This is a genomic window from Ralstonia pickettii (genome assembly GCF_016466415.2).
In the GTDB taxonomy this organism is placed as follows: domain Bacteria; phylum Pseudomonadota; class Gammaproteobacteria; order Burkholderiales; family Burkholderiaceae; genus Ralstonia; species Ralstonia pickettii.
On the sequence record NZ_CP066771.1, the window covers coordinates 3,233,134 to 3,415,996 of the forward strand.

The window sequence follows — 182,863 nt, forward strand, 5'->3', positions numbered from 1 at the left end:
TCAAGCGCGTCGGGTCTTGTGCGAGGGCATGCGAAGTTGCCACTGCCAGAAGGGCAGCGAGCCACGGCGTGATCCAGCCCCGGACCCCGCGTGCGCGGGCGGTCCTGCAGGTAAAAACACCCATTGAGTTGTCTCCGGCTCTTTTGTAGATATCGGTATCGCGCGGTCCGGGTCTGGCGAGTGATGCCTCCGGCGCGCGTAGGCAGCCGCCACCATTCTAGGAAGCGGCAACCCACAAATCGCTTTCATTTTTCGGACGCGCTGTTTTCGCATGAAGCTGCTCCTGATCGAAGACAACGCCCCGCTGGCGCACTGGCTGTCGGAAGCCCTGCGCCGCGCCCAATTCACCGTGGATCACGCCAGCGATGGCGAATCCGCCGATACCCTGTTGCTGACGCAACACTACGACGTCGTGCTGCTCGATCTGCAATTGCCCACGTTGTCGGGGCAAGGTGTATTGCAACGTTTGCGCGGCCGGCGCAACCCGGTGCCGGTGCTCATCCTGACAGCCAGCGGCGGGATCGACGACAAGGTCGCCTGCCTGGGTGCCGGCGCCGATGACTACCTCGTCAAGCCGTTCGAGATTCGCGAGCTGATTGCGCGGATCCAGGTGCTGGTGCGGCGCAGCACGCCGGACCAATCCGTCGAGCTGCAATGCGGCGACCTGACGTACCACACCGGCAGCCGTACCTTCAATCTGGCCGGCCAGCCCCTGGTGCTGCCCGCACGCGAGCATACGGTGCTTGAAATTCTGATGCTCAAGCTGGGTCGCACGGTGTCCAAACCGGCGCTGGTGAACGGCGTGTTCGGTATGGACGATGAAGCCAGCCCCGAGGCCATCGAAATCTATATCCACCGTCTGCGCAAGAAGCTGGAGCATTCCGCCGCTACCATCGTCACGCTGCGCGGTCTTGGTTACCTGCTGCGCGATGCCTCCGCCGCGCAGTCCTGATCAAGCGCCGGCGCAGTCCGCTCCGGCGCGTGCCCGCAGCCTGCGTGCGCGGCTGGTGCTATGGCTGGCGTTGCCGCTGGTCGTCTATGTGGCGGCCGATGGCTGGCTCGACCTCGCCGCCGCGCGCCACAACGCCGATCTCGTGCACTTTCATGCGCTGGACACGGCCGCCCAGATGATCAGCGGGCAGATCGAGTGGGATGAAGGCCGCCTGCGCGTGTCGGTGCCGCCGGCTGCGCTGGCCGTGTTTGCCGCGCCCGAAACCCCGGTGCGCGACCAGGTGACGTACCAGGTCAGCACCGAGCACGGCCGCCTGCTGGCCGGGCGGCTCGACTTCGGCACGCGCCCCGCGTTTGACGCGGCGGGCCTCGCCGATGCCGGCACCTACACCGATACCGTGGAGGGCCAGCCCGTGCACGTGGCCGCCGTGGTGCGCACCATGTACGACGCCGGACGCACCGAACGCGTCGTCACGCGCGTCGCGCAAACCATGAACGGGCGCGACGCGATGATCCGCCAGTTGTGGTGGCCCGCCACCGTGCGCCAGCTCGCGCTCGTGGGGCTGGCGCTGGCAATGATCCTCATCGGCCTGACGCTGGAGTTGCGGCCGATCTTGCGGCTGGCCGGCAATGTGTCGGCACGCGCCCCCACCGACCTCGCGCCGCTCGACCCCGACGGCCTGCAGCACGAGTTGCAGCCGATTGCCGGCGCGTTCAACCAGTACCTGCAGCGCATTGCCGACAACGCGCTCACGCAGAAGCGCTTCATTGCCGATGCCGCGCACCAGATGCGCACGCCGCTGGCGATTCTCGATACGCAGATGCAGGTGGCGGCGCAAACCAACGCAGATGCCGCGCTGCATGAAGTCCTGAGGGCCGCGCGCACCAGCACGCGCAACCTGGCGGATCTCATCAACGACTTGTTGCTGCTGTCTCAGGCCGAATCCTCGGCCGCGACGAGCGAGGTGGTGGACCTCTCTCAGGTGGCGCGCACCGTGCTGGAAGACCTCGCACTGCTGGCCGATGGCCGCCGGATCGACCTGGGCATCGAGCTTGCAGACCTGCCCGTGTGGACGTCGGGCAACCGCACGCTGATTGCCGCCCTGTTGTTCAACTTGGTCGACAACGCTGTGCGTTACACGCAGGAAGGCGGCCACGTGACGGTGCAGGTGTCGGCGGACTACGGTTGGGCGATGCTGACCGTGACCGACAACGGCCCCGGCATTCCCCCCGAGGCGTACACACGCGTGTTCGAGCGCTTTACGCGTCTGGACGGCACGCAGACCCAGGGCACTGGCCTGGGCCTGGCGATCGTGCGGCAGATCGTCGATCGCATGGGCGGCCAGATTGCGCTGGCGCCCGGGCCCGGTGGCATCGGGCTGGCGGTGACGGTCTGGCTGCGGCGGACGAGCGCGCCCGCTGCAGGGTAAATCACCGCCCCTGCCTTACGGCTTCCGCACTTGCTGCACCGACACAAACACCGGGTTCGAGTAGAACCACAGATCGTTGTAGTTGCGACCGTTGATGGCGTTGAAGCGCGCGGCGTTTTCTGTCACCACGGTCTTCTGGTCGGGCATCGGTCTCGAAGCCATCGGCCAGGAAGGTGTCGGCCATTCATGGTCACCTCGATCAACGAAGGGTTCAACCCGCGGAATTATTTCGCTGCGGTTTTCAACTGCTCCGCCATCTGCAGATGCTCACGCAGGGCCGGCAGGTTGTGCGCGAAAAATGCCTTGATGTCGGGGTCCTTCGCGTCCTTCGAGGCCTTGTCGAACAAAGAGACGGCTTCCTTGTGGGCCTTCACGCCCACCTCGTCGGCGTAGGCCTTGTCGAATTTGGCGCCCTCCAGTGCATTGAGCTTGTCCACCTTCGCACGCTCGTCGGCGGGTAGGCTCTCCGGCACTGCGATGCCCTTTTTGCCGGCCAGCGTCTTGAGTTCGTCGCCAACGGTGGTGTGGTCCTTCACCATCCTTTGTGCAAAGGCGCGTACGTCGGGATTACCTGCGCGTGTAATCGCCGCCTGGCTCGCCTGCACCTCTAGCATCCCGGCGGCCGCAGCCTTGGTGACGAAGGTGGTGTCGGACTTGTCCACCGCCGCCCGCGCCACGCTCAGCCCACCGCCAAAGCCAAGTGCAGCTGCCAGAAACAACGCGGCAACGCGCTGCACTCCAATAGGCTGTGTCGATCTGTTCATGAGTCGTCCTCTTGCTCGCATGCGCATCACTTTTCGTTGCTGACGGCCTTCGAAACAGCGGCCGGCGTGTCGTATTCGTCGTCGGGCATGTCGCGCAGCGTCTTCAGTGTGCTGTCAACTGCGCCGTTGGCCTGCGCGGTCTTCACCAGCGCCTGCTTCTTCGCCGGGTAGGACGCGCCCTTCAGGGCCTTTTGAATGCCGATCGGCGAGTGCGTTGCGTGTTCATCCCCGCCGCCGTGGCCGCCGCGCTCATGCGACTTGGCACCGGCGCGTTCGGAGGATTTGCCGGCGCTGCCGTGGCTGGCGTGCTCGCCGCGCTCCTTGGCCGATGCGCTGCTGCGATTGCTCTGCGACGTCGATTTCGAATACGACGCGTACTTGCTCTTGTCGCGCGTGGGTTTCATGACACCTCCGCTGGTCGGGTTGATCGGGCCGTCACCGGAAATGGCGCGGCCAACGACCGTTTCGCAGCAGTGAACATGCCTGCGGTGCGGCGGGGTGGAAAGAGCTTGGGGCGGGCGACAGCTGAGTTACGTAGGCCCGACATCGTGCTTCAGTGCTGTGCTACGGCAACTCCGACGAGCGCCTACGCTGCAACGCCTTTGCGCCGGGCCGCACGCGGCATCGGCAGCGGTGCCTCGCCCAATGCGCGGCTGACCGCATTCGGTTTGTCGACCAGATCCTGCAGCGTATAGCCGTCGAGCACCTCAAAGTACGCCCGCAACGCCGCGTGCAGCACGCCACGCAGGCCGCACACGCGCGTGATGACGCAGTGGTTGTCGTCGCCGTGGAAGCACTCGACCATGCGGAAGTCGGGCTCGGTGGCGCGGACCACGTCGCCGAGGTTGATTTCGGCGGCCGGGCGGCCGAGCGTGATGCCCCCCGCGCGCCCCCGCACGGTATGCAGGAAGCCGTCCTGCCCAAGCTGCTGGACGATCTTGATGAGGTGGTTCTTGGGAATGTCGAAGGCATCTGCAATGCGCTGGATCGTGACGAGCTCGTCCGGGTGCACGGCCACGTAGATCAGCGTGCGCAGGGCGTAGTCGGTGTAGTCGGTCAGTCGCATGGCGGGCGTGCGGCGTTGCCGCAGGTAGAAACATTCATGAGAGGCACATCTTATCGGGAAGTTGCGCACAAGATGCGCCGGTTTGCCGCAGGTCAATTTGTTGCATCACAAATATACGTTTAATAGAATTCAATGCAAGCGGTTGCCTGAGCACCAGGCCATCCAGAAAAAAGCGTGACGGCGCCCCCCGTCTTATTTGTTGCATATTTCACGCATATTTGGAGTCCAGCATGCTGTCCGACAAGTCCAAGCCCTACATCGATGCCAGCGTTCCGGTGCTGCGCGAGCATGGCTTGACCATCACCCAGACCTTCTATCGCAACATGTTCGCCAGCCACCCCGAGCTGACCAACGTGTTCAACATGGGCAACCAGGCCAATGGGTCGCAGCAGCAGTCGCTGGCTTCGGCGGTGTTTGCGTACGCCGCCAACCATGGCAACAACGCGGCGCTGGCGCCCGTGGTCAACCGCATCGTGCACAAGCATGCCGCTGTGGGCATCAAGCCGAGCCACTACCCGATTGTCGCGCGCCACCTGCTGGGCGCAATTGCCGAAGTGCTGGGCGACGCCGCCACACCAGACCTGCTCGCCGCCTGGGACGAAGCCTACTGGCTGCTCGCCGCCGAGCTGATCGCGGCTGAAGCGCGCCTGTATCAGCACACCGGCAGCGGGCCCGACCATCGTCAGCCGGTGCGCATTGTCAGCCGCCGCCAACAGGCCGAAGATGTGGTGTCGCTCACGCTCGAAGCGGTGGGGGATGCGCCGTTGGCTGATTTCCTGCCGGGCCAATACATCTCGGTGCAGGTGGAGCTGGCGCCGGGCGCACTGCAGCAGCGTCAGTACAGCCTGTCGGATGCGCCGAATGGCCGCACGTGGCGCATCTCCGTCAAGCGTGATGCGGGTGACGCCGATCGCCCTGCGGGCACCGTGTCGAGCTGGCTGCACGCCAATGCGCGCGAAGGCGACGTCCTGCTGGTCAGCCAACCCTACGGCGACTTCGTGCCGCAACTGGCGACCAGCAACCCGATCGTGCTGATGTCGGCCGGTGTTGGCATCACGCCCATGATCTCGGCGCTCAACACGCTCGCGCAGCAGAACAGCGCGCGCAAGATCGTATTCAGCCACGCCAGTCGCGCGGCCTCGCATGTTGCCCACGCCGACGATCTGGAGCGTGCCGCACAAGCGCTGCCTGCATTCGAGGCGCACGTATTCCTGGAGTCCGGCGAAGACGCGGAATTCGCGCAGCGCCCGGCCCACCCCGGCCGCATGACGGTCGACACGTTCGTGCGCGACCACGGGACGGAAGCGGACTTCTATCTCTGCGGCCCGCTGCCGTTCATGCAGGCACAGCGTGCGGCGCTGCTCGCCAGCGGTGTGCCGTCGGAGCGCATCCACCGCGAAGTGTTCGGCCCCGATCTGCTGGACGACATCCTCTGACCTGAACCACGGAAATCACCATGCCCCGCCAAGCCCCGTTGCTCACCATCGGCCAGCCCGACCCGGCAAGCCGTTTGCCTTACACGGGGCGGGCCGTCTTCGCGCTCGGCTTCCGGCCGTTTTACCTGTTGGCAGCCGCCTTTGCCGCGCTGGGGATGGCGTTGTGGGCAGCGTTGCTGCTGGGGGTGCTGCCGTCGGCGCAGGGCCCCGCCACCATGGCGCCGCTGTTCTGGCATGCGCACGAGATGGTGTTCGGCTTTGCGGCGGCAGTGGTGGTGGGTTTCCTCTTCACGGCGGGCAAAAACTGGACGGGCCTGCAGACGCCACAAGGCGCGCAACTCGCTGGGCTGGCGGCGCTGTGGCTGGCGGCGCGTGTGCTGATGTGGACGGGCCCCGTGCCGCTTGCGGTGGCGGCGGATGTAGCGTTCCTGCCGGCATGCGGCGTGGCGTTCCTGCGCGTTCTGCGGCGCGCAAAAAGCGCACGCAACTACGGCCTGGCGATCGCGCTGCTTGTGCTCGGTGCCATCAACGCGGCGTTCCATGCGGCGCTGGCTTGGGACGCGCCGCTGGCTGCATTGCGCTGCCTCGACGCAGCCGCTGGGCTGGTGTGCCTGTTTGTCACGGTCATTGGCGGGCGCGTCATCCCGATATTCACGTCAAACGCGGTCCCTGGCGTGCACGTGCGCCGCGTAGTGTGGGCCGAGCGCGCTATCGTGCCGGCGACGGCGCTCGCCGTTGCCATGTTGGCGACGCCGCTTCAAGGCATCGTTCCGGCCATCGTGTTTGCGGCGGCAGCAGTCGTGCAGGCCGTCCGCTGGGCCGGCTGGGACACGCGCCGCACGCTGCGCACGCCCATCGTCTCCATCCTGCATGTGGCGTATGCCTTCCTGCCCATCGGCTTTGCCATGTTGGCTGCCGCAGCGCTCGGTTGGGGCGACCGTTCCACCGCGCTGCATGCGCTCACGGCAGGAGCCATCGGCGGCGCCATCATCGCAATGATCACGCGCACCGCGCTGGGCCACACCGGCCGGATGCTGCGCACGGGCCGGGCAGAGCATTTCGCCTACGCTGCCGTCGCGCTGGCCGCACTCGTGCGCGTGGCAGGCCCGGCGTTGCTGCCGCGCGAGGTGTGGATCGGCGGGGCGAGCCTGCTGTGGGTGGCGGCGTTCGCGACGTACCTGTGGCGCTACACGCCGTGGCTGATGGCGCCGCGGGCCGACGGCCGGGAGGGCTGAGCCTCACCCTGCCCTTCCCGCCCCCGGCGGCTTCCGTAGAATGGCGCAGCCCCTTTGCACACTGCGCCCACGATGGATGTCCATTTGACGATCCACGGCCGGCACGACCTTGCCGGCCAACTCTATCGACAACTCCGCACCGCCATCCTCGATGGTCGGCTCGTGCCGGGCGAGCGCCTGCCCTCCACGCGCGACCTCGCGCTGCAGATCGGTGTGTCGCGCAAGACCACGCTCGACGTATTCGAGCGCCTCATTGCGGAAGGCTATCTACAGCCGCGCGCCGGCTCCGGCACGTTTGTGGCCGAAGCCACCGAAGGATTGCGCGCCCGCACGCCGGCCGCCTCGCCTGCGGCGCAACTTGCGTCGCCCACGCCCGCCGTACGCACCTTCGACACGCCCTGGAACAACATGCCCGCGGTGCTGCCCCTGCCGCGCGCGAATCTCGTCTACGACTTTGTGGGTGGCGTGACGGAGAAGCGCCAGTTTCCGTTCGACGTGTGGCGCCGTTGTGTTGCGCATGCGCTGCGCCAGCAGGCACGCGGGCGTGGCGGCTATCAGGACCCTGCGGGCGACCAGGCGCTGCGCCTGGCCATCTCGCGGTATCTCGCATTCAGCCGCGCGGTGGTGTGCGCTTGGGCCGATATTGTCGTCACGCAGGGCGCGCAGCAGGCCATCGACCTGATCGCTCGCGTGCTCGTGCGCCCCGGGGATACGGTGGCGATTGAAGACCCGGGTTACCCGCCCGCGCGCATTGCGCTGCAGGCCCTCGGTGCCAAGGTCGTGCTGGTGCCGGTCGATGCGGAAGGCCTGGTCGTCGATGCGCTGCCCAAGCGCGCCAAGCTCGTCTACGTAACGCCGTCGCACCAGTTTCCGCTGGGCATGCCGATGAGCCTGGCGCGCCGAGCGCAACTGCTCGACTGGGCGCAGCGCCATGACGCGCTGATCATCGAAGACGATTACGACAGCGAATTCCGCTTCGACGGCCGTCCGATGGAATCACTCAAAAGCCTGGACGCTGCCGGTTGCGTGGCGTACGTGGGTACGTTTTCGAAGACGATCTTTCCGGAGTTGCGTATCGGCTATGTGGTGCCGCCGGCGTCGCTGGTGGCGCCGCTGCGGCACGCCAAGCAGGTGGCCGACTGGCACAGTGAATCGCTTATGCAGGCGGCGCTCGCCAAATTCATGCTCGACGGCGATTTCGCCAAGTACCTGCGCCGCATGCACAAGGAATACGCGGCGCGCCGCAATGCGCTGCTGCGGCATCTGCGTGGCCCGCTGGCCCCGTGGCTGGTGCCCGTGCCGTCGGCGGCGGGCATTCACATGGCGGCCCAGGTGCAGACGCCGCTGGCGGAAGCCGAACTCGTCAAGCTGGCAGAGAGCGTGGGTGTCGGGCTATACGGCACCGCGAGGATGTTTGTGGCGCGGCCGCCGCAGCCGGGGCTGCTGATCGGCTACGGCCACGTGAACGTTGCGGAGATCGACGCGGGCCTCGGCAAGCTGGCGGAAGTGCTGGCCAAGGTGGCTACCTGATATTCGCGCAGATTGGCGATTCCAAGGTGCCACTGCGGTGCCTACACTGGCTTCAGTTCTCAAGCACAGGAGCCCTCTCATGGAACCCCGCCTCGACTTCTATCAAAGCAATCCCGCCGCCATCCAGGCGGTCATGGGCCTGGAAAAAGCGCTCGCCAAAAGCACGCTGGAAAAATCGCTGACTGAACTCGTGCGCCTGCGCGCCTCGCAAATCAACGGCTGCGCCTATTGCGTCGACCTGCACACCGCCGATGCCCGCAAGGGCGGCGAAGACGACCGCCGCCTGGCCACCGTGTCCGTCTGGCATGAAACGCCCTTCTTCACCGACCGCGAACGCGCCGCGCTGGCGTGGACGGAAGCCGTCACGCTTGTCGCAGAAACGCGCGTGCCCGACGACGTCTGGCAGGCCGTGCGCGCACAGTTCTCCGATGCCGAGCTGGTTGACCTCACGCTGCTGGTCAGCACCATCAACACGTGGAATCGCCTGGCGGTCAGCTTTCGCAAGCTGCCCGCCTGAGCGGCGCATATACTGCCTCGCACGGCAAGCGCCGCACCCGGAGGCCACATGTTGCACAACGTCCGCACCCTGAGCATCAACATCGAGCGCCACTTCGATGACGTGGCCATGTTCCTGGCCGAGCCGCTGAACTTTCCGATCTGGGCGACCGGGCTGTCGGAAGGGCTCGCCCCCGCTACGCAGGGCTCGGGCGCGGCCCCCGATGAATGGATTGCCAAGGCCGCGCCCAGCAGCGACGAAGGCAGCGTGTTCATCCGCTTCAGCCCGCCCAACACCTTTGGCATTGCCGATCACTGGGTCCGTCTGCCAGACGGATCGATCATCTACGTGCCGCTGCGCGTGGTGCGCAACGGCGCGGGCACCACTGTCTCGCTCACGCTGTTTCAGCAACCGAACATGGACGACGCGCAGTTCGACGCCGATGCCGAATGGGTGCAGCGGGACCTCGTGAAGCTGAAGACGGTGCTGGAAGCCGAATAACCGCTCAGGCCTTTTCCGCGCGCGGTGCTTGCGGCACTGTTTGCGGACCGGACGCGCCGGCGGATCCAGCGGATGCAGCGAGCGATGGGTCGCCCTGCGCATCCGATCCCTTCACCTGGCTCACCCAGAACACGCAGAAGAGCCCCGCCGCCACGGCCAGCCAGCCGTTGAGGCCATAGCCCTCGATGCGGCCGCTGGCGCCACCGGACAGCAGCAGCCCGCCAAGCCACGCCCCCACGCCAGTGCCCACCGACATCACCGCGCTGTTGGCCGAGAGGAACGCGCCGCGCACCTGCGGGGCGGGCACCGTCGTCATCAGCGCCTGCATCGGCACCATGCGGCTGGAGAGGATCACCATGAAGAACGGGAAGAACAGCAGCATGCCGATGAAGGGCCAGTCGGGCAGATGCGTCATCACCAGCACCGGGATGAACGCCAGCAGGGCCGCGCCCACGAACACGCGGCGACGGCCGTAGCGGTCGGCCAGCTTGCCGACGGCGCGCGAGCTGAAGAACGACGCCGCACCGCCCGCCACATACAGCCACGACAGGTTTTCAGGCGCCACGCCGTGGTTGGCCACCAGCACCGGCGAGATGAACGGAATCACCAGCATGTGCGAGCCCATCATCACGAAAGTCAGCACGAAGGCACGCAGATGGCGCGGGTTGGTGAGCAACCGCCACAGGCCCGAGAGCACTTCGCCCAGCGTCTGGCTGCGATTGCCTGCCAGATGTTCGGCCAGCGGCGGAATGGTCCGCCGCGCGCCCAGCCAGATCAGCACCGTGAGCGCCGTCAGCAGGAAGAACGGCGCCGACCAGCCGAAGTGCGCGCCAATGGCAATGCCCACAGGCACGCCCGCCATGGCCGCCAGCGCAAACGACGACATCACTACGCCGGTGGCCGCGCCGCGCCGCGCGGGCGGAATCACGTCCGACAGCACGGCCATGATGATCGACCCGAGCACACCGCCCGTGACGCCCGCAAACGCACGGGCGAACAGCAGCATGCTGTAACTGCCCGACAGCGCGCAGGCCAGGTTGGCCAGCGTGAAGAGGCCGTAGACGGTCAGCAGCAGGCGGCGCCGGTCAAAGCGGTCGACATAGGTGGCGGCCAGCAAGCCGGAGGCACCCGAGCACAGCGAATACACCGACACGGCCGTGGCGAACGCCGCCGGACCGATGCCAAACGTGTGCATGATCTGCGGACCAAGCGGCATCATCACCATGAAATCCATGATGACGGTGAACTGCGTGAGCGCGAGCAGCCAGAGCAGCCGGCGCTCGCGCGAGGGATCAAGTAAAGGCATGAGGGCGATCGAAGAAAGGGAGGAAGCGGCGCACGCGGCTGGCAACAGGAGCCAGACGGCCGGCACGCCGTGTTGTGTCGAAAAACATATCTTACGATAGTTGTCGTGACACAAGAAGTCAAACTTTATTCAGCGGAATTCTGCGTGTCGTCCCTGCCTACGCGCGCAATGGACTATTTCGCCCGCAACCGCCACAACACGTCGAGCACGTGTTGCGTCGATCGCTCGACGTGGCCGGCGCGGTGCGCGATGCCAAGTTCACGCCACAACGCCGGCCGCAGCGGCCGCATGGTGATGCGCACATCCGACGGTACGGCGGACGCCTCGTGCGGGAGCAGCGTGGCGCCATAACCGGCGGCAACGAGGCTTTTGATAGCGTCGTTGTAGTTGAGCTGGATGCGCGGCACGGGGTGATAACCGTCCGTGGCGAACCACTCGGTCGTCTGGCGCGAGAGACGTGTGGTGGCGTCGTTCAGGATCAGCGGCTGCGCGGCAAGCCACGCAGGCGTGATGCGCGCCGGGTTCGACCAGTGCGAAGGCAGGAAGGCCATCACGGGATCGCGCCGCCACGGCTTGATGGCGAGCCCCGCCACCTGCGATTGCGGCAGCGCCACGAGACCAATGTCGAGCGCGCCATCGGCCAGACCGACCAGCGTTTCCTGCGACGTCAGCACCGCCACCTGCACGTCGATGCCGGGGTGGTCTTGCCGCAGCACCTCCAGCGCCTGCGGCAGCAAGTGGGCGATGGCGCCGGTGGAGGCGCCCAGCCGCACGCGCCCGCTCAGGCCCTGCACTTGCCGCTGGATATCGTCCAGCGCTTGCTCGGCATCGGCGAGCAGCTTGCGCGCGCGCTCCACCATCACCTCGCCGATGGCGGTGGGCTGCACCTGCCCGCGCTTGCGTGACAGAAGTTGCGCGCCCACGCGATCTTCCAGCTCGGCGATATGCAGGCTCACGGTGGGCGCTGCCAGATGCAGGGCTCGCGCCGCCTCGGCAAACGATCCGCGGCCGGCGACTTCCACGAGGGTGCGCAGGCGGTCCAGGCTGATCTCTCGCATGATTCAGAAAAACTGAATGTGACAGTTGTGAAATTCAACTTTTCATATTCTAGGTCACGCTCGAAGATGGGGGTTCGTGTTCACCACCATCTTCTTTCCCTGGGAGCGCCCCGCCATGTCCACGCCCCTCGTCTTCATCGACGGCGACCAAGGCACCACCGGCCTGCAAATCCACGAGCGTCTGCGCGGCCGCGTCGAGCAGCAAGACCTGAAACTGCTGACGCTTCCCGCCGACGCCCGCAAAGACGCGCAACGCCGTGCCGAAGCCATCAACGCCTGCGACATCGCCATCCTGTGCCTGCCCGATGCGGCCGCGCGCGAGGCGGTCGCGGCCATCGTCAACCCGCGCGTGCGCGTGATCGACGCCAGCTCCGCGCATCGCACCACGCCGGGCTGGGTCTACGGCTTTCCGGAGATGAGCGACGAGCAAGCTCAACGTGTTGCGGGCGCGTCGCGCGTGACCAACCCGGGCTGCTACCCGACCGGCGCGATCGGGCTGCTGCGCCCGCTCGTGCAGGCGGGCCTTGTGCCGGCGGATTACCCGATCAGCATTCATGCCGTGTCCGGCTATTCGGGCGGCGGCCGCGCCGCGGTGGAAACCTACGAGGGGCCGGAGGCAGCAAACGCCCTGCCGTTCCAGGTGTACGGGCTGGGTCTGGCGCACAAGCACACGCCCGAGATCCAACTGCACGCCGGGCTCACGCAGCGGCCGATGTTCGTCCCGGCCTACGGCGCGTATCGCCAGGGCATTGTGCTGACGGTGCCGCTGGAGCTGCGTCGGCTTAACGCCGGCGTTGATGCGACTGCGCTGCACGCATGTCTGGCTGACCACTACGCTGGCGCGCCGCATGTGGACGTGATGCCGCTGCAGGCACCGTCTGCCTTGCCGCATCTCGATCCGCAAGCGCTCAACGGCACCAACGACATGCGCCTGGGCGTGTTCGCCAACGACCACGGTCAGGTCTTGCTCACGGCGGTGTTCGACAACCTCGGCAAGGGCGCCTCCGGCGCGGCGGTGCAGAACCTCGATCTGATGCTGGCGCAGTAGTGGCAAATCGAATGGAAGGCATCGCAACATTTAATTGGTCGATTGTGGGCGACTTCGCTATCGTCAACGCCGCCCGCGTACGAACCGCCTGTTGCTGTTTGCGCCCGGGGCCGGACCAACCCATTGCCTGAATGCAACATGTCTAAAACCACGTATTACGCGCCGCATGGCGGCCATCCGCCGCAGACGGATCTGCTGACCGATCGCGCGATGTTCACCGAGGCGTACGCGGTGATCCCCAAGGGGGTGATGCGCGACATCGTCACGAGCTGGCTGCCGTTCTGGACCCAGACGCGCCTGTGGGTGATCGCCCGCCCGCTGTCGGGTTTTGCCGAGACCTTCTCGCAGTACATCGTTGAAGTGAACCCGGGCGGCGGCAGCGACAAGCCCGAGCAAGACAAGAACGCCGAAGCCGTGCTGTTCGTCGTTGAAGGCGAAGCCGAGCTGACGCTGCAAGGCAAGAAGCACACGCTCACGCCGGGCGGCTACGCGTTCATTCCGCCGGGCGCCGACTGGACGCTGCATAACGTGAGCGACGCCCCGGTGCGCTTCCACTGGATCCGCAAGCACTACCAGGTCGTCGATGGCATTCCCCTGCCGGAAGCCTTCGTGACCAACGAACAGGACGTCGAGCCGATCCCGATGCCGGGCACCAACGGCGCCTGGGTGACGACGCGCTTTGTCGACATGAGCGACATGCGCCACGACATGCACGTCAACATCGTCACGTTCGAGCCGGGCGGTGTGATTCCGTTTGCCGAGACCCACGTGATGGAGCACGGTCTGTACGTGCTTGAAGGCAAGGCTGTCTATCGCCTGAACCAGGATTGGGTCGAGGTGGAAGCCGGTGATTTCATGTGGCTGCGCGCGTTCTGCCCGCAGGCCTGCTATTCGGGTGGTCCTGGCCGCTTCCGTTACCTGCTGTACAAGGATGTGAACCGTCACATGAACCTGACGCTGAATCCGTCGCGTTAAGCGACGCAGAGGTCCGATAAAAGCCCGCCGATATTTGCCGTCGGGGCTTTTTTTCACGGCCGGCGTTTCTGCCTCTGCGATTGCGCCTACTTGCGTGTCGCCACGATGAACAGGCGCGGAAACGGCAGCAGCACCGTGCCATCGTCGAGTGCCGGATAGGCCTGGGCAATCATGTCGCGATAGCGCGTGAGGAATACGGGGCGCTCGTCCTCGCTCAGCGCTGCGAGGAAGAGCCGCAGCGCGCTCCCGTTGAACCATTCGACCACCGCATCGGTACTGCCTTGCAGCGGGTGCATGTACGTGGTGCGCCACACGTCGACGCGCGAGCACAGCGGCGCGAGCAGCGCGTAATAGCGACGCGCATCGAAGCGCTCCGTCCGTTCCACCCCCTTGAGCTTGCCGGCCCACGGCCCCACAGCGGCCACTTCGCGCATCAGGCGGTGCGCCGGTTCGTCAAGGTTGTCCGGCATCTGCACAGCCAGGTGGCCAGCCGCCGCCAGCTTGCCGATCAGCTTCGGCCGCTGACGAACGATCCGTAAGTCCTCGTCTGCCGCGACGATCATCCGTTGGCCAAGCGCCGCCGCATCCGATGGCAAGCCTTGCAGTCCCACCCCCTCATCTTTGCCGGTGAGGTCAGCGGCAACCGTAGCCTGCTCGACGGCGCGCTCAAGGCGAGTGGCGTGACGCTGCATTCGTTCTACGAAGTACAGCGCAGCTCAACGGCGCTCGGGTTGGTGGCGGAAGGGCTGGGCGCGGCGGTGGTGCCGCGGCTCGCCATTCAGAAGAATGCGTATCCGATGATCCGCACGGTCGAGCTGGTCGAGCCGGAAGTGTCGCGCGCGCTGGTGCTCGTCACGCGCAAGTCGGCGCAGCTGTCGCCTGCGGCGCGTGCCCTATACGACCGCATCGTCGGGGGGCAACGCCGGCGGCCTGATGCTGGCGCAGAGGGGGCGTGTCGTCCAGCGCCCCGCTCATGCAACCGCAGCCATTCACGCACGCGAGCCGTCGGTGCCGCCGGGGTAGCTCGTATCGCCGCGCCATGCCAACACATCGTGTGCACTGGCTTGCCGATCCGCGCCTTGCGCATACGGATCGAAGCGATCGTACTTCCACGACAGATAGCCATAGGTGTCGGCTTGGCGATCCGCACCTTGCGTGAACGGGTCCGTCTTATCGACGGCGCCTTGCGTATACGGATCGAACTTGGCCTGCGCGGCGGCAGCCGGTTGCGCGATGAACAGTGCGGCAGAAGCGGAAAGCGTGGCGAGCAAGGCCAGAGTAATGCGGCGGGTATGCATGGTGAACTCCTCGTACAGTGAACGTGCCGCCGGAGGCGGCATCCCATCGGATCGCCGGCGGCGCGTGGCCGCTTGCGTCCCACAGGTTGGTCGCGGTGCACATGCAAACCTGACACTGCATCGACGAAAAAAATGCCGCACCAGCCTGTACCTGCAGATACGCAGCCCGTGCGGCAGTGGATGCGGCTCTTGCGAAAAACGTGTGGACGTTGCTGTTGTTACGGCAGCTGCATCAGGCTGTGCAGGCCCAGCCACCCGACGTGGAACCCACCGGGATGCTACCCTCGCGCATCATTCACATCACCTCGATATCCGACCCATGGCCCATACCATTCGCGACAAAGCCAAGCTGCAGGCGCGCGTCCGGCGTATTCAGGGACAGGCCGCCGCGCTTGAAAAACAACTCGCCGAAGAGGGGGATTGCACGGCCATCCTCCAGCAGATTGCCGCCATTCGCGGCGCGGTGAACGGGCTGATGGCGGCGGTCATCGAGGGCCACCTGACAGATCACGTGGTGAAGGAGCCCGCCGAGGCGCAGCGCCAGCAAGATCTCGACGCGGTGATGCAAGTGATCAAGTCGTATCTCAAGTAGCGAGCCGCCCTTGCACCATGCGCGCGATCCCGATAGGCTGCGCAAACGCCATCGGCCAATTCCGATTCGCTGAAGCTTTCCGAATCTTCGTCTTCATGCCCCGACTTCACGCCACCCTCCTCGTTGCCGGCCATCGCGCCCGCGTGGATGACCCATGCGTGCAGCCCGGGCCCTTCCCTCCTCCTGTCGTCTCTTCGGGCTACGACGTCGGCGCGCCGCCGCCGCCACATCTGCCCGCATTCGGCTGACTCTCAGCCGCTTCGTTTCCGGTTGACCTGAACGAGGCTCGGGCACACGCCCGAGGCAGGCGCTTGCCTGCGCGCCGGAACCCGACATCTCTTTTCGACAGGTGAGTGGAATGCGTTCCATGCAAGCCGCGCTGGCAGGGTCCGGCGCGACGGTTCTATTCGTGCTGCTGTGGAGCAGCGGTGCAATCTTTGCGGAGATCGGGGTGCAGCATGTCCCCGCGTTCGCGTTTCTGGTAGGGCGCTTTGCGCTCGCGTCTTTGGTGCTGGCGGGGCTTGGCCTCGGGCGGGGGCGGTGGTGGCCGGCGCCCGGATCACGGCTGAAGGTAGCCGCCACCGGTGCATTGCTGACCGGCGGCTATTCGATCTGCTACCTGCTCGCGCTGGACCGCGGCCTCACGCCCGGGCTCCTGGCCACGGTGCTCGGCGTGCAGCCGCTGCTCACGCTGCTGGTGACCGAGCGCGCGTGGTCTGCACGGCGGATGGCCGGCCTCGTGCTCGCGCTGGGCGGCCTCTCGCTTGTAGTGGGTGGGGCCGACGCGCGCCAAGTGCCAATGGCCGGCTTCGGCTATGCGTTCGCCGCGCTCCTCAGCATGACGCTGGGCGCCATCGGCCAGAAGCGGCTGAACCAGTCGCCCATCGATACGCTGCCGCTGCAGAGCGCGGTGAGTCTCGTGCTGTGCATGGGGTTTGCCATCGCGCATCCCGCGCAATCGCTGGCGTTCACGCCCAGCCTGCCCGGCATCGCTGCCTTGTTGTGGATGGGCGTGGTGATGTCGGTGGGTGCGCAGTTGCTGTTCTACCGGCTCATGCAGCGCGGCAACCTCGTCAACGTCACGAGCTTGTTCTACCTCGTGCCGGTTGTCACGGCGCTGCTGGATGATCTTGTGCTGGGGCATCGCCTTGCGCCCGTTGCAGTGGCGGGGATGGCAATGATTCTGCTGGGGTTGGCGGTGGTATTCCGGGTGCGGCGGTAGATTGGTGTGCGGTTGCCATTGCATTAGGCGGCTGGCAACCGCACCGTCACCCGCAACCCGCTGGCACGATCATCCGCCTCGCCGAGTTCCACTTCCCCGCCGAGTCGCCGCACCACCGTACTCACGATCGACAACCCGAGCCCCGAGCCGGTCGCCTCATTGCCGAGCACACGATAGAACGGGTCGAACACGCGCGCGCGCTCTTCGATGGGGATGCCGGGCCCGGTGTCCTGCACGGCAATCGACACGACGTGCGCGTCATTGGCCACCGACAGGTCGATACGTCCGCCTTCCGGCGTGTAGCGAATCGCGTTGTCCACCAGGTTGCGCACTACGACGAAAAGGTCGAGTTCGCTGGCATGGACGCGTGCATCGGCTTCGGTGGTGACGCCCATGTCGAGCTGCTTGGCGTCGGCAAGCGGCATGAGGTCTTCCAGCACGCTGCGGAACACGCTCTGGACGGAGACGGTGCCAGTTGGCACGCCGGTGGCCTCTTGCGCGCGCGCCAGGGTGAGGAGTTGTTCGAGCAGCCCGCGGCTACGCTCGATGCCCTGGCGCAGCGTGCCAAGACGCGCCTGCGCGTCGGTTGACATCGCAGCCTGCCCGAGCCGCTCGGCCTGCAGCGACAGTGCGGAGAGGGGCGTGCGCAGTTCGTGCGCGGCATCGGCGACAAAGCGGTGCTGGGCGTCCATGGACTGTTGCACGCGCGCGAGCAGGCGGTTGATCGCCACCACGAACGGGCGCACCTCGTCGGGCACGGCTTCGGGCGCGATGGCGTGCAGTTGGCGCTCGTCGCGTTGGTCCACCTCATGCGCCAGCCGCTTGATGGGCGCGAACATCTTGCGCAACACGTGGGCGACGGCCAGCAGCAGGATCGGCACAAGTATCAGGAACGGCATCAACGTGCGCAGCGCGCTGTCGCGGGCGGTTTCGTCTCGCACGGCGGTTTCCTGCGCCACAGCGATGCGCTGGCCGTTGGCGAGCGTGCGGACCCACACGCGGTAGTCGCGCTTGCCCAGGCGTGCGGTCTGCATGCCGTCGGTCAGCACGGGCAGGTTGGCCGCAGGCACCGCGCCAGCCGGCGGCAACACCTGCACGATCACGCGCGCCTCCGTGTCCGAGACCTTGGGCGCGTCGGCTGGGTCGCCTGGGGCTGGCAGATGGCCGGGGTCGAACATCGCCCCCACCTGGCGCAAGACGTCGTCCTGCAATTCATGCGCTTCGCGAAAAGCCGAGGCAAACGCAAAGCCGCCGGCCAACATCGCCACCGCCACGATGATCACCGACAGCCACACCGACAGCCGCCGCTGCACGGATGCAGCCGCAGATGTAGCCGCTGTCATTGGCCCCTCGGCACCATCCATCCCACTCCCCTGACGTTCTTGATGGCCTGCGCGCCGAGCTTCTTGCGCAGGGCGTGGATGAGGAATTCGACCGCGTTGCTCGCCACCTCGTGGCCCCAGCCGTAGATGCGCTCTTCCAGCTCCGTGCGCGAAAGGATGGCGCCCGGCCGCAGCATGAGCGCCTGCAGCAATGCAAACTCGCGCGCGGACAGGCGTACCGGCTCGGCATCGCCCATGCGCGCTTCGTGCGCGGCGGGATCGAGCGTCAGCACGCCATTGGTGAGCACGGGGCTCGCTGCCCCACCCTTGCGGCGCAGGACGGCGCGCATGCGGGCGAGCAGTTCAACCATCTCGAAGGGCTTGAGGATGTAGTCATCCGCGCCGCCGTCGAGACCGCGTACGCGCTCATCCACCGCATCGCGCGCGGTCAGGATCAGCACCGGGACAGGATTGTCGCGGGCGCGCAGGCTGCCGAGCACTGCATGGCCGTCCTTTCCGGGCAGGCCGAGATCGAGCAGCAGCAGGTCGTAGTGTTGGTGCGCGGCCACATCCAACGCGGTCTGGCCGTTACGCACCCAGTCCACCGCGTAGGCGGCGTCCTGCAGCGCGGCTTCCACGGCCGCGCCAATCATCGGGTCGTCTTCAACTAGGAGGACTCGCATTCAGTGTCGGGTGAACGGTCAGACCGATTGCAGCGCACCGCGCCGGGCCTGCCAACTCGGCGGATTCTCCAGAGCGATGGAGGGAGATTCCGCACCAGTCTGGCGAGGCAGACTTAGACGAGCCATAGCCGCCCGATGGCCGATGCCTTACTGCGCCACCTGCCGCAACTTCCATTCCCCGCTTGGCTGTTTGCACAGCCACGCGGTCCACTGCTCTTTGCTGCTGCCGCGCGCGAGTTCGCTCTGCAGGCGGCGGCATGATTGGCCGGCGTCGGTCTTGGATTCCAGCGGTGTGATGGTCGCGTCGATGGCGGGCTGCTTGCCCGTCGCCGCAGACGTCCATTGTGCGGGCGTGTTGTCGGCGGTGCTCCTCAGCACGTCGCCGATGGCCTTGGTGAACGACTTCAACTCCGTCGGGCTCATCGAGCCGATGATGGTGCTGGCCAGCACGTTGCGGAAATAGGCAAACGACGGCGTGGCAGCAGCAAACAGTGCAGCGCCCGCGAAGGCGAGCGCAAGACGGCGACGATGCGACATGGGGTCCCCCAGGATGTGAAGAAAAAGGTGCCTTCATCCTAAACCATGCCGCGTCGGGCTGTGGGGGTGCGCGCAGCGGAGCGTAGCTGCGACCGCCCCGCCGCCGTCAAGCCTTGGGCGCCTTCACGAGCACCACCGGGCATTCGGCATGGGCGAGCACCCGGCCCGCCACCGAGCCCATCAGCGCCTCGACGAACACGCCGCGCCCGTGCGAGCCCATGACGATGGCCGCCGCCCCCGCGCTTTGAGCGTGATGCACGATGCGCTCCGGCGGAAAACCCACCAGCGCGTGCCGCTCGAACGGCACGCCTGCCGCACCCAGGATCGCGCAGACCGAGGCCATGGCGCCGGTGCTTTCCTCCGCGTACCACGCATCAACCTCTGCCTTGCCGACGAGCGATTTGATGTCGCCGGAGAGGTCCGGCATGCAATGCACGACGTGCACCGTCACGTCGCTGCCGAAGAGCGTCTTGTCGGCAATGCAGCGGGCGGCCGCATCGGAGTAGTTCGATCCGTCCGTTGCCAGCACTAGGGTTTTCATGTGGCCTCCTTGCCATGTCTGGGGGCCGCGCCCGTGCGCGGTGGGTGTCTGCTTCCAACGTAAGCGCTGCTGAAAGCCGCGCGTTGATACGCGTCAACGGAAGCGCCATGGTGCGGCGGCGCGGTCAGCGCTTGCACAGGAAGGCAGGCAAAATGCGCAAGTTGACCCAGACGCCGCGCCCCACATGACAACCACGCCATCCCTTTCCGATTACCCGCTGCAGTCGACCGACAAGCTCCGCTACGGCGACACCGACCGCCAGGGCCACATCAACAACGCCGTCTTCGCCACGTACCTGGAAACGGGCCGCGTCGAGATGCTGTTCACGCCCGACAACCCGCTGGCGGCGCCGGGCTGCGAGTTCGTCATCGCGCAGCTCGTGCTCGACTTCCGCAACGAAATCCTCTGGCCCGGTTCCGTGCAGATCGGCACGCGCGTGGCGAGCGTCGGCCGCAGCTCGGTCAAGCTCGAGCAGGCCATCTTCCAGAACGGCCAGTGCGCCGCCACGTCGCAATCGGTGATCGTGCAGATCGACGTTGCCACGCGCCAATCAAGCCCCATTACCGACAGCGCCCGCCAGCGTTTGGCTGCGCTTACCGCCACCCCCGCCGGCGCTGAAGCGGAGTGACGCGCGCTGTACGCAAACGAACGCCCGCAGAAAATTTTTAACTTTGCTTGCACTTGCGCCCCTTGCCGGTGGGAAGATGGCTCTCCCGTTCAATCACGCGGAGGTGACCATGGGACTGTTGGATGAAGTGGGCAAGATCGCCGGCGCCGTCGCCGCGGTTGAAGCCGCCGAGAAAGTCGATCCGGATGCCGGCCTGCTGACCAAGGCCGTCGCCGCCGTCGCCGGTTTCAAGGGCGCGGGCGCGCTGGAAGAGATGATCGAAAAGAAGGACGAAGCCAAGGCCGAAGGCGCCGAGGCCGCTCCGGAAGATGGGGCTGCGCCGCAGGCTTGATTGCTTGCAGGCTCAAAAGGATTTGGGGACCCCCGCCGGTTGGCGGGGTTTTTGTTTTATCGAACCGATGAGCCCGCTGCGGCCTTATGGTTCAACCCAATTGTCTGGAGCGCATAGCTTCATTGATTTCAAGGGAATTGCTCCAAAGACATTCTCTTTTGGAATCAGGGAGAAGTATTTCCAGTCGGTTTCATTGACGAAAACCTCTCCGCTCTTGCATAGCATGTGTGCCTGCCTTGGTTGTTTTCCGCATGAAGCACCGCCAATTGCACAACGTTGCCATTGAGCAATCATGCCGACAGATTGAGGTTGGCCCTTCTTGAGTTCTGTGTACGTCTGAACATCGCGGGTCGCAATCGCCATATACATGAAGTCCAAGTCCGGCTGTACGGGCCTTGCTGCCTCTGCTCTGAGATACCGTGTGTGTAAATTAAAGACGTAGTGAACAAAGGCTAAAAGAATGGCCACTAGCATTAATGTCGACAAAGTGGCGGCTATTCGACGTGTCGTAGAGTTTCTTTTGCGTGTCAAGAAAAATCCGAGAATCGGGAATGCGAGAACAGTTGCGAGACCCGACAGCAAGGCGGCTTCGAGTTCGGGGCTTGCGCAATCCAATCCGCACCCGGGGTTGTTGTCAAAGGCGGTCATGATGCGTATGACGATCGCGGCAGTTACGAAACCGGCAAGTACGAAACCCATTAGCATCATCACGCGCTTCACTTAACCTCCCAAAAGAGAATTTTCTTGGAGTCACCCAAATCAGAGAAGCCAAACGATGATCTAGGGAAGAGCGAATTCATTCCGAACATTCGGCCGACGGTTGCGATTGAGTTAATTGGCCCGCTGATTGTCAACCGCGAGCCGTTCCAAAGATCAATATGGCCACCGCTGGCGTCGCCGGCAGAATCGCTGCTGCGAGACCAGTAGCTGTCGAACATGATGATGCCGGTTCTCCCCTTGACCTTCGATTCCCAATCCCTGCCTGTAATGTCTTCCGTTCTACGCAGTCCACAAAACGGGTGCTTGCTCAACCAAGACCCCATCTGATCCGCAAGGACAGCCGTGTACCTACCCTCCATCAGAATGCGCCCAAATTGGTGACCGGGCTTGACTGACACATTCGCAGGCGTGAACGACTTCATTTCTATGCCGACCTTGTGCAACGTCACACTCATCCGAATCGCGCACTGGTTTCCGAAGCCGGGTGGCACGCCGCCGGTCTTGGCATCCCGATAGGGCTCGCCCGTGACGTAGTTGTCCCAAAGGTCGGAAAACTTCACCGCTGGCACGTCGATCTTGCACACCGAGCCCCGCGTTGTATTGGTCCGAACCTGCGCCTTTTGTTTGAGCGGTTTGCGTTGCGCTGCCGTCATGCCTGTGCCTCCGTTTGCTTTGCCAGTGCCTCGTCGCCCCAGAGCACCGTGTATGGCTCTTCACCTTGCGTATCAATGCGCGGCAGCAATCCATTTGCGGGTACCCGCCCTGAGAAAGTGCGGCCGTCTTCGGTTTCGATGTAATACGGGATGCCCTCAAGGGCTGCGGACACGAGATGCGCCTGTTCGTCGTACGAAGAACAGGCATTGAAGTGCCTTGTCGCTGACAGCGCAGTACGCAAAGGGTTACTGCTTTCACCGAACCCCAGTGCAGCAAGCTCATGGTGCTCAAAACTCTGGAAGCTGTCGTTTTGAGACGCAATCATGATTGGCGGAGGCTGGCATTTGCAGATGCAGACGTCCCCCTCGAGTGCCTGCTCTTTCTCCATCATGAAATCGGGCCATCGCGGCCCTTGTGCGGCGATCAAGCCAACGGTCTTGCATGCGTGGCAGTAGACCTTGGCCCCAATGAATGCCAGCGCGGTACCGTTGTGCGTGCAGGTTTCCTCGCCTTCAAGCACTTCAGCTCCGACGGTTGATCCGTCGCCCTTCTTCAGAAAGTTGCGCCTCAAGTTAACCTCCTCGTTGGTGTTAGTCCTCGAGGATTCTCTTGGCCGAACGAAGCACCACGCGGCATTTGGCGAAATATTACGAATAGGATGGATGTATCCGATCGCTATAATCCCCACCGTCACCGCACCAACGGTGACTGGGTTTAGCAGCCCACCCCTTTTTCCCAGACGGACAGCCGCCTCCGCGCGGCATTTTTGTGTCCGGTGCTTGTGCACGCCTATGTGTTTTATGGCGGGCCGGGCGGTGAGACCTTCGGGTCTGCCGGTAGCTGGGATAGGGCCGGTCTGCTAACGCCGTCGTCAGGCCCGCCACCCTTGTTTAGCAGCGAGCGGCGAGCCTCCATCAACCTATCCCCGGAGGCCACATGGCTACCGCACTCAGCGGGCATCGCCTCGCGTCTTATCCTTCCCCTCCACCTTGGCGCTGCAGGCTTCCCACGCAACCGGGAGGTGCCGCATGTCGCTGACCAAAACCCGCCTCTACCTGGATGGCGCGGTGTCAGCGCGCGCGTTTCTGTGCCGCACGCACAGCGTCATGCGCGACCCTGGGCATTGCCGGCCCGGCAGGCTGCGCGAGCAGCTCACGTACTTTTCGGAACACGCGTATCCGCCGGCATTCGTGAAAGGCTTTATCGATGCCATCGACGCGTATCTGTCGATGTCGCTCGGGGGGAGCGACGTGGATCCGCACACGTGGGAGGTATTGGCCGCCATCGAGCGCCGGCGGGTTTCCGCCGCATAAGAACAGTTGGACACATCCCCGAGACGTGCGGGGATGCCGGCACCACGCCGCAACGCCGTGGAGGGCGCTGTGGCATGCTGGGCCCTCACATTTGAGAAGGACACAGCGGGAGCCATCTTGAAGCTCGATCACATTGCCGTCGTTGCGCAATCGCTTGAGCAAGCGCAGGCCTATGCCTCGCAGCGGTTCGGCGTGGAGCTGCCTGCCGGCGGCAAGCATCCCTTGATGGGCACGCACAACCTGGTCACGCGGATTGCGCCCGGCGTTTTTCTGGAGTTCATCGCCATCGACCCGGAGGCGGCTGCGCCCAACAGGACGCGCTGGTTTGCGCTCGACCGCCTGACGCGGGAAGGCACATTGGAACAGGCGCCACGGTTGTTCGGATGGGTCGCGAGCGTTCCGGATCTGGCGCGCAACGTAAGCGAATCACCGCAGCACGAATTGCTCGAAGTGACGCGTGGCGATTTGCGATGGCACTTCTTTCAACGCAGCGACGGCGAAGCGGAAGCGGGCGGTTGCTGGCCCGCACTCATCGATTGGGCCGGCGGCCAAAGCCCGGTCGGCAGGATGCAGGAGGTTGGGCTGCGCCTGAACCAATTCCAACTCGCACATCCGGAGATGCCGGCCATCCGCGCAAAGCTTCAGGGGCTGGGGTGGGATGCTTCCGAACCGGAGAACCGATACGTCGAATTGTCGGAGGCGGCACGGCCGGCTTTGACGCTTGTGCTCGATACGCCGAATGGGCTCGTGCAGATCGAAGGCGGCGGCCTGTAACCGCTGGCCACGTGTCAGGCGGCGCGCCGCTCGCCCACCCGCTGCCGCGAAGAGAACCCGTCGCGCACGCACTGCGCCAACGCCAGCGCCGCCGCACTCGCGCCTTGCGCAGGCAGCAGCAGGCTGATCGCAAACATCGGCAGTTCCGGAAGGCCGGCTTCAGGCCCGAGGATGTCGAGGTCCGCCGGCACCGTCGGCGTCAGCCATGCCGTGACGGCCAGCCCGGTGCGCACCGTGGCGGTGGTCGCTTCGATGTTGCCGCTCTCGAACACCGTGCGCCATTCGATGCCGTGCTCGCCGAGCGCCTTGAGCACGCGGGCGCGGAAGGCGCAACTCTCGTCCACCATCGACAGCGGTAGCGGGCGCTTCGCATGCACGTTGCCGCCGCGCGGGCCGACCCACACCAGCCGCTCCACGCACAGGCATTCGCCCGTGGCTTCGTCCACCGGCGCTTCGACCACGGCGACGTCCAGCTCGCCGCGCGCAATGCGCTCCGTCAGCTCGGGCGAGGTGCCGCAGACGATGGTCAATTCCACCGAAGGCCACGCTTCGGTAAAGGCCTTGAAGATCGGCGGGAAAACGGTGCCGACCAGGTCGTAAGGCACACCCAGGCGCACCGGACCCTGCAGCGGGCGCGCCGCCATGTCGGCCCAGATTTCGTCGTTGAGGGCGAGCAGGCGTTTGGCGCGGCCGAGGAACCGTTCGCCCGCGTGGGTGAGTTCCAGCCGACGGCCGTCGCGTTCGAACAGGCGGCATTCGAAGGCGTCTTCGAGCCGCTTGATCTGTTGGCTGATGGCGCCCTGCGTGAGGTGCAGCGCGTTGGCGGCCACCGTCATGCTGGCGTTTTCCGCCACGGCAATGAAGGTGCGCACGAGGGTGATGTCGAGGTTCTTGGCCATCGCTGCATTCTAGAAGCTAATGCTTGGGCACAAAAACCGCATCGTTGCTAATGGCTTGTCAGCGCACGGGGTGGGCGGATCGGTGGCCCGCTGTGTGCGGCGTGCCCCGCTGCCAGGGTCGCGCGCAACCGTGTGCCAGTGCGGAATTGCTGCATTGCCGCATGTCGCAATCGCTACCAAGGCAACGGTCTGCCAACTGCAGCGTGCGGGTTTGCTGCATGCCGTCGAGCGATGCCTCTAATGCGGGTAAGCCCGGTCGTTTGAAACAACCCGGCGCGCCTACGATGTGAAGTTGTGACCGGCAGCAAGCTGGCGGCGTCGCTCGTCCATTAGAAAACCATCCGGAGACATCCATGGCCAACGATTTGCCCACCTCGGCCCTCACCTTCGATTACGTCATCGTCGGCGCCGGTTCGGCCGGTTGCGCGCTCGCCAGCCGGTTGACCGAAGACCCGGACGTGACGGTCGCGCTGCTGGAAGCGGGCCCCCACGATCATCACCTTTCAGTCTGGGTGCCGGCCGGTTGTGCGGCATCGCTGCCGTTCAAGAACAAGCGCAACTATGGATTCCAGACCGTGCCGCAAGCGGGGCTGGGCGGCCGCCAGGGCTATCAGCCGCGCGGGCGGGGGCTGGGCGGCAGCTCGTCGCTCAACGCCATGATCTACATCCGCGGCACGCCCAGCGACTACAACCACTGGGCCGCGCTCGGCTGCACCGGCTGGGGCTGGAGCGATGTGCTGCCCTACTTCAAGCGCTCCGAAGGCAACGAGCGTTTTGCCGGCCGCGATGACGACGCGCTGCACGGCGGCACCGGCCCGCTGCACGTGAGCGACCTGCGCACCGGCAACCCCATCGCACAGCGCTTTGTCGAGGCCGGCGTGGCCGCAGGCTACCGGCTCAACAACGATTTCAACGGCCCCGACCAGGAAGGCGTCGGTCCGTACCAGGTCACGCAATACAACGGCGAGCGCTGGAACGCCGCACGCGCCTACCTGCACGGCGGCGACAAGGCTGACGCCACGTTCAGCCGCAACCGCCGCCAACTGACGGTGATGCCCGACACGCAGGCCCTGCGCATCGTCTTTGAAGGCAAGCGCGCGGCAGGCGTGGTGGTGGAGCGTGCGGGCCGCACCGAAACGTTGCGCGCGCGCCGTGAGGTGATCGTCTCATCGGGCGCGTTTGGCTCGCCGCAACTGCTGATGGCCTCGGGCGTGGGCCCGGCGGAGCATCTGCGCTCGCTCGGCATTCCGGTCGTGCACGACCTGCCCGGCGTCGGCCAGAACCTGCAGGACCACCTCGACATCATCCTGCACAAGAAGGTCTTCAACCTGGATTTGATCGGCTATTCCGCGCGCGGCAGCGCCCGCATGCTGAGCGAGATCCTGCGCTACCGGCGCGAGCGCCGCGGCATGCTGGCAACCAACTTTGCTGAAGCCGGCGGCTTCATCAAGAGCCGGCCCGATCTGGCCGATCCCGATCTGCAATTGCACTTCGTGGTGGCCATGGCCGACAACCACAACCGCACGTTCAACTACGGCCACGGCTATTCATGCCACGTGTGCGTGCTGCGCCCAAAGAGCCGCGGCGAAGTGCGCCTGGCCTCCGCCGACACGCGCGACGCACCGCTGATCGACCCGCGTTTCCTGTCCGACCCCGACGACATGAACGGCATGCTTGCCGGCTTCCGCGCCGTGAAGAGCATCTTCGCGCAGCGTCCGCTGGCCGACCTGGGCGGGCGCGAGTTGTATTCCGGAAACATCCGCGGCGACGGCTCCGACGACGAAGCCGTGCGCGCCCTCATCCGCCAGCACGCCGACAGCATTTACCACCCCGTCGGCACCTGCAAGATGGGCAGCGCAGACGACGCAATGGCCGTCGTCGACCCCGAACTGCGCGTGCGCGGCGTCACGGGCCTGCGCGTGATCGACGGCTCCGTCATGCCGACGCTGATCGGCGGCAACACCAACGCCCCGATCATCATGATTGCCGAGCGCGCTGCCGACCTGATGCGCCAGGGCGGACGCCCGACGTTGAATGTGGTGAGCAGCATCCCGACACAAGCGGCACCGGCCGAGGTGCACTGAAAGCAGCGAGGGCCACGAACCGCCGCGCCGCCCTCCGCGCACCGATGGTGTGGCCGTTGGAGCCCTAGATGGCGCCTTGAATTTCTGTTGCAGAGAGGAAAAAGGAAGGGAAACTGTCTGAGCGCAGCGAGTTTTTCCCTTCCCCTCTCTGCGACATGAATTCAAGGGGAAGTCGCCATCTCGGGCGCGCCTTTCTTTGCTTACTTTCTTTGGCAAGACAAAGAAAGTGAGTCAGCCCCGGCAGGGGATGAAACCAGGGATGCCCCAACAACATCAACGAGCACCCCGAAGCAGATCAGACATCAGTTCCCAGCACTATCCGTAGGCGTATTAAACGAATCCCGCAGCAAATAACTCATCGGCACATCCAGATTCACCCCATTCGGCGGAATCGGCTGCTGAAACCACTTCTTATAGAGCTTCGGCACCTCGCCGTCGACAATCAGCCGCGTCATCGACTGGTCGATCAGCTTCTTGAACTCCGGGTCCTGCTTGCTCAGCATGATCGCGTACGACGACACGAGCTGCGTCTTGCCCGCCAGGCGATAGTCAGCCGGGTTCTTGGCCGTGGCGCGCATGCCCGAGAGCAGGATGTCGTCACCGGCAAACGCGTTGGCGCGGCCATCGGCCAGCATCGCAAACGCACTGCGCAGATCGTTGGCATCCACCACCTGCACCGTCATGCCCGTCTCGTTGAGCTTGCGTGCGAGGTCGGCATTGGTCGAGCCGCGCGCGGCCACTACCGTCTTGCCGTTGAGGTCTTCCCATTGCTGGATCGGCGAGCCGGTCTTTACCAGCATGCGGCCCTTGGTGATGTAATGCGGAATCGTGAAGGCGACCTTCTCACGGCGCTCGCGTGAGTTGTTGGTCGAGCCGCATTCCAGGTCGGCCTTGCCCGAAGCGACCACGTCCATGCGCGTGGCGGCTGTCACCGGCACGTACTGCACCTTCAGGTCAGGGCGCTTGAGCGAGGTCTTGATCGAATCGATCAGCCGCGAGCAGATGTCGATGGCGTAGCCGACCGGCTTGCTGCCATCGAGGTACGAAAAAGGAATGGAGTCTTCCCGATACGCCACATGCACGGTGCCTGAATCGCGGATGCGATCGAGCGTCGGGGTAGCGGCAACGGCGTTGGACGGGAAGAAGGCGGTGGAAACAGCAGCGGGAACGGCAAGCGCGGCCAGCAGCCACGTGCGCGCAGCGAACGGCATCGTCAAAGGTCCTAGGAGAGGTTCGGGCTTCTAATGACCAGCCGACCGCATCGGGGCCCTATCGACGCGGCGGTGCGCGCAATCGATTGCCAGGCGACGTCCGCCCCGCTGCGCAGCATTGGCTGGGGCGCGCCGTCACTCCCCCCGGGGAATGCCAAAACGTGAAGCAATGTCACGCGCCGCCATGGGCGCGCATTATGCGCTGAATGCGGGTATACCCTCAAGCACCTGTTCGGTGCGTGGATAAGCGGCCGGAGGACGCGATGTGGTTTTGAGCGTTACACGAAAGCGTGCGCTCACATTTGACTGCATCCCCAGGGTGCGCTACACGGGCCACGCGCGTTGCAGCACTGCGCCCAGTTCCTGCGCGTGTCCATCGAGCGTGCCAAACACGCGGCCGTGTTGATGATGGAAGCGGCTGGCGATAAAGCGCTCGGCGTCGTCCGGGTGGGCGTACGCCAGCATCAGCGCAGCCTGTGCCGTCAGCGCCAGCCCCTGCGCGATGCGGCGTGCGGAGGTTTCCTGGATGTCGCCCGGCTGATGCAGCATCGCCTGCAGCGCGGCCAGCTCCGCACGCACGGCACGGTGGCCCTGCGCGCGCTCGCCAATGTCGTGCACCAGGCGCAACGCATCGTCCGGCGTGCGGGCGATGGCGCGCAGCACGTCCAGGCACATCACGTTGCCCGAGCCTTCCCAGATGGAATTGACCGGCGCCTCGCGGTACAGACGCGCCATCGGGCCTTCTTCGACATAGCCGTTGCCGCCCCAGACTTCCATGGCCTCGCCGGTTGCTTCGATGGTGCGCTTGCAGACCCAGAACTTAGCCGCGGGCGTGACGATGCGCTTCCACGCTGCGGCCAGCGGATCGACATCGGCGCGCTCGAACGCGTTGCCCAGTTCCATCATCAGCAACGTTGCCGCTTGCGATTCGAGCGCGAGATCGGCCAGTACGTTGCGCATCAGCGGTTGGTCGGCCAGCAGGCGACCGAACGCCATGCGGTGGCGTGCGTGGTGCAGCGCCTGCATCAGCGCGTGGCGCAGGATGGCCGCGCTGCCGATCACGCAATCGAGCCGCGTGTGCGTCGCCATCTCGATGATGGTCGGAATGCCGCGTCCTTCTTCGCCGATGAGGATGCCCTCGGCGCCGCGGAACTCCACTTCGCTGCTGGCGTTCGAGCGGTTGCCGAGCTTGTCTTTCAGGCGCTGGATCTGGATCGGGTTCTTGCTGCCGTCATCGCGAAAGCGCGGCACGAAGAAGCACGACAGCGGGCCGTCTTCTGCGCCCATGCGCGCGACCACCAGGTGTGCATCGCACATCGGCGCAGAGAAGAACCACTTGTGGCCGGTGATGGCGTACGTTGCGCCACGGCCCTCGCCGCGCAAGGGCGTTGCCACCGTGGTGTTGCTACGCACATCGGAGCCGCCTTGCTTTTCAGTCATGCCCATGCCGACGAGGATGGCGGTCTTCTGGCGCCACGGCAGATCGCGTGCGTCGTGCTCCCGGGCGTAGAGACGCGGCCCCAGATCGGCAAACAGCGCGGTCTCTTTCTGCAGGACGGGGATGCTGGCGAACGTCATCGTCGCCGGGCACAGCGTGCCGGATTCGATCTGCGCCTGCATGAAGTAACCGGCGGTGCGCGCCGCCCATGCACCCGCGCGCGGGTCGGCGAACGGCAGCGCCTGCAGCCCCTGGCTGCGCATCAGGCCGAGCAGCGCGTGCCAGGCGGGGGCGAAGCGGATGGCATCGATTCGCTCGCCGGTGCGGCTGTGGGTGTGGAGTTCAGGGTGATAGGTGTTGGCCTCCGCGGCCCACTGCAGCGTCTCGGGCGCGCCGAGCTGGTCACCGAACGCTTGCAGCGCGCCGGCGTTCCAGCCGCCGCCCAGGCGTTCGAGCGCACCTTGCAGCGTGGTGTCGGACGTGAAGGGGTTGAAGCCGGTCAGGTCCGGGACCTGGTTGAAGACGCGGTGGGTGGCCTCTGTGGGCATTTGGGGTCTCCTGGCGTGGCGCTTTTGGGTGTGTGGGCCATGGTAGACCACCGGCGGTGCGCGCCGCCCATGCACCCGCGCGCGGGTGCATGGGCGGCGCGCACCGCCGGTGGTCTACCATGGCCCACACACCCAAAAGCGCCACGCCAGGAGACCCCAAATGCCCACAGAGGCCACCCACCGCGTCTTCAACCAGGTCCCGGACCTGACCGGCTTCTCCCCCGTCAACAAGTAATGCATCAGCTCCCGCACCGGCCGAATCGCCTGCCCAAACGGCAACTTCCCAGCGCCACGGAAAAACAGCCCGCGCTCCACATCCCCCCGAAGTGCCTGCGCCAGCTTCAGGTCGATGCAGAACTGCCCGACCTTGCCAATCCCATCCCGCAGCCCGCAGGTCTGCAAACAATCGAACCCCTGCAGACAATCCCGCACCTTGGCCTTGGCCTGCAGCGCGCTTTCGCGTGAGAGATAACGCGACAGCCAAGGCGTCATCACGGCCCGCGCCGGCAACCCAGCCACGCTGACAAACTCGCCGATATCCCCTTGCTCCGCACCCGTCAGCACCCGCTTGAAGCGCACGTGCGCATCGCCCTCTTCCGTCACCGCAAACGCCGTACCGAGCTGCACCGCAGCGGCGCCCTTGTCGAGCCAGTGCTTCACCTTGGCATGCGAATCGATGCCGCCCGCCAGGATGATCGGAATCTGTTCCGCAGCCAGCCCCAGCTTGATGAACAGTTCACGGCATTCGTCCAGCACGCGCGCGAACGAAAAGCGCTCGTCGCGCAGATCTTCGATGCGGGCCGCGCCCAGGTGGCCGCCGGCGTGCGACGGGTGCTCGATCACCACCGCATCGGGCAAGCGCGATTTCTTCATCCACCGCTTGAGCACCACGCCCACGCCGCGCGAGTCGGAAAGGATCGGGATAAGCGCCACCTTCGGATGCTCCGCCGTCATCTCCGGCAGATCGAGCGGCAGGCCTGCGCCCATGACGATTGCATCGGCGCCGCTCTCGCACGCCTGCCGCACCAGCGCCGGGTGCGATTCCACCGCCTTCATCACGTTCACGGCGATCATGCCGTTGCCTTGGCTGGCTTCACGCGCGGCGCGGATCTCGCGGTCCAGCGCGACGAGGTTGGCGGCGTTGATGGCGTCCTTGTCGCGCGATTTTTCAGTCGCGGCAACAAGGTCTGCGTGGTGATGCCGCAAGTCGATGCTGGCGATGGTGCCCACGCCGCCTTCGCGTGCCACGGCGCCGGCCAGCCGGTGCGCCGAAATACCCACGCCCATCCCGCCCTGCACGATGGGTACGAGGCTGCGCCCCGCCAGTGTGAACCGACGCTCCAGCATGACAACTCCCAGCGGCCGTGCCGCAATGCAATAGAAAAGGGATTGAGCGTCGCACAGGTGAAACGCGGCGGGGTTGCGCAAGATCAAGGCGGGCCGCGCCGGTGCGCGCCGCCGCACATTGCGTGGCGGTTTGGACTGAAATGACCCGTCGACCGTCATCTCACTGGTTTTCGTGCTGGCAACGCCGGCAGCCCTGTGCTTAAATTCAGCCTCGTTGGATGAAACAGGGGTGCCGTACGGATGGGCCGTGCGGCTGAGAGAGTCCCTTCGCACCCGATCCGGTTCGTACCGGCGTGGGAAGTTTCAGAACACCGCGTAGTCTCTGGCAGCCACACCCTCAGTTCTTCGGGTCACGCCACCTCTCCCGGTTTCGTCCACTGCCTGCTCCACCAGGCCACAGAATCAAGGACGAGACCATGCCCCAAGCCAAAAACGCCCCCGCCGCATCGTTCGACTCGCTGCAGTCCGAGCTCGACCAGAAGTTCGCCTATCCGGCCTCCAGCAAGACGTACATCGTCGGCAGCCGCCCGGACATCCGCGTGCCGATGCGCACCATCAAGCAGACCGCCACGCGCACCGACAAGGGCGAGATGCTGAACCCGCCGGTGCCGGTGTACGACACCTCGGGCCCGTACTCCGATCCGGACGTACACATTGACCTGAAGGCTGGCCTCGCCCCGCTGCGCGCCAAGTGGATCGACGAGCGTGGCGATACGGAAATCCTCTCGGGCCTGTCGTCCGAATACGGCCAGACGCGCGCCAACGACCCGGCCACGGCGCACCTGCGCTTCTCGCACATCTCCAAGCCGCGCCGCGCCAAGGCCGGCGCCAACGTGAGCCAGATGCACTACGCGCGCCGCGGCATCATCACGCCCGAGATGGAATACGTCGCGCTGCGCGAATCGCTGAACCTGCAGGCGCTGCAAGACAAGCCCGAGTACCGCCAACTGCTCAAGCAGCATCCGGGCTTCTCGTACGGCGCGAACCTGCCGCAGCGCCCGGAAGACATCACGCCGGAATTCGTCCGTGCCGAAGTCGCCGCGGGCCGCGCGATCATCCCCGCCAACATCAACCATACCGAGCTGGAGCCGATGGCCATCGGCCGCAACTTCCGCGTGAAGATCAACGGCAACCTCGGCAACTCGGCGGTCACGTCGTCGCTGGCCGAGGAAGTGGAAAAGATGGTGTGGGCGATCCGCTGGGGCGCCGACACGATCATGGATTTGTCCACCGGCAAGCACATCCATGAGACGCGCGAATGGATCCTGCGCAACTCGCCGGTGCCCATCGGCACGGTGCCCATCTACCAGGCGCTGGACAAGACCGGCGGCGTGGCTGAAGACCTGACGTGGGAGATGTTCCGCGACACGCTGATCGAGCAAGCCGAGCAAGGCGTGGACTACTTCACCATCCACGCCGGCGTGCTGCTGCGCTACGTGCCGCTCACGGCCGACCGCATCACGGGCATCGTCTCGCGCGGTGGTTCGATCATGGCCAAGTGGTGCCTGGCCCATCACAAGGAAAACTTCCTGTACACGCACTTCGACGAGATCTGCGAAATCATGAAGGCGTACGACGTGTCGTTCAGCCTGGGTGATGGCTTGCGCCCCGGTTGCATTGCCGACTCGAACGACGCCGCGCAATTCGGCGAGCTGCACACGCTGGGCGAACTGACCAAGAAGGCGTGGGAGCACGACGTGCAGGTCATGATCGAAGGCCCGGGCCACGTGCCGCTGCAGCGCGTGCAGGCCAACATGGACGAAGAGCTGAAGCACTGCTTCGAAGCGCCGTTCTACACGCTTGGGCCCCTGGTGACCGACATCGCCCCGGGCTATGACCACATCACCAGCGGCATCGGCGCGGCCAACATCGGCTGGTACGGCACCGCCATGCTGTGCTACGTCACGCCCAAGGAACACCTGGGCCTGCCCGACAAGGAAGACGTGCGCGAAGGCATCATCACCTACAAGATCGCCGCGCATGCGGCCGACCTTGCCAAGGGCTGGCCGGGTGCACAGCTGCGTGACAACGCGCTGTCGAAGGCGCGCTTCGAATTCCGCTGGGAAGACCAGTTCAACCTCGGCCTCGATCCGGAGAAGGCGCGCGCCTTCCACGATGAAACGCTGCCGGCCGAGGGCGCCAAGATCGCGCACTTCTGTTCGATGTGCGGTCCGAAGTTCTGCTCGATGAAGATCACGCAGGAAGTGCGCGACTACGCGGCCACGCTCGACGCCAACGCCACCGCCGCCGCAGTTAACCCAACTGCGGGCATGGAAGAGAAGTCGATCGAGTTCCGCAAGAGCGGCAGCAAGATCTACAGCTAACCCACCGGTGCAATGCCAACCCCAACTTCATTCGACGTAACGATCCTCGGTGGCGGCCTCGCCGGCCGCCTGTGTGCCTGGCAACTCGCGCAGACGGGGGTGCCCCCCGCGCGCATTGCCTTGGTGGATCGCGGTCCGCGTGACGGCAGCGGTGCCGCGGCGTACGTTGCCGCGGCCATGCTGGCGCCGCTTGCCGAAGCCGCCGTGGCCGATCGTTTTGTCGTGGACTTGGGGTTGGCAAGCCTGGCGCTGTGGCGCGATTGGTTGCCCAAGCTGCGTACGCCGGTCTTCTTCCAGGAGGCCGGCACGCTGGTGGTGTGGCATGCGACGGACCGTGGTGAGGCGTCACTGTTTGCCAACCACGTGCGCAATGCCGCGCCGCCCGAGCGCGTGGCCGCCGATCTGCGTGCCGTGGACGCGTCCGGCATTGCCCAACTCGAGCCGCTGCTCGCACAACGCTTCACGCAGGGGTTATATCTCGCTGGCGAAGGTCAGCTTGACCCGCGCGGCGTGTTGGATGCGCTGGCGACCGAGCTGGAAGCGCTCGGCGTGCAACTGCGCTGGAATACCGAGGTTGTCGATCCGAGCCCCGACGCACTGGCTGCCGCCGGGCTGGGTGCGCGCCTGGTGCTCGATTGCCGGGGCCTCGGTGCCAAGCCGCAGTGGCCGCGACTGCGTGGCCTGCGCGGCGAAGTGGCGCGCATCCATGCGCCGGACGTGTCGCTCACGCGGCCGGTGCGCATGCTGCATCCGCGCTACCCGCTCTACATCGCGCCCAAGCCGGGCAATGTCTACGTGATCGGCGCGACCGAGCTGGAATCCGACGACATGTCGCCAGCAAGCGTGCGCTCCACGCTGGAATTGCTGTCTGCGGCCTACGCCGTGCACCCCGCGTTTGGCGAGGCGCGCGTGCTGGAGCTGAACACGCAGTGCCGCCCGACGCTGCCGGACCACCGTCCGGCAGTCCGCTGGGATGGCGCTGGCACGTTGTCGGTCAATGGCCTGTACCGGCACGGCTACATGATCGCGCCCGCCGTCACCCAAGCGGCGGTGGCAGCGGCGTGCGACGTGCTGGACGGCTGTGCCTTCGATACGGACGACTGCGAATGGCCCGAGCTATTCGCCGCCGCTGCATCGCCTGAACCTGTTTTGTCATGACGCTGAACGTCACCCTCAACGACCTGTCGCTGGCCCTGCCTTTGGGCAGCACGCTGGCCGACGCCATTGGTGCGGCCACGCCGCAACTGCAGATCGCGCCGCCATTTGCCGCATCCGTGAATGGCGATTTCGTGCCCAAGGCGCGCCATGCGCAGCACGCGCTCAAGACAGGCGACCGCATTGCACTCGTGCAGCCCGTCGTGGGCGGCTAGGAGTCTTCGATGACCACTACGAACCTGTCCGCCGTGACTGACCCACTGCGCCTCTACGACGAAACCTTCTCCTCGCGCCTGCTGCTCGGCACGGCACGTTACCCGTCGCCGCAATCGCTGGAAGACGCCGTGCGTGTTTCCAACCCGGCCATGCTGACGGTGGCGCTGCGCCGCCAGAGCGCGGGCTCGCCCGAGGGCGGCGCCGGCTTCTGGAAGATGCTGCGCGAACTCGGCGTGCCGGTGCTGCCGAACACCGCTGGCTGCTATTCCGCCGACGAGGCTTATACCCTCGCGCAAATGTCGCGCGAAGTGTTCGAGACCGACTGGATCAAGCTCGAAGTCATCGGCGACGACTACACGCTGCAGCCCGACACGCTCGCGCTGCCGGCTGCGGCCGAACGCCTCATCCGCGACGGCTTCAAGGTCCTGCCGTACTGCACCGAAGACCTCGTGCTGTGCCGCCGCCTGCTCGACGTCGGCTGCCAGGCGCTGATGCCGTGGGCCGCACCCATCGGCACCGGCCGCGGGCCCACCAACCCGTACGGCCTGCGCCTGCTGCGCGAGCGCCTGCCCAACGTACCGCTCATCGTCGATGCGGGCCTGGGTGTGCCGTCGCACGCGACACAGGTGATGGAATGGGGCTACGACGCCGTGCTGCTCAACACCGCTGTCGCCCAAGCCGGCGACCCGGTCGCGATGGCGCAGGCGTTTGCGTTGGCCACGCAGGCCGGTCGCCTTGCACGGCTGTCCGGCCCGATGCCTGAGCGTGATGTCGCGCAGGCCAGCACGCCGGTTGTTGGGTTGCCGTTCTGGCATGCCGAAGAGAGAAGCGCATGAGCCTGTCTGCCTTGCGTTTTTCCGCTGCGTGGCCGGAAGCGGCCGCGCTTGCCGCACAGATCGTCGATCGCCATGCGGAGGCCTTTGGCCGCGCGTCGCATGCCTGGAGCGTGACCGACCGTGCTGACGAAGCCACGAGCGCCGCCACGGTCCTGCTGACAACGGATGCGGGGCAAGCCGAACGCGCGCGCTCCGCTGGCGCCGCGGTTGTGCTGACGGCAGTGGAAGGCGACCTGCTCATCGACACTGTGCACGATCGCCTCGGCACGTACCGCTTCACGTCTGCGGCGCAGGGCGATGCATTCGATGCGCGCTTCGTCGCCGTCTTCGGTGCGGCACTGGCGCTGGCATTCGAACCGCGCGATGCGCTATGCGTGGCGCGCGCGTGGATCGCCGAAGCGAATGCCGATGCGCTGGCCTGGCCCACGCAATTTGATGCCTTGCCCCGCGTGCTCGAACCGGCGTTGCCGTGCCCGACCGCAGCGGACCTTGCCTTTGCGCTGGGCCCGACGCAACTGGGCGTCTACGCTGTCGTGCCGGATGCGGACTGGGTGGCGCGCCTCGTCGCGCTCAAGGTGCCGACGGTGCAATTGCGCTTCAAGTCGGACGACGCGCAAGCCGTGGTCGACCAGGTGCGCCGGGCAGAAGCCGCAGCGCGCGGCAGCGCCACGCGCCTGTTCATCAACGACCACTGGCAAGTCGCGCTTGACGTGTACACGCAGGCGCCCAACAGCGGCATCTACGGCATTCACCTCGGCCAGGAAGACATCGACGAAGCTGACCTGGTGGCGATTCGCTCGGCCGGACTTCGCCTTGGCATCAGCACGCACGGCTTTGCCGAAATGCTGCGCGTCGCCCCGCTGAACCCGAGCTACCTTGCGCTCGGCGCTGTGTTTGCCACGCCCACCAAGACCATGCCGACCGTGCCGCAGGGCCTCGGCCGACTGTTCGCCTACGCGGCGGCCATGCGCACGCGCGAGCCCGCACCGGCGCTGGTGGCCATCGGCGGCATCGATCTGGCAGCGATGCCGCGCGTGCTGGAATCGGGCGTGGGCTCCGTGGCGGTGGTGCGCGCCATCACCCAGGCGGCCGATGTGCCGGCTGCGGTGGATGCCCTGCAAGCGACGTTCGCGGCGCACGTGCGCGCGTAAGCATCGTCCGCCGCACGTCGGTGCGCTTGCGCCGCGCACCCGCGCTTTTGCTGACCTATCCTGTTCGTGCGCCGCTGCGGTCGCCGCAGCGGCTTTCCAACACACGCTGCAGGAGACAAGACATGGCGGTCCAGCCCATCCCTGAGGGTTACCACAGCGTCACCCCGTACCTGAGCATCAAAGGCGCCGCGCGCGCCCTCGATTTCTACAAGCAGGCCTTCGGCGCCACCGAGCTCGTTCGCATGGATGGGCCCAACGGCACCATCGCGCACGCTGAAATACGCATCGGCGATTCCCCCATCATGATGTCGGACGAAGCGCCGGACACGGTCTGCGCCAGCCCCGACACGCTGCAGAGCACGTCAGTGGGACTGATGATCTACGTGCCCAACGTCGACGCCGTGTTCGCCAATGCCCTGAAGGCGGGCGGCACGGAAGTCCGTCCTGTGGTGGACCAGTTCTACGGCGACCGCTCCGGCACGCTTAAAGACCCGTTCGGTCACGTGTGGACGGTGTCTACGCATGTGGAAGACGTGGCGCCCGACGAGATGGCCAGGCGCATGGAGAAGTGGACGAAGGAACAGGCAGCAGCGTCGGCCTGATATCGGCAGCCTTCAAGAAAAAAGCGCGGATGAGAGCCGCGCTTTTTTTTGTTCCTGCATTCCAGACTAGCTGCCGCGCCAAACATATCCCGTCGTTGTTCATCGCGTGCATGCCTCGGGACGAAAAAGTCAAAGAGTGTTGAGTGAGGTCGATTTCGTGCGCGACGCTCGGACACTGGTGGAGCTGTGTGCATTTGCATCTTCCACCCTGAGGTCCTGCACGATGACTATCCCTGAACAGGCTCTGCCCGAAACTACCGTCACCGCCCGCCGCCGCTCGTTCTACGGCATCAAGGTGACGGATATCACCCTACCCGGCAGCCCATGCCGCACCGTCGTCCACCCCGCGCCACTGCCCGGCGTCATCATCTTCGTCCATGGCGTCAACTCCACCGGCGAATGGTTTGATGCCGCAGAGGAAGGCCTTTGCAAGGGGCTCAATGCCCGCCTGCAACGCAACGACGAACAGGTCGCCTATCCCAAGGAGAGTGGCAAGCTTCGCCCCATGCGCTATACAGCCGAATTGACGGAAGACGGCTATATACGCCGCGACCTCAAAGCCAACACCTTCATTGAACCGGGCAGCGGCACCAGCCCCGTCATCCGTTTTCGCTGGGGCTACAAAGCCAGCAGCGAGGACGTCGTCCAGGAAGACGGCACCATCCGCAATGAGCTTGCCAGCGTGGGTGGCAATATCCTGCTCGACGAGAAAAACGCCTGGGGCGGCGGTCCGTTCGTCAATGGCGCCTCCGCTCTGCCGGATCTGTTCGGCAAGGGCACCGACAGCGAAGTGTTGGGCGGTCTGTTTGAGCTCCAGCACCTGCAAACCAGCGACCGTCAGATCTACAGCGCGCCCACGCGCCACTACCAGGCCTTTGCCGCGTGGCGGTTAGCCAAGCTGGTCGCTCGTATCCGGGAGTTACACCGCGACATTTTCGAACGCGATTGTCCCATCACCGTCGTCTGCCACAGCCAGGGCAACATGGTGGGCTTGGCTTCTGCCTACTTCGGCGCCAACCACCGCGAGTTCCAATCATTGGGCGTAGCCGACACCTACGTCCTCGCCAACCCGCCATACAGCCTGCGTGGTAGCCGCCTGGATAACTTCAGCCAATTCGACGGCGCAGGCCGCGTTACCTACGACGCGCGCGTTGCCGGCCTCAAGGGCTTCTTCAACATCGTGCGCCACTTCCAGGCCCGGGCCCAGCACTACAGCCACCACGCCGTGGACCAGCTCGGATTCAACGCGTGCCCCCAGAATGGCGACACCCCGCGCACTGCCGCCCAGGACAGCGCAGACCACCAGACCCGCGGGCGCGTCTTCCTCTATTGCTGCCCGCACGACCGCGTCATCTCCGTCTCACCCGTCCAAGGCATGGGCTGGCTTGGCTTGAACGACAAGGATGTGCAAGCCACCGGGGCACAGGGCATTCTGTTCCAACGCGTCTGGGCGCAAACCAAGCCGGGCACGCCGTACAAGGTGGGTGCAGAACCGGGCTACCGCTACCGTTATTGGCACGACACCATCGGCGCCACGCCGGCCGATGTGGGCAGCGGCTGGGATGACACCGCCGGCACCTTCAAACCGAGGAACACCAACCCCACCTTCTGGACGCCGTCCCCTGACACCGCGGGTGTTTCCTTCGCCAGAATCTGGGGCGATTCGCGCAAGAGCATTTGGGGCAAGCTTGTCGCCAGCGCTGCCGGCGTTCCGATCCAAGCCCTCATGTGGGGTGGCCAAGCCGTCAAGGGCGCCACCAACGTCAATGCCGACCCAGCGGATGACTGGACGGTGCTCGTCAACGCCCCCAAGGTGCCAAGCGGTGGCATCGTACCCCAGGCCGTCTACCTGCCGCACGGCGAGCCTCGACCCGGCGAGATCTCGCATCCGGATGGCGTGCGCACCATGGGCCCCTTCAACCAGCACAAGGAATCGGCCAGCGATGCACTGAACCGCAAGCGGAGCATCCCTGAAGGGCAGTTCGACCCCTACGCCGAGCAGCGCAAGAGCGGCCGCGGCAACGCCACCAGCGAAGCCGCCATGCGCTACGACCAGAACGCCGGGGTGCGCCAGCGCGCGCGGCGCGAAATCTACAACGATGACGGCACCGCCAGGAAGGGCGTGCCCTTTGCGGAAGGCGATGTCGAGAAGATGAACGCCGCACAACACCACACCTTGCGTGGCACGAAGTTCGGCGCTTTCGAACAGCAAGAGCGCACGGCCTTGATGAAGGACGGCGAAGACGCGCAGGCCACCAACCACTCCACCATCCTCACCAACGCCATGCATGCGGAACATGTGCTCGCCTATGACGTGGACGTGGGCCTGTGCCACTTCGATGAGCTGCTGATGAACCAGTTGCGGCGGATGGCGGATTGGCGGTGGTGTAGCCCTGTGGAGGATGACGAATACCCGCCGGGCCGCGATTCCGAGTCGGACGATGAGTTCACTTACTACAACACCAAAGAGGCGCTCTATCGGGGGAGCGCACTGGCCAAACACGAGCTGCTGGATGCCAATCAAGGGGCAGTTAAGGCCATCGGCATTCCTGACGCGCGCAACCCGGGGCGCTTTGATGCCCACCACATGCCGCCAGACGGACCACGCTACGCCTGAGGAACCCACATGCGCGATTCATTTCATCTCATCGCTTACAGGCGTGCCGCCACCCACGCGCTGGCCGCCGCCTGCCTGTTGCTTACTGCCTGTCAATCCGGAGTCCAGATGCCCACCAATAAAACCTACTATCGCCAGCCCATCGCCTGGCCGCGCATGCAAACGCAAGCAGAACAAGGTGATCCGGGTCGGGCGCCTGCCGCTGTCCTGCTTGGGGTGCAATGGCTTAATCCGCTGATGTGGCGGGACTACCCGACCCAATGGAATCTGCTGTGGGCACAAGGGCTCGCACAGCCCAATGACGACGACCTGCAAGCGAAGCGCTTCAAGCTGGGCGATGCAGTGGGGCAAGTCACCAATGGCGTCGCCCGCTACAAGCAGCTGGAGGATTTGCCGCACGTGAAGCGTGACAAATTCGCGACGGCGTTAAGCGATTTGATTACTGCTCCGCTGAACACTTTTAACGACTACCTCGAGAACCCGAACTACTTCTATTCCCTCAAGCGGGGTACCAGCCGCCCTAACTACTTCGACCCAAACGTGTTCTTTGGACTGCCGCGCGAGTGGTTGAACACGCCCACGTACTTCAACGCCAATCCGAAGGACACCGGCTTGGATGCCATGCTCCGCGAGCAACGGGAGATGGGGGTTCCGGCGCCAAGCTACCTTGCCTATGACGCTGCCCACGCTGAAGAGCGCATGCGCGACTACTGGGTCACGCTGCACAAAGACCGGGAGGGGAAAACTGTGCGTGGTACCCGCGTCCTTCCGTCCATGATCATTGGAGAACGCACCCTGTCACTGCTGGCCGTGCGTCGCCTTGTGTTTCATGAAATTGCGCGGGACTCACAAGCCAGGAGCATGCTGCTCAACCCCGAAGGCAAGTTGCCCAACGTCACGGTGTCAGCAGGCGACACGAACGTGGGTTTCTACAACCTCCAAGACGCCCTCAAGTTCCTGGCGCAACACCCTGACAAGTTGGCGTGGGTATGGAACGTAGACGCCCCCAACTACCCGATGGGCGAGCAGACCAATGAGAACACCGCCCTACTGATCCTCGGCCACCCGAGTGCCGACTGGGGCTACACAGCACTGGCCTCGATCTACACCCCGCATCAGCACCAAGGCGCCATTGGAAACAAGGCGGCCAACCCCGGTGGGGCATGGACGGGGCTCATGCAAGCTGTGCAAGCGCAGGCCGCAGCACAGCATCCGGTCGAGCGCGTCTACTACGACGTGCCAAAGCATGCCGGCAATGTCACCTCGTTGATGGGGCCGCTGCGCGCCGCGATTCACCAGCAGTGGCCTGACCTCGACCAGATCGCCAACGTGTACAGCGTGGCTGAACACATGGAAGGCCCGGCCCGGGCTGCAAGCTTTGCTGTCAATGCCGCGTTTGCGGCAGCGTACGCAAACCAGAGCGGCAAGAGCGCCGTCGTCACCAGCGTGGCCGATGCGACCGATAGCTGGGCAGTGCTGATCGGGCCGCCGCCGGGCTGGCAACCCAAGCCGCAGGTGACGTACTGGCCGCGTGCACGAGGCGAGAACCGGGCGTATTGGGCGTGGTTTGGGGAGCGGACCGACAGCAATAAGGCCAACGTCCAATGAAACCGGCACGAGACAGGTTCAACGCGGCTGACACGTCACCTGCACATTGTTCACATCGCCATTGACCCTGCCGTTGCCATTCGTCACCACACAGTTGGCCGACGCGGGCTGCGTGCTGATCGTCACCACATAGCTGCCGTCGAACGGCACCAGCCCGCCAAACACGAACGGGCCGTTGGCGGCCAGCGTGAGCGAATCGCGGCCGTTGTTGAGCAATACGATCGACTGGCCGCCAGGCAGCCCGGACAACGTGCCGCCAATCGAGAAGGCGCTGCCGATAGGCGAGCCGAGGCTGATGTAGCCATTGCAGGCACCAAGCAGCGAGCACAGCGCGGCCACCGGAAGGCAGCGAACCAGCATGAGCGGCAGGCGTTTCATGGCGGCTCCCCTGATCAGTCTTCGTCGACATCCACTTCGAGCGAACGCGGTGCTGCGAGCGGCCGCGGCGCGAACCCGTGGTTCAACGGACCGGCGCCCCGCCCGAGCGCCAGGTGGCGGCCGGCACCGATGGCGTGCAGCAGGTAATCGAGCGAGGCTTCGATGGCCGCTTCCAGCGCATCGCCACGCGCCAGGTGGGCTGCAATGGCGGCGGACAGCGTGCAGCCCGTGCCGTGCGTGTGCGGCGTGTCGATGTAGGTGTGGGCGTAGATGCGCTCGGCGCCGTCGGCGGTGACGAGCACGTCTTGCAGCACGCCGTCTTCGCCGGCGGTAGACGCGCCGGCCAGGTGCCCACCCTTGAGCAGCACGGCGCGGGGCCCAAGCGCCAGCAGGTCGCGCGCGGCGGGCAGCATGTCGTCGGCCGTGCGCACTTGTCGGCCAAGTAGCGCGCTGGCTTCCGGCAGGTTGGGCGTGACGAGCAGCGCGCGCGGGAACAACCACTTCGCCATCGCCTGTGCCGTGGCATCGCTGCCGAGTTGCGCGCCGCTGGTGCTGACCATGACGGGATCGACGACGAGGTTGGCGATTGGGTGGCGGTCTAGCGCAGAGAGGATGGCTTCCACCACCTGCGGCGTACCGAGCATGCCGGTCTTGGCGGCGTCCACCCCAATGTCGCTTGCCACGGCGTCGATCTGCGCGGCGACGATGTCTGGGGTGAGCGATTCCACCGCCGTCACGCCCAGCGTGTTCTGCGCGGTGATAGCGGTGATGGCCGACATGCCGTAGCAGCCGAGCGCGGCAAACGTCTTCAGGTCAGCCTGGATGCCCGCGCCGCCGCCGCTGTCCGAACCGGCGATGGTGAGCACGCGCGGCACGTGCGAGGCGGGAGCGGCAAACGCAGCGAGGGTCGGGTCGGTGATCGTCATGTCGTGCGAATGTTTGGGGGGTGTTTCGCACTATAGCGCTATCGCGGCCGGATCGATGTGCGGGGTCCTGAACCTGATTGGCGAGGGTTTCCGCCTCAAGCGCGAGGCTCAGACCGTGGAACGCGACGGTTTTTGGCTCGAACGCGAGGCTCTGACCGTCGAGCGCGACAGTTTTTGGCTCGAACGCGAGGCTCAGACCGTCGAACGCGACAGTTTCAGCCTGACACGCCAGGGTCGCAGGATGGGACGCCGTGCCTTCAGGCTCGAACGCAACGTCCGGCCGCTCGAGCTGCAGACGGCGGCACTTCAGTCCATCAGGTCGGTGTAATCGGCGGCGGCGTAGCGTTGGGCGCGTTCCCACGGTGCGGCGGCGGGCGCCGGCAATGCCGTCACGCGCGTGAGCTTTCGTTGGGTGCCGGTGGCGTTGCGCGATTCCACGCGACGCGGGTATTGGCCGGCCACGTCCCAATCGACGGTGACGGTGCGCTCGCCCTGCGTCGAGCGGTAGGTCTGCACGCCATTGCGTACCGGGCCTTCGGCGCGCATGCCTTTGAGCGCGGCCGGGTCGAGCAGGTGATACGCCGTCGCCCATGAACCGTCGAAGCCGATGTTGGAATATTCGGCCGGTTCCACGGCGTAGTTTTTCTGCTGCGAGGCGCTCACCACGCGCACGGTCAGCGCGCCCCTGGCGTTGCGTTCGATCCAGCGCGGGGCGGTGTCGGTATCGGCGTGCTTGTGGCCGGCGTGGGGGTTGGCGTGGTCATGCTCGGCGTGCGCCGACGCGGGCGGCAGTTCGCGCGCGATCCAGACACGGTCGCCCTGGCGATAGACGCGCTCTGCAAAGCGGACGTCGCGCTGGATGCCGTCGGTGCCGAGCGACGACAGTCGGTGTTCGACGCGCAGGGCGGTCAGCGAGTTGGACGAAGCCGGCCCGGCGGCCTGTGCCGGGGCAGCGAGCGCAGCGAGGGCAAACGAAAACAGAATGCGGACAGATCGGGTCATACGAATGCGGTCAGGCTGAAACGAAAAAAGCGCATGCCGACTGCCTCGGCATGCGCATCAATGGAAACGCAGGAATCAGAGGCCCATGGCCGTCTTGACCACGCCGAACACTTTCGTGTTGTCCAGCGTGCCCTTCAGCGGTGCGCTGCCCGGACCAGAGGAGAACAGCATCACATCCCCGCCGCCGTGCGTTTCCGAACCAGGCGTGCCGAGCTGCACGCCCACTTCCTGCAGGTAATCGTCTGCCGCCGTGTCGACCGCGGCCACGTTGTCGCGGGTGGCTTTGCGCGTCGTGCCGCCGTTGCCGAACACCAGTGTGGTGTACGGCAGGCCGTCGGCGGCCAATTGCGGCTGGCCGGTCTTGATGTCGTTCGACACGCCCAGGATCGGATTGCCCTTGCGGGGGTAGCCGTTGATCGTCATCGTGTGGTCGTGGTCGGCCGTGACGACGATCAGCGTGTTCGACAGATCCGCCGTGCCCAGCGCGCGCTTGATGGCTTCGTCAAACGCACCCGCATCTTCCAGCGCGCGCTTGGCATTGGTGCCGTGCAGCGCGTGGTCGATGCGGCCGCCTTCCACCATCAGGAAGTAGCCCTTGCCGTTTTTCTGCAGCACGCGGATGGCCTTCTCGGTCATGTCCGCCAGGCTCGGCTCGTCCACGCTCTTCTTCACGCGGTCCAGCTCGTAGTTCATGTGGTCGAGGTTGAACAGGCCGAGCAGCTTGTTCGTGGTGGCCGGGTTGACAGCCGCCAGTTGCGTGCCGGTGGACACATAGGTGTAGTTGGCTGCCTGGAACTGCGCGGTCAGATCGGTCGTGTCGGTGCGCTTGCTGCCCGTCGTGCCCTGCGGCAGGTAGTGACGGCGGCCGCCGCCGAGCAGCACGTCCAGGCCATCCTTGAGCGCGGTGTTGTACAGCGCGTTGCCCGGCGCGCCTTGCGCGGCTATCTGGTTTTCACCGTCGCGGTGGCAGATGTGCGAGTACGTGGCGGCCGGCGTGGCGTGCGTGACGCGCGTGGTCGTCACCGCGCCCACCGACTTGCCGGCAGCCTTGGCCAGCTCCAGCAGCGTCACGGCCGGCGTGCCGTTGTTGGCGGGGCACGTGCTGTCTGCACCGCTCACGTAGCCCTTGCCGGTGGCATCGCTGGCCTTGGTGTCGGCCGACATGGAGATGACTTCGTTGTTCATCTTCACGCCGGTCATGTACGCCGACATCGACGGCGCGCTGTCGGTGGTCTGCGCATCGTTGGAGTACGTCTTGATGCGCGCCGTGCGCTTGAGCGATTCCATCGTCAGGCGCCCGGCCTCGCCCACCTTGTAGATGCGCGTGGCGGTGACGGTGGTCGGGCCCATGCCATCGCCCAGGAAGAAGATCACGTTCTTGGCTTCACCGGCGGCGTGCGCTTGGGCGCAGGCACCGGCCGCCAGCGCCAGCAGCGTGGCGCGCAGGATACGGTTCGATTGCGTGTTCATGATGTGCCCTCTCCCTCTTACAGACCCATGGCCTGCTTGATGAGGCCGAAGACCTCGGTGTTGTCCATCGTGCCGGTAAAGCGCTCGGCGCCCAGGCCGCGTGCGCCGATGAAGACATCGGTGCCGCCATGCGTTTCGCCACCCGGTGCAACCGGGATCACGGCTTCCTGGTGGTAGTTCTTGTCGTACACGGCAGCATCGGTCAGCGCGCCGCGCGTGGCCGGGCGGTTCTCACCCGTGCCGAAGCCGATGATGGTGAACGGGTTGCCGCCCGTGTCGGTGGCGTTGGCGCCCGTCACGTAGTTCTTGAGTAGGCCCAGCACGCCGGGGTTGCTGTCACTGGTCGGGCCCGTGCGCTTGGCGTAGCCGTTGAGCACCAGCGTGTGGTCGTGGTCAGCCGTGACGACGATCAGCGTGTTCTTCAGGCCCGGGTCGATCGTGTTGAGCTTGTCGATCGCGCCGCGGATGGCGGAGTCGAACGCCACCGTGTCCTGCAGCGCCTTGCGGGCGGTGGTTTCGTGCAGCGCGTGGTCGATGCGGCCGCCTTCCACCATCAGGAAGAAGCCCTTCTTCTTGGCGGCGAGCACGTCGATGGCCTTGTTGGTCATCTCGCCCAGGCTCGGCTCCTTGCTCGGGTCACGATCCAGGTCGTACGACATGTGGCTGCTGGTGAACAGGCCGACGACCTTGCCGTCGGTGGCTTGCAGCGTGTCGAATTCGGCCTTGTTGCTGACATAGCGGTAGCCGCCCGCCTTGAGTTCGGCGATCAGGTCGCGGCCATCGGTGCGTGCGCCGCCTGCCGTGGTCGGCTGGAAGTGCTTGCGGCCGCCGCCGAAGACCACGTCCACACCATCGCCCAGCGCAGCGTTGAAGCCCTTGCCGGCCGGCGTGAGTTGCGCGGCGATGGTGTTCTCGCCGTCGCGATGGCAGATGTGCGAATACGTGGCGGCCGGCGTGGCGTGCGTGATGCGCGTGGTGGTGACCACGCCCGTGCCGTAGCCCGCAGCCTTCATCAGTTCGAGCAGCGTCGTGACGGGCTTGCCGTTGCCGCTCGGGCAGATGCTGTCGGCGCCCGAGAGGTAATCCTTGCCGCCCGCGTCATAGGCCATCGTGTCCGGCGACATCGAGATGACCTCGTTGTTCATCTTCACGCCGGTCATGTAGGCCGACATCGACGGCGCGGAATCCGTCACCTGCGCGTTGTTCGAGAACGTCCGCACGAAGCCGGTTTCCGGCAGCGTGTCCATGGTCAGCTCGCCGTCTTCGCCCACCTTGTAGATGCGCGCGGCGGTCATGGTGGTCATGCCCATGCCGTCGCCCAGGAAGAACACGACGTTCTTGGCGGGCGTGGTGGGCGTACCGGCGTCGGGCGCTGCGGTGCCGGCGTTGCTGGATGTGCCGTCGCTGCCGCACGCTGCCATGGCGAGCGCGGCTGCTACGGCGGCGGCGTACTTCGTAAGTTTGTGGTTGTGCATCGTTGGCTCCCTGAACGATGCCCGGCACTTTGGTGGTGGGGTGTTGCAGGTCCGTGATGCGGGGGGGGCGCTTCTTAACCCGATCGCAAGGTTTCCGACCCGCTGGTGGATTGACAGCCGCGTCGTATATCCCCAGTCCGTCTCTGGGGATATGTCTTTCTCATTCTTACTGGTTCTCGCCAGCCCGTTCTACGGCGGTGAGCACTTCCCACGTTTCAGGGTTGACCTGACGGCCTTCCAGCGTTGTTAGCACGAACGCGCCGATGGCATCGAGAAACCCGCGCCTAAATTCCGGCGGGTGGATGCCGGTAGGCGTGCACAAGCACCGGACATGAAAAAGGCCGCGCGAAAGGCGGCTGTCCGTCTGGAAGTTGGTGGGCTGCTAAACCCGGCCATCGCAAAAGCGATGACATGCGGGTTATAGCGATGATGGGTTGTGCGATGCGGATGCCGGGAAGGCAGCAGTCGAGCGCAGTCTGTGCGTGACAACTCTTAACGCAGTTGCCCGTCATTCTGATTTGATTCCAAGACTACGCGCGTTACCGTAACGGCGAACCACAACACCATGCATGTCTTCACGAAGTTGGCGTGTCACGCACGAGGAGCACAGAGATGGGCGCAGCAGAACGCATGTCCAACATGATCGGCAGCTCCCGTACAGTCAGCGCGACGAGCAGCTCGATTCCTGACCTGCTCGGGGTGCCACAGCTTGAATTCGTCCGCGTAGTTGGCCGCGAAGCCCTGAGCGAGCTGTTTACTTACACGGTCGATCTGCGCCCCGTCTCCCTCGCCGCCGACCAATCCATGCTCGAATCCGACCTGGATGCCGCCATCGGCCACGAGATGACTTTGTCGATTGAACTGGACGGCATGGGCGCTGGCCTGCTTGGCGGCGTCGGTGCAGGAACGCGAGAAATCACCGGGCTCATCACCGCCATCGAACTCATCGGCGGCGTGGACGACAACCGGCGCTACCGCTACACCCTGCGTCCTTGGCTCTGGTTGGCGACGAGGACCTCTGACTACAAAGCCTTCCAGAACAGAACCGTCATCGACATCCTCGATGAAGTCCTCGCCGACTACAACTTCAGCGTCGACAAGCGTCTGGACACCAGCGTCTACCCCAAACTGATCTGGGAAGTGCAGCACGGCGAAACCGACGCTCACTTCATCCAACGCCTCACCGAACAATGGGGCATCAGCTACTTCTTCGAACACGACGGCGGACATCATCGCCTAGTCCTCGTTTCTGAATCGGGCGCCTGGCGCAAGTTTCCCAGTGCGGCATATCACACCTTGCCGATCTACCCGCAAGGCTTTAAGGTCGACCAGGAGCACCTCACGCGCTTCGAACCTATCAACCGCCTGTGCACTGGCAAAGTCACGTTCAAGGACTACGACCCGCGCCAGCCCAAAGCCGATCTGACCACCGACGACAGCCTGCCGCGCGACACGCTGTTCTCCGAGTTCGAGCGCTACGAATACGAACCCGGCCTCTACGCCAGCCGAGACATTGGCAGCCTGCACGCCCGCATCCATATGGAAACGCACCGCGCCAAAGGCCGGCGCATGCGTGGCGTCGGCAATCTGCGTGGTGTCACGGCCGGCAACACCTATCATATTGCCAACCACGACCACGACGCGCTCAACCGCGAAGTCCTGATTGTGAGCACCGAGCTGTTGCTCGAAGACGTGGGCATCCACAGCGGCGGCACTCAGCAATACACCTGCCGCGTCAGCTTCGAAGCCCAGCCGACGGATGAAGTCTTGCGTCCCGCACTCACGGCGCACAAGCGCCGCGTCCAAGGCATCCAGCGCGCCGTCGTCACAGGCCCCGAGAACCAAGAGATCTGGACCAACGACCACGGCTGCGTCAAAGTCCAGTTCGAATGGGACCGGTACGGCCAATACGACGAGAATTCGTCACCCTGGGTGCGCGTGTCCAACGGCTGGTCGGGCGACCAGTTCGGCACCATGCACGTTCCCCGCATTGGGCAGGAAGTCCTCGTTGACTACCTCAACGGCGATCCGAACACGCCCATCATCGTCGGGCGCGTCCCCAACCAGCTCAACACACCGCCCTGGAGTCTGCCCACCCAGCACGCCTTGTCCGGTGTTGCCAGCAAAGAGCTCTTTGGGCAGCGGCGCAACCACCTGCTGATGGACGACACGCAGGGCCAGATCCAGGCCCAGTTGTCGTCTGACCATCTGACATCCCAACTCAACCTGGGCTATCTGACTAGCGTCCCCGGCAACCCCGGCAGAAAGGATGCCCGGGGCGAGGGCTTCGATCTGCGCACCGATGGCCAGGGCAGCCTGCGAGGAGGCAGGGGCCTGTTCTTTACCGCAGAGGGGCAAATCGCCGCCGTTGGCGGTCACCTTACGCGCGACGAATTTATCCGTTGCATGCGCGCAGCGCTAGAGGCGGCCGAATCTCTGGGCAACTACAGCAGCCAGCACGAAGCGCTCAAGACCGACACCGATCCGCAATCCCAGCTCACCCAAGCCATTGAAGACTGGGACGCGGGCGCCAACAATCACAAGGACGCGGGAGGACAGGGCGGGCAACGCATCATCGGCGCCTACGCCCCGGCCGGCATGGCCTTCGCTACACCCGAGACGCTGACCAGCTACGCCGGCAAGCATATCGACACCATATCGAAGCTCAACCAGCAATACACCGCTGGTCAGCAGTACGTTGTCAACGGCGGCACTGGGATCAGCCTGTTTGCCCACAGTGGTGACTGGAAGGCGATCGCCCACCGGGGCCAACTTGTACTGCAGGCACAAGCCAAGAGCATCGAGGTCAATGCCAAGACCGACGTGGTCATCACGGCCACTGACGGCACGGTGCTGCTCAACGCCAAGACGGGTATCACGATCATGAGCGGCAACGCCGGCATCCGCATTGCCGACGGCTGCGTGGACATCTTTGGGCCGACACGCGTGCATGCGCATACCGCTGACTTTGATGCGCCGGGGCCGCAGAGCATTTCTGCTGCTATGAACGACTGGACGAACAGCCCATTCGACGAGGGCTTCCAACTTCTGGATGAGGCAACAGGCAAGCCGCTGGCCCAATACCGCTACGAGCTGATCCGACAGGACGGCACCGTGATTTCCGGTGTGACCGGCCATGACGGCCATCTTTCACAGCAGTGCAGTGAGATTGCGGAAGCGCTGGAACTACGCATTCTTGGATGTGCTTTCTGAACGCCAAGACGAGGGCGTTACAAGAATAGACGACAGAACGATATGGCAGATCAACCAAACAAAAACACTGGCCCCAGAGTTGCAACGGGCCACCCCAGCCCCGACGGGTCGATGCGGTATAGCTGGAACCTGACATCCACTGACCTGACCGATCTGGTTCAACTGAGACTTCAACCGGTACCGGTGCTGCCCATTATTTTTGTGCCGGGCATTATGGGGAGCAACCTAAAGAGCAAACCGAGCGGGCGAGACAAGGGGACCGCTGTCTGGCGGTTAAATGATGTAGCCGGGAGCGGTAAGCCTTTAGGGCTGGCGAAAGAAATGATCTTCAAGAAGGCAGGCGAGCGGCAAGCCGCGCTGAACCCCAGCACGACCGTCGTTGACAACGAGGGTGCGCTTCCCTCGCGCCCTGCGGGCAGCATACGCAGCCAGGCCGAATATATGGCACGCGGTTGGGGGGAGGTGGGTGAGGCGAGTTACCACAGCTTTCTGGTGTGGTTGGAAGAGGCACTTAACAGCAGCACTAAGTCCCACAACCGGAAGCTGGAGGAGACGCTCAAGGCAGCCTTTGACAATAACGGACATGCGCTCGGTGCAGTCAAACCGTTTGAGCCTTGCCACGTGTCCGACATCAATCAGGCCCTGCGGTGGCACTACCCCGTGTATGCATGCGGCTACAACTGGCTGCAAGACAACAAGGAATCTGCCCAGACGCTCAAGAAACGAATCGAAAGCGTGATCCGGGCCCACAACCAAGGGTTCGGGCAATGCGAGCAGGTTCTCGTGATCACCCATTCCATGGGCGGACTGGTGGCGCGCGCCTGTGCACAACTGCAAGGCATGGCCGGCAGGATTGCAGGCATTGTGCACGGCGTTATGCCTGCCACAGGTGCGCCGGTCGCGTACCGCCGTTGCAAGGTGGGCATGTGGGACGAGGATTACAAAGCAGGTCTCGTGATCGGCAATAATGGCCAGGACGTGACCGCTGTGTTCGCCCAATCCCCCGGCGCGCTCGAGTTGCTGCCATCCGGGCAATACAACAACCACTGGCTGCGCGTAAAAGACCCGTCCGGTACCGACATGCTGCCTCCCATTGCCGATCCCTATGAAGGAATCTACGGGATCAAGGACAAGTGGTGGGGCTTGATCAAGGAGGAGTGGTTGGCACCGGAGGGCGGAACGAATTTGCAGTGGACTGACGCGGTAACGAATATACGTAAGGCCAAGGAGTTTCACGCCAGCATTATCAACAGCTACCACGCAAACACCTACGGCTTCCATGGCGCCGATCCCAAGCAGGCCAGCTTCGAGCATGTCGAATGGCGTATGAAGATCGGGCAGTCGCCCACCGATGGATCGCGGCCTCCCAACCCGCAGTCAGTGATGCAGATGTCGCCGCAGGCAGCGCGTATTGAGGGGAGTACCCCGGAATACGTGGGCGGCCAAGGTAAGCGAAGCCATTACGAACTGCATGCCGCAAAGCAGGATGGCAGCGGAGACGGCACAGTCCCAGCCAGTTCGGGCCGCATGCCGGCCGGCGCGGCGAACGTCAAACAGTGGTTTGCCCTGAAGGGGTTTAAGCACGAACCCGCCTATAAGGACGACAGTGCCCGTGTGGCCACACTGTACGCCATTGTCAAATTAACTGCACAAGCACGCGAACCGAAGAGGGCCGGCGCATGATGATGGCCCGTTCTGTTCGCACCGCATTCCTAGCCAGCCTGTTACTTGTCGATTGCCAGCGTGCAACCCCCAGCCCATTTCCACCCATGGACCTAAACCAACCTTTTAAGACTCACTGTGTAGGCCGCATGTTGATCGACCTGCCTGAAGAGATTCGTCAGTATCCCGATAGCCTGCCGGGTGGTTACGTCAAGCTCTTTTATGGGCTGGACAAGAACTTCAGAACCGTTGACGTGATCGTTCCCGAGCAACGGCAACCGGAAGTCGAGCCGACGCTTTTGCGGGAAAAATTTGAGCAGGCCGTGCGTGAGCGCCAAGACGAGTTGCGTGCGAAATTGAACGAGAAGACCAAGGCGCCGATGCTAGTGTCTTCCAGGCCGGTTGGTGAGAACGGCGTGCTGATCCGACGGTACGAAAGTGCGCAGTTGGGCGACGTTTTCGTGAGCGAGCTACATCTGCTTGCTGATGGTATTCGGTATGTTGTTTTCGGGGCAGCGATTTATCCCATTGGGGGCATGTATGGCGAAGATGGGGAAACTGCCGAAGTAGTCGAATCTCGCCTAAAGAATCTCGCTGCCAACACGCGCGCCTATATCAACGCAGAAAGTGCGGGGCCGGGCTTTTGTGTCGACGGCGTTGTGCTCAATGACAAACACGACGACGAGCGCGGCAAATTCGAGTTTGGCAGCTCCTTCCACAAGGACGTGGGCTTCGATATCTACACAGAAGCACTGACTGAGCAAGATGAGGGGTTGCACGCGCGGGCCGCAGAGCGAATGGCGGGTGCGCCAGCGGGGTTTTGGGCGGGGTTTCATACCCTGCGAAAAGGTATCCGACAAGTGGCGGGAATGCAGGCAGAAGAATCGCTGCATGACTTTACCGAGCAGAAGGTCAAGCAGCAGCTATTTGTAGTCGAAACCTGGCGTGATCTTCCTGCCTATGAGCAACCAAGCATGCAAATGCGCATGAGCACTGGCGGCCAGCTCAACACGGGCGAATACGTCAGCACCTCGCTGAACAACGACGACGCGGTGCGCCTGTGGGACAAGATCGTGAATTCAATCCGGGTGAGACCGGGAGCGGTTGGTCCATCAGGCAAAGCCATGACCAAACGCTGAGGCGTTCGTGTGGGCAGTTGCCGCAGACGAAAATTCGCATGCCTCGACCGGAAATCGGAGAATTATCTTTAAGACGTTTTTGCGATACCGATATGTTTCATCGTATTAAATGGGCGATATTCCTTCCGCTGGCGCTGATGTTTGCGGTGTGGGTTGCAATCGCTGGCTATTATTCATTCGGATGCGGATCCGACGGGTGGGGGTACGCGCTCGCCCTCATGATCATCTTTGTGATTGCAGTTCCTTGGGTTTCAGCTGTGGCCGTACTGGGAATTTTGGCAGCGATTTTGGCATCATTCTCAATTGAGCCATACATGCTTCTTCGCCGAGGGACTTCAGTGATTGGTATGGGCGCTGCAGTTCCTGTTGGCTTGTTTGTTGGTGGCTACTTGATGGCGTTCGTCGTGCAATCGCATCCTCGCTGTGGGTTCGGCTTTTGATGAGGAATGGTGCGTACACCGTCGTCAGGTGAGTGCTGGGACACTGCTGTAAACGATAAGCCCGCTGGGACATGTGAGGAGCCGGGCGGTGGGGCCTGTCAGTAATTTCGTGATGGCATAGGCACTTTGCCCCTGAAAATCGCAATCGACTCGGTAGAAGTTCCCCACCCAAATCCGCTACAATCCATCCCATTCCGAGGAGCGTTGCAACGACCGGCCCAAGTTCAGACGGGGCGGCCGCCAGGCTCGGAAGTTCAAACGGCGCTCGCAGTATCGTGGCTGACACGATGGCGAGAACGCTTCTATCCGGGGCCCCAGCACGGGCCCCGTCTCAGTGGTCATCTCCCCGCGTGCGGTCACCCCTCTTTTTCGGAGTGATCCAATGAACGCTGTCACCGATCTGAAACACGACTACCTCGTCGCCGACATCAAGCTGGCCGACTGGGGCCGCAAGGAAATCGCCATCGCCGAGACCGAAATGCCCGGTCTGATGGCGATTCGCGAGGAATTTGCCGCGAGCCAGCCGCTCAAGGGCGCGCGCATTGCCGGCTCGCTGCACATGACGATCCAGACCGCCGTGCTGATCGAGACGCTCAAGGCACTCGGCGCCGACGTGCGCTGGGCCTCGTGCAACATCTTCTCGACGCAGGACCACGCTGCCGCCGCGATTGCCGCAACGGGCACGCCGGTGTTTGCGTTCAAGGGCGAGTCGCTCCAGGAATACTGGGACTTCACCCACCGCATCTTCGAATGGGCCGACGGCGGCACCCCCAATATGATCCTGGACGACGGCGGCGACGCAACGCTGCTGCTGCATCTGGGCGCCAAGGCCGAGAAGGACGCCTCCGTCCTTGCCAATCCGGGCAGCGAAGAAGAAACCTTCCTGTTTGCCGCCATCAAGGAAAAGCTGGCCAAGGACGCAACGTTCTACAGCCGCAACCTCGACGCCATCAAGGGCGTGACCGAAGAAACCACCACGGGCGTGCACCGCCTGTACCAGATGGCCCAGCGCGGCGAACTGCGCTTCCCGGCCATCAACGTCAACGACTCGGTCACCAAGAGCAAGTTCGACAACCTGTACGGCTGCCGTGAATCGCTGGTCGACGGCATCAAGCGCGCCACCGACGTGATGATCGCCGGCAAGGTGGCGATCGTGGCCGGCTACGGCGACGTGGGCAAGGGCTCGGCACAGGCACTGCGCGCACTGTCGGCGCAAGTGTGGGTGACGGAGATCGACCCGATCTGCGCGCTGCAGGCCGCCATGGAAGGCTACCGCGTGGTCACGATGGACTACGCCGCCGAGCACGGCGACATCTTCGTGACCTGCACGGGCAACTACCACGTCATCACGCACGATCACATGGCCAAGATGAAGGACCAGGCCATCGTCTGCAACATCGGCCACTTCGACAACGAGATCGACATCGCGTCCGTCGAGAAGTACCAGTGGGAAGAGATCAAGCCGCAGGTCGATCACGTGATCTTCCCCGACGGCAAGAAGATCATCATTCTGGCCAAGGGCCGCCTGGTGAACCTGGGTTGCGCCACGGGCCACCCGTCGTACGTGATGAGCAGCTCGTTTGCCAACCAGACCATCGCGCAGATCGAGCTGTGGACGGAAGCGGTGAAGGGCTCGAACAAGTACCCGGTGGGCGTGTACACGCTGCCCAAGCACCTGGACGAGAAGGTCGCGCGCCTGCAGCTGAAGAAGCTGAACGCGCAACTGACCGAGCTGACCGACCAGCAAGCTGCGTACATTGGCGTAAGCAAGGAAGGCCCGTACAAGGCTGACCATTACCGCTACTAAGCCGTACCTGCCGGCGGCATTCCCCGCCGCCGGCGCTATCACCGAGGACTGCTCCATGAGACTGCTCGCTGTCTGGGTCATCAACGCGCTGGCGTTGCTTCTTGTCGCTTACCTGCTCAAAGGCATTCACGTGAATGGCTTCGGCTCCGCGCTGATCGCAGCGCTGGTGCTGGGTCTGGTCAACACGCTGATCCGCCCGATCCTGGTGATCCTCACCCTGCCGGTGACGCTGCTCACGCTCGGGCTGTTCATCTTCATCATCAACGCGCTGCTGTTTCTGTTTGTCGGCAACCTGCTGGCGGGCTTTCAGGTGGCCAGCTTTGGCGCGGCGCTGCTGGGCTCCATCCTGTACAGCGTGATCTCGTGGCTGCTCTCGAGCTTGCTGCTGCGCGAGGCTTAAGGTTTCTGTCATGCAAGACCGTCAATTCAGTTTCGAATTCTTCCCGCCCAAGACGGCGGAAGGCGCCGAGAAGCTGCGCAACACGCGCGCCCAGCTCTCGCCGCTCAAGCCGCGCTTCATCTCCGTGACGTTCGGCGCGGGCGGCACCACGCAACAGGGCACGCTCGACGCCGTGGTGGAAATCCAGCGCGAAGGCATCGAGGCGGCGCCGCACCTGTCGTGCGTGGGTTCGTCGCGCGAGAGCATCCGCGGCATTCTCAACACGTATCGTGAGCACGGCATCCGCCGCATCGTCGCGCTGCGCGGCGACATGCCCTCTGGCATGGGCGAGATCGGTGAATTCCGCTTCGCCAACGAACTGGTCGAATTCATCCGCCAGGAAACCGGCGAGGCATTCCACATCGAAGTGGCGGCGTATCCGGAATACCACCCGCAGTCGCGCTCGGCGCGGCTCGACCTGGAGAACTTCGCCCGCAAGGTGAAGGCCGGTGCGGACTCCGCCATCACGCAATACTTCTTCAACGCCGACGCGTATTTCCAGTTTGTCGACGACGCACGCAAGCTCGGCGTGGACGTGCCCATCGTGCCCGGCATCATGCCGATCACGAATTCGTCGCAGCTCATGCGCTTTTCCGAGATGTGCGGTGCGGAAGTGCCGCGCTGGATCGCCAAGCGCCTTGAAGGCTTTGGCGACGACCGTGAATCGATCCGCGCCTTCGGCCTGGACGTGGTGACGGCCATGTGTGACCGCCTGCTGCAGGGCGGCGCGCCGGGCCTGCATTTCTACACGCTCAATGCCGCCGGCTCTACGCGGGCGATCTGGCAGCGTCTGGGCTTGTAACGCGGATAGTGCAAGGCAAAGGAGATCGTCATGGCGGCCGCACCCGATCCGCTGATCGCCTGGTTGCTTGACGAACTCCGGCCGCTCGCCGCACAGATCGGCGAGATCCGCGCCCGCCGCATGTTCAGCGGTGCGGCGCTGTACTACGACGACATCGTGTTTGCGCTCGTGCTGCGCGGCACGTCTTACCTGCGCGTGGACAACCTCACGCGCGAACGTTTTCTCGCTGAAAAATGCACGCCGTTCAGCTACGAGCGCAACGGCCGCACCATCAGCATGACGAGCTACCTGAGCACGCCGGCAGAGGCGCTCGACGGTGGACAGCCATTGCGCGACTGGGCGCGGCTGGCCATTGAAGCCGCGCTGCGTGATGCCAATGCCAAGGCGGCCAAGCCGAAGCGCGCAGCAGCGAAGACTGCCAAGGCGCCTAATGTGCCCAAGGCAACAAAGACAACGGCAGCCAAAAAGGCGGCCGCCAAGAAAGTGCCTGCCAGGAAGGCCGCAGCAAAGAAAGCCGCCAAGCGCTAAACGCTCAGTACAGCGTGGTCTTCAGGCGCTCGGACAATTCGCGATCATAGGCGTCGCCATCAAATGCACCACCGCTGATGTGCTGCAGGATCTTGCCTGCGGTGGGCACGGCCGGTTTGTTTTCCTGTGCGCCGCGTTCCCAAAGCTTTGAGCGCAGCAGCGCCTTCGAACAGTGGAAATACACCGTCTGCATCTGCACGGGGATCACGCTGCGCGGCAGCCTGCCCTGCACCGCAAATGACGTGAGCAACTCCGGATCGGCCGAGATGGTGGCCGTGCCGTTCACGCGCAAAGTTTCACCCACGCCCGGCACGATGAAGAGCACCGACACGCGGCCGTCTTCGACGATGTTGCGCAGGTTGTCGATGCGATTGTTGCCGGGCCGATCGGGAATCGCCAGCAGGCGTTCGTTGAGGATGCGTACGAAGCCCGGCGCATCGCCCTTCGGTGAAGCATCCGTGCCCTGCGCGCCCACCGAAGACAGCACGATGAACGGCGAAGCCTCCACGAACGCGCGGTAGTCGGCGTTCAGATGGTCGATCTCCTTGAGCAGCGAGCGCGGGTTCGGCGCGCCATACACGGCTTCAAGGTCGGCAACGGTTTTCAGCGTGTGGAACATGGGCTTCCTGTGCAGGGTTAAAACACGCCGCGCTCGGTGACGATGCAGTCCATCGCGATGTCGTGCGATTGCGGTGCGATGGATTCCACGCGGTTCACTTCGTATGCCACGCCAATCGTGCGGGGGCGGTGTCCGGCGGCATGCAGCGCAGCGAGCGTGCGGTCGTAGAAGCCGCCGCCGTAGCCGATCCGGTAGCGCTGCGCGTCAAAGCCCACGCACGGGATCAGCAAGGCATCGGGCGTTTCCATCTCGCCCGAGCGGGGGATGGGGATGTTGTACGCGCCGGGCGTCATTTCACAATCGGGCGTCCATCGCCGAAACTGCAAGGGCGAGAATTTGTCAGTCACTACAGGCAGCAGTGCATGGCGCGTGGCGTCGGCCGCCAACCAGTGGCCCAGCACGGTCAACGCATCGAACTCTCCCTGCGTTGGCCAGTAGGCGGCCAGGCGTTTGACGGGCAGTGCGTTCAGCACCTCGGCCAGGTGATGCGCCAGCGCGGCATCGTGGGCAATGCGGTCCGGCAGCGCGGCGCGCGCATCGAGCAACATGGTGCGCAGCGTGCGGCGCGATTCGATTGGCGTGGTGGGATTGGCCGGATCGTGCGTGCTCATTGGATGTGGCCTCTCGCCGGTGGATTGGCGCTAAGGCTAGCGTGGGATAATTCGGCAGACCTAACAGTGATTGGATGGGGCAGGAGATGACATTGAAGGCCAAGGCAGTATATCGCGCGGTCGCGCTGGCTTTTGCGGGCGTGGTGGGCATGAGCGTGGTCGGCCCGACGCCGCTGGCGATGGCCGCCAAGCGGCAGGCGCCGCAAGGCATTCCGGCCAATCCGGACGATGCATTTGTCGAGTTGCGCAACGCGGCGCGCCGCAACGATGTGTCGCGCAGCTGGGATCTGGCGGACAGCCTCGCCGATTACCCGATCCAGTCGTACGTGCAGTATTTCCGCATCAAGCCCCAGCTGTACGATGCCAGCGGCTATGCCCGCGCCGACGCGCCGGAAGACGAGATCCGCTCGTTCCTGCAACGCTACAAGGGCGAGGCGATTGCCGACCGGTTGCGCAACGACTGGCTGCTCGTGCTGGGCAAGAAGCGAGATTGGGCGACCTTCGACGCCGAGTACCCGAACTTCGTGCTGAAGGACGACACGCAGGTCGAGTGCTATGCCCTGCTCTCGCGCGCGATGAAGGGCCAGAACGTAGCCGCCGACGCGCGCAACACGCTGTCGGATCCCAAGGGCTACGGCGAAGGCTGTGTCGACCTGATCGGCTATCTGGCGCAGTCCAACCAGTTCACCCGTGCGGATGTGGCGTGGGCGGCGCGGCTGTCGCTGGAGCAGAACCTTGTCACGCAGGCGTCGCGCATTGCGGTGGTGCTCCCGGACGGCGATCGCGTGGACAACGACACGCTGGCCAACGTGACGCGCATGGCGCGCAACGATCCGTCGCAGGCGACGGCGTATCTGCTGGCGCAAACCGGCAGCCTGTCGCGCGAAGAGCAAGGCGCGGGCTGGGGCGTCATCGGCCAGTACGCCGCCAAGAAGCAGACGCCGGATGCGCTGGACGCCTACCGTCGCCAGCTGACGCTCGGCGGCGATGCCTACCTCTCCGACGAGTCGCAGGAGTGGCGCGTGCGCGCGGCCCTGCGCGCGGGGGATTGGAAGATGGTGCGTCAGGCCGTTGAAAAAATGCGTCCCAGCCTGCGCGATCGAGACCCCGCCTGGACGTACTGGTATGGCCGTGCGCTCAAGGCCGACAATCGCAACGATGAAGCTCGCCAGCAGTTCCAGTCGATTGCCGGCCAGTTCAACTTCTATGGTCAGTTGGCGCAGGAAGAACTCGGCCAGCGCATCACCGTGCCGCCCCGCACGACCGTGGCCGACGCCGAGATCGACGTGATGGGCCGCAACCACCCGGGCTTTGGGCGTGCCAAGAAGCTGTACGACCTGAATCTGCGCTTCGAAGGCAACCGCGAGTGGAACTGGGAGCTGCGCAACATGAGCGACCGCGAGTTGCTGGCCGCAGCCGAATATGGCCGCAAGCTCGGCCTGCTGGATCGCACCGTCAATTCGGCGGACAAGACCAAGACTGAGCACGATTTCTCGCTGCGCTTCCCGACGCCGTATCTCAATGTGGTCCAGCGCAACGCCGATGCCGTGGGGTTGGACATTGCCTGGGCCTACGGCCTGATCCGCCAGGAGTCGCGCTTCATCATGGATGCCCGTTCGTCGGTGGGTGCATCGGGCCTGATGCAGGTGATGCCGGAAACCGCCAAGCACATTGCCAAGAAGATTGGCCTGCCGGGGTTCCGCGTTTCGCAGATGAGCGACATCGATACCAACGTGCTGCTGGGTACGGCCTACCTGTCGATGATCCTGACCAACCTGGACAGTTCGGTCACGCTGGCGACCGCGGGCTACAACGCCGGCCCAGGCCGCCCGAAACGCTGGCGCTCGACGCTCACGCGGCCGGTGGAAGGCGCGATCTTCGCCGAGACGATTCCGTTCAACGAGACCCGCACCTATGTGAAAAACGTGCTGTCGAACGCGACGTACTACAGCGCACTGCTGACCGGTCGGCCGCAATCGCTGAAGGACCGCCTGGGCAAGGTGGTGCCTGAATCGGTCACGCCGGACGACCTGCCATAAACGCCGGATCGCTGTTCCGCTGTCAGCCGACGCCCGCCGCAACGCGGGCGTTTTTTCTGGGATGCAGGCGCTGGTTTGCGCACAGAAGTGTGGGTTGCGGCACGCCGCATCGACATACCTTGGGGGCAATCCCGTTCGGGATGTATTGTGGTGTTGCCCCCCACCCGTCTTGGAGATGCCTCCATGCAGCCCTCCAATCTGCTCATCTTTGGCGGTACCGGTTTTATCGGTTCGCAGTTGCTGTCCCGGCTGGTGACGGAGACGTTTTCCGCGCCCGGCCTTCCAGAGGGCCGGATGATCGTGCCGACGCGCGATCCCGAGTCGGCCCGCGCGCACAACCTCACGCTGCTGCCGCGGGTGGACGTGATGGACGCCGACATCTACGCCGACGATGCCCTCGACGCGCTGTTCCTGGCGCTGACCGAGCGCGGCGCCGAGCACTGCGCGGTCATCAACCTCGTCGGCGTGCTGCAGGATACGCGCGAGATGCCGTACGGGCCGAACTTCCAGCGCGTGCATGTCGACCTGCCCCGCCGCATCGTCGCCGCATGCCGACGCCATGGCGTGAACCGGCTGCTGCACATGAGCGCGCTGGGCGCCGACCCGGCCGGCCCATCGATGTACCTGCGCAGCAAGGGCGACGGCGAACGCGTGGTCATGAACAGCGAGCTTGACTGGACGGTATTCCGCCCGTCGGTAGTGTTCGGGCCGCAGGACCACTTCCTGAATCTGTTCGCGAGCATGCAGCGCATGGCGCCGTTTGTGCCGCTGGCCTGTGCCGATGCGCGCTTCCAGCCCGTGTACGTGGACGACGTGGCCGCCGCGTTCATCAATGCGCTCAAGAAGCCGGCGACGATCCGGCATGCTTACCCGCTGGTCGGGCCGCGCGTCTATACGTTGGCCGAACTGATGCGCTTTGCAGGACGTGCCAGCGGCCACCCGCGCTGGATCGTGCCGCTTCCCGAAGGCCTGGGCCGCATGCAGGCTGCGCTGCTCGAGCATCTGCCGGGCGCACCGATCTCGCGTGACAACCTCGACTCCATGCGCGTGGACAACGTCAGCATGGAACCGGTCGCGCCCGAACTCGGCATCCACCCGCTCGGCATGGAGGCCGTGATGCTGCCGGCCCTGGCCGGCTTTGGGCCGGACCGCGGATTGCGTGCTGCACGTACGCGGGTCCATCGCTAGCCGCCACGAAAACGCGGCGCATTTGCCTCGTTTGTGAATGTGCTTCACAACCGTGGCCAATGCGTTTCATTTTGTGGCGGTGCAGCGCAAGGCTAGAATGGTTCGTTCGCCTTCGCGCTGCCGCTCGCCGCTTCCGATACAACACAACTAGAGCGCCCGGCATTCCCGCGCGATGCTGGCGGGCTCCCACAATAATTGCAGTGCACTCTCCAAGGACGGGAATCATGAAACTGGTCATCGGCAACAAGAACTATTCGTCGTGGTCGCTACGCCCGTGGCTGCTCGCCAAGCAGGCCGGCATTCCGTTCGAAGAGATCCGCGTGCGCCTGCTGAGCGAGACCTTTGCCGCCGACGTGGCGCGTCATTCGCCCGCCGGCCGCGTGCCGGTCTTGGTGGACGGCGACATGAACGTGTGGGATTCGCTCGCCATCTGCGAGACGCTGGCCGAGCGCTTTCCGCGCGCGCAACTGTGGCCGGCTGACCCGAAGGCCCGCGCGCACGCCCGCTCGATCTGCGCTGAAATGCACAGCGGCTTCACCAACCTGCGCAACAACATGCCGATGAATGTGACGGCCGTGCTGCCGGGCATGGGTTGGAACGTGGCCGTGCAGCGCGACATCGATCGCATTGCCGCCATGTGGACCGAGCTGCGCCAGAAGTACGCAGCCGAAGGCCCGTTCCTGTTCGGTCACTTCACGGTCGCCGATGCGTTCTACGCACCGGTGGTCAGCCGCTTCGCCACGTACGGTGTGCGTCTGCCCGAGGCTGCCAAGGCCTACGCCGATTACATCCTCAACCTGCCCGCCATGCAGGAATGGATCGACGGTGCGCGCGCCGAGCATGACTTCCTCGCCGACGACGAGCCGTACCGCACTGCGCCGGACGAAGACACGCTGGTTGCCGCCAATCAATGACGGAACGCGCATCACAGACGGAAGCCATCGTCGATCCAGCCACGCACGGGCTGGATGTGTATGCCGTGGGCGGTGCCATTCGTGACGCGCTGCTCGGGCTGCCGGTGCAGGACCGGGATTACGTTGTGGTCGGGGCCACGCCCGAAGCCATGGAGGCACGGGGCTTTCGTGCCGTCGGCAAGGATTTCCCGGTGTTCCTGCACCCCGCTACGCATGCCGAATACGCGCTCGCCCGCACCGAGCGCAAGACGGCTGCCGGCTACAAGGGCTTCTCGGTCTACTACGCGCCGGACGTCACGCTCGAAGACGACCTCATCCGCCGCGACCTGACCATCAACGCGATGGCGCAGCGCGTGGCGGAAGACGGCGCGCTGGTTGGTCCCGTCATCGATCCGTATGGAGGGCAGGCTGATCTGGCCTCGCGCGCGTTCCGGCATGTATCCGATGCGTTCATGGAGGACCCGGTGCGCATCCTGCGACTGGCGCGGTTTGCTGCGCGCTTTGCCGATTTTCATGTCGCACCCGAAACCAACGCGCTGATGCAGCGCATGGTGCAGGCCGGCGAAGTCGATGCGCTGGTGCCCGAGCGGGTGTGGCAGGAAATTGCCCGAGGCCTGATGGAGGCGCATCCGCAGCGCATGTTTGCCGTGCTGCGTGACTGCGGTGCGCTGGTGCGCCTGCTGCCCGAACTTGACCGGCTGTGGGGCGTGCCGCAGCGCGCCGACTACCACCCCGAAGTCGATACCGGCGTGCACACCATGATGGTGATCGAAACCGCTGCTGCGATGGCGACGTCGCTGCCGGTACGCTTTGCCGCGCTGGTGCATGACCTCGGTAAGGGCACCACCCCCGACGACATCTTGCCGCGCCACATCGGCCACGAAGGGCGCAGCGTGCCGCTGATCGAAGCCGTCTGCCAGCGCCTGCGTGTGCCGACAGAGTGCCGCGAGCTCGCCCTGGTGGTGGCGCGCGAGCACGGCAACATTCACCGCTGCGATGGCTTTGATGCGGCAGCGCTGGTACGCCTGCTTGAGCGTTGCGACGCCCTGCGCAAGCCCGATCGTTTTCGTCAGGCCCTGCAGGCGTGCGAGGCCGATGCGCGTGGTCGTCTCGGGTTTGAAGACCGCAGCTATCCGCAGACGGCGCGTCTACTGCGCGCGCTGGAGGCCGCATCATCCATCGACGCGGGCGCCGTCGCCAAGCGCCATGCCGACAGCCCGGCGCACATCAAACAAGCCGTGCATCAGGCCCGCATCGAGGCCGTCGCGCAGGCCGGCGTCTAGCTTGGCACCCAGAGCCGGCCGCGCGGCCGCTCACTCGCACGGGTTGTCGTTCGGGTTGGCGTACAGCGCCTTCAACTGATCGTTCATCGGGAAGTTGAAGTTCAGGTTCTTGGGCGGCACCGGCTTTTCGAACCACTTGGCGTAGAGCGCCTTGATTTCGCCGCTCTTCATCACGCCGGTCATGGTGTCGTCCACCAGCTTCTTGAACTGCGGGTCGTCGCGGCGCAGCATGAAGCCGTAGGCTTCGAACGACTGCGGCGTGCCGGTCACGACCCAGTCGTCCGGCTTCTGCGCCAGCGTGCGCGCGCCTGCCAGCAGCACGTCATCCATCATGAACGCCGCCACGCGGCCGCTCTGCAGCGTGAGGAACGATTCACCGTAATCCTTGCCGCTGATCACGTTCATGTTCATCTTCTTCTCGTCGTTCATCCTGCGCAGGATGCGTTCCGACGTCGTGCCCGCGTTGGTGATCACCGACTTGCCCGCCAGGTCGGGAAAATCCTTCACGCCCGATTTCACGTTGGTCAGCAGGCGCGTACCGGCAATGAAGAAGGTCGTCGAAAAAGCGGTCTGCTGCTCGCGTGATTTCAGGTGCGTGGTCACGCCGCACTCGAGGTCCACCGAGCCGTTCTGCACCAGCGATGTCCGGTTCTGCGACGTCACCGGAATGTGCTTGATGTCCAGGTTGGGCTTGCCCGTCTTCTTCTTGACGGCGTCGATCACGCGCGAGCAGAGGTCTGCCGAGAAACCGACGATCTCGTTCTTGCTGTCGCGGTAAGAAAACGGAATCGACGATTCGCGCACGCCGATCAGGATCGTGTTGCTGTCCTGGATTTTCTTCAGCGTGCCGTCCAGCGCCTGCGCGTGCGCGCCGATCGCGAGCAGGCTGGCCAGTGCCAGCGGGAAGGTTCGGATACAGCGGGTGGTCAAACGCATCTTTCCTCCAATGTTTGTGGTGCGCGGCCTGTTGTGTTGCGGCCGTCTGTGCTTTGACTTCGTGGCGATGAATGCGGTGCGTCTTAACGGCCGAACCAGTTGCGCAACTCTGCCGCGCTGGCCAGCGGCAGGTGCAGCGCGTCGAGATGCCGCCGCAGGTTGCGGACGAGCGCCGCGTTGTCGGGCGCCGTGCTGCCGTCGGGCAGCGCCATGTTGTTTTCGAACCCCAGGCGCGCATGGCCGCCGAGCAGCGCTGCGCTGAGCGCGCATTCGGCTTCACGCGGGCCGAACGCACACATCGCCCAAGGCACGTTGGCGGTGATGGCACCGCCGTCGGTCCACGCTTGCAGGAAGGGCAACAGGTCGGACGGATCGGAGCGCTGGCCGGTGCTGTAGCGGCCGAGCACGAACAGCACCCAGTGCGGCGTGTCGGGCAGCACGCCGCGTGTGCGCAGGTCGCGGTAGCGCATCACGTCGTCAGCGGAATAGAGGATGTACTGGATCGCCGTGCGCGCGGCGGCAAGCTCACCAAAGAAACGCGCGGCTTGCGCGTCGTGCGCGGCATCCGGTGCCAGTTCGCGCAGCGCGGCGGAAATCGCTTCAGGCTGCAGCGCACGCACCGATGCCATCTGCTGTTCGGGCGTGTAGATGCCAACGGCCTCGGTGGTGATCTGAATCACCAGAGCATCGCCCACGGCTCGTTGCACGGCGGCGATGGCCGGACGGTAGTCGTCAGGCTCCAGGCTATGCGTGCCGTCGGCGCGGCGCACATGCAGATGCAGCATCGCGGCGCCGGCATCCACGCATTGGCGTGCGCAGGCGGCCAGTTCGTCGGGCGTGAGCGGCAGTGCGGGATGATCGGCGTGCGTCTTGCGCGCACCGTTGGGCGCAACGGCGATGGCGATGGGCCGGGTCACCACGCGGCCTCCAGCGCCTTGGTGGTGGCGGCATCAACCGCATCGCCCAAGCGTTCGACGATGGCGTCGATGTCCTGAGCGGTGGCGATGAACGGCGGCGCCAGCAGGATGTGGTCGCCGCGCCGGCCGTCAATCGTGCCGCCCATCGGATACACCATCAGGCCGCGCTGCATCGCTTCGGCCTTCACGCGTGCGTGCGTCTTGCATGCAGGTGCCAGCGGCGCCTTGGTTGCGCGATCCGCCACCAGCTCCACGCCGACGAACAGCCCGCGCCCGCGTACGTCGCCTACGTGTGCGTGGTCGGCAAAGCGTGCACGCAGCGCAGCCCGCAGTTGCTCGCCACGCGCCTGCACGTTGGCAAGCAGGTTCTCTTCTTCGATCACCTTCTGCACTTCCAGCGCCGCCGCGCACGCCGTCGCATGGCCAATGTAAGTGTGGCCATGCTGGAAGAAGCCGCTGCCTTTCGTGATCGCGTCGACAATGCGGCGATTCACCAGCGTCGCGCCGATCGGCTGATACCCGCCGCCCAGGCCCTTGGCAATGGCGACCATGTCCGGCACCACGCCATCTTCTTCGCAGGCGAACAGGTAGCCGGTGCGCCCCATGCCGGACATCACCTCATCGAGCAACAGCAGCACGCCGTGGCGATCGCACACCGTGCGGATCTTGCGGAAGTAGTCACCCACCGGCGGCACCGCGCCGGCCGTGGCGCCCACCACCGTCTCGGCGACGAAGGCCGCAACGTTCTCCGTGCCGAGTTCGACGATCTTCGCGTCCAGTTCATCGGCCAGGCGCTGCACGTATTGCGCGTCGCTCTCGCCATCCAGGCGCTCGCGATACGCATAGCAAGGGGATACATGGTGGGCAGGCACCAGCAGCGGCAGGAAGGGTTCCCGGCGCCATGCGTTACCGCCAATCGCCAGTGCGCCCAGCGTGTTGCCGTGATAGCTCTGGCGCCGTGCGATGAAGTACTGGCGCTGCGGCTGGCCGATCTCAACGAAGTATTGGCGTGCGAGTTTCAGCGCCGCTTCAATCGCTTCCGAACCGCCGGAGACGAAGTACACGTGGTCCAGATCGCCCGGTGCCGCAGCGGCCAGGCGTGCGGCCAGTTCTTCGGCCGCGTCCGTCGTGAAGAAAGACGTGTGCGCATAAGCCAGCGCGCGCACCTGCTTGCAGATGGCGTCCAACACGCGCGGGTGGCCGTGGCCGAGACACGAAACGGCGGCACCGCCGCAGGCGTCGAGATAGCGCTTGCCGTCGGAGTCGATGAGGGTCATGCCATCGCCGCCGACAGCGGTGGGCAGCGTCTTGCGTGGGTCGCGGTGGAAGACGGAGGTGGCGGACGGTGTCATGGGCGATCGGGAACGGTCAACGTTGGGTGGGCGGCACGGCGACAGCCACTTCTCTGCGGCGGGCGCTGCGCACGTAGGCGGCTTGTTGCTTGAGCTGGGCGTCGCTGTCGGCCAGGTGGGCGAGCGCCGTTGGGCCGGCGTGGCGGAACCACGTCATCAGCAGCGCGTCGAGCAGCGCCATCGGTGCGGCCAGCGAATGGAAGAACGACGGAATGGCGACAGGCGCGATGAGGTGTTGCCACGCCAGCTCAGCGCCGGGGGCGATGGCGCTGTCGGTCACGTACACGAGGCGCGCCCCGCGCGCATGCGCGTACTGCATCGCCTCGATGACTTCGCGCGTGTAGGGATCAAAGGTGACAGCCACCACAATGTCGCCCTCGCCGCAAAAGCGCAGCGGGTCGGCCAGCGTATTGCCGCTGCCAGCGCACAACGTGACTTTCTCGTCGAACAGCTGGGCGGCATAGCCGAACGCATGCGTTAGCGCCAGGCAGCTGCGCGCGCCCAGCAAAAAGACGCGGCGCGCCCTGCAGAGGGCGGCGGCCACGGTGTCGAGCGCCGCCAGGTTGGCCGGCGAAAACGCCGATTGCACATGCGCACCGATGGCCATGCCGATGCGCTCGGCGTCTGATGCGCCTGCCGCATCGTCGCCCTGCAACGCGCTGGCGCGGCCGGCAAAGCCATCGGCCTGTTGGCGCAGGTGGTTCACGCAGATGTCGCGCAGGGCGGCAAAGTCATCAAAGCCCAGCGCGCGTGCCAGGCGCGAGAACGTGGCCGGCGGCAGGTCGCAGCGGCGCGCCAGGTCCCGCATCGAGAGCAGCGCGATGTCGCGCTGGTGCGTCTCAAGCAACATGGCGGCGCGTTGCAATTGCGGGGACAGATCGGCCGCGCGGTCGCGCAGCGTCTGCATGAGCCCATCGAACGTCATGAGGTGATCGTGGTGATTCAACTGTTTCGTAAACTACTTATTTGAAACAGTTGAGTCAATACCGAATTCACCTTGGCGGCGGTGCGCAAAAAATAAAACGGCCGCATCTCAAGGCGTGCGGCCGTGGCGGGCAAACAAAAACGGAGGCCGAGGCCTCCGTTGTGCGTGTGATGCGCGCGTGTCTCAGGTTGCCGGTGCGTCGACCTGCTCCATGCGGAGCTGGAAGAACCCAGCCCCGATCAGGCCAATCAGGCTCAGCGCCATGCTCGTACAGGCAAGAATCATCACCGCGCCCAGCGACGAGATCCCGCTCATGAGCGGCGTATGCATCAACGCTGACAGATTGCCGCCCACCCACATGGCCGCGACGAGGGCCATCAAACACATCAGCGCTGCGGCATTGCGCAACCACGTCAACCGCGTCTTGCGGCTGATGCCGTCGAAAGCGTGGAAATGGAAGTGGTGGTGACCGGTGCCAACGAGTGCCATGGAGAATCTCCTTGTGCTTGCCGTTTGATAGCGTTGAGTCACTATACCGAGACCTGCGACAGTTTGGCGCAGTTTGCGCCGCTAGGTATACCCTGAGCTGCGCTGCGTCAAGAGGTGTGGGTACATTTTTTGTGAGTGCGACACTGCGCCGCAGATCGGCGGCTGGAGCGGCAAAAGGGAGAGGGCGGGCACCTGCGAATGGCGCCGCAGGAATGAAAAAAGACCTCGCGAGGAGGTCTTTTTTGTTGCTCTGCAAAATCGATCGATCTTGAAGAGCGAAGAATTTTGGTGGCCTGGGGCGGAATCGAACCACCGACACGCGGATTTTCAATCCGCTGCTCTACCAACTGAGCTACCGGGCCAAGCAAAGAAAGGCAAGTATGACAGGATGTGCGCCTTGTCGTCAAGTACCTCCGGGCACTTTAATGATCAGGCGGCTGGTTCGCCCTTGTTGCGGGAGAGTTCGACGCCCAGTTGCTTGAGCTTTCGGTACAGGTGAGTCCGCTCCAGACCGGTCTTTTCTGCCACGCGCGTCATGCTGCCGCCTTCACGCTGCAGGTGGTATTCGAAGTACGCGCGCTCAAACAGGTCGCGCGCCTCGCGCAGCGGCATGTCGAACGAGAACTGCATGCCGCCGCTTTCGGCTGCACGGGTCGGTACGCCATTGATGTCGGTGCGCTCGAGCGCGGCGGGTGTACCTGCTGCGGCGGCGTTTGGCATGGCGCCTGCGAGTCCCGCCACCGGAGCGGCAGCCGGTGTGGCCGAGCGTGGCTTTTCCTTGCTGCGCGACAGGCCCTGCTCCACCGCCGTCAGCAGCTTCTGCAGTGCGATGGGCTTCTCAAGGAAATTCAGCGCGCCGATCTTGGTCGCCTCGACGGCGGTGTCGATGGTGGCGTGGCCCGACATCATGATGACGGGCATGGTCAGCAGACCTTGCGACGCCCATTCCTTGAGCAGCGTCACGCCGTCGGTATCCGGCATCCAGATATCGAGCAGGACGAGGTCGGGCGTTGCGTTCGCGCGGTATTCGCGCGCGCGCTGCGCGTTCTCGGCGACTTCAACAACGTGCCCTTCGTCTCCGAGGATTTCGGAGAGCAACTCCCGGATACCCATTTCGTCGTCGACAACGAGGATGGTGGCCATGCTTTTCCTCTATGTGCGGCGGGATTGCCGTCCGCGCTACGCGAGTTTTACGAACAGTATGGAAACCTGGGCACCGACGGTGTCGGTACCCGATGTGCCCGATGTTGTGCTGGACTGGCGGTTGCGCAATTCGATGCGCGCCCCGTGCTCGTCCATGATCTTCTTCACCATGGCCAAGCCCAATCCTGTGCCCTTGGCTTTGGTCGTAACGTACGGCTCGAAGGCGCGACTGAGGATGCGGGAAGAAAACCCGCCGCCGTTGTCCGCGATCACAAGCCGCACGGCCTGTCGCCGCGCGCCCGAGGCGTCGTCGTATTCTACCGTGTCAGTTTGCAACATGACATGCGGAGCGGGTCGCCCGGCCGCTTCATTCTCGGCCACGGCGTCCTGCGCATTCTGCAGCAGGTTGTGGATGACCTGGCGCAGTTGCGTCGGGTCGCCCTTGATGAGCGGCAGATTGGCGCCCAGCTTGGCCTCGATGACGGGGTGGTCGCGGCGGTCAGGGTGATCGATGCCGTACAGGTGCAGCACCTCGGCGGCAAGCGCGTTGAGGTCCAGGTCCTGCAGCATGGCCGGCGGCGTGCGGGCGTAGTCGCGGAAGTCATCGACCATGCGCTTCATCGCCGACACTTGGTTGACGATGGTGGTGGCACCGCGCCGCAGCACTTCGGCGTCGGTGTCCGACAACTTGGGCGAGAGCTTCATCTCCAGGCGCTCGGCAGAGAGCTGGATGGGCGTGAGCGGATTCTTGATCTCGTGCGCGAGGCGCCGCGCGACCTCCCCCCACGCCACCGAGCGCTGCGCCGAGATCACGTCGGAAATATCGTCGAACACCACCACGTAGCCGCGCTCGGTGCCGTGTGCGCCCACCGACGGGCCGGGCAGGCGCGTGCCGCGCACCAGCAGCGTGAGGGGTTCGTCTTCGTCTTCGAGCGGAATTTCGACCTGCTTCTGCCAGTGCGCCACTGCGCCGCCGGCGGCCGTGCTGGCGTCTTGTTCAGCAAAGGCCTGTTCGACCACCGGCGCGAAGGCGGCCACCGGCGTGATGCTGGTCAGCGCCTGGCCGACCCACGCGCCGAAGGGCTGTTTGAAGATGCGCTCGGCACCCGGGTTGGCAGTCAGCAGCACGAAGCGATGGTCGAACACGAAGACGCCCGCAGTCAGGTTGGTCAGCACGCTCTCAAGATAGGCCTTCGATTGCTCGAGTGCCGCGCGATTCTGCTCGACGGCGCGGCGCGCGTCGGCCAACTGCCGCGTCATCTGGTTGAACTGCTGGGTGAGTACACCCAGTTCATCACGCGTATGCAGCTCCCGCTTGGGGGAGAGATCGCCTTCGGCCACTTCGCGCGTGCCTTGGAGCAGCATCAGCAGCGGCCGTGCCAGCTGTGCGCCGAGCAGCAGCGCGAGCATCACCGCGATGAACACCGCCAGGAACAGCGTGAGCGTGAGCGTGCCGATGTACATCTTGCGCAGGCCCGTGCGGCCGAGCGCTTTCTCCTGATATTCCTGGTAGGCGCGCTGGACAGCGTCTGCATTGCGGGCAAGCGCCTGCGGCACCGGCTGCACGAGCTGCAGGAAGCGTTCTTCGCGGCCGCTCTCTCCAATCAGGCCGAAGCCACGCGAGGTGCTGCTGCCATCTTCCGGCCGGCGGTCTGCGAGCAAACCGGTGCCGGCCCATTTGCGTGCCGGCGTGCTCAGCCCGAGGCTCGGTTCTTCGCGCGATGACGTACCCAGCGCCACCACGACATGCAGTTGGTACAGATCGCTGCGGCGGCTGCCGTTGCGCGCGGCCGGTGCCGAGGCGGCGGGTGCGGAGGCGCTATCGGTTTCCGTATCGCTGCCGCCCTCCAGGCTGGCATAGCCGCCCGGCGCGCGGGCCTGCTCCAGCACAGCCTGGTCGGGCAGGTTCGGCACCAGCGTGTCATAAGTGTTTGACGCCGTGGCGATCACGCGCCCGCTGGCCGTGAAGATGGTCGCCTCCTGCACGCCAAACTGCTCGCGCAATCGATTGAGCGTGATGGCCGTGGCTGAAGCCGAGCCATCGCCCACCTGCTCGGCAATCAGGCGACCCTTGTTCTGCAGATCGGCTAGCGCCGTGTCCATGGTGGACCGCCCGAGGTTCAGGCCGGCCTCCAGCGCCGACTCGACCTTCACGTCGAACCACGACTCGATACTGCGCGACACGAACTGCAGCGACACCAGATAGATCAGCACGCCGGGCAGGACGCCCACCACGCCAAAGAACACCGCCAGCTTGGTCATCAGCCGCGTGCCGAACTTGCCGCGCCGCGCGCGCAGCGCGAGCGCCAGCATCAGCCCGCCGATGATCACCACGAGCAGCACCCCGATGACGAGGTTGACCTTGTAGAGCAGCGTGAAATACCGGTCGAAGAATTCTGTGTTGGCCGATGCGGCGGCCAGCAGCCCCACCAGCACGATGGCCAGAAAGACGATGGTGCCCGCCACCACCTGATAGAGCAGCCGCTTGTAGCTGCGATCGAAGATCATTTGGCGGGCGCCAGCAACGTGCCTGAGCTGGACGGGCCGGCGCTCATCCCCCAGCCCGGATTGGGCGACAGACCGGACGAGCCGGAAGCCGGCGGCGTGGAAGCCGGTGCGCTGGGCGGTGGCGCAGCGGGCGCGGGCGACGGGGCCGGCGGAGGCTCGTTCGGCACCAGCAGGTTGAAGCGCTTCCACTCGGAGCTGAGATTCCAGTCGCGCGTATTGACTGCGTTGATCTGGAACGGCTTGGGCAGCTGCGTCACGTCCAGGCGCATGCGCACTTCGGCCTGCACGGTTTCGCCGGCCTTGACTGCGCGCTGCTCGAACACGCGCCAGCCGCGCACGTGCTGCATGAAGTCGACGGCGTCTTTCAGTCGCGAGAATGGCACCTGCAGGCCGCCGGTCGACACGCGGTACTGGCGTGTGAGCGGGTGATACGACAGCCGCACCACGCGCGTGGCGCTGATGGCGTGATCGTCAAACCAATACCAGCGTGGGCGGATCAGTTCGAATTCGACCAGGAAGTAGAGCGCGATGCCTTTGTTCACCGCGTCTTCGAGGTTGCTGGGCAGGTCGAAATCGAAATCGGCCGACAGGTTCCAGCCGCCGTCGGCGTATTCGAGCTGTGCCCGGTTGATTTCGATGGACTGTGCAGGCGCCGCGAGCGGCCACCAAAGCAGCATGCCCAATGCGACCAGCGCGACCAGCCGTTGCAGAATCTGCCGGAACCGGGTTTGCAGCAGCCGGATCGATGGGCGAAGGATGACAGTCACAACGGTCGGTGCATCAAGGCCGTTTCTGGAAAACCGCGTAAAAGAAGCCGTCGTGATCGAGCGGCAAGGGCGACGCGCCGGCCGCGAACCCGCTGGTCTGCGCCGCGTCGGGCGAGACCGGCAGCAACTGGCCGGGCGCGTGCAATCGTATCGCATCTTCCAGATGGCGTTCAAACCATTGGGCCTGGTCTTCGCCTTCCGTCGGAAAAATCGAACAGGTGACATAAACCAGCTTGCCACCGGGCTTCAGGCATGCCCAGAGGGCGCGCACGATGTCCCGCTGCAGTCCGGCCAGTGCCTTCAGGTCGGCCGGGCGGCGCAGCCAGCGGATGTCCGGATGGCGCCGCACGATGCCGGCGGCCGAGCACGGCACATCGGCCAGGATGCGGTCGAAAGGCCGGCCGTCCCACCAGGTGTCGGGTTTGGCCGCATCGCCCACGCAAATGGTGGCGGACTGGTTCAAGCGCGCGAGGTTCTCGTGGATGCGCACGGCGCGTGCGGCATCCGATTCAAGCGCCGTCACATCCAGGCCGTCGGCCAGCTCCAGCAGATGGCCGGTCTTGCCGCCGGGCGCGGCACAGGCATCGAGCACGCGCTGGCCGGGTGCCACGTCCAGAAACGTTGCCGCCAGTTGCGCACCGGCGTCCTGCACGGAGACAGCGCCGTCGGCAAAGCCCGGGAGTTCGGAAACGGGCACCGCACGCGCAAGGCGTACGGCCTGCTCGCCGATGCGCTCGGCGTCGATGCCGGCTTCGGCCAGGCGCGCGAGATACGCGCTGACAGCGATGCGGCGCGGGTTCACCCGCAGCACCATCGGCGGGCGGCGGTTGCCGGCGGCCAGGATGGTTTGCCATGCGTCGGGATACGCGCTGCGTACGGCGTCGATCCACCACATCGGGTAGTTGGTGGCGGCCGACGGATCCGCCTGCATGTCTGCGACCAGCGCATGTTGCTCGCGCAGGAAGCGGCGCAGCACGCCGTTGACCATGCCCTTGCCGTGCGAAAGCTTCGGATCGGCCGAGGCGGCCGTCACGGTCTGATCGACCACCGTGAACGGTGCATACGGCTGTGGATCGTCCAGCAATTGCGCGAGCGCCACGCGCAGCAGATTGGCGGCGCCTTCGGCGGGCGGGCGCGGGATCAGCGTGCGGATCAGCCAATCGGTGCTGCCGAGCCATCGGGTGGCGCGGTAGGCGAGATCCTGCACGGCGCCGCGCACGGGTGCGGGCTGCCCTTGGCAGACGGCATCGATGGCTTGCGGCAATGCCGTGCCCTGCCGCAGCTTGCCCAGTGCAACGGCGGCAAGCGACAAGGCGTGGGCGAGGGAATCGGGCGGCAGACGCATCGGGCAGCAGGAAATCAGGCGGACAAAATGCAACGAGCCCGCGATGGGCGGGCTCGTGCGGACTGCGGAAGTATAAAGGAAGCGCCCGGGCGGGCCGCCCCTTTTACGCCGGATATTGCCCCGTCTGCGCCATCTGCATCAGGCGCGCGATGCGCTCTTCCGTGGCCGGGTGCGTGCTGAACAGGTTGGCGAGGCCGCCGCCGTGCAGCGGGTTCATGATCATCATCTGCGCGGTGGCCGGGTGGGCCTCGGCGGCGGCAAACGGAATGCCGGCCGCGTAGCGGTGGATCTTGTCCAGCGCTGAAGCCAGCGCCTGCGGGTCGCCGCTGATGGTCGCGCCGCCGCGGTCGGCTTCAAACTCGCGTGCGCGGGAAATCGCCATCTGGATGAGCGATGCCGCCAGCGGCGCGAGGATCGCCACCGCAATCCCGGCGATCGGGTTGGCGGGGCGCCCCTCGCTGTCGCGACCGCCGAAGAACACGGCAAAGTTCGCCAGCGCCGAGATCGCACCGGCCATGGTCGCCGAGATGGTCGAGATCAGGATGTCGCGGTGCTGTACGTGCGCCAGCTCGTGCGCCATCACGCCGCGCAGCTCGCGTTCCGACAGGATATTAAGGATGCCGGTGGTGGCGGCCACGGCGGCGTGCTCCGGGTTGCGGCCGGTGGCGAATGCATTGGGCTGCGCTTCGTCGATGAGATAGACGCGCGGCATGGGCAGGCCGGCGCGGCCGGCAAGCTCCTGCACCATCCGATAGAACTGCGGCGCGCTGGTCTCGTTGACTTCCTGCGCGTTGTACATGCGCAGGACCATCTTGTCGGAGAACCAGTACGAGAAGAAATTCATGCCCAGCGCGAACAGCAGCGCTAGCATCATCCCGCTGCGTCCGCCGATCATGCCGCCGATGACGATGAACAGCGCGGTGATCGCTGCCATCAACATGAAGGTCTTGATCCAGTTGAACATGGGGGCGTGGCTCCTGTGGGTGTTGGGGTGTGAAGTCGTTAGATCGCGATAATCGCTGAAAATTCAAGGGTTTGCGCGGCAGTTGCGCGATATTTCGCCGCAGATGACGCTTGACGCATCAACGGGTGGTGAAGGCCAGCCGCGCGCCCAGGCCGATGAACGCCGTGCCCACGACGCGATCGAGCCAGCGTTTGATCCCCGGCTTCCCCGCCACGCGGCGCGTGACGCTCGCGGCGACCCAAGCCACAAGGCTGTTCCAGATCGTCGACATGACGATGAACACCGCCCCCAATGCCAGGAACGCCAGCGCCTTGTGGGCGGCGAGCGGATCGACGAACTGCGGGAAGAACGACAGGAAGAACAGCACGACCTTCGGGTTCAACACATTGGTGAGGAACCCCTGCATGAACAACGATTTGAGCGGACGCGCGCGCTTGGCGGCGGGCGTCTCCACTTGTTCGACCGTGGCGTCATCACGTTCAGGCGGCGCCAGCAGCATGCGGCCGCCCAGATAGATCAGGTACGCCGCGCCGACCACCTTGATGACCGTGAACGCCACGGTGGACGCCGCGAGCAGCGCCGTCAGCCCGAACGCGACCGCCAGCACGTGCACGCAACAGCCCGCCGACACCCCTAGCGACGACAGCAGCCCCGCCGCGCGTCCTTGCGAGACGCTACGCCCGACGATATAGGCCGTGTCAGGCCCTGGCGTCACGTTCAGCAGAAACACGGCCAGCATGAAGAGCGGCAGATTGACGATGCCCAGCGCGGTCATGGCGAAATCCCCTTCTATATAGATGGCGTGATTAGCCGCGCGATGCGAAGCGCTGGCCGGGCTGGATCGCGAGGCCTTGCAGGAATTCGCGTGCGGGCAGGCGCTTGCCGCCTGGCTTTTGCAGTTGCGTCACGCGTAGCGCGCCGGCGCCGCAGGCGATGGTGACGCCCTCGGCATTGGCGGCGAGTACCGTGCCGGGTTCCGCCTCAGCCGGGCGATCGGCCAGCGCCTCCGCCTGCCAGAACTTGATCGCCACGCCATCCAGCGCGGCCGATGCGCCAGGAAACGGATTGAACGCATGCACCTGGCGCAGCAGCGCGGCGGCGTGGCGCGACCAGTCGAGCGCGGCTTCGTCCTTGGCGATCTTCTCCGCGTACGTGATGCCTTCGGCCGGCTGCGGCGTGGCGTGGAGCTTGCCGTACTGCGCCAGCTTGGCGAGCGCCTCAACCACCATGCGTCCGCCGAGCGCGGCCAGCGTGTCGTGCAGCGTGCCGGTCGTGTCGGTCAGGCCGATGGGCACGCGCTCCATGGCGATCATGTCGCCGGTGTCCAGACCCGCATCCATCTGCATGAGCGTGATGCCCGATTCGGCGTCGCCCGCTTCGATTGCACGGTGGATGGGCGCGGCGCCACGCCAGCGCGGCAGCAGCGACGCGTGGATGTTGATGCAGCCAAAGCGCGGCAGGTCGAGCACTTCCTGCGGCAGGATCAGGCCGTAGGCTGCGACGACCATCACGTCAGGACGCTGGGCGGCCAGGGCGTCGATGGCTTCGGCGGCTTCCTGTGGATACTTGCCAGTGCGACGTAGCGACGGCGGCTGGAGGATCGGCGCGAACCCATGCGTGACGGCGTACTGCTTGACGGGGCTTGCCTGCAATTGCATGCCGCGTCCGGCTGGACGATCTGGCTGACTCAGCACGGCAACGACGGGAAAGCCGGTCCGGTGGATCGCCGCCAGGGCAATCTGCGCAAATTCAGGCGTGCCGGCAAACGCTACGCGAAGGGTGGACGTCATGGATGGGAAACGGAAAACGAGGGGAAGCGCGCTACACGACAGCGTAGCGCATTGGCCTAACGACGGCCGCGATACGGGGTGTCGGCCAGCGGCACGATGGGCTCGGGCGATGGCAACGCCTCCGGCCCCCCATTGCCGCGCCGCTGGAACAGCGAGAAGGTTTCGTTGGTGTCGCCCGGACGGCTGCCGCGCCAGACCATTTCCCAATTGTCGCCGTGCGGGCGGCGTCGGGCGTGTTCCGGGCGTTTTTCGAGCACCAGTATCAGGTCGCAGGTGCGCGCGATCGGGTTGGGGCGGTGATCGTCGCCGGCGCCGCTGTGGCCCAGCAGCCATTTGACGGGGCGCACGCCGGTTTCGTAGTGCATCAACGCGCGCTCGCTTTCGCCCATGCCGCGTGTGGCCACGCAGATCTGCGCGGATTGGAGCACCGGCTTGATCGCCTGGAACAGCGGTCGGTAGCTGCGGGCGTCGTCCACCCACGGCATCAGCAGGGTGCCGAGCAGGCCCCACACCATACCCAGGCCTGCCGCCCATGCGACCACGCCTGAGCGCGCGGGCCGCAGCCACACGCAGATGGCCCACAGCGCCGTGATTGCCCCTGCCGCCAATACGGCACACGGGTGGACCAGCATGTCATACGGCAATGGCAGCACGCGGCCCAGCATCTTGGCCAGCCAGCCCGGCAGTAGCTGCCCGCCGCTGGTAACGAGCGCGCCCCACACGGCCCAGACCACCAGCCCGAGCACACCAAACAACGTTACCGCTGCGCCCCATGCACGCGCGCGCCATGCGGGCGCAATCAGCAGCAGCATCGGCGCGCCCAGCACGGCCAGCGCCGGTTGCAGCGGCATCAAGTAAACATCGCGCAGGACGGCCGAGCGCAGCACCACGGCAATCGTCGCCAGCACGAACAGCGAAACGACAAGGTGCCCCTGATACGGCAGCAGCCACGCCGTGCGCGCGCCGCGTCCGCGTTGCCGCGCGAGCTTGTATAGCGACACGCCCAGCACGGCCACCGCCGGCCACACAGCGGGCGTGCCGGTCAGGAAGATCGATCGGATGGTGGTCGTCAGCGACCCTTTTTCGCCGCCCAGATGCGAGAAGCCGAAGAAGCGGCCCAGGTTGTTGACCCAGAACCATTCGATAAACAGGTCGGGCGATTCGTGCCAGAAGATGGCCGGCCAGATCGCCAGCCACGGAAGGGCCACCAGCAGCGAAAGTCCATAGAAGCGCCAAGCCTGGCGGTTCCTGAAATCCGGCAATAGCGCGATTGCCGCCAGCAGGGTGATCGCGAACAAGCCCGGCACGAGCACGCCCTTGCCCAGGAACGCCACACCGATGCCCGTGCCGAACCACAGCGCGGGGCGCAGGACGTCGACGCCCGTCGCGCCTCCGGTCTCGCTCTCTTTGACGAAGCGGACGAGGCCATAGAGGGCGATCGCAGTGCCAGCCAGTTGCGGGACATCGGCAATGAACTTGTGGACGTGCTCGACCAGCCCGATGCAGCCAGCAAACAGAAGCAGCGCGCCCAGCGCATAGTCACGCAGTGCGGCGCCGCCCGCGTCGAGGCCGGCTTCCCGGCGAGCGGCCAGCGTCAACCCTGGGCGGCCGCGCGCGAGGTCTGCCCCGACACGCAAGCGCCAGTCGCGCGCTTCGCTGCGCAGCAGTCGTGCCGTGCGCCAAACCGCCAAGCACGTCAGCGCCATCCAGAACAGCACCGCCAAGCGCACGGCTTCGTGCGGCGGCATATCGGGCAGCGCCAGCGCGGCCAGCGCGCCCGTCCAGTACATCAGCGGGGGTTTTTCGACGAACGGCTCGAAGGCGACATTGGGGATGACCCAGTCGCCGCGCTCGATGATATTGATGACGATGCCGAAGGAATACGGCTCGTCGGCCTTCCATGGCGCGCGCCAGAACGTGCCGGCAACAAAATACGCGCACAGCATCAGCACGACGACGGCGCGCCAATGCCTCACCAGCAGCGCCGACAGGCGACGCGGGCTTACGTGGGTGCCTGCTTTGGCGGTAGCGATCGGCATCAGTGGGATGGAGCGAGGGCGCGCGTCGGCGTCGGCAGGCATCGGAACGCGTTCAACGCTGGGGCGCCGCGTCGCGTTGGTGCTTCTTGAGCTTGGACCGGATGCGCGTCTGCTTGAGCGGCGAGAGGTATTCGACGAAGACCTTGCCCATCAGATGATCCATCTCGTGCTGGATGCACACGGCCAGCAGGTCGTCGGCCTCCAGTTCGAACGTTTCGCCCTTTTCGTTTAGTGCCCGCACGCGCACACGGGCCGGGCGATCGACCTTGTCATAGATATCAGGCACCGACAGGCAGCCTTCGTCCCAGACCTTGTGCTCGTCACTTGCCCAGAGGATCTCCGGGTTGATGAACACGCGCAGCTCGTCTCGCGACTCGGACACGTCGATGGTGATCACGCGCTCGTGCACGTCGACCTGCGTGGCGGCCAGGCCCACTCCGGGTGCCTCATACATGGTCTCGGCCATATCGGCGACGAGTTTGCGGATGCGGTCATCCACAACGGCAACCGGCTTGGCGACTTTATGCAGCCGCGGATCAGGGTATTGCAGGATATTCAGTAGGGCCATGATGCTTGGCAACAACGGTTGCTGAAGGCCACGCTAACGAGGGGTTGCCTTCAATTGCGATCGCCTGGAATGTCATGCAGAATCGGGGACGCTATCCGCCACATGGCTTAGGAAAAAGCCTGACGAATGTTGGATGCCATACCCCTCTTGCTGCAGCGCAGAACTGCGTACAGCCGCGGCGGTGAGGCGTCGAACAGGCACGCGGACCACCCGCCGATTCTTCATAGAATAATGCGCCATCGTAACACACCGATGCACTCTCAGCCCGCCGTGCAAACAGCCACGAAAGCGCGCCAGCCTTACGTTTGCGCCCTATCGGCGCTTGCCGCGGCAGCGCTTTTCTGCATGGGCACCGCCCACGCCGCCGAGCGCACTGTGACGCCGGCGCAACAGGCGCAGGCCGTGACCGCTGCTCAAGCGGGCATCCCTGAAACCGAACTGTCCGCCACCGCGCCAGCGCAGTACACCGTGCGCCGTGGTGACACGCTCTGGGCGATCTCGGGCAAGTACCTGAAGCGGCCTTATCGCTGGCCCGAGCTGTGGGGCATGAACCGCGAGCAGATCCGCAACCCGCATCTGATCTACCCGGGCCAGATCCTGTATCTGCATCACGCGAATGGCCGCGCATGGCTGTCGAGTTCGCCGGCATCGGCGGATGGCAGCACGGTGCGCCTGTCGCCGCATACCCGCGTGTCGGGGCAGGACGGTGACGCCATCTCCAGCATTCCCTCCGCCGCCATCGAGCCGTTCCTGACCCAGCCGATCGTGGTGGATGAAGACACGCTGGCCACGCCGGCGCGCATCTTTTCGCTGCCTGAAGGCCGCGTTTATCTTGGCAAGGGCGAGAACGCCTATGCCCGCGGCCTGCCGCAGGGCGAAGGCGGCCAGGCCGGTACCGAATGGCAGGCGTATCGCCCAGTCCGTCCGCTCAAGGATCCGGTGACGGGCAACGTGCTCGGCTATGAAGCCGACTTCCTCGGTACGCTGCGCGTGGTGCGCGCGGCGACCGGTCCGCAGGCGGTGACCAAGATGGAAGTGCTGTCGTCCAAGGAAGAAATGGGCGTCGGCTCGCAACTGATGCCATTGCCCCCGCGCGTGCCGGTGCGCTATGTGCCGCATGCGCCGGAAGGCGACATGCACGGCGCGGTCGCCAAGGTGACCGGCGGCGTACGCTTTGGCGGTACCGACCAGGTGGTTGTGCTGAACATCGGCAGCCAGCAGGGGCTGGAGCCGGGTCACGTGCTGTCGCTGGCACGCGCCGGCGCCGTCGTGAAGGACGCGACGGCCGGCAACGAAGCCGTGCAGCTGCCCGCAGAGCGCTATGGCCTGGCCTTCGTGTTCCGCGTGTTCCCGCACGTGGCCTATGCGCTGGTGACGGACGCGTCGAACGCCGTGGAAGTGGGCGACAGTGTCAGCAACCCGATGTCGCAGCAACCTTGAACTACGCGCTACCGCAGTCCTCGATTTGACCGATGCCTCCCAGGCCGCGGCGCCCGCCGCGGCCGATTCCACTGCCGCCCTCTCCTGCACGCGCGATCCGGCTGAACTGGCTGCGTGGTTGCGTCTGACTGAAACCCCCGGCGTTGGGCCCGTTGCCGCGCGGCAATTGCTGGCGGCTTTCGGGTTGCCGCAAGATATCTTCGCCCAGCCATATGCCGCGCTCGCCAAGGTGCTCCCGGAGCGGCAAGCGCGCGCGGTGCTCGCCGAGCCCGACGGCACGCTCGCGGCGCTGATCGAGCGCACCGTCGCCTGGGTGAACGAGCCGGGCAACGCCATTTTCACGCTGGCCGATCGCGGCTACCCGCCCCGCCTGCTCGAACTGCCGGACCCGCCGACCCTCCTGTACACCAAGGGCGACGCCTCCCTGCTGCGCGCCGCCGCGGTGGGTGTGGTGGGCGCGCGCAGCGCCACGGCGGCCGGTATCGACAACGCCCGGGCGTTTTCCCAGGCGCTGTCGGCGGCGAGCGTGACCGTCGTGTCGGGCCTGGCGCTCGGCATCGATGCGGCCGCGCATGAGGGCGCGCTGGCCGGCCCGGGAAGCACCATCGCAGTCGTGGGGACAGGGCTGGATATTGTTTACCCGGCCCGCAACCGGGTGCTGGCGCATCGCATTGCCGAGGCTGGCGTCATCATCTCCGAATACCCGCTCGGCATGGGCGCACGTGCCGAGAACTTCCCGCGCCGCAATCGACTGATCTCCGGCTTGGCGCGCGGGCTGCTGGTGGTGGAAGCGGCTGCGCAGTCCGGCTCGCTGATCACGGCGCGGCTGGCGGCCGAGCAGGGGCGCGATGTGTTTGCGATTCCCGGGTCGATCCATTCGCCGCTGGCCAAGGGCTGCCACCTGCTGATCAAGCAGGGCGCCAAGCTGGTGGAAACCGCCGCCGATATCCTCGACGAACTCGGCTGGGGGCGTGCTGCAGCGCCGGCCAAACGTGCGACGCGTACGGCTACGGTCCAGCCACCTGAGGCTGCGCCGGCCCCCGCCCGCGCGGCGCCGAGTGCCGCCGAAACGGCGCTACTCGGCGCGCTCGGCTTTGATCCCGTCGATCTGGATACCTTGTGTGAGCGCACCGGGCAGGCAGCGGCCGCGCTCTCTTCACAGCTCCTGGCGCTGGAGCTTGATAGCCGCGTCGAGCGTCAGCCCGGCGGGCGCTTCCTGCGGCTTCCGTAAAAGCGTGCCTACAATAGGCGCGGCCCCTTCGCCACGCCGCTTATCGTTCAGCCCCGTTTTTCATGCCACTGCTCTCGCCCGACTCCGACGCCGCTGCGCTCCACGCGGGCATTCGCTCCGGGCAACTGCTGGTCGCGTGCCTGTGCGCAGAGTGGTGCGGCACGTGCCGCAGCTATCGCACGACCTTCACTGAGCTGGCGCAGCGGCATCCGGAGTGCTGCTTCGTCTGGGTCGATGTGGAAGACCATGCCGACGCGCTGGGCGATTTCGACGTGGAAAACTTTCCGACCCTGCTGGTGCAGCGAGGGAGCGATGTGTTGTTTTTCGGCCCGGTCCTGCCTCACGCGGGCGTTGTTGAAGGATTGATTTCGCGTGATCTGGGCGTTGCTCCCGCGGTACCGGCGGCCCCGGACTTGCGAGGCTGGCTGTTGGAATCGGCGTGATTCCAAGTCTTGACAGGGCGGAGCGCCGCATGCGCCACTCTATTGCGCCTGAAAAGGAACCGCGCTTATGATTGGCGGCCAAATTTGGGCCGGCCGAACATGAAGGACGCCCAAATGGGCGCGCTGACAAGCGTCGCCGGCACTTGAAGTCGGCAGGCGTTGCCATAAGACTCTAAAAAAACACGCGAACGGTCGTTATAGAAAAGCGACTTCTTCTTTACCCGATCACTTGCGATCGCCAGGATCCGCTCACATGTCCAAGGCTCTCATCATTGCCGAAAAACCGTCGGTCGCCGCTGATATCGCGCGCGCGCTGGGTGGCTTCACCAAGCACGACGAGTACTTTGAGAGCGACGACTACGTCCTCTCCTCGGCGGTTGGCCACCTGGTCGAGATTGCCGCGCCGGATGAATACGAAGTCAAGCGCGGTAAATGGAGCTTCGCTCACCTGCCCGTGATCCCGCCGCACTTTGATCTGCGCCCGATCGCCAAGTCCGAGTCGCGCCTGAAGGTGCTGACGCGCCTGATCAAGCGCAAGGACGTGACCAGTCTGATCAACGCATGTGACGCGGGGCGCGAAGGCGAGTTGATCTTCCGCCTGATCGCGCAACATGCAAACACCAAGCTGCCGGTAAAGCGACTGTGGCTCCAGTCGATGACGCCGCAATCCATCCGTGATGGCTTTGGCAAGCTGCGCAGCAACGAAGACATGATGCCGCTAGCGGACGCCGCGCGCTGCCGTTCCGAGGCCGATTGGCTCGTCGGTATCAACGGCACGCGCGCCATGACGGCGTTCAACAGCAAGGGCGGCGGCTTCTTCCTGACCACCGTGGGCCGCGTGCAAACGCCCACGTTGTCGATCGTGGTGGAGCGCGAAGAGAAGATCAAACGCTTCGTGCCGCGCGATTACTGGGAAGTGCGCGCCGAGTTCATCGCCGCGGCCGGCCTGTACGAAGGCCGCTGGTTCGACCCGAAGTTCAAGAAGAACGAGTTCGATCCAGAGCAACGCGATTCGCGTCTGTGGAGCGAGGCCGAGGCCAAAAGCATCGTGGCCGCGTGTCGCGACAAGCCGGGCACCGTGACCGAAGAGTCGAAGCCGTCAACGCAGATGTCGCCGGCGCTGTTCGACCTGACCAGCCTGCAGCGCGAGGCCAACGGCCGCTTCGGCTTCTCGGCCAAGAACACGCTGGGCCTGGCGCAGGCGCTGTATGAAAAGCACAAGGTGCTGACCTACCCGCGTACCGATTCGCGCGCGCTGCCCGAAGACTACCTGGGCACGGTCAAGCAGACGCTGGACATGCTGGGCGAAAGCTCGCCCAACTACCTGACGCACGCGAAGAAGATTCTCGCCAACCAGTGGGTCAAGCCGAACAAGCGGATCTTCGACAACAGCAAGATCAGCGATCACTTCGCCATCATCCCGACGCTGCAGGCGCCGAAGAACCTCTCGGAGCCCGAGCAGAAACTGTACGACCTGGTGGTGCGCCGCTTCCTGGCGGTGTTCTTCCCGGCCGCCGAATACCAAGTCACCACGCGGATTACCGAGGTGGCGGGGCATCACTTCAAGACCGAAGGCAAGGTGCTGGTGAACCCGGGCTGGCTGGTCGTGTACGGCCGCGAAGCGCAGGGCGAAGATGCCAACCTCGTGCCGGTCGCCAAGGACGAGAAGGTCAAGACGGACAAGGTCGAGCCGGTGGGCCTGACCACCAAGCCACCCGCACGCTATAACGAAGCGACGCTGCTTTCTGCCATGGAGGGCGCCGGCAAGCTGGTCGACGACGACGCGCTGCGCGAAGCCATGGCCGGCAAGGGCCTGGGCACGCCAGCCACGCGCGCGGCCATCATCGAAGGTCTGCTGACGGAAAAGTACCTCGTGCGCGAGGGCCGTGAGCTGATCCCGACGGCCAAGGCCTTCCAGCTGATGACGCTGCTGCGCGGCCTGGGCGTGGAAGAACTGACGCAAGCCGAGTTGACCGGCGGCTGGGAGCACAAGCTTTCCCTCATCGAGCGTGGTCAGCTGGAGCGCGACGAATTCATGCGCGAGATCGCGCAGATGACGCAGCAGATCGTCAAGCGCGCGAAGGAATACGACAGCGACACCATCCCCGGCGACTATGCGACGCTTTCCACGCCCTGTCCGCAATGCGGGCACGTGGTCAAGGAAAACTACCGCCGCTTCGCGTGCAGCCACTGCGACTTCTCGATCAGCAAGATTCCGGGTGGACGCCAGTTCGAGCTGGACGAGGTGGAAGAGCTGCTGACCAACAAGACCATCGGCCCGCTGCAGGGTTTCCGCAGCAAGATGGGCCGACCGTTTGCGGCCATCCTCAAGCTGGCGCAGGAAGACGGTCACTGGAAGATGGAGTTCGACTTCGGCCAGAACGACGAAGACGATGGCGAGCCGGTCGATTTCTCCGGCCAGGAAAGCGTCGGCCACTGCCCGAAGTGCAATGGTAACGTCTACGAGCACGGCCTGAAGTACGTGTGCGAGAACGCCGTGGCGCAGCCCAAGACCTGCGACTTCACCACCGGCAAGATCATCCTGCAGCAGGAAATCAGCCGCGAGCAGTTGGCCAAGCTGCTGACCGAAGGCAAGACGGACCTGCTGACCGGCTTCAAGTCGGCGCGCACAGGGCGCAACTTCAAGGCGTTCCTCGTCAAGCAGCCGGACGGCAAGATCGGCTTCGAATTCGAGCCGCGTGGCGAAGGCAAGGGCAAGCCCGGTGCCAAGACGGCGGCGAAGAAGACGACGGCTGCGGCCAAGACGCCCGCTGCAAAGAAGGCGCCCGCCAAGACCGCAAGCAAGACGGCTGCCAAGAAGGCCCCGGCGCGCAAGAAAGCCGCTGAAGCCGAGGCCGACGAGGAAAGCACCAGCGAAACCTGATCGCGGTTTCGCAAGCATCAATGCAAACGGGAGGACACTGTCCTCCCGTTTTGTTTTGGCGATGCGGCTCGGCTTACGCGGCTTCGCTCAGGCCGCGGCCGGCGCGCGCTTCGCTGTGCTTGACCTCCATCGCCTGCGCCAGCATGTAATCGATGAACGTGCGGACCTTTGTCGGCAGGAATTTGCGACTGGGGTACACCAGCGACAGCGACCGGTGCGGCAACTTGTATTGCGGCAGCACGCGCACCAGACGTCCGGACTCCAGATCCGGCCGGGCCATGTACGACGACAGAATCGCGATGCCCATGTCGGCGAGCACGGCGCGGTGCATCAGTTCGGCATTGCTGGTGACGAGCGAGGGCTGCACCGGCACCGAGATCGACTGGCCGTCGGGCGTGCTCATCTCCCATTCGTGACGCAGTTGCGGATGCCACATGGCGATGACGCGGTGCTCGGCAATATCTTCGGCGCGCTGGGGCGTGGAATGCTGGCGGAGGTAGGCTGGCGTGGCGGCCATGACCATCTCGGCGGAAATCATTCGGCGTGCGACCAGGTGCGAGCCAAGGCCGAGTTCTGAAACCATGATGCCGACGTCGCGGCCATCCTCGACGATGTCGATCGGGCGATCGGACAGCGCCACGTCAAACGTCACCTCGGGATAGAGCTGCTGGAAGCGCGCCAGCAGCATGGGCAGCACGTGCAGCCCGAACATGACGGGCGCGACGATGCGCAGGCCACCGACCAGCGCCTGGCTGCGCGAGGTGGCCAGCGATTCGGCCTCGTCAATGTCGAGCAGGATCTGCGCACAGCGCTGCAGGTAGGTTTCGCCCACATCGGTCAGCGACAGGCTGCGCGTGGTGCGGTTGAGCAGGCGCGTGCCCAGATGCGCCTCCAGGTCGGCCACGTAGCGCGTGACCACGGCATTGCTCATCGACAGATGCTGGGCTGCCCGGGCGAAGCTGCCAAGCTCCACCACCTTGGAAAACACCCGCATCGACTGCAAACGATCCATTCCAGCCTCTCACATAATTTGTTGTCAAAAATAGAACAAATCTGTCACGACAGCAAATATTTAATATTGTCACAAGCAATTCACTGCCTAGGGGCAATCCTTGAATGTGAGCACACGCTCATGTAAGAATGCCGACGCAATTTGCGTTTGCGATGTTTCATTGCCGGGGCTGCGTATCCGACTTCTCACCGATTGACGCAACAGCTGATTTGCGCCGAGACTCTATACCGAACGGTAGATTTTTGTGGGATTCGTCTTGCGCGAGGTCAGGTTCGGCCCAAATCGTGGGTGGAACAGGGTCTTGCGCAAATCGGTGCGACGGTAGCCAGACGGCTTCGCCATACTCGAACGATGGATGCCGCGAACCCTGACCCGCATGAGCGCCCCGCAACGAGGGCAGCCATCACGGCCGATGTGTCGCCCCGCGATGCCGGCGGCCGAGGAGACACCACATGACCATCCAGAACCGCGAACCGGTCAATTATCTGGCAGGCGAGATGCCGCTGCACCGGTATTGCGCCCACCATGCGCAGCAGACGCCCGAGCGCATCGCCCTGTTGTGGTATGGCCGCACGATCTGCTGGCGGGAGCTGGATCAGGCCTCGACACGGCTGGCGGTGCAGCTGCGGCGCTTGGGCGTGACACGCGGCGACCGCGTTGCATTGTTTTTGCACAATTGTCCGCAAGCCATCGTGGCGCATCTGGCCACGGCCAAGCTGGGCGGCATCGTTGTGCCGTGCGGGCCGCTGTCGCGCCAACACGAGCTGCGCGACCAACTGGCCGATTCCGGCGCCAAGATTCTGGTGGCCGCGGCAGACCTGATGCCGATCGTCGAGGCCGCCAGGCCGGGGACGTCGGTCACGACCGTCATCACGACGCGCTATGCCGATCTGCAGCCTTCGCAGCCGGCCTGCCGTAAGGCGCTGGCCGTGCCGCCCGAGTTGATTGCCGCCGATGCCTCGTCGGCGCCGCCGCTCAAGAACAGGCCGGGCGCCGCGCAGCTTGACCTGATGCAGTTGATGGCTGAGCCCGTGGATGTGGCCGAGCGCAACGCGGTGGCGGCTATCGAGGTGAGCCTGGACGACGTTGCGCTGATGGTCTACACGTCGGGCACCACCGGCCGCCCGAAGGGCGCCATGCTCACGCACCGCAACGCACTGTACAAGACCGCCGTCACGGTGCAGGTCAGCGGCATCCATGCCGCGGACGTGATGCTGGCGGTGGCGCCGCTGTCTCATATCGCCGGCATGCTGATGGGCATGAACGTGATGCTGTACTCCGGTGCGACGACCATCCTGCTCTATCGGTTCGATCCTCTGGCCGTGCTGCAGGCGATCGACCGCTACCGCGTGACACGCTGGTACAGCATGACGCCGATGAATCTGGCGGTCATGGCGCATCCGGACGCGGCGCAGTACCGCATGGAATCCTTGGTGGCCAACCCATGCACCAGCTTCGGTGTCACCCTGACCGAAGCGATTGCCGAGCAGTGGCGTGCTTTTGCCGGCCCGCAATGCCGCATCTACGAAGCGGCCTATGGGCTGTCGGAAACCCACACCTGCGACGCCATCACGCCCGCCGAGGCTCCGCGCTGGGGATGGCACGGCAAGATCGTCCCGCAGACCGAGGTATGCATCGTCGACCCGCACACCGGCGCAGAATTGCCGCCCGGCCAAGCGGGTGAGATCACCATCCGCAGCCCCGGCGTGTTCCGCGGCTACTGGCAGCGCGACGAGGCCACGCGCGCCGTCCTGCACAACGGTTTTCTGCGCACCGGCGATATCGGTCAGGTCTCGCCCGACGGCTACCTGCAATGGCAGGGGCGCATCAAGGAAATGATCAAGGTGTCGGGCTACAGCGTGTTCCCGGAAGAGGTCGAGGCGCTGCTGTCGCGCCACCCCGGCATCCGCCAAGTGGCCGTGACGCCCATTCCCGATCCCGACAAGGGCGAAGTCGTGTGCGCGCACGTGGTACCGATGAGCGGCGTGACGCTCTCGGAAGCCGAGCTGATTGCATGGTCGCGCGACAACATGGCGCCATACAAGGTGCCGCGGCGCGTGAAGTTCCACGATGCGCTGCCCGCCACCGCAACGGGCAAGGTGCTGCGAAGGTTGCTGCGCGAAGAAGCCGTCGCCGCCTGAAAGCAAAACGGCCGCCCAATTCTGGCGGCCGTTTTTTTTCAGGTCTGTACGAAGCGTTTCTGTCGGGCGATGCTCATCAGGATGCCGATGCCCATGCCCAGCGTGACAAGCGCCGTCCCCCCGTAACTGATGAGCGGCAGCGGCACGCCCACCACAGGCAGGATGCCGCTCACCATGCCCATGTTGACGAAGGCGTAGGTGAAGAAGATCAGCGTGATCGACCCTGCCAGCAGGCGCCCGAACAGTGTGCCCGCATTGGCGGCAATGAAGAGCCCGCGCAAGATCAGCAGCAGATAGAGGAACAGCAGCACGCCGTTGCCCACCAGCCCGAATTCCTCTGAATACACCGCGAAGATGAAGTCGGTGTGCTTCTCGGGGATGAACTCCAGGTGGGTTTGCGTGCCCTTCAGCCATCCCTTGCCCGTCACGCCGCCCGAGCCGATGGCGATGATCGACTGGATGGTGTGGAAGCCCTTGCCCAGCGGGTCGGTGGTCGGGTCGAGCAGCGTACAGACGCGGTGTTGCTGGTAGTCGTGCAGGATCGGCCAGTTCACGCCCGGCGCGCAAATGCGCGATTCGAACGACACCACCAACGTGATCGCCGTGACAGCAACCACCAGCACCGGCACGATCAGCCGCCAAGACAGCCCGGCGAAGTAGATCACGTAGATGCCTGCCGCCAGGACCAGCAGCGCGGTGCCCAAGTCGGGCTGCTTGGCGATGAGCCCGACGGGAATCAGCAGCAGCAAGGCGGCCGCCAGATAGTCGTACCAGTGGATCACGCCCTCGCGCTTCTGGAAGTACCACGCCAGCATCAGCGGCATGGCGATCTTCATGATCTCGGAAGGCTGCACCACCACGCCGATATTGAGCCACCGCCGCGCGCCCTTGCGGATCAGCCCGAACGCCGCCACGCCAATCAGCAGCGCCACGCCCACGGTGTAGAGCGGCACGGCAAAACGCATCAGTGTCTGCTGCGGCAGGTTGGCGATGATCCACATCAGCACGAACGACAGCAGGATGTTGCGGACCTGGTCTTCCACCCGGCCCGGCATGTCGATGGCGGCCGAATACAGGGCCACCAATCCCGTCCCGAGCAGCAGGAAGACGATCAGCGCCAGCGGGCCGTCGAAGCCGGTGAAGAGCGACTTGATGACGTTGAATATGCGGCGCTTGTCCAGTTTGTCCATGGCGAAATCCTCAAGCGCAAATATCAGGGCGCGGCCGGCTTGGAGGCCGGTTTCTGCGCGGGCTTCGACGCCGGCTTGTTGCCGGGCTTGGCGTCCTTCGCACCCTTGGGGGTGGTGGCCGGAGCCGAAGCCGGTGCGGCGGCGTTGCCCCGTCCGCGCGGCGGCAGTTCGGGTGCCGGTTGTGCATGCGACAGCGCTTGCAGCACTTGGGCGTCCAGCGTGGCCGGGGCGACAGCTTCGGCGCTGGTGCCGGCCTCGCGCAGGGCCGGTGCCAGCAGGTCGGGCGAGAGCGGCGGCACGCTGCGTGCGGCGCCCGCCGGAACCGACGACGCGGTCGGCGCCGAAGCGGCGGCCACGGCAGTGGCGGAGGAGGCTGCCGTGCCTGAAGCGGATGTGACCCCGGATGCCGGCTCTGCAGCCACCGCCGGCGCGGCAGTGGCGCTGGCGATGGTGGCCGTCTTGCCCGTCGAGAACACGCTGGGCGTATCCACTGGCGGTTGCTGCTGGGGTTTCGGCGCGGTGGCAGCCAGCTCGGCGGGCCACTTGCCGGTCAGGTAGTAGTCCATGACCGCACGTGCAATCGGCGCGGCCGAGGCAGCGCCGAAGCCCGCGTTTTCCACGATCAGCGCCAGCGCGATCTTCGGATGGTCCGCCGGTGCGAAAGCCTCGAACAGCGCATGGTCGCGCTTGTTCTCGGGAATGGCGTGGTGGTTGTACTTCTCGTTCTTGCCCAGCGAGTACACCTGCGCCGTACCGGTCTTGCCCGCCGACACGTATTGCGCGCCGATGAACGCCTTTGCCGCCGTACCGGCCTGGTTCACGCCCACCATGGCGCGCTTGATCACGTCGATGTTGGCCTGCTTGAGCGGAATGCGATAGCTCTCCGTCGGCACCGTCAGCGCGCGCGACTTGGACAGCGAATCTTCAACCGCCTTCACCAGGTGGGGCTTCATCACCACGCCGTTGTTGGCCAGCGTCGAAATCGCATGCGCGAGCTGCAGGATGGTGAAGTTGTTGTAGCCCTGGCCGATGCCCAGCGAGATGGTTTCGCCGTCGTACCACTTCTGCTGCTCGGGGCGCTTGTAGGCTTTGCGCTTCCAGTCCGTGGAGGGCAGGATGCCGGTGCGCTCGCCTTCGATGTCGATGCCCGTGACCTGCCCGAAGCCGAACGGCTTCATGAAATCGTGGATGGCATTGACGCCCATGTCGTTGGCGAGCCGGTAGTAATACGTGTCGCACGACGCCACGATGGAGCGGTACATGTCGACCCAGCCGTGCCCGCCCGGCACGTCGTCGCGGAAGGTGTGGTTGCCGAGCGTGAACGAGCCCGGATCAGCCATGCCCCACTGCGGCGTGCGCTTGCCCAGCTCCAGCGCGCCCAGCGCCATGAACGGCTTGTACGTCGAGCCCGGCGGATACGTGCCGCGCAGCGGGCGGTTCAGCAGCGGCTTGTCCGGCGAGTTGTTCAGCTCATTCCAGGTCGCGCTGTCGATCCCTTCAATGAACAGGTTCGGATCAAACGTTGGCTTGGAGACGAAGGCGAGGATGTCGCCCGTTTCCGGCTCGATCGCCACCAGGGCGCCGCGCCGGTTGCCGAAGAGTTGCTCGGCCAGCCGCTGCAGGTTGATGTCGAGCGACAGGATCAGGTTGTTGCCCGGCGTTGCCTGCGAGGTCGACAGCGTGCGGATCGGCCGCCCGCCCGCGCTCACTTCCACCTCTTCGTAGCCGGTCAGGCCGTGCAGCTCGGTTTCGTAGCTCTGCTCGATGCCGACCTTGCCGATGTATTCCGTGCCGCTGTAGTTATTCGAATCCTTGCGCGGGTCATACGTCACGCCAGGCTGGCTGTTGGCATCGCTCATGTTGTCGATGCGGTCCAGGTCGCGCTCGGAGATACGGCCGATGTAGCCGATCACGTGCGACGCCGATTCGCCCAGCGGGTATTGGCGGAACAGCCGCGCATGCACGTCCACGCCCGGAAAGCGGAAGCGCTGCGCCGAAAAGCGCGCGACTTCCTGGTCCGTCAGCTGACTGCGGATCGGCAGGCTCTCGAAGCTGCGCGCATCTTCCATCAGGCGCTTGAAGCGACGGCGGTCGCGCGGCTGGATATCGACCACCTGGGCAAGCTGGTCGATCGTGTTATCGAGCGTGTCCTGCAGCTTGGAAGGCGTGATCTCCAGCGTGTACGCCGAATAGTTGCGCGCCAGCACCACGCCGTTGCGGTCCATGATGATGCCGCGGTTGGGCTCGATGGGCGCGACCGAAATGCGGTTGTCTTCCGCCTTGGCCGAGTACTGCTCGTGCTTGACCTGCTGCAGCCAGAAGAAGCGCGCCAGCAGCAGCCCGAAGCAGACGAGCACGAACAGGGCGGCCGCCGCCAGCCGCAGGCGGAAGCGCGACAGCTCCTGTTCGACGTTGCGGATTTCGGTCATGCCAGGTGAGGGCGAATAGCGGGGCGCATCAGGTCGGCCGCCTTAGATGGGCCGGGTTTCGTCGACGCTCTCCGGGCGACGCTGCGGCGCCAGCAGGAAGGCGTTGGCGAACGGCCACAGGGCGGCTTCGATCAGCGGCGGCAGGATGACCTGCCAGTCCGGCAGGTGCGCGCCCATCAGCAGACGGATGACGATCGGTACGGCGTGCGCCAGCACCAGCAGCGGCAGCACATGCAGCGCCTGCGACAGCACCGTGAACCACAGCACGCGCCGGTGAATCGTGATCGCGAAGTACGACAGCATCGTGTAGGCCATCGCATGTTCACCAAGCAGACGCGCTTCGTGCACGTCCATCAGCAGGCCGAGCAGAAAGGCCACCACCATGCCCACGCGGCGCGGCTGGTGGATGTTCCAGAACACCAGCACGAGCGCCACCAGATCGGGAATCCACTGCATGTGGCCCCACGGCATCAGGTTGAACAGGAACGCCAGCACGAAGCTGAACGCGATGAAGCCAGGATTGACCGGGCGCAGCAGGTATTGGGGCGAGTTCATGATCGATGGCCTCGCTTCAGCGTTTTTGCGCTGAATCGGTGTCCAGCGGGTTGCCGTCGGCGTCGGTCGGGCGCGGCGGCGGTGCGTTTTCTTCGGCTGCTGCAGCGGGCGCCGGCACGTTGGCTTCGGCGGCCGCGCGTGCGGCGCGGTCCTTCTCTTCGCGGGCGTCGCGGGCAGCGTTCTTGCCCTTGGCTGCGGGCGGCGGCGACAGATCCGTCTGCGGCGGGAAGCCCGATTCGTACTTTACGATCAGCAGGTGCCGGTTGCTGCGGATGCCGGCTACCGGCTCGCAGATCACGCGCGAGAACGCGGTGTCGGCCTTGCGCTCGATTTGCGAAATACGCGCCACCGGCAGGCCTGCCGGATAGACGCCATCCAGCCCCGACGTCACCAGCAGGTCGCCCTGCTGCAGATCGGCCGAGGCCGCCATGAAGCGCAGGTCCAGCGCGCCCGGTCGGGCACCGCCGAAGGCCACGCTGCGCAGGCCGTTGCGCACGACCTCCACGGGGATCGCCTGGTCCTTGTCGGTCAGCAGCGTGACTTGCGATTCGAGCAGCGACACGCGCGTCACCTGGCCAACCACGCCGCGGTCGTCGATGACGGGGTAGCCCGCGCGCACGCCGTCCTTCGAGCCGCGATCGATCACGATGCGCTGCGTATAGGGGTCACGCGCCTCGTAGAGGACTTCGGCCGCTACCGTGGGCACCGCCGCGTGCTGCTTCAGATTCAGCAGCGTGCGCAGATTCCGGTTTTCGGCTTCGAGCTGCGAGGCGCGCAGCGATTGCTGCGCCTGGGCAACCGCCGATTCGCGCAGGCTGCGGTTATCGACGGCCAGCTTGGTGGACGACTGCGTGTATTCGAGCGCGGCGCGTGCCGTATCGCGTGGAATCAGCACCAGGCGCTCGACGGGGTACAGGATGACCGACACGACTTGCCGGACCACGCCCAGCACGGACATGCGGGCATCGATCACGAGCAACGCAAGCGCAAGCGCGAGCAAGGCGACCAGCCGCGCGGTGGCGGACGGGCCCTGCTTGAAGAGGGGCGGCGGGGAGTAATCCATGACCCGGACGCTTCAAATGGGCACGGCAGACGCGTGACGGTCAACGTCAAGGTCAACGGCCTGCCGGCAACAGATTGGGTGTGGCGCCGGCGCGGTGCCCGAGCCCTGTGTGGACGGAGCACGGCGCACCGGCGCGAGACGCATCTCAGCGGTCCGCGAAGGCGGCTGGCGTGACCAGAACAGCAGTCACGAAATCGGTCGCAACAGCGGAACGCGGATCGGCGTGGCGCATGGTCCCGTTATTCGTACGAGAAGATGCTGCCGAGCTTGTCCATGCGCTCAAGCGCCATGCCCGAGCCGCGCACCACGCAGGTCAGCGGGTCTTCGGCCACCAGCACCGGCAGACCGGTTTCTTCGGCCAGCAGGCGGTCGAGGTCGCGCAGCAGTGCGCCGCCGCCGGTGAGCATCATGCCGCGCTCGGCAATGTCGGCGCCCAGTTCCGGCGGGGTTTGTTCCAGCGCGATCTTCACCGAGGAGACGATCTGGTTCAGCGGATCCGTCAACGCTTCCAGAATTTCGTTGGACGACACCGTGAAGGCGCGCGGAATGCCCTCCGACAGGTTGCGGCCCTTCACTTCCATCTCGCGCACTTCCGAACCCGGGAAGGCCGAGCCGATTTCCTTCTTGATGGCTTCGGCGGTCTGCTCGCCGATCAGCATGCCGTAGTTGCGGCGGATGTAGTTGACGATGGCCTCGTCGAACTTGTCGCCGCCCACGCGCACGCTGCCCTTGTAGACCATGCCGCCCAGCGAGATGATGCCCACCTCGGTGGTGCCGCCGCCAATGTCCACCACCATCGAGCCCGACGGCTCCGACACCGGCAGGCCGGCGCCAATCGCAGCGGCCATCGGCTCTTCGATCAGGTAGACCTGCGATGCGCCGGCGCCCAGCGCCGATTCACGGATGGCGCGGCGCTCGACCTGGGTCGAGCCGCACGGCACGCAGATGATGATGCGGGGGCTCGGGCGCAGCAGCTTGGTGTCGTGCACCATCTTGATGAACTGCTTGAGCATCTGCTCGGTGACGGTGAAGTCGGCGATCACGCCGTCTTTCATCGGGCGGATCGCCTCGATATTGCCCGGCACCTTGCCCAGCATCTGCTTGGCTTCCTTACCGACAGCCTGGATGGTCTTCTTGGCGTTCGGGCCGCCTTCCTGGCGGATGGCCACCACCGACGGCTCGTCAAGGACGATGCCCTTGTCGCGGACGTAGATCAGGGTGTTGGCGGTGCCGAGGTCGATCGCAAGATCGTTGGAGAAATAGCTGCGCAAAAAGCCGAACATCGAATGAATCCTGTTTTTCGAGTCATGGGCGGCCCAGCAGCAGGATTGCGGTGCTACGGCTGCACCTACGCGCGGACGTCGCAAGGGCATGCCATGCGGTCCGATCCTGCTACTGCGCTCCCGGGAATGTCGCGGGCTCCGTGGTGATCGACGGTGGGGTGCCGTGGCACTGGCCATCCTGCCGAGGCTGGGCCGCCCGGAGAGGGGGCCCCCAAGGAACCTTTGATTAAGTGTCGCCTGATGCTGACGGTGCGACTGCCGGGAGGTTCCCGGGGTACTTAATCAGAGGGTCCGTGACTGCACGAAGTCGCCTGCTGACTTAGAAATTTAGTCGGCAATCATACCTTATAATTCGGGCAATCTGCGGGTATTCGGCGGGCGTTTGGCGCCGAAATTGCGGCAAATCGGCGCTGTCGGGGCCCAACCTGGGCGCCCCTTGCGCGCAGTAGCCGTCGCTTGCCGCACGTTGCCCGCCCGCCGCTGCACTCACTGACCCATTCCGATGGCACTCGAACTCTCCGACGTCAAACGCATCGCCCATCTCGCCCGTATCGAAGTCTCCGAGGGCGAGGCCGCGCAAACCCTCATGCAGCTCAACCAGTTTTTCTCGCTGGTCGAGCAGATGCAGGCCGTGGATACCACCGGCATCGAGCCGATGGCCCACCCCATCGAGCAGGTCCAGGCGCAAGCCCAGCGTCTGCGCGACGATGCCGTCACCGAGGCCGACCGCCGTGCGGACTACCAGCAATGCGCCCCGGCCACCGAGGCCGGCCTGTACCTTGTGCCCAAGGTGATCGAGTAACCCGCGGCAATCCGCGTAAACGGCGCGTCCGCGCTGGTCTTGAGCCCACTCCATTCGACGTCGCCGGCCGCTGCCGGCAGCCCATCCGAACGTATTCGATGACCGCATCCACGATCAAAGCCCTGTCCGCCCAACTCGCCGCCAAGGAGGTTTCGGCGGAGGAACTGGCGCGCCATTACCTGTCGCGCATCGAGGCGGGGGCGCACCTCAATGCCTTTACCCATGTCGACGCCGAGGCGACGCTTGCCCAGGCGCGGGCCGCCGACGCGCGCATTGCGGCCGGCAACGCGGCACCGCTGACCGGCGTGCCCATCGCGCACAAGGACGTGTTCGTCACCCGCGGCTGGCGTGCCACGGCGGGCTCCAAGATGCTCGGCAACTACGTCAGCCCGTTTGACGCCACCGTGGTCGAACGCCTGGGCGCGGCCGGCATGGTGACGTTGGGCAAGACCAACATGGACGAATTCGCGATGGGCTCGTCCAATGAGAACTCGGCGTTCGGCGCGGTCAAGAACCCGTGGAACCTCGAGCACGTGCCGGGCGGCTCGTCGGGAGGCTCCGCCGCGGCGGTGGCGGCCGATCTGGTGCCCGCTGCAACGGGGACGGACACGGGCGGCTCGATCCGCCAGCCGGCATCGTTCTCGGGCATTACGGGGATCAAGCCGACGTACGGCCGCGTGTCGCGCTACGGCATGATCGCTTTCGCTTCATCGCTGGACCAGGGCGGCCCGATGGCCCGCACGGCCGAGGATTGCGCGCTGCTCCTGTCTGCCATGGCCGGCTTTGACCCGCGCGATTCCACCAGCCTGGAACCCGGCCGCGGCGGCGATGTGGAAGATTTCGGCCGCCTGCTCGGCCAGCCGCTGCAAGGCGCCGATGCTGCGCGCCCGCTGGCCGGCCTGCGCATCGGCCTGCCCAAGGAGTACTTTGGCGAAGGCCTGGCCGACGACGTGCGCGCCACGGTGCGCGCGGCGCTGGGCGAGCTGGAAAAGCTCGGCGCCACGCTGGTCGACATCAGCCTGCCGAAGACCGAATTGTCGATCCCGACCTATTACGTGATCGCCCCGGCCGAGGCGTCGTCGAACCTGTCGCGCTTTGACGGCGTGCGTTACGGCCACCGCGCGGCGGAATACCGCGATCTGGCCGACATGTACCGCAAGTCCCGTGCTGAAGGTTTCGGCTGGGAGGTCAAGCGCCGCATCCTGGTGGGTGCCTATGTGCTGTCCCACGGGTATTACGACGCCTATTACCTTCAGGCGCAGAAGATCCGCCGGATCATCGCGCAGGATTTCCAGAACGCATTCGCGCAGTGCGACGTGATCATGGGCCCCGTCGCCCCGACCGTCGCCTGGAAGATCGGCGAGAAGAGCGATGATCCGGTGCAGATGTACCTTGAAGACATCTTCACCCTGTCGACCAGCCTGGCAGGTCTGCCGGGCATGAGCGTGCCGGCCGGTTTTGGCGCCAACGGTCTGCCGGTTGGCTTGCAGATCATCGGCAACTATTTTGAAGAGGCACGCATGCTGCAGATCGCGCACGCGTTCCAGCAGGCGACCGACTGGCACAACCGCCAGCCTGCGGCCTGAGGCCCATACAGACGTATCGCTCCACGCAGGAGGCACGCATGAACCACCGCATCCGCACTGCACTCGGGCTGGCGCTTGCCGCCGGCCTGCTGGCGGCGTGCGTGCCGATTCCGCTGCCGTCGATTCCCGGCATCAGCCGGCCGTCGAAGCCGCCGCCGATTTCCGACCGCCGCATCGACATCAACGGCTACTGCAGCCAGACCGAAGAAGACGGTTTCCGCGAGCAGGCGACGCTTACGGTGGCCGACAACAACGTCAGCGCCATGCAATGGCAGTTGTGGGTCGGCCGGCGCGGTTCGTGTCAGTTCGACCTGTCGACGTTCCAGCAAACCAGGCGCCGCCCCAGCATCGAGCTGCGCGAGCGCTACGGCAATTGCACGCTGATGGTCTGGCAGGACCCGCGCCGCGTCACGCTGGCGCACGCCAACTGTGAAGCGCATTGCACGCCCGGCATCTATGAAGAAGCGTGGCCGGTGATGTTCGACCCGCAAACGGGCCAATGCGCCCGGAATGCCCGGTGATGCGCCTATCGCTTCGCGTGGTGGCGGCGCTGGCCGGCGCCCTGGCGCTGCACGCGGTCGCGCAACCGACGCCGGACGCCGAAGGCGCTCTGCCGGATATGCCGGCTGCGCGTGCGCCATCGGCGGCCGAGCTGGGCGTGCAGACGGTGGAGATTCCCCGTGCGTCCATGAAAGACGCCGAGGATGCGCCGCCAACGTTGACCGCCTACTGGGTCGCGTCGCCCGTCAAGGCGCCTGCGACCGGCACGCCGGTGGTGATCGCGCTGCACGGCTGCAGCGGCCTGTATACGCCGGCTGGGGCGGATGCCAAGGCGCTGGGCTCGCGGTATCGCGGTTATGCGCAGTGGCTGGGCGCGCGTGGTTACGCGGTGGTGTTTCCCGACAGTTTCGGCCCGCGCGGCAAACCGCACGGCATCTGCACCGAACGCACCGCCACGCGCGATATCAACGGCGCAGTGCGCCGCGCCGACGTGCTGGCGACGATCCGCTGGGTGGCGGGGCAGCCGGGCGTGGATGCGCGCCGCATCGTGCTGCTCGGCTGGTCCAACGGCGCGCAGGCCGTGCTGGAGGCGGTGGATGCCAGCCGCGCCTGGCCTGCCGATACGCCTGCCGTCAATCGCGCGGTGGCCTTCTATCCGGGCTGTGCATCGGCGCAGAAGCGGCCGGACTATCGGCTGAACGCGCCATTGCTGCTGCTGGCCGGCGGCAACGACGACTGGACGCCGGCTGATCACTGCCAGGCGCTGCAGACTGCCGTCCTGGCGCGCCAGCCGCAGGCGCGTTTCGAGCTGGACATGTTTGGCGGCGCGTATCACGGCTTTGACGGCACTGCCACAGTCACGGAGCGCAACGGCATCCCGAAGGGACGTCGCTACGGAACGGTCACCGTCGGTGGCGATCCGGCAGCGCGCGAGGCCGCGTTTGCGAAGCTCGCGGCGTGGCTCGATGCGCCGCACCCGTGATCGCAGCCAGACAAGAACACCTGATTACCTGAACACCTGAGTACCTAGATATTCACACCACAACAATCGACAGGACACACGCAACATGCAATGGGAAGTGGTGATCGGCCTCGAGACGCACACGCAGCTTTCGACGGTCTCGAAGATTTTCTCCGGCGCGTCCACCGCCTTTGGCGCGGCGCCCAACACGCAGGCGGCGCCGGTTGATCTGGCGCTGCCGGGCGTGCTGCCGGTGCTGAACAAAGGCGCCGTCGAGCGCGCCATCGTGTTCGGTCTGGCCATCGGCGCCAAGATCGCGCCCAAGAGCATCTTCGCGCGCAAGAATTATTTCTACCCCGATCTGCCCAAGGGCTACCAGATCAGCCAGTACGAAATTCCGGTGGTGCAGGGCGGCACGCTGACCTTCCAGGTGGAAGGCAAGAACGGTCAACCCGGGTATGAGAAGACCGTGCAGCTCACGCGCGCCCACCTGGAAGAAGATGCGGGCAAATCGCTGCACGAAGACTTTGCCGGCATGACCGGCATCGACCTGAACCGCGCCGGCACGCCGCTGCTGGAAATCGTGACCGAGCCCGACATGCGCAGCGCGGCCGAGGCCGTTGCTTACGCCAAGGCGCTGCATGCGCTGGTGATGTGGCTGGGCATCTGCGACGGCAACATGCAGGAAGGCAGCTTCCGCTGCGACGCGAACGTGTCGGTGCGGCGGGGCCCGGATGCGCCGTTCGGCACGCGCTGCGAAATCAAGAACCTCAACTCGTTCCGCTTCCTGGAAGAGGCGATCAACTATGAAGTGCGCCGCCAGATCGAGCTGATCGAAGACGGCGGCACCGTGGTGCAGGAAACCCGCCTGTACGATCCGGACCGCAAGGAAACGCGCTCGATGCGCAGCAAGGAAGACGCGCAGGATTACCGCTACTTCCCGGATCCCGACCTGCTGCCGCTGGTCATCGGTGACGACTGGATCGAGCGCGTGCGTGCCACGCTGCCTGAACTGCCGGCGGCCATGGCTGCGCGCTTTGAGTCGGCGTACGGCCTGCCGAAGTACGACGCCAGCATCCTCACCGCCACCAAGGCGACGGCTGCGTACTTCGAAGCCGTCGTGGCGGATGCGGGCGCTGCGAACGCCAAGGCTGCCGCCAACTGGATCATGGGCGAGGTTGCCTCGAACCTGAACCGCGCCGATCTGGACATCGACGCTGCGCCGGTGTCGCCTGCGCAACTGGCCAAGCTGCTCGCACGCATTGCCGACGGCACGATCAGCAACAACACCGCCAAGAAAGACGTCTTCCCCGCCATGTGGGCAGGCGAGCACGGTGGCGATGCCGATGCGATCATCGCCGAGAAGGGCCTGAAGCAGATGTCGGATTCGGGCGAGCTGGAAAAGATCATCGACGACGTGCTGGCCGCCAATGCCAAGTCGGTCGAGGAATTCCGCGCCGGCAAGGAGAAGGCATTCAACGCGCTGGTCGGCCAGGCCATGAAGGCCACGCGCGGCAAGGCCAACCCCGCACAAGTCAATGATCTGCTGAAGAAAAAACTGGGCGCAGCCTGATGAGCACCTCCACGATGAACGCACAAGACGTCGCCAACTACCTGCAGGCGCATCCGGCCTTTTTTGAAGAGCATGCGGAGCTGCTGGCCGCCATCCAGCTCACCAGCCCGCACAGCCATCGCGCCGTGTCGCTGCAGGAGCGCCAGATGGAGATCCTGCGCGACAAGAACAAGCACCTCGAACTCAAGCTGTCGGACCTGATGCGGCACGGCAACGAGAACGACCGCACGCAGCAGCGCGTACACGCATGGACGACGCGCCTGCTGGGCGAGGCCGACACGCATGCGCTGCCGTATGCCGTGCAGGATGGCCTGCGTGAAATCTTTGACGTGCCGGCCGTGGCGCTGCGCGTGTGGCAGGTCGGCGAAGAGTACGCGCACCTGGAAGTCGCGCAGGGCGTGAGCGAGGAAGTGCGCCTGTTTGCGGCCGGCCTGCGTGCGCCGTATTGCGGCGCCAATGCCGGCTTTGAAGCCGCCGGCTGGCTTGATACGACCGATACCGGCGGCGCACCGATCGAATCGCTTGCCATCGTCACGCTGCGCGTGCCGGTGCGTGGGGATGCCGATGCCAGCGCCGCGCCGGCATTCGGCCTGCTGGTGCTCGGCTCGCCGGACGCCCGCCGCTTCCATGACGGCATGGGCACGACCTACCTTGCGCAGATCGGCGAACTGGCCGCTGCTGCGCTCAACCGCCTGCGCGACTAAGCGCAGCCCGCCGCATGCCGCAATCTGCATCCGCTGATGCGTCTGGCGCGCAGGCGCCGCATCCGCAGATTGCGGCGTACCTGGACGCGCTGAAGTTCGAGCGGCAGCTCTCGCCGCACACGCTGGAGAGCTACACCCGCGAGCTGGCCGTGCTGCAGCGCCTCGGTGCGCAGCACGCCGCCAATGTCGATCTCACGCAACTGCAGTCGCACCACATTCGCCGCATGATGGCGCAGCTGCACGGCGACGGTTTGTCCGGCCGCAGCATTGCGCGGGCGCTGTCGGCGTGGCGCGGCTGGTTCAAATGGATGGCGCTGCGCGATGCCGCCGTCACCGCCAATCCCGTTGATGGCGTACGCGCCCCGAAGAGCCCGAAGCGGCTGCCGAAAGCGCTGTCCGTGGAGCAAGCTGTCGCGCTGATGGAGCAACTGCCTGGCGACGATCCCGAGACGGTGCGCGATCGCGCTGTCAACGAGTTGTTCTATTCGTGTGGCTTGCGGCTCTCCGAACTCGTCAGCCTGGATATGCGACACGTGAAGGCCGGCGCGTATGAATCGGCGAGCTGGCTCGACCTCGAGGCCCGCGAAGTGCAGGTGCTTGGTAAAGGCAGCAAGCGGCGCACCGTGCCGGTCGGCACCAAGGCGGCGGAGGCGCTGGCCGCATGGCTGGCGGTGCGCGCGCAGCTTGCCAGGCCGGACGCGGCACCCGAAGACGCGCACGCGCTATTTCTCTCGCCGCGCGGCAAGCGGTTGGCGCAGCGGCAGATTCAATTGCGCATGAAGCGCAACGCCATCGCGGCAGGTGTGCCGGCGGATGTGCATCCGCACGTGCTGCGGCATTCCTTTGCCACGCACATGCTGCAGTCATCGGGCGATTTGCGTGCGGTGCAGGAACTGCTCGGCCACGCCAGCATCGCGAGTACGCAGGTTTATACTTCGCTCGATTTTCAGCACCTGGCCAAGATCTACGATCAGGCGCATCCCCGCGCGAAGAAGAAGTAGCGCTGCCCGCTTTGCCGGGCGAACCATCCCAGTCGTATGCAAACCCTGATTCTCAAGCCCGGCAAGGAGCGCTCGCTGCTGCGCCGGCACCCGTGGATTTTCGCCAACGCCATTGATCGCGTGGAGGGCAAGCCCGCCTCCGGCGCGACTGTCATCGTGCGCGCACACAACGGCCAGTTCCTGGCGCGCGCGGCGTTCAGCCCTGTCTCGCAGATTCGCGCGCGCGTGTGGAGCTTTGATGAATCGGAGCCCGTCGACCACGCGTTCTTCAAGCGCCGCATTGCCGCCGCCGTGGCGTACCGCCGCGCGTGGGTGCACGACACCGACGCCGTGCGCCTCGTCATGGGCGAAGCCGACGGCCTGCCCGGCCTGATCGTCGACCAGTACGGCACAGGCGATGCTGGCCAGCTCGTCTGCCAGTTCAGCGCCGCCGGTGTGGAGCACTGGAAACAGGCGATCGTCGCCGCGCTCGTCAAAGAAACCGGGTGCCCGAACGTGTACGAACGGTCGGACGTGAGCGTGCGCGAGCGCGAAGGCCTGGAGCAGATGACCGGTGTGCTGGCCGGCGCCGAGCCGCCCGCCGATCTGTCCGCCACCGAGCACGGCGTGCGTTATTACGTGGACGTGCGCGAAGGTCACAAGACGGGCTTCTACGTGGACCAGCGTGACAACCGCGCGCTCGTCGGCGCCTTGGCGCGCGATCGCGATGTGCTGAACTGCTTCTGCTATACGGGCGGGTTTTCGCTGGCGGCGCTCAAGGGCGGGGCGCGCTCGGTGGTGTCGATCGACTCGTCGGGCGAGGCATTGGCGGTGGCTGAGCGCAACGTCACGCTCAACGGCTTCGATCCGGCGCGCGCCGAGTGGCTGGACGCGGACGTCTTCAAGTCGCTGCGCAACTTCCGCGCGGAAGGCCGCCAGTTCGACTTGATCGTGCTGGATCCGCCCAAGTTTGCGGCCTCGGCGCAGCAGGTCGATCGCGCGGCACGGGCGTACAAGGAGATCAACCTGGTCGGCATGCAGTTGCTGCGCCCGGGCGGCCTGTTGTTCACGTATTCGTGCTCGGGTGCAATCGACGCAGACCTGTTCCAGAAGATCGTCGCGGGCGCGGCGGCGGATGCCAAGGTCACGGCGCGTATCCAGCGCCGGCTGGCGGGCGGCGTCGACCACCCGCTGCTGACGAGCTTCCCGGAAGGCGAATACCTCAAGGGCCTGCTGCTGCAAGTCAGCTAGCAATTTGTCGCAATTTTTGGCTTGTCCTGGCAAGCCGCCATTGCGAAGATGCGGTCCTTCGTTTTCCGCATCACGTCGATGGCCTCCAATGCTGCCCATCACGCGACCGGTTGGGCAGCAGGACTGATTGCCGCCACCCTCGTCGCACAGGCTTCGCACACGTCTCTCGAACATCTCGGCAGCATCCTGGCGTTTTGCGCGGCGGTGGCCGGCAGCACCGCGCCTGACTGGATGGAGGTGGCCTGGTGGACCCGCGCCCGCCGTCTCTGGATCACGCACCGCACCGCCACCCATTGGGGCATCGGCTGGCTGGCGGCGCTTGTTCTGTCATACCAGGCGCTGGGCCACGCCCATCTGTGGGCACCGCTGCTGTTCGGCTTTGCCTGCGGCGGGCTGATGCACCTGCTGGCGGATTGGCCGAATCCGCTAGGCGTGCCCTGGATCTGGGGGCGCCATTCCCTGAACTTATGGAAGAGCGGCCACTGCGATCTAATCGTGGTGATCCTGGCATGGGCCGCGGCATGCTGGCTCGTGCGGCCGTTGTGGGCGGCGACGGCAACGCGCGTAGTTGGATGGTTCGCCCACGTCGCGCGATGAGCCGGCTGCATCGGCATCGTCTGATGGAAGCCGGGCCCGCGAGCGACTAAGTTGGAACCGCCGGACGCCACGCGTCCGAATCCAACTTGTTTGCGCAACGCTTGCGCAAACGCCCTCACCGGGAGTCGTCGATGACACTGGATGTGACGCGCCAAGACCCTCGCTACAACACGCTCAAACATGGCTTCAACCTGCGCTGGCCGTCTACGGACGCGCAGGCCGCGAGCCGCATCGCCCTCATTGAAAAGCCCGACGATGTGGCACCCGCCGTGCAGCGCATCATCAACGCGGGCCAGCGCCCGACCGTGCGCAGCGGCGGACATTGCTACGAGGATTTCGTCTCCAACAACCCCGACGGCACGATCGTCGACCTGAGCCTGCTCGCCACGCCAGAAGTGCGCGCCGACGGTTCGGTGCGCATTCCGGCCGGAACGCAAAACTGGAACGGCTACCTGGAGCTGTACAAGCGCCACAACGTGACGCTGCCTGGCGGCTCCTGCTATTCGGTGGGCGCGGGCGGGCATATCTGCGGCGGCGGGTATGGGCTGCTTTCGCGGCTGCAGGGGCTGACGGTGGATTGGCTCTCGGCCGTGGACATCGTCACGGTCGACAAGACAGGCAAGGCCGCTGCCCGCACGGTGGATGCGGCGCACGAACCGGATCTTTTTCGTGCGTGCCGCGGCGCGGGCGGCGGCAACTTCGGCGTCATCACCGGCTACACGTTCGCCAAGCTGCCCACGGCACCGCAGGAAGTCACGCTCGCCACCGTGGCCTTCGACTGGGCCACCATGACGCCGCAGCGCTTTGCAGAACTGCTGCGCATCTACGGCGAATACTGGGAGACGCGCGGCAAGGATCCGGACACGTGGGGCATGTTCTCGCTGATCAAACTCACGCACAAATCGTCGGGGCAGATCGTGCTGCTCACGCAGTTCTGCAACCCTGATGGCACGTGTTGCGACCTCTCTGTCCTCAATGATTTTCTGAACCGCTTCCAGGCCTGCGCGCCCACGCTGGTCAAAGGGCGCCCGCCCGGCTACGGCCCCGCGCACAAACAGGGCGTGGGGCAGCTGGTCTGCTCCAAGCCGCACACCATCGTGCAATACGACTGGCTCACGGCCACGCAGTATCTGAATGGCTCGGGGGCCAATCAGCGCGGCAAGTACAAATCGGCCTATATGAAGCGCGGCTTCACGGCGCGCGAGGCGCAGCGCATCTACGCCCACCTCACGCGGACGATGCCGGGCGTCGATCTGAGCCAGTCGCTGCTGCAGGTCGATTCGTACGGCGGCGCCATCAACAAGGCCGAGCGCATTGGCGACACCGCCGTGCCGCAGCGGGCGTCGATCATGAAGCTGCAGTACCAGACGTACTGGACGTCTGCCGCCGACGATGCCGGCCACCTGCGCTGGATCGGCGATTTCTACCGTGACGTCTACGGCGCCCCCGACGTGCCCGCGCCGCACAGCGGCACGCCGTACCCCGGCGACCGGTACGAGGGCTGCTACATCAACTACCCCGACGTCGACATGCTCGCCTACCCGTTCTGGCCGCAGCTCTACTACGGCAGCGGCGACCTGTACGCGTTTCTGCAGGACGTGAAGCGCCGGTATGATCCGAACAACATCTTCCACCACGCGATGTCCGTGCGTGTTTGATGGAGCCATCCCATGACCAATCGTCTTCGTCGAACTTTCATGCAGTGGACTGGTAGCTTGCCTTTGTTGGGCGCTCTTCCCAAAACCGTCATGGCCCAGGCGGGCGAGCAACCCGCTGCGTCGGGTGTGCAGCCTGCGGGCAATGCCCGCCCTCCCCGCTTCGCCTATGTCGGTACTTACACGTTCAACGCACCAGGCGGCACTGCCGGCGGCCCGGCCGCTCGCGGTATTTATGTGCTGGCGCCGCGCGGCGATGCGTGGACCCAGGTGCAGGTCGTCGAAAGCGCCAATCCGTCGTTCCTGGCCGTGCACCCGAACCAGCGGTTCCTGTACGCCATCAATGAATTGGAGGTCTACGAGGGTCGCCCAAGCGGCAGCGCCGAGTCCTATGCGATCGACCCGCGCGACGGCAAGCTGACGCTGCTCAACCGCCAGCCGCTCTCTTTGTCGGGCACCAACCCTGCGCACGTGGTGGTGTCGCCGGACGGCAAACACCTGTGCGTGTCGATCTACAGCGGTGGCGCGTACAACCTCCTGCCGATCGGTGAGGACGGCAAGCTCGGCACCGTGTCCGGCATCTTCAAGGACACCGGCTCCGGCCCCCGCCCCGAACAGGAAGCGCCGCACGCGCACATGATGCTGTTCGAGACCACCGGCCAGCACGTGATCGGCACCGATCTGGGCACTGACCGCATCAACGTGTTCGCCATCGAGGGCGGCAAGCTCGCCCCGCGGGATCGCGCGCAGCTCAAGCCCGGCAGCGGCCCGCGCCACCTGGCGCTGCATCCGCAAGGCAAGCTGCTCTACGTCATCAATGAACTCGAGGGATCGGTCGCCAGCCACGGTTATGACCCCGCTACCGGCCATGTGTCGGAGGAGCGCCAGCGCATCTCCACAACGCCCGCCGACTACACCGGCCAGAAGAGCGGCGCCGAGATTCTTGTGCACCCGTCGGGGCGCTTCCTCTACGCGAGCAACCGCAAGCTGAAGTCCGATCATCCGCTGGCCGACAGCGTGGCCGCTTTCGGCATCGACGCCTCCGGCAAGCTGGCGCCGCTCCAGTACTGGAACGAAGGTGTGCACTTTCCGCGCGCGATGACGATGGCGCCCGACGGCAGCCACGTCTACGTGCTCAGCCAGAAGGGCGATACGATCCTGCGGCTGCGCATTGACGGGCAGACCGGCAAGCTGGATCAGCCCACGGTGGTGGCGAAGGTGCCGACGCCGGTGTGTCTGGTGTTTGCGGCATAAGCGCTACCGGCGCGCGAAAAGAAACCTTGGGCGGTGCAAGGCCGCCCAGTTGCAACTCAATTGCAGCAACCCGCGCCCCGTGGGACAATCCCGCGCATGAATACCCCGGCGCCGCGCGACGATCTCGCCACTCCGCAACCCCATTCGCCTGAAGAGGCGGCCCGCGCACGCCTGCGCGGCCTGGGCAGCCGTGTGACCGAGCCCCGCGTGCGCGTGCTGGCTGTGCTGATGCAGGGCGCCGATGCGCTTTCGCACCAGGCGGTATGCGACGCGCTGCCGGACGACTCCGGCATCGACCGCGTGACGGTCTACCGCGTGCTCGACTGGCTCGTGGCAGGCGGCATCGTCCACAAGACGGCCGGGGCCGATCGTGTCTTCCGCTTCAGTCTGGCCGAGCACGATGCCGCGCGGGAAGCTGCGCACCGCTCGCACAGCCACTTCCATTGCACGCAATGCGGGCGCGACTTCTGCCTGGAAGGCGCCGAGCCGCCGGCCATGCCGATGGCCGCCCTGCCCGCCGGCTTCGCGGCCGACCATGCTGAACTCACCATCAAGGGCGCCTGCGCGGATTGCGCGCCTCTGGCGTCTCATCACAAGACAGGAAACGCACCATGTCCAAAATGATCCCCGTTACCATCCTGACGGGCTTTCTCGGCAGCGGTAAGACCACGCTGCTCAAGCGCATCCTGAACGAACAGCACGGTATGAAGATCGCCGTGATCGAAAACGAGTTCGGCGAAGAGAACATCGACAACGACATCCTCGTGCAGGACGGCAACGAGCAGATCGTGCAGATGAGCAACGGCTGCATCTGCTGCACCATCCGCGGCGATCTGGTGAAGGGGTTGTCCGATCTGCTGACGCGCCGCGACAACGGTCAAATCCAGTTCGATCGCGTGGTCATTGAAACCACCGGTGTGGCCAACCCGGGCCCGGTCGCACAGACCTTCTTCATGGACGACGAGATCGCCAGCCGCTACCTGCTGGATGCCGTCATCACGCTGGTCGACGCCAAGCACGGCAACATGCAGCTCGACAAGCAGGAAGAGGCGCAGCGCCAGGTGGGCTTTGCCGACGCCATCTTCATCACCAAGAGCGATCTGGTGTCCGCCGACGACGTGGACGCACTGCGCCACCGCCTGCTGCACATGAACCCCCGCGCCCCGATCCGCACCGCCAATTTTGGTGACGCGCCGATCGACACCATCTTCGACCTGCGGGGCTTCAACCTGAATGCCAAGCTGGAGATCGACCCCGACTTCCTGCGCGAAGACGGTCATGATCACAACCACGATCACGATCACGACCACGCCTGCTCGGCCGACTGCGATCACGACCACGATCATGAGCACCACGGTCACGGCCATCACCACCATCACGGGCATGCGCACCATACCGACCGCATCGCCTCGTTCGTCTTCCGCAGCGAACGGCCGTTCAACTACACCAAGCTGGAGGAGTTCCTCTCCGGCGTGCTGAACATCTACGGCGAGAAGCTGCTGCGCTACAAGGGCGTGCTCTATATGGAGGGTGTCGACCGCAAGGTCGTGTTCCAGGGCGTACACCAGCTCATGGGTAGCGATGTAGGCGGAAAATGGGACGGCGAGACCCCTTCCAACCGGATGGTGTTCATCGGTGTCGACCTGCCGCGCGAAACGATTCTGAAAGGATTGGAGAACTGCCTGGCCTGATTCGGCCGCTTCCCCCTCCTTTTGGGTGGCCCCGCCGCGCGCTTTCAGGCAGAATCCGGGCCGGATTTCCTGTCCGTGTTTCTCCGATAGTTCAGTTAATATCGTTCAGCTACAATAGGTCGATTTAGAAGCACGTCGTCCGAAGCACGTCCGATAGGAGAGCAGGCGATGGTGACTAAGACCAAGGAAGGACGCGGCGCCAACGGCGGTGCTGGGCAGTCCGGAACGGAGTCGGCAGCAGCCCAGGCTGCGCCAGCCACCCGAAAAAAAGCGGCAGGGGGCGCCGCTGCGGGAGAGGCAAAAGGAGGCGCGCGGGGCGGCAAGTCCGCCGCCAGCCAGAATGAGTCCGACGCATCCCCGCGCGAGGACGACGCGACAGCCGACACGGCGCGCGATTTACCAGGATCATCCGCAGCAACCATGAGCAGCAAGAAACTACTCACCGAAGCCGAAATCCTGAAGATGGGCGACAAGGATTACATGAACGAGGCGCAGCTCGCCTTCTTCAAAGACCGGCTTGTAAAAATGCGCGACGAAATTCTCGCGAACGCCAATCAGACTGTCAGCGACCTGCGCGAGACGGTAGTGGTGCCGGACCCGGCTGACCGTGCCACCATCGAAGAAGAACACGCGCTGGAGTTGCGCACGCGGGATCGCGAGCGCAAGCTGCTCAAGAAGGTGGAGCAGTCGATTGCCCGTATCGACGCTGGCGACTACGGCTACTGCGATGAAACCGGCGAGCCAATCGGCGTGCCGCGCCTGATCGCCCGCCCCACCGCCAACCTGACGCTGGAGGCGCAGGAGCGCCGCGAAAAGCGCCAGAAGATGCATGGTGACTGACGCACGCGTCGCATGCGTCTGATGCGTTTGTTTGAATTTGGCAGCCCGGTAATCCACCGGGCTGTTTGCTTTGTTAGGCCACGAACCGAGGCCACTGATCATGTCCCGTCCGCTTCCTGTTACCGTGCTGTCCGGCTTTCTGGGCGCCGGCAAGACCACGCTGCTCAACCACGTGCTCGCCAACCGCGAGGGCAAGCGTGTGGCCGTGATCGTCAATGACCTGTCGGACGTCAACATCGACGCGCAGCTCGTGGGCGATGGCACAGCCACCAGTGCGCAGCTCTCGCGCACTGACGAGCGCATGGTGGAGCTGTCCAACGGCTGCATCTGCTGCACGCTGCGCGAAGACCTGCTCGACGAGATCGCGCGCTTGGCCCGCGAAGACCGCTTCGACTACCTGCTGATCGAATCGACCGGCGTGGCCGAGCCGCTGCCGATTGCCGAGACGTTTACGTTTGAAGACGCTGAAGGCGACGTGCTGTCCGACCTCGCGCGCCTCGACACCATGGTCACCGTGGTTGATGCGCAGCACTTCCTGGTCGACTACGACGCAGCGGATTTTTTGTCCGATCGCGGCCAGGCGCGTGATGAAGATGACGATCGCACCGTCGTCGACTTGCTCATCGAACAGGTCGAGTTTTGCGACGTGATCGTGCTCAACAAGATCGATCTCGTGAGCGATGCCGAGCGCGAGCGCCTGGCAGGCATCCTGCATTCATTGAACCCGAGGGCGCGCATCGTGCCCGCATCGTTCGGCAAGGTGCCGCTGGACGAAATTCTCAATACGCATCGCTTTGATTTCGATGCCGCGTCTGCAGCCCCGGCGTGGCTGGCCGAGCTGCGCGGCGAACACGTTCCCGAGACCGAAGCGCTCGGCATTCGAAGCTTTGTCTATCGCCGCCGCGTGGCATTCCACCCGCAGCGCCTGTGGGACCTGATGCACACCGAATGGCTGCGCGAACACGGCCGCGTGCTGCGCTCGAAAGGCTATTTCTGGCTGGCCTCTCGCATGGACACGGCGGGCAGCTGGGGCCAGGCCGGCGGCGTGATGCGCCATGGCGGCGCCGGCGCATGGTGGGCTGCGGTGGATGAAGCCGAGTGGCCTGACGAGGAAGAAGCCCGCGCAGACATCCAGGACAAGATGCACGACAACGGTGCGCCCGCGCAGTGGGGCGACCGCCGCCAGGAACTGGTCTTCATTGGCACGGACCTGGATGAAGCCGCGCTCATCGCGCAGCTCGACACCTGTCTGCTGACCGAGGCGGAGATGGCTGCCGGGCCCGAAGTTTGGGCTGCGCTGCCCGATCCGTTCCCCGCGTGGGCCTACGACGACCATGACGAGGAAGACGGCGACGACGACCACGATCACCAACACGGTGACGACTGCGACTGCGGGCACCATCACTGAGCACGCAGACCCCCTGCTTCATTGGCGTTGACACCGGCGTCGTCCGGTCCTGACAATCCCCCGAACGTTTTGCTTTCGTCACGAACCATCGGGGAGTCGTCATGCCGGTCCTGCGTCTGCTGCGCGCTGCGAACCTTGTCGCCGCGCTGTCTTTTGCCACGGCGCTTGCGGCGCTCACACCGGGTGCTGCGCATGCCCAGCCGCCTTCCACGCTGGTGGTCGGCCTGTCGAGCGATGTCACTTCGCTCGATCCGCACTTCCATAACGTCACGCCCAATTCGAACGTGGCCGAGCATATGTTCGAGGCGCTGATCGCCAAGGACGAGAAGATGCGCCTCAAGCCCGGCCTCGCCACGTCGTGGAAGGCGCTGAGCGATACGGTGTGGGAAATCAAGCTGCGTCCCGGCGTGCATTTCCATGACGGCAGCGAGTTCACCTCGGCCGACGTCGTCTATTCGCTGGCGCGCCCAGCCACCATCAAGAACAGCCCCTCGCCCTTCACGATCTACACGCGGGGTTTCAAGGACGTGACGGCCGTCGACAAGCTGACCGTGCGCATCACCACCAACGGCCCTTATCCGCTGGTGCCGAACGACTTGTCGACCATCTACATGGTGTCAAAAAAGGCCGTCGAAAAAGCCGGCGCGGACGATTTCAACAATGGCCGCGCCATGATCGGGACCGGGCCGTACAAGTTCGTGTCGTTTACGCGCGGCGATCGGCTGGAGCTAGCGCGCTTCGATGGCTACTGCGGTAAAAAGCCGCAATGGCAGCACGTGACGCTGCGCATTCTGACGGCAGACGCACCGCGCGTGGCAGCGCTGTTGGCGGGCGATGTGCAGGTCATCGAGAACGTGCCAAGCTCGGACATCAAGAAGCTGTCGGCCGACCCGGCGGTGTCGGTATTCAAGATGCCGGTGTTCCGGATGATGTATCTGCATATGGATTCGAACCGCGATGTATCGCCGTTCGTGACCGACAAGGCGGGCAAGCCGCTGCCGAAGAATCCGCTCAAGGATGCACGCGTACGCGAGGCGATCTCGCTGACAATTTCACGCCAGGCCATCGTCGATCGCGTGATGGAAGGCGCGGCCGAGCCGACGGGCCAGCTCGTCAACAGCGCGCTGTTCGGCCACGTGCCGGGCCTGAAGGCACCGTCGGCGGACCCCGCCGCAGCGAAAAAGCTGCTCGCCCAGGCTGGCTACCCCGACGGTTTTGCCATCACGCTGCATGCCACCAACAATCGCTATCCGAACGATGACCGCGTCGCCCAGGTGATTGCGTCAATGCTTTCGCGGGTGGGCATCGTGACCAAGGTGGAGACGTTGCCGTCGGCGTCGTTTTTCACGCGGGCGAACAAGCTGGATTTCTCGTTTTTGCAGGCGGGTTGGGGTGCCGATACGGGGGAAGCCAGTTCCAGCCTGAAAGCGCTGCTGGCCACGTATGACCCGGCGCGCGGCTGGGGGGCATCCAATCGCGGGCGTTATTCGAACCCCGCACTCGACGCCAAGCTGGCTGAAGCGCTGCAGACGCTGGACGACAGCAAGCGCGAAAAGCTGCTGCAGGAGGCCACGGAAATCGGTATGCGCGATTACGGCGTGATTCCGCTCTACTTCAACATCAACGTATGGGCAGCGCGCAAGGGCTACGCGGTGGTGCCGCGTCTGGACGAGCGCACATATGCATTCGATGTGACGCACTGAACGGGTGTGAAACGTCGTTAGAAGCGATTTCCGGCGCACAAAAACTGTGCGTTACGACGGAAATCAGGCTTGAAATCCTCAGGGCTGGCGTCAAGTATGAAGTTCTTTGGCCGGCCCGCTGGGGGCCGCGCCAAGCCGGACCCCTAGGAACAAGCGCATGGAACAGTATCACGGCACCACCATCGTCAGCGTGCGGCGCGGCAACCAAGTCGCGCTCGGCGGCGACGGCCAGGTCACGCTGGGCAATATCGTCATGAAGGGCTCGGCCCGCAAGGTGCGCGCCATCTACGACGGCAAGGTACTGGTGGGCTTTGCCGGCGCGACCGCCGACGCCTTCTCCCTGCTCGACCGCTTTGAGGCCAAGCTGCAGAAGCACCAGGGCAACCTGCTGCGCTCGGCCGTCGATCTCGCCAAGGACTGGCGCACCGATCGCGCCCTGCGCCACCTTGAAGCGATGCTGATCGTCGCAGACCGCGAAGCCACGCTCATCATCACCGGCAACGGCGATGTGCTGGACCCGGAGGGCGGCATTGCTGCCATTGGCTCGGGCGGCTCGTATGCCCAATCGGCAGCCAAGGCGCTGATGGAGAACACCGACCTCGCGCCGCGCGATGTGGTGGAAAAATCGCTGCGGATTGCCGGCGAACTCTGCATCTATACCAACACCAATTTCGTGATCGAGACGCTCGAATAACGAGCGCCTTCATCGACAGGATTCCCATGTCTGAAACCATGACGCCGTCGGAAATCGTCTCCGAACTCGACAAGCACATCATCGGCCAGCACAAGGCCAAGAAGGCCGTGGCCGTGGCGCTTCGCAACCGCTGGCGCCGCCAGCAGGTGGGAGACCCGCTACGCCAGGAAATCACGCCCAAGAACATCCTGATGATCGGGCCGACCGGCGTGGGCAAGACCGAGATCGCGCGCCGCCTGGCCAAGCTGGCCGACGCACCGTTCATCAAGATCGAGGCGACGAAGTTCACTGAGGTCGGCTACGTCGGCCGTGACGTCGACACCATCGTGCGCGATCTGGCCGAGATGGCGGTCAAGCAAACGCGCGAATCCGAGATGAAGAAGGTGCGCGCCAAGGCCGAAGATGCAGCCGAAGACCGCATTCTCGACGTGCTGATCCCGCCCCCGCGCGACATCGGCTTTGCGCAGCCGGAAGAGAAGGATTCGACCGCGCGCCAGACCTTCCGCAAGAAGCTGCGCGAAGGCCAGCTCGACGACAAGGAAATCGAACTGGAAGTGTCGGCCGGCGTGCCGAGCATGGACATCATGGGGCCGCCGGGCATGGAAGACATGACCGATCAGATCCGCTCGATGTTCGCGGGCCTGGGCCAAGGCAAGAAGAACCGTCGCAAGATGAAGGTGAGCGAAGCCTTCAAGCTGCTGATCGACGAAGAGGCGGCGAAGCTCGTGAACGAAGACGAGTTGAAGCAGAAAGCGGTGGCCAACGTCGAGCAGAATGGCATCGTATTTCTGGACGAGATCGACAAAATTGCCAGCCGCAGCGAATACGGCGGCGGCGAGGTGTCGCGTCAGGGCGTGCAGCGTGACTTGCTGCCGCTGGTGGAAGGCACGACCGTCAATACGAAGTACGGGATGATCAAGACCGATCACATCCTGTTCATCGCGTCGGGTGCGTTCCATCTGTCCAAGCCGAGCGATCTGATTCCGGAGTTGCAGGGCCGATTCCCGATCCGTGTGGAACTGGATTCGCTGTCGGTGGACGATTTTCGCGCGATTCTCACGCAGACCGATGCCAGCCTTACCAAGCAATATCAGGCGCTGCTGAAGACCGAAGGTGTTGATCTTGTGTTTGCAGAAGACGGCATCCGCCGCCTCGCCGAGATCGCATGCTCGGTCAACGAGAAAGTCGAGAACATCGGCGCACGCCGCCTGTACACCGTGATGGAGCGGCTGCTGGAAGACCTGTCGTTCCACGCGCACAAGTCCTCAGGCGAGACGGTGACCATCGACGCCGCATACGTCGACGAGCGCTTGAACGAGCTGTCGGGCAACGAAGATCTGTCGCGCTACGTGCTCTAAGCGTGTAAGCAACGCATTCCATATGCACTTCGGGCCGCATCGGAGACGATGCGGCCCGTTTTGTTTGGATGTCTGCAAACGCAAGCCCAGCAAGGGTTTGCTCGGGATCACCCAGGGTCGGGCCCGTTTTCTGCTGAAGCGAATGGTGCCGCACAGACAATGCGCGCCGCGCACCTGAGGTGCGTGATTCCAACTACGACATCCGACTACGACAAGGAGAGAAGCGTATGAAACCGATCCAACGCCTGGCCCTGTGTTGCGTGCTCGCCTGCGCCCCGTTCGGCATTGCCCATGCCCAGCCCGCGCCGGCCTCCACTGGGGCCGCCGGCGCTTCCGCCTCGAATGATGCCAAGCGCAACGCTTACGACAGCGCCGTCAAGCAAGCCGATGCCAACTACAAAGCCGCCAAGGACAAGTGCGATGCGATGAAGGGCAATGACCGCGACGTTTGCCGCGCGCAGGCCAAGGGCGATTACAACGTCGCCAAGGCCAACGCGATGGTCGAGCGCGATGGCACGGAAGCCGCCCGCAACCGCGCCGCCAAGGAGAAGGCCGAGGCCGACTACGACGTCGCCAAGACGAAATGCGATGCCATGAAGGGCAACGAGAAAGACACCTGCGTGAAGGACGCCAAGGCCGCTTACACGCGCGCCAAGGCCGGCGAGGAAGTGAACCATGCCAAGGCCACCGGCAACGCCAAGGACGTGAGTGAAGCCCGCCGCGATGCCGTCAAGGACACCAACGACGCCAACTACAAGGCCGCCAAGGAGCGTTGCGACGCCATGTCTGGCGATGCCAAGACGAAGTGTCAGAACGACGTCGCCGCCAAGTTCAAGAAGTAAGCCGCAAGGAAGTGTTCACACGGGCGGCCTGCCGGTCGCCCCTGCTTTGTCTCAATCGCTCAATCTATCAATTGCAACGGAGGACGTATGAACTGGGATCAGATCGAAGGCAAATGGGATCAAGCCAAGGGCAAGATCAAGGAAAAGTGGGGCCAGCTCACCGACGATGATCTGACGGTGATCCGCGGCAAGCGCGATCAGCTTGCCGGCAAGATCCAGGAGCGCTACGGCTATACGAAGGAACGCGCTGAAGACGAACTCAAGGCGTGGGAGCGCGACACCCGCTGGTAATGCCGCGGTGATGTCGATGTAGTGACAGGCGGCCGGCCGTTTATTTTGCGACCGGCCGCTTGCCCAATTTGCGCTGCAGCGTCCGACGGTGCATGTTGAGCGCCCGCGCCGTGGCGGAGATATTGCCGCCGTGCTCGGCGAGTACGCGCTGAATGTGTTCCCATTCCAGGCGAGCGACGGACAGCGGCGCGGGGTTCTCCATCGTCTGTTCAGCCACGGCTTCAGACACGCCGACTTGCAGCGCCAGCAAAATCGAGTCGACATTGGCCGGCTTGGCCAAATATTCATCAGCGCCTAGCTTGACCGCCTGCACGGCGGTGGCGATGCTCGCATAGCCCGTGAGGATCAACATGCGCGCCTCGGGCAGCGCCTGGCGCAATGGAGCAATCCAGTGCAGGCCCGAATCCGTGCCGCCATGGGGCATCAGTCCCTTGTCGCTGGTGGCCAGATGCAGATCGACGGTGACATGCGAGAAGCGCGTCTGGCGCGCCAGGGCCAGTGCCTCGCCGCCGGTGTGGGCGATCTGCGGAGCAAAGCCGCGGCGCGTGAGCGCGCGCGCCAGCGTCTGCGCAAAGACGTCGTCGTCATCGAGGATCAGAAAGGGGGCGGGCTGCTGCATGGTGTTCTCCGAGGCCGTACGCGCTTGGGGCTGCGTCAGGCCGTCTCATTATGTAAAGAGGGTGGGCGCGCCCATGATGGGAGCGGCCGGGTGTTCTGTCGGACCACCGATCGGCAGGCGGAGTTCGGCAATGGCGCCTTGCGGCGGGTTCGGACGCAGCGTCACGGTACCACCCAGCCGGCGCGCCGTGGTGGAGGCCAGATACAGCCCGATGCCGCGTCCGCCGTGCCGGCTTGGCACCGGCGTGCGGCCAAGCGAGGCGCGCAGGTCTTCCGGCAAGCCCAACCCCGTATCGACGATGGACAGCACGATCTGTGGGGGCATATCGCGTGGCGCATCGGGGTTGGCGTCGATCCTGGCGGTCAGCAGCAGTGGCACCAGGTCGCGCCCGGCGTGGTGCTGGCTCCGGGCAGCGTTGTCGAGCAGGATGGTAAGAATCTGACCGACGTTCACCGCATCCAATTCCACTGCCTGTGCCGCGGGCGACGCCTCCGTGTGGAGGCGGATGTCCGGATGGCGAAGCTGCCACGTCTGCGTAAAACCCGGTAGCCATTGGCCGAGCGGCTCCGGCGCGCCGTCGTTGGGTTTGCTCTGCAGTCTCGCCAGCGCGGCGCGGCACAGCTCGAGCTGCTGTTCGATGGCGCGCAGGTCTTCACGGTACGGAGCGAGTGGGGAGTCGGGCTGCTTCGCGTCGTGCTGCAGTTCGCCGGTGATGACGGCCACGGTAGACAGCGGCGTGCCCATTTCATGCGCCACGCTCGCGCCTTGCGACATCAAAGCTTCGATGCGTTGTTCGCGCAGCAGCCGCTCGCGCGCTTCGGTCAGCTGTGCATCGCTCTCGCGCAGCGCGGCGGACAGGCGCGCCGTAAAGCCGGCGATCATCGCGCTGCTGGCCACAAAATCGATCCACATGCCGGCCAGGTGATAGGCCAATGCATCGGCCTGGTTCGCCAGCTTCAGCGGGATGTAGTTGCCGAGCATCATGCTGTAGGCGGCCAGGGCGTACAGCGTCAGGCCGACCACGTGAGCGATCGGCAGCACGGCGGCGGCAATCGCCAGCGCCGGCAGATAGAACGAGACAAACGGGTTGGTCGCGCCACCTGTGAAATACAGCAGGGCGGACAGCGCGGTCAGGTCCACCAGCAGTTGAACGGTGATCTCGATATGCTGCACGGGCCGGTTGCGCCGCACCCGCCATCCGGTCAGCAGGTTGAACAGCGCGTGCAGGCCCATCACGCTCAACAGCGGCACCACCGGCAGTTGCACGCCAAATACCAGCGGCGCGAGCAGCATCAGGACCAGTTGGGTGGCCAGCAGGCTCCATCGCAGCCAAAACAGGCGGCGTAGACTGGAGGCATCCAGCAGCGGGGCGGCAAGAGACAGGGTGGAAAGCATGGTGAACAAGTGTAAACGTGCGCGCCGCGCGGTTCTCCGTGCGGCGATGCGTCAATCAGCCGCACAATTGTGCACCCAACCTATCTCCCCGCAGGTGCTGTGCTTTAATGCGCAGCACGTACGTCCTGACAGGAGCCTTTGATGATGACGTCCCGGTTGATCCGTTCTTCCGCAGCCTTGGCTGTGCTCACCGCTGGCCTGCTCGCCAGCGTCACCGCTTACGCGCAGGTCACGGTGCAAGACGCGTGGGTGCGCGGCACGGTGCCCGGCCAGACGTCCAGCGGCGCATTCATGACGCTGCAATCGGCCGACGGTGCCAAGGTGGTGGGCGTGTCGACGCCCGTGGCCGGCACGGCCGAGATTCATGAAATGAAGATGGAAGGCAACGTCATGCGCATGCGCGCCGTTCCGTCGCTGGAGCTGCCGAAGGGCCAGACGGTGCAGCTCAAGCCGGGTGGCTACCACGTGATGCTCATGGACCTGAAGCAGCCGCTGGCCAAGGACGCCACCGTGCCGCTCACGCTGAAGGTGGAGCTGGCTGACAAGCGCGTCGTCGAGCAGAAGGTCGAGGCCCGCGTGCGCGACCTGACCGCCGGCAACATGCCCGCCATGAACCACGGTGGCGAACACAAACATTGATGGCTTGCGGCGAGTGTCGCTTCACGCCACGCAAGCAAGCATTCCCATGGCTAACAAGACACTGGGCACTCGCCAGAAACTGACCTTCCGCATCGAGCCTTCAACGAAGGCCGGCACGGCGCGCCCGCGCAACGTTTTCGTGCCGCTCGCCCGCGGCCGCAAGGCCGGCGCCCACACCGAAGGCGGCCACGCTGAACGTCAGCGCGGCCGGGCCGACGTCCGCCGTGCACTGCGCACGCTCGACGACGACGGCAAAGACAAGGACTGATCAGTCAGTTGGATTCGGATGCTGCCCGCGCCTGCGCAATCGCTTCGCGCAGGCAACGCTGGCAGCGGCAGCCTTGTCCCGGGCGCCGCGCGCTGACAGGTAGCGCTTCTTCGGTCATGCACCAGCATGTTGTATCGCGCTGCGAGCCCTCGCCGATGGCGCCGCAGCGCAACGCCGCGCCGCAGATTGCACATGCGGTGTTGGCGGCCGACGGGGTCACGCTTGGCTGCTCCCGTCGTCGTCGTGCCCGAGCTTGTGCATTGCCTGCCGCAGAAACCCCATCTGGTGTGAGAACCGCGTACACGCATCGCAGGCAAACAAATGCACACGTAGGCGCAGCCGCTCACCTGTGGACAGGTCGCGGTCCATCTTCGACACCAGCATGCGGTGGGCTTCTTTGCAGGTGGGTAGTCCCCAACGGTTCGGCATGATTGTTCTCGGTGATGCGGCTTAGGTGCGCCTACGGGCGGTTCAGGCGGCAGTGGGCTGATTGCCGAACCAGTGCAGGTCAAGGCACTCGCGCAGGCGCATGCGGGCACGGTAGAGCAGTGCCCAGGCATTGGTCGCGGTGATCTGCAATTCCTGACAGATTTCGTCGGTTTCCAGCTCCAGCCATTCGCGCATCATGAAGACGCGGCCAACGCGCGGCGGCAGGCGATCGACGCACATTTGCAGCACGTCGAAGAACTCGCGCCGCGACAGCGCGGCATCGGGGTCGCCCCAGTCGGACGGCGGGCTCGTGTAATGGCCGTCGGCGGCGAACAGACTGTCGAAGACGGCCTCGTCGGAACGCATGCCGGCCTCGTCGGATTCACCGCCTGCAAGCAGCGAGACGCGCACTTCGCGCCGCCCCGAGCGGATCGCATCGATGATCTTGTGCTTGAGGATGCCGATGACGTAAGTCTTGAGCGAGGCGTTGCCGGCAAAGCGCTCGGGATGTTCGAGCACCGCCAGGATGGTGTCGGCCACCGTGTCTTCGGCCAGGGCCGTGTCGCGCAATTGCAATTGCGCAAAGCGCAGCAGGTGAGGGCGCAGCGCGTCGAGTTGGTCGGGTGCGATGGCCATGATTCCCCAGGGTGTTCTTTCGTGGCAACGGTATGGCGGGCACACAAGGTGCGCCAGCAGACCGTAGCGCCTTTTCTTGTAAAATCCCGCTGCCGAAAATGGGCTGCTTCGTTTTTTTGTGTTGCAGGCGACATTCGGCGTTCCATCATACCTGCCCAACCGGATGTCACCGTCATGACCGCTTCTGCTGCCCCCGACCCTGCTGGCCTCGACCCCGAACTCGCGCATATCGCGCCACCGGTGAAGGCTGACATTCTTGCGCAGGCTCTGCCTTACATTCGCAAGTTCCACGGCAAGACCATCGTTATCAAATACGGTGGCAACGCCATGACGGAAGAAAAGCTCAAGCACAGCTTTGCGCGCGACGTGATCCTGCTCAAGCTGGTCGGCATGAACCCGGTGGTGGTGCACGGCGGTGGCCCGCAAATTGACGAAGCCCTGAAGAAGGTCGGCAAGCAAGGCGCCTTCATCCAGGGCATGCGCGTGACCGACGAAGAGACCATGGAAGTGGTCGAGTGGGTGCTCGGCGGCGAAGTCCAGCAGGACATCGTCATGCTGATCAACCAATACGGCGGCCAGGCGGTCGGCCTGACCGGCAAGGACGGCGGGTTGATCCGCGCCAAAAAGCTGAAGATGCCGGATCGGGAGAAGCCGGGCGAGTTTCTCGACATCGGCTTCGTGGGCGACATCGAGACGATCAATCCGGCCGTGGTCAAGGCGCTGCAGGACGACGCGTTCATTCCGGTCATTTCGCCGATCGGCTTCTCTGACGAAGGCCAGGCCTACAACATCAATGCCGATGTCGTCGCCGGCAAGATGGCCGAGATCCTGAAAGCCGAAAAGCTGGTCATGATGACCAACATTCCGGGCGTGATGGACAAGCAGGGCAACCTGCTGACCGACCTGTCGGCGCGCGAGATCGACGAATTGTTTGCCGACGGTACGATCTCGGGCGGCATGCTGCCGAAGATTTCGTCGGCACTGGATGCCGCCAAGAGCGGCGTGAACTCGGTGCACATCGTCGATGGCCGCATCGAGCACTCGCTGCTGCTGGAAATCCTGACCGAACAGGCGTTCGGCACGATGATCCGCTCGCACTGATGCGAACCACCCGGGCGGTGCGCGTGCGCCATGCTGCGCGCACCTTCCCGCGCGAGGTGCCGGCGGGCTCCGCGCCCGCCCGGCAGCCGGTCTGGCTGTTCGACCTCGACAACACCCTCCACCACGCCTCCCACGCGATCTTTCCGCAGATCAACCGGCTGATGACGGCATACGTGGCGCGCGTGCTCGGCACGGATGACGCCACAGCCAGCAAGGTGCGCGTGGACTATTGGCGCCGCTATGGCGCCACGATTCTCGGCATGGTCCGTCATCACGGCGTCGACCCCGATGATTTTCTCGCCGAAGCACACCGCTTTGAAGACCTGCGCGCCATGGTGCGCGCCGAACGCGGCCTCGCCCAACTGCTGCGCGCCCTGCCCGGGCGCAAGATCCTGCTGACCAACGCCCCGGTTGCCTACGCGCGCGAGGTGCTGCGGCTCATTGGCCTGAAACGCGCATTCTTGCGCGAAATTGCCGTCGAACACATGTGGGTGCACCGGCGCCTGCGCCCGAAACCCGATCCGCTGATGCTGCGCCGCTTGCTCGCCCGCGAGCGTATTGCGCCATCGCGCGCCATCCTCGTCGAAGACACGCTTTCTCACCTCAAACGCTATCGGCGACTGGGCATCGGTACGGTCTGGGTGACAGGCTATCTGCGGCGCGTGCCGCCGGGCGTCCAGCCGACTTCCGTTGCCGATGCATTGCATCCAATGCAAGCGTCGGCAATGGGCGCGCGTGCAAATTCACCACATCAACCGTCCGCCACACCGATTTTGTTCGCGAACCGGCCCGGCTATGTGAGCGTGAAAGTAAAATCGGTGCTTCAACTAAAACGAAGGCTTGTTCGACGCGGCTAGGCAGTGGTAACTCCGCGCTCAGAACGGGAGAGGGGCCAGGAAGTCATGAGCAACGCGCAAACCGAGTTTCCGACCGCCGAGCCGGTCGCGGACGTCGCCATAGCAGCACCGCCGGTACGCAAACGCCCCCGCCCGGGCGAGCGCCGTGTGCAGATTCTGCAGACGCTCGCCGGTATGCTCGAGCATCCGCGTGGTGAAAAGATCACAACCGCAGGCCTGGCTGCACGCCTGGATGTCTCCGAAGCGGCTCTCTATCGTCACTTCGCCAGCAAGGCGCAGATGTTCGAAGGGCTGATCGAATTTATCGAGCAGACCGTCTTCGGCCTCATCAACCAGATCACGCTGCGCGAAGAACACGGTTTGCGCCAGGCGCATGCCATCGCGCACATGCTGCTGTCGTTTGCCGACAAGAATCCAGGCATGACGCGCGTGCTGGTGGGCGATGCGCTGGTCGGCGAAGACGAGCGCCTGCCCGAGCGCATGGCGCAGTGCCTGGATCGCATCGAGGCGTCGCTCAAACAGAGTCTGCGTATCGCGGTCACGCAGGGTGCTTGGCCTGCGGATACCGACATCGCATCGCGCGCCAACCTGCTCGTGTGTGCAGTGCTCGGCCGCTGGCATCGGTATGCGAAGAGCGGTTTCCGGAAGTCTCCAGTGGAAGGCGCGGATGCGCAGTTGCGGGTGCTGCTGGCCTGAGCGTGCACCGCCCAGACGAAAGCCCCGCAATGCGGGGTTTTTTTATTGCGCGCGGCGTCGGTCAGCCGATGGTGCGTACCGCCTCCGCCAACGTATGAAAGCGCGCCGCAATCTGCTCCGTCTCCACATGGCCATAGCCAAGCAGCAGCCCAGGCAGGCGACGCGCATCGTCCTGGTAATACCGTGAGAGCGGGCGCGTGACGACGTCATTGGCGAGCGCCAGGTCGGCAACGGCCACATCGTTGGTGCCGGCCGGCAATCCCAGCACGAGATGCAGGCCCGACGCGCCGTCATGCACAGGCAGCACGTCGCCAAACTCGCGGTTGATGGACGCCAGCAGCGTTTCGCGCCGTTCCGCATACACACCGCGCATGCGCCGGATGTGCGAGACGAAATGGCCCTCCGCAATGAAGTCCGCCAGCACGGCCTGCGTGAGAATCTGGCCGCCGCGGAACATCTCCGACAGCCCCGTCGCAAACGCATCGGCCAGCGACGGCGGCACGACCAGATAGCCAATCCGCAAGCTGGGGAACAGCACTTTCGAGAACGTGCCCATGTAAAGCACGCGGCCGCCTTCATCCAGTCCTTGCAACGAAGGCAGCGGGCGGCTGCCGTAGCGGAATTCGCTGTCGTAATCGTCTTCGACGATCCACGCATCGGTGGCGTGTGCGGTGGCCAGCAGCGCGCGGCGTCGCGCCAGGCTCATCACCGAACCGAGCGGATATTGGTGCGAGGGCGAGACCACCATGAGCCTCGGCGGCTTGCTGCGCTGGCGACCGCGCGTGGGGATGTCGAAGCGCATGCCTTCGTCGTCCACCGGCAGGGGCACGGTGCGCACGCCCGCAGCGGTGAGGACGCTGCGTACGCCCCAGTACCCGGGGTCTTCAATCCATGCGCTGTCGCCTGCGTCGCACAGCAACTGCGCGATGAGCTGGAGTGACGGATGGATGCCGGCAGTGATGATGATCTGCTCGGGCTCGCAGCGCACGCCGCGTGCGGTACGCAGGTAATCGGCCAGCGCGGTGCGCAACGGCAGGTAGCCCGCGCCTACGGGATACGTCAGCAACGCGGGCGACGGCTTGCGCAGCAGCCGGTTGTGCAAGCGCGACCAGATGCGGGCCGGAAACATGCGCACTTCGGGCACACCCGGCATGAAGGCGCCCCATTGGCGCGAGCTGGCACCTGCATCGCGCACCAGCGCACGGCCGCGTGTGGAGAGCATCGGCGCAGACGGTGTGGCCGCTTCGGTGGTCGGTGCCGCCGCCACCGCAGCCACAGCGGCCGCCGGTGCAAGCGCCGCGTCCAGCCGGTCTGGTGCGGTATCGGCGACGAAGGTGCCGCTGCCCACGCCCGCCGAGACATAGCCTTCCACGCCCAGTTGCTCATACACGTGGATGACCGTGTTGCGCGCGATGCCCAATTCCGTGGCCAGCTGCCGCGACGACGGCAGGCGCGTGCCCGGCTGCAGTTCGTCGCGCAGGATGCCTTCCTGCAACACGCGGTAGAGGCGGCGATGGTCGGGCTCGCCGCCGGGCTCGGCACGGTCAAAACGACGCTGCAGGTAGTCGACCAGCATGCTGGCGCGGTGCGTGGGTGAATGGTCGGCCATGGTGCGCGATGGAGCCAAAGTGGTTCCAAAAGAAAATCTTGATTGGGTCTTATTGTACAGAGCCAATGAGGCCAAACTGGCTCGCATCGCTTCTTTCTTGACCCCACGCACACGACCGCCATGAACGCCCGAGACCCGCAACAGAATGCCCAATGGAATGCCCGCCGCCTGGCCGCTACGCCGCGCGGCGTCGGCGTGATGACCGACCGCTACGCCGAGCGCGCCGAGAACGCCGTGTTCTGGGACGTCGAAGGCCGCCGCTACATCGACTTCGCGGCCGGCATTGCCGTGGTCAATACGGGCCATCGCCACCCGCGTCTGGTGCAGGCCGTGCGCGAGCAGTTGGATCACTTCACGCACACCGCTTTCCAGATCGTGCCGTACGGTTCGTACGTCGAGTTGGCCGAGCGCCTGAACACGCTCACGCCCGGCACGCACGCCAAGAAGACCGCGTTCTTCACCACCGGCGCCGAGGCTGTCGAAAACGCCATCAAGATCGCACGGGCGCACACGGGCCGCCCGGGTGTGATCGCACTCACGGGCGCGTTCCACGGCCGTACGTTCATGGGCATGTCGCTGACGGGCAAGGTGGTGCCGTACAAGACGGGCTTCGGGCCGTTCCCGGGCAGCATCTACCACGTGCCGGCCCCGGTCGCGCTGCATGGCGTGAGCACGCAGGATGCGCTGGATGCCATCCAGCGTCTGTTCAAGGCGGATATCGATCCGCGCCAGGTGGCGGCCGTCATCTTCGAGCCGGTGCAGGGCGAGGGCGGCTTCTACCAGATGCCCGCCGATTTCGTGCGCGCCATCCGCGCGCTGTGCGACGAGCACGGCATCGTGATGATCGCCGACGAAGTGCAAACCGGCTTTGCCCGCACCGGCAAGCTTTTTGCCATGGAGCACACCGGCGTGCTGCCCGACATCACGACGATGGCCAAGGGCCTGGCCGGCGGCCTGCCGCTGTCCGCCGTCACGGGCCGCGCAGAGATCATGGACGCCCCTGCTCCGGGCGGACTTGGCGGCACCTACGCCGGCAACCCCCTGGCGGTGGCGTCCGCACATGCGGTGCTCGACATCATTGCCGACGAGAAGCTCTGCGAGCGCTCTGCCGCACTCGGCGGACGTCTGGTCGATGCGCTGAACGCTGCCAAGGCCAAGCAGCCGCGCATTGCAGAAGTGCGCGGCGTGGGCGCGATGGTTGCTGTCGAATTCAACACGCCGGACGGCAAGCCCGACGCCGATTTCACCAAGCTCGTGCAGCAACGGGCGCTCGAAGCCGGCCTGCTCCTGCTGTCCTGCGGCGTGTACGGCAACGTGATCCGCTTCTTGTTCCCGCTCACGATTGAAGAGGCGGTGTTCGAAGAGGGCCTTGCCATCCTGCAACGCGCACTGGAGGGCTGACACCATGACCCGCACCGATTTGCCGAGCGCGCCGGTTACGCCGCCGATCGCGCTGGAAGACCCCGGCCTGTGGCGCACGCAAGCGTTCGTCGCCGGCACCTGGGCCGATGCCGATGACGGTGCCACGCGCGACGTGACCGACCCCGCCACCGGCCGCAAGATCGGCACCGTGCCCGGCATGGGCGCCGCCGAAACGCGCCGCGCCATCGAAGCCGCACAGGTTGCGCAACGTGCCTGGCGCAAGGTGAGCGCACGTGATCGCGCCAAGATTCTGCGCAAGCTGGCCGATCTGATGATGGAGCACGAGCAGGATCTCGCCGCCATCCTCACGGCCGAGCAAGGCAAGCCGCTGCCGGAAGCCGCCGGTGAAATCGCCTACGCCGCCTCGTTCATCGAATGGTTTGCGGAAGAAGCGCGCCGCATTTACGGCGACACGATTCCGTCGCCGCAGGGCGATCGCCGCATCGTCGTGCAGAAGGAGCCGATCGGTGTGAGCGCGGCCATCACGCCGTGGAATTTCCCCATCGCGATGATGACGCGCAAGGTCGGCCCGGCGCTGGCCGCCGGTTGCTCGATGGTGGTCAAGCCGGCGCTGGAGACGCCCTACTCGGCCCTGGCGTTTGCTGAGTTGGCGGCGCGTGCCGGCGTGCCGGCAGGCTTGCTGTCCATCGTCACGGGCGATTCGCAAGCCATCGGCGGCGAGCTGACATCCAACCCGATCGTGCGCAAGCTCAGCTTCACGGGTTCCACTGCGGTTGGCCGCCTGTTGATGCGCCAGTGCGCCGACGACATCAAAAAGCTCTCGCTCGAACTGGGCGGCAATGCGCCGTTCATCGTGTTCGACGATGCCGACGTCGATGCAGCGGTGGAAGGCGCGATGATCGCCAAGTACCGTAACGCGGGTCAGACCTGTGTCTGTGCGAACCGCTTCTATGTGCAGCGCGGCATCTACGACACGTTTGCCGCCAAGCTGGCCGACGCCGTGCGTGCGCTGCGCGTGGGCAACGGTACGGAGCCCGGAGTGCAGCAGGGGCCGCTGATCCACATGCGCGCGATGGACAAGGTGCAGCAGCATCTGGACGACGCCGTACGCCAGGGCGCCCGCGTGCTGGTGGGCGGCAAGCCGCATGCCCTGTCGGCGCAGGGCGGCGCGTTTTTCGAGCCGACCGTCGTGGTCGATGCGAAGCCGGGCATGCTGGTCGCGCATGAAGAAACGTTCGGCCCGCTGGCGGCGCTCATCCCCTTCGACACGGAAGACGAAGCCGTGGCCGCTGCCAACGACACCGAGTTCGGTCTCGCTGCGTATTTCTACACGCGCGATCTGGGCCGGGCGTGGCGCGTTTCGGATGCGCTGGAGTCGGGCATGGTCGGCGTCAATACGGGGCTGATCTCGACGGCCGAAGCGCCGTTTGGCGGCGTCAAGCAATCGGGGCTGGGCCGTGAAGGGTCGAAATACGGCATCGACGAGTACCTGGAGATCAAGTACATCAACATGGCCGGCCTCTGACCGGCGTATGGGCGAGGATCGGGCGCATCACGCTGCGATGATGCGTCCGCCGCCGCTTGCTCTATAATCACGTTCCTCTGGCGCGCCGATTTGACGACTGGCTTGCGGGCGCGCGGGAGTTCAGACATCCACGGATGTGGCGCTGGGCTCTCATTACAAATGCGGCTAAAGAGGTTCGGTCAGAGCGGGGTGGTGAAAGTAAGCGCCCTCCGTGCGCCACATGAGAACCCGATTGGTTGCGTGAACAGCGTTGCCGGTCGGGTTTTTTCTTTGGTGCCATGACAGACATCCAGGCTGACCCCGCGGTCACCGCACCCGATGCGGCGCAGGCCGATACCTCTTCTCCGACGGCACATCAGGGCAAACCGGCCAACGCCATCGGTCTGGTCGTGCCCGAGCGCATGCACTTTGCCGAGCCGCTGCAGCTGCGCAACGGCTCGCAGATCAGCGGCTACGACCTGATGGTCGAGACCTACGGCACGCTCAATGCCGACCGTTCCAACGCCGTGCTCATCTGCCACGCGCTCAACGCTTCGCACCACGTGGCGGGCGTGCATGCCGAGGGCGAAGTCGGCTGGTGGGACAACATGGTCGGACCGGGCAAGCCGGTCGACACCAACCGCTTCTTCGTCATCGGGGTGAACAACCTGGGCTCGTGTTTCGGTTCGACCGGCCCCATGAGCCCGCATCCGGAAACGGGCCTGCCCTACGGCGCACGCTTTCCCGTGGTGACGGTGGAAGACTGGGTGAACGCGCAGGCCCGCGTGGCGGATCGTTTCGGCATCCAGCAGTTTGCGGCGGTGATGGGCGGCAGCCTCGGCGGCATGCAGGCGCTGGCCTGGAGCCTGATGTATCCAGACCGGCTGCGGCATTGCGTGGTGGTGGCGTCCACTCCCAAGCTGTCGGCGCAGAACATCGCCTTCAACGAGGTGGCACGCAGCGCGATCCTGTCCGACCCCGATTTCCACGGCGGGGATTACTACGCGCACAACGTCAAGCCGAAGCGCGGTTTGCGCGTGGCCCGGATGATCGGCCACATCACATATCTGTCGGACGAGGACATGGCGGCGAAATTCGGCCGCGAGCTGAAGGCGGATGACATCCGTTTCTCGTTCGACGTCGAGTTCCAGGTCGAGAGCTACCTGCGCTACCAGGGCGACAAGTTTGCCGAATATTTCGATGCGAACACGTATCTGCTCATCACGCGCGCGCTGGATTACTTCGACCCCGCGCTGGCTTACGGCGGCAATCTGACCAAGGCCGTTGCGCACACCAAGGCGAGCTATCTCGTCGTCAGCTTCATGACTGACTGGCGATTCGCCCCTTCGCGCAGCCGCGAGCTGGTCAAGGCGCTGCTCGACAACAAGCACCCCGTCACCTACGGCGAGATCGACGCGCCGCACGGTCACGACGCTTTCCTGTTGGAAGACGCGCGCTACCACGCGCTGGTCCGCGCCTATTACGAACGCATCGCGCAGGAGATCGGCGCATGACAACGCAAACGCTGAACCCCACGGCACCCTCCGTCGTGCCGAACATCCTGGCGGACCGGGCCGACTTCCGCGCCATCGCCCGCTGGATCGAGCCGCGCTCCACCGTGCTCGATCTCGGTTGCGCAGACGGCAGCCTGCTGAGCGTGCTGCAGGATGAGCTGGATGTGCTGGCTTACGGCATCGAGATCGACGATGCGGGCGTGCTGGCCTCCACCCAAAAAGGCGTGCACGTGATCCAGCAGAACCTTGAGGGTGGGCTCGCGCTGTTCGAAGACAAGAGCTTCGACACGGTGATCCTGTCGCAGACACTGCAGACCATCCACAACACGGCGCAGGTGCTGCGCGAGATGCTGCGCGTGGGCCGCGAGTGCATCGTGTCTTTCCCGAACTTTGGTTACTGGCCGCACCGGCTGTCGATCTTCCGCGGGCGCATGCCCGTGTCGGAATCGCTGCCGTACGAGTGGTACGACACGCCCAACGTGCGCGTACTGACCATCCGCGACTTTGAAGCGCTGGCGCCCAAGGTAGGACTGGTGATTCTCGACCGCGTGGTGCTGCACGAAGGCAACGTGGTGCGCTGGGGCGCCAACTGGCGCGGCAGCGTGGCGGTGTACCGGGTGCGCGCCGGCTGATTGCCTCGGCATCGACCGGCTTGCCGTGTGCTGGTTTGTGCCCGCCCGCGCGCAGCGCAGTAGCGCGCTACACTGGTTCATCTTCCGGTGAGGAGCGTGCGATGAGCAGACAGACCAGGCGCAGAAGTCCGCGCATGCTGCAGGCGGCGTTGGTGGTTGCGATAGGGATGGCGGCGCCTTTTGCATGGGCTGCCACGTCGCCGAAAGATGTGCGGGGCGACGCCGATGCCCTCACCCAGATCGCCATCGCGCACTACGAGAAGAACGATTTCGGCCACGCCTTCGACGAATTTGCCGAGGCGGCGCAGCGCGGCAACCGGCTCGCGCAATTCAACTACGCGATGATGCTGATGCGCGGCGAAGGCACCGTCGCGCGGCCTGACGAAGCGGTCAAGTGGCTGCGCCGCGCCGCCGACAACCAGATGACCCACGCGCAGTTTGCCTACGGCGAATTATTCGAACGCGGCGAGCTGGTACCGCGCTCCCTGGAAGAAGCCAACAAGTGGTACGAGCGTGCCGCCGCCGGCGGGCATGTCGAGGCGCAGCGCGCGCTGGCCACCGATTACTTCACCGGGCGCGGTGTGCCACGCGACTACGGGCGCGCATTCACCTGGTACAAGAAGGCAGCCGAAGGGGGCGATGCGCCATCGCAGTACATCGTCGGCAGCTACTACGAGCGCGGCGAGCCCGGCGTCGTGCCGCAGGATATCGAGCAGGCCAAGAAGTGGTACGGCAGGGCGGCCGCCCAAGGCGATGTGGGGGCGCTCGGCAAGCTGCGTGAACTGGTGGAGAAAACCTACCGGGCCAAGCACGGCGATCCGCCCACGGCGGCACGTCAGTCCCTGTAGCGCACACGTCAGTAAAAACCGCCGGGCATGGCTGCATGCACCGGCGGTTTTTGCTTTGGAGCCCGATCAGCCATTCATCAACAGCAGCGGCCGACGCGCCCCGCATAGCGCGCGTCCTGGCGTTCGCGGAAGAAGTCTTCGTACGTCATGACGGCCTGGCCCGGATGGGTCTCCTGCATGTGGCGCACGTAGGTGTAGTAGTCCGGCACGCCCACCATCAGGCGCAGCGTCTGGCCCAGGTAGCGGCCGAAGTTTTCGAGTTCTTCGCGCATGCCCGTGCTCATGCGCTCAGCGCTTCGTAGGGCGTTTCGTTGGCGGTCGGGCGGCTCGCGGCGCGCGCCTTGAGCACCGTGCGCACGCCATACCAGGCGATGCTGACCACCACGAGAATGAACAGGCCGCAAAGGAACGCGTCGATGCGGTCGTTCAGCACCACCTGCTGCATCTGCGCCATCGACTTGGCCGGGGCCAGAAGCTTGCCTTCGGCGATCGCGCCGGCGTACTTGTTGGCATGCGCCAGGAAGCCGATCTTCGGGTCCGGATCGAACAGCTTCTGCCAGCCGGCGGTGAGCGTGCAGATCAGCAGCCAGGCGGTCGGCAGCAGCGTCACCCACACGTAGCGGTCGCGTTTCATCTTGACCAGCACGCAGGTGCCCAGTGTCAGCGCAATCGCGGCGAGCATCTGGTTGGAGATGCCAAACAGCGGCCACAGCGTATTGATGCCGCCCAGCGGGTCGACCACGCCCTGGTACAGGAAGTATCCCCACAGCGCGACGGTCGCGGCCGTGGCAATGAGGTTGGCGACGAGCGAATCCGTGCGCTTGAGTGCCGGCACAAACGTGCCCAGCAGATCCTGCAGCATGAAGCGCCCCGCGCGCGTACCCGCATCCACCGCCGTGAGGATGAACAGCGCCTCGAAGAGAATCGCAAAGTGGTACCAGAAGGCCATCATGGCCTGACCGCCCACCACCTGGTGCAGGATGTGCGCCATGCCCACAGCCAGCGTCGGGGCACCGCCTGCACGGGCGAGGATGGTGTTCTCGCCGACGTCCCTGGCGGTCTGGACGAGCACGTCAGGGGAGATGACGAAGCCCCAGGTGGACAGCGTGTGTGCCACCGTATCGGGCGTCGCGCCCACCAGTGCCGCCGGGCTGTTCATCGCAAAATACACGCCCGGGTCGATGACCGAAGCGGCCACCAGCGCCATGATGGCGACGAACGATTCCATCAGCATCGCGCCGTAGCCGATGAAGCGCGCTTGGCGTTCGTTCTCCAGCAGCTTGGGCGTGGTGCCCGACGAGATGAGTGAGTGGAAGCCCGATACCGCGCCGCACGCAATGGTGATGAACAGGAACGGGAACATGTTGCCCGACCACACCGGGCCGCCGCCCGCAGCAAACTGCGTCAGCGAAGGCATCTGCATCTGCGGCGCGACGATCAGGATACCGATCGCCAGCGCGAGGATCGTGCCGATTTTCAGGAACGTCGACAGGTAATCGCGTGGGGCGAGCAGCAGCCACACCGGCAGCACCGAGGCGACAAAGCCGTAGCCGATCAGCATCCACGTGAGGGCCTTGCCGTCGAACGTGAACAGCGGCGCCAGCGCGGCGTTCTCGTGCACAGCTTGGCCGCCAATGATGGCGAGCATCAGCAGCACGAAGCCGATGATCGAGATTTCGCCGATGCGGCCCGGGCGGATGTAACGCACGTACACGCCCATGAATAGCGCGATGGGAATCGTCGCGGCCACCGTGAACGTGCCCCACGGCGAACCGACCAGCGCCTTCACGACGATCAGCGCCAGCACGGCGAGGATGATGATCATGATGAGGAACGCGCCAAACAGCGCGATCACGCCGGGCACCGTGCCCATCTCGCTCTTCACCAGGTCGCCCAGCGAGCGGCCGTCGCGGCGGCTGGATATGAACAGCACGATGAAATCCTGCACCGCGCCGGCAAACACCACGCCGGCCAGAATCCACAGCATGCCGGGCAGATAACCCATCTGCGCGGCCAGCACAGGGCCGACCAGCGGGCCGGCGCCAGCAATGGCCGCAAAGTGGTGGCCGAACAGCACGTACTTGTTGGTGGGAACGTAGTCGAGCCCGTCGTTATAACGCCAGGCGGGCGTCTTGCGGGTGCCGTCCAGGCCGAGCACCTTGTCGGCAATGAAGCGGCTGTAGTAGCGATACGCGATCAGGTAGATGCATACGGCGGCCACCACCACCCACAGCGCGCTGACGGCCTCGCCGCGCGCTAGCGCAACGGTGGCAAACGCAGACGCGCCAAGAATGGCGATGACCAGCCAGATCAGGTGTTGCCTGACGAAGCTCATGTCGGTCTCCTCGAACCTTGGTCGAAGTGTTGTGCTGAACGCGGGATGTGGGTTCATCCCTGCGGTAAGTCCTGCCCCGTGACAGGGGCGTGTAGTATTTGCCAGCCCTACCCCGCGCCACAAGCGGAGGACTACGCAACGCACGTCCGTAGTTCTACGCAGGGCGCCACACCCGACCGAGACCGCGCCGAAACTCGCAATACAGCAAAGCGCCGCGTTTTTGCCATGAAGCTCCGCCAGAAAATCTTGCTGCTCGCCGTCGCACCGCTGACCATCGCCATGCTGGCGATCATGTTGACCGTGCGCCATCAGTCGATCGCGCTGGCACGGCACGAGCGGCAGCTGGTGGAGTCGGCGTATCTGCAGGCCAAGGAGACCGAGCTGCGCTCTTACGTCAAGCTTGCGCAGAGCGCCATCGCCCCGCTGCTGGCCTCGGGCCATGGCGGTGACCGGGCCGCAGACGAAGCCACGCGCGACGAAGCCATGCGCACCCTCGCCCGTCTCGATTTCGGCACCGACGGCTATTTCTTTCTCTATGACCTGCGCGGCCGCAACCTGATGCACCCGCGCCAGCCCGAACTTGTCGGACGCGACTTGTGGGACCTGACAGATGCCGGTGGTCAGCCGACAATCCAGAAGCTGGTGGCGGCTGCGCAGGCCGGCGGCGGTTTCGTGCGTTACATGTGGGACAAGCCGTCCACGCACCAGAGCGTGCCCAAGCTCGGTTACGTCGAGCCGATCCCGCAGTGGGGCTGGATGGTCGGCACCGGCCTGTACCTGGACGACATCGAGCAGACCCTGCGTGAGATTGACCGGCGCGCGCAGACCAACATCGACCAGACGCTGGCCTGGGTGGTTGGCATAGCCGCGGTCAGCATCCTGCTGGTGGCCGGCAGCGGTTTGGCGCTGAACGTGAGCGACCACCGCCAGGCCGATGCCAAGCTGCGCCAGCTCGCGCAGCAGGTGGTGAAGTCTCAGGAAGACGAACGTGCGCGTGTCTCGCGTGAGCTGCACGACGGCATCAGCCAGGTGCTGGTGTCCACCAAGCTGCTGCTGGAAACCGCGCATGGCCATCTCGAAGCGTCAGCGGCATCGCCGACGTCGATCGAACGGGCGGGCAGCATGCTGCGCCGGGCGCTCGACCGGTTGAACGGCGCGCTGGGCGAGGTGCGGCGCGTGTCGCACAACCTGCGCCCTGCGCTCCTGGATGACCTGGGCTTGGCGGCAGCGTTGGAACTCCTCGTGCGCGAAACACGCGAGGCCCACGAAGACAGCCAGCCGGGGTTTGCGATTGCGCTCGAACTTGTCGGCCCCCCGGTGCAATTGCCGGATGCGTGCAACACCGCACTGTTCCGCATCGCGCAGGAGGCCGTCTCCAACATCGAGCGCCATGCCACCGAAGCGACGCGCATCGGCGTGCTGCTTGAAAACGATCTCGATGCCGTGCGTTTGTCCGTTCGCGACAACGGCCCCGGTTTCGACGTGGAATCCGTACAGGTGGACCCGCAACACGGTATCGGCCTGCGCAATATGCGCGAACGCATGGCCGCGCTCGGCGGCAGCTGTACCATCGCCTCCGGCTCGCACGGTACGGAGGTGAGCGCCGTGCTGCCGCATGACGTCATCGCTCGACTGGCTTCCGCCCCCTCTTCTCCACTCGTATGAACATGCGATCACCCGCGCCCGTCAAACTGCTCCTCGTCGACGATCACCCGCTCGTGCGCGATGGCGTGCGCGTGCGGCTGGAAGCCGTGCCGCATTTCGAAGTGGTGGGTGAAGCCGGCGACGCCGAAGCCGCCCTGCAGGCCGCGCGTTCCTTGGCACCCGATCTGGCACTGATGGACATCGGCATGCGCGGCATGAACGGCATCGCGCTCACCGAGAAGTTCGCCGAAGAATTTCCCGAGATTGCCGTGCTCGTCCTCTCGATGCACGACAACCTCGAGTACGTGCGACAGGTGATCCGCGCCGGCGCGCGCGGCTACGTGCTCAAGGACGCGCCCGCCAGCGAACTGGTCGAGGCCATCGACGCCGTGCTGGTCGGCCGCCCGTTCTACAGCGCGCAGCTGGCGATGCGCATGGCCGAGCAGGCCGTCATGCCCACGCCTGTGGAGGCGCTCACGCCGCGCGAGCGCGACATCCTCGACGGCATCGCCAAGGGCTATGCCAACAAGCGCATCGCCGACGAGCTGGGCTTGTCCGTGCGTACGGTGGAATCGCACCGCCTGAACCTCAAGCGCAAACTCGGCATCGAGGGGCAGGCAGAACTGGTGAAGTTTGCGGTGGAGCTGGGAAAGGGCCGTTAGGCGCCCTTCGCGCTGTCCACGTAATCCCGCACCATCGCTTCGAACGAGGTGTCGCGGCCAAAGCCCAGCGCATCGGCGCGCGCGGTATCGAAGCGCGCCGGCCAGCTTTGCACGATGGCCTTGATGCGCGCGTCCGGCTCCCAGCGGATGCGCGAGACCGGCGCATCGCCCGCCACCTTGCGCAACGCTTCCACCATCTCGCCCACGCGCACCGTAATGCCCGGCAGATTCAATGAGCGGCGATTGCCCCATGCCGACGCCGGCAGCGTGTACGCGTGCAGCAGCGAGGCCACGACCTGGCGCGGGGAGGCGAGCCAAAGCTCAGTCTCGGCTTCCACCGGGCAGATGGCTTCCTCGCCGGCCAGCGGCTCGCGGATGATGCCGCTGGCAAAGCTCGAGGCCGCGCCGTTCGGTTTGCCCGGGCGTACCGACACCGTGGGGATGCGCACGGCGCGGCCGTCGATGTAGCCCTTGCGCGAATACTCGCCGACCAGGAATTCGCCCATGAGCTTCTGCACGCCATACGAGGCCTGCGGCGTGGCCGCCGTGTCGTCGGTGACAACGGCCGGCAGTTGGCCACCGAACACTGCCACGGAGCTGGCGAACAGCACGCGCGGCGCACGGCCGGTCTTGGTGTGCTGCGCGCGCAGCGCATCGAGCAATGCGCGCGTGCCGTCGAGGTTCACGCGCATGCCGAGGTCGAAATCGGCTTCCGCGGTGCCGCTCACCACGGCGGCCAGGTGGAACACGCCGCCCACGTTTTCGTCGATCACCTGGGCTATCAGGGCGGGGTCGGAGGCATCGCCGGTCACGTAGCGCACGCGCGCATCGGCAATCTGACCGGCCACCTGGTCCAGCACGATGAAGGTCTCCACCGGCTGCTCCGTGCCGTCCGCATCCGGCAGGCCCGGTTGCTGAAGCAGTGCCGCCAGCACGCGCTGGCCCAGGAAACCGGCGCCGCCGGTGATGACGATATTCATGGTGTCTCCTTCTTGCCTGACGTAAGCCGCCGGGCGTTTTGATGGATGCCTAGGGTAAACAGGGATGAAGCGCTACGACTCAACTTGTATGATGACACGACGAATTTACGCTTGCCAAGACATCCCTGCCACCATGTTTGAACGACTCGACGCCGCGCCCTCCCTGTCCGACCGCGTGGCCCAGACCCTGATGGACAAGATCGACGCGGGCGAACTGCGCCGCGGCGAACGCATGCCGTCCGAAACCGTGCTCGGGCAGGAATTCGGTGTGAGCCGAACCGTGATCCGCGAGGCCATCTCGCGTCTGCGCCACGAAGGCGTGGTCGAAGCGCGCCAGGGCAGCGGTGTGTACGTCACCCAGCAGGCCGGCCTCAAGCCGCTGCGGATCGACGCGGCGCAAGCCGGCTCGATCGATGCCGTGCTGCACATCATCGAACTGCGCCGCGCGCTGGAGGCTGAAGGCGCCGCCCTCGCGGCCCAGCGCCGCACCGACGCCGAGATGATCGAGATCGACGCCGCACTCGACAGCATCGACGCTGCGGTGGCGGCCGGCGGTGACGGCGTGACCGAAGACCTGCGTTTTCACCGCGCCATCGCGGCCGCCAGCGGCAATCCGTTCCTCGTGCAGGCACTCGGCTTCTTCAGCCAATACCTGGAGGAAGCGATCGGCGTGACGCGCAGCAACGAAGCGCGCCGGGAAGATTTCGCCCGCCAGGTCCGCGACGAGCACCGCGCGATGGTCGAAGCGATTCGCCACCGCGACGCACTCGCTGCACGCAATGCCGCGCAGACCCACATGTCCAATGCCGCACGTCGCTTGGCCGAGGGCCGCGATGCAGCGCAAGACTGATTTCAGGAGCCATTCATGACGCAATCGGCGGCTGACCGGAAGGTTGGCGTGATCGGACTCGGCGCCATGGGTCTGGGCATTGCCAAGACCCTGCGTAATCACGGCTACACCGTGTATGCCTGCGATGCGCGCCCGGGCGCCGCTGCAGATTTCGCCAAGGAAGGCGGCGTGGCCTGTGCAACGCCTGCCGAGGTGGCAGCGGGTGTGGACGTGGTGGTCTCGGTGGTGGTCAACGCTGCGCAGACGGAAGCCGTGTTGTTCGGCGAGGCAGGCGCAGCGGGCGCCATGCGACGGGGCAGCACGTTCGTCATGTGTTCAACGGTGGACCCGAACTGGTCGATAGCGCTGGAGGCGCGTCTCGCGCAGCAGGGCATTCTGTACGTGGATGGCCCTATCTCCGGTGGCGCTGCCAAGGCCGCCTCGGGCCAGATGACCATGATGACCTCGGCCACGCCCGAGGCGTATGCGGCGGCGGGCGACGTGCTCGATGCCATGGCTGGCAAGGTCTATCGCCTGGGCGACAAGGCGGGCGCGGGCAGCAAGGTCAAGATCATCAACCAGCTGCTGGCCGGCGTGCACATCGCCGCGGCCGCCGAAGCCATGGCCCTGGGCCTGCGCGAAGGCGTGGCAGCGGACGCGCTGTACGAAGTCATCACCCATAGCGCGGGCAACAGCTGGATGTTCGAAAACCGCATGGCCCACGTGCTGGCCGGCGACTACACGCCGCTGTCCGCCGTCGACATCTTCGTCAAGGATCTGGGGCTCGTGCTCGATACCGCGCGCGCGAGCAAATTCCCGCTGCCACTGGCGGCCACCGCGCACCAGATGTTCATGCAGGCGTCCACCGCCGGCTACGCCCGTGAAGACGACTCCGCCGTGATCAAGATCTTCCCGGGGATCTCGTTGCCGGAGGGCCAACCGAAATGAGCGCAGCGCCCACGTCCCGCCCGGTCCTCGGTTGCATCGCCGATGACTTCACCGGTGCGACCGACCTTGCCAACATGCTCGTGCGCGCCGACATGCGCACGGTGCAGACCATCGGTGTGCCGCAGGCCGGCGCCGGGGCCATCGCGGCGGATGCCGACGCCATCGTCGTTGCGCTCAAGTCGCGCACGATTGCCGCGGCCGATGCCGTCGCGCAGTCGTTGGCTGCACTGCACTGGCTGCGCGCGCAAGGCTGTTCGCGCTTCTTCTTCAAGTACTGCTCGACCTTCGATTCCACCGACGCCGGCAACATCGGGCCTGTGGCCGAGGCGTTGATGGCCGAACTGGGTACGGATTTCACATTGGCCTGCCCCGCCTTTCCCGAGAACGGCCGCACGATCTTCCGTGGCCATCTGTTCGTGGGCGACGTGCTGCTCAACGCGTCGGGCATGGAGCACCATCCGTTGACGCCGATGCGCGATCCGAATCTCGTGCCGGTGCTGGCTCGCCAGAGTGCGAGCAAAGTCGGCCTGCTGCGTTACGACACCATCATGCGCGGCGCACAGGCCGCTCGCGATCGGGCCCAGCAATTGCGCGCCGACGGCGTGAAGCTGGCAATTGCCGATGCCATTTCGAACGACGACCTCATCGTGCTGGGCGAGGCATTTGCCGATCTACCGCTGCTCACCGGCGGCTCGGGCCTGGCGCTTGGCCTGCCGGCGCAATATCGCCGCGCGGGGCTGATCACCGCGCACGGCAACGCGGCGCAACTGCCGATCGTGGCCGATTCGGCGATCGTGCTGTCGGGCAGCTGTTCACGTGCGACGAACGCGCAGGTGGCGCACTGGCGTGCATCGCGTCCGGCGTTCCAGGTGGATCCGCTGGCGCTGGCCGAAGGCAAACCGGTGGTGGTCGAGGCGCTTGATTTCGTGCACCGCCATGCAGGTCAGACGGTGCTGGTATACGCCACCAGTGCTCCGGAGCAAGTGGCTCGCGTGCAGCAGACGCTGGGCGTTGAGCGCGCGGGCAAGTTGGTGGAAGACGCACTGGGCCGCATCGCCCGCACGCTGTATGCCGATGGCGTGCGCCGCTTCGTGGTGGCTGGCGGCGAGACCTCGGGCGCGGTGGTGCAGGCGCTCGATGTGCGTGCGCTGCGCATCGGTCCGCAGATCGACCCCGGTGTGCCCTGGACCGCCACCATCGATAGCGATCCGCTTGCGCTGGCATTGAAGTCCGGCAACTTCGGCACGGTGGATTTCTTCGAGAAGGCGCTCGCGCAACTGGCGCACGCAACCACGGAGCCGATCGCATGACCACCACGAACGAAAGCGCGCTACGTGAAGAGATCACCCGCGTCGGACAGAGCCTGTATGCGCGCGGTTACACCGTCGGCACGGCAGGCAACATCAGCGCGCGCCTGCCTGACGGCTGGCTCATCACGCCCACCGATGCCTGCCTCGGCACGCTGGACCCGGCACGTATCGCCAAGGTGCTCGCTACGGGCGAGTGGGTCGCAGGCGACAAGCCGTCGAAAACGCTGGCCCTGCATCGCGGCATCTACGACCGCAATGCGGAGGCGCATGCCGTGGTGCACACGCATTCGACGCATCTCGTAGCGCTCACGCTGGCGGGCGTCTGGCACGAAGCCGACGTGCTGCCGCCCATTACGCCGTACTACGTGATGAAGGTCGGCCACGTGCCGCTTATCGCGTATCGGCGACCGGGCCATCCGGATGTAGCCGCGCGGATTGCCGCGCTGGCCAATGATGTGCGCGCCGTGCTGCTCGACCGGCTGGGGCCCGTGGTGTGGCACGGCTCGGTGTCGTCTGCGGCTTACGCGCTGGAAGAACTGGAAGAAACCGCACGGCTTTGGTTGATGACCGAACCCAAGCCGGCGCCGCTGTCCGACGCGCAGATCGACGAACTGCGCCAGACGTTCGGGGCCCGTTGGTAGAGCAACCGGCAGCAGATCGGTAGTGCCCGCCGCTCGGCCCATATAACACCTACACCGGAGACAAAATGAACACCTCGACCGCCACCACGGCGGCGTTGCCTTCGCACGCCGTTTCAAAAGAGGACAGTGTCTACGCGCGCGTGTCGCGCCGCATCGTCCCGCTCATCATGCTCTGCTACGTGGTCGCGTACCTCGACCGCGTGAACGTCGGGTTTGCGAAGCTGCAGATGTCGCAGGCGCTGAATTTTTCCGAGACGGTGTACGGGCTGGGCGCCGGCATCTTCTTCCTCGGCTATTTTCTCTTCGAGGTGCCGAGCAACCTGCTGATGAACAAGATCGGCGCGCGTATTTGGATCGCGCGGATCATGATCACGTGGGGTTTGATCTCGGGCGCGTTTGCATTTGTGCAGACGCCCACGCAGTTCTACGCGATGCGCTTCCTCCTGGGCTTGGCGGAAGCGGGTTTCTACCCCGGCATCATCCTGTACCTGACGTACTGGTATCCGTCGCATCGCCGCGCGCGCATCGTGGCGATGTTCATGGCGGCCATTCCCATCTCGGGCATCTTCGGCAACCCGCTGTCGGGCTGGATCATGAGTGCGTTTCACGGAGCGGGCGCAGCCGGCGGCTGGCAGGGCTGGCAGTGGATGTTCGTGATCGAAGCCATCCCTGCCGTGCTCGTTGGGCTGCTGGTGCTCTGGAAGTTCGATGACAGCATCCGCAAGGCCAAATGGCTGTCGGAAGACGAAAAGCAGATCCTCGAAGCCAACATTGCGGCCGACAACAAAGGCAAGACCGAGCACCCCGGCATCGGCAAGGTGTTCTCCGATCCGCGCGTGTGGATGATGAGCCTGATCTACTTCGCCTTCGTCATGGGCCAGTATGGGCTGACGTTCTGGATGCCGACGCTCGTGAAGAGCGCCGGCGTGAAAGACACCTTCATGGTGGGCATGCTCTCCGCCATTCCGTATGTATGTGCGGCGATCACCATGGTGCTGATCGGCCGCAGCGCCGATGCACGCCGCGAGCGCCGCTGGCACCTGGTTGTGCCGGCGCTGATGGGCGCAGTCGGTTTTGCCGTGGTGGCAATGGCGGGTCACAACGTGGCCCTGTCGATCGTGTTCCTGTCTTTGGCCGCCGCGGGCGTGCTGACGTGCGCGCCGCTGTTCTGGTCGCTGCCGACGGCGTTCCTGCAAGGCACCGCTGCTGCGGCCGGCATCGCGGCCATCAACTCGGTCGGCAACTTGGCCGGCTTCGTGAGCCCCTATATGATCGGTGCGCTCAAGGACATGACGGGCAGCACATCTGCCGGCATGTACGCGCTGGCGGGCGTGCTGGTGCTCGGCTGCATTGCCGTGTTGCGCACGCCGCCGAAGCTGGTCAATAAATAAGCAATCGTATTCAGAGGTCTGTCATGCCGCGCTTTGCCGCAAACCTGTCCATGATGTACCAGGAGCACGCATTCCTCGACCGCTTTGCCGCTGCGGCAAAGGATGGCTTCGAGGGCGTGGAGTTCCTTTTTCCCTACGACTTCGACAAGGCCGATATCCGGGCGCGTCTTGACGACGCAGGTCTCACGCAGGCGCTGTTCAATGCGCCGCCGGGCGACTGGGCTGGCGGCGAGCGTGGCATCGCCTCGCTGCCCGGTCGCGAAGAGGAGTTCAAGCGCGGCATAGCGACAGCGCTGGAGTATGCGCAGGTGCTCGGCAACACGCGCCTGCACGTGATGGCGGGCCTGCTGCCCGCGGGTGCAGACCGCGCACGCCATCACGCCACCTACGTGAGCAACGTCGCCTACGCTGCGCACGAGGCCGCCGGCGCGGGCGTCACCATCGTGCTGGAACCCATCAACACGCGCGACATGCCGGGCTTCTTCCTCACGCACCAGGCGCAGGCGCATGCGGTGTGCAAGGAAGTCGGCGCGACGAACGTCAAGGTGCAGTTCGACCTGTACCACGCGCAGATCATGGAGGGCGATCTGTCGGTCAAACTCAAGCAGTACGTCGAGGGCGTGGGCCACGTGCAGATTGCCGGCGTGCCCGATCGCCACGAACCAGACGAAGGGGAACTGAACTATCCGCACCTCTTTGCATTGCTCGATGCGCTCGGCTACAACGGCTGGGTCGGCTGCGAATATCGGCCGTGTGCCGGCACCAGCGAAGGGCTCGGCTGGCTCAAGCGCTGGTGCGAAGGCCAACGCTGATCGGCTCGCCTTCAAACAAAGACGGCCGGAGCTGCATGCGCAGTCCGGCCGTTGTCTTTTGGGGCGGCGTCGCTTAGGACTTGCAGGCGCCGATGTAGCGGCCCTGGTAGTGGAAGCCGCTCTTCATTGGCCCGAACTGCGGATGCTGGTACTGACCACTGCCGCTGATGTTGTACGACGTCGGCGTGAGCGGCCCGCTGGCTTCCAGCACGCCCTTGCCGCCCTGCGGGTCTTCGCACGACAGCGTGACCTTGAGCGTGCCCAGCGTGTAGTTCCAGCGCGTGAGCTTACAGCCTTGCTGATCACGGCGGATGGAACGCTCGAACATGGCGCGCACGTCGCTGGCGTCGTTGGCGCTCAGGCAACCGCGTTCAGGGCGGCTCGGCACTTGGCGGCCTTGCTCGTCAAAGTGCGGCAACGGCTTGCCGTTCAGCGTCGCGCTCGTCGTGCTTTCCCACAAACCTGGCGTGACTTCCTGCGCGTGCGCGCCCAACGTCAGTCCAGCCAGCAGTACACCGCTGTGCCACAGCTTCATATTGAATTCCTTGATGGGGCGAGATCACGCACGGCCCCATCGCGGCCCGGCACGAGCGGCGATGGGGTCGGCGGTCAGGGATGTGCGATACGCGGCGTATGGATCTGGGCTCAGACGCCCAGGCGCACCGGTTCCTTGGCCAGCGAACGCGACGTCGGCATGTGGCCGTACGACGGCAGTTCGGTCTTGCGGGTCGCGGCTTCGAGCTGCAGGCCGATCGCGTCGGCGGTATGCATGGCCGTTGCGGCGCCAGTGCCGGCCACGAGCCGATAGCCGCCGCCGCGCACGGTCTGGATCAGGCCGTCGCAAGGCGTACCGGCCAGCGCCACGCGCAGCTTGCGCACGTGCACATCGACCGTGCGCTCACCCACGAAGACATGGTTGCCCCACACGCGGTCCAGTAGCTGCGTGCGCGAGTGCACGCGTTGCGGATGCGCGACGAGAAAGTGCAGCAGGCGGAATTCCAGCGGGCTGAGCGCAATGGCGCGGGGGCCGGTTTCGGTTTGCGCAGTCACACCCAGCGTGAGCGGATCAAGGCGCAGGCCGTTGACCTGCAGGATGTCGTCGCCATGCTGGTGCGGCGCGCGGCGGCGCAGCACAGCGCGAATGCGGGCGTGCAGCTCGCCGGTGTCGCACGGCTTGACGACGTAGTCGTCGGCACCGGCGTCAAGCGCGGCAATCTTGGCGCGCGCATCGCCATGACGGGACAGCACGATGACCGGCAGGCCGCGCGTCTGCATGTTGGCGCGCAAGGCCAGCAGCATGTCGATCGACTCGCGCTCGGGCCACGTCCACTCCATCAGGAGCAGCTCCGGCATGGCGGCCAGTATCGCAGCCTGCGCCTGGCCCGGATGGCTGACCCGTTGAACATCGTGTCCACCATCACGCAGGGAAAACGACAGACGCTCCCCCTCTGCCTGGTCGTGTTCGACCAGCAAGATCTGAATACCCACTTTGTAATACCTCCCGTCTAACCAGCCGACACACTCCGGCGAGCAGCCTCGCGGCTGCGCTCTGCTGTCTGCGGTGTGCGTTGTTATGAGTGCCATGCGGGCAATTGCGCCTGTGCTCGCATGTCTTTTCTTGCGGGCGCTGTTGCCTGGCCGTCGGCCTTGCGCGGATCGTCATGCTGCTGTTCCCGTCGACGATCGCCAGCGGAGCCTCCTGGGTGGTGTCCAGGGTGGTCCTGAGAAAGGTCTGCAAGCCCCTCGGTGCCAGTCGCAGCGTGCCGGACCATGCAATCGTTTGCACAGTGTGCGGTATCGCTTACGCGCAATCCGAGCCGGCGCCCCCCCGAGCGCCGGTGAAGCGGGGATCCCCCACCTCCTTTGGCATAAGGCTTGTTCGCCCTTTCCCGTTTCCTCTAGTCATGAATCCCCCTCTGGCTCAGAGAGAAAGGATTCCGTTTTGCCGGATTATAAGAATCCCGTAGGAATTCGTCACGCAGGAATTTTGAAATTTCGAAATTCATTCAATTCCCCCGCGAACCGGGATGTGGCACGGTTGACATGAATTCTTCATAAAGCTAAGCCCAGCAACGTTCTTGGCCGATAGCATGCGTGCAATGATTCAAGTCTGGCATAAATGCATAACGATTATGCTCGCGCCGGCATAATGATCGATTTCATGTGTGCGCCGGTATTTTTTTCAAAACAATCGGATTCGCTAAAAATCAATTGATCTGTTTTGTGGCAGGGGTAATTCGCGCGATTTAAAACTTTAGGATTACTGCTCGTTGTTTGGGCAACCTGTTGTGGGCGGACGCAAAAAAGCCCGCGCGAGGCGGGCTTTCTTATCCTGATGCCGAGGAGGCAGCGGGCGTCAGCCGCTCAGGCGTTCTTCCAGGCGGGTCTTGGCATCGGGCAGCGCTTGCGGAAGGCCGTGCGCCAGTTTCGTGAACAGCTCGTCGTGCAGCGCCAGCTCTTCCTTCCAGGCCGCTGCATCCAGCGAGATCACCTTGGCGAACTGCTCGGCCGTGAAGTCCAGGCCATCCCAGCTCAGTTCTTCGTAGCGCGGCGACACGCCGAAGACGTGTTCCTCACCCTGCGCCTGGCCTTCGATGCGATCGACCATCCACTTGAGCACGCGCATGTTCTCGCCAAAGCCCGGCCAGACGAACTTGCCGTTTTCGTCCTTGCGGAACCAGTTCACGCAGAAGATCTTCGGCAGCGTGGCGCCGCTCTCGGCCAGCTTCTCGCCGAGTTTGAGCCAGTGCGCGAAATAGTCGGCCATGTTGTAGCCGCAGAACGGCAGCATGGCGAACGGGTCGCGGCGCACCACGCCTTGCTGGCCGGCAGCGGCGGCGGTGGTTTCCGAGCCCATCGTGGCGGCCATGTACACGCCTTCGGTCCAGTCGCGCGCTTCGGTCACGAGCGGCACGGTGGTCGACCGGCGGCCACCGAAGATGAACGCATCAATGGGAACGCCGGCCGGGTTGTCCCACTCCGGATCGATCGACGGGCATTGTGCGGCCGGTGCGGTGAAACGGGCGTTCGGATGCGCCGCCTTGCGCCCGGTTTCCTTGGCGCTCGCAGGCGTCCAGTCCTGACCCTGCCAGTCGATCAGGTGCGCCGGCGGCGTGTCGGTCATGCCTTCCCACCACACGTCGCCGTCGTCGGTGAGGGCCACGTTGGTGAAGATGACGTTCTCTTTGAGCGTGGCCATCGCGTTGAAGTTGGTCTTCTCGCTCGTGCCCGGAGCCACGCCAAAGTAGCCGGCTTCCGGGTTGATGGCGTACAGGCGCGTTTTGCCGTTGGCGTCCTGGCGGGGCTTGATCCAGGCGATGTCGTCGCCGATGGTCGTCACCTTCCAGCCGTTCAGGCCTGCAGGCGGAATCAGCATCGCAAAGTTGGTCTTGCCGCAGGCCGACGGGAAGGCCGCAGCCACGTGGTACGTCTTGCCCTCCGGCGACGTCACGCCCAGGATCAGCATGTGCTCGGCCAGCCAGCCCTGGTCGCGGCCCATGGTGGAGGCGATCCGCAGCGCGAAGCATTTCTTGCCCAACAGCGCATTGCCGCCGTAGCCCGAGCCGAACGACCAGATTTCGCGCGTTTCCGGGAAATGCACGATGTACTTGGTCGGGTTGCACGGCCACGGCACGTCCTTTTCGCCGGCGGCGAGCGGCTTGCCGACGGTGTGCACGCACGGTACGAAATCGCCGTCGGTGCCCAGCACGTCGTACACCGCGCGACCCATGCGGGTCATGATGCGCATGTTGACGGCCACGTACGGGCTGTCCGACAACTCCACCCCGATGTGTGCGATCGGCGAGCCCAGCGGCCCCATCGAGAAGGGCACCACATACAGCGTGCGGCCGCGCATGCTGCCGTCAAACAGGCCGTTCAGTGTCTGGCGCATCTCGGCCGGGGCCGTCCAGTTGTTGGTGGGGCCGGCGTCTTCCTTCTTCTGCGAGCAGATGAAGGTGCGGTCTTCCACGCGTGCCACGTCCGACGGGTCCGACAGCGCCAGGTACGAGTTCTTGCGCTTGGCCGGATTGAGCTGCTTCATCGTGCCGGCGGCCACCATTTCGGCGCACAGGCGGTCGTATTCCTCTTGCGAACCATCGCACCAGACGATGCGCTCCGGCTTGGTGAGCGCCGCCACCTCGCCCACCCACGCGATCAGGCGCGGGTGTTTCACGTAATCGGGCACGTTCAATGCGGGCACGCCCTGCATCACGGGTTGATTCATGACCAAAACTCCAATGGAAGTGAGAAAGAAATCGGTGTCGGATCGGCACGGCGGCCGCGCCCAGCGGCGGGGTGGAAAGCGATCGACGGCGCATCGGAAGCGAGCCGGATCAGCGGTTTCCAGAGGGAGAGGTGAGGCAGGCGGAGGGACGGGAGCCGTGCTGATTTCACATTCAGTTACAAAGCGGTGCACTGACGGAAGGTGGGTTTTTCCGGGCAGCGAGGGCCGCGTGCGCTAAAGTGGCGGGACCGAGGTCAATAGACCGTAGAACAAGGACTCGTCACCAGCGAGGCTGCGCAAATTGCGTGCCCGCGGCGGGCAATTCCAAACGTCGACACGGATTGTCGTGCGACGAGGGATGGGAAGAATACCACCGCGAGGGATCGCTGTTTTTTGCTGCGCACCATTGTTCGAAGTGAGATGTCGATGAAGATTGCCGTACTGGACGACTACCAAGACGCTGTTCGCAAGCTGGATTGCTTTAGCTTGCTGCAAGACCACGAAGTCAAAGTGTTCAACAACACCGTCAAAGGTGTGGGGCAATTGGCCGCACGCGTGGCGGACGTTGAAGCCATTGTGCTGATCCGGGAGCGCACGCGCGTGACGCGTCAGTTGCTCGATCGCCTGCCCAAACTCAAGATCATCAGCCAGACGGGCCGCGTATCGCGCGACTCGGGCGGCCATATCGATCTGGATGCCTGCACCGAAAAGGGTGTGGTGGTGCTGGAGGGGAAAGGCTCGCCGGTGGCGCCGGCCGAGCTGACCTGGGCGCTGGTGATGGCCGCACAGCGTCGCATTCCCCAATACGTGGCGAGCCTCAAGCACGGCGCGTGGCAGCAGTCGGGGCTGAAATCCACCACGATGCCGCCCAACTTTGGCATCGGCCGGGTCCTGAAGGGCCAGACGCTGGGCATCTTCGGCTACGGCAAGATCGGCCAGCTCGTGGCCGGTTACGGCCGTGCTTTCGGCATGAATGTACTGGTGTGGGGTCGCGAGGGCTCGCAGGAACGGGCGCGCGCCGACGGCTTTGCCGTGGCGGAATCGAAAGACGCCCTGTTCGAGCAGTCCGATGTGCTGTCGGTCCACCTGCGCCTGAACGACGAAACGCGCGGCATCGTCACCGTGGCTGACCTCACCCGCATGAAGCCGACCGCCCTCTTCGTCAACACTAGCCGCGCCGAGCTGGTCGAAGAAAACGGCCTGGTGACGTCGCTCAACCGCGGGCGACCGGGCATGGCCGCCATCGACGTGTTCGAAACGGAGCCCATCCTGCAGGGCCACACCCTGCTGCGCATGGAGAACTGCATCTGCACGCCGCACATCGGGTACGTCGAACGCGAAGGTTACGAGCTGTACTTCAGCGTTGCGTTCCAGAACATCCTCGATGTCCTGCAGGGCAACGTCGACAGCGTGGTCAACCCGACGGCGCTGGCGCCTGCCCTGATCCGCGCATAACGCCAGTCGTTTTGCCCGTCGCTTCCGTCAATCAGGCGGCGGCGCGCAGCTGCGGTTGATTGGCGCCTGCGCCGTCAAAGCGGAAGCTGTCCATCGCCAGCGATCCGTACGTCACCGTATCGACCACGTGCTGGGCCTGCACGCCGCCCGGCGTGGCTTGGCCCGGCTGTCCCATGGCGGCACCCAGTGCCACGTACAGCGGCATCAGGTGTTCGTCGGTCGGGTGGGCGTGGGCGGCGTTCGGGGCTTGCGCGCGGTAATCGCAGAAGCGGGTGAAATCGCCGCTGCGGATGCCATCGGTCATCGTCTCGATCATCCATTCGCGGAAGGCCGTCACCCAAGGCTCGACCGGCACGCCGTGCTGCGCCATGCCCGGGCCGCGCATCAGCGCGCGCAGGTTGTGCGTGAAGCTGCCGGAGCCGACGACGAGCACGCCCTCGTCGCGCAGCGGCGCGAGCGTGCGTCCCATCGCCATCTGGCACGCCGGCGACAAGCCCGGCATCAACGACACCTGCACGACGGGGATCTTCGCCTCGGGAAGCATCAGCATCAGCGGCACCCACGCGCCGTGGTCCAGCGGCTGGCGCGGGTCCAACACGGTGGAGGCCTGTTCTTCCAGCCCGGGGACGATGTTGCCGTCGATCAGCGCACGGATGCGTTCTGCCACGTCGGGCGCGCCCGGCGGGGCGTATTCCAAGGCGTAGAGCTGCGGCGGGAAACCGCCGAAGTCGTGCCAGGCCTCCTGCTGCGCGCGGGCAGTGACGGCCGGCCGGCGCGTCATCCAGTGCGGTGAAACCACGACGATGGCGCGCGGCTTGAGGGCTGCCATCTCTTGCCCGAGCGCCGCAAGCATCTTGCCGACGGGGCCCGGATCGGCCGCCAGCATGGGCGACCCATGGGACAGATAGAGCACGGGGAGCATGTCAAATTTCCTGAAGAAAGTGACTGCCATTGTGCGCCGATGCAGCACCTGTAACGTGCATGGATTTGCAGGGCGGGATCAGGAAAATTGAACGAGTGCGCTTACATGCCCAGCAATTCCTCCGCCACCGTCGGGTGGAGGCCGACGGTCGACTGCAGATGCTTGAGCCGTACGCCCATGCGCACGGCCACCGCCATCGCCTGGATGATCTCCGGCGCGGCGTTGTCGACGACGTGTGCGCCGAGCACGCGGCCGCTGCGCGCGTTGCACACCAGCTTGATTAGCGATTCCATGCCCGAGCCCGCAAAGCGCTGCTCCAGCGAGACAAAGCGGCGGACGACCACGTCGATGCGGTCGGCCAGGGCGCGTTTGTCGGTGTCCGGCCCGCGTTTGCCAAGTTCGGGCCAGCGCGTGCGCGCGTCGGCCTCGGTCAGGCCCACGCCGGCGATGGCCGGATCGCAGAACACGGCCATCGGCACGGTGTTCATGTCAGGCAGCTTGATCCCTTTACCGAACAGGCGTTCGGCCACGTAGCGGCCCTGCGCGACGGCCACGGGCGTCAATTGCAACGGGCTGCCGCCGCAGACGTCGCCGACTGCATGGACGCCGCGGGCGCGTGTACGGAAGTGGCGGTCGACGGCAATGCGCCCGTGCGCATCGAGCGTGACGCCTGCGGCCTCCAGGCCAAGGCCTGCGATGTTCGACGTGCGTCCGATGGCGCTCAGCATGCGCTGGGCGCGCAGCACGCGCGGAACGTCGCTGCCCTCGGTGCTCGCGTAGACAGCCACGCCGCCGCCGTTCACGGCATCGCGTTCGATGCGGACGACGTCGGCGTTCAGGATCAGGTCGACGCCGCAGCCAGCCAGCGACTGCGCGGCGGCCTCGGCCACCGTGGCATCAAATTCCGGCAGCACGCGCGCATCGCGCGTCAGCACGGTGACCCGCACGCCGAAGCGCGCCAACGTGGACGCCATTTCCACCGCGATGACACCGCCGCCCGCGATGATGAGCGATGCGGGCAGCGTGTCCCAACCAAACACGTCGTCGGACGTGCAGGCCAATTCGGCGCCGGGTACGGGAAGCGGCGTGGGGCGGGCGCCGGCGGCCAGCACGATCTGGCGCGCACGCAGCGTGGTCTTGCCGGACTCGGCTTGCACCCGGACGATGCCGCGGCCGCGCAGCGAAGCCATGCCGCTCAGCCATTGCACGCCGGCATCGGCCAACTGGACGACATGCGCTTCGTGCAGCCGCGCGACCTCGGCGCGCGTGCGGGCGATGGCATCGGCCCAGGCTTCCGAGGCGTCCGAGGTGTGCGCTGCGAGCAAGCATCGAGCCATCGTCTGCGACCAGGCGGCGCCGTAGCGGAGCAGTTTCTTGGGTACGCACCCGCGGTTGACGCAGGTGCCGCCCACTTGCGCGCGGTCGATCAGCAGCGTGCGCGCGCCCAGTTGCGCAGACCGGCGCGCAGCCGCGAGCCCGGCCGAACCGGCGCCGATCACGATCAGGTCAAACGCATGTGCAGGGTTTGCGGCCATGAAGTGTCCGTCGGAGAAGGATCGGCCGGACGACCTTGATGGCACGCCGGCGGGCGCGCCATGTGCAGCAAGCAGCGCGCCCGCCGCCTCTCTCTTCGAGGTGGTGGTTACGCAGCCACCGCCGTGGCGAACCCGCGTGGAAGTTCGCGCAGGAAGGTTTCGCCGTCATGACGGCCGAGCGCATAGGCGTCGCGCATGGCGCCCGGGCGGGTGTAATCCCAGCTCGAAATGGGAACCTTGCGCGAGGGCTGGACGTAAAACCGGCGCTGCACGCCGTCGGCCACCGGCACATCCATGCGGAAGTACGTCGGGCGCGGGTATAGCCGCGTCACGAGCACCAGCGCGTCGCCGGGCGCGGCGTCCAGCGCGTGCACGGGCACGTTGTCGACCATGCCGCCGTCGAGCACCGGCCGCCCGTCGCGCCGCAGTACCGGCGTGAACGGCGGGGTGGAGGCCGATTGCAGCAGAAGATCCGCCAAGTCCTCGGGTGTGGCGCAGTCCTGCGCGCGCACGATTTCCGCCGTAAAGCCGAGGCGTTTGCCCAGCGTTGGGTGCAGCGTCTTGAGAACGTGCTTTTCGATGTTGTACGCAATCAGCCCCGCCGCCACCGCTGAGCGTGCGCCCAGCCAGCGCGGGATATGCGCCACGCCGATCCGGATCTCGGGCGCCTGCGCCAGCCGCCCGAACCGGCCCTCGCTGAAGACCGTCAGCAGCGCCGTGCGGTACATGCCGTAGTGCGGAAACACGCGCTCGCCGCGCAGCAGGTTGCCCCAATGGGCGTTGCGGGTGTTCTGGCGCAGGGCCTCGCCGTAGTAATCCATCAGCTCGGCGGAATTCCACGCATGCAGCATGCACGCCGTCGAGGCTCCCGCCGAGATGCCGGCAATCACGCGCGGCGCCAGGCCCAGTTCGGGCTGCACGACGTCCCACCAGCCGGCCTGCCACCAGCAGCGGTTGCCACCACCGGCAAAGACCATCTGATCGAATACGGGCGCGTTCATGCCGAGGCCTCGGTGCGGGCCGCCGTGGCCGCCGCCGGCTCCAGCCGCAGCGACGGCGCGTATTTGAGGGTATCGATGCACGCATCCAGCAGACGCTCGCGCTTGGTGGCGAGGCTGGAGGCGTCCGGATAGAAGAGGTAATCGCCCATGATGCCGTTGAACGTGGCATGGAAATGCGCCACGGCCAGCGGGATGTCGAGGTCGGCCGGCAGTTGCCCGCGCCGCGTTGCCTGCTCGATGATGCTCGTCAGATGCGTCATGCCTTCCTCGAACGATTCCTGCTGACGCTTGAGGATGGGGCTGGTGTCTTCGACGAACTCGCACTTGTTGAACATGATCTCGAAGACCTTGCGCCAGTGCGCGTCCTCCACGAGTTGCCGCAGCAGGAAGTTGCCCACCGCGCGCAGTTCGCCCAGTGGATCATCGGCCTCCATCCCGAGCGGGGTGCACATGGTCTCCATGGGCAGCTTCACGCGCTCGCACATGGCTGCAAACACATCGGTCTTGTTGCGGAAGTGCCAATAGATGGCGCCGCGTGTCACGCCCGCGGCCTGCGCGATATCCGATAGCGATGTGCGTGCCACGCCCCGCGCATAGAACACGTCTTCCGCCGCATCCAGGATGCGGTTACGTGTTTCAAGTGCTTCTTCCTTCGTTCGTCTGACCATGATCTTCCAGGGGAACGCTGTGCCACCTCGGGCGGCGTTCTTTCGATTGGCTTTTGTGCAATGCACAATTCCAGGCAACGCACTATTGCGCTTCGCACAACGCGACAGCAGGCCGGTTGGCTGACAATCCTTGTCGCAGCGCGGTATCCGCTGCATGTTCGCTTGATCGCCGTCATTGCTACGACCGCAGGAAAGGTGTCTACGGAGCCCCTGTTCCTCAATGGCGTCACTTACATACATACGCGAACGTATCTATAATAGCGCGCAGTCCGTCGCTTGCCCATGGCCGTATGCGCCACTCCATGCGGGTAAGCTGCCCGGGGCCGACTTCGTGTCTGTCGGTCAGCGGGTCGGAGATCGGCTGCCGATCGCTCCCGCGTCCTAGCTTTCTGGTCCGAGTTGTTGCGACTTCGTCGCAAAGGCCATATCGCATGCCGCCGGATGCAGCTAGCATCGGACGTTTTCGTTTTTTGTGTTTTTTTGGTTTCGCTGACGGTTTGCTGGCGTCGCACTCGTTTGCGCGGCGACGCGGCACCCGGCATTCCGCTTATCGCCACATGGGGTCATCTATGACGAACACCCGCCGTTATCACCAACTCGCTGCCGCCGCATTCATGGTGGTGGCACTTGCAGCCTGCGGTAACAAGCAGGCACAAGGGCCGGGCGGCGCCGGCATGCCTCCGACCGAAGTCGGCGTTGTGACCGTGCAGCCGCATTCCGTTGGCCTGACCAGCGAGTTGCCGGGGCGCCTGGAGGCTACGCGTGTGGCACAGGTGCGGGCTCGGGTCGCGGGCATTGTGCTCAAGCGCACCTACGCGGAAGGCAGTGACGTAAAGGCCGGCCAGCAGTTGTTCCAGATCGATCCGGCGCAGTACCGGGCATCGCTGGATAGCGCCAAGGCACAGCTGGCGCGATCGGAAGCCACACAAACGCAGGCGCAACTGAAGGCCGAGCGCTACAAGCCGCTGGTTGCCACCAACGCCATCAGCAAGCAGGACTACGACGACGCCACCGCCGCCGCCAAGCAAGCCACCGCTGACGTGGCCGCCGCCCGCGCTGCCGTGGAGACCGCCAAGTTGAACGTCGGCTATGCCAGTGTGACTTCGCCCATCTCCGGTCGTGCCGGTCTGGCGCAGGTCACCGAAGGCGCGCTGGTGGGCCAGGGCGAGGCGACGCTGCTGACCACCGTTCAGCAGATCGATCCGATCTACCTGACGTTCACGCAGTCGAGCACCGAAGTGATGCGTCTGCAGCAGGCGCTCAAGGACGGCAAGCTGGCCAAGGCCGGTGGTGACGCGGCCAAGGTCACGCTCGTGACAGAAGACGGCCGCGCCTACGCGCAAACGGGCAAGCTCTATTTCTCGGACCTGACGGTGGACCCTGCTACGGGCACGATCACGCTGCGCGCGATTGTTCCGAACGCCGACCGCACGCTGCTGCCGGGCATGTACGTGCGTGCCCGCCTGGAGCAGGCCGTGGACGAACAGGCCATCACGGTGCCGCAACAAGCGGTGACGCGCAGCCCGGACGGCGCATCGGTCATGGTCGTCGACGAGAAGGGCATGGCAGCGGTGCGCCAGGTCCAGGCCGACCGCTCGACCGGTACGGAATGGATCGTCTCCAGCGGCCTGAAGGCGGGCGACAAGGTGATCGTCGACGGCCTGCAGAAGGTCCGTCCGGGCGCGCCGGTCAAGGCCGTGCCGTGGCAACCGATGTCGGCAGGCCAGGGCAAGGGCTCGCAAGGTCAGGGCGGCCAGGGTAGCAGCGCCGCACCCGCGCCGGCAGCCAGCGCGCCTGCTGCAAGCACTCCCGCTGCCAGCGCACCGGCAGCCAAGCAGTAAACAAGGAGCCATCGCATGGCAAAGTTTTTTATCGATCGCCCGGTCTTTGCCTGGGTGCTCGCGCTGTTCATCATCCTTGCTGGGGCGATTTCGATCACCCAGCTGCCGATCTCGCAGTACCCGACCATTGCACCGCCGTCCATCATCATCACGGCAACGTATCCGGGCGCAAACGCGAAGACGCTGGACGAATCCGTCACGAGCATCATCGAGCAGGAAATGAACGGTGCGGACGGCCTGCTCTACATGGAGTCGGTCAGCCAGGGCGGTAACGGCCAGGCGCAGATCACCGTGACGTTCAAGGCCGGTACCGATCCGGCGCTGGCGCAGGTGGACGTGCAGAACCGCTTGAAGCGCGTGGAAGCGCGTCTGCCTTCGCAGGTGACGCAGCAGGGTGTGCAGGTCGACAAGGCCCGCTCGAACTTCCTGCTGTTCGCGACGCTCGCATCCACCGACGGCAAGATGGATCCGGTGGCACTGGGCGACTACATCTCGCGCAACGTGCTGAACGAAATCAAGCGCGTGCCGGGTGTGGGTCAGGCGGTGCTGTTCGGTACGGAGCGCGCCATGCGCGTCTGGATCGATCCGGCCAAGCTGGTTGGCTACAAGCTGACCCCGACGGACGTCTACAACGCCATCCGTGCGCAGAACGCGCTGGTCTCGGCCGGTACGATCGGCGATCTGCCGTCCGTCTCCGACCAGCCGCTCGCGGCGACGGTCGTGGTGGAAGGTCAGCTCACAACCACCGAGCAGTTCGGCAACATCGTGCTGGTGGCCAAGCCGGACGGTTCGCTGGTGCGCGTGAAGGACGTTGCGCGCCTGGAACTCGGCGGCCAGACCTACTCGACGTCTGCGCGGATCAACGGCCAGCCGATCTCGGCCATTGGTGTGCAGCTCTCGCCCACGGGTAATGCACTGGGCACCGCCAAGGCCGTGAAGGCCAAGCTGGAAGAACTCTCGAAATACTTCCCGGCGGGCGTGGAATACAAGGTGCCGTACGACACCTCCAAGTTCGTCCAGATCTCGATCGAGGAAGTGGTCAAGACGCTGTTCGAGGCCATGGCGCTGGTGTTCCTGGTGATGCTGCTGTTCCTGCAGAACATCCGCTACACGCTGGTGCCGTCGATCGTGGTGCCGATCTCGCTCTTGGGCGCGTTCGCCACCATGAACGCGATGGGCTTCTCGATCAACGTGCTGACGATGTTCGGCCTTGTGCTGGCGATCGGTATTCTCGTTGACGATGCCATCGTGGTGGTCGAAAACGTCGAGCGGATCATGGCCGAAGAAGGCCTGCCCCCGCGCGAAGCGACCCGCAAGGCCATGGGCCAGATCACGGGCGCCATCATCGGTATTACGCTGGTGCTGATGGCCGTGTTCATCCCGATGGCGTTCTTCTCGGGCTCGGTGGGCGCGATCTATCGCCAGTTCTCGCTGTCGATGGTGTCGTCGATCTTCTTCTCGGCGCTCATGGCGCTGACGCTCACGCCGGCACTGTGCTCGACGCTGCTCAAGCCGATCGAGAAAGGCTCGCACCATGAGAAGAAGGGCTTCTTCGGCTGGTTCAACCGCATGTTCAGCACCACCACGAACCGCTATCAAAGCTTCGTGGAGCGCATGCTGAAGAAGACCTTCCGCTACATGGTGATCTACGTTGCGCTGATCGTGGCGGTGGTGTTCCTGTTCCTGCGCCTGCCGTCTTCGTTCCTGCCGACCGAAGACCAGGGCTACATCGTGACCAACATCCAGCTGCCGCCGGGTGCATCGGCCAACCGCACGCTGGAAGTGATCAAGCAGGTCGAGAACTACTACAAGCAGGAAAAGGCGGTCGAGAACATCGTGGCTGTCCAGGGTTTCAGCTTCTCGGGCAACGGGCCGAACGCCGGTATTGTGTTCACCCCGTTCAAGGACTGGAGCGAGCGCAAGGGCAAGGATCAAACCGCCGATGCCGTGGTCGGCCGGGCCTTCGGTGCGCTGTTCGGTGGCATTCGGGATGCGATCGTCTTTCCGCTGAATCCGCCGCCGATTCCGGAACTGGGTAACGCAACGGGCTTTACGTTCCGTCTGCAGGACCGCGCGGGCCTCGGCCACGACGCGCTGATGGCGGCCCGCAATCAGCTGTTGGGGATGGCGGCGCAAAGCAAGGTCATCACCGGCATGCGCCCGGAAGGTCTGGAAGATTCGCCGCAGTACCAGGTGGATATCGACCGCGAGAAGGCCAATGCGCTGGGTGTCTCGTTCACCGACATCAACGCCGTGCTGTCGACGGCGCTGGGTTCGGCATACGCCAACGACTTCCCGAACTATGGTCGTCAGCAGCGTGTGATCGTGCAAGCGGACAAGATCAACCGCATGCAGCCCGAAGACATCATGAACCTGTACGTGCGCAACGGTCAGGGCAACATGGTCCCGATGTCGACGTTCGCCAAGGGCCATTGGATCGTCGGCCCGGTGCAGCTCGTGCGCTACAACGGCTATCCGGCTGTCCGCCTTTCGGGTGCGGCCGCGCCGGGTGCCAGCTCGGGTGACGCCATGGCCGAGATGGAACGCCTGGCCGCCAAGCTGCCGGCCGGTATCGGCTACGAGTGGACGGGCCAGTCGCTGCAGGAAAAGGCCTCGGGCTCGCAGGCGCCGGCGCTGTATGCGCTGTCGCTGCTGGCGGTGTTCCTGGTGCTGGCGGCGCTGTACGAAAGCTGGTCGATCCCGGCGGCGGTGATTCTGGTGGTGCCGCTGGGCGTGCTCGGCGCACTGCTGGGCGTGACACTGCGCGCGATGCCGGATGACGTGTACTTCAAGGTCGGCCTGATTGCGGTGGTGGGCTTGTCCGCCAAGAACGCAATTCTGATCATCGAGTTTGCGAAGGACTTGCAGGCGCAAGGCAAGAGCCTGATCGACGCGACGCTGGAAGCCGTACACCTGCGGTTCCGCCCGATCATCATGACGTCGTTCGCCTTCATCCTGGGTGTGCTGCCGCTGGCGATTGCCACCGGCGCCAGCTCCGCCAGCCAACGCGCCATCGGTACCGGCGTGATGGGCGGGATGATCACCGCGACGGTGCTGGCCGTGGTGCTGGTGCCTGTGTTCTTCGTGGTGGTCCGCCGCATCTTCAAGGGCAGCGAGCGTCAACGCCGCCTGGATGCCGCGCACCGTCCGCTGGACGAGGAAATCTGAACATGCAGAAAACGATGACCTTTCGAACCCCCGCGCTGCTGCCGGCGCTCCTGTTGGCTGCCGGCGTGTTGTCCGGCTGCTCGCTGGCGCCCACCTATGAGCGCCCGGACGCTCCGATAACGAGCACGTACCCGCAGGCTCCGGCCGGCTATGCCGTGCCGGCGGACTCCGCCAAGCCCGGCGAGAACGCGCCCCGCGCGACCGAACTGGGCTGGCGCGAGTTCTTCCCCGATGCGCGCCTGCAGAAGCTGATCGGCCTGGCGCTCGAGAACAACCGCGACCTGCGCGTGGCCATGCTCAACGTCGAGGCCGCGCGTGCGCAGTACCGCCTGCAGATCGCCGACCTGCTGCCGCCGGTCAACGCGTCTGCCACGTACACGCGCAGCCATACGCCGCCGTCGATCTCGACCACCGGCGGCGACATCCACACCAAGCAGTACCAGCTTGGGGTGGGCATCAGCAACTACCAGGTGAACCTGTTCAGCGTGGGCGACGTCACGTCGTCTGCGCGTGCAAGCTATCTTGCGACGGACGAAGGCCGGCGTGCCGCGCAGATCAGCCTGATCTCGCAGGTGGCCAAGGCCTACCTGAACGAGCGCGCCTACGCCGAACAGCTCGATCTGGCCCAGCAGACCCTGAAGGGCCGCGAGGACTACTACAAGCTCGCCAAGCAGCGCTTTGACGTCGGCGCCTCGTCGGCGCTGGATCTGCGTCAGACCGAGACGCTGGTGGAATCGGTGCGTGTGTCGGTGGCACAGCTGACTCGCCAGTACGCTCAGGCGACCAACGCCCTGGTGCTGCTGGTGGGCGCGCCGCTGCCGGCCGATCTGCCCGCGCCGACCACGGTGTCGTCGGAGAAGATCGTGGCCGACATTCCGCCGGGTCTGCCGTCGGAGCTGCTGGAGCAACGTCCGGACATCCGCCAGGCCGAGCAGAAGCTGATTGCCGCCAACGCCAACATTGGCGTGGCGCGGGCAGCGTTCTTCCCGAGCATCGGGCTGACGTCCAACGTGGGCACGGCCAGCGGCGCGCTGCATGACCTGTTCAAGAGCGGGACCCAGTTCTGGTCGTTCGTGCCGAACCTGACGCTGCCGATCTTCAACTGGGGCACCAACATCTTCAACCTGGACTTGACCAAGACCAACCAGAAGATTGCGGTTGCCAACTACGAGAAGACGATCCAGACCGCGTTCCGCGAAGTGTCCGACGCCCTCGTGGCGCGCGGCACCCTGGAGGAGCAAGTGGCCGCGCAGAAGCGATTCCGCGATGCCACGGCGGATCGCCTGACGCTGTCTGATCAGCGCTATCGCAATGGCGTGTCGAGCTTCCTCGATGTGCTCGACGCGCAACGCGATCTGTTCAGCGCCGACCAGACGCTGGTGCAGACGCGCTTGGCCCGCCTGACCAACGCCATCGATCTGTACACGGCGCTGGGCGGCGGGTTGCAAGAGCGCAGCACCACCGTGGCCGCACAGCAGGCTCAGCCGACGGCCGCGCCGGGCGTTGCGCCCGCCACGCCGGATATGACGCCGCAGCAATCGAAGTAAGTCCGCGTCTGTTCGCTCCAAAGCCCGCCTTCTTCAGGCGGGCTTTTTTTCGCCTGTGCCCTTAGTGCTGGCGATGTGCTCGAGAAAGTAAAGCAAGGCCACTTCTTCGCGTCGCAGACCCTTGCGCGCGCGGGTCGGGGGCAGCGCTTCCAGTTCGCCCGCCAGGAACGCGTCCACCACAGCCGGGTGCACATAGCATTTGCGGCAGACGGCCGGCGTGTTCCCGAGGCGCTGGGCCACGGCAGCAACAGCCTCCACCACCTGCCGGCGCGCCTCGGTAACGTTCGTCGACGTGCGCCCGCGCAGCAGATCCAGCGCCAGCACGCTGCCGGCCCAGGTGCGGTAGTCCTTCGCCGTGAAATCCGCCCCGGCAATCTCTTGTAAGTATGCATTCACATCCGTGGAATCGACTACTCGGCGGTCGCCAGCTTCGTCGATGTACTGGAACAATTCCTGTCCCGGCAGATCAACGCACCGCCGGATAATGCGCGCCAGGCGCGGATCCGATACCGACACGTCGTGCTCCACGCCGCTTTTGCCACGAAACTGAAAGCGCACCGTATTGCCGTGCACCTCAACGTGGCGGTTGCGCAGTGTCGTGAGCCCATAGGAGCGGTTGTCGCGCGCATACGCGGCGTTGCCCACGCGCACCAGCGTCACGTCCAGCAGGTAGACCACCGTCGCCAGCATCTTCTCGCGCGACAGGCCCGGCGCCTCCAAATGGGCGGTGATCGCTTCGCGCACCCGCGGCAGCACTGCCCCGAAGGCCAGCAGCCGCCCGTATTTATCAGCATCGCGAAAGGCGCGCCATTCTGCGTGGTAGCGATATTGCTTGCGCCCGCGTGCGTCGCGTCCCGTCGCCTGCAGATGCCCGCCCGCATGTGGGCAGATCCAGACGTCGGTATAGGCCGGCGGGATCGCCAGCTTGTTGATGCGCGCAATGATGGCCGGATCGCGGATGCGCTGGCCGCGCGTGTCGAAATAGGCGAATTGGCCGCGTAGCCGGCGCCGGGTGTAGCCCGGGCGTGTGTCGTCCACATAGCGCAGCTGTTCGGGCAGCGCTTCGGCGAGAAGGGTGGCGCTAGTGGCAACCGGTGCGGACGCAGACTTGGGAACGCGTTCCACGGTAGATGGCTTGGAGAGATGATCGCGTTGAGCAAGCGGCGTTCCTTTCTCACACCTGCCGCCGGCGGGTTGCTCGCGGCGTAGCATCAAGGCCACGCCTCTGCCCAAAATGGCGGCAAGAAATGGCATTCTCGCCACAATCGGAAGTGCCTTGCATCGGTAAACAGATTCAACTACACTGCACGCCCTCTGGGCGGTATATAATCTGCCGTTTCGCCGTCCACCCGAATACTGAGCAAGGGACCCGATGACCACCATCCGTCTGAAAGAAAACGAGCCGGTCGAAGTTGCACTGCGCCGCTTCCGCCGTGAAATCGAGCGCACTGGCCTGATCAAGGAACTGCGCGCCCGCACCGCTTACGAAAAGCCGACGACCGAGCGCAAGCGCAAGAAGGCTGCTGCCGTGTCGCGTACGCGTAAACGCCTGCGTTCGCAAATGCTGCCGAAGAAGCTCTACTAAGATCGCGCGATTGTTTCGGTAGCACCAATCGGGTGCTGCCGCTGGCGGTGTGAAGTCAATCGACCTCCGTTCCGCCGAGCTTGGTTCGTAACGCCTCGTGCGTACCGGAAGCCTTTCCGGATTCAACCAACGCTCCACTCCCCGATACAGAAGCTAGCAAGATGCGGTTGATGGCCCGTGCGCCATTGTCCGCCCCTTCGGTTCGCCCTGCGCGCCCTTCTCTGTTGCAAACGACATCCGCCAGCGGTAAATGACCGGCTGGCTGTTGGCGTTTGTTGCGCCGATCCTGTGCGGGAGTACAGTAGCGACCATCCTCTGCACGCGTTTCCCCAGAACGATGCTGCCTACCGATCCCAACGAGAACTGGTTCCCCGCCAAGCGCTACGGCTGGGGATGGGGCTTGCCTTCGCGTTGGCAGGGCTGGGTGGTGCTCGCCATCTATGCCGTATTGCTGGTGGTTGGCATCATCGGACTGCACCCGGGCACTACACAGTCAAGCTTTGTGGTGTACGTGGCGGGCGTCACGGCGCTGCTGGTGCTCGTTTGTTGGTGGAAGGGCGAGCCGCCGCGCTGGCGTTGGGGACGGGATTGAGCGAGGGGTCAACAGTGAGCAATTTAGATGGGCGCCAGTCGGGCTCATATTCTACGATTGCACGATGAGCCAGCCTCCGTTTCATGCCCGCTCGTAGCCCAAGCGGCGCTGGAATTCAAACCGGCCCTTGTGACGCATGCCTCGTTCATGCCGGATTTGGTGCAAACGCGTTCTTGTCCGACTTCTCGGCGCTGCCTGCCGCAGGCGCGGACATCCCGGCCACCTGCGTGTATTCAAACGCCATCGCGTGTTTTCTGCTGTTGCAAGCATCAAGTCGTTTCAGCGCCCCGCTTTGGCGCGCCGGTGTAACAGGGGCCTCATTCAGAACGGATATGACACCCCGATTTGTATTACCGGATACCAGCGATAACGCGACATCTCGCGTTGCAACTCCTGCAGGCCATTCGTTGCAATAAGGTGGCTATTCACGGGGCCGACCTTTGCGGCCAACTGCGGCGACAAGGTATAGGAAGACTTTGGTATGCCGTAAGCGACACCGATGTCCGCAATGAAGCCGAACCCCTTTGAGGCCGGCCGATGGCCGTAGCCGATGCCGAAATATGGCATCACGGTTGGATATCGGGCTTTTGCAACGGCATACATGCCCGGTAACGCCCGAAGCTTTCTACCCGCGAACGTGTATGTGCCATTGGTCGGCACCGAGGTGCCGCTGAGCTCGTCATCGGAGAACCGTACGCCAGCGGTTGTTCGAAAGCCGCTGCCGCGCAAAGGGAAGATATCGGCGTAAATGCCCCCTTGGCGAAGTCGAATGTCGTCCTGATAGCGATTGCCGCCGAAGCTGAAGTTGTGCGACAAGTTGATCGCGTTGAAATCGACATGCGCGCCAAGCATCGAATTGAAGCTTACCGCCGCCCCAATGCCGGCACCCTGTGTACCGCCTTGCAAAAATATCTCCTGCGCCTGCGTGCTGCCAACGAACATCTCCCCTATTGCTACCCACAAATAGATGGTCTTTTTCACGGGCCTCTCCCCTGACGTGTGCCAGGCCGAGGGCGTATCGACTTAAGCGGTTAGGTCTGTCCCCGCAACGCACTCGGCGTTTCACTGGCGCAACGTCCCCCTGTTGTTTTCGCTGTTTATCGGACTGCAGGTAACGCTAAGGGGTGCGGCATAACCACCGCGGTCTGTCGCGCCCTTGCTCGATCCAATCCCCGATTGCGCCGTTCTTCAACGCCTTCGTGCGATGGTCGACATTGCTCCGTCGACACTCGCACCGGTCGCGTTGGGATAACTGCAAGGAGCGAACCATCGGGCGCAAACCCAGTAGTGGCGGGAGGTTTGCATGGCGGTCACGGATCGTGAGCGCGCCAGACGGGCTGGATGTATCAGATTTGATGCGTGGTATCCCGTGGTCAGTTCCCGCACGGGGCTAAGCGGTCCGTGAATCGGATGAACACGTGTGGATCGCCACGTATGCGGGAATACTCTTGTATCGAGCCGGTGCAAGTTGCGGTGCTGGGGGCGGGGCGCCGCGTTGACCCTACTGACCCTACACCGGAATTAGTACCGTCCAGAAGTGGAGATTTCCGGCGTCGTTGATTCGTCCGCCGAGGTGTTTTTCCTTGCCTGACGGGCGAATTCGGCGGGTGTCGCCCACTGCAGTGCGGAGTGGGGACGGCTCTCGTTGTAGTACCTCCGCCAGTCGGCGATTTTGCTCCGAGCATCGTCCAAGGACAAGAACCAATGCTCGTTCAGGCATTCCTGCCGGAACCGCCCGTTGAAGCTTTCCACCTTGGCATTGTCGGTCGGCGTGCCTGGCCGGCTGAAGTCGAGTTCCACGCCGTGCTCGTATGCCCACCGGTCCATCGCCTTCGAGATGAATTCGCTGCCGTTGTCCACCTTGATGGTCTGAGGCGCGCCGCGCTCGGCAACCACTGCGTCAAGCACTCGCACAACGTCTTCCCCCTTCAGGCTTTGGCCGACTTCGATGGCCAAGCTTTCTCTGGTGTAGTTGTCCACCACGGTCAACGCGCGCAGGCGCCGACCATCAAACAAGGCATCGGATACAAAGTCCATGCTCCAGATTTCGTTGATAGCCGTGACGATGCTCTTGGGCTGGCGTAGCCGCGCCGACTTGTTGCGCTTGGGACGCTTATGCCGCAGCGACAGACCTTCGGCCCGGTACAAGCGATAAACACGTTTGTGATTGTCTTTCCAGCCTTCCCGCTGCAGCATCACGTGCACCCGGCGATAGCCGTAGTGCACGCGTGTGGCCGCTATCTCTTTGATGCGTGCAAGCAATGCCGACGAGTCCCGAGCAACCGACCGATACCCATACAGCGAGCGTGACATGTGGAACAACGCGCAAGCCTTAGTCAGGCTCACACGATAGCGGTCACGCAACTCGTCAATCAGCGTGCGCTTGCGGGAAGGCTTCAGAGCTTTTTTGAGAGCACGTCCTGCAGCATGGCCTTATCCAGGCTCAGGTCCGCCACCAGCCGCTTGAGCTTCGCATTCTCCTCCTCGAGCTGCCGCATCCGGCGCAGCTCCGAAGGGCCGACGCCCCCGTACCTCTTCTTCCAGTTGTAGAACGTCGCTTCGCTGATGCCCAGCTTGCGGCACACCTCCTCGACCTTCGTACCCAGTTCCGCTTGCTTGAGCGCGAACGCTATCTGCGCCTCAGTGAACTTGCTCGTCTTCATGGCATGTCTTCCATTTCAAATCGTGAAAATCATGCCGGATTCTCTACTTCTCAGCGGTACTGTTTCTTGGTGTAGGGTCAGAGCAGCCAATTATTTTCGATGCAGAACCTAGTAATGGTCTGTAGATGGCTTCATTAAGCCGTTTTCCATGCCTGTGGCTCGAGTTGTGTACTAACTTGTGTACTAAAAAACGATAGCGTGGGCATCGGTGTGCTCCTGCTCAAAAGTTGAGGTTTCCATCGGGCATAATATGGCATCTCAGTCATATAACGACCCCGATGAATCGCGCCGAAGCGCCTGCTCCCTGGCTTTGTAGGTCAGATTCGCCTGTTTCCCGCGCCCACGGCGCGCGGCACGGCACAGGTCGGCCGTCAGTGATACGTGAGACATCAACACCCCCAATCGATCCAGTTCTGAGGCTCGACCCCATGTCGTCTCCCACAATGGGCAACGGTGTGCCGACGCGAAGGCGCCGAGGAGACAACAGACAGGGGCACGAGCCTCGATTGGTGAGTTAGCGAGTGTTCTGCGCCAGCAAGCTGGCGTAGCCCCCAACAGCCCTCAAATCGAGGGCCATCTGGTGGGGTCACACTTCTCCCGTCTGTTCCGTTGAATTCGGCGTTGTCGATCGATCGAGGGCGCCACACTTCGACCGCGTCAGTTGCTGGATGCCCCGGTACGTCGGGGATCGATTGCAGGCGTAAGCGATCAACACGTCAGCGCGGAGCCTTGGTGAAAGGCGGTGCGATAGGCGTGCGAAGGCTTCGCAGGGGCGCGTGATAGCGCGTCTCAAGTTGATTGCCGATAGTCGGCACACGGAACAAACGGGTTTGCTACTCCGCAGAACACGGAAGGCAATAACGGCGTCTAGTGGTGGCGCGCATTGATGTCGGTCCAAAAACTATGGACGGACTTAGGGCGTAGGCCCTACTCAACAGTTCATACGATGGCGTGGCCACCGCGCTCGCAGTGCGAGCTTACATTTCATGGCTGGATGCGTCCCAGCTGACATTCGATGCCTTCATCAAGGCGAGGTTTGCAGGTGCAGAGTAAATCCCGCTTTTGGATTCCGCAAGCCATTTCAGCTGTGGCCCGTGCGCAGAGGCGGGCGTGTCATAGCGTGGTCGTCTCGATTACAGAGTGACGCATTTCGATTTCCGCGACGGCATCGGCTCGGCAGGTGCTTTCGCAAAGTGATGCTCTTCCGGAGCGCAAACTACGTGTGTCACCTTCCGACAACACGGTGATCGCAATCGCACAGCGGAGGCGAGAAAAAAAACGGTTGCGATTGATCCTTACTGCTTCTTGTTCGGCGGGGCCCTGTGCGATCGGCGGATAGGCTCAGATTTGCGCACTCATTCAACCGGACACGTGGGCGCTGAGCACCGCCGTCGCCTCCATCTCCAAGGCGGGTTTGACGGTGCCAGCCTCGTCCTTCCAGAGCGAGGGAGTGATCCTGCCTTGCAGCACGACAGTCGCACCGTCATCAAGGCTGAGCAGGACCTCTCGCACCTCGTGCACGTAGGCTGCCACATTGACCTGAACACCCTCACCACCGGCAGCAGCGGCACGTATTCGGACAACCACGGCCGCTTTGCCGCCCTTCCCTGACCGAATTTCCGGCCGGCCACATACCTTCCCGGCAATTGCGCCGTCGATCATGCCTGCTGCCCTCCGGCAGCCATCTGCGGGCCTTCCCGCACGAACCGATACGCAATCGGCATCGCTTTAAGGGCGACGCCGGCTCTCTCAGGCATAGCCGCGCAGCCTGCGCGCCAAAAGCTCGATATGCACGCCTGCGGTAACTCGACCGATTCAGTCTCGGCAAACCCGGCGGCGCGGGCAGCGCGGACAACGTCCTCGGGCACATATGGCACGTAGCCCAGTGCTTCGGCGAACCCACGCACATTGAGTGTCGTAAGGTCATAGGCAAAGAACACGCCACCAGGGCGCAGTACGCGCGCAGCCTCGCGCAAGAATGGCTGCAGATCCGCATGCCCCATGGCGTAATTGGCCATCACGCCATCAAACGCGCCGTCTGGCGCATCTATCGCCTCCATGTCGCCATGGATTTTCGGGAAGTCCTGGCACAGGGCAAGTTGGGCTGCCGAGCAGTTCTGAAGCGTGAAGCTCAGGTCCGGACGTAGTGCGTGCATGATCTCTGCGACAGCGCCGACGCCACAACCAATGTCCAACACGTGAGCGCTATTCGGAAAGCGCGCTAGCGTCGCCAAAGCGGCAACATGCTCGGCATCATCTTCGCTAAATCGGAAGATTTGCAGGATGCGTTGACCTTCCGCTACCAATGCAACCGTCATTTCACCAACGAGCGCATCGTTCTCATAGAAGGCGATGGCATGGGCAATTTTGATCTCTTCGGCGTAGTCGTTCATCGTCAATCTCCCGCCCCTTCATCGCCAACCGGCTCCAATTCGCCCAGCGCAATTTTCATCAGGCGAACGTGCCGCTCCTGCTCGGACTGGATCAAGCGCAGGCGCCGCTCGTATTCGGCGGCTGCATCAGGGTGACGGTCCCGCAGGTAACGCAGCTTGTTGCCGCTCTCGTTGAGCCATGCCGTGCAGTGCAGACAATCAAGCGAGCCCATCCCGTAGGCATAGGAGTGCGGAATCTCGACACCCTCAGCGCGCAGGTAAGCGAATACGTCATCCTTCGACCAGTTGCGCAGTGGAAACAGGAATGTGCGGTCATTGGGATCGTGGCCACCGCTCAAGGCGTAGTTGTTGGTCAATTTCTCATCCTCGCGATCGCCACGAATCACAAGGTCAATGCCCAACTCATTGACCTTGTTGTACATGGGCAGCCACCAGTTGCTCCAACAGCATTCGAACTTCGAATGGACTTTGAATCTCGGTGCGGACGCTTCGGCCATACGTCCCACCGGTGTTGCGCTCAGTGGCACCATATCTGCCGGGTACGTCTGCTCCGGTGAGTGTCCTCGAACGTAGCCCGGCCCCTCGACTTCCACGAAGTTCGGAACGAGCTGCCGCACACGTTCCATCTGCTCGACGGTTTCCGGGAACGGGTCGCCTGCATTGGCCCACATGACGAGCACTCGGTTCCACCATGGACGCAGCAGATACAAGCAAGCCAGCGAGTCCTTGCCGCCCGAAAACAGGAGCACTGGGCGCTGGTGCGTCTGTATGGTCCGTTCGATCATGTGAATGGATTGCGCGACCTTCAAGGCATGACGCAATAGATCCTCGTCCTCAGGCATCGGGGCGGCAAGCACCGTCTTTCCCAAGGGAGCGGACACTGCAATCCGGTCTCGAACGGTATTCGCCAACTCCGCTGTCTCCATCGTAGGTGCCATGTCCTCGCTCCCTCACATCATCAGCAAAGGCGGCGTCTGGAGGCCTGCCCGGGTTCCCCCTTCCTCCCGAAGTTTGCTTCCGTGCCCTTCGTCAGCGGGTGCCACTGCGGCAGCCTCTGTCGCGGCCGGCCGGGTGTACCCAGGGATAAATGTCCACGATGTAACGGCCGTGGCCTCGAAGTGGCGGCTCTCGCCTTCCCGTTTCTCGCTCATCGCTGTTTCTCCTGCTCTTCATGGACCTGCCGTACAACGAACAGGCCAGGGCTGTGCTGCCGCTCAATATCCGCAATGAGGCGCTCCTGCAGTTGCTGCGCCGTCTCTCCCGCGCAGCACTCGTGACGTTTGTCATTCACGAGGACTGCCGCAACATCGGCGGAATCGCCTCCGGAGAAGCGGTTCAAAATGACGATGAGCTGTTTTGCGCTCCCACTGCGCTCTTCCAGCTGCTTAATGCGCGATCGGATGTTGGTTGCCATTGGTTCGCTCCTCTAGTGCGGCAAGACGCTTCTCCAGCTCGTCCACTTCGATGATTCGTGCTTGCGCCGAAAGCACGCTCATCACGGCATTGGCTTCGTCCGGAGTCAGCTGACCACCCGCTAGCGCATTCACGACGGTTTGTCCCTGTTCCCCTAGCGATCCGCTCAGACCGTCCAGTGTGATCGGGGAATCCTTGGCTTTCGCCGCCGGAATCAGCCGATCAATGCAGATCCGCAATGCCGTTGCGTCGCCTGCCAGAGCCATATCCACTGCCTTTTTCACGAGGTCAGCGGCGTGCGGTAGCAGCAGCTCTCGCAAGGCCGTGCGCTTGTCCTTTGCGCCTTTGGGCTTGCCCGCTGGATTGCCTGACTGGCCCGGTTTGAATTTCATACCTGCTTTTCCTCTGCAAAATGCAGATCGGCGCACAACGCGACGACTGTTCGTCGCGGCGTGGCGTTCGTACTGGTCATCGGTAGATCGCCGCCGCGGATCGGCTTTAGATGTCGGTCCGCGATCGACGCATCACGGGCGTATTGCAATTCGCCGGTCGGGAGACTCACGAGCAACGGCACGCTGCATTCCACGCCCCAACACGGCTCTCCGTCGCTCGGAACGGCTTCGACAACCTTGACGATCTTTCCGATGTCCGGGTCATTACGCAGACCGCTCCCAACGATGATGGCCAGGTCACCTGGTTGGCAGTTCATGCGATGCTCCTGTTGTCCGAATGCTCGGTGGCCGGCCCGCTGTGGAGGTCCACGTATGGTTTCGCTCGCCAGTCCACGCGCTGGCGGAAATGCAGGTTGCTCGGATCAAACCAGAGGCGCAGAGCGCCCTCATATCCAGTTGCGCGCTGCTTGTGGCAGTACAGGCGGCCGTCCTCCACGTCCCGATCCGCTTCTTCTCCGGCGAGCTCCTTGCGCTTGTTGCGCCAGACCGTAAAGACGTTGTCGGCCAGGTCGGTAATTGCGCCAGCGCCGCGAACGTCCAGCTTGCCCGGTGCCTTGTCCTCGCTCTCACCCTTGCGCGCGTGCGCTACCAAGTGGACATGCGCGTTGAACTCATTCTTGAAGTCGCACAGGCGGTCCAGGAATGCTTTCTGAGCCTTGTAGTCGTCTTCTGCGATGCCGCACTTCAGCAGCGAATCCACAACGAAATGGGTGACGCGGTACCGCTTTGCTGCATAGCGGAATGCCTCCATCAGGCTGTCTTGGCTGATCGTGCCAACGTGGGCATAGAGCCAGAGGGCGCCGCACATCCATTCGTTGGCGGCACGCACAAACCTCTCGGTCGGCGTTGAGGTGGCGCAGGCCTGAATGGTCAGATGGCGCAGCACCGTGGCCGGCTTCATCTCGCCGGAGAAGATGCAAACCCGCTCGCCTTGGCGGATTAGATCCACGCAGACTTGGCCCAGCAGGTCGCTCTTGCCGTGACCGTTGATGCCGGTCCAGATGGACAGCTCAGCGGGGCGGAGCCTTACCTTGTCAGACCATGCCGGCCACGGAAGCGCGGCGCCAACGGTGTTGACAGGACCATCCCGGAACATCGCCAGCACATCATCCAAGTACGCGGCAGGAGACCGCAGGTCCGCCGGTTCGATGCGCTCCGCAGCATCCAACGCTTCGCCGATCTCTTCTGCCGTCACACCTTGCTGCAATGCCTCGTTGGCATCCTTCAGGCGGAATTTGACGATCCGGCAGCGATCCAGGCCCAATCGTTGCGCCACTTCGCGCGCGCCCTTCTGCCCGGCATCGTCGTTGTCGAACCACAGGAAGATTTCCGGGAAGCGCTCCAGGCGATCGAAATCGCTGTCGATCCATTGGTGATTCCCGGCGCCCTGATTGACTGACAAAGCCGCGATGCCGTACTCATAGAGGCTCATGGCGTCCAGTTCGCCCTCAACGATCAACACCGCCTTGGCGCTGTCGGGAACCAGATCCCAACCGAACAGGCACGGCTCAGCGCCAGCCGATTGCCAAGTGCGCTTCTTACCCTTGCCGTCTCGCTCGAGTGCGAGATGCTTTAGGTTGATCAGCTCGGCATCCCGCAGGTACGGAAAGACAATCACGTCGTCCTCCTTGCTTGCGGCAACCTTAAAGGCGCGGATCGTCTCCAGAGACAACTTCCGCTCCTCGGTCAGATACTTGAGCACGCGACCGGCGGGGCTCACCACTGCAGGGCGGTTAGGGCGCGAATAGACCCGGGTAGGAACCACGAAAGACGGGTCGGGTATACCAAGGTAGCGGCGTGCTTCGAAAAACGCTTCCTTGAGCGTTATTCGCTTTGCGGCTGCCCACAGGTCTACGAGGTCGCCAGCGTCGCCGGTGGCGAAGTCCTTCCAAACCCCGGCCTTGTTGCCGGTGATGCGTACCTTGAGCGATTCACCAGCTTCGCCCTCCACGCTGCCCGCAACCCACTCGGGACCTTGGCGCTTGCCGTTGGGCAGCAGCATCCCGGCAACAGCTTCGGCTTCCAGGGCGAGACGGTTCGAAACTTCGTTCCAGTTCATGCCGTCACCTCAGTTCTCGAAGCGAGCCGCAGCGTCGGCATACCGGCTGCTGTACCGGCGATTCAGACCGGCCCAGTCATTTGCCACCGCCTTTTTGAACGCAGCATCCCAGTTGGCGTAGACGTTCCCGTTCGCCTGCACGGTGTCGATGAAGTACTCGAAGTGCGCTTCGAGGTTCTGGTGACCGTTCGCCTTCGCCCACTTGCGGACGCCTTCCGAGATTGCGAAACCTTCCGGCAATGGAATTTTTCCGTTCGCGGATTTCGGTCGATTTTTTGACGTGTGCGTTCTCTTGACGGTTATTGACGGTTCAATGACGGTTTGGGTCGCATCCATGCGGCCCGTCTCTGCGCATCCATGCGACCCGTCTTGTGCATGGGCGCTACCCGTCGCATGCACGCTACCCGTAGCATCGGTGCGGCCCGTAGGGGTAGCGTTAGTGCTACCCGTCAGCTTGGTCAGAACGATTCGATATTGGCGGGTTGCACCGGGTGCCCCGCCCAACTCGTTGCCGATGACCTGGACAAACCCGGAGTCGATCAGACCATGGACAACACGCTGAGCCTGCGAACGGGACAGGCGCGTCTTTGTCGCGATGGAGGACATGGAGGGGTAGCAGCGCCCGTTGTCGTCGCTCCAATCTGCGAGTGCCAACATGGCCAGGAGATCCGAGCCGCCGCCCGGATAGCCTTCCCAAACAAGAGACATGATCTTGATGGCCATCACACCCCCGCCAAACGTGCAAAACGCACCATGGCTGCCTCGTATTCGGCAGGGGACGCATCGGGGTTCGCGGAGAGCCAAGCGGCCTTCAGCGTCTCGTATAGGGCGATACCGCCGTGGGGAATTCGGCGAAGGTGCCGCGACGCCATCGGCGCTGTAGCAGGGCGATTGAGTACGGCGCTCATACGCTCACCTCCGGCATCAGTACATACCGCGCGACACGATGAGGGAATCCAGCAGCACTGAAATCCCAAGTCCACACGGTAGTGATGAGGTGCCCCTCTGCCCGCAGTTCCTGAACGCGGGCGGCCGGATGCAGCGTGTCCAATTCGCTGCGCGCTTGGAGCGTAGTCAGTGGACCATTCCGGAGAGCCGTAAGAATGTAAGCACCCGGTGAACCCGTCTTGCCAGCTAGGTGGCGCTGGGCGTCCAGCGATGCGGGAGCAGTTCGGCGATGTCGGCCGCCTTGTGGGTCGGCAGTCGCGTGAGGACGTCTTTCAGATAGGCGTAGGGATCGTGCCCGTTGAGCTTGGCCGATTGGATCAGGCTCATGACGGCAGCCGCGCGTTGACCGGCGCGCAGTGAGCCTGCAAACAACCAATTGGAGCGACCCAGGGCAACCGGCCGGATCTGTCGCTCGACGTGGTTGTTGTCGATGGGCACCGTCGGGTCGTCGAGGTAACGCACGAGAGCCGGCCACCGCTTGAGGCTGTAGTCAATGGCCCGCGCGATCGCCGAGCCGTCTGGGACGCGGCGTCGCTGTTCCTCGAGCCAGGCGTGCAGCCGCTCTAGAATCGGGCCAGCCCTTTGTTGCCGCGCTGCCAGGCGCTGGTCTGGCTCAGCATCCCGCACTTGCGCCTCGATCTCGTACAAGCTCACCATGTAGCGCAGTGCCTGGCCCGCCAATTCGCTCTTGTGCTTGTCGTGCAGTTCAAAGAACTTGCGCCGCGAATGGGCCATGCAACCGATCTCAGTGACGCCACCGTCGAAGCTGGCCTTGTAGCCGGCGAAGTCATCACATACCAGCTTGCCTTGCCACTGCCCCAGGAACGCGCGAGCGTGCTCGCCGCTGCGGCTGGGCGCAAACTGGTAAATCACCGCGCGCATCTTCTCGAACTCGCTCGGCGCATAGGCCCACAGGTAGGCGCGGTGCGTCTTGCCATTGCCGGGCGCGAGCATCTGCACTGGCGTTTCGTCGGCGTGCAGAACACCGTGGCTCAGAACCTCTTCTTGCAGGGCGTCCACCAGCGGTTGCAGACGCACGCCACAGATGCCCACCCACGCGCCCAGTGTCGATTGCGGGATGGCCAGACCGGCGCGCGCATAGATGCGCTCCTGCCGATACAGGGGAAGGTGGTCGCCGAACTTGGACACCAGCGTATGTGCCAGCAGTCCGGCCGTCGGGATGCCTTTGTCGATGACGTGGGGTGGCACCGGCGTCTGCACCAGCGTCTCACACTGATCGCACACCCATTTGCCGCGGATGTGACGCTCCACGGTGAACGTGCCCGGCGTGTAGTCCAGCTTCTCGCTGATGTCTTCGCCAATGCGCTTGAGCGCACACCCACAGGTGCAGGTCTCTGCGTCCGGCTCGTGGTGGATGTCGGTGCGCGGCAACTGCGGCGGCAATGCCTGGCGCTTGGGCTTGCTCTTGGCTTCAGATTTGGACGACGGCAGGAGCGCTTCCAGTTCGGTCTCAATCGCCTCGAGGTCTGCGTCAATGGCTTCGTCCAGCAGACTCGCCTGTTCAGATGTCAGTTGCTCGCTGCGCTTGCCGAACTTCCAGCGCTTGTGGATGGCCAGCTCGTGTGTGAGCTGGTCGATCTTGGCTTGCCGGTACCGCAACTCCCGGTCCTTCTCGCCGACCTGGGCCATCAACTGCGCAGCCAGTGTGCGCAGTTCGTCCGGGCTCAGGGCATCGAGGTTGGTGGGTAGGTTCATGCGGCGAGTCTGCCAGAACCCCAAGTCCTCTGGAAGGAAGCCAGTTTACGGCTTTGGGGGTATTACACGACCGTGATCGCGTGGTCGTGGGTGAGCGTCTGCCAAGGCAGCCCCGTCACCAGCGCACGCAATTGCTCGGGATTGAGCGCCGTGGCGATCGCCTGGTCGCCGTTCGTCCAGATGAAGCGCCCCTTGTTGAGGCGCCGCGCGGCCAGCCAGATGCCGAAGCCGTCGTAGACCAGCACCTTCATGCGCGTCGAACTCTTATTGGCAAACAGGTAGGCGTGGTGGGGGCGTGCCGCGCCGAACACCTTGACGACCCGCGCGAGGATCGTTTCGGTACCGGCGCGCATGTCCAGCGGCTCCACGGCCAACCAGATCGCGTCCACCCGAATCAACGCAACCACCCTTGCAGCCACTGGGCGCACTGCGCTGCGGCCGATCCCGGCCAGCGAAGACTGATCGTCGTCGCGCCACGGCGGACTTCGATCTGGATGTCCGGCACGGCAGTGGTCGGCTCGCCGATCCGCAACGGGATGAACTCGCCTTGCGGCACCCTCATCAACTCGCGGTCCTCAGGCGCGCCATTCTTTGCTTCCTGCTCGGCGACCCAGCGCCGCAGCAGATTCGCATTGAGGCGATGGTGCAGGGCTATCGCCGCGATCGAAACACCCGGCTGCATGCACTCCTGCACTGCCTTGGCCTTGAACTCGGCGCTATGCCGACGTCGGCGCCGTATTGGCGCGCTCTCTTCGATAGTGTCCACGTGTCCACCTAGAACTAGATGGACACGATGCTCCTTGCTACGCGGGTCCCCTTCAAGACGGGTTCACCGGGTGCTTACGTAAGAATGCGATCCCGCTGCGCTGCGGCGGAATTTGGGCTAGACTCAGTTTGCTTTTGAGATTTAGCCGCTTCCCCGTTGGGAGCGGCTTTTGTTTTTTCCGACATGTCGCCCCCTTACGCAGCGATTGCTTGCGCTTGGTAGGCGGCCGGATTTTGCATCCAGCGATGTACCTCGGCATTGCTGTAGACGGTGCAACGCTCGGTCCAACGTTGGGGCTGCGGTGCCCGCCCGTCCTTAACCAGCTTCCGCCATGTCTCGCGGCTTACGGGGATGAAATACTGGAGCTGGCTCCAGCGAGAGAACCCAACCGAGGGAAGGGTTTCCGGGACTTTGTGGATTTCGCTGACTGCACGCATGCTTTGTCGCTCCTAGGCGTCGTTTGCATGCGTTCCACTCTATTTCTCTCAGCTGCGCCTTAAAACACGTGTACAGGCAGGCGTGCACGTCTACTAGTAGACGTGCATATCAGGACCGTCTCCATGGAGCCACTCCCTTCTCTTTGCTCCACATTGTGAGCCACTCACGAAGTGCCCTGGCCGATACGCTGTCTGGATTGACATCAAGAAAACACTCTACGAACTCTTCCTTTGTTGCGTGGGTTTCCGGTTGAGCACACCAGCGGTCAAACCACTCGCGCGCAATGCGCTTATGCTCGGCTTGCACCGAATTGGAATGTCGCGCCGATGCTCGCTGTTTTGCATCATTTGAACGGATGATGTCAGGGGCGTTGCTCAGAGCTTCCACGAGGATGTTGTTCATTCGATCGAACTCCCCTCGCTGTCGCATGGCTTCGCTGAGCTGGGATCGATACTCACCAATGAGCGCTCGTGCACTGGCCAGTTCCCATTCCAATGTGCTTCGATCCGGCGCGCTCAGCTTGATGGCCAGAAGGTGGCGCTTTCTATCGCGCAGAAGCCGTTCGACAAACGTCGCAGCATCACCTTCTATGTTCGTCTTATCGTTCATCAAGCGTCCCTGAGCGCTACCCTATGATGGTCGCCGCGCCAGCCAGGTAGGGTGCCCGGTTTTCGATTGGCCGATCTAGGCGCGGCATTTAACCGACGTTGTTACGTCAGCTTGGGAGGTCGCCAGAATGTCCCACCAAGCACAAAGCAAATAGCGAAGAGCGGAATTGCCAGAATCACGCCGTACAAAGAGGACCACTTGCGTCCGAGAGCAAGATCGCAGGCTTCCGATTTTTCCCTGGCCTCCTTCAACCCGGGCACATCTATGTTTGCTGAACCTCGAAGCACTCTCGCCACTCGGTCTTCGGTAGGGCTTGAATTCCTCGTGGCTGCGGCGAACCGCTTGTCCCATTCGGCGTTCAAGTCAGCAAAATCTCTTTTGACATCGTCACACCCGACAACCTTTTGGAGGTCTACTGCGGTTTGCCATGCTGTTATGGCTAAGACCGCTATCCCGCACCACCAGAAAACCACTGCTATACGCTTTAGCACGACTATCCCCGCCTTCAGATGCAACATCGGATCGCTACTGTTGCGCGGACCATTGGCTCCATGCTTTGGCATCTGCGGCGCAAAGATAGCCATGCTCATACGCGAAGCACGCAGCGGAGGTGATGCGCATTAGACCGGAAGGTTCTATATCGTTGGCTAGATTGAGGGCCTCAGCCAAGCTGACGTAATGACATCTGTTCTGCTGATCAGCGAGCGAAATTAGCGCAGGATTGTCCCAATCAACAGCAAGGTCGTCTCCAACCCACCGAAGCTTAGTCGTCGCAACATCTCTCTGTTTCATATCGCCTCCTAGTAGTGGGGGTCGTTCGCAGGTTCTCTTGTAGTGAATCGCCGCAATTGCCAACTGCGGATCTGCACGAGCGCCCGAGCCCATTGCGCAGGGGTAAGCATCCGCCAACGGCTCTCAGGCCGAGGCCAGAGACGCTGTACTCGGAACGCCTCGATGTCGCACCAGTTCGGGTTGGTTGGGTTGGCCCGCTCCGATAGTGTGTAGAGCGCCACGAACGCCGGTACATCAGCCATTTCCGCGAGCTTCCGGAGAACTCCAGCGGGCTTGTCCTGGCCAATGTCGCGTGCCACCTCTACCAGTGCGAGCGGAAGCTTGCTGCCATTCTCGTACTCGGTGAAGAGCACAGAGTCCAGGTCCGCCATGGTCAGCGCTTCGGCCTGTGCTCCCTTGAGATAACGGCCAATGGAGGGGGCGCGGTGCCATGCACCATAGGCGCGGTCACGCACTTCGTATCGTTCGAGCCTCATGATCAGCTCCGAAAAGTAAAGCGCCTGCGGACAGACGCAGGCGCGGGATATTGTTAGTTGGCGTTAGCGGAAAACATGCCACTCATCGTGCCATCGGCAAAAAAGCCAGTTCGCCCTTTCCCCAGCGCCGCCTTTGCACAATCCAGGCGCAACCCAATCTGGGGCAAGAGATCCCACATCAGGCCATGGAAGGCTTCGAAATCCTCCGTGTCTTCAGCCTTATAGGCGAATCTGCAAAGGCTCTGAATGAGCCCAATTGCGGAGTTCACGTCGCTTGCAGCCGCCTTCACTTCATCTGCGTTTGCCATGATCAGGCCCCCTTGCGCTGCCGTTCTTCTGCTGCACAGAGAATTTCTAACGCTTGCTCCAATTGCCAAGCCATATCGTTCATAGCTCCGATGGAGCGGGCGAGGAACCCCGGCTCAGCCTGTGCATCGGTGGCTTCTTGGATGATGACCGTTAGCGAAGCCAGGTCACTAGCCGTCTCCTTTGCGAAGAACAGCATCTCTCGAGCGTTCTCGAATACCCTGTTTCCCCCGCGATTGGTGCGAATGCGGAGCTCTTGCTTGGTAGCGTTGCTAAAATCTGCTTCAGCCATGGTACGAACCTCCTTAATAGGCCGTGTTGTGGTCAGGCAGGTTCGATGCGCCAACATCGTTCCTGCCGCTTTGCCTGATGCCGTCAGGCGCGGTCCAACAAACCCTAGGCAGCGTTGCCGAAGCGGCCGATCACTACCTTCCTTTCCTCCGAGATCTGCGCGTCAACGAAGTCAGCCCAGAGCTGCAGGATGCGACGCCGCTCCTCTGCGTACTCGGCGCGGTTGTAGACGCCTTTGATCCCCTTGATGCTGTGAGCAAGCGCCTTCTCGATGGCGTCTGACGACTGGCCCATCTCGTGAAGGTGTGTCGATGCGGTGCGGCGGAAGTCATGCAGCACGAAGTGCTGAACCTCCATGTCGAGCGTGCGGACTGTCTGATTCAGTGTGTTTTTAGCGATGGGCACGTCCTTGCCGCCGCGACTGGTCGGGAACAGGAATGCGCTGCCCTCGGTGAGCGCGAAAATCTCGCGCAGCATGGCGACGGCCTGGGCTGACAGATAGACCCAGTGCTCTTTGTCCTTCTTCATGCGTTCGGCAGGTATGCGCCAGATCGCGGCATCCAGATCGAACTCCGACTTGCGTGCCTCGATCAATTCGGACTTGCGCACCATCGTCAGGATGAGCAGGTGCAGGGCCAGCTTGTGCAGGCGGCGGATGTCCGAGGCGTAGATGGAGCGCAGGACGTTACCAATCTCATCCGGCGCCAGAACGCGGGTGCGGCTCTCCTGGGTCGCGATGAAGCGGGCAACGAGAGCTTGAGCTGGGTTTGTCGTGGCGACGTGGCGGGCAACAGCGTACTCATACATGCGCTTGAGCACGTTGCGTGTGAAGAGGGCCATCTTGGGGGCGCTGCGAGCCTTGATCTTGTCGCAGAGCGCCAGTACATCGCCGGGCGTGACTTCTGTGAGCGGCTTTGAGCCGATGGCGGGGAGGATGTCCTTGTCGAGGGCGCGCCGCACCCCGCGCCGGTAGTCCTCGGACTTATCGGCAATCGTTGCTTCGAACCACTGGTCGGAGAACTCTCGCAGGGTGGCTGGTGCTACGTCGGCACCTCGATCCTTCTTGGATTGGGCGATAGGAGACGCGCCCGATGCAACGATCTCGGCGTACTTGCGGGCTCGCTCACGCGCGGCGGTCAGGCTGACGGCCGGGTAGTCGCCGATCGTCACCAGGGGCTGCTGCTTGCCGTGCAGCGAATAGCGGTACCGCCAGACCTTGGACCCCGACACCATGATCTCTAGCACCAGGCCACCGCCATCCGCTACTTGGTAACGGGCGGTCTTCGGCTTGAGGGCCTTGATGCGTGTGTCGGTGAGGGGAGGGACTGTCCGAGGCATCTTTAGTACACAGAGATCGGTACACAATGGGTTTGTGTACTTTACTGTGTACTATAGATCGCTGGGTGTCAATGGGAATCGTTGGGCAACGCGAGCCAATAATTCCTTGTTAAACAATGGTTTGCTGGGGTGTTCTTGGCAACCTCGGGCATCCCTGGGCAGCCAATCATTTTCCGATGCAAAACCGGCTAAAAATCACCCCCAGCAAATCATCGCTGGAGAACGCCCCCGTAATGCTGTTCAACGCCTCCTGCGCAAGCCGCAGTTCCTCGGCAAACAGATCCAGCGATTCCGCTTGCTGTGCCGCGTGCTCCGCCGCCGTGGCGAGATGTTCGCGGGCCGTGCGCAGCGCCGCGAGATGGCGCTCGCGGGCGAGGTAAAGCCCCTCGCCGCCGCCCTGCCAGCCGGCAATCTCGAGCAACGCCGCGCGCAGCAGTTCGACGCCCAGGCCATCGCGCGCCGAGAGCCACACCTCGGGCGGTTCGGCATCCACGCGGCCCGGTATAGCTACGCCCGAGAGGTCGATCTTGTTGATGACGCGCAGGGTCGGTACGCCGGCAGGCACGTGTTCGGCAATGCGGGCGTCGATTGCGGTGTCTTCGGGCGAGAGGCCCTTGGCGCGATAGTCCGTCGCGTCCAGCAGATGCAACACGACATCGGCGCGGGCGATGGCGGCCCAGGTGCGCTCGATACCGATGCGCTCGACTTCGTCTTCCGTATCGCGTAAGCCCGCCGTGTCGACGATGTTCAGCGGGATGCCTTCAATCTGAATCGTCTGCTGCACCTTGTCACGCGTGGTGCCGGCAATCGGCGTGACGATGGCAAGTTCCGCGCCGGCCAGCGCATTGAGCAACGACGACTTGCCGACATTCGGCTGCCCCGCCAGCACCACGTGCAGGCCTTCGCGCAGCAGCGCCCCCTGACGAGCCTGCGCGAGCACGCCATCGACGGCCGTGCGAATGCCGGCGAGCTGGCCCCGCGCGTCGGACGCCTCCAGGAAGTCGATCTCCTCCTCGGGAAAATCCAGCGTCGCTTCTACCAGCATGCGCAGATGGATCACGCGCTCAACCAACGCATGCACTGCCTGAGAAAACGCGCCCTCGAGCGAGCGCGCGGCTGAACGTGCGGCAGCTTCGGTGCTCGCCTCGATCAGGTCGGCGACGGCCTCGGCCTGCGCCAGATCCATCTTGTCGTTGAGGAAGGCGCGGCGCGTGAACTCGCCGGGCTCGGCCACGCGCAGGCCGATCTCGCGGCCGGCGGTCAGGCAGCGTTGCAGCAGCAGTTGCATCACCACCGGGCCGCCGTGGCCCTGCAGCTCCAGCACGTCTTCGCCCGTGTAGGAATGCGGCGCCGGAAACCACAGGGCGATGCCCCGATCGATGGCATTACCCTCGGCGTCGAGGAACGGCAGGTAGGTTGCCTGGCGTGGCGTCAGCACACGTCCGCACAAGGCTTGCATGACGGCGCGCACGTCGGGCCCCGATACGCGCACCACGCCGATGCCGCCCCGCCCCGGCGCGGTGGCAATCGCAGCGATGGGGATGGTGAGGATGGGCGCGCGCGGCGCAGCGGAAGCGTTCGGCAAGGCCGTGGGTTGGTCAGCAGCGGTCATGGGCGGTATTGTGCGGCAGCCGCGCCGTTGCGCGCCAGTTTCCAACCAAGGAGATTCGGATGATCGATCACACCGGCGTCGTCGTTAGCGATTTCGACGCCAGCAAGCGGTTCTACGAACAGGCGCTCGGCGCCATTGGCCTGGCCAAGGTGCTGGAGTTTCCCGCCGCCGTGACAGGCCACACCGACGTGGCCGGCTTTGGCCCGCCGGGCAAGGCGGAGTTCTGGATTTCGGCGGCGATGGCGGGGCAGGCGCCGAACAAGCCGCCGCTGCACGTGGCCTTTCGCGTCGATACGCGTGGCGAGGTGGAGGTGTTCTACGCCGCTGCGATGGCTGCCGGCGGCACCGACAACGGCGCGCCCGGCGTGCGCGCGCACTATCACCGGAATTACTACGCCGCGTTTGTGCGCGACCCCGACGGTCACAACATCGAAGCCGTTTGCCACGCACCGGTTTGAGGTCTTGAAGCGTTTCTGGCGGGCATGAAAAAGGGCACCTGGAGGTGCCCTTTTTGCTGAAGCGCATTCGCCTTACTTGGCGGGTGCCGCCTTGTTGTTGGTGCCCAGCATGCGGTTGATCGACCATTGCTGCGCGATCGACAGGCAGTTGTTCACCACCCAGTACAGCACCAGGCCGGCCGGGAAGAAGAAGAACATCACCGAGAACGCGATCGGCATGAACATCATCACCTTGGCCTGCACCGGGTCCGGCGGGGTCGGGTTCAGCTTGGTCTGCACGAACATCGACACGGCCATCAGCACCGGCAGGATGTAGAACGGGTCGGGCGTGGACAGGTCGTGCACCCAGCCGATCCAGGGCGCACCGCGCATTTCGACCGACGACAGCAGCGCCCAGTACAACGCCATGAACACCGGAATCTGGATCACGATCGGCAGGCAGCCGCCGAGCGGATTGACCTTCTCGGTGCGGTACAGCGTCATCATTTCCTGGTTCATCTTCTGCGGATCGCCCTTGTGGCGCTCGCGGATGGCCGTCATGCGCGGCTGCAGGTCCTTCATCTTGGCCATCGAGCGGTAGCTCGTGGCCGACAGCGGGAAGAACACCAGCTTGATCAGCACGGTGAGTGCAACGATCGACCAGCCCCAGTTGCCCAGCAGTGCGTGAATCTTTTCCAGCAGCCAGAACAGCGGCTTGGCGACGATGGTCAGCCAGCCATAGTCCTTCACCAGGTCCAGGCCCGGCGTGATGGACTCAAGCATGCGCGCTTGCTGCGGGCCGGCGAACAGACGTGCCGTGGCCGACACACTGGCGCCCGGCGCCACGGTGCCCAGCGGCTCCTGGATGCCGATGCGGTAGAAGTTGGTATCGACGCGGTTGACGTAGTACTCGCGCTTGACGTTGTCTGCCGGAATCCAAGCCGATGCAAAGTAGTGCTGCACCATCGCCACCCAGCCGCTGTCGGTCGGGGCCGGCACCTGTGCCTTGCCCTTGTCGATGTCGGCAAAGGTGATCTTGTGGAACTTGTCGCCGTCGGTGTACACGGCCGGGCCGGTGAACGTGCTGTAGAAGCGCGATTGCTCCACAGCGCCGCCATCGCGGGCCAGTTCCATATACAGCGTCGGGTTGATCGGCGCAGTGCCGTCGTTGGTCACGTCGAAGCGCGTGTCGATCACGTAGCTGCCGCGCTTGAAGACGTACGTCTTGGCCAGCTTGGCGCCGCCCTTGTCGGCCGTCAGCGTGATCGAGACATCGTTGCCCGTGCCCAGGTCGCGCGGGCCGGCCGATGCCGTGAACACCGTCGTGTGGTTCGGGAAATCGCCGCCGATGAGGCCCGAGCGCGCCAGATAGGTACGCTCGACGCTGCGGTCGAACAGCACCATCGGGTTGCCGTCGTGGTCCTTCTGGTCAAGCAGTTCCAGCTTGGTCACGATGGCGCCAGCGGTGTCGATCGTGGCCCGCAGCAGGTCGGTCGAGATGACGATCTTTTCCGAAGCCGGTGCTTGTGAAGCCGCGCCCGTGGCCGGGGCGGTCTGCGCTCCGGCGGCTGCCGTCGTGGAGGCGTTGCTCGGCACGTCGCCTGCGGGCGTGCTGCCCGGCGCAGCGGCCGTCGTGGTGGCCGTTTGCGGTGTCGGGAAGAACATCGACTGGTGGCCATTCGCGCGTTGCCAGTTGTCGAACAGCAGGACAACCGCCAGCGAGAAGATCACCCAGAGAATGGTGCGTTTGATATCCATGTCGGATTACGGTCTGGGAAGGTGAAGCCAGCGCCGAAAAACGGCTGCGCAGCCCAATCTTGAACCTGCGATGCTCGCCGTACCCTTGTACGGTTGCGCTTCTCGGTCCAACCTCGGACTGCTCGCTACGTTTTCCGGCACTGCCTGGATCGACGGCCGCGCAGGCTGGGAGTCAGCTGCGGTCGCGTCGGTCGATGCGGGATCGGTGGAGCGGGGCACAGCGTCGCCAGCAGCGGGCGGCACAGGATCATACCCGCCTTGTGCGAACGGATGGCAGCGGCATAGACGTTTTGCCGCAAGATAACTGCCGTAACCGGGCCCATGAGCGAGCACGGCATCGCGCGCGTAGTCGGAACAGGTCGGGAGAAAACGGCATTGCGCGCCCACAAGCGGGCTGAACGCCACTTTGTAGATGCGCAGCAGAATCACCAGCACGCGCGTCATGGCGTGCTCCCAGCGGTGGGCTGGGACGGTGCGGCCGACGGTGGGGCCGGCAATGGACGCGCGGCAACCTCAAAGAGATGCACCAGTTCTTCTCGACAGATGCGCTTGAAGGCCGCCACGGTGGGCACGTCTTGGCGCGGAAACTTTGCCTGCAAGCGGATCAGCACATCGCGCCCGCCCAGCAGCGGCTGTCGCAGGCGGAACAACTCGCGGCACTGGCGCTTGATGAGGTTGCGCTCGACAGCGCGCTTGGCGAATTTCTTGCCGATCACCACGCCAAGGCGTGCTTGGGCAGCGCCGTTGGCGCGCACATACAGCACGAAGTGACGACTACGCCGGACCGGCCGCAAAGCAAAAACGGATGAAAACTCATCCGTTTTTGTCAGCCTCGCGGCCTTGGGGTAGGCGTGCAGGCCCATCGCCAGCGTGCCGCAGAGCCATGAGCAACGGCCGAAGCCGCCGCCCTTGGCGCGGTCGTCTTTAGATGGCCAGGCGCTTACGGCCCTTGGCGCGGCGTGCGTTCAGCACAGCACGGCCACCGCGGGTCTTCATGCGGACACGGAAACCGTGGGTGCGCTTGCGACGGGTAACGGAAGGTTGATAGGTACGCTTCATGATGCACTCTCTTGTTAATGGGTGGTGCGGACATTGCCGCACGCGCCGGGCCTAGGGCTACCGCCGCGGCCTGGTGTCGATTCAGTCAGAGAAATCGCCCACGCAGACTGCCGTGCGCTATGTTGTTCAGGTCTAGGGTGTCACCGGAACATCGGGCACCGAGAGCATCGGGCCTAAGCCGGATCAGTCGCGACGAAGTGTTTTTCGCCCCGCATCTGACACGAACAAGCGTGCGCTCCCCTGCTGCGCATCGCAGAACCCGACATTTAAGCGGCATTTCCCACATCTGTCAAGCCTTGCTGATTGGGGATAACGTGCGCTTCGCGCCCGAAATCCACCCGCCGGTGAGTTGTCCCTATCGCCTTGTGCGGCTTGGGGTGCTCTGCGAAAAGCCTTGTCGGGACTGGGTTTGCGGCAAGTCAAGAAAATCGGTTGTCCACCGCTACTCACAGCAGGTCCACAGGTTATCCACAGACTTATCCTTTGTGGATAACTTTCGGCCGGGGGTACAATCCCGTTCCAATAACGAAAGCCACCCGGTTTCTGGCCTGCGCCAGGAGCCCGGCGGCCGGCCCTCCCGGGGACGTCATCAGACGCGTGTGGCGCCGGTCAAACACCTAACGATAACG

Annotated in this window: 175 protein-coding genes, 1 tRNA gene, 2 pseudogenes and 2 riboswitches (1 of these 180 cut by a window edge); of the genes and pseudogenes, 89 read left to right on the forward strand and 89 right to left on the reverse strand. The window is 64.6% G+C overall.

All coding sequences use genetic code 11. The features are described 5' to 3' along the window. Positions 1-124, reverse strand: the start of a protein-coding gene (locus RP6297_RS15290; RefSeq protein WP_009239475.1) for an ABC transporter substrate-binding protein. 926 nt of this gene lie to the left of the window's left edge; only the first 124 of its 1,050 coding nucleotides appear in the window; it begins with the start codon at positions 122-124; its stop codon lies off the left edge, out of view. Between the two features lie 147 nt (positions 125-271). Here RP6297_RS15290 and RP6297_RS15295 point away from each other — a divergent pair, with 147 nt between their 5' ends. After that, positions 272-952, forward strand: coding sequence for a response regulator (locus tag RP6297_RS15295; protein WP_004628458.1), 681 nt, complete (start codon positions 272-274; stop codon positions 950-952). Beyond that, positions 930-2,381 (forward strand): sensor histidine kinase, encoded by a 1,452-nt coding sequence (locus tag RP6297_RS15300; protein ID WP_009239474.1) that lies wholly within the window; start codon positions 930-932, stop codon positions 2,379-2,381. The genes RP6297_RS15295 and RP6297_RS15300 overlap by 23 nt, the downstream gene beginning before the upstream one ends. Positions 2,382-2,396: 15 nt before the next feature. Here RP6297_RS15300 and RP6297_RS22705 read toward each other — a convergent pair whose 3' ends face one another. From RP6297_RS22705 to RP6297_RS15315, 4 genes are all read right to left on the reverse strand, one after another. After that, positions 2,397-2,528 (reverse strand): hypothetical protein, encoded by a 132-nt coding sequence (locus RP6297_RS22705; RefSeq protein ID WP_255211633.1) that lies wholly within the window; start codon positions 2,526-2,528, stop codon positions 2,397-2,399. Between the two features lie 77 nt (positions 2,529-2,605). Further along, a complete protein-coding gene (locus tag RP6297_RS15305; protein ID WP_223293245.1) occupies positions 2,606-3,172 on the reverse strand; it encodes a DUF4142 domain-containing protein in 567 nt (188 codons plus the stop codon). Then, on the reverse strand, positions 3,172-3,549 hold the full coding sequence (locus tag RP6297_RS15310) for a DUF2795 domain-containing protein (protein WP_009239471.1): 378 nt from the start codon (positions 3,547-3,549) through the stop codon (positions 3,172-3,174). Before RP6297_RS15310 ends, RP6297_RS15305 begins: the two co-directional genes overlap by 1 nt. A 182-nt stretch (positions 3,550-3,731) precedes the next feature. Further along, entirely contained in the window at positions 3,732-4,211 is a 480-nt protein-coding gene (locus RP6297_RS15315) for an RrF2 family transcriptional regulator (RefSeq protein ID WP_004628449.1), read from the reverse strand. 230 nt (positions 4,212-4,441) lie between these two features. Here RP6297_RS15315 and RP6297_RS15320 point away from each other — a divergent pair, with 230 nt between their 5' ends. The 5 genes from RP6297_RS15320 to RP6297_RS15340 all read left to right on the forward strand — a co-directional run bounded on the left by RP6297_RS15320 (position 4,442) and on the right by RP6297_RS15340 (position 9,409). Further along, positions 4,442-5,647: a globin domain-containing protein gene (locus RP6297_RS15320; protein WP_009239470.1), complete on the forward strand. Its 1,206-nt coding sequence runs from the start codon at positions 4,442-4,444 to the stop codon at positions 5,645-5,647. Positions 5,648-5,667: 20 nt separating this feature from the next. Then, a complete protein-coding gene (locus RP6297_RS15325) occupies positions 5,668-6,882 on the forward strand; it encodes an NnrS family protein (protein ID WP_009239469.1) in 1,215 nt (404 codons plus the stop codon). Positions 6,883-6,954: 72 nt separating this feature from the next. Further along, complete coding sequence (pdxR, locus tag RP6297_RS15330) at positions 6,955-8,412, forward strand: MocR-like pyridoxine biosynthesis transcription factor PdxR (RefSeq protein WP_009239468.1); 1,458 nt, start codon at positions 6,955-6,957, stop codon at positions 8,410-8,412. Positions 8,413-8,491: 79 nt separating this feature from the next. After that, positions 8,492-8,929 (forward strand): carboxymuconolactone decarboxylase family protein, encoded by a 438-nt coding sequence (locus RP6297_RS15335; RefSeq protein WP_009239467.1) that lies wholly within the window; start codon positions 8,492-8,494, stop codon positions 8,927-8,929. 48 nt (positions 8,930-8,977) lie between these two features. Continuing rightward, positions 8,978-9,409 carry a hypothetical protein gene (locus RP6297_RS15340; protein WP_009239466.1) on the forward strand — a complete coding sequence of 144 codons (432 nt, stop codon included), beginning with the start codon at positions 8,978-8,980 and terminating at the stop codon, positions 9,407-9,409. 4 nt (positions 9,410-9,413) lie between these two features. Here RP6297_RS15340 and RP6297_RS15345 read toward each other — a convergent pair whose 3' ends face one another. Together RP6297_RS15345 and RP6297_RS15350 are read right to left on the reverse strand one after the other, a co-directional pair. Next, entirely contained in the window at positions 9,414-10,715 is a 1,302-nt protein-coding gene (locus tag RP6297_RS15345; RefSeq protein WP_009239465.1) for an MFS transporter, read from the reverse strand. A 173-nt stretch (positions 10,716-10,888) separates the two neighbouring features. Next, complete coding sequence (locus RP6297_RS15350) at positions 10,889-11,773, reverse strand: LysR family transcriptional regulator (protein ID WP_009239464.1); 885 nt, start codon at positions 11,771-11,773, stop codon at positions 10,889-10,891. Between the two features lie 115 nt (positions 11,774-11,888). Here RP6297_RS15350 and argC point away from each other — a divergent pair, with 115 nt between their 5' ends. Both argC and RP6297_RS15360 read left to right on the forward strand, forming a co-directional pair. Beyond that, the gene (argC, locus tag RP6297_RS15355; RefSeq protein WP_009239463.1) at positions 11,889-12,821 is read left to right on the forward strand and encodes an N-acetyl-gamma-glutamyl-phosphate reductase; all 933 of its coding nucleotides are present in this window, start codon (positions 11,889-11,891) and stop codon (positions 12,819-12,821) included. Between the two features lie 138 nt (positions 12,822-12,959). After that, complete coding sequence (locus tag RP6297_RS15360; RefSeq protein ID WP_009239462.1) at positions 12,960-13,796, forward strand: bifunctional allantoicase/(S)-ureidoglycine aminohydrolase; 837 nt, start codon at positions 12,960-12,962, stop codon at positions 13,794-13,796. An 86-nt stretch (positions 13,797-13,882) separates the two neighbouring features. Here the strand turns inward: RP6297_RS15360 and RP6297_RS15365 are convergent, their stop codons facing one another. Then, entirely contained in the window at positions 13,883-14,488 is a 606-nt protein-coding gene (locus RP6297_RS15365) for a trans-aconitate 2-methyltransferase (protein ID WP_009239461.1), read from the reverse strand. Between RP6297_RS15365 and RP6297_RS15370 the strand changes: the two are divergent. Next, positions 14,396-14,644 (forward strand): annotated as a pseudogene (locus tag RP6297_RS15370) (LysR substrate-binding domain-containing protein); the annotation flags it as partial. The gene RP6297_RS15365 and the pseudogene RP6297_RS15370 sit on opposite strands and share 93 nt — an antisense overlap. Positions 14,645-14,785: 141 nt before the next feature. On the opposite strand, the gene RP6297_RS15375 reads toward RP6297_RS15370, so the two are convergent. Further along, positions 14,786-15,094: a hypothetical protein gene (locus RP6297_RS15375; RefSeq protein ID WP_009239460.1), complete on the reverse strand. Its 309-nt coding sequence runs from the start codon at positions 15,092-15,094 to the stop codon at positions 14,786-14,788. 319 nt (positions 15,095-15,413) lie between these two features. Here RP6297_RS15375 and RP6297_RS15380 point away from each other — a divergent pair, with 319 nt between their 5' ends. Further along, a complete protein-coding gene (locus tag RP6297_RS15380; protein ID WP_009239459.1) occupies positions 15,414-15,686 on the forward strand; it encodes a metal/formaldehyde-sensitive transcriptional repressor in 273 nt (90 codons plus the stop codon). Between the two features lie 358 nt (positions 15,687-16,044). Next, positions 16,045-16,908 carry a DMT family transporter gene (locus RP6297_RS15385; protein ID WP_037028113.1) on the forward strand — a complete coding sequence of 288 codons (864 nt, stop codon included), beginning with the start codon at positions 16,045-16,047 and terminating at the stop codon, positions 16,906-16,908. 23 nt (positions 16,909-16,931) lie between these two features. On the opposite strand, the gene RP6297_RS15390 is transcribed toward RP6297_RS15385, so the two are convergent. From RP6297_RS15390 to RP6297_RS15405, 4 genes are all read right to left on the reverse strand, one after another. Then, entirely contained in the window at positions 16,932-18,272 is a 1,341-nt protein-coding gene (locus RP6297_RS15390; RefSeq protein ID WP_009277222.1) for an ATP-binding protein, read from the reverse strand. Next, positions 18,248-18,913: a response regulator transcription factor gene (locus RP6297_RS15395; protein ID WP_004628419.1), complete on the reverse strand. Its 666-nt coding sequence runs from the start codon at positions 18,911-18,913 to the stop codon at positions 18,248-18,250. The genes RP6297_RS15390 and RP6297_RS15395 overlap by 25 nt, the downstream gene beginning before the upstream one ends. Positions 18,914-19,060: 147 nt before the next feature. Continuing rightward, complete coding sequence (locus RP6297_RS15400; protein ID WP_009239456.1) at positions 19,061-19,450, reverse strand: hypothetical protein; 390 nt, start codon at positions 19,448-19,450, stop codon at positions 19,061-19,063. 106 nt (positions 19,451-19,556) lie between these two features. Beyond that, positions 19,557-19,991 carry a universal stress protein gene (locus RP6297_RS15405; protein ID WP_009239455.1) on the reverse strand — a complete coding sequence of 145 codons (435 nt, stop codon included), beginning with the start codon at positions 19,989-19,991 and terminating at the stop codon, positions 19,557-19,559. A 184-nt stretch (positions 19,992-20,175) separates the two neighbouring features. Between RP6297_RS15405 and RP6297_RS15410 the strand changes: the two genes are divergently transcribed. Both RP6297_RS15410 and RP6297_RS15415 read left to right on the forward strand, forming a co-directional pair. Beyond that, positions 20,176-20,619, forward strand: a complete 444-nt coding sequence (locus RP6297_RS15410; RefSeq protein WP_009239454.1) for an acyl-CoA thioesterase — start codon at positions 20,176-20,178, stop codon at positions 20,617-20,619. Between the two features lie 109 nt (positions 20,620-20,728). Further along, positions 20,729-20,950 (forward strand): hypothetical protein, encoded by a 222-nt coding sequence (locus RP6297_RS15415; protein WP_009239453.1) that lies wholly within the window; start codon positions 20,729-20,731, stop codon positions 20,948-20,950. Positions 20,951-21,034: 84 nt separating this feature from the next. On the opposite strand, the gene RP6297_RS15420 is transcribed toward RP6297_RS15415, so the two are convergent. From RP6297_RS15420 to RP6297_RS15430, 3 genes are read right to left on the reverse strand one after another with little or no spacing between them, the layout of a single operon-like run. Next, a complete protein-coding gene (locus RP6297_RS15420; protein ID WP_009239452.1) occupies positions 21,035-21,670 on the reverse strand; it encodes a hypothetical protein in 636 nt (211 codons plus the stop codon). Beyond that, on the reverse strand, positions 21,667-22,323 hold the full coding sequence (locus RP6297_RS15425) for a type VI secretion system amidase effector protein Tae4 (RefSeq protein WP_009239451.1): 657 nt from the start codon (positions 22,321-22,323) through the stop codon (positions 21,667-21,669). The genes RP6297_RS15420 and RP6297_RS15425 overlap by 4 nt, the downstream gene beginning before the upstream one ends. Next, positions 22,320-22,895, reverse strand: a complete 576-nt coding sequence (locus RP6297_RS15430; protein ID WP_009239450.1) for a PAAR domain-containing protein — start codon at positions 22,893-22,895, stop codon at positions 22,320-22,322. Before RP6297_RS15430 ends, RP6297_RS15425 begins: the two co-directional genes overlap by 4 nt. A gap of 457 nt (positions 22,896-23,352) precedes the next feature. On the opposite strand from RP6297_RS15430, the gene RP6297_RS15435 reads away from it, so the two are divergent. Next, positions 23,353-23,637: a hypothetical protein gene (locus RP6297_RS15435; RefSeq protein ID WP_009239449.1), complete on the forward strand. Its 285-nt coding sequence runs from the start codon at positions 23,353-23,355 to the stop codon at positions 23,635-23,637. A gap of 117 nt (positions 23,638-23,754) precedes the next feature. Beyond that, a complete protein-coding gene (locus tag RP6297_RS15440) occupies positions 23,755-24,411 on the forward strand; it encodes a VOC family protein (RefSeq protein ID WP_009277221.1) in 657 nt (218 codons plus the stop codon). Between the two features lie 14 nt (positions 24,412-24,425). Here the strand turns inward: RP6297_RS15440 and RP6297_RS15445 are convergent, their stop codons facing one another. After that, entirely contained in the window at positions 24,426-25,310 is an 885-nt protein-coding gene (locus tag RP6297_RS15445; RefSeq protein ID WP_009239447.1) for a LysR family transcriptional regulator, read from the reverse strand. Between the two features lie 353 nt (positions 25,311-25,663). Between RP6297_RS15445 and RP6297_RS15450 the strand changes: the two genes are divergently transcribed. Continuing rightward, positions 25,664-27,394 carry a GMC family oxidoreductase gene (locus tag RP6297_RS15450; protein WP_009239446.1) on the forward strand — a complete coding sequence of 577 codons (1,731 nt, stop codon included), beginning with the start codon at positions 25,664-25,666 and terminating at the stop codon, positions 27,392-27,394. A 302-nt stretch (positions 27,395-27,696) separates the two neighbouring features. On the opposite strand, the gene RP6297_RS15455 is transcribed toward RP6297_RS15450, so the two are convergent. The 3 genes from RP6297_RS15455 to RP6297_RS15465 form a co-directional block, all read right to left on the reverse strand. Next, positions 27,697-28,605 carry an amino acid ABC transporter substrate-binding protein gene (locus RP6297_RS15455; protein WP_009239445.1) on the reverse strand — a complete coding sequence of 303 codons (909 nt, stop codon included), beginning with the start codon at positions 28,603-28,605 and terminating at the stop codon, positions 27,697-27,699. Between the two features lie 324 nt (positions 28,606-28,929). Further along, positions 28,930-30,591, reverse strand: coding sequence for an acyl-CoA dehydrogenase family protein (locus RP6297_RS15460; protein ID WP_009239444.1), 1,662 nt, complete (start codon positions 30,589-30,591; stop codon positions 28,930-28,932). A 114-nt stretch (positions 30,592-30,705) separates the two neighbouring features. Then, positions 30,706-31,938: an NAD(P)H-dependent flavin oxidoreductase gene (locus RP6297_RS15465; protein WP_223293246.1), complete on the reverse strand. Its 1,233-nt coding sequence runs from the start codon at positions 31,936-31,938 to the stop codon at positions 30,706-30,708. A 215-nt stretch (positions 31,939-32,153) separates the two neighbouring features. Further along, positions 32,154-32,255: riboswitch (TPP riboswitch) on the forward strand. Positions 32,256-32,354: 99 nt separating this feature from the next. Here RP6297_RS15465 and thiC point away from each other — a divergent pair. The 8 genes from thiC (at position 32,355) to RP6297_RS15505 (ending at position 42,447) form a co-directional block, all read left to right on the forward strand. Beyond that, on the forward strand, positions 32,355-34,262 hold the full coding sequence (gene thiC, locus RP6297_RS15470) for a phosphomethylpyrimidine synthase ThiC (RefSeq protein ID WP_009239442.1): 1,908 nt from the start codon (positions 32,355-32,357) through the stop codon (positions 34,260-34,262). A 12-nt stretch (positions 34,263-34,274) separates the two neighbouring features. Then, the gene (locus RP6297_RS15475; RefSeq protein ID WP_009239441.1) at positions 34,275-35,420 is read left to right on the forward strand and encodes an FAD-dependent oxidoreductase; all 1,146 of its coding nucleotides are present in this window, start codon (positions 34,275-34,277) and stop codon (positions 35,418-35,420) included. Further along, the gene (gene thiS, locus RP6297_RS15480; protein ID WP_004628385.1) at positions 35,417-35,632 is read left to right on the forward strand and encodes a sulfur carrier protein ThiS; all 216 of its coding nucleotides are present in this window, start codon (positions 35,417-35,419) and stop codon (positions 35,630-35,632) included. The genes RP6297_RS15475 and thiS overlap by 4 nt, the downstream gene beginning before the upstream one ends. 9 nt (positions 35,633-35,641) lie before the next feature. Further along, complete coding sequence (locus tag RP6297_RS15485) at positions 35,642-36,469, forward strand: thiazole synthase (RefSeq protein WP_009239440.1); 828 nt, start codon at positions 35,642-35,644, stop codon at positions 36,467-36,469. Then, positions 36,466-37,620 carry a thiamine phosphate synthase gene (locus tag RP6297_RS15490; RefSeq protein ID WP_009239439.1) on the forward strand — a complete coding sequence of 385 codons (1,155 nt, stop codon included), beginning with the start codon at positions 36,466-36,468 and terminating at the stop codon, positions 37,618-37,620. Before RP6297_RS15485 ends, RP6297_RS15490 begins: the two co-directional genes overlap by 4 nt. A 122-nt stretch (positions 37,621-37,742) precedes the next feature. Beyond that, the gene (locus RP6297_RS15495; protein WP_009239438.1) at positions 37,743-38,222 is read left to right on the forward strand and encodes a VOC family protein; all 480 of its coding nucleotides are present in this window, start codon (positions 37,743-37,745) and stop codon (positions 38,220-38,222) included. Positions 38,223-38,445: 223 nt separating this feature from the next. Further along, positions 38,446-40,839, forward strand: coding sequence for a T6SS effector phospholipase Tle3 domain-containing protein (locus tag RP6297_RS15500; protein WP_009239437.1), 2,394 nt, complete (start codon positions 38,446-38,448; stop codon positions 40,837-40,839). A 9-nt stretch (positions 40,840-40,848) separates the two neighbouring features. Then, the gene (locus RP6297_RS15505; RefSeq protein ID WP_009239436.1) at positions 40,849-42,447 is read left to right on the forward strand and encodes a hypothetical protein; all 1,599 of its coding nucleotides are present in this window, start codon (positions 40,849-40,851) and stop codon (positions 42,445-42,447) included. 18 nt (positions 42,448-42,465) lie between these two features. On the opposite strand, the gene RP6297_RS15510 is transcribed toward RP6297_RS15505, so the two are convergent. Then, complete coding sequence (locus tag RP6297_RS15510; RefSeq protein WP_009239435.1) at positions 42,466-42,825, reverse strand: DUF4369 domain-containing protein; 360 nt, start codon at positions 42,823-42,825, stop codon at positions 42,466-42,468. 14 nt (positions 42,826-42,839) lie between these two features. Further along, positions 42,840-43,751 (reverse strand): bifunctional hydroxymethylpyrimidine kinase/phosphomethylpyrimidine kinase, encoded by a 912-nt coding sequence (gene thiD, locus RP6297_RS15515; RefSeq protein WP_009239434.1) that lies wholly within the window; start codon positions 43,749-43,751, stop codon positions 42,840-42,842. On the opposite strand from thiD, the gene RP6297_RS15520 reads away from it, so the two are divergent. Continuing rightward, positions 43,741-44,079, forward strand: a complete 339-nt coding sequence (locus RP6297_RS15520) for a hypothetical protein (RefSeq protein WP_199517400.1) — start codon at positions 43,741-43,743, stop codon at positions 44,077-44,079. The genes thiD and RP6297_RS15520 overlap by 11 nt on opposite strands. On the opposite strand, the gene RP6297_RS15525 is transcribed toward RP6297_RS15520, so the two are convergent. The 4 genes from RP6297_RS15525 to RP6297_RS15540 all read right to left on the reverse strand — a co-directional run bounded on the left by RP6297_RS15525 (position 44,058) and on the right by RP6297_RS15540 (position 48,020). Next, entirely contained in the window at positions 44,058-44,753 is a 696-nt protein-coding gene (locus RP6297_RS15525; RefSeq protein ID WP_009239432.1) for a hypothetical protein, read from the reverse strand. The two genes, RP6297_RS15520 and RP6297_RS15525, sit on opposite strands and share 22 nt — an antisense overlap. A 75-nt stretch (positions 44,754-44,828) precedes the next feature. After that, complete coding sequence (locus RP6297_RS15530; RefSeq protein WP_009239431.1) at positions 44,829-46,223, reverse strand: alkaline phosphatase; 1,395 nt, start codon at positions 46,221-46,223, stop codon at positions 44,829-44,831. 17 nt (positions 46,224-46,240) lie between these two features. Continuing rightward, on the reverse strand, positions 46,241-47,698 hold the full coding sequence (locus tag RP6297_RS15535) for an alkaline phosphatase (protein WP_009239430.1): 1,458 nt from the start codon (positions 47,696-47,698) through the stop codon (positions 46,241-46,243). Positions 47,699-47,864: 166 nt separating this feature from the next. Further along, positions 47,865-48,020: a hypothetical protein gene (locus tag RP6297_RS15540; RefSeq protein WP_009277220.1), complete on the reverse strand. Its 156-nt coding sequence runs from the start codon at positions 48,018-48,020 to the stop codon at positions 47,865-47,867. Positions 48,021-48,310: 290 nt separating this feature from the next. Here RP6297_RS15540 and RP6297_RS15545 point away from each other — a divergent pair, with 290 nt between their 5' ends. From RP6297_RS15545 to RP6297_RS15580, 8 genes are all read left to right on the forward strand, one after another. Then, positions 48,311-50,911 carry a type VI secretion system Vgr family protein gene (locus RP6297_RS15545; protein ID WP_009239429.1) on the forward strand — a complete coding sequence of 867 codons (2,601 nt, stop codon included), beginning with the start codon at positions 48,311-48,313 and terminating at the stop codon, positions 50,909-50,911. A gap of 42 nt (positions 50,912-50,953) precedes the next feature. Further along, complete coding sequence (locus tag RP6297_RS15550) at positions 50,954-52,594, forward strand: esterase/lipase family protein (protein ID WP_223293248.1); 1,641 nt, start codon at positions 50,954-50,956, stop codon at positions 52,592-52,594. Between the two features lie 128 nt (positions 52,595-52,722). Then, complete coding sequence (locus tag RP6297_RS15555) at positions 52,723-53,712, forward strand: T6SS immunity protein Tli4 family protein (protein WP_223293249.1); 990 nt, start codon at positions 52,723-52,725, stop codon at positions 53,710-53,712. 38 nt (positions 53,713-53,750) lie between these two features. Beyond that, entirely contained in the window at positions 53,751-54,152 is a 402-nt protein-coding gene (locus tag RP6297_RS15560; protein WP_125472850.1) for a hypothetical protein, read from the forward strand. A gap of 190 nt (positions 54,153-54,342) precedes the next feature. Further along, positions 54,343-54,426, forward strand: a riboswitch (S-adenosyl-L-homocysteine riboswitch). 108 nt (positions 54,427-54,534) lie between these two features. Then, positions 54,535-55,959: an adenosylhomocysteinase gene (gene ahcY / locus RP6297_RS15565; protein ID WP_009239426.1), complete on the forward strand. Its 1,425-nt coding sequence runs from the start codon at positions 54,535-54,537 to the stop codon at positions 55,957-55,959. A 55-nt stretch (positions 55,960-56,014) separates the two neighbouring features. Then, a complete protein-coding gene (locus RP6297_RS15570; protein ID WP_004628357.1) occupies positions 56,015-56,359 on the forward strand; it encodes a phage holin family protein in 345 nt (114 codons plus the stop codon). Positions 56,360-56,369: 10 nt separating this feature from the next. Then, the gene (metF, locus tag RP6297_RS15575; RefSeq protein WP_009239425.1) at positions 56,370-57,200 is read left to right on the forward strand and encodes a methylenetetrahydrofolate reductase [NAD(P)H]; all 831 of its coding nucleotides are present in this window, start codon (positions 56,370-56,372) and stop codon (positions 57,198-57,200) included. 30 nt (positions 57,201-57,230) lie between these two features. Continuing rightward, positions 57,231-57,728 carry a TfoX/Sxy family protein gene (locus RP6297_RS15580; RefSeq protein ID WP_009239424.1) on the forward strand — a complete coding sequence of 166 codons (498 nt, stop codon included), beginning with the start codon at positions 57,231-57,233 and terminating at the stop codon, positions 57,726-57,728. 4 nt (positions 57,729-57,732) lie between these two features. Here the strand turns inward: RP6297_RS15580 and RP6297_RS15585 are convergent, their stop codons facing one another. Together RP6297_RS15585 and RP6297_RS15590 are read right to left on the reverse strand one after the other, a co-directional pair. Continuing rightward, entirely contained in the window at positions 57,733-58,347 is a 615-nt protein-coding gene (locus RP6297_RS15585) for a pyridoxamine 5'-phosphate oxidase family protein (RefSeq protein ID WP_009239423.1), read from the reverse strand. 17 nt (positions 58,348-58,364) lie between these two features. Beyond that, positions 58,365-58,958 (reverse strand): 5-formyltetrahydrofolate cyclo-ligase, encoded by a 594-nt coding sequence (locus RP6297_RS15590; RefSeq protein WP_009239422.1) that lies wholly within the window; start codon positions 58,956-58,958, stop codon positions 58,365-58,367. Positions 58,959-59,044: 86 nt separating this feature from the next. Here RP6297_RS15590 and RP6297_RS15595 point away from each other — a divergent pair, with 86 nt between their 5' ends. The 4 genes from RP6297_RS15595 (at position 59,045) to RP6297_RS15610 (ending at position 64,382) form a co-directional block, all read left to right on the forward strand. Continuing rightward, the gene (locus RP6297_RS15595; protein ID WP_009239421.1) at positions 59,045-60,997 is read left to right on the forward strand and encodes a lytic transglycosylase domain-containing protein; all 1,953 of its coding nucleotides are present in this window, start codon (positions 59,045-59,047) and stop codon (positions 60,995-60,997) included. Positions 60,998-61,180: 183 nt separating this feature from the next. Beyond that, positions 61,181-62,185: a complex I NDUFA9 subunit family protein gene (locus RP6297_RS15600; protein ID WP_009239420.1), complete on the forward strand. Its 1,005-nt coding sequence runs from the start codon at positions 61,181-61,183 to the stop codon at positions 62,183-62,185. Between the two features lie 224 nt (positions 62,186-62,409). After that, on the forward strand, positions 62,410-63,099 hold the full coding sequence (locus RP6297_RS15605; RefSeq protein WP_009239419.1) for a glutathione S-transferase family protein: 690 nt from the start codon (positions 62,410-62,412) through the stop codon (positions 63,097-63,099). Beyond that, positions 63,096-64,382 (forward strand): multifunctional CCA addition/repair protein, encoded by a 1,287-nt coding sequence (locus tag RP6297_RS15610; protein ID WP_009239418.1) that lies wholly within the window; start codon positions 63,096-63,098, stop codon positions 64,380-64,382. The genes RP6297_RS15605 and RP6297_RS15610 overlap by 4 nt, the downstream gene beginning before the upstream one ends. A gap of 30 nt (positions 64,383-64,412) precedes the next feature. Here RP6297_RS15610 and RP6297_RS15615 read toward each other — a convergent pair whose 3' ends face one another. The 15 genes from RP6297_RS15615 to def all read right to left on the reverse strand — a co-directional run bounded on the left by RP6297_RS15615 (position 64,413) and on the right by def (position 80,125). Continuing rightward, positions 64,413-65,318 (reverse strand): glutamate/aspartate ABC transporter substrate-binding protein, encoded by a 906-nt coding sequence (locus RP6297_RS15615; RefSeq protein WP_009239417.1) that lies wholly within the window; start codon positions 65,316-65,318, stop codon positions 64,413-64,415. A gap of 83 nt (positions 65,319-65,401) precedes the next feature. Continuing rightward, complete coding sequence (locus RP6297_RS15620; RefSeq protein ID WP_037028779.1) at positions 65,402-66,235, reverse strand: BKACE family enzyme; 834 nt, start codon at positions 66,233-66,235, stop codon at positions 65,402-65,404. Next, complete coding sequence (locus RP6297_RS15625; RefSeq protein WP_009239415.1) at positions 66,232-67,587, reverse strand: aspartate aminotransferase family protein; 1,356 nt, start codon at positions 67,585-67,587, stop codon at positions 66,232-66,234. The genes RP6297_RS15620 and RP6297_RS15625 overlap by 4 nt, the downstream gene beginning before the upstream one ends. A gap of 16 nt (positions 67,588-67,603) precedes the next feature. After that, on the reverse strand, positions 67,604-68,512 hold the full coding sequence (locus RP6297_RS15630; RefSeq protein WP_009239414.1) for a MurR/RpiR family transcriptional regulator: 909 nt from the start codon (positions 68,510-68,512) through the stop codon (positions 67,604-67,606). Positions 68,513-68,695: 183 nt separating this feature from the next. Next, complete coding sequence (locus RP6297_RS15635; RefSeq protein WP_009239413.1) at positions 68,696-69,001, reverse strand: hypothetical protein; 306 nt, start codon at positions 68,999-69,001, stop codon at positions 68,696-68,698. Between the two features lie 286 nt (positions 69,002-69,287). Continuing rightward, positions 69,288-69,363 (reverse strand) — tRNA-Phe (locus tag RP6297_RS15640). Positions 69,364-69,430: 67 nt separating this feature from the next. Further along, positions 69,431-70,144, reverse strand: a complete 714-nt coding sequence (locus RP6297_RS15645; RefSeq protein ID WP_009239412.1) for a response regulator — start codon at positions 70,142-70,144, stop codon at positions 69,431-69,433. Positions 70,145-70,180: 36 nt separating this feature from the next. Beyond that, complete coding sequence (locus RP6297_RS15650) at positions 70,181-72,652, reverse strand: sensor histidine kinase (RefSeq protein ID WP_009239411.1); 2,472 nt, start codon at positions 72,650-72,652, stop codon at positions 70,181-70,183. Next, the gene (locus tag RP6297_RS15655) at positions 72,649-73,419 is read right to left on the reverse strand and encodes a DUF4390 domain-containing protein (RefSeq protein WP_009239410.1); all 771 of its coding nucleotides are present in this window, start codon (positions 73,417-73,419) and stop codon (positions 72,649-72,651) included. Before RP6297_RS15655 ends, RP6297_RS15650 begins: the two co-directional genes overlap by 4 nt. A gap of 13 nt (positions 73,420-73,432) precedes the next feature. Then, positions 73,433-74,764: a 16S rRNA (cytosine(967)-C(5))-methyltransferase RsmB gene (rsmB, locus tag RP6297_RS15660; RefSeq protein WP_009239409.1), complete on the reverse strand. Its 1,332-nt coding sequence runs from the start codon at positions 74,762-74,764 to the stop codon at positions 73,433-73,435. 103 nt (positions 74,765-74,867) lie between these two features. Further along, positions 74,868-75,728, reverse strand: coding sequence for a zinc metalloprotease HtpX (htpX, locus tag RP6297_RS15665; protein ID WP_009239408.1), 861 nt, complete (start codon positions 75,726-75,728; stop codon positions 74,868-74,870). 118 nt (positions 75,729-75,846) lie between these two features. Then, positions 75,847-76,503, reverse strand: coding sequence for a LysE family translocator (locus tag RP6297_RS15670; RefSeq protein WP_009239407.1), 657 nt, complete (start codon positions 76,501-76,503; stop codon positions 75,847-75,849). 31 nt (positions 76,504-76,534) lie between these two features. Beyond that, on the reverse strand, positions 76,535-77,518 hold the full coding sequence (gene fmt / locus RP6297_RS15675; protein WP_009239406.1) for a methionyl-tRNA formyltransferase: 984 nt from the start codon (positions 77,516-77,518) through the stop codon (positions 76,535-76,537). Between the two features lie 56 nt (positions 77,519-77,574). Then, positions 77,575-79,599 carry an ArnT family glycosyltransferase gene (locus RP6297_RS15680; protein WP_009239405.1) on the reverse strand — a complete coding sequence of 675 codons (2,025 nt, stop codon included), beginning with the start codon at positions 79,597-79,599 and terminating at the stop codon, positions 77,575-77,577. Between the two features lie 10 nt (positions 79,600-79,609). Further along, on the reverse strand, positions 79,610-80,125 hold the full coding sequence (gene def, locus RP6297_RS15685) for a peptide deformylase (protein WP_009239404.1): 516 nt from the start codon (positions 80,123-80,125) through the stop codon (positions 79,610-79,612). Positions 80,126-80,377: 252 nt separating this feature from the next. On the opposite strand from def, the gene RP6297_RS15690 reads away from it, so the two are divergent. The 4 genes from RP6297_RS15690 to RP6297_RS15705 all read left to right on the forward strand — a co-directional run bounded on the left by RP6297_RS15690 (position 80,378) and on the right by RP6297_RS15705 (position 86,123). Continuing rightward, complete coding sequence (locus tag RP6297_RS15690; RefSeq protein ID WP_009239403.1) at positions 80,378-81,565, forward strand: LysM peptidoglycan-binding domain-containing protein; 1,188 nt, start codon at positions 80,378-80,380, stop codon at positions 81,563-81,565. Positions 81,566-81,590: 25 nt separating this feature from the next. Next, positions 81,591-82,796 carry a DNA-processing protein DprA gene (gene dprA, locus RP6297_RS15695; protein ID WP_009239402.1) on the forward strand — a complete coding sequence of 402 codons (1,206 nt, stop codon included), beginning with the start codon at positions 81,591-81,593 and terminating at the stop codon, positions 82,794-82,796. Positions 82,797-82,858: 62 nt separating this feature from the next. After that, positions 82,859-83,239 carry a thioredoxin family protein gene (locus RP6297_RS15700; RefSeq protein WP_009239401.1) on the forward strand — a complete coding sequence of 127 codons (381 nt, stop codon included), beginning with the start codon at positions 82,859-82,861 and terminating at the stop codon, positions 83,237-83,239. A gap of 253 nt (positions 83,240-83,492) precedes the next feature. Next, the gene (locus RP6297_RS15705; protein ID WP_009239400.1) at positions 83,493-86,123 is read left to right on the forward strand and encodes a DNA topoisomerase III; all 2,631 of its coding nucleotides are present in this window, start codon (positions 83,493-83,495) and stop codon (positions 86,121-86,123) included. A gap of 73 nt (positions 86,124-86,196) precedes the next feature. Here the strand turns inward: RP6297_RS15705 and RP6297_RS15710 are convergent, their stop codons facing one another. Next, positions 86,197-87,135, reverse strand: coding sequence for a LysR family transcriptional regulator (locus RP6297_RS15710; protein WP_009239399.1), 939 nt, complete (start codon positions 87,133-87,135; stop codon positions 86,197-86,199). 452 nt (positions 87,136-87,587) lie between these two features. Here RP6297_RS15710 and RP6297_RS15715 point away from each other — a divergent pair, with 452 nt between their 5' ends. Beyond that, positions 87,588-89,276, forward strand: a complete 1,689-nt coding sequence (locus RP6297_RS15715; protein WP_037028110.1) for an AMP-binding protein — start codon at positions 87,588-87,590, stop codon at positions 89,274-89,276. 38 nt (positions 89,277-89,314) lie between these two features. Here RP6297_RS15715 and rodA read toward each other — a convergent pair whose 3' ends face one another. The 5 genes from rodA to RP6297_RS15740 form a co-directional block, all read right to left on the reverse strand. Further along, positions 89,315-90,466: a rod shape-determining protein RodA gene (gene rodA / locus RP6297_RS15720; RefSeq protein ID WP_015856077.1), complete on the reverse strand. Its 1,152-nt coding sequence runs from the start codon at positions 90,464-90,466 to the stop codon at positions 89,315-89,317. Between the two features lie 23 nt (positions 90,467-90,489). Next, the gene (gene mrdA, locus RP6297_RS15725; protein ID WP_037028109.1) at positions 90,490-92,895 is read right to left on the reverse strand and encodes a penicillin-binding protein 2; all 2,406 of its coding nucleotides are present in this window, start codon (positions 92,893-92,895) and stop codon (positions 90,490-90,492) included. 42 nt (positions 92,896-92,937) lie between these two features. Beyond that, positions 92,938-93,450 (reverse strand): rod shape-determining protein MreD, encoded by a 513-nt coding sequence (gene mreD, locus RP6297_RS15730; protein ID WP_004628297.1) that lies wholly within the window; start codon positions 93,448-93,450, stop codon positions 92,938-92,940. 16 nt (positions 93,451-93,466) lie between these two features. After that, positions 93,467-94,513: a rod shape-determining protein MreC gene (gene mreC / locus RP6297_RS15735; protein ID WP_037028106.1), complete on the reverse strand. Its 1,047-nt coding sequence runs from the start codon at positions 94,511-94,513 to the stop codon at positions 93,467-93,469. 239 nt (positions 94,514-94,752) lie between these two features. Continuing rightward, a complete protein-coding gene (locus RP6297_RS15740) occupies positions 94,753-95,796 on the reverse strand; it encodes a rod shape-determining protein (protein ID WP_004628293.1) in 1,044 nt (347 codons plus the stop codon). A gap of 502 nt (positions 95,797-96,298) precedes the next feature. Between RP6297_RS15740 and gatC the strand changes: the two genes are divergently transcribed. From gatC to RP6297_RS15840, 20 genes are all read left to right on the forward strand, one after another. After that, a complete protein-coding gene (gene gatC / locus RP6297_RS15745; protein WP_037028105.1) occupies positions 96,299-96,598 on the forward strand; it encodes an Asp-tRNA(Asn)/Glu-tRNA(Gln) amidotransferase subunit GatC in 300 nt (99 codons plus the stop codon). Between the two features lie 98 nt (positions 96,599-96,696). Then, on the forward strand, positions 96,697-98,184 hold the full coding sequence (gene gatA / locus RP6297_RS15750; RefSeq protein ID WP_037028100.1) for an Asp-tRNA(Asn)/Glu-tRNA(Gln) amidotransferase subunit GatA: 1,488 nt from the start codon (positions 96,697-96,699) through the stop codon (positions 98,182-98,184). A 38-nt stretch (positions 98,185-98,222) separates the two neighbouring features. Beyond that, positions 98,223-98,705, forward strand: a complete 483-nt coding sequence (locus RP6297_RS15755; RefSeq protein ID WP_037028098.1) for a hypothetical protein — start codon at positions 98,223-98,225, stop codon at positions 98,703-98,705. After that, entirely contained in the window at positions 98,705-99,667 is a 963-nt protein-coding gene (locus RP6297_RS15760; protein ID WP_009239394.1) for a dienelactone hydrolase family protein, read from the forward strand. Before RP6297_RS15755 ends, RP6297_RS15760 begins: the two co-directional genes overlap by 1 nt. Positions 99,668-99,752: 85 nt before the next feature. Beyond that, positions 99,753-101,219: an Asp-tRNA(Asn)/Glu-tRNA(Gln) amidotransferase subunit GatB gene (gene gatB / locus RP6297_RS15765; protein ID WP_009239393.1), complete on the forward strand. Its 1,467-nt coding sequence runs from the start codon at positions 99,753-99,755 to the stop codon at positions 101,217-101,219. Between the two features lie 14 nt (positions 101,220-101,233). Further along, a complete protein-coding gene (locus RP6297_RS15770; protein WP_009277217.1) occupies positions 101,234-101,923 on the forward strand; it encodes a DUF484 family protein in 690 nt (229 codons plus the stop codon). Positions 101,924-101,937: 14 nt separating this feature from the next. After that, positions 101,938-102,924 carry a tyrosine recombinase XerC gene (xerC, locus tag RP6297_RS15775; RefSeq protein WP_009239391.1) on the forward strand — a complete coding sequence of 329 codons (987 nt, stop codon included), beginning with the start codon at positions 101,938-101,940 and terminating at the stop codon, positions 102,922-102,924. A 36-nt stretch (positions 102,925-102,960) separates the two neighbouring features. Beyond that, on the forward strand, positions 102,961-104,154 hold the full coding sequence (locus RP6297_RS15780) for a class I SAM-dependent rRNA methyltransferase (protein WP_009239390.1): 1,194 nt from the start codon (positions 102,961-102,963) through the stop codon (positions 104,152-104,154). Positions 104,155-104,232: 78 nt separating this feature from the next. After that, positions 104,233-104,751: a metal-dependent hydrolase gene (locus RP6297_RS15785; RefSeq protein WP_009277216.1), complete on the forward strand. Its 519-nt coding sequence runs from the start codon at positions 104,233-104,235 to the stop codon at positions 104,749-104,751. A 131-nt stretch (positions 104,752-104,882) separates the two neighbouring features. After that, positions 104,883-106,409, forward strand: coding sequence for an FAD-dependent oxidoreductase (locus tag RP6297_RS15790; RefSeq protein ID WP_037028095.1), 1,527 nt, complete (start codon positions 104,883-104,885; stop codon positions 106,407-106,409). 12 nt (positions 106,410-106,421) lie between these two features. After that, complete coding sequence (locus tag RP6297_RS15795) at positions 106,422-107,660, forward strand: lactonase family protein (RefSeq protein WP_009239387.1); 1,239 nt, start codon at positions 106,422-106,424, stop codon at positions 107,658-107,660. A 96-nt stretch (positions 107,661-107,756) separates the two neighbouring features. Next, positions 107,757-108,284 carry a Fur family transcriptional regulator gene (locus tag RP6297_RS15800; protein ID WP_009239386.1) on the forward strand — a complete coding sequence of 176 codons (528 nt, stop codon included), beginning with the start codon at positions 107,757-107,759 and terminating at the stop codon, positions 108,282-108,284. Then, entirely contained in the window at positions 108,272-109,351 is a 1,080-nt protein-coding gene (locus RP6297_RS15805) for a CobW family GTP-binding protein (RefSeq protein ID WP_015856089.1), read from the forward strand. Before RP6297_RS15800 ends, RP6297_RS15805 begins: the two co-directional genes overlap by 13 nt. A gap of 420 nt (positions 109,352-109,771) precedes the next feature. Further along, positions 109,772-110,191, forward strand: coding sequence for an RNA polymerase-binding protein DksA (dksA, locus tag RP6297_RS15810; protein ID WP_009277214.1), 420 nt, complete (start codon positions 109,772-109,774; stop codon positions 110,189-110,191). A gap of 100 nt (positions 110,192-110,291) precedes the next feature. Then, the gene (gene zigA / locus RP6297_RS15815; RefSeq protein WP_037028093.1) at positions 110,292-111,599 is read left to right on the forward strand and encodes a zinc metallochaperone GTPase ZigA; all 1,308 of its coding nucleotides are present in this window, start codon (positions 110,292-110,294) and stop codon (positions 111,597-111,599) included. 101 nt (positions 111,600-111,700) lie between these two features. Then, on the forward strand, positions 111,701-113,302 hold the full coding sequence (locus RP6297_RS15820; protein ID WP_037028092.1) for an ABC transporter substrate-binding protein: 1,602 nt from the start codon (positions 111,701-111,703) through the stop codon (positions 113,300-113,302). A 157-nt stretch (positions 113,303-113,459) separates the two neighbouring features. After that, the gene (gene hslV / locus RP6297_RS15825; protein WP_015856093.1) at positions 113,460-113,996 is read left to right on the forward strand and encodes an ATP-dependent protease subunit HslV; all 537 of its coding nucleotides are present in this window, start codon (positions 113,460-113,462) and stop codon (positions 113,994-113,996) included. A gap of 26 nt (positions 113,997-114,022) precedes the next feature. After that, on the forward strand, positions 114,023-115,354 hold the full coding sequence (hslU, locus tag RP6297_RS15830; protein ID WP_015856094.1) for an ATP-dependent protease ATPase subunit HslU: 1,332 nt from the start codon (positions 114,023-114,025) through the stop codon (positions 115,352-115,354). 227 nt (positions 115,355-115,581) lie between these two features. Further along, positions 115,582-116,196 carry a hypothetical protein gene (locus RP6297_RS15835; RefSeq protein WP_037028089.1) on the forward strand — a complete coding sequence of 205 codons (615 nt, stop codon included), beginning with the start codon at positions 115,582-115,584 and terminating at the stop codon, positions 116,194-116,196. A gap of 87 nt (positions 116,197-116,283) precedes the next feature. Next, on the forward strand, positions 116,284-116,487 hold the full coding sequence (locus tag RP6297_RS15840) for a CsbD family protein (protein WP_004628255.1): 204 nt from the start codon (positions 116,284-116,286) through the stop codon (positions 116,485-116,487). Between the two features lie 40 nt (positions 116,488-116,527). On the opposite strand, the gene RP6297_RS15845 is transcribed toward RP6297_RS15840, so the two are convergent. After that, entirely contained in the window at positions 116,528-117,106 is a 579-nt protein-coding gene (locus tag RP6297_RS15845; protein WP_037028085.1) for a response regulator transcription factor, read from the reverse strand. Between the two features lie 48 nt (positions 117,107-117,154). Further along, positions 117,155-118,501, reverse strand: a complete 1,347-nt coding sequence (locus tag RP6297_RS15850; RefSeq protein ID WP_037028778.1) for an ATP-binding protein — start codon at positions 118,499-118,501, stop codon at positions 117,155-117,157. Between the two features lie 144 nt (positions 118,502-118,645). Here RP6297_RS15850 and RP6297_RS15855 point away from each other — a divergent pair, with 144 nt between their 5' ends. Further along, on the forward strand, positions 118,646-119,140 hold the full coding sequence (locus tag RP6297_RS15855; protein WP_037028777.1) for a copper chaperone PCu(A)C: 495 nt from the start codon (positions 118,646-118,648) through the stop codon (positions 119,138-119,140). Between the two features lie 46 nt (positions 119,141-119,186). Continuing rightward, positions 119,187-119,408 (forward strand): hypothetical protein, encoded by a 222-nt coding sequence (locus RP6297_RS15860; RefSeq protein WP_037028776.1) that lies wholly within the window; start codon positions 119,187-119,189, stop codon positions 119,406-119,408. 216 nt (positions 119,409-119,624) lie between these two features. On the opposite strand, the gene RP6297_RS15865 is transcribed toward RP6297_RS15860, so the two are convergent. Together RP6297_RS15865 and RP6297_RS15870 are read right to left on the reverse strand one after the other, a co-directional pair. Next, on the reverse strand, positions 119,625-119,837 hold the full coding sequence (locus RP6297_RS15865) for a zf-HC2 domain-containing protein (protein ID WP_037028081.1): 213 nt from the start codon (positions 119,835-119,837) through the stop codon (positions 119,625-119,627). Between the two features lie 42 nt (positions 119,838-119,879). Further along, on the reverse strand, positions 119,880-120,473 hold the full coding sequence (locus RP6297_RS15870) for a sigma-70 family RNA polymerase sigma factor (RefSeq protein WP_015856101.1): 594 nt from the start codon (positions 120,471-120,473) through the stop codon (positions 119,880-119,882). Positions 120,474-120,647: 174 nt separating this feature from the next. Between RP6297_RS15870 and argB the strand changes: the two genes are divergently transcribed. From argB to slmA, 3 genes are read left to right on the forward strand one after another with little or no spacing between them, the layout of a single operon-like run. Then, a complete protein-coding gene (argB, locus tag RP6297_RS15875; RefSeq protein WP_037028078.1) occupies positions 120,648-121,574 on the forward strand; it encodes an acetylglutamate kinase in 927 nt (308 codons plus the stop codon). Next, the gene (locus RP6297_RS15880; protein ID WP_037028076.1) at positions 121,574-122,431 is read left to right on the forward strand and encodes a pyrimidine 5'-nucleotidase; all 858 of its coding nucleotides are present in this window, start codon (positions 121,574-121,576) and stop codon (positions 122,429-122,431) included. Before argB ends, RP6297_RS15880 begins: the two co-directional genes overlap by 1 nt. Before the next feature lie 45 nt (positions 122,432-122,476). Further along, a complete protein-coding gene (gene slmA / locus RP6297_RS15885) occupies positions 122,477-123,127 on the forward strand; it encodes a nucleoid occlusion factor SlmA (protein ID WP_015856104.1) in 651 nt (216 codons plus the stop codon). A 61-nt stretch (positions 123,128-123,188) separates the two neighbouring features. Here the strand turns inward: slmA and pdxR (RP6297_RS15890) are convergent, their stop codons facing one another. Further along, positions 123,189-124,703, reverse strand: coding sequence for a MocR-like pyridoxine biosynthesis transcription factor PdxR (gene pdxR, locus RP6297_RS15890; protein WP_037028774.1), 1,515 nt, complete (start codon positions 124,701-124,703; stop codon positions 123,189-123,191). 153 nt (positions 124,704-124,856) lie between these two features. Here pdxR (RP6297_RS15890) and gabT point away from each other — a divergent pair, with 153 nt between their 5' ends. The 5 genes from gabT (at position 124,857) to RP6297_RS15915 (ending at position 130,617) form a co-directional block, all read left to right on the forward strand. Then, on the forward strand, positions 124,857-126,137 hold the full coding sequence (gene gabT / locus RP6297_RS15895) for a 4-aminobutyrate--2-oxoglutarate transaminase (protein WP_037028074.1): 1,281 nt from the start codon (positions 124,857-124,859) through the stop codon (positions 126,135-126,137). 4 nt (positions 126,138-126,141) lie between these two features. Then, positions 126,142-127,644, forward strand: coding sequence for an NAD-dependent succinate-semialdehyde dehydrogenase (locus RP6297_RS15900; protein WP_037028073.1), 1,503 nt, complete (start codon positions 126,142-126,144; stop codon positions 127,642-127,644). 278 nt (positions 127,645-127,922) lie between these two features. Further along, positions 127,923-129,137 carry a homoserine O-succinyltransferase MetX gene (gene metX / locus RP6297_RS15905; protein ID WP_015856108.1) on the forward strand — a complete coding sequence of 405 codons (1,215 nt, stop codon included), beginning with the start codon at positions 127,923-127,925 and terminating at the stop codon, positions 129,135-129,137. Further along, positions 129,134-129,769 (forward strand): methionine biosynthesis protein MetW, encoded by a 636-nt coding sequence (gene metW / locus RP6297_RS15910; RefSeq protein WP_037028072.1) that lies wholly within the window; start codon positions 129,134-129,136, stop codon positions 129,767-129,769. The genes metX and metW overlap by 4 nt, the downstream gene beginning before the upstream one ends. A 134-nt stretch (positions 129,770-129,903) precedes the next feature. After that, positions 129,904-130,617: a tetratricopeptide repeat protein gene (locus RP6297_RS15915; protein ID WP_370452713.1), complete on the forward strand. Its 714-nt coding sequence runs from the start codon at positions 129,904-129,906 to the stop codon at positions 130,615-130,617. Positions 130,618-130,694: 77 nt separating this feature from the next. On the opposite strand, the gene RP6297_RS15920 is transcribed toward RP6297_RS15915, so the two are convergent. Both RP6297_RS15920 and RP6297_RS15925 read right to left on the reverse strand, forming a co-directional pair. Beyond that, positions 130,695-130,889: a YbdD/YjiX family protein gene (locus tag RP6297_RS15920; protein WP_037028772.1), complete on the reverse strand. Its 195-nt coding sequence runs from the start codon at positions 130,887-130,889 to the stop codon at positions 130,695-130,697. A gap of 8 nt (positions 130,890-130,897) precedes the next feature. Then, the gene (locus tag RP6297_RS15925) at positions 130,898-132,952 is read right to left on the reverse strand and encodes a carbon starvation CstA family protein (RefSeq protein ID WP_037028069.1); all 2,055 of its coding nucleotides are present in this window, start codon (positions 132,950-132,952) and stop codon (positions 130,898-130,900) included. Between the two features lie 225 nt (positions 132,953-133,177). Between RP6297_RS15925 and RP6297_RS15930 the strand changes: the two genes are divergently transcribed. After that, entirely contained in the window at positions 133,178-134,617 is a 1,440-nt protein-coding gene (locus tag RP6297_RS15930) for a cache domain-containing protein (RefSeq protein ID WP_037028068.1), read from the forward strand. Then, positions 134,614-135,258, forward strand: a complete 645-nt coding sequence (locus RP6297_RS15935; RefSeq protein WP_037028067.1) for a response regulator — start codon at positions 134,614-134,616, stop codon at positions 135,256-135,258. Before RP6297_RS15930 ends, RP6297_RS15935 begins: the two co-directional genes overlap by 4 nt. Here the strand turns inward: RP6297_RS15935 and denD are convergent. After that, positions 135,255-136,238 (reverse strand): D-erythronate dehydrogenase, encoded by a 984-nt coding sequence (gene denD / locus RP6297_RS15940; RefSeq protein ID WP_037028065.1) that lies wholly within the window; start codon positions 136,236-136,238, stop codon positions 135,255-135,257. The two genes, RP6297_RS15935 and denD, sit on opposite strands and share 4 nt — an antisense overlap. A gap of 133 nt (positions 136,239-136,371) precedes the next feature. On the opposite strand from denD, the gene RP6297_RS15945 reads away from it, so the two are divergent. From RP6297_RS15945 to otnI, 6 genes are all read left to right on the forward strand, one after another. Beyond that, entirely contained in the window at positions 136,372-137,088 is a 717-nt protein-coding gene (locus RP6297_RS15945; protein WP_037028063.1) for a FadR/GntR family transcriptional regulator, read from the forward strand. Between the two features lie 15 nt (positions 137,089-137,103). Then, positions 137,104-138,015, forward strand: a complete 912-nt coding sequence (gene ltnD, locus RP6297_RS15950) for an L-threonate dehydrogenase (RefSeq protein ID WP_015856116.1) — start codon at positions 137,104-137,106, stop codon at positions 138,013-138,015. After that, complete coding sequence (otnK, locus tag RP6297_RS15955; protein WP_037028053.1) at positions 138,012-139,325, forward strand: 3-oxo-tetronate kinase; 1,314 nt, start codon at positions 138,012-138,014, stop codon at positions 139,323-139,325. Before ltnD ends, otnK begins: the two co-directional genes overlap by 4 nt. After that, positions 139,322-139,966 (forward strand): 3-oxo-tetronate 4-phosphate decarboxylase, encoded by a 645-nt coding sequence (gene otnC, locus RP6297_RS15960; protein ID WP_037028052.1) that lies wholly within the window; start codon positions 139,322-139,324, stop codon positions 139,964-139,966. The genes otnK and otnC overlap by 4 nt, the downstream gene beginning before the upstream one ends. Before the next feature lie 65 nt (positions 139,967-140,031). Then, positions 140,032-141,357, forward strand: a complete 1,326-nt coding sequence (locus RP6297_RS15965; RefSeq protein ID WP_037028051.1) for an MFS transporter — start codon at positions 140,032-140,034, stop codon at positions 141,355-141,357. Between the two features lie 23 nt (positions 141,358-141,380). Next, positions 141,381-142,169: a 2-oxo-tetronate isomerase gene (otnI, locus tag RP6297_RS15970; RefSeq protein WP_037028050.1), complete on the forward strand. Its 789-nt coding sequence runs from the start codon at positions 141,381-141,383 to the stop codon at positions 142,167-142,169. 73 nt (positions 142,170-142,242) lie between these two features. On the opposite strand, the gene RP6297_RS15975 is transcribed toward otnI, so the two are convergent. The 3 genes from RP6297_RS15975 to RP6297_RS15985 form a co-directional block, all read right to left on the reverse strand. Beyond that, positions 142,243-142,704 carry a DUF3617 domain-containing protein gene (locus RP6297_RS15975; RefSeq protein ID WP_015856121.1) on the reverse strand — a complete coding sequence of 154 codons (462 nt, stop codon included), beginning with the start codon at positions 142,702-142,704 and terminating at the stop codon, positions 142,243-142,245. A gap of 110 nt (positions 142,705-142,814) precedes the next feature. After that, the gene (locus RP6297_RS15980) at positions 142,815-143,657 is read right to left on the reverse strand and encodes a winged helix-turn-helix domain-containing protein (RefSeq protein ID WP_037028048.1); all 843 of its coding nucleotides are present in this window, start codon (positions 143,655-143,657) and stop codon (positions 142,815-142,817) included. Between the two features lie 868 nt (positions 143,658-144,525). Further along, entirely contained in the window at positions 144,526-146,394 is a 1,869-nt protein-coding gene (locus RP6297_RS15985; RefSeq protein ID WP_015856123.1) for a phosphoenolpyruvate carboxykinase (GTP), read from the reverse strand. Positions 146,395-146,820: 426 nt separating this feature from the next. On the opposite strand from RP6297_RS15985, the gene RP6297_RS15990 reads away from it, so the two are divergent. Continuing rightward, positions 146,821-147,849 carry a D-2-hydroxyacid dehydrogenase family protein gene (locus tag RP6297_RS15990; RefSeq protein ID WP_015856124.1) on the forward strand — a complete coding sequence of 343 codons (1,029 nt, stop codon included), beginning with the start codon at positions 146,821-146,823 and terminating at the stop codon, positions 147,847-147,849. Between the two features lie 31 nt (positions 147,850-147,880). Here the strand turns inward: RP6297_RS15990 and RP6297_RS15995 are convergent, their stop codons facing one another. The 4 genes from RP6297_RS15995 to RP6297_RS16010 form a co-directional block, all read right to left on the reverse strand. Then, positions 147,881-148,771 carry a DODA-type extradiol aromatic ring-opening family dioxygenase gene (locus tag RP6297_RS15995; protein WP_015856125.1) on the reverse strand — a complete coding sequence of 297 codons (891 nt, stop codon included), beginning with the start codon at positions 148,769-148,771 and terminating at the stop codon, positions 147,881-147,883. Between the two features lie 101 nt (positions 148,772-148,872). Next, positions 148,873-150,306 (reverse strand): dihydrolipoyl dehydrogenase family protein, encoded by a 1,434-nt coding sequence (locus RP6297_RS16000; protein ID WP_037028045.1) that lies wholly within the window; start codon positions 150,304-150,306, stop codon positions 148,873-148,875. 107 nt (positions 150,307-150,413) lie between these two features. Continuing rightward, positions 150,414-151,307 carry a patatin-like phospholipase family protein gene (locus tag RP6297_RS16005; protein ID WP_037028043.1) on the reverse strand — a complete coding sequence of 298 codons (894 nt, stop codon included), beginning with the start codon at positions 151,305-151,307 and terminating at the stop codon, positions 150,414-150,416. After that, positions 151,304-151,975 carry a TetR family transcriptional regulator gene (locus RP6297_RS16010; protein ID WP_037028041.1) on the reverse strand — a complete coding sequence of 224 codons (672 nt, stop codon included), beginning with the start codon at positions 151,973-151,975 and terminating at the stop codon, positions 151,304-151,306. Before RP6297_RS16010 ends, RP6297_RS16005 begins: the two co-directional genes overlap by 4 nt. Before the next feature lie 569 nt (positions 151,976-152,544). On the opposite strand from RP6297_RS16010, the gene RP6297_RS16015 reads away from it, so the two are divergent. The 3 genes from RP6297_RS16015 to RP6297_RS16025 are packed head-to-tail and all read left to right on the forward strand — an operon-like array spanning position 152,545 to position 158,531. Next, positions 152,545-153,816, forward strand: a complete 1,272-nt coding sequence (locus tag RP6297_RS16015; protein ID WP_037028038.1) for an efflux RND transporter periplasmic adaptor subunit — start codon at positions 152,545-152,547, stop codon at positions 153,814-153,816. 15 nt (positions 153,817-153,831) lie between these two features. Then, the gene (locus RP6297_RS16020; protein ID WP_037028035.1) at positions 153,832-156,984 is read left to right on the forward strand and encodes an efflux RND transporter permease subunit; all 3,153 of its coding nucleotides are present in this window, start codon (positions 153,832-153,834) and stop codon (positions 156,982-156,984) included. Between the two features lie 2 nt (positions 156,985-156,986). Next, complete coding sequence (locus RP6297_RS16025; protein ID WP_037028033.1) at positions 156,987-158,531, forward strand: efflux transporter outer membrane subunit; 1,545 nt, start codon at positions 156,987-156,989, stop codon at positions 158,529-158,531. Between the two features lie 33 nt (positions 158,532-158,564). Here the strand turns inward: RP6297_RS16025 and RP6297_RS16030 are convergent, their stop codons facing one another. Next, positions 158,565-159,656 (reverse strand): DNA topoisomerase IB, encoded by a 1,092-nt coding sequence (locus tag RP6297_RS16030; RefSeq protein ID WP_037028032.1) that lies wholly within the window; start codon positions 159,654-159,656, stop codon positions 158,565-158,567. A 247-nt stretch (positions 159,657-159,903) separates the two neighbouring features. On the opposite strand from RP6297_RS16030, the gene rpsU reads away from it, so the two are divergent. Continuing rightward, positions 159,904-160,116, forward strand: coding sequence for a 30S ribosomal protein S21 (gene rpsU, locus RP6297_RS16035; protein WP_003262970.1), 213 nt, complete (start codon positions 159,904-159,906; stop codon positions 160,114-160,116). A gap of 340 nt (positions 160,117-160,456) precedes the next feature. Continuing rightward, positions 160,457-160,708 (forward strand): hypothetical protein, encoded by a 252-nt coding sequence (locus RP6297_RS16040; protein ID WP_037028771.1) that lies wholly within the window; start codon positions 160,457-160,459, stop codon positions 160,706-160,708. Positions 160,709-161,029: 321 nt separating this feature from the next. Here the strand turns inward: RP6297_RS16040 and RP6297_RS16045 are convergent, their stop codons facing one another. After that, complete coding sequence (locus RP6297_RS16045) at positions 161,030-161,689, reverse strand: hypothetical protein (RefSeq protein ID WP_037028031.1); 660 nt, start codon at positions 161,687-161,689, stop codon at positions 161,030-161,032. A gap of 540 nt (positions 161,690-162,229) precedes the next feature. After that, positions 162,230-163,371 (reverse strand): IS3 family transposase gene (locus tag RP6297_RS16050; protein WP_198286346.1). Its coding sequence is split into 2 segments (ribosomal slippage): positions 162,230-163,119 and positions 163,119-163,371, totalling 1,143 coding nucleotides; the frame shifts between segments, so codons are not numbered across the junction. A gap of 1,461 nt (positions 163,372-164,832) precedes the next feature. Between RP6297_RS16050 and RP6297_RS22710 the strand changes: the two genes are divergently transcribed. Then, a complete protein-coding gene (locus RP6297_RS22710; RefSeq protein WP_236636928.1) occupies positions 164,833-164,982 on the forward strand; it encodes a hypothetical protein in 150 nt (49 codons plus the stop codon). Positions 164,983-165,029: 47 nt separating this feature from the next. On the opposite strand, the gene RP6297_RS16060 is transcribed toward RP6297_RS22710, so the two are convergent. The 18 genes from RP6297_RS16060 to mnmE form a co-directional block, all read right to left on the reverse strand. Then, on the reverse strand, positions 165,030-165,764 hold the full coding sequence (locus tag RP6297_RS16060) for a class I SAM-dependent methyltransferase (RefSeq protein ID WP_051917724.1): 735 nt from the start codon (positions 165,762-165,764) through the stop codon (positions 165,030-165,032). A 2-nt stretch (positions 165,765-165,766) separates the two neighbouring features. Then, positions 165,767-166,702 (reverse strand): phosphoadenosine phosphosulfate reductase domain-containing protein, encoded by a 936-nt coding sequence (locus RP6297_RS16065; RefSeq protein ID WP_223293250.1) that lies wholly within the window; start codon positions 166,700-166,702, stop codon positions 165,767-165,769. Between the two features lie 209 nt (positions 166,703-166,911). Beyond that, positions 166,912-167,178 carry a hypothetical protein gene (locus RP6297_RS16070; RefSeq protein WP_037028019.1) on the reverse strand — a complete coding sequence of 89 codons (267 nt, stop codon included), beginning with the start codon at positions 167,176-167,178 and terminating at the stop codon, positions 166,912-166,914. Further along, the gene (locus RP6297_RS16075; RefSeq protein ID WP_037028024.1) at positions 167,150-167,569 is read right to left on the reverse strand and encodes a DUF5681 domain-containing protein; all 420 of its coding nucleotides are present in this window, start codon (positions 167,567-167,569) and stop codon (positions 167,150-167,152) included. The genes RP6297_RS16070 and RP6297_RS16075 overlap by 29 nt, the downstream gene beginning before the upstream one ends. Then, a complete protein-coding gene (locus RP6297_RS16080; RefSeq protein ID WP_037028025.1) occupies positions 167,566-167,886 on the reverse strand; it encodes a hypothetical protein in 321 nt (106 codons plus the stop codon). The genes RP6297_RS16075 and RP6297_RS16080 overlap by 4 nt, the downstream gene beginning before the upstream one ends. After that, on the reverse strand, positions 167,883-169,688 hold the full coding sequence (locus tag RP6297_RS16085; RefSeq protein WP_037028027.1) for a toprim domain-containing protein: 1,806 nt from the start codon (positions 169,686-169,688) through the stop codon (positions 167,883-167,885). The genes RP6297_RS16080 and RP6297_RS16085 overlap by 4 nt, the downstream gene beginning before the upstream one ends. Positions 169,689-169,697: 9 nt before the next feature. Further along, complete coding sequence (locus tag RP6297_RS16090) at positions 169,698-170,411, reverse strand: helix-turn-helix domain-containing protein (protein WP_080725219.1); 714 nt, start codon at positions 170,409-170,411, stop codon at positions 169,698-169,700. Between the two features lie 181 nt (positions 170,412-170,592). Then, positions 170,593-170,739: a helix-turn-helix domain-containing protein gene (locus RP6297_RS22715; protein WP_236636929.1), complete on the reverse strand. Its 147-nt coding sequence runs from the start codon at positions 170,737-170,739 to the stop codon at positions 170,593-170,595. Between the two features lie 83 nt (positions 170,740-170,822). Beyond that, positions 170,823-172,352 (reverse strand): IS66 family transposase, encoded by a 1,530-nt coding sequence (gene tnpC, locus RP6297_RS16100; protein WP_009238807.1) that lies wholly within the window; start codon positions 172,350-172,352, stop codon positions 170,823-170,825. 62 nt (positions 172,353-172,414) lie between these two features. Beyond that, positions 172,415-172,705, reverse strand: a complete 291-nt coding sequence (gene tnpB, locus RP6297_RS16105) for an IS66 family insertion sequence element accessory protein TnpB (protein ID WP_004633551.1) — start codon at positions 172,703-172,705, stop codon at positions 172,415-172,417. A gap of 41 nt (positions 172,706-172,746) precedes the next feature. Continuing rightward, a complete protein-coding gene (locus tag RP6297_RS16110; protein ID WP_012435592.1) occupies positions 172,747-173,034 on the reverse strand; it encodes a helix-turn-helix domain-containing protein in 288 nt (95 codons plus the stop codon). A 278-nt stretch (positions 173,035-173,312) separates the two neighbouring features. Next, positions 173,313-173,555, reverse strand: coding sequence for a helix-turn-helix transcriptional regulator (locus RP6297_RS16115; protein WP_169743513.1), 243 nt, complete (start codon positions 173,553-173,555; stop codon positions 173,313-173,315). 109 nt (positions 173,556-173,664) lie between these two features. Further along, positions 173,665-174,165, reverse strand: a complete 501-nt coding sequence (locus RP6297_RS16120) for a hypothetical protein (RefSeq protein WP_144244001.1) — start codon at positions 174,163-174,165, stop codon at positions 173,665-173,667. 800 nt (positions 174,166-174,965) lie between these two features. Then, the gene (locus RP6297_RS16125) at positions 174,966-175,433 is read right to left on the reverse strand and encodes a hypothetical protein (RefSeq protein ID WP_037027894.1); all 468 of its coding nucleotides are present in this window, start codon (positions 175,431-175,433) and stop codon (positions 174,966-174,968) included. A 53-nt stretch (positions 175,434-175,486) separates the two neighbouring features. After that, positions 175,487-175,741, reverse strand: coding sequence for a hypothetical protein (locus RP6297_RS16130; RefSeq protein ID WP_037027896.1), 255 nt, complete (start codon positions 175,739-175,741; stop codon positions 175,487-175,489). A 2-nt stretch (positions 175,742-175,743) separates the two neighbouring features. Next, a complete protein-coding gene (locus RP6297_RS16135) occupies positions 175,744-176,031 on the reverse strand; it encodes a hypothetical protein (protein ID WP_037027899.1) in 288 nt (95 codons plus the stop codon). 104 nt (positions 176,032-176,135) lie between these two features. Beyond that, positions 176,136-177,368: a tyrosine-type recombinase/integrase gene (locus RP6297_RS16140; protein ID WP_037027900.1), complete on the reverse strand. Its 1,233-nt coding sequence runs from the start codon at positions 177,366-177,368 to the stop codon at positions 176,136-176,138. Positions 177,369-177,534: 166 nt separating this feature from the next. Beyond that, positions 177,535-178,980, reverse strand: a complete 1,446-nt coding sequence (gene mnmE / locus RP6297_RS16145) for a tRNA uridine-5-carboxymethylaminomethyl(34) synthesis GTPase MnmE (protein WP_037027901.1) — start codon at positions 178,978-178,980, stop codon at positions 177,535-177,537. A 59-nt stretch (positions 178,981-179,039) separates the two neighbouring features. Here mnmE and RP6297_RS16150 point away from each other — a divergent pair, with 59 nt between their 5' ends. Further along, a complete protein-coding gene (locus RP6297_RS16150) occupies positions 179,040-179,438 on the forward strand; it encodes a VOC family protein (protein ID WP_037027903.1) in 399 nt (132 codons plus the stop codon). Between the two features lie 72 nt (positions 179,439-179,510). Here the strand turns inward: RP6297_RS16150 and yidC are convergent, their stop codons facing one another. The 4 genes and pseudogenes from yidC to rpmH form a co-directional block, all read right to left on the reverse strand. Then, positions 179,511-181,175: a membrane protein insertase YidC gene (gene yidC / locus RP6297_RS16155; RefSeq protein ID WP_037027904.1), complete on the reverse strand. Its 1,665-nt coding sequence runs from the start codon at positions 181,173-181,175 to the stop codon at positions 179,511-179,513. A 147-nt stretch (positions 181,176-181,322) separates the two neighbouring features. Further along, a pseudogene (gene yidD, locus RP6297_RS16160) lies at positions 181,323-181,619 on the reverse strand (membrane protein insertion efficiency factor YidD); the annotation flags it as partial. Beyond that, positions 181,616-182,038 (reverse strand): ribonuclease P protein component, encoded by a 423-nt coding sequence (rnpA, locus tag RP6297_RS16165; RefSeq protein ID WP_015856165.1) that lies wholly within the window; start codon positions 182,036-182,038, stop codon positions 181,616-181,618. The pseudogene yidD and the gene rnpA, both read right to left, overlap by 4 nt. Positions 182,039-182,099: 61 nt before the next feature. Beyond that, the gene (gene rpmH / locus RP6297_RS16170) at positions 182,100-182,234 is read right to left on the reverse strand and encodes a 50S ribosomal protein L34 (RefSeq protein ID WP_003262958.1); all 135 of its coding nucleotides are present in this window, start codon (positions 182,232-182,234) and stop codon (positions 182,100-182,102) included. Positions 182,235-182,863: the final 629 nt, after the last annotated feature.

What these genes read in the sequence shown, in the direction of transcription:
- RP6297_RS15295 (WP_004628458.1), top strand. Translation starts at nt 272, where the DNA reads ATGAAGCTGCTCCTGATCGAAGACAACGCCCCGCTGGCGCACTGGCTG.
- RP6297_RS15300 (WP_009239474.1), top strand. Translation starts at nt 930, where the DNA reads ATGCCTCCGCCGCGCAGTCCTGATCAAGCGCCGGCGCAGTCCGCTCCG.
- RP6297_RS22705 (WP_255211633.1), bottom strand. Translation starts at nt 2,528, where the DNA reads ATGCCCGACCAGAAGACCGTGGTGACAGAAAACGCCGCGCGCTTCAAC.
- RP6297_RS15305 (WP_223293245.1), bottom strand. Translation starts at nt 3,172, where the DNA reads ATGCGCATGCGAGCAAGAGGACGACTCATGAACAGATCGACACAGCCT.
- RP6297_RS15310 (WP_009239471.1), bottom strand. Translation starts at nt 3,549, where the DNA reads ATGAAACCCACGCGCGACAAGAGCAAGTACGCGTCGTATTCGAAATCG.
- RP6297_RS15315 (WP_004628449.1), bottom strand. Translation starts at nt 4,211, where the DNA reads ATGCGACTGACCGACTACACCGACTACGCCCTGCGCACGCTGATCTAC.
- RP6297_RS15320 (WP_009239470.1), top strand. Translation starts at nt 4,442, where the DNA reads ATGCTGTCCGACAAGTCCAAGCCCTACATCGATGCCAGCGTTCCGGTG.
- RP6297_RS15325 (WP_009239469.1), top strand. Translation starts at nt 5,668, where the DNA reads ATGCCCCGCCAAGCCCCGTTGCTCACCATCGGCCAGCCCGACCCGGCA.
- pdxR (WP_009239468.1), top strand. Translation starts at nt 6,955, where the DNA reads ATGGATGTCCATTTGACGATCCACGGCCGGCACGACCTTGCCGGCCAA.
- RP6297_RS15335 (WP_009239467.1), top strand. Translation starts at nt 8,492, where the DNA reads ATGGAACCCCGCCTCGACTTCTATCAAAGCAATCCCGCCGCCATCCAG.
- RP6297_RS15340 (WP_009239466.1), top strand. Translation starts at nt 8,978, where the DNA reads ATGTTGCACAACGTCCGCACCCTGAGCATCAACATCGAGCGCCACTTC.
- RP6297_RS15345 (WP_009239465.1), bottom strand. Translation starts at nt 10,715, where the DNA reads ATGCCTTTACTTGATCCCTCGCGCGAGCGCCGGCTGCTCTGGCTGCTC.
- RP6297_RS15350 (WP_009239464.1), bottom strand. Translation starts at nt 11,773, where the DNA reads ATGCGAGAGATCAGCCTGGACCGCCTGCGCACCCTCGTGGAAGTCGCC.
- argC (WP_009239463.1), top strand. Translation starts at nt 11,889, where the DNA reads ATGTCCACGCCCCTCGTCTTCATCGACGGCGACCAAGGCACCACCGGC.
- RP6297_RS15360 (WP_009239462.1), top strand. Translation starts at nt 12,960, where the DNA reads ATGTCTAAAACCACGTATTACGCGCCGCATGGCGGCCATCCGCCGCAG.
- RP6297_RS15365 (WP_009239461.1), bottom strand. Translation starts at nt 14,488, where the DNA reads ATGCAGCGTCACGCCACTCGCCTTGAGCGCGCCGTCGAGCAGGCTACG.
- RP6297_RS15375 (WP_009239460.1), bottom strand. Translation starts at nt 15,094, where the DNA reads ATGCATACCCGCCGCATTACTCTGGCCTTGCTCGCCACGCTTTCCGCT.
- RP6297_RS15380 (WP_009239459.1), top strand. Translation starts at nt 15,414, where the DNA reads ATGGCCCATACCATTCGCGACAAAGCCAAGCTGCAGGCGCGCGTCCGG.
- RP6297_RS15385 (WP_037028113.1), top strand. Translation starts at nt 16,045, where the DNA reads ATGCGTTCCATGCAAGCCGCGCTGGCAGGGTCCGGCGCGACGGTTCTA.
- RP6297_RS15390 (WP_009277222.1), bottom strand. Translation starts at nt 18,272, where the DNA reads ATGGATGGTGCCGAGGGGCCAATGACAGCGGCTACATCTGCGGCTGCA.
- RP6297_RS15395 (WP_004628419.1), bottom strand. Translation starts at nt 18,913, where the DNA reads ATGCGAGTCCTCCTAGTTGAAGACGACCCGATGATTGGCGCGGCCGTG.
- RP6297_RS15400 (WP_009239456.1), bottom strand. Translation starts at nt 19,450, where the DNA reads ATGTCGCATCGTCGCCGTCTTGCGCTCGCCTTCGCGGGCGCTGCACTG.
- RP6297_RS15405 (WP_009239455.1), bottom strand. Translation starts at nt 19,991, where the DNA reads ATGAAAACCCTAGTGCTGGCAACGGACGGATCGAACTACTCCGATGCG.
- RP6297_RS15410 (WP_009239454.1), top strand. Translation starts at nt 20,176, where the DNA reads ATGACAACCACGCCATCCCTTTCCGATTACCCGCTGCAGTCGACCGAC.
- RP6297_RS15415 (WP_009239453.1), top strand. Translation starts at nt 20,729, where the DNA reads ATGGGACTGTTGGATGAAGTGGGCAAGATCGCCGGCGCCGTCGCCGCG.
- RP6297_RS15425 (WP_009239451.1), bottom strand. Translation starts at nt 22,323, where the DNA reads ATGACGGCAGCGCAACGCAAACCGCTCAAACAAAAGGCGCAGGTTCGG.
- RP6297_RS15435 (WP_009239449.1), top strand. Translation starts at nt 23,353, where the DNA reads ATGTCGCTGACCAAAACCCGCCTCTACCTGGATGGCGCGGTGTCAGCG.
- RP6297_RS15445 (WP_009239447.1), bottom strand. Translation starts at nt 25,310, where the DNA reads ATGGCCAAGAACCTCGACATCACCCTCGTGCGCACCTTCATTGCCGTG.
- RP6297_RS15450 (WP_009239446.1), top strand. Translation starts at nt 25,664, where the DNA reads ATGGCCAACGATTTGCCCACCTCGGCCCTCACCTTCGATTACGTCATC.
- RP6297_RS15455 (WP_009239445.1), bottom strand. Translation starts at nt 28,605, where the DNA reads ATGCCGTTCGCTGCGCGCACGTGGCTGCTGGCCGCGCTTGCCGTTCCC.
- RP6297_RS15460 (WP_009239444.1), bottom strand. Translation starts at nt 30,591, where the DNA reads ATGCCCACAGAGGCCACCCACCGCGTCTTCAACCAGGTCCCGGACCTG.
- RP6297_RS15465 (WP_223293246.1), bottom strand. Translation starts at nt 31,938, where the DNA reads ATGCTGGAGCGTCGGTTCACACTGGCGGGGCGCAGCCTCGTACCCATC.
- thiC (WP_009239442.1), top strand. Translation starts at nt 32,355, where the DNA reads ATGCCCCAAGCCAAAAACGCCCCCGCCGCATCGTTCGACTCGCTGCAG.
- RP6297_RS15475 (WP_009239441.1), top strand. Translation starts at nt 34,275, where the DNA reads ATGCCAACCCCAACTTCATTCGACGTAACGATCCTCGGTGGCGGCCTC.
- thiS (WP_004628385.1), top strand. Translation starts at nt 35,417, where the DNA reads ATGACGCTGAACGTCACCCTCAACGACCTGTCGCTGGCCCTGCCTTTG.
- RP6297_RS15485 (WP_009239440.1), top strand. Translation starts at nt 35,642, where the DNA reads ATGACCACTACGAACCTGTCCGCCGTGACTGACCCACTGCGCCTCTAC.
- RP6297_RS15490 (WP_009239439.1), top strand. Translation starts at nt 36,466, where the DNA reads ATGAGCCTGTCTGCCTTGCGTTTTTCCGCTGCGTGGCCGGAAGCGGCC.
- RP6297_RS15495 (WP_009239438.1), top strand. Translation starts at nt 37,743, where the DNA reads ATGGCGGTCCAGCCCATCCCTGAGGGTTACCACAGCGTCACCCCGTAC.
- RP6297_RS15500 (WP_009239437.1), top strand. Translation starts at nt 38,446, where the DNA reads ATGACTATCCCTGAACAGGCTCTGCCCGAAACTACCGTCACCGCCCGC.
- RP6297_RS15505 (WP_009239436.1), top strand. Translation starts at nt 40,849, where the DNA reads ATGCGCGATTCATTTCATCTCATCGCTTACAGGCGTGCCGCCACCCAC.
- RP6297_RS15510 (WP_009239435.1), bottom strand. Translation starts at nt 42,825, where the DNA reads ATGAAACGCCTGCCGCTCATGCTGGTTCGCTGCCTTCCGGTGGCCGCG.
- thiD (WP_009239434.1), bottom strand. Translation starts at nt 43,751, where the DNA reads ATGACGATCACCGACCCGACCCTCGCTGCGTTTGCCGCTCCCGCCTCG.
- RP6297_RS15525 (WP_009239432.1), bottom strand. Translation starts at nt 44,753, where the DNA reads ATGACCCGATCTGTCCGCATTCTGTTTTCGTTTGCCCTCGCTGCGCTC.
- RP6297_RS15530 (WP_009239431.1), bottom strand. Translation starts at nt 46,223, where the DNA reads ATGAACACGCAATCGAACCGTATCCTGCGCGCCACGCTGCTGGCGCTG.
- RP6297_RS15535 (WP_009239430.1), bottom strand. Translation starts at nt 47,698, where the DNA reads ATGCACAACCACAAACTTACGAAGTACGCCGCCGCCGTAGCAGCCGCG.
- RP6297_RS15545 (WP_009239429.1), top strand. Translation starts at nt 48,311, where the DNA reads ATGGGCGCAGCAGAACGCATGTCCAACATGATCGGCAGCTCCCGTACA.
- RP6297_RS15550 (WP_223293248.1), top strand. Translation starts at nt 50,954, where the DNA reads ATGGCAGATCAACCAAACAAAAACACTGGCCCCAGAGTTGCAACGGGC.
- RP6297_RS15555 (WP_223293249.1), top strand. Translation starts at nt 52,723, where the DNA reads ATGTTGATCGACCTGCCTGAAGAGATTCGTCAGTATCCCGATAGCCTG.
- RP6297_RS15560 (WP_125472850.1), top strand. Translation starts at nt 53,751, where the DNA reads ATGCCTCGACCGGAAATCGGAGAATTATCTTTAAGACGTTTTTGCGAT.
- ahcY (WP_009239426.1), top strand. Translation starts at nt 54,535, where the DNA reads ATGAACGCTGTCACCGATCTGAAACACGACTACCTCGTCGCCGACATC.
- RP6297_RS15570 (WP_004628357.1), top strand. Translation starts at nt 56,015, where the DNA reads ATGAGACTGCTCGCTGTCTGGGTCATCAACGCGCTGGCGTTGCTTCTT.
- metF (WP_009239425.1), top strand. Translation starts at nt 56,370, where the DNA reads ATGCAAGACCGTCAATTCAGTTTCGAATTCTTCCCGCCCAAGACGGCG.
- RP6297_RS15580 (WP_009239424.1), top strand. Translation starts at nt 57,231, where the DNA reads ATGGCGGCCGCACCCGATCCGCTGATCGCCTGGTTGCTTGACGAACTC.
- RP6297_RS15585 (WP_009239423.1), bottom strand. Translation starts at nt 58,347, where the DNA reads ATGTTCCACACGCTGAAAACCGTTGCCGACCTTGAAGCCGTGTATGGC.
- RP6297_RS15590 (WP_009239422.1), bottom strand. Translation starts at nt 58,958, where the DNA reads ATGAGCACGCACGATCCGGCCAATCCCACCACGCCAATCGAATCGCGC.
- RP6297_RS15595 (WP_009239421.1), top strand. Translation starts at nt 59,045, where the DNA reads ATGACATTGAAGGCCAAGGCAGTATATCGCGCGGTCGCGCTGGCTTTT.
- RP6297_RS15600 (WP_009239420.1), top strand. Translation starts at nt 61,181, where the DNA reads ATGCAGCCCTCCAATCTGCTCATCTTTGGCGGTACCGGTTTTATCGGT.
- RP6297_RS15605 (WP_009239419.1), top strand. Translation starts at nt 62,410, where the DNA reads ATGAAACTGGTCATCGGCAACAAGAACTATTCGTCGTGGTCGCTACGC.
- RP6297_RS15610 (WP_009239418.1), top strand. Translation starts at nt 63,096, where the DNA reads ATGACGGAACGCGCATCACAGACGGAAGCCATCGTCGATCCAGCCACG.
- RP6297_RS15615 (WP_009239417.1), bottom strand. Translation starts at nt 65,318, where the DNA reads ATGCGTTTGACCACCCGCTGTATCCGAACCTTCCCGCTGGCACTGGCC.
- RP6297_RS15625 (WP_009239415.1), bottom strand. Translation starts at nt 67,587, where the DNA reads ATGACACCGTCCGCCACCTCCGTCTTCCACCGCGACCCACGCAAGACG.
- RP6297_RS15630 (WP_009239414.1), bottom strand. Translation starts at nt 68,512, where the DNA reads ATGACGTTCGATGGGCTCATGCAGACGCTGCGCGACCGCGCGGCCGAT.
- RP6297_RS15635 (WP_009239413.1), bottom strand. Translation starts at nt 69,001, where the DNA reads ATGGCACTCGTTGGCACCGGTCACCACCACTTCCATTTCCACGCTTTC.
- RP6297_RS15645 (WP_009239412.1), bottom strand. Translation starts at nt 70,144, where the DNA reads ATGGCCACCATCCTCGTTGTCGACGACGAAATGGGTATCCGGGAGTTG.
- RP6297_RS15650 (WP_009239411.1), bottom strand. Translation starts at nt 72,652, where the DNA reads ATGATCTTCGATCGCAGCTACAAGCGGCTGCTCTATCAGGTGGTGGCG.
- rsmB (WP_009239409.1), bottom strand. Translation starts at nt 74,764, where the DNA reads ATGCGTCTGCCGCCCGATTCCCTCGCCCACGCCTTGTCGCTTGCCGCC.
- htpX (WP_009239408.1), bottom strand. Translation starts at nt 75,728, where the DNA reads ATGTTCAACTGGATCAAGACCTTCATGTTGATGGCAGCGATCACCGCG.
- RP6297_RS15670 (WP_009239407.1), bottom strand. Translation starts at nt 76,503, where the DNA reads ATGACCGCGCTGGGCATCGTCAATCTGCCGCTCTTCATGCTGGCCGTG.
- fmt (WP_009239406.1), bottom strand. Translation starts at nt 77,518, where the DNA reads ATGACGTCCACCCTTCGCGTAGCGTTTGCCGGCACGCCTGAATTTGCG.
- RP6297_RS15680 (WP_009239405.1), bottom strand. Translation starts at nt 79,599, where the DNA reads ATGCCTGCCGACGCCGACGCGCGCCCTCGCTCCATCCCACTGATGCCG.
- def (WP_009239404.1), bottom strand. Translation starts at nt 80,125, where the DNA reads ATGGCCCTACTGAATATCCTGCAATACCCTGATCCGCGGCTGCATAAA.
- RP6297_RS15690 (WP_009239403.1), top strand. Translation starts at nt 80,378, where the DNA reads ATGCACTCTCAGCCCGCCGTGCAAACAGCCACGAAAGCGCGCCAGCCT.
- RP6297_RS15700 (WP_009239401.1), top strand. Translation starts at nt 82,859, where the DNA reads ATGCCACTGCTCTCGCCCGACTCCGACGCCGCTGCGCTCCACGCGGGC.
- RP6297_RS15705 (WP_009239400.1), top strand. Translation starts at nt 83,493, where the DNA reads ATGTCCAAGGCTCTCATCATTGCCGAAAAACCGTCGGTCGCCGCTGAT.
- RP6297_RS15710 (WP_009239399.1), bottom strand. Translation starts at nt 87,135, where the DNA reads ATGGATCGTTTGCAGTCGATGCGGGTGTTTTCCAAGGTGGTGGAGCTT.
- RP6297_RS15715 (WP_037028110.1), top strand. Translation starts at nt 87,588, where the DNA reads ATGACCATCCAGAACCGCGAACCGGTCAATTATCTGGCAGGCGAGATG.
- rodA (WP_015856077.1), bottom strand. Translation starts at nt 90,466, where the DNA reads ATGGACAAACTGGACAAGCGCCGCATATTCAACGTCATCAAGTCGCTC.
- mrdA (WP_037028109.1), bottom strand. Translation starts at nt 92,895, where the DNA reads ATGACCGAAATCCGCAACGTCGAACAGGAGCTGTCGCGCTTCCGCCTG.
- mreD (WP_004628297.1), bottom strand. Translation starts at nt 93,450, where the DNA reads ATGAACTCGCCCCAATACCTGCTGCGCCCGGTCAATCCTGGCTTCATC.
- mreC (WP_037028106.1), bottom strand. Translation starts at nt 94,513, where the DNA reads ATGGATTACTCCCCGCCGCCCCTCTTCAAGCAGGGCCCGTCCGCCACC.
- RP6297_RS15740 (WP_004628293.1), bottom strand. Translation starts at nt 95,796, where the DNA reads ATGTTCGGCTTTTTGCGCAGCTATTTCTCCAACGATCTTGCGATCGAC.
- gatC (WP_037028105.1), top strand. Translation starts at nt 96,299, where the DNA reads ATGGCACTCGAACTCTCCGACGTCAAACGCATCGCCCATCTCGCCCGT.
- gatA (WP_037028100.1), top strand. Translation starts at nt 96,697, where the DNA reads ATGACCGCATCCACGATCAAAGCCCTGTCCGCCCAACTCGCCGCCAAG.
- RP6297_RS15755 (WP_037028098.1), top strand. Translation starts at nt 98,223, where the DNA reads ATGAACCACCGCATCCGCACTGCACTCGGGCTGGCGCTTGCCGCCGGC.
- RP6297_RS15760 (WP_009239394.1), top strand. Translation starts at nt 98,705, where the DNA reads ATGCGCCTATCGCTTCGCGTGGTGGCGGCGCTGGCCGGCGCCCTGGCG.
- gatB (WP_009239393.1), top strand. Translation starts at nt 99,753, where the DNA reads ATGCAATGGGAAGTGGTGATCGGCCTCGAGACGCACACGCAGCTTTCG.
- RP6297_RS15770 (WP_009277217.1), top strand. Translation starts at nt 101,234, where the DNA reads ATGAACGCACAAGACGTCGCCAACTACCTGCAGGCGCATCCGGCCTTT.
- xerC (WP_009239391.1), top strand. Translation starts at nt 101,938, where the DNA reads ATGCCGCAATCTGCATCCGCTGATGCGTCTGGCGCGCAGGCGCCGCAT.
- RP6297_RS15780 (WP_009239390.1), top strand. Translation starts at nt 102,961, where the DNA reads ATGCAAACCCTGATTCTCAAGCCCGGCAAGGAGCGCTCGCTGCTGCGC.
- RP6297_RS15785 (WP_009277216.1), top strand. Translation starts at nt 104,233, where the DNA reads ATGGCCTCCAATGCTGCCCATCACGCGACCGGTTGGGCAGCAGGACTG.
- RP6297_RS15790 (WP_037028095.1), top strand. Translation starts at nt 104,883, where the DNA reads ATGACACTGGATGTGACGCGCCAAGACCCTCGCTACAACACGCTCAAA.
- RP6297_RS15795 (WP_009239387.1), top strand. Translation starts at nt 106,422, where the DNA reads ATGACCAATCGTCTTCGTCGAACTTTCATGCAGTGGACTGGTAGCTTG.
- RP6297_RS15800 (WP_009239386.1), top strand. Translation starts at nt 107,757, where the DNA reads ATGAATACCCCGGCGCCGCGCGACGATCTCGCCACTCCGCAACCCCAT.
- RP6297_RS15805 (WP_015856089.1), top strand. Translation starts at nt 108,272, where the DNA reads ATGTCCAAAATGATCCCCGTTACCATCCTGACGGGCTTTCTCGGCAGC.
- dksA (WP_009277214.1), top strand. Translation starts at nt 109,772, where the DNA reads ATGAGCAGCAAGAAACTACTCACCGAAGCCGAAATCCTGAAGATGGGC.
- zigA (WP_037028093.1), top strand. Translation starts at nt 110,292, where the DNA reads ATGTCCCGTCCGCTTCCTGTTACCGTGCTGTCCGGCTTTCTGGGCGCC.
- RP6297_RS15820 (WP_037028092.1), top strand. Translation starts at nt 111,701, where the DNA reads ATGCCGGTCCTGCGTCTGCTGCGCGCTGCGAACCTTGTCGCCGCGCTG.
- hslV (WP_015856093.1), top strand. Translation starts at nt 113,460, where the DNA reads ATGGAACAGTATCACGGCACCACCATCGTCAGCGTGCGGCGCGGCAAC.
- hslU (WP_015856094.1), top strand. Translation starts at nt 114,023, where the DNA reads ATGTCTGAAACCATGACGCCGTCGGAAATCGTCTCCGAACTCGACAAG.
- RP6297_RS15835 (WP_037028089.1), top strand. Translation starts at nt 115,582, where the DNA reads ATGAAACCGATCCAACGCCTGGCCCTGTGTTGCGTGCTCGCCTGCGCC.
- RP6297_RS15840 (WP_004628255.1), top strand. Translation starts at nt 116,284, where the DNA reads ATGAACTGGGATCAGATCGAAGGCAAATGGGATCAAGCCAAGGGCAAG.
- RP6297_RS15845 (WP_037028085.1), bottom strand. Translation starts at nt 117,106, where the DNA reads ATGCAGCAGCCCGCCCCCTTTCTGATCCTCGATGACGACGACGTCTTT.
- RP6297_RS15850 (WP_037028778.1), bottom strand. Translation starts at nt 118,501, where the DNA reads ATGCTTTCCACCCTGTCTCTTGCCGCCCCGCTGCTGGATGCCTCCAGT.
- RP6297_RS15855 (WP_037028777.1), top strand. Translation starts at nt 118,646, where the DNA reads ATGACGTCCCGGTTGATCCGTTCTTCCGCAGCCTTGGCTGTGCTCACC.
- RP6297_RS15860 (WP_037028776.1), top strand. Translation starts at nt 119,187, where the DNA reads ATGGCTAACAAGACACTGGGCACTCGCCAGAAACTGACCTTCCGCATC.
- RP6297_RS15865 (WP_037028081.1), bottom strand. Translation starts at nt 119,837, where the DNA reads ATGCCGAACCGTTGGGGACTACCCACCTGCAAAGAAGCCCACCGCATG.
- RP6297_RS15870 (WP_015856101.1), bottom strand. Translation starts at nt 120,473, where the DNA reads ATGGCCATCGCACCCGACCAACTCGACGCGCTGCGCCCTCACCTGCTG.
- argB (WP_037028078.1), top strand. Translation starts at nt 120,648, where the DNA reads ATGACCGCTTCTGCTGCCCCCGACCCTGCTGGCCTCGACCCCGAACTC.
- RP6297_RS15880 (WP_037028076.1), top strand. Translation starts at nt 121,574, where the DNA reads ATGCGAACCACCCGGGCGGTGCGCGTGCGCCATGCTGCGCGCACCTTC.
- slmA (WP_015856104.1), top strand. Translation starts at nt 122,477, where the DNA reads ATGAGCAACGCGCAAACCGAGTTTCCGACCGCCGAGCCGGTCGCGGAC.
- pdxR (WP_037028774.1), bottom strand. Translation starts at nt 124,703, where the DNA reads ATGCTGGTCGACTACCTGCAGCGTCGTTTTGACCGTGCCGAGCCCGGC.
- gabT (WP_037028074.1), top strand. Translation starts at nt 124,857, where the DNA reads ATGAACGCCCGAGACCCGCAACAGAATGCCCAATGGAATGCCCGCCGC.
- RP6297_RS15900 (WP_037028073.1), top strand. Translation starts at nt 126,142, where the DNA reads ATGACCCGCACCGATTTGCCGAGCGCGCCGGTTACGCCGCCGATCGCG.
- metX (WP_015856108.1), top strand. Translation starts at nt 127,923, where the DNA reads ATGACAGACATCCAGGCTGACCCCGCGGTCACCGCACCCGATGCGGCG.
- metW (WP_037028072.1), top strand. Translation starts at nt 129,134, where the DNA reads ATGACAACGCAAACGCTGAACCCCACGGCACCCTCCGTCGTGCCGAAC.
- RP6297_RS15915 (WP_370452713.1), top strand. Translation starts at nt 129,904, where the DNA reads ATGCTGCAGGCGGCGTTGGTGGTTGCGATAGGGATGGCGGCGCCTTTT.
- RP6297_RS15920 (WP_037028772.1), bottom strand. Translation starts at nt 130,889, where the DNA reads ATGCGCGAAGAACTCGAAAACTTCGGCCGCTACCTGGGCCAGACGCTG.
- RP6297_RS15925 (WP_037028069.1), bottom strand. Translation starts at nt 132,952, where the DNA reads ATGAGCTTCGTCAGGCAACACCTGATCTGGCTGGTCATCGCCATTCTT.
- RP6297_RS15930 (WP_037028068.1), top strand. Translation starts at nt 133,178, where the DNA reads ATGAAGCTCCGCCAGAAAATCTTGCTGCTCGCCGTCGCACCGCTGACC.
- RP6297_RS15935 (WP_037028067.1), top strand. Translation starts at nt 134,614, where the DNA reads ATGAACATGCGATCACCCGCGCCCGTCAAACTGCTCCTCGTCGACGAT.
- denD (WP_037028065.1), bottom strand. Translation starts at nt 136,238, where the DNA reads ATGAATATCGTCATCACCGGCGGCGCCGGTTTCCTGGGCCAGCGCGTG.
- RP6297_RS15945 (WP_037028063.1), top strand. Translation starts at nt 136,372, where the DNA reads ATGTTTGAACGACTCGACGCCGCGCCCTCCCTGTCCGACCGCGTGGCC.
- ltnD (WP_015856116.1), top strand. Translation starts at nt 137,104, where the DNA reads ATGACGCAATCGGCGGCTGACCGGAAGGTTGGCGTGATCGGACTCGGC.
- otnK (WP_037028053.1), top strand. Translation starts at nt 138,012, where the DNA reads ATGAGCGCAGCGCCCACGTCCCGCCCGGTCCTCGGTTGCATCGCCGAT.
- otnC (WP_037028052.1), top strand. Translation starts at nt 139,322, where the DNA reads ATGACCACCACGAACGAAAGCGCGCTACGTGAAGAGATCACCCGCGTC.
- RP6297_RS15965 (WP_037028051.1), top strand. Translation starts at nt 140,032, where the DNA reads ATGAACACCTCGACCGCCACCACGGCGGCGTTGCCTTCGCACGCCGTT.
- otnI (WP_037028050.1), top strand. Translation starts at nt 141,381, where the DNA reads ATGCCGCGCTTTGCCGCAAACCTGTCCATGATGTACCAGGAGCACGCA.
- RP6297_RS15975 (WP_015856121.1), bottom strand. Translation starts at nt 142,704, where the DNA reads ATGAAGCTGTGGCACAGCGGTGTACTGCTGGCTGGACTGACGTTGGGC.
- RP6297_RS15985 (WP_015856123.1), bottom strand. Translation starts at nt 146,394, where the DNA reads ATGAATCAACCCGTGATGCAGGGCGTGCCCGCATTGAACGTGCCCGAT.
- RP6297_RS15990 (WP_015856124.1), top strand. Translation starts at nt 146,821, where the DNA reads ATGAAGATTGCCGTACTGGACGACTACCAAGACGCTGTTCGCAAGCTG.
- RP6297_RS15995 (WP_015856125.1), bottom strand. Translation starts at nt 148,771, where the DNA reads ATGCTCCCCGTGCTCTATCTGTCCCATGGGTCGCCCATGCTGGCGGCC.
- RP6297_RS16000 (WP_037028045.1), bottom strand. Translation starts at nt 150,306, where the DNA reads ATGGCCGCAAACCCTGCACATGCGTTTGACCTGATCGTGATCGGCGCC.
- RP6297_RS16005 (WP_037028043.1), bottom strand. Translation starts at nt 151,307, where the DNA reads ATGAACGCGCCCGTATTCGATCAGATGGTCTTTGCCGGTGGTGGCAAC.
- RP6297_RS16010 (WP_037028041.1), bottom strand. Translation starts at nt 151,975, where the DNA reads ATGGTCAGACGAACGAAGGAAGAAGCACTTGAAACACGTAACCGCATC.
- RP6297_RS16015 (WP_037028038.1), top strand. Translation starts at nt 152,545, where the DNA reads ATGACGAACACCCGCCGTTATCACCAACTCGCTGCCGCCGCATTCATG.
- RP6297_RS16020 (WP_037028035.1), top strand. Translation starts at nt 153,832, where the DNA reads ATGGCAAAGTTTTTTATCGATCGCCCGGTCTTTGCCTGGGTGCTCGCG.
- RP6297_RS16025 (WP_037028033.1), top strand. Translation starts at nt 156,987, where the DNA reads ATGCAGAAAACGATGACCTTTCGAACCCCCGCGCTGCTGCCGGCGCTC.
- rpsU (WP_003262970.1), top strand. Translation starts at nt 159,904, where the DNA reads ATGACCACCATCCGTCTGAAAGAAAACGAGCCGGTCGAAGTTGCACTG.
- RP6297_RS16060 (WP_051917724.1), bottom strand. Translation starts at nt 165,764, where the DNA reads ATGAACGACTACGCCGAAGAGATCAAAATTGCCCATGCCATCGCCTTC.
- RP6297_RS16065 (WP_223293250.1), bottom strand. Translation starts at nt 166,702, where the DNA reads ATGGCACCTACGATGGAGACAGCGGAGTTGGCGAATACCGTTCGAGAC.
- RP6297_RS16070 (WP_037028019.1), bottom strand. Translation starts at nt 167,178, where the DNA reads ATGGCAACCAACATCCGATCGCGCATTAAGCAGCTGGAAGAGCGCAGT.
- RP6297_RS16075 (WP_037028024.1), bottom strand. Translation starts at nt 167,569, where the DNA reads ATGAAATTCAAACCGGGCCAGTCAGGCAATCCAGCGGGCAAGCCCAAA.
- RP6297_RS16080 (WP_037028025.1), bottom strand. Translation starts at nt 167,886, where the DNA reads ATGAACTGCCAACCAGGTGACCTGGCCATCATCGTTGGGAGCGGTCTG.
- RP6297_RS16085 (WP_037028027.1), bottom strand. Translation starts at nt 169,688, where the DNA reads ATGAACTGGAACGAAGTTTCGAACCGTCTCGCCCTGGAAGCCGAAGCT.
- RP6297_RS16090 (WP_080725219.1), bottom strand. Translation starts at nt 170,411, where the DNA reads ATGGCCATCAAGATCATGTCTCTTGTTTGGGAAGGCTATCCGGGCGGC.
- tnpC (WP_009238807.1), bottom strand. Translation starts at nt 172,352, where the DNA reads ATGAACCTACCCACCAACCTCGATGCCCTGAGCCCGGACGAACTGCGC.
- tnpB (WP_004633551.1), bottom strand. Translation starts at nt 172,705, where the DNA reads ATGCGCGCCGGTACCGAAACGATCCTCGCGCGGGTCGTCAAGGTGTTC.
- RP6297_RS16110 (WP_012435592.1), bottom strand. Translation starts at nt 173,034, where the DNA reads ATGCAGCCGGGTGTTTCGATCGCGGCGATAGCCCTGCACCATCGCCTC.
- RP6297_RS16115 (WP_169743513.1), bottom strand. Translation starts at nt 173,555, where the DNA reads ATGCGTGCAGTCAGCGAAATCCACAAAGTCCCGGAAACCCTTCCCTCG.
- RP6297_RS16120 (WP_144244001.1), bottom strand. Translation starts at nt 174,165, where the DNA reads ATGAACGATAAGACGAACATAGAAGGTGATGCTGCGACGTTTGTCGAA.
- RP6297_RS16125 (WP_037027894.1), bottom strand. Translation starts at nt 175,433, where the DNA reads ATGAGGCTCGAACGATACGAAGTGCGTGACCGCGCCTATGGTGCATGG.
- RP6297_RS16130 (WP_037027896.1), bottom strand. Translation starts at nt 175,741, where the DNA reads ATGGCAAACGCAGATGAAGTGAAGGCGGCTGCAAGCGACGTGAACTCC.
- RP6297_RS16135 (WP_037027899.1), bottom strand. Translation starts at nt 176,031, where the DNA reads ATGGCTGAAGCAGATTTTAGCAACGCTACCAAGCAAGAGCTCCGCATT.
- RP6297_RS16140 (WP_037027900.1), bottom strand. Translation starts at nt 177,368, where the DNA reads ATGCCTCGGACAGTCCCTCCCCTCACCGACACACGCATCAAGGCCCTC.
- mnmE (WP_037027901.1), bottom strand. Translation starts at nt 178,980, where the DNA reads ATGACCGCTGCTGACCAACCCACGGCCTTGCCGAACGCTTCCGCTGCG.
- RP6297_RS16150 (WP_037027903.1), top strand. Translation starts at nt 179,040, where the DNA reads ATGATCGATCACACCGGCGTCGTCGTTAGCGATTTCGACGCCAGCAAG.
- yidC (WP_037027904.1), bottom strand. Translation starts at nt 181,175, where the DNA reads ATGGATATCAAACGCACCATTCTCTGGGTGATCTTCTCGCTGGCGGTT.
- rnpA (WP_015856165.1), bottom strand. Translation starts at nt 182,038, where the DNA reads ATGGGCCTGCACGCCTACCCCAAGGCCGCGAGGCTGACAAAAACGGAT.
- rpmH (WP_003262958.1), bottom strand. Translation starts at nt 182,234, where the DNA reads ATGAAGCGTACCTATCAACCTTCCGTTACCCGTCGCAAGCGCACCCAC.